The sequence below is a fragment of the Dechloromonas sp. A34 genome (assembly GCF_026261605.1).
Classification (GTDB): Bacteria; Pseudomonadota; Gammaproteobacteria; order Burkholderiales; family Rhodocyclaceae; genus Azonexus.
On record NZ_CP102486.1, the window covers coordinates 4,409,747 to 4,635,704 of the forward strand.

Annotated in this window: 211 protein-coding genes, 7 tRNA genes, 3 rRNA genes, 10 pseudogenes and 1 other annotated feature (2 of these 232 cut by a window edge); of the genes and pseudogenes, 71 read left to right on the forward strand and 160 right to left on the reverse strand. The window is 62.9% G+C overall.

All coding sequences use genetic code 11. The annotated features are described in order from the left end of the window. The 6 genes from aroG to NQE15_RS21985 form a co-directional block, all read right to left on the reverse strand. A protein-coding gene (gene aroG / locus NQE15_RS21960) for a 3-deoxy-7-phosphoheptulonate synthase AroG (RefSeq protein WP_265944791.1) crosses the window boundary here: on the reverse strand, nt 1-384 show its start. It extends 696 nt beyond the left edge of the window; the window shows 384 of its 1,080 coding nt (coding positions 1-384); its start codon is at nt 382-384; its stop codon lies off the left edge, out of view. A 172-nt stretch (nt 385-556) separates the two neighbouring features. Next, nucleotides 557-1,339, reverse strand: a complete 783-nt coding sequence (locus NQE15_RS21965; protein WP_265944793.1) for a type IV pili methyl-accepting chemotaxis transducer N-terminal domain-containing protein — start codon at nt 1,337-1,339, stop codon at nt 557-559. Nucleotides 1,340-1,490: 151 nt separating this feature from the next. Beyond that, a complete protein-coding gene (locus NQE15_RS21970; RefSeq protein ID WP_265944794.1) occupies nt 1,491-2,114 on the reverse strand; it encodes a c-type cytochrome in 624 nt (207 codons plus the stop codon). Nucleotides 2,115-2,142: 28 nt separating this feature from the next. Beyond that, the gene (gene tldD / locus NQE15_RS21975; protein WP_265944796.1) at nt 2,143-3,588 is read right to left on the reverse strand and encodes a metalloprotease TldD; all 1,446 of its coding nucleotides are present in this window, start codon (nt 3,586-3,588) and stop codon (nt 2,143-2,145) included. Between the two features lie 10 nt (nt 3,589-3,598). Further along, nucleotides 3,599-4,372 (reverse strand): carbon-nitrogen hydrolase family protein, encoded by a 774-nt coding sequence (locus NQE15_RS21980; RefSeq protein WP_416336551.1) that lies wholly within the window; start codon nt 4,370-4,372, stop codon nt 3,599-3,601. A gap of 32 nt (nt 4,373-4,404) precedes the next feature. Then, nucleotides 4,405-8,271, reverse strand: a complete 3,867-nt coding sequence (locus tag NQE15_RS21985; RefSeq protein ID WP_265944800.1) for a YhdP family protein — start codon at nt 8,269-8,271, stop codon at nt 4,405-4,407. A 102-nt stretch (nt 8,272-8,373) separates the two neighbouring features. Here NQE15_RS21985 and glnE point away from each other — a divergent pair, with 102 nt between their 5' ends. Continuing rightward, entirely contained in the window at nt 8,374-11,082 is a 2,709-nt protein-coding gene (glnE, locus tag NQE15_RS21990) for a bifunctional [glutamate--ammonia ligase]-adenylyl-L-tyrosine phosphorylase/[glutamate--ammonia-ligase] adenylyltransferase (protein WP_265944802.1), read from the forward strand. A gap of 13 nt (nt 11,083-11,095) precedes the next feature. Here glnE and NQE15_RS21995 read toward each other — a convergent pair whose 3' ends face one another. From NQE15_RS21995 to NQE15_RS24115, 5 genes and pseudogenes are all read right to left on the reverse strand, one after another. After that, nucleotides 11,096-11,794: a hypothetical protein gene (locus tag NQE15_RS21995; protein ID WP_265944804.1), complete on the reverse strand. Its 699-nt coding sequence runs from the start codon at nt 11,792-11,794 to the stop codon at nt 11,096-11,098. Between the two features lie 126 nt (nt 11,795-11,920). Continuing rightward, nucleotides 11,921-12,343 carry a large conductance mechanosensitive channel protein MscL gene (gene mscL, locus NQE15_RS22000; RefSeq protein ID WP_265944806.1) on the reverse strand — a complete coding sequence of 141 codons (423 nt, stop codon included), beginning with the start codon at nt 12,341-12,343 and terminating at the stop codon, nt 11,921-11,923. 83 nt (nt 12,344-12,426) lie between these two features. Continuing rightward, nucleotides 12,427-13,590, reverse strand: coding sequence for a pyridoxal phosphate-dependent aminotransferase (locus tag NQE15_RS22005; protein WP_265944808.1), 1,164 nt, complete (start codon nt 13,588-13,590; stop codon nt 12,427-12,429). 75 nt (nt 13,591-13,665) lie between these two features. Beyond that, entirely contained in the window at nt 13,666-14,406 is a 741-nt protein-coding gene (locus NQE15_RS24110; protein WP_416336552.1) for a methyl-accepting chemotaxis protein, read from the reverse strand. Between the two features lie 135 nt (nt 14,407-14,541). Then, nucleotides 14,542-15,735, reverse strand: a pseudogene (locus NQE15_RS24115) (FIST N-terminal domain-containing protein); the annotation flags it as partial. Between the two features lie 229 nt (nt 15,736-15,964). Here NQE15_RS24115 and mtnA point away from each other — a divergent pair. From mtnA to NQE15_RS22035, 4 genes are read left to right on the forward strand one after another with little or no spacing between them, the layout of a single operon-like run. After that, nucleotides 15,965-17,053: an S-methyl-5-thioribose-1-phosphate isomerase gene (mtnA, locus tag NQE15_RS22020; RefSeq protein ID WP_265944810.1), complete on the forward strand. Its 1,089-nt coding sequence runs from the start codon at nt 15,965-15,967 to the stop codon at nt 17,051-17,053. After that, entirely contained in the window at nt 17,046-17,675 is a 630-nt protein-coding gene (locus NQE15_RS22025) for a class II aldolase/adducin family protein (protein WP_265944812.1), read from the forward strand. Before mtnA ends, NQE15_RS22025 begins: the two co-directional genes overlap by 8 nt. Then, the gene (gene dmeF, locus NQE15_RS22030; RefSeq protein WP_265944814.1) at nt 17,672-18,622 is read left to right on the forward strand and encodes a CDF family Co(II)/Ni(II) efflux transporter DmeF; all 951 of its coding nucleotides are present in this window, start codon (nt 17,672-17,674) and stop codon (nt 18,620-18,622) included. Before NQE15_RS22025 ends, dmeF begins: the two co-directional genes overlap by 4 nt. Nucleotides 18,623-18,682: 60 nt before the next feature. Next, the gene (locus NQE15_RS22035; protein ID WP_265944816.1) at nt 18,683-21,523 is read left to right on the forward strand and encodes a PAS domain S-box protein; all 2,841 of its coding nucleotides are present in this window, start codon (nt 18,683-18,685) and stop codon (nt 21,521-21,523) included. Between the two features lie 10 nt (nt 21,524-21,533). On the opposite strand, the gene NQE15_RS22040 is transcribed toward NQE15_RS22035, so the two are convergent. The 11 genes and pseudogenes from NQE15_RS22040 to NQE15_RS22090 form a co-directional block, all read right to left on the reverse strand. Continuing rightward, nucleotides 21,534-22,271: a flagellar brake protein gene (locus tag NQE15_RS22040; protein WP_265944818.1), complete on the reverse strand. Its 738-nt coding sequence runs from the start codon at nt 22,269-22,271 to the stop codon at nt 21,534-21,536. Beyond that, the gene (locus tag NQE15_RS22045; protein ID WP_265944820.1) at nt 22,268-23,122 is read right to left on the reverse strand and encodes an NAD(P)-dependent oxidoreductase; all 855 of its coding nucleotides are present in this window, start codon (nt 23,120-23,122) and stop codon (nt 22,268-22,270) included. The genes NQE15_RS22040 and NQE15_RS22045 overlap by 4 nt, the downstream gene beginning before the upstream one ends. Then, entirely contained in the window at nt 23,119-23,985 is an 867-nt protein-coding gene (locus NQE15_RS22050; protein ID WP_265944822.1) for an NAD(P)-dependent oxidoreductase, read from the reverse strand. The genes NQE15_RS22045 and NQE15_RS22050 overlap by 4 nt, the downstream gene beginning before the upstream one ends. Nucleotides 23,986-24,050: 65 nt before the next feature. Continuing rightward, on the reverse strand, nt 24,051-25,907 hold the full coding sequence (locus tag NQE15_RS22055; RefSeq protein ID WP_265944824.1) for a putative bifunctional diguanylate cyclase/phosphodiesterase: 1,857 nt from the start codon (nt 25,905-25,907) through the stop codon (nt 24,051-24,053). Between the two features lie 188 nt (nt 25,908-26,095). Further along, nucleotides 26,096-26,323, reverse strand: coding sequence for a DUF2892 domain-containing protein (locus NQE15_RS22060; RefSeq protein WP_265944827.1), 228 nt, complete (start codon nt 26,321-26,323; stop codon nt 26,096-26,098). Next, nucleotides 26,320-29,546, reverse strand: a pseudogene (locus tag NQE15_RS22065) (efflux RND transporter permease subunit). Before NQE15_RS22065 ends, NQE15_RS22060 begins: the two are co-directional and overlap by 4 nt. Before the next feature lie 3 nt (nt 29,547-29,549). Next, entirely contained in the window at nt 29,550-30,539 is a 990-nt protein-coding gene (locus tag NQE15_RS22070; protein ID WP_265944829.1) for an efflux RND transporter periplasmic adaptor subunit, read from the reverse strand. A gap of 51 nt (nt 30,540-30,590) precedes the next feature. Continuing rightward, entirely contained in the window at nt 30,591-31,493 is a 903-nt protein-coding gene (locus tag NQE15_RS22075; protein ID WP_265944831.1) for a CHASE domain-containing protein, read from the reverse strand. A 48-nt stretch (nt 31,494-31,541) separates the two neighbouring features. Next, complete coding sequence (locus tag NQE15_RS22080; protein WP_265944833.1) at nt 31,542-32,819, reverse strand: MFS transporter; 1,278 nt, start codon at nt 32,817-32,819, stop codon at nt 31,542-31,544. Nucleotides 32,820-32,865: 46 nt separating this feature from the next. Continuing rightward, nucleotides 32,866-33,906, reverse strand: a complete 1,041-nt coding sequence (locus NQE15_RS22085; RefSeq protein ID WP_265944835.1) for a potassium channel family protein — start codon at nt 33,904-33,906, stop codon at nt 32,866-32,868. A 10-nt stretch (nt 33,907-33,916) separates the two neighbouring features. Then, on the reverse strand, nt 33,917-34,408 hold the full coding sequence (locus NQE15_RS22090) for a DUF3124 domain-containing protein (RefSeq protein WP_265944837.1): 492 nt from the start codon (nt 34,406-34,408) through the stop codon (nt 33,917-33,919). 158 nt (nt 34,409-34,566) lie between these two features. Here NQE15_RS22090 and NQE15_RS22095 point away from each other — a divergent pair, with 158 nt between their 5' ends. Both NQE15_RS22095 and NQE15_RS22100 read left to right on the forward strand, forming a co-directional pair. Next, nucleotides 34,567-36,774 (forward strand): SLC26A/SulP transporter family protein, encoded by a 2,208-nt coding sequence (locus NQE15_RS22095; RefSeq protein ID WP_265944839.1) that lies wholly within the window; start codon nt 34,567-34,569, stop codon nt 36,772-36,774. A gap of 184 nt (nt 36,775-36,958) precedes the next feature. Further along, nucleotides 36,959-37,666 (forward strand): winged helix-turn-helix domain-containing protein, encoded by a 708-nt coding sequence (locus tag NQE15_RS22100; protein WP_265944841.1) that lies wholly within the window; start codon nt 36,959-36,961, stop codon nt 37,664-37,666. Between the two features lie 9 nt (nt 37,667-37,675). On the opposite strand, the gene NQE15_RS22105 is transcribed toward NQE15_RS22100, so the two are convergent. Next, entirely contained in the window at nt 37,676-38,779 is a 1,104-nt protein-coding gene (locus tag NQE15_RS22105; protein WP_265944843.1) for an ATP-binding protein, read from the reverse strand. A gap of 1 nt (nt 38,780) precedes the next feature. Continuing rightward, nucleotides 38,781-39,464, reverse strand: coding sequence for a response regulator transcription factor (locus NQE15_RS22110; protein ID WP_265944845.1), 684 nt, complete (start codon nt 39,462-39,464; stop codon nt 38,781-38,783). A gap of 322 nt (nt 39,465-39,786) precedes the next feature. On the opposite strand from NQE15_RS22110, the gene NQE15_RS22115 reads away from it, so the two are divergent. Continuing rightward, on the forward strand, nt 39,787-40,149 hold the full coding sequence (locus tag NQE15_RS22115; RefSeq protein WP_265944847.1) for an EF-hand domain-containing protein: 363 nt from the start codon (nt 39,787-39,789) through the stop codon (nt 40,147-40,149). A gap of 122 nt (nt 40,150-40,271) precedes the next feature. Then, nucleotides 40,272-40,454 carry a hypothetical protein gene (locus tag NQE15_RS22120; protein ID WP_265944849.1) on the forward strand — a complete coding sequence of 61 codons (183 nt, stop codon included), beginning with the start codon at nt 40,272-40,274 and terminating at the stop codon, nt 40,452-40,454. 21 nt (nt 40,455-40,475) lie between these two features. Here the strand turns inward: NQE15_RS22120 and NQE15_RS22125 are convergent, their stop codons facing one another. Beyond that, the gene (locus tag NQE15_RS22125) at nt 40,476-40,712 is read right to left on the reverse strand and encodes a thioredoxin family protein (protein WP_265944851.1); all 237 of its coding nucleotides are present in this window, start codon (nt 40,710-40,712) and stop codon (nt 40,476-40,478) included. A gap of 10 nt (nt 40,713-40,722) precedes the next feature. Beyond that, nucleotides 40,723-42,165 carry a permease gene (locus tag NQE15_RS22130; protein ID WP_265944853.1) on the reverse strand — a complete coding sequence of 481 codons (1,443 nt, stop codon included), beginning with the start codon at nt 42,163-42,165 and terminating at the stop codon, nt 40,723-40,725. Nucleotides 42,166-42,326: 161 nt separating this feature from the next. Here NQE15_RS22130 and NQE15_RS22135 point away from each other — a divergent pair, with 161 nt between their 5' ends. Beyond that, nucleotides 42,327-42,704 (forward strand): hypothetical protein, encoded by a 378-nt coding sequence (locus NQE15_RS22135; protein WP_265944855.1) that lies wholly within the window; start codon nt 42,327-42,329, stop codon nt 42,702-42,704. Nucleotides 42,705-42,758: 54 nt separating this feature from the next. Here NQE15_RS22135 and NQE15_RS22140 read toward each other — a convergent pair whose 3' ends face one another. Both NQE15_RS22140 and NQE15_RS22145 read right to left on the reverse strand, forming a co-directional pair. Then, nucleotides 42,759-43,247, reverse strand: a complete 489-nt coding sequence (locus tag NQE15_RS22140) for a hypothetical protein (protein ID WP_265944857.1) — start codon at nt 43,245-43,247, stop codon at nt 42,759-42,761. Between the two features lie 258 nt (nt 43,248-43,505). After that, entirely contained in the window at nt 43,506-43,712 is a 207-nt protein-coding gene (locus NQE15_RS22145) for a hypothetical protein (RefSeq protein WP_265944859.1), read from the reverse strand. A gap of 675 nt (nt 43,713-44,387) precedes the next feature. Here NQE15_RS22145 and NQE15_RS22150 point away from each other — a divergent pair. Genes NQE15_RS22150 through NQE15_RS22165 form a run of 4 tightly spaced genes read left to right on the forward strand, consistent with a single transcriptional unit; the run spans nt 44,388 to nt 46,932 of the window. Further along, entirely contained in the window at nt 44,388-44,699 is a 312-nt protein-coding gene (locus NQE15_RS22150; protein WP_265944861.1) for a DUF2282 domain-containing protein, read from the forward strand. Nucleotides 44,700-44,726: 27 nt separating this feature from the next. After that, nucleotides 44,727-45,641, forward strand: coding sequence for a DUF692 domain-containing protein (locus NQE15_RS22155; RefSeq protein WP_265944863.1), 915 nt, complete (start codon nt 44,727-44,729; stop codon nt 45,639-45,641). Further along, nucleotides 45,638-46,411 (forward strand): DNA-binding domain-containing protein, encoded by a 774-nt coding sequence (locus NQE15_RS22160; RefSeq protein WP_265944865.1) that lies wholly within the window; start codon nt 45,638-45,640, stop codon nt 46,409-46,411. Before NQE15_RS22155 ends, NQE15_RS22160 begins: the two co-directional genes overlap by 4 nt. Continuing rightward, on the forward strand, nt 46,408-46,932 hold the full coding sequence (locus NQE15_RS22165) for a DoxX family protein (RefSeq protein ID WP_265944867.1): 525 nt from the start codon (nt 46,408-46,410) through the stop codon (nt 46,930-46,932). The genes NQE15_RS22160 and NQE15_RS22165 overlap by 4 nt, the downstream gene beginning before the upstream one ends. A gap of 115 nt (nt 46,933-47,047) precedes the next feature. On the opposite strand, the gene NQE15_RS22170 is transcribed toward NQE15_RS22165, so the two are convergent. The 6 genes from NQE15_RS22170 to NQE15_RS22195 all read right to left on the reverse strand — a co-directional run bounded on the left by NQE15_RS22170 (nt 47,048) and on the right by NQE15_RS22195 (nt 51,132). Beyond that, on the reverse strand, nt 47,048-47,416 hold the full coding sequence (locus tag NQE15_RS22170) for a cytochrome b5 domain-containing protein (RefSeq protein WP_265944869.1): 369 nt from the start codon (nt 47,414-47,416) through the stop codon (nt 47,048-47,050). Then, nucleotides 47,416-48,669, reverse strand: coding sequence for a ferric reductase-like transmembrane domain-containing protein (locus NQE15_RS22175; protein ID WP_265944871.1), 1,254 nt, complete (start codon nt 48,667-48,669; stop codon nt 47,416-47,418). Before NQE15_RS22175 ends, NQE15_RS22170 begins: the two co-directional genes overlap by 1 nt. 27 nt (nt 48,670-48,696) lie before the next feature. Continuing rightward, nucleotides 48,697-48,996, reverse strand: a complete 300-nt coding sequence (locus tag NQE15_RS22180; RefSeq protein ID WP_265944874.1) for a hypothetical protein — start codon at nt 48,994-48,996, stop codon at nt 48,697-48,699. Nucleotides 48,997-49,247: 251 nt separating this feature from the next. Further along, nucleotides 49,248-50,300 carry an ACR3 family arsenite efflux transporter gene (gene arsB / locus NQE15_RS22185; RefSeq protein WP_265944876.1) on the reverse strand — a complete coding sequence of 351 codons (1,053 nt, stop codon included), beginning with the start codon at nt 50,298-50,300 and terminating at the stop codon, nt 49,248-49,250. Further along, nucleotides 50,297-50,806, reverse strand: coding sequence for an arsenate reductase ArsC (locus NQE15_RS22190; protein ID WP_265944878.1), 510 nt, complete (start codon nt 50,804-50,806; stop codon nt 50,297-50,299). The genes arsB and NQE15_RS22190 overlap by 4 nt, the downstream gene beginning before the upstream one ends. Further along, a complete protein-coding gene (locus tag NQE15_RS22195; RefSeq protein ID WP_265944880.1) occupies nt 50,797-51,132 on the reverse strand; it encodes an ArsR/SmtB family transcription factor in 336 nt (111 codons plus the stop codon). Before NQE15_RS22195 ends, NQE15_RS22190 begins: the two co-directional genes overlap by 10 nt. Before the next feature lie 154 nt (nt 51,133-51,286). On the opposite strand from NQE15_RS22195, the gene NQE15_RS22200 reads away from it, so the two are divergent. After that, on the forward strand, nt 51,287-52,135 hold the full coding sequence (locus tag NQE15_RS22200; RefSeq protein WP_265944881.1) for a TlpA family protein disulfide reductase: 849 nt from the start codon (nt 51,287-51,289) through the stop codon (nt 52,133-52,135). 41 nt (nt 52,136-52,176) lie between these two features. Here NQE15_RS22200 and NQE15_RS22205 read toward each other — a convergent pair whose 3' ends face one another. The 4 genes from NQE15_RS22205 to NQE15_RS22220 form a co-directional block, all read right to left on the reverse strand. Further along, nucleotides 52,177-52,809: a cytochrome b/b6 domain-containing protein gene (locus tag NQE15_RS22205; RefSeq protein WP_265944883.1), complete on the reverse strand. Its 633-nt coding sequence runs from the start codon at nt 52,807-52,809 to the stop codon at nt 52,177-52,179. A 4-nt stretch (nt 52,810-52,813) separates the two neighbouring features. Then, entirely contained in the window at nt 52,814-54,463 is a 1,650-nt protein-coding gene (locus tag NQE15_RS22210) for a tetrathionate reductase family octaheme c-type cytochrome (protein ID WP_265944885.1), read from the reverse strand. Between the two features lie 25 nt (nt 54,464-54,488). After that, nucleotides 54,489-55,034 carry a DUF302 domain-containing protein gene (locus NQE15_RS22215; RefSeq protein ID WP_265944886.1) on the reverse strand — a complete coding sequence of 182 codons (546 nt, stop codon included), beginning with the start codon at nt 55,032-55,034 and terminating at the stop codon, nt 54,489-54,491. A gap of 349 nt (nt 55,035-55,383) precedes the next feature. Continuing rightward, nucleotides 55,384-56,604 carry a sigma-54 interaction domain-containing protein gene (locus NQE15_RS22220; RefSeq protein ID WP_265944888.1) on the reverse strand — a complete coding sequence of 407 codons (1,221 nt, stop codon included), beginning with the start codon at nt 56,602-56,604 and terminating at the stop codon, nt 55,384-55,386. 352 nt (nt 56,605-56,956) lie between these two features. Between NQE15_RS22220 and ccoG the strand changes: the two genes are divergently transcribed. Beyond that, nucleotides 56,957-58,366 carry a cytochrome c oxidase accessory protein CcoG gene (ccoG, locus tag NQE15_RS22225; protein ID WP_265944890.1) on the forward strand — a complete coding sequence of 470 codons (1,410 nt, stop codon included), beginning with the start codon at nt 56,957-56,959 and terminating at the stop codon, nt 58,364-58,366. On the opposite strand, the gene NQE15_RS22230 is transcribed toward ccoG, so the two are convergent. From NQE15_RS22230 to NQE15_RS22240, 3 genes are read right to left on the reverse strand one after another with little or no spacing between them, the layout of a single operon-like run. After that, nucleotides 58,329-59,288 carry an alpha/beta hydrolase gene (locus NQE15_RS22230; RefSeq protein WP_265944892.1) on the reverse strand — a complete coding sequence of 320 codons (960 nt, stop codon included), beginning with the start codon at nt 59,286-59,288 and terminating at the stop codon, nt 58,329-58,331. The genes ccoG and NQE15_RS22230 overlap by 38 nt on opposite strands. A gap of 9 nt (nt 59,289-59,297) precedes the next feature. Beyond that, entirely contained in the window at nt 59,298-59,771 is a 474-nt protein-coding gene (locus NQE15_RS22235) for a hypothetical protein (protein ID WP_265944894.1), read from the reverse strand. After that, entirely contained in the window at nt 59,768-60,262 is a 495-nt protein-coding gene (locus NQE15_RS22240; protein WP_265944896.1) for a hypothetical protein, read from the reverse strand. The genes NQE15_RS22235 and NQE15_RS22240 overlap by 4 nt, the downstream gene beginning before the upstream one ends. Before the next feature lie 210 nt (nt 60,263-60,472). Here NQE15_RS22240 and NQE15_RS22245 point away from each other — a divergent pair, with 210 nt between their 5' ends. Further along, complete coding sequence (locus NQE15_RS22245) at nt 60,473-60,715, forward strand: hypothetical protein (RefSeq protein WP_265944898.1); 243 nt, start codon at nt 60,473-60,475, stop codon at nt 60,713-60,715. A 4-nt stretch (nt 60,716-60,719) separates the two neighbouring features. Here NQE15_RS22245 and NQE15_RS22250 read toward each other — a convergent pair whose 3' ends face one another. Then, a complete protein-coding gene (locus tag NQE15_RS22250; protein WP_265944900.1) occupies nt 60,720-60,935 on the reverse strand; it encodes an RNA-binding S4 domain-containing protein in 216 nt (71 codons plus the stop codon). Nucleotides 60,936-61,223: 288 nt separating this feature from the next. Here NQE15_RS22250 and NQE15_RS22255 point away from each other — a divergent pair, with 288 nt between their 5' ends. Continuing rightward, nucleotides 61,224-63,785 carry an EAL and GGDEF domain-containing protein gene (locus NQE15_RS22255; RefSeq protein WP_265944902.1) on the forward strand — a complete coding sequence of 854 codons (2,562 nt, stop codon included), beginning with the start codon at nt 61,224-61,226 and terminating at the stop codon, nt 63,783-63,785. Continuing rightward, the gene (locus NQE15_RS22260; RefSeq protein WP_265944904.1) at nt 63,778-65,412 is read left to right on the forward strand and encodes a methyl-accepting chemotaxis protein; all 1,635 of its coding nucleotides are present in this window, start codon (nt 63,778-63,780) and stop codon (nt 65,410-65,412) included. The genes NQE15_RS22255 and NQE15_RS22260 overlap by 8 nt, the downstream gene beginning before the upstream one ends. 31 nt (nt 65,413-65,443) lie before the next feature. Here the strand turns inward: NQE15_RS22260 and NQE15_RS22265 are convergent, their stop codons facing one another. Genes NQE15_RS22265 through NQE15_RS22285 form a run of 5 tightly spaced genes read right to left on the reverse strand, consistent with a single transcriptional unit; the run spans nt 65,444 to nt 69,918 of the window. Next, entirely contained in the window at nt 65,444-66,091 is a 648-nt protein-coding gene (locus NQE15_RS22265; RefSeq protein ID WP_265944906.1) for a LutC/YkgG family protein, read from the reverse strand. After that, the gene (locus NQE15_RS22270) at nt 66,088-67,044 is read right to left on the reverse strand and encodes a D-2-hydroxyacid dehydrogenase (RefSeq protein WP_265944908.1); all 957 of its coding nucleotides are present in this window, start codon (nt 67,042-67,044) and stop codon (nt 66,088-66,090) included. The genes NQE15_RS22265 and NQE15_RS22270 overlap by 4 nt, the downstream gene beginning before the upstream one ends. Continuing rightward, nucleotides 67,044-67,742 (reverse strand): aldehyde dehydrogenase family protein, encoded by a 699-nt coding sequence (locus NQE15_RS22275; protein WP_265944909.1) that lies wholly within the window; start codon nt 67,740-67,742, stop codon nt 67,044-67,046. The genes NQE15_RS22270 and NQE15_RS22275 overlap by 1 nt, the downstream gene beginning before the upstream one ends. Nucleotides 67,743-67,744: 2 nt before the next feature. Next, complete coding sequence (locus NQE15_RS22280; protein WP_265944911.1) at nt 67,745-69,187, reverse strand: lactate utilization protein B; 1,443 nt, start codon at nt 69,185-69,187, stop codon at nt 67,745-67,747. Further along, the gene (locus NQE15_RS22285; RefSeq protein WP_265944913.1) at nt 69,187-69,918 is read right to left on the reverse strand and encodes a (Fe-S)-binding protein; all 732 of its coding nucleotides are present in this window, start codon (nt 69,916-69,918) and stop codon (nt 69,187-69,189) included. Before NQE15_RS22285 ends, NQE15_RS22280 begins: the two co-directional genes overlap by 1 nt. Before the next feature lie 130 nt (nt 69,919-70,048). On the opposite strand from NQE15_RS22285, the gene NQE15_RS22290 reads away from it, so the two are divergent. Then, a complete protein-coding gene (locus NQE15_RS22290) occupies nt 70,049-70,777 on the forward strand; it encodes an IclR family transcriptional regulator (RefSeq protein WP_265950383.1) in 729 nt (242 codons plus the stop codon). Between the two features lie 41 nt (nt 70,778-70,818). Here NQE15_RS22290 and pbpG read toward each other — a convergent pair whose 3' ends face one another. Continuing rightward, the gene (gene pbpG / locus NQE15_RS22295) at nt 70,819-71,862 is read right to left on the reverse strand and encodes a D-alanyl-D-alanine endopeptidase (protein ID WP_265944915.1); all 1,044 of its coding nucleotides are present in this window, start codon (nt 71,860-71,862) and stop codon (nt 70,819-70,821) included. A gap of 102 nt (nt 71,863-71,964) precedes the next feature. Further along, a pseudogene (locus NQE15_RS22300) lies at nt 71,965-74,243 on the reverse strand (NADP-dependent malic enzyme). 243 nt (nt 74,244-74,486) lie between these two features. Between NQE15_RS22300 and NQE15_RS22305 the strand changes: the two are divergent. Continuing rightward, nucleotides 74,487-76,331, forward strand: coding sequence for a phosphoenolpyruvate carboxykinase (GTP) (locus NQE15_RS22305; protein WP_265944917.1), 1,845 nt, complete (start codon nt 74,487-74,489; stop codon nt 76,329-76,331). Nucleotides 76,332-76,394: 63 nt separating this feature from the next. Next, a complete protein-coding gene (locus NQE15_RS22310) occupies nt 76,395-77,555 on the forward strand; it encodes a pyridoxal phosphate-dependent aminotransferase (RefSeq protein WP_265944919.1) in 1,161 nt (386 codons plus the stop codon). Here the strand turns inward: NQE15_RS22310 and ampD are convergent. Genes ampD through NQE15_RS22330 form a run of 4 tightly spaced genes read right to left on the reverse strand, consistent with a single transcriptional unit; the run spans nt 77,532 to nt 81,242 of the window. Further along, on the reverse strand, nt 77,532-78,095 hold the full coding sequence (gene ampD, locus NQE15_RS22315; protein ID WP_265944921.1) for a 1,6-anhydro-N-acetylmuramyl-L-alanine amidase AmpD: 564 nt from the start codon (nt 78,093-78,095) through the stop codon (nt 77,532-77,534). The genes NQE15_RS22310 and ampD overlap by 24 nt on opposite strands. Continuing rightward, a complete protein-coding gene (locus NQE15_RS22320) occupies nt 78,095-79,447 on the reverse strand; it encodes a sigma-54 dependent transcriptional regulator (protein ID WP_323054920.1) in 1,353 nt (450 codons plus the stop codon). Before NQE15_RS22320 ends, ampD begins: the two co-directional genes overlap by 1 nt. Next, entirely contained in the window at nt 79,405-81,012 is a 1,608-nt protein-coding gene (locus NQE15_RS22325; RefSeq protein ID WP_265944923.1) for a sensor histidine kinase, read from the reverse strand. The genes NQE15_RS22320 and NQE15_RS22325 overlap by 43 nt, the downstream gene beginning before the upstream one ends. Then, a complete protein-coding gene (locus NQE15_RS22330) occupies nt 81,012-81,242 on the reverse strand; it encodes a PP0621 family protein (RefSeq protein ID WP_265944925.1) in 231 nt (76 codons plus the stop codon). The genes NQE15_RS22325 and NQE15_RS22330 overlap by 1 nt, the downstream gene beginning before the upstream one ends. A 174-nt stretch (nt 81,243-81,416) precedes the next feature. On the opposite strand from NQE15_RS22330, the pseudogene NQE15_RS22335 reads away from it, so the two are divergent. From NQE15_RS22335 to NQE15_RS22350, 4 genes and pseudogenes are all read left to right on the forward strand, one after another. Further along, a pseudogene (locus NQE15_RS22335) lies at nt 81,417-81,560 on the forward strand (IS5/IS1182 family transposase); the annotation flags it as partial. Nucleotides 81,561-82,136: 576 nt separating this feature from the next. Next, nucleotides 82,137-84,134, forward strand: a complete 1,998-nt coding sequence (locus NQE15_RS22340; protein ID WP_265944927.1) for an AAA family ATPase — start codon at nt 82,137-82,139, stop codon at nt 84,132-84,134. Between the two features lie 221 nt (nt 84,135-84,355). Then, the gene (locus NQE15_RS22345) at nt 84,356-85,234 is read left to right on the forward strand and encodes a toll/interleukin-1 receptor domain-containing protein (protein ID WP_265944929.1); all 879 of its coding nucleotides are present in this window, start codon (nt 84,356-84,358) and stop codon (nt 85,232-85,234) included. Between the two features lie 18 nt (nt 85,235-85,252). Continuing rightward, entirely contained in the window at nt 85,253-85,417 is a 165-nt protein-coding gene (locus tag NQE15_RS22350; RefSeq protein WP_265944931.1) for an acylphosphatase, read from the forward strand. Here NQE15_RS22350 and NQE15_RS22355 read toward each other — a convergent pair. The 3 genes from NQE15_RS22355 to ispB all read right to left on the reverse strand — a co-directional run bounded on the left by NQE15_RS22355 (nt 85,347) and on the right by ispB (nt 87,019). After that, nucleotides 85,347-85,757, reverse strand: a complete 411-nt coding sequence (locus NQE15_RS22355) for an SPOR domain-containing protein (protein WP_265944933.1) — start codon at nt 85,755-85,757, stop codon at nt 85,347-85,349. The genes NQE15_RS22350 and NQE15_RS22355 overlap by 71 nt on opposite strands. A gap of 199 nt (nt 85,758-85,956) precedes the next feature. Then, nucleotides 85,957-86,033, reverse strand: a tRNA-Pro gene (locus NQE15_RS22360). Nucleotides 86,034-86,050: 17 nt separating this feature from the next. Next, entirely contained in the window at nt 86,051-87,019 is a 969-nt protein-coding gene (gene ispB, locus NQE15_RS22365) for an octaprenyl diphosphate synthase (RefSeq protein WP_265944935.1), read from the reverse strand. Nucleotides 87,020-87,160: 141 nt separating this feature from the next. On the opposite strand from ispB, the gene NQE15_RS22370 reads away from it, so the two are divergent. Genes NQE15_RS22370 through corA form a run of 3 tightly spaced genes read left to right on the forward strand, consistent with a single transcriptional unit; the run spans nt 87,161 to nt 90,089 of the window. Next, entirely contained in the window at nt 87,161-88,264 is a 1,104-nt protein-coding gene (locus NQE15_RS22370) for an HD-GYP domain-containing protein (RefSeq protein WP_265944937.1), read from the forward strand. After that, nucleotides 88,264-89,028 (forward strand): tRNA cyclic N6-threonylcarbamoyladenosine(37) synthase TcdA, encoded by a 765-nt coding sequence (gene tcdA, locus NQE15_RS22375; protein ID WP_265944939.1) that lies wholly within the window; start codon nt 88,264-88,266, stop codon nt 89,026-89,028. The genes NQE15_RS22370 and tcdA overlap by 1 nt, the downstream gene beginning before the upstream one ends. After that, on the forward strand, nt 89,025-90,089 hold the full coding sequence (gene corA / locus NQE15_RS22380) for a magnesium/cobalt transporter CorA (protein WP_265944941.1): 1,065 nt from the start codon (nt 89,025-89,027) through the stop codon (nt 90,087-90,089). The genes tcdA and corA overlap by 4 nt, the downstream gene beginning before the upstream one ends. Here the strand turns inward: corA and NQE15_RS22385 are convergent. Continuing rightward, nucleotides 90,086-91,033 carry an MBL fold metallo-hydrolase gene (locus NQE15_RS22385; RefSeq protein ID WP_416336486.1) on the reverse strand — a complete coding sequence of 316 codons (948 nt, stop codon included), beginning with the start codon at nt 91,031-91,033 and terminating at the stop codon, nt 90,086-90,088. The two genes, corA and NQE15_RS22385, sit on opposite strands and share 4 nt — an antisense overlap. Nucleotides 91,034-91,096: 63 nt before the next feature. On the opposite strand from NQE15_RS22385, the gene NQE15_RS22390 reads away from it, so the two are divergent. From NQE15_RS22390 to tnpC, 4 genes are all read left to right on the forward strand, one after another. Continuing rightward, a complete protein-coding gene (locus tag NQE15_RS22390; protein WP_265944945.1) occupies nt 91,097-91,933 on the forward strand; it encodes an alpha/beta fold hydrolase in 837 nt (278 codons plus the stop codon). Nucleotides 91,934-92,046: 113 nt separating this feature from the next. After that, entirely contained in the window at nt 92,047-92,421 is a 375-nt protein-coding gene (locus NQE15_RS22395) for a transposase (protein ID WP_265942633.1), read from the forward strand. Then, on the forward strand, nt 92,364-92,747 hold the full coding sequence (gene tnpB, locus NQE15_RS22400; protein WP_265942632.1) for an IS66 family insertion sequence element accessory protein TnpB: 384 nt from the start codon (nt 92,364-92,366) through the stop codon (nt 92,745-92,747). The genes NQE15_RS22395 and tnpB overlap by 58 nt, the downstream gene beginning before the upstream one ends. A 62-nt stretch (nt 92,748-92,809) precedes the next feature. After that, nucleotides 92,810-94,318 carry an IS66 family transposase gene (gene tnpC / locus NQE15_RS22405; protein ID WP_265950075.1) on the forward strand — a complete coding sequence of 503 codons (1,509 nt, stop codon included), beginning with the start codon at nt 92,810-92,812 and terminating at the stop codon, nt 94,316-94,318. Between the two features lie 130 nt (nt 94,319-94,448). Here tnpC and rrf read toward each other — a convergent pair. The 16 genes from rrf to NQE15_RS22485 form a co-directional block, all read right to left on the reverse strand. Next, nucleotides 94,449-94,561 (reverse strand): 5S ribosomal RNA (gene rrf, locus NQE15_RS22410). 106 nt (nt 94,562-94,667) lie between these two features. Next, nucleotides 94,668-97,541 (reverse strand): 23S ribosomal RNA (locus NQE15_RS22415). A 210-nt stretch (nt 97,542-97,751) separates the two neighbouring features. Continuing rightward, nucleotides 97,752-97,826, reverse strand: a tRNA-Ala gene (locus NQE15_RS22420). A 10-nt stretch (nt 97,827-97,836) separates the two neighbouring features. Beyond that, a tRNA-Ile gene (locus NQE15_RS22425) sits at nt 97,837-97,913 on the reverse strand. A 62-nt stretch (nt 97,914-97,975) separates the two neighbouring features. Beyond that, nucleotides 97,976-99,511 (reverse strand): 16S ribosomal RNA (locus NQE15_RS22430). The 16S, 23S and 5S rRNA genes sit together here with 6 tRNA genes alongside, the layout of an rRNA operon. A 289-nt stretch (nt 99,512-99,800) precedes the next feature. Beyond that, nucleotides 99,801-99,875, reverse strand: a tRNA-Thr gene (locus NQE15_RS22435). A 7-nt stretch (nt 99,876-99,882) separates the two neighbouring features. After that, a tRNA-Val gene (locus tag NQE15_RS22440) sits at nt 99,883-99,959 on the reverse strand. Between the two features lie 11 nt (nt 99,960-99,970). Further along, a tRNA-Met gene (locus NQE15_RS22445) sits at nt 99,971-100,046 on the reverse strand. A 50-nt stretch (nt 100,047-100,096) separates the two neighbouring features. After that, nucleotides 100,097-100,172, reverse strand: a tRNA-Gly gene (locus NQE15_RS22450). A 244-nt stretch (nt 100,173-100,416) separates the two neighbouring features. After that, the gene (gene cynS, locus NQE15_RS22455) at nt 100,417-100,860 is read right to left on the reverse strand and encodes a cyanase (protein ID WP_265944947.1); all 444 of its coding nucleotides are present in this window, start codon (nt 100,858-100,860) and stop codon (nt 100,417-100,419) included. Nucleotides 100,861-100,880: 20 nt separating this feature from the next. After that, on the reverse strand, nt 100,881-101,717 hold the full coding sequence (locus NQE15_RS22460; RefSeq protein ID WP_265944949.1) for an ABC transporter ATP-binding protein: 837 nt from the start codon (nt 101,715-101,717) through the stop codon (nt 100,881-100,883). Between the two features lie 3 nt (nt 101,718-101,720). Then, a complete protein-coding gene (gene ntrB / locus NQE15_RS22465) occupies nt 101,721-102,494 on the reverse strand; it encodes a nitrate ABC transporter permease (protein WP_265944951.1) in 774 nt (257 codons plus the stop codon). A 77-nt stretch (nt 102,495-102,571) separates the two neighbouring features. Next, nucleotides 102,572-103,945: a CmpA/NrtA family ABC transporter substrate-binding protein gene (locus NQE15_RS22470; RefSeq protein ID WP_265944953.1), complete on the reverse strand. Its 1,374-nt coding sequence runs from the start codon at nt 103,943-103,945 to the stop codon at nt 102,572-102,574. Nucleotides 103,946-103,966: 21 nt separating this feature from the next. Further along, nucleotides 103,967-104,632, reverse strand: coding sequence for a DJ-1/PfpI family protein (locus NQE15_RS22475; RefSeq protein WP_265944955.1), 666 nt, complete (start codon nt 104,630-104,632; stop codon nt 103,967-103,969). Between the two features lie 133 nt (nt 104,633-104,765). Beyond that, on the reverse strand, nt 104,766-105,407 hold the full coding sequence (locus NQE15_RS22480) for a response regulator transcription factor (RefSeq protein ID WP_265944957.1): 642 nt from the start codon (nt 105,405-105,407) through the stop codon (nt 104,766-104,768). Nucleotides 105,408-105,415: 8 nt separating this feature from the next. Then, nucleotides 105,416-106,579, reverse strand: coding sequence for a PAS domain-containing sensor histidine kinase (locus tag NQE15_RS22485; protein WP_265944959.1), 1,164 nt, complete (start codon nt 106,577-106,579; stop codon nt 105,416-105,418). A gap of 340 nt (nt 106,580-106,919) precedes the next feature. Here NQE15_RS22485 and NQE15_RS22490 point away from each other — a divergent pair, with 340 nt between their 5' ends. Together NQE15_RS22490 and rpoH are read left to right on the forward strand one after the other, a co-directional pair. Next, entirely contained in the window at nt 106,920-110,318 is a 3,399-nt protein-coding gene (locus tag NQE15_RS22490; RefSeq protein WP_416336487.1) for a PAS domain S-box protein, read from the forward strand. 144 nt (nt 110,319-110,462) lie between these two features. Further along, nucleotides 110,463-111,323, forward strand: coding sequence for an RNA polymerase sigma factor RpoH (gene rpoH / locus NQE15_RS22495; RefSeq protein WP_265944963.1), 861 nt, complete (start codon nt 110,463-110,465; stop codon nt 111,321-111,323). A 49-nt stretch (nt 111,324-111,372) separates the two neighbouring features. Here rpoH and napH read toward each other — a convergent pair whose 3' ends face one another. From napH to NQE15_RS23960, 8 genes and pseudogenes are all read right to left on the reverse strand, one after another. Further along, the gene (napH, locus tag NQE15_RS22500) at nt 111,373-112,248 is read right to left on the reverse strand and encodes a quinol dehydrogenase ferredoxin subunit NapH (protein WP_265944965.1); all 876 of its coding nucleotides are present in this window, start codon (nt 112,246-112,248) and stop codon (nt 111,373-111,375) included. Further along, the gene (gene napG, locus NQE15_RS22505; protein WP_265944967.1) at nt 112,245-113,126 is read right to left on the reverse strand and encodes a ferredoxin-type protein NapG; all 882 of its coding nucleotides are present in this window, start codon (nt 113,124-113,126) and stop codon (nt 112,245-112,247) included. The genes napH and napG overlap by 4 nt, the downstream gene beginning before the upstream one ends. 165 nt (nt 113,127-113,291) lie before the next feature. Continuing rightward, the gene (locus tag NQE15_RS22510) at nt 113,292-114,053 is read right to left on the reverse strand and encodes a TatD family hydrolase (RefSeq protein WP_265944969.1); all 762 of its coding nucleotides are present in this window, start codon (nt 114,051-114,053) and stop codon (nt 113,292-113,294) included. Continuing rightward, the gene (locus NQE15_RS22515; RefSeq protein ID WP_265944971.1) at nt 114,047-115,300 is read right to left on the reverse strand and encodes a D-amino acid dehydrogenase; all 1,254 of its coding nucleotides are present in this window, start codon (nt 115,298-115,300) and stop codon (nt 114,047-114,049) included. The genes NQE15_RS22510 and NQE15_RS22515 overlap by 7 nt, the downstream gene beginning before the upstream one ends. Beyond that, nucleotides 115,297-117,450, reverse strand: coding sequence for a RelA/SpoT family protein (locus tag NQE15_RS22520; RefSeq protein WP_265944973.1), 2,154 nt, complete (start codon nt 117,448-117,450; stop codon nt 115,297-115,299). Before NQE15_RS22520 ends, NQE15_RS22515 begins: the two co-directional genes overlap by 4 nt. A 21-nt stretch (nt 117,451-117,471) precedes the next feature. Next, nucleotides 117,472-117,678 (reverse strand): DNA-directed RNA polymerase subunit omega, encoded by a 207-nt coding sequence (rpoZ, locus tag NQE15_RS22525; protein ID WP_265944975.1) that lies wholly within the window; start codon nt 117,676-117,678, stop codon nt 117,472-117,474. Nucleotides 117,679-117,693: 15 nt separating this feature from the next. Beyond that, entirely contained in the window at nt 117,694-118,302 is a 609-nt protein-coding gene (gene gmk / locus NQE15_RS22530) for a guanylate kinase (RefSeq protein ID WP_265944977.1), read from the reverse strand. Nucleotides 118,303-118,457: 155 nt separating this feature from the next. After that, nucleotides 118,458-120,947, reverse strand: a pseudogene (locus NQE15_RS23960) (ATP-binding protein); the annotation flags it as partial. A gap of 924 nt (nt 120,948-121,871) precedes the next feature. Between NQE15_RS23960 and NQE15_RS22540 the strand changes: the two are divergent. Then, nucleotides 121,872-123,100 (forward strand): IS3 family transposase gene (locus NQE15_RS22540; RefSeq protein ID WP_265941681.1). Its coding sequence is split into 2 segments (ribosomal slippage): nt 121,872-122,160 and nt 122,160-123,100, totalling 1,230 coding nucleotides; the frame shifts between segments, so codons are not numbered across the junction. After that, nucleotides 122,150-122,266 (forward strand) — a sequence feature (AL1L pseudoknot). Its footprint overlaps the gene before it by 117 nt. A gap of 1 nt (nt 123,101) precedes the next feature. Here NQE15_RS22540 and NQE15_RS22545 read toward each other — a convergent pair. The 8 genes from NQE15_RS22545 to NQE15_RS22575 all read right to left on the reverse strand — a co-directional run bounded on the left by NQE15_RS22545 (nt 123,102) and on the right by NQE15_RS22575 (nt 130,575). Next, nucleotides 123,102-124,964, reverse strand: coding sequence for a hypothetical protein (locus NQE15_RS22545; protein ID WP_265944979.1), 1,863 nt, complete (start codon nt 124,962-124,964; stop codon nt 123,102-123,104). A 52-nt stretch (nt 124,965-125,016) separates the two neighbouring features. Next, nucleotides 125,017-125,829 (reverse strand): DUF2971 domain-containing protein, encoded by an 813-nt coding sequence (locus tag NQE15_RS22550; protein ID WP_265944980.1) that lies wholly within the window; start codon nt 125,827-125,829, stop codon nt 125,017-125,019. Nucleotides 125,830-126,093: 264 nt separating this feature from the next. Further along, on the reverse strand, nt 126,094-126,165 hold the full coding sequence (locus NQE15_RS24120; protein ID WP_416336553.1) for a DUF4113 domain-containing protein: 72 nt from the start codon (nt 126,163-126,165) through the stop codon (nt 126,094-126,096). Nucleotides 126,166-126,449: 284 nt separating this feature from the next. After that, entirely contained in the window at nt 126,450-126,740 is a 291-nt protein-coding gene (locus tag NQE15_RS22555; protein ID WP_265944982.1) for a C2HC-type zinc finger protein, read from the reverse strand. Between the two features lie 274 nt (nt 126,741-127,014). Continuing rightward, nucleotides 127,015-127,155: a hypothetical protein gene (locus tag NQE15_RS22560; protein WP_265944984.1), complete on the reverse strand. Its 141-nt coding sequence runs from the start codon at nt 127,153-127,155 to the stop codon at nt 127,015-127,017. A gap of 717 nt (nt 127,156-127,872) precedes the next feature. Next, entirely contained in the window at nt 127,873-129,150 is a 1,278-nt protein-coding gene (locus NQE15_RS22565) for a tyrosine-type recombinase/integrase (RefSeq protein WP_265944986.1), read from the reverse strand. Beyond that, the gene (locus NQE15_RS22570; protein ID WP_265944988.1) at nt 129,138-129,539 is read right to left on the reverse strand and encodes an Arm DNA-binding domain-containing protein; all 402 of its coding nucleotides are present in this window, start codon (nt 129,537-129,539) and stop codon (nt 129,138-129,140) included. Before NQE15_RS22570 ends, NQE15_RS22565 begins: the two co-directional genes overlap by 13 nt. A 169-nt stretch (nt 129,540-129,708) precedes the next feature. Then, nucleotides 129,709-130,575: a YicC/YloC family endoribonuclease gene (locus NQE15_RS22575; protein WP_265944989.1), complete on the reverse strand. Its 867-nt coding sequence runs from the start codon at nt 130,573-130,575 to the stop codon at nt 129,709-129,711. Nucleotides 130,576-130,652: 77 nt separating this feature from the next. Here NQE15_RS22575 and NQE15_RS22580 point away from each other — a divergent pair, with 77 nt between their 5' ends. The 6 genes from NQE15_RS22580 to NQE15_RS22605 all read left to right on the forward strand — a co-directional run bounded on the left by NQE15_RS22580 (nt 130,653) and on the right by NQE15_RS22605 (nt 137,464). Further along, on the forward strand, nt 130,653-131,600 hold the full coding sequence (locus NQE15_RS22580; protein WP_265944991.1) for a serine/threonine protein kinase: 948 nt from the start codon (nt 130,653-130,655) through the stop codon (nt 131,598-131,600). Then, a complete protein-coding gene (locus tag NQE15_RS22585; protein ID WP_265944993.1) occupies nt 131,597-132,514 on the forward strand; it encodes a PP2C family protein-serine/threonine phosphatase in 918 nt (305 codons plus the stop codon). The genes NQE15_RS22580 and NQE15_RS22585 overlap by 4 nt, the downstream gene beginning before the upstream one ends. Before the next feature lie 9 nt (nt 132,515-132,523). Continuing rightward, a complete protein-coding gene (rph, locus tag NQE15_RS22590) occupies nt 132,524-133,240 on the forward strand; it encodes a ribonuclease PH (RefSeq protein WP_265944995.1) in 717 nt (238 codons plus the stop codon). A gap of 8 nt (nt 133,241-133,248) precedes the next feature. Then, the gene (gene rdgB / locus NQE15_RS22595) at nt 133,249-133,836 is read left to right on the forward strand and encodes an RdgB/HAM1 family non-canonical purine NTP pyrophosphatase (protein WP_265944997.1); all 588 of its coding nucleotides are present in this window, start codon (nt 133,249-133,251) and stop codon (nt 133,834-133,836) included. A 4-nt stretch (nt 133,837-133,840) separates the two neighbouring features. After that, a complete protein-coding gene (hemW, locus tag NQE15_RS22600; protein WP_416336488.1) occupies nt 133,841-135,046 on the forward strand; it encodes a radical SAM family heme chaperone HemW in 1,206 nt (401 codons plus the stop codon). A 291-nt stretch (nt 135,047-135,337) separates the two neighbouring features. Then, entirely contained in the window at nt 135,338-137,464 is a 2,127-nt protein-coding gene (locus tag NQE15_RS22605) for a PAS domain-containing hybrid sensor histidine kinase/response regulator (protein ID WP_265944999.1), read from the forward strand. A gap of 47 nt (nt 137,465-137,511) precedes the next feature. On the opposite strand, the gene NQE15_RS22610 is transcribed toward NQE15_RS22605, so the two are convergent. From NQE15_RS22610 to NQE15_RS22625, 4 genes are all read right to left on the reverse strand, one after another. Further along, a complete protein-coding gene (locus NQE15_RS22610; protein WP_265945001.1) occupies nt 137,512-139,542 on the reverse strand; it encodes a cache domain-containing protein in 2,031 nt (676 codons plus the stop codon). Beyond that, on the reverse strand, nt 139,539-140,909 hold the full coding sequence (locus tag NQE15_RS22615) for a sigma-54-dependent transcriptional regulator (RefSeq protein ID WP_265945003.1): 1,371 nt from the start codon (nt 140,907-140,909) through the stop codon (nt 139,539-139,541). Before NQE15_RS22615 ends, NQE15_RS22610 begins: the two co-directional genes overlap by 4 nt. A 66-nt stretch (nt 140,910-140,975) precedes the next feature. Then, nucleotides 140,976-141,365 carry a YchJ family protein gene (locus NQE15_RS22620; protein ID WP_265945005.1) on the reverse strand — a complete coding sequence of 130 codons (390 nt, stop codon included), beginning with the start codon at nt 141,363-141,365 and terminating at the stop codon, nt 140,976-140,978. Next, nucleotides 141,365-142,276, reverse strand: coding sequence for a recombination-associated protein RdgC (locus NQE15_RS22625; protein WP_265945007.1), 912 nt, complete (start codon nt 142,274-142,276; stop codon nt 141,365-141,367). The genes NQE15_RS22620 and NQE15_RS22625 overlap by 1 nt, the downstream gene beginning before the upstream one ends. A gap of 227 nt (nt 142,277-142,503) precedes the next feature. Between NQE15_RS22625 and NQE15_RS22630 the strand changes: the two genes are divergently transcribed. Next, nucleotides 142,504-143,274, forward strand: a complete 771-nt coding sequence (locus tag NQE15_RS22630; protein WP_265945009.1) for a PEP-CTERM sorting domain-containing protein — start codon at nt 142,504-142,506, stop codon at nt 143,272-143,274. 3 nt (nt 143,275-143,277) lie between these two features. On the opposite strand, the gene trmB is transcribed toward NQE15_RS22630, so the two are convergent. From trmB to NQE15_RS24125, 5 genes are read right to left on the reverse strand one after another with little or no spacing between them, the layout of a single operon-like run. Continuing rightward, nucleotides 143,278-144,009 carry a tRNA (guanosine(46)-N7)-methyltransferase TrmB gene (gene trmB / locus NQE15_RS22635; protein WP_416336489.1) on the reverse strand — a complete coding sequence of 244 codons (732 nt, stop codon included), beginning with the start codon at nt 144,007-144,009 and terminating at the stop codon, nt 143,278-143,280. Then, entirely contained in the window at nt 144,006-144,788 is a 783-nt protein-coding gene (locus tag NQE15_RS22640; protein WP_265945011.1) for a thiazole synthase, read from the reverse strand. The genes trmB and NQE15_RS22640 overlap by 4 nt, the downstream gene beginning before the upstream one ends. A gap of 15 nt (nt 144,789-144,803) precedes the next feature. Continuing rightward, complete coding sequence (gene thiS / locus NQE15_RS22645) at nt 144,804-145,007, reverse strand: sulfur carrier protein ThiS (protein ID WP_265945013.1); 204 nt, start codon at nt 145,005-145,007, stop codon at nt 144,804-144,806. Between the two features lie 4 nt (nt 145,008-145,011). Then, on the reverse strand, nt 145,012-145,782 hold the full coding sequence (locus NQE15_RS22650) for an SDR family oxidoreductase (RefSeq protein WP_265945015.1): 771 nt from the start codon (nt 145,780-145,782) through the stop codon (nt 145,012-145,014). Further along, nucleotides 145,783-146,019: a DsbA family protein gene (locus tag NQE15_RS24125; protein ID WP_416336490.1), complete on the reverse strand. Its 237-nt coding sequence runs from the start codon at nt 146,017-146,019 to the stop codon at nt 145,783-145,785. A 41-nt stretch (nt 146,020-146,060) separates the two neighbouring features. Here NQE15_RS24125 and NQE15_RS24130 point away from each other — a divergent pair, with 41 nt between their 5' ends. Beyond that, nucleotides 146,061-146,396 carry a hypothetical protein gene (locus NQE15_RS24130; protein WP_416336491.1) on the forward strand — a complete coding sequence of 112 codons (336 nt, stop codon included), beginning with the start codon at nt 146,061-146,063 and terminating at the stop codon, nt 146,394-146,396. A 33-nt stretch (nt 146,397-146,429) separates the two neighbouring features. Here NQE15_RS24130 and NQE15_RS22660 read toward each other — a convergent pair whose 3' ends face one another. From NQE15_RS22660 to NQE15_RS22675, 4 genes are read right to left on the reverse strand one after another with little or no spacing between them, the layout of a single operon-like run. Beyond that, on the reverse strand, nt 146,430-147,065 hold the full coding sequence (locus tag NQE15_RS22660) for an SPOR domain-containing protein (RefSeq protein ID WP_265945018.1): 636 nt from the start codon (nt 147,063-147,065) through the stop codon (nt 146,430-146,432). 21 nt (nt 147,066-147,086) lie between these two features. Further along, complete coding sequence (argS, locus tag NQE15_RS22665) at nt 147,087-148,850, reverse strand: arginine--tRNA ligase (RefSeq protein ID WP_265945020.1); 1,764 nt, start codon at nt 148,848-148,850, stop codon at nt 147,087-147,089. 48 nt (nt 148,851-148,898) lie between these two features. Then, nucleotides 148,899-149,408 carry a DNA-deoxyinosine glycosylase gene (locus NQE15_RS22670; protein ID WP_265945022.1) on the reverse strand — a complete coding sequence of 170 codons (510 nt, stop codon included), beginning with the start codon at nt 149,406-149,408 and terminating at the stop codon, nt 148,899-148,901. Between the two features lie 9 nt (nt 149,409-149,417). Next, nucleotides 149,418-150,932 carry a sensor domain-containing diguanylate cyclase gene (locus tag NQE15_RS22675; protein WP_265945023.1) on the reverse strand — a complete coding sequence of 505 codons (1,515 nt, stop codon included), beginning with the start codon at nt 150,930-150,932 and terminating at the stop codon, nt 149,418-149,420. Nucleotides 150,933-151,188: 256 nt separating this feature from the next. Between NQE15_RS22675 and ubiB the strand changes: the two genes are divergently transcribed. From ubiB to NQE15_RS22690, 3 genes are all read left to right on the forward strand, one after another. Further along, nucleotides 151,189-152,709, forward strand: coding sequence for a ubiquinone biosynthesis regulatory protein kinase UbiB (ubiB, locus tag NQE15_RS22680; protein ID WP_265945025.1), 1,521 nt, complete (start codon nt 151,189-151,191; stop codon nt 152,707-152,709). Between the two features lie 6 nt (nt 152,710-152,715). After that, nucleotides 152,716-155,994, forward strand: a complete 3,279-nt coding sequence (locus tag NQE15_RS22685; protein WP_265945026.1) for a DEAD/DEAH box helicase — start codon at nt 152,716-152,718, stop codon at nt 155,992-155,994. A 91-nt stretch (nt 155,995-156,085) separates the two neighbouring features. Beyond that, nucleotides 156,086-156,526: a DUF302 domain-containing protein gene (locus tag NQE15_RS22690; protein ID WP_265945028.1), complete on the forward strand. Its 441-nt coding sequence runs from the start codon at nt 156,086-156,088 to the stop codon at nt 156,524-156,526. Between the two features lie 14 nt (nt 156,527-156,540). Here NQE15_RS22690 and pncC read toward each other — a convergent pair whose 3' ends face one another. After that, nucleotides 156,541-157,041 carry a nicotinamide-nucleotide amidase gene (gene pncC, locus NQE15_RS22695; protein WP_265945030.1) on the reverse strand — a complete coding sequence of 167 codons (501 nt, stop codon included), beginning with the start codon at nt 157,039-157,041 and terminating at the stop codon, nt 156,541-156,543. A gap of 86 nt (nt 157,042-157,127) precedes the next feature. Here pncC and NQE15_RS22700 point away from each other — a divergent pair, with 86 nt between their 5' ends. The 5 genes from NQE15_RS22700 to NQE15_RS22720 all read left to right on the forward strand — a co-directional run bounded on the left by NQE15_RS22700 (nt 157,128) and on the right by NQE15_RS22720 (nt 160,333). Further along, the gene (locus NQE15_RS22700) at nt 157,128-158,450 is read left to right on the forward strand and encodes a DEAD/DEAH box helicase (protein WP_265945032.1); all 1,323 of its coding nucleotides are present in this window, start codon (nt 157,128-157,130) and stop codon (nt 158,448-158,450) included. Nucleotides 158,451-158,466: 16 nt separating this feature from the next. Continuing rightward, the gene (locus NQE15_RS22705; protein WP_265945033.1) at nt 158,467-158,829 is read left to right on the forward strand and encodes a hypothetical protein; all 363 of its coding nucleotides are present in this window, start codon (nt 158,467-158,469) and stop codon (nt 158,827-158,829) included. A gap of 84 nt (nt 158,830-158,913) precedes the next feature. After that, entirely contained in the window at nt 158,914-159,165 is a 252-nt protein-coding gene (locus NQE15_RS22710; RefSeq protein WP_265945035.1) for a GlsB/YeaQ/YmgE family stress response membrane protein, read from the forward strand. 5 nt (nt 159,166-159,170) lie between these two features. Beyond that, a complete protein-coding gene (locus NQE15_RS22715) occupies nt 159,171-159,665 on the forward strand; it encodes a hypothetical protein (protein WP_265945037.1) in 495 nt (164 codons plus the stop codon). Beyond that, nucleotides 159,662-160,333, forward strand: coding sequence for an SIMPL domain-containing protein (locus tag NQE15_RS22720; RefSeq protein WP_265945039.1), 672 nt, complete (start codon nt 159,662-159,664; stop codon nt 160,331-160,333). Before NQE15_RS22715 ends, NQE15_RS22720 begins: the two co-directional genes overlap by 4 nt. 5 nt (nt 160,334-160,338) lie before the next feature. Here NQE15_RS22720 and NQE15_RS22725 read toward each other — a convergent pair whose 3' ends face one another. The 4 genes from NQE15_RS22725 to def are packed head-to-tail and all read right to left on the reverse strand — an operon-like array spanning nt 160,339 to nt 162,833. Continuing rightward, nucleotides 160,339-160,983 (reverse strand): YceH family protein, encoded by a 645-nt coding sequence (locus tag NQE15_RS22725; RefSeq protein WP_265945041.1) that lies wholly within the window; start codon nt 160,981-160,983, stop codon nt 160,339-160,341. Nucleotides 160,984-161,022: 39 nt separating this feature from the next. Beyond that, entirely contained in the window at nt 161,023-161,634 is a 612-nt protein-coding gene (locus NQE15_RS22730; RefSeq protein ID WP_265945043.1) for a 3'-5' exonuclease, read from the reverse strand. Continuing rightward, nucleotides 161,631-162,302, reverse strand: a complete 672-nt coding sequence (locus tag NQE15_RS22735) for an alpha/beta hydrolase (protein WP_265945045.1) — start codon at nt 162,300-162,302, stop codon at nt 161,631-161,633. Before NQE15_RS22735 ends, NQE15_RS22730 begins: the two co-directional genes overlap by 4 nt. A gap of 9 nt (nt 162,303-162,311) precedes the next feature. Next, nucleotides 162,312-162,833, reverse strand: a complete 522-nt coding sequence (gene def / locus NQE15_RS22740; protein ID WP_265945047.1) for a peptide deformylase — start codon at nt 162,831-162,833, stop codon at nt 162,312-162,314. Between the two features lie 36 nt (nt 162,834-162,869). Between def and NQE15_RS22745 the strand changes: the two genes are divergently transcribed. The 3 genes from NQE15_RS22745 (at nt 162,870) to dbpA (ending at nt 165,139) form a co-directional block, all read left to right on the forward strand. Beyond that, nucleotides 162,870-163,115 (forward strand): hypothetical protein, encoded by a 246-nt coding sequence (locus tag NQE15_RS22745; RefSeq protein WP_265945049.1) that lies wholly within the window; start codon nt 162,870-162,872, stop codon nt 163,113-163,115. A gap of 117 nt (nt 163,116-163,232) precedes the next feature. After that, nucleotides 163,233-163,727 carry a hypothetical protein gene (locus NQE15_RS22750; protein ID WP_265945051.1) on the forward strand — a complete coding sequence of 165 codons (495 nt, stop codon included), beginning with the start codon at nt 163,233-163,235 and terminating at the stop codon, nt 163,725-163,727. A gap of 74 nt (nt 163,728-163,801) precedes the next feature. Next, nucleotides 163,802-165,139 carry an ATP-dependent RNA helicase DbpA gene (gene dbpA, locus NQE15_RS22755; RefSeq protein ID WP_416336554.1) on the forward strand — a complete coding sequence of 446 codons (1,338 nt, stop codon included), beginning with the start codon at nt 163,802-163,804 and terminating at the stop codon, nt 165,137-165,139. A gap of 85 nt (nt 165,140-165,224) precedes the next feature. On the opposite strand, the gene NQE15_RS22760 is transcribed toward dbpA, so the two are convergent. The 19 genes and pseudogenes from NQE15_RS22760 to NQE15_RS22840 all read right to left on the reverse strand — a co-directional run bounded on the left by NQE15_RS22760 (nt 165,225) and on the right by NQE15_RS22840 (nt 182,375). Further along, nucleotides 165,225-166,685 (reverse strand): TonB C-terminal domain-containing protein, encoded by a 1,461-nt coding sequence (locus tag NQE15_RS22760; RefSeq protein ID WP_265945055.1) that lies wholly within the window; start codon nt 166,683-166,685, stop codon nt 165,225-165,227. A gap of 793 nt (nt 166,686-167,478) precedes the next feature. Continuing rightward, nucleotides 167,479-169,169, reverse strand: a pseudogene (locus tag NQE15_RS22765) (AMP-binding protein). A 14-nt stretch (nt 169,170-169,183) separates the two neighbouring features. Next, nucleotides 169,184-170,692, reverse strand: coding sequence for an aldehyde dehydrogenase family protein (locus NQE15_RS22770; RefSeq protein WP_265945057.1), 1,509 nt, complete (start codon nt 170,690-170,692; stop codon nt 169,184-169,186). Between the two features lie 95 nt (nt 170,693-170,787). Further along, nucleotides 170,788-171,828: a WD40/YVTN/BNR-like repeat-containing protein gene (locus NQE15_RS22775; protein WP_265945059.1), complete on the reverse strand. Its 1,041-nt coding sequence runs from the start codon at nt 171,826-171,828 to the stop codon at nt 170,788-170,790. A gap of 13 nt (nt 171,829-171,841) precedes the next feature. Next, nucleotides 171,842-172,801, reverse strand: a complete 960-nt coding sequence (locus tag NQE15_RS22780) for an efflux RND transporter permease subunit (protein WP_265945061.1) — start codon at nt 172,799-172,801, stop codon at nt 171,842-171,844. After that, nucleotides 172,789-174,213: an efflux RND transporter permease subunit gene (locus tag NQE15_RS22785; RefSeq protein ID WP_265945063.1), complete on the reverse strand. Its 1,425-nt coding sequence runs from the start codon at nt 174,211-174,213 to the stop codon at nt 172,789-172,791. The genes NQE15_RS22780 and NQE15_RS22785 overlap by 13 nt, the downstream gene beginning before the upstream one ends. 101 nt (nt 174,214-174,314) lie before the next feature. After that, nucleotides 174,315-175,952 carry a DUF1302 domain-containing protein gene (locus NQE15_RS22790; protein WP_323055001.1) on the reverse strand — a complete coding sequence of 546 codons (1,638 nt, stop codon included), beginning with the start codon at nt 175,950-175,952 and terminating at the stop codon, nt 174,315-174,317. After that, nucleotides 175,919-176,092, reverse strand: a pseudogene (locus NQE15_RS23965) (DUF1302 family protein); the annotation flags it as partial. The gene NQE15_RS22790 and the pseudogene NQE15_RS23965, both read right to left, overlap by 34 nt. 32 nt (nt 176,093-176,124) lie before the next feature. Next, entirely contained in the window at nt 176,125-177,495 is a 1,371-nt protein-coding gene (locus NQE15_RS22800; RefSeq protein WP_265945065.1) for a DUF1329 domain-containing protein, read from the reverse strand. Between the two features lie 54 nt (nt 177,496-177,549). Continuing rightward, a complete protein-coding gene (locus tag NQE15_RS22805; RefSeq protein ID WP_265945067.1) occupies nt 177,550-178,314 on the reverse strand; it encodes a hypothetical protein in 765 nt (254 codons plus the stop codon). Beyond that, nucleotides 178,212-178,457: a c-type cytochrome gene (locus NQE15_RS24135; protein ID WP_416336492.1), complete on the reverse strand. Its 246-nt coding sequence runs from the start codon at nt 178,455-178,457 to the stop codon at nt 178,212-178,214. The genes NQE15_RS22805 and NQE15_RS24135 overlap by 103 nt, the downstream gene beginning before the upstream one ends. Before the next feature lie 5 nt (nt 178,458-178,462). Beyond that, nucleotides 178,463-178,996 (reverse strand): methylamine dehydrogenase light chain, encoded by a 534-nt coding sequence (locus tag NQE15_RS22810; protein WP_265945069.1) that lies wholly within the window; start codon nt 178,994-178,996, stop codon nt 178,463-178,465. Nucleotides 178,997-179,023: 27 nt separating this feature from the next. Beyond that, nucleotides 179,024-179,614 (reverse strand): methylamine dehydrogenase accessory protein MauD, encoded by a 591-nt coding sequence (mauD, locus tag NQE15_RS22815; protein WP_265945070.1) that lies wholly within the window; start codon nt 179,612-179,614, stop codon nt 179,024-179,026. Between the two features lie 10 nt (nt 179,615-179,624). Beyond that, nucleotides 179,625-179,786 (reverse strand): hypothetical protein, encoded by a 162-nt coding sequence (locus NQE15_RS23970; protein ID WP_323054921.1) that lies wholly within the window; start codon nt 179,784-179,786, stop codon nt 179,625-179,627. 39 nt (nt 179,787-179,825) lie between these two features. Then, a pseudogene (locus NQE15_RS24140) lies at nt 179,826-179,945 on the reverse strand (hypothetical protein); the annotation flags it as partial. Further along, on the reverse strand, nt 179,906-180,178 hold the full coding sequence (locus tag NQE15_RS22825) for a MauE/DoxX family redox-associated membrane protein (RefSeq protein WP_265945073.1): 273 nt from the start codon (nt 180,176-180,178) through the stop codon (nt 179,906-179,908). The pseudogene NQE15_RS24140 and the gene NQE15_RS22825, both read right to left, overlap by 40 nt. Next, nucleotides 180,175-181,323 carry an amine dehydrogenase large subunit gene (locus tag NQE15_RS22830; RefSeq protein ID WP_265945075.1) on the reverse strand — a complete coding sequence of 383 codons (1,149 nt, stop codon included), beginning with the start codon at nt 181,321-181,323 and terminating at the stop codon, nt 180,175-180,177. The genes NQE15_RS22825 and NQE15_RS22830 overlap by 4 nt, the downstream gene beginning before the upstream one ends. 134 nt (nt 181,324-181,457) lie before the next feature. Next, nucleotides 181,458-181,862 carry a hypothetical protein gene (locus tag NQE15_RS22835; protein WP_265945077.1) on the reverse strand — a complete coding sequence of 135 codons (405 nt, stop codon included), beginning with the start codon at nt 181,860-181,862 and terminating at the stop codon, nt 181,458-181,460. A gap of 120 nt (nt 181,863-181,982) precedes the next feature. Next, nucleotides 181,983-182,375, reverse strand: a complete 393-nt coding sequence (locus NQE15_RS22840) for a hypothetical protein (RefSeq protein ID WP_265945079.1) — start codon at nt 182,373-182,375, stop codon at nt 181,983-181,985. 35 nt (nt 182,376-182,410) lie between these two features. Here NQE15_RS22840 and NQE15_RS22845 point away from each other — a divergent pair, with 35 nt between their 5' ends. Together NQE15_RS22845 and NQE15_RS22850 are read left to right on the forward strand one after the other, a co-directional pair. Continuing rightward, nucleotides 182,411-182,770, forward strand: coding sequence for a helix-turn-helix domain-containing protein (locus NQE15_RS22845; protein WP_265945081.1), 360 nt, complete (start codon nt 182,411-182,413; stop codon nt 182,768-182,770). Nucleotides 182,771-182,917: 147 nt separating this feature from the next. Then, on the forward strand, nt 182,918-183,898 hold the full coding sequence (locus tag NQE15_RS22850; RefSeq protein ID WP_265945083.1) for a helix-turn-helix domain-containing protein: 981 nt from the start codon (nt 182,918-182,920) through the stop codon (nt 183,896-183,898). 30 nt (nt 183,899-183,928) lie between these two features. Here the strand turns inward: NQE15_RS22850 and NQE15_RS22855 are convergent, their stop codons facing one another. The 3 genes from NQE15_RS22855 to arfB are packed head-to-tail and all read right to left on the reverse strand — an operon-like array spanning nt 183,929 to nt 186,576. Then, a complete protein-coding gene (locus tag NQE15_RS22855) occupies nt 183,929-185,551 on the reverse strand; it encodes an NAD(P)/FAD-dependent oxidoreductase (RefSeq protein ID WP_265945085.1) in 1,623 nt (540 codons plus the stop codon). 54 nt (nt 185,552-185,605) lie between these two features. Then, nucleotides 185,606-186,163 carry a M48 family metallopeptidase gene (locus tag NQE15_RS22860; RefSeq protein ID WP_265945087.1) on the reverse strand — a complete coding sequence of 186 codons (558 nt, stop codon included), beginning with the start codon at nt 186,161-186,163 and terminating at the stop codon, nt 185,606-185,608. An 8-nt stretch (nt 186,164-186,171) separates the two neighbouring features. Next, nucleotides 186,172-186,576, reverse strand: coding sequence for an alternative ribosome rescue aminoacyl-tRNA hydrolase ArfB (gene arfB, locus NQE15_RS22865; RefSeq protein ID WP_265945089.1), 405 nt, complete (start codon nt 186,574-186,576; stop codon nt 186,172-186,174). Nucleotides 186,577-186,812: 236 nt separating this feature from the next. On the opposite strand from arfB, the gene NQE15_RS22870 reads away from it, so the two are divergent. After that, nucleotides 186,813-187,247 (forward strand): hypothetical protein, encoded by a 435-nt coding sequence (locus tag NQE15_RS22870; RefSeq protein WP_265945091.1) that lies wholly within the window; start codon nt 186,813-186,815, stop codon nt 187,245-187,247. 71 nt (nt 187,248-187,318) lie between these two features. On the opposite strand, the gene NQE15_RS22875 is transcribed toward NQE15_RS22870, so the two are convergent. Next, complete coding sequence (locus NQE15_RS22875; protein ID WP_265945093.1) at nt 187,319-187,609, reverse strand: hypothetical protein; 291 nt, start codon at nt 187,607-187,609, stop codon at nt 187,319-187,321. A gap of 101 nt (nt 187,610-187,710) precedes the next feature. Next, nucleotides 187,711-189,414: an ABC-F family ATP-binding cassette domain-containing protein gene (locus NQE15_RS22880; protein WP_265945095.1), complete on the reverse strand. Its 1,704-nt coding sequence runs from the start codon at nt 189,412-189,414 to the stop codon at nt 187,711-187,713. 343 nt (nt 189,415-189,757) lie between these two features. Here NQE15_RS22880 and NQE15_RS22885 point away from each other — a divergent pair, with 343 nt between their 5' ends. Continuing rightward, nucleotides 189,758-190,261 carry an RNase H family protein gene (locus NQE15_RS22885; RefSeq protein WP_265945097.1) on the forward strand — a complete coding sequence of 168 codons (504 nt, stop codon included), beginning with the start codon at nt 189,758-189,760 and terminating at the stop codon, nt 190,259-190,261. Here the strand turns inward: NQE15_RS22885 and NQE15_RS22890 are convergent, their stop codons facing one another. The 5 genes from NQE15_RS22890 to NQE15_RS22910 all read right to left on the reverse strand — a co-directional run bounded on the left by NQE15_RS22890 (nt 190,262) and on the right by NQE15_RS22910 (nt 193,714). Next, nucleotides 190,262-190,501 carry a VF530 family protein gene (locus NQE15_RS22890; RefSeq protein ID WP_265945099.1) on the reverse strand — a complete coding sequence of 80 codons (240 nt, stop codon included), beginning with the start codon at nt 190,499-190,501 and terminating at the stop codon, nt 190,262-190,264. Then, nucleotides 190,498-190,722: a YkgJ family cysteine cluster protein gene (locus tag NQE15_RS24145; RefSeq protein ID WP_416336493.1), complete on the reverse strand. Its 225-nt coding sequence runs from the start codon at nt 190,720-190,722 to the stop codon at nt 190,498-190,500. Before NQE15_RS24145 ends, NQE15_RS22890 begins: the two co-directional genes overlap by 4 nt. Before the next feature lie 65 nt (nt 190,723-190,787). Further along, nucleotides 190,788-192,020, reverse strand: coding sequence for a gephyrin-like molybdotransferase Glp (glp, locus tag NQE15_RS22900; RefSeq protein ID WP_265945101.1), 1,233 nt, complete (start codon nt 192,018-192,020; stop codon nt 190,788-190,790). A 39-nt stretch (nt 192,021-192,059) separates the two neighbouring features. Next, nucleotides 192,060-192,779, reverse strand: a complete 720-nt coding sequence (locus tag NQE15_RS22905; protein WP_265945103.1) for an ATP-binding cassette domain-containing protein — start codon at nt 192,777-192,779, stop codon at nt 192,060-192,062. 239 nt (nt 192,780-193,018) lie between these two features. Continuing rightward, the gene (locus NQE15_RS22910; protein ID WP_265945105.1) at nt 193,019-193,714 is read right to left on the reverse strand and encodes an ABC transporter permease; all 696 of its coding nucleotides are present in this window, start codon (nt 193,712-193,714) and stop codon (nt 193,019-193,021) included. 293 nt (nt 193,715-194,007) lie between these two features. On the opposite strand from NQE15_RS22910, the gene NQE15_RS22915 reads away from it, so the two are divergent. The 7 genes from NQE15_RS22915 to NQE15_RS22945 all read left to right on the forward strand — a co-directional run bounded on the left by NQE15_RS22915 (nt 194,008) and on the right by NQE15_RS22945 (nt 201,084). After that, complete coding sequence (locus NQE15_RS22915; protein ID WP_265945107.1) at nt 194,008-194,787, forward strand: putative selenate ABC transporter substrate-binding protein; 780 nt, start codon at nt 194,008-194,010, stop codon at nt 194,785-194,787. Then, complete coding sequence (locus tag NQE15_RS22920; protein ID WP_265945109.1) at nt 194,784-195,611, forward strand: phosphonate ABC transporter ATP-binding protein; 828 nt, start codon at nt 194,784-194,786, stop codon at nt 195,609-195,611. The genes NQE15_RS22915 and NQE15_RS22920 overlap by 4 nt, the downstream gene beginning before the upstream one ends. A gap of 52 nt (nt 195,612-195,663) precedes the next feature. Then, complete coding sequence (locus tag NQE15_RS22925) at nt 195,664-196,452, forward strand: hypothetical protein (RefSeq protein ID WP_265945111.1); 789 nt, start codon at nt 195,664-195,666, stop codon at nt 196,450-196,452. After that, on the forward strand, nt 196,445-197,995 hold the full coding sequence (gene phnE, locus NQE15_RS22930) for a phosphonate ABC transporter, permease protein PhnE (protein ID WP_265945113.1): 1,551 nt from the start codon (nt 196,445-196,447) through the stop codon (nt 197,993-197,995). Before NQE15_RS22925 ends, phnE begins: the two co-directional genes overlap by 8 nt. 15 nt (nt 197,996-198,010) lie before the next feature. After that, nucleotides 198,011-198,364, forward strand: a complete 354-nt coding sequence (locus NQE15_RS22935) for a DsrE/DsrF/TusD sulfur relay family protein (protein WP_265945115.1) — start codon at nt 198,011-198,013, stop codon at nt 198,362-198,364. A gap of 280 nt (nt 198,365-198,644) precedes the next feature. Then, nucleotides 198,645-200,339 carry a CHASE2 domain-containing protein gene (locus NQE15_RS22940; protein ID WP_265945117.1) on the forward strand — a complete coding sequence of 565 codons (1,695 nt, stop codon included), beginning with the start codon at nt 198,645-198,647 and terminating at the stop codon, nt 200,337-200,339. Beyond that, nucleotides 200,326-201,084, forward strand: coding sequence for a FecR family protein (locus NQE15_RS22945; RefSeq protein ID WP_265945119.1), 759 nt, complete (start codon nt 200,326-200,328; stop codon nt 201,082-201,084). The genes NQE15_RS22940 and NQE15_RS22945 overlap by 14 nt, the downstream gene beginning before the upstream one ends. A gap of 219 nt (nt 201,085-201,303) precedes the next feature. On the opposite strand, the gene NQE15_RS22950 is transcribed toward NQE15_RS22945, so the two are convergent. The 12 genes and pseudogenes from NQE15_RS22950 to NQE15_RS23005 all read right to left on the reverse strand — a co-directional run bounded on the left by NQE15_RS22950 (nt 201,304) and on the right by NQE15_RS23005 (nt 210,045). After that, nucleotides 201,304-201,633: a hypothetical protein gene (locus tag NQE15_RS22950; protein ID WP_265945121.1), complete on the reverse strand. Its 330-nt coding sequence runs from the start codon at nt 201,631-201,633 to the stop codon at nt 201,304-201,306. 16 nt (nt 201,634-201,649) lie between these two features. Further along, complete coding sequence (locus NQE15_RS22955) at nt 201,650-202,657, reverse strand: formate dehydrogenase subunit gamma (protein ID WP_265945123.1); 1,008 nt, start codon at nt 202,655-202,657, stop codon at nt 201,650-201,652. Nucleotides 202,658-202,667: 10 nt separating this feature from the next. Beyond that, the gene (locus tag NQE15_RS22960; protein ID WP_265945125.1) at nt 202,668-202,889 is read right to left on the reverse strand and encodes a hypothetical protein; all 222 of its coding nucleotides are present in this window, start codon (nt 202,887-202,889) and stop codon (nt 202,668-202,670) included. Next, on the reverse strand, nt 202,886-203,515 hold the full coding sequence (fdh3B, locus tag NQE15_RS22965; RefSeq protein WP_265945127.1) for a formate dehydrogenase FDH3 subunit beta: 630 nt from the start codon (nt 203,513-203,515) through the stop codon (nt 202,886-202,888). The genes NQE15_RS22960 and fdh3B overlap by 4 nt, the downstream gene beginning before the upstream one ends. 14 nt (nt 203,516-203,529) lie before the next feature. Continuing rightward, a complete protein-coding gene (locus NQE15_RS22970) occupies nt 203,530-206,427 on the reverse strand; it encodes a formate dehydrogenase subunit alpha (protein WP_416336555.1) in 2,898 nt (965 codons plus the stop codon). Between the two features lie 61 nt (nt 206,428-206,488). Then, the gene (locus NQE15_RS22975; RefSeq protein WP_265945131.1) at nt 206,489-206,695 is read right to left on the reverse strand and encodes a hypothetical protein; all 207 of its coding nucleotides are present in this window, start codon (nt 206,693-206,695) and stop codon (nt 206,489-206,491) included. A 25-nt stretch (nt 206,696-206,720) separates the two neighbouring features. Further along, nucleotides 206,721-207,344, reverse strand: a complete 624-nt coding sequence (locus NQE15_RS22980; protein ID WP_265945133.1) for a TorD/DmsD family molecular chaperone — start codon at nt 207,342-207,344, stop codon at nt 206,721-206,723. Continuing rightward, entirely contained in the window at nt 207,341-208,291 is a 951-nt protein-coding gene (locus NQE15_RS22985; RefSeq protein WP_265950399.1) for a 4Fe-4S dicluster domain-containing protein, read from the reverse strand. Before NQE15_RS22985 ends, NQE15_RS22980 begins: the two co-directional genes overlap by 4 nt. A gap of 45 nt (nt 208,292-208,336) precedes the next feature. Next, nucleotides 208,337-208,540, reverse strand: a pseudogene (locus NQE15_RS22990) (hypothetical protein); the annotation flags it as partial. Then, a complete protein-coding gene (locus tag NQE15_RS22995) occupies nt 208,444-208,980 on the reverse strand; it encodes a hypothetical protein (protein ID WP_265950422.1) in 537 nt (178 codons plus the stop codon). The gene NQE15_RS22995 and the pseudogene NQE15_RS22990, both read right to left, overlap by 97 nt. A 178-nt stretch (nt 208,981-209,158) precedes the next feature. Further along, on the reverse strand, nt 209,159-209,581 hold the full coding sequence (locus NQE15_RS23000) for a DUF3306 domain-containing protein (RefSeq protein WP_265945136.1): 423 nt from the start codon (nt 209,579-209,581) through the stop codon (nt 209,159-209,161). Beyond that, nucleotides 209,578-210,045 carry a DUF3305 domain-containing protein gene (locus NQE15_RS23005; protein WP_265945138.1) on the reverse strand — a complete coding sequence of 156 codons (468 nt, stop codon included), beginning with the start codon at nt 210,043-210,045 and terminating at the stop codon, nt 209,578-209,580. The genes NQE15_RS23000 and NQE15_RS23005 overlap by 4 nt, the downstream gene beginning before the upstream one ends. Nucleotides 210,046-210,110: 65 nt before the next feature. On the opposite strand from NQE15_RS23005, the gene NQE15_RS23010 reads away from it, so the two are divergent. Genes NQE15_RS23010 through NQE15_RS23020 form a run of 3 tightly spaced genes read left to right on the forward strand, consistent with a single transcriptional unit; the run spans nt 210,111 to nt 214,472 of the window. Beyond that, the gene (locus tag NQE15_RS23010) at nt 210,111-210,914 is read left to right on the forward strand and encodes a formate dehydrogenase accessory sulfurtransferase FdhD (protein WP_265945140.1); all 804 of its coding nucleotides are present in this window, start codon (nt 210,111-210,113) and stop codon (nt 210,912-210,914) included. After that, a complete protein-coding gene (gene mobA / locus NQE15_RS23015; protein WP_265945142.1) occupies nt 210,911-211,504 on the forward strand; it encodes a molybdenum cofactor guanylyltransferase MobA in 594 nt (197 codons plus the stop codon). Before NQE15_RS23010 ends, mobA begins: the two co-directional genes overlap by 4 nt. Nucleotides 211,505-211,559: 55 nt before the next feature. After that, nucleotides 211,560-214,472: an HD domain-containing phosphohydrolase gene (locus tag NQE15_RS23020; RefSeq protein WP_265945144.1), complete on the forward strand. Its 2,913-nt coding sequence runs from the start codon at nt 211,560-211,562 to the stop codon at nt 214,470-214,472. Between the two features lie 18 nt (nt 214,473-214,490). On the opposite strand, the gene mobB is transcribed toward NQE15_RS23020, so the two are convergent. After that, entirely contained in the window at nt 214,491-214,985 is a 495-nt protein-coding gene (gene mobB / locus NQE15_RS23025) for a molybdopterin-guanine dinucleotide biosynthesis protein B (protein WP_265945146.1), read from the reverse strand. A 168-nt stretch (nt 214,986-215,153) separates the two neighbouring features. On the opposite strand from mobB, the gene NQE15_RS23030 reads away from it, so the two are divergent. Then, on the forward strand, nt 215,154-215,336 hold the full coding sequence (locus NQE15_RS23030; protein ID WP_265945148.1) for a hypothetical protein: 183 nt from the start codon (nt 215,154-215,156) through the stop codon (nt 215,334-215,336). Here the strand turns inward: NQE15_RS23030 and NQE15_RS23035 are convergent. From NQE15_RS23035 to NQE15_RS23055, 5 genes are all read right to left on the reverse strand, one after another. After that, nucleotides 215,333-215,668, reverse strand: coding sequence for a hypothetical protein (locus NQE15_RS23035; protein WP_265945150.1), 336 nt, complete (start codon nt 215,666-215,668; stop codon nt 215,333-215,335). The genes NQE15_RS23030 and NQE15_RS23035 overlap by 4 nt on opposite strands. Continuing rightward, nucleotides 215,631-215,882: a sulfur carrier protein ThiS gene (gene thiS, locus NQE15_RS23040; protein ID WP_265945153.1), complete on the reverse strand. Its 252-nt coding sequence runs from the start codon at nt 215,880-215,882 to the stop codon at nt 215,631-215,633. Before thiS (NQE15_RS23040) ends, NQE15_RS23035 begins: the two co-directional genes overlap by 38 nt. A 4-nt stretch (nt 215,883-215,886) precedes the next feature. Further along, nucleotides 215,887-217,134, reverse strand: coding sequence for an NAD(P)/FAD-dependent oxidoreductase (locus NQE15_RS23045; protein WP_265945154.1), 1,248 nt, complete (start codon nt 217,132-217,134; stop codon nt 215,887-215,889). Nucleotides 217,135-217,246: 112 nt separating this feature from the next. Beyond that, entirely contained in the window at nt 217,247-219,094 is a 1,848-nt protein-coding gene (locus NQE15_RS23050) for an aldehyde ferredoxin oxidoreductase family protein (RefSeq protein ID WP_265945156.1), read from the reverse strand. Nucleotides 219,095-219,107: 13 nt separating this feature from the next. Further along, nucleotides 219,108-219,584: a 4Fe-4S dicluster domain-containing protein gene (locus tag NQE15_RS23055; RefSeq protein ID WP_265945158.1), complete on the reverse strand. Its 477-nt coding sequence runs from the start codon at nt 219,582-219,584 to the stop codon at nt 219,108-219,110. Between the two features lie 481 nt (nt 219,585-220,065). Between NQE15_RS23055 and NQE15_RS23060 the strand changes: the two genes are divergently transcribed. Next, a complete protein-coding gene (locus NQE15_RS23060) occupies nt 220,066-220,509 on the forward strand; it encodes a c-type cytochrome (protein ID WP_265945160.1) in 444 nt (147 codons plus the stop codon). 126 nt (nt 220,510-220,635) lie between these two features. Here the strand turns inward: NQE15_RS23060 and NQE15_RS23065 are convergent, their stop codons facing one another. The 6 genes and pseudogenes from NQE15_RS23065 to NQE15_RS23090 all read right to left on the reverse strand — a co-directional run. Next, entirely contained in the window at nt 220,636-220,956 is a 321-nt protein-coding gene (locus tag NQE15_RS23065) for a hypothetical protein (protein ID WP_265945162.1), read from the reverse strand. 140 nt (nt 220,957-221,096) lie between these two features. Continuing rightward, nucleotides 221,097-223,088 (reverse strand): UvrD-helicase domain-containing protein, encoded by a 1,992-nt coding sequence (locus NQE15_RS23070; protein WP_265945164.1) that lies wholly within the window; start codon nt 223,086-223,088, stop codon nt 221,097-221,099. 69 nt (nt 223,089-223,157) lie between these two features. After that, nucleotides 223,158-223,475 carry a hypothetical protein gene (locus NQE15_RS23075; protein WP_265945166.1) on the reverse strand — a complete coding sequence of 106 codons (318 nt, stop codon included), beginning with the start codon at nt 223,473-223,475 and terminating at the stop codon, nt 223,158-223,160. A 50-nt stretch (nt 223,476-223,525) separates the two neighbouring features. Continuing rightward, nucleotides 223,526-224,212: a DUF4197 domain-containing protein gene (locus NQE15_RS23080; RefSeq protein ID WP_265945168.1), complete on the reverse strand. Its 687-nt coding sequence runs from the start codon at nt 224,210-224,212 to the stop codon at nt 223,526-223,528. 25 nt (nt 224,213-224,237) lie between these two features. Continuing rightward, a pseudogene (locus NQE15_RS23085) lies at nt 224,238-224,927 on the reverse strand (ATPase, T2SS/T4P/T4SS family); the annotation flags it as partial. Between the two features lie 32 nt (nt 224,928-224,959). Beyond that, nucleotides 224,960-225,958, reverse strand: the 3' portion of a protein-coding gene (locus tag NQE15_RS23090) for a type IV pilus twitching motility protein PilT (protein ID WP_265945170.1). It continues 45 nt past the right edge of the window; only the last 999 of its 1,044 coding nucleotides appear in the window; its start codon lies beyond the right edge, outside the window — the gene reads right to left on this strand; it ends in the stop codon at nt 224,960-224,962.

A 225,958-nucleotide genomic window follows, 5' to 3' on the forward strand; every position in this document is an offset into this window, starting at 1 on the left:
GCGGATGCCTTCGTTGATGCGGAAGGTGTTGTCGAGGCGCGGATCGTTGATCAGGCCTTTCCAGCCGACCGTCGTGCGCGGTTTCTCGAAATAGACGCGCATCAGCACGACGAGATCGTCGGCATGCTTCTCGGCCTCCTTGGCCAGCTTTTTGGCGTAGTCGATGGCGAGGTCGTAATCATGGATCGAGCAGGGGCCAATCACCACCAGCAGGCGGTCATCGGCACCGTGCAGGATGCGGTGGATAGCCTGGCGGGCGGCGTAGGTTGTCTGCGCGGCGCGGTTGGATACCGGATATTCGCGGAAAACGTGGGCCGGCGGCACCAGTTCCTTGATCTCCTTGATGCGGATGTCGTCGGTATTCGGTTTGCTTTGCGGCGTCATGGCCTGCCCCATTCAAAATTGCAGAAAGGCCAGCATTCTACCGGATGCACCTGGAAGATTTCGATCCCGCCCCCGGACCGAAAATTCCACCCGGGCTCCTCAAGGTGGGTGCGGCAGCGTGCGGTGCGCCGATCGCTTCAGCAAGCGCACACCACAGTGCAGCCGCTGCCGGCTACTTCGGCAGCTTTTCGTAAAGCCCGACCACCCCTTCCATTTCTTCGAGAATGCGTTCGCTGGTCGTCGCCACCGCGAGCAGCGCCCGCTTGTCGGCGCCGCTTTTCTGGCCCAGGGCATTTTCAAAGAAGAGCCACTGCTGCTTGACCAGTTCCAGACTATCCTTGATTTGCGGCGTGTTGACCGGTGCCGAGGCGAGTTCGAGCAGGGCATCGGCAAATTCCTGACGCGCCACACCCAGGCTGGCCAGGCTCTTGTCGTCGGTAACCCGCCAGGCACCGGCCTGGTAGAACTTGGCCATGCGTTGCGACAGCATGCGCTGGCGGCCGGAAACGTTGACCAGACGGCCGGCGGCCGTGCCGGAGCGTTTTTCGAGCAGCACCGTGCCCTGCTGGGCCGTGGCCAGCACCTCTTCGGATATGGCCAGCACCTTGCGGCCGTTGTCCGGCGACGGCGCGCTGCCGAGCAGCACGTCCTTGTAGGCGAGCCACGAGGTTTCCAGCTTCAGGTAAGTGCTCTTGATTTCCGGGGTCGGCGCGAAGTTTTTTAACTCGACCAGTTGGCGGTCGAAAGCTGCCACCGAACTGTCCAGCACTTTCTTGCTACGTTCGGTATCGATTTGCAGGCCAATCTGAAAGTACGCCTTGGCCATGCGTTGCGACAACATCCGTTGCCGCCCGGCCTTGTTGATCGCTGAATTAATATCGCTGATCTGGGCCAGCGCCTCGGTCCCGGCTAGAGCGAGGAAAAATGCGAGCAGTACGCTCGGAAGGTTTTTCAAGGGGCCTCCGCTGATGGCTTTTTCAAGCCCGGAGGATAGTCACTAGCACATGCGCAAAACCATGATGCGCATCAACAATGCAGGCGCATCGTCAAGCCGGGCGGGTTCGCGGACTGCACCGGGCAGGTGCGGCCAGAAACCCGCCGGGGAATCAGGGCAGTTGCGTCAGATAGTTGGCGACGGCAACGATGTCGTCGTTCTTCAGGGGCGCCGTGGCGATGCTCATCAACTGGTTGTTGCGAATGCCGGTGCCGTCGCGATAGCGGGTGATCGAGGTTTGCAGGTAGGGCACTTTCTGTCCGGCCAGGCGCGGAAAGAGTTCGGCGCCACGTGCCTGCTCGCCATGACAGCGGACGCAGAGCTTGGTGAACAGCACCTTGCCCTGGGCCGCCTTGGCGGCATCGGCCTTGGACGGCGGCACCGGAATGCTGGAATAGTAGGCGGCAACCTGCAGGCGCTCGTCGTCCTTCAAGACCTTGATCAGGCCCTGCATGAACGGATCCTTGCGTTCGCCAGTGCCGAACTTGCGAATCTGCTCGAGAAGGTAGGCCGGGTTCTGGCCGGCCAGATTGGGCACTTCTGGCGTCTTGCTGATGCCGTCCTCGCCATGGCAGTTGGCGCAGAAGAAGGTCACTTTCTTGCCGCCATCGACCGCTGCTCGCAAGGCAACGGGATCGGCGGCGATGGCTTTCAACTTTTCCTGCAAAGCCGCCGGCGTCTGTGCAAGCAGCGAAGTGGAAACCAACAACCCAGCCAGGATCAGCAAACCACGCATCACAATACCCCTTCTCTAAGAGGTGACATTATGCCGTCCCGCCTACCGTCAGTCCATCGATTCGCAAGGTCGGCTGGCCGACGCCGACCGGCACGCTCTGGCCATCCTTGCCGCAGGTGCCGACCCCGGGGTCGAGCTTGAGATCGTTGCCGATCATCGACACCCGGGTCATCGCATCGGGGCCGTTGCCGATCAGCGTCGCCCCCTTGATCGGGCGGGTGATCTTGCCGTCTTCGATCAGGTAGGCCTCGCTCATGGAGAAGACGAACTTGCCGCTGGTGATATCGACCTGGCCGCCGCCGAAATTGGCGGCATAAATGCCCTTCTTGACCGAGGCGATTATTTCCTGCGGGTCGTGCTCGCCGGCCAGCATCATGGTGTTGGTCATGCGCGGAATCGGCAGGTGGGCGAAGGATTCGCGCCGTCCGTTGCCGGTCGGGGCGACGCCCATCAGGCGGGCGTTCAGGCTGTCCTGCATGTATCCCTTGAGAATGCCATCCTCGATCAGCACGGTGCGCTGGGTGGGATTGCCTTCGTCGTCGATGTTCAGGGAGCCGCGACGATCGGCGATGGTGCCGTCGTCGATCACCGTGACGCCCTTGGAGGCAACCCGTTGGCCGACGCGACCGCTGAAGGTCGAACTGCCCTTGCGGTTGAAGTCGCCCTCCAGACCGTGGCCGACCGCTTCGTGGAGCAGGATGCCGGGCCAGCCGGAACCGAGGACGACCGTCATCTGGCCGGCCGGCGCCGCTTCGGCGTGGAGATTGGTGATCGCCTGATGGACGGCTTCCTTGGCGTAGCGTTGCAGGATTTCGTCGTCAAAATAGGCAAAATCGAAACGGCCGCCGCCGCCTGCCCCGCCCTGCTCGCGCTTGCCGTTCTCCTCGACGATGACCGAAACCGAGCAGCGGACCAGCGGCCGGATATCGGCGGCCAGACGACCATCGGAACCGGCGACCAGGATCACTTCGTATTCGCCGGCCAGCGAGGCCATGACCTGGATCACCCGGGGGTCGAGGGCGCGCGCGAAGCCTTCGAGGCGTTCGAGCAATTTGACCTTGGCCTCGGCCGGCAGCGAGGCGATCGGATCGTGCGGCAGGTAGAGCTGGCGGGCCGCCGCGCCGTGCTTGAGGTGCGGCAGCTTGCCGCTCTGCCCGGCGGCGGCGATGGCGCGGACAGCGGTCGCGGCATCGCTCAGGGCGCGCGAGCTGATGTCGTCGGAATAGGCGAAGGCGGTCTTTTCGCCGGAGATGGCGCGGACGCCGACTCCCTGGTCGATATTGAAGCTGCCCGACTTGACGATGCCTTCGTCGAGGCTCCAGGCCTCGGAACGCGAATACTGAAAATAGAGGTCGGAGTAGTCGACCTGATGGGTCAGGATCTGGCCGAAAGTCCGCGTCAGGTCGCCTTCGGTCAGCGAGAAGGGGGCGAGCAACAGGGATTCGGCTTGCGCCAGGGCGCTGTTTGGCTTCATTGAAACTCCGTCAGAGAATGCGGTGGGCGAGCGCCGGCAGGCTCTCGCGGATTTCGGCGATACGGGCGTGGTCGAGGTCGGCAATCACCACGCCGGGCCCCTTCATCTTGCGGTCGAGGATTTCGCCCCAGGGGTCGACGATCATGCTGTTGCCGTGGGTCACCCGACCACTTTCATGGCGCCCTCCTTGTCCGACCGCCAGCAGATAGCATTGGTTCTCGATGGCCCGGGCGCGGAGCAGGATTTCCCAGTGGGCGCGGCCAGTGGTATCGGTGAAGGCGGCCGGCACCAGGATCAGGTCGACCGGTGACAGCGCCCGATAGAGCTCGGGAAAGCGCAGGTCGTAACAGATCGACAGGGCGATCCGGCCAAAGGGCGTATCGACAGCAATCGGGGTGTCGCCGGGCTCGATGAAAGCCGCTTCGTTATAGGACTCCTCGCCCTTCTTGAAACCGAAGAGATGGATCTTGTCATAGCGCGCCACACAGTCCCCACCGTCGTTGAAGACCAGGCAGCTGTTGCGCATCTGGTGCGGCTGCGGCGCGGTCAACGGGATGGAACCGGCAATGATCCACAGATCGTGACGCGCGGCCGTGGCCGCCAGCCAGTCCTGGATCGGACCGTTGCCATAAGCCTCGCGCGCCCGGACCCGGTCGGCATCGGTGGCGCCGATGACCGGGAAGTACTCCGGCAGGACGACGAGTTGCGCCCCCTGCGCCACGGCGTCTTCGACCAATTGGCCGGCCTGCTCCAAGTTGTCCGCGACGCGGGGTCCCGAGACCATTTGCAGGGCGGCGATGCGACAGTTCTGCTTGCTCAAGGTTTGCCTCCTTCTTGCGGCACGGGTTTGGGTTCCTCGGCCTGTCCGGCCTTGTCGACCAGCGGGTCGCTCCAGGTTCCGGTCACATGATAGCGGTAGGCGAACAGGCGGTTGAGCGGATTTTGCATGACGGTATTGGCGAGCAGGGTCGCGGCACCGACCAGCGGATTGATAATTGCGACACCGACCGCAGCGGCATTGCCGATCTCCGGCCGCACCAGAACCTGCAGGTCCTGGGTTTCGGCCTTGAGATCGGTTTCACCCTGCATTTCGATGTGGGCGGCCGGCCCCCGGATGCGTAGCGGCTCAGCCGTCCGCATCACGCCCTTGTTTACCGTCAGCTTGCCGTCGATGCTGTCAAAAGCCAGGCCGTCGCTGAAGATGTCGCGAAAATCGAGGGTTAGCCGGCGGGGCAGGGATTGCAGCGAAATCAGCCCAAGCAGCTTGCCGACCCCGGGCTCCAGTTTGTTGAACTGCCCCTTCTCGGCATTGACGGTCAACTGACCGCTGAGCGAGGGGTAATCGAGACCGGTCAGCGGACCGTTCCACTGCAGATCGCCGCTCAGTTTCGCCGAGCCGCGACGCACCGCATCGACGTAACCAAGACGTTCGAGCAACTTGCCGACATCCTTGGCGGTCAGTTCGAAATCCAGACGTGTCTGGTGCTTGCCGGTATTGATCCAGGTCGCCTTGCCTTTCAGCAGACCATCGGGGTTTTGCAGGTTCAGCAGATCGAGCCGCCAGGCGCCGCGGTCGTTGCGCGCCTTCAGTTCCAGCTTGCCCAGTGCCTTGTCGCCGACATGGAAATCATCGACCACCAGGCTCATGCCGGGCAGCGCGTTGATCAGCGTCGTGCTGCCCTCGCCGGCTTCAGCCGCCGGGCGGACGACCAGCCGCTTGAAATGCCCCTCAAGCCAACCGTCGCCAGCGCTGCTCCAGAACAACTCGCCGATCGCTTCGCGGGTATTCAGGCCGATTTGCCAGCCGTTGTCGCGCGGCCGCAGACTGGTATCCACCTGGTTGTAGTCGCGTCCCATCAGATGCAGTTGCGGGGTCTTCAGGGTGACCAGCCCGAGGACCAGACTACTACTGGCACTGCCAGTGCCGTTCGACTCTTCCGGCAGAAAGTTCTTCCAGGCATCGGCGTCGATGCGCGGGGTGGACACCCGTACTGCCAGTCCCTTCTCCGGCAGGCGCGGCTCGGCGTCGCCGACTGCGATCACGCCGCGCTCCCATTGCTCCTGGCGGCGAACGACCACGCCCTGGGCAACCTTGCCGAGGGTGATCCGGTACTGCTCGCGCGTCGCGTCGGGCGTCGAGCGCTCGATGCGCAGCGCCAGCGGCGTCGTCGCGTTCTTGTTCAAGGGTTCGGGCAAGGGCGAACTGATCCCGAGCAGGTCCGACTCGATGACGATCTCGGCATTGCGCTTGCGGATGTTGATGTCGGCCTTCCAGGCCGCACTGCCGGACAGGTGATTGATCAGCGGCCAGCCGAAGTGACTGCTCACACTGGCAATGTTGGCCGTGCCACTGGCCAGCACCGCCACCTTGTCGCCAACATTGCGGACCTGGACCTTGAGCGGACCGCCAAAGGCCTTGCCGGTGATGTCCTGGGCCGAAACGGTGTTTTCGGTCAGCAGCAGGCGGCCATTGACCTGGATCAGCGGCGGCAGCGCCGCCACCGGCTGCAGCTGGTTGTTCTGAAAACGATAGTCGCCACGCACCTTGGTGTCGAAGGCATGACGCAACGGAATGTCGAGTTCGAGATCGAGCCGCCCGTTGCCGACGGCGGTCATGCCGTCGGTGAAGCGATCGATCGAATCGGCGACCGGGCTCTGCTCGATGAAGCGGAAGAACTCGCTGGTCGGCCCCTGCGCCAGGCCACGGACGAGCAGCATTTCCTCATGCGATTCGAAATCGGGGATGTCGACGGTCACCGCCGACAGCTTGGTCCCGAAAATGGTGCCGGCGCTGGCGGCGATCTTCATGCCGATACCGAAGGTCATGTCGGCGCTGATGTTCTCGATGACCGGCCAGCCCGGCACGTAGTCGACCTTGGCGTCGGCCGCCTTGGCGGTGACGATGAATTTGCCGCTCTTGCCGTCGCGGAAAGGAAAATCCTGCAAATTACCCTTCAGGATCAGCTTGCCGTCATAGCCACGGCCGGCGACCAGACCACGCTTCAGCCAGGCGCGTGCCTCGGCATTGACGGCATGCGGCATATAACGCCAGACGGCGCGGGCGTCGGCCCGCTCGACACTAGCCAGGAGATCGATCTCGCCCGGCCCGGAGCCCGTGAAGCGATAGGTTCCGCGCGCCGAACCGGCGGCATCGGGGCCGGCGAATTCGAGTCTTTCCAGCTTGATGTCGATGCCGGAGGCGGCGGTTTTCCAGCTCGCCTTGGCCTTCAGCGCATCGAGCGCGATATCCGGCTCGGGAAAGACAGCAGGCAGTGCCAGCCCAGAGGCGCCGGCATCGAGCGTCAGGTCGCCACCTTTCTCGGTCAGGTCGACATAGCCGGAAAGCCCGCTGGCACCAGGAAAATAGCCTCCGGGGAGGATGCCCATCTGGTCGAAGCGAGCCTTCAGCGAATAACGCGTCAGGGCTTCCGCCTCCCCCGCCCAACTCGCCCGCAGTTCGGCAATCCGGCCCTGCGGCTGATGTTTCTGCAATAGTTCCCGGCTGCGCGGATCGAGCGGCACATACGCCGCCAGACTGCCGAGAGCACCGAGATCGACGAAGCTGGCGCTGGCACTGCCCTTGACTTCGGCAGTCTGTGGATGCCGTCGCCAATCGACCTGAAAATCGCTGGGCGCGACACGGACGCCCTGCTCCGTCAGCAATTCGAGTTTGCGCCCGGCGACCATCCACTCGCCCGGCTTGTAACGCCCCTCGAGGCGACCGCGCAGACTGGCCAGGTCGAGTTCGGGCAGTTTCGGTCCGAGTCGGATACGCAGTTCTTCGAGCGCCACGTCGGCCGTCAGTTCGCCGCCGCCTTCCTTGAGGTCACCCCAGATGCGCAGCGCTCCCCGCCCTTCCGGCAGATGCACCGGGTAATCGACCCACTTGCGCCAGCCCGCCAGGTCGGCGTAGTCGAGCTGAACGAATATCTTGCCGGCCAGGCTGTCGAGCGCTTCGCCGAGATCGCCCCGCACTTCGCCCCGAATATCGACACGCGCCGCCAGCTCGGCCGGCGGCGCCGCCGACAAACCGAAGCGATGCCGCCGCCCGCTGTTGTCGAGGCCGAACTGCAAATCTTCGAGCACCAGCGGCGGAGCCTGGCGCAGTTTGTCTTCCCAGACGATGGTGGCGTTGCGGATGCGGATGCGCTGCTGTTCGAGCGCCCACTCGGCGAAAGCGGGATCTCTCTCGCCTGCCGTATCGACCCCGGCCACTGTGATCTTGCCACTGGTATCGCGCCGCACATGCAGCACCGGCTGATCGAAGGCGAGCAGCGACAGCATCAGGCGACCGCGCCACAGGCTCTGCCAGGACAGCACGCTCTCCACCCGCTCCAGCGAAAAAGCCGGCGCCCCCTGGCGATCGAAGATCTGGACGGCATCGAGCACGAGATCCGGATTGAGCCCCTGCCAGCGAGCCGTGACCTTGCCGATCTTGACCGTCTGGCCGACGGCGCGGCTCGCCGCCTGCTCGATCTCGGCCTGGTAGTCGCCGACCCGGGGCAGCACGCCATAACGCAGGACCAGGACGAGCACGGCAAAAGCCAGCCAGGCGGCAAAAACCCCCCAGCCCAACAGGCGCAGGCCGCGGCTGACGAAGGGCCGGGCCAGAATCGGCCACAGCCAGTGCAGCCGGTAGTACAGCGCGCTACGGATGACCGCGCGGTCCAGCGGCTCAGTCACCGGTCAAACCATTTTGCAAAAGGGGGGGAGAGATCACTACAATCAAAAGCTCGCCAAAACCGGCATTCTATCCTTTTCGGCCTTTATGCCGACCAAGCAATCATGGACATCACCCTGGACTCCCGCTGGCCTGCCGCGCTCGGCCACAGCCGTTACCTGGCCAACCTGCTGCAGACGCACCCGGGGCTGATCCCGGAACTGCGCGCCACCTGGCTGCAGCCGCTCTCCGAAGACCTGCTACTGACCCCGCTCAAGCCGGCCTTTGCCGACGATGAAGCGGTCAAGTCGGCGCTGCGCCGCCTGCGTCACCGGGCCATGGCCCAGATCGCGCTGCGCGACCTGGGCGGACTGGCGCCGCTGGCGGAAGTCGTCGAGAGCATGACCCTGCTCGCCGACATCACGACCAATTTCGCACTCGACCACTACCACCGCCAGTTGGCGGCGACCTATGGCGAGCCGCTCGACCGGGCCGGCCACCCGCAGCACCTGCTGATCATCGGCATGGGCAAGCTCGGCGGCCGCGAACTGAACGTGTCGTCCGACGTCGATTACATCTTCGTCTATCCGGAAGAAGGCGACACCGCAGGGCCGAAATCGATCGAGAACTACGATTTCTTCACCCGACTCGGCAAGCGGGTCATTTCCGCGCTTGGCGACCTGACCGCCGATGGACAGGTCTTCCGGGTCGACATGCGGCTGCGCCCGAACGGCGACTCCGGCCCGCTGGTCTGTTCGCTGGACGCCCTGGAAAACTATTTCATCACCCAGGGCCGCGAGTGGGAGCGCTACGCCTGGATCAAGTCGCGGGTCATGAACGCCGGCTCCAATGCCGACGGCGCGGCGCTCGGCGACTGGATGGCAGCCTTGCGCCGGATCTCGCGCCCCTTTGTCTTTCGCAAGTACCTCGACTTCGGCGCCATCAACGCGATGCGCGACCTGCATGCCCAGATCCGCCGCGAAGTGGCGCGCAAGGACATGGCCGACCACGTCAAGCTAGGCCCCGGCGGCATCCGCGAAATCGAGTTCATCGCCCAGGTCTTCCAGCTGATCCGCGGCGGCCGCGATCCGGCGCTGCAGGTCCGCCCCACCCTCTCGGTACTCAAGCTGCTGGTCGAACGCAAGCTGCTGCCGGCTGAAAGCGAGCACGAGTTGCGCGAGGCCTATGTCTTCCTGCGCCGCCTCGAACACCGGCTGCAATATGTCGAGGACAAACAGACCCATCGCCTGCCGGACGATCCGGCCGAGCGGGCCAGCATTGCGCAAAGCATGGATTTCGCCGACTGGCCGGCCATGCTGGCCGTGCTCAACGCGCACCGCGAGAAGGTCAGCCGGCACTTCGAGGCGGTCTTCTCCGATCCCGAAGCCGGCGAACATCCACTGACCGGCCTCTGGCTCAGCCAACTCGACGATGACACGGCGATCGAAGCTTTCGGCAACCTAGGTTTTCGCCGGCCCAAGGAGGCCATTTCACGTCTCGCCGACCTGCGCGCCTCGAACCGCTACCAGCAGCTGCCGAGCACCAACCGCTCGCGCCTCGATGCCGTCGGCCCGCGCCTGATCGAAGCCGCCGGCGCCACCAACGATCCGGACACCACCCTGGTCCGTGGCCTGGATTTTCTCGAAAACATCGCCCGCCGCGGCTCCTACCTCGCCCTGCTCCAGCAGTACCCGATGGCCTTGCGCCGGGTCGCCGACATGATCTGCGCCTCGCACTGGGCGGCCGATTACTTGAACCGCTATCCGCTGCTGCTCGACGAACTGCTCGACCCGCGTCTCTACGAAATCGCCACCAACTGGGCCGGTTTCCGCGACGATCTGCGGCGCAATCTGGAAGACCACGCCGGCGACACCGAGAGGGAAATGGACATCCTGCGCGAGGTACATCACGCCCAGGTCTTCCGCCTGCTCGCCCAGGACATTTCCGGCCTGCAGACCATCGAGCACCTGTCCGACCACCTGACCGAACTGGCCGACACCATCGTCCAGGAAACCCTGCCGCTGTGCTGGGGGACAATCAAGAAACGGCATTGCGAGACGCCGAAATTCGCCGTCATCGGCTACGGCAAGATGGGTGGCAAGGAGCTCGGCTATGCCTCCGACCTCGATCTGGTCTACCTCTTCGACGACGATTCGCCGGAAGCCCCGGAAAACTATGCCCGCCTCGGCCAGCGCCTGAATACCTGGCTGTCGAGCCAGACCTCGTCCGGGATCCTGTTCGAGACCGATCTTCGCTTGCGCCCGAACGGCGACTCCGGGCTACTCGTCATCTCGGTCGACGCCTTCCGCGACTACCAGTTGAAGAACGCCTGGGTCTGGGAGCACCAGGCCCTGACCCGCGCCCGGTTTTGCGCCGGCGACCCGGCCGTCGGCAAGCGCTTCGAGGCCATCCGCTGCGAAATCCTGCGCCAGCCGCGCGACCTCGCCAAGCTCCGTGACGAAGTCGTCGCCATGCGCAAGAAGATGATCGACGCCCACGCCTCGGGCAGCGACAGCGAATTCGGCCTCAAGCACGACTTGGGCGGCATTGTCGATGTCGAGTTCATCGTGCAATACCTGGTGCTCGGCCACGCCCACCAGCACCCCGGCCTGACCGGCAATCTCGGCAATATCGCCCTGCTCCGCATGGCCGGCGAACTGGGCCTGATCGACCCGCAGCAGGGCGAGGCGGCCGGCAACGCCTATCGCGAATACCGCCGCCTGCAGCACGCCAAGCGCCTCTCGGCGACACCCAAGGCGCGCGTTGCGCGGGAAAGCATCGAACGGCACATCACCGCCGTCAGGGCCCTGTGGAGTGCCGTCTTCGGCGACTGAGCGCCATCGGGGGTCAGGGTTGCAGGGTCGCGTCCTCGACCAGCACCTTATAGGCGTAGCCGCCCCCGAAATCCTTGTTGGCCCGGACGGTGCCCTTGGCGGTAACGATGTCGCCGAGTTTGGTCGCGCTGGTCGTCGTCACCAGCAGGTCGTTGGTATTGTCGGCAGCCGAGCCGGAACCGTCCTGCAAATGGACCCAGTTCTTGCCCATGATGCCCGGGTTGTACTTGACCACCTTGCCGCGCACGACGACCGGCTTGTCCTTGAGCGCCGCGCCCTTGCCGACGATTTCGGCGACGGTGCGCGCATTGGCTCCGGTCGCCCTGGGCACCTTGATCTCGCCAGTCGCCTCCGGGTTGTTGGCCGGCACCGGATGCGGCGCGTTCATCCCGCTGCCGCCGCGCGAACCGGCCACGCTACCGAAATGGATAGTCTCGAAGGTCCGCTTCAGCGACTTGCTCTCGAAATTACGCATCGTCGTCACGTCTTCGATGGTGACTGTCGCGCCCTTTTTCAGGGGCACTTGGCCGACCGCAGCCCAGACTTCGCCGGTTTTCGTCTTGAGGCGGAGATAGGTATAGGGCTCGACCTCTGTAATCTCGAGAACCTCCCCGGTCAGGGTAGCCGCAGCCGAAGCGACGGCCGGTGATTTATCGCCCGCCGCGGCGAACGAGGCAAGGCAGATCAGGCAAATCGCCAGCAAGGTTTTCATGGCCGACAGGTTCCTCAGGGGGTAAAACGCGGAGCTTAACAGTAATGGCCGGACGCCGGTTTCGCGGCTCTTGCCGACGTAAAAAAAGCCGCTGGGCAGCGGCTTTTTGGCGAACGAAAGGAACCGTTACTTTTTCAGCGAATCGCGAATCTCGCGTAGCAGCAGTACATCCTCGGGCGTCGGCGGCGGCGCTTCGGGCTCGGCTGCCGGTGTGCGCAGGCGGTTCAACTGCTTGATCATCATGAAGATGATGAAAGCCAGGATGACGAAGTTGACCAGGATTGTCAGGAAGGAACCGTAGGCGAAGACCGGGACACCGGCTTTCTTGAGATCGGCCAAGGCGACCAGATTGTTCGGGTTGTCGCCGAGCACAAAGAACAGGTTGGAAAAGTCCAACTTGCCGACGACGCGGCTGACCAGCGGCATGATCAGGTCGCCGACGATGGAATCGACGATCTTGCCGAAAGCCCCCCCGATGATGACGCCGACCGCGAGATCCATCGCATTGCCCTTGACGGCGAATTCCTTGAATTCCTGCAGCATTCCCATGTTGGCTCCTTTGTTGTTTATTCGACGGCCCGATTATTCGCGCCGCCGCCGCGCAGCGTCAAGCCGGTTTTCATAAATCCGCGTCATTTCAGGAATGCCCGGCGCAGGCGCTCCACCGCCGCGAGCAGGGTTTCTTCCTTCTTGGCGAAGCAGAAGCGCACGACGCGATTGTCGCGGCCATCGACATAGAACGCCGAGACCGGGATCACCGCCACGCCGACCTCCCGCGTCATCCATTCGGCGAAGGCGCGATCCGGCAGGTCGGACAGCCCGGCATAGCTGGCCAGCTGAAAATAGGTGCCGCGACAGGGCAGCAATTCAAAAGGCAGATCGGCCATCAGGCTGCGGAAAAAGTCGCGCTTTTCCTGGTAGAAAGCGGCCAGCCCGAGGTGGCGCGAGGCATCCTGCATGTAGTCGGCGATCGCCAGCTGCGACGGGGCATGCACCGTGAACACGTTGAACTGGTGCACCTTGCGGAATTCGGCCATGAGGGCGGCCGGACCGACCACGTAGCCGATCTTCCAGCCGGTGATGTGATAGGTCTTGCCAAAGCTGGAAACGACGATGCTGCGCGCCGCCAGTTCCGGATGGGCACACACGCTGGCATGCGGCTCGCCGTCGAAAACGATGTGCTCGTACACCTCGTCGGAGAGCACGACGATGTCGGTGCCGCGAACCAGCGCCGCCAGCTGTTCGAGATCGGCGGCGGTGAGCAGGCTGCCGGTCGGGTTGTGCGGCGAATTGATGATGATCATCCGCGTCCGCTCGCTGATCAGCCCCTTGACCTGCGACCAGTCCGGCGCGTAATCCGGGAACTGTAGCTGGGCATATACCGCCGTGCCGCCGACCGTCTCGATGGCCGGCACGTACGAGTCATAGACCGGCTCGAAGACGATGACCTCATCGCCCGGCCGGACGAAGGCGGCGATGGCGGTGAAGATCGCCTGGGTGGCGCCGGCCGTCACCGTCACCTCCGAGTCGACATCGAAGCGTGGCCCGTAGAGCGTCGCCACCTTATCCACGATAGCCTGGCGCAACTCCGGCAGCCCGGCCATCGGCGGATACTGGTTGCGCCCGGCCAGCATATGGCGGTGCATGGCGTCGAACAGCGAGGGATCGGCCTGAAAATCCGGGAAACCCTGCGACAGGTTGACGGCGCCGCATTCGGCAGCCAACTTGGACATCACGGTGAAAATGGTCGTCCCCATTTCCGGGAAGCGGGAATCGATGCGGATCGGTGTGTGCATGGCGTGGACAAGCGCGAAAGATGGCCGGATCTTGCGGCATTGCCGCAAGATCGACAAGTCTCCGTTACGGTATTGCTAGAGTTTGGCCGCCATCCCCTGCAGTTGCTCGAGGCGTTCGAGCAGTTCGGTCAGGTTGGCCATGCCGCGACTCAATTCATCGACATTGGACAGGCTTGCTGTTACCTGGGCCTGTTCGCGCGCAGCGGCGTCAGTCATCGACTCAATCTGCCCGGAAGCCTGCTCGCTCTTGGCGATCAGCTGATCGATCCCGACCATCGACTCATCGGCGATCTGGCGGATCCGCGAAATCGTCTGCACCGCTTCCTGAATGCTGGAGGCGGTCGCCTCGGCCTGATTCTTGGCCGACTGCGCCAGCTTGCGCACTTCGTCGGCCACCACCGCGAAGCCCCGACCGGCCTCGCCGGCCCGCGCCGCCTCGATCGCCGCATTGAGGGCCAGCAGATTGGTCTGGTCGGCAATCGCGCTGATCCCGCCGGTAATCGAACCGATGGCCTTCGAGAGCCGTTCGAGGTCGTCCAGGCCGCTGCCCAGACTGGCCTGCGAGGCCTGCGAAACCTTGGCCGAGGCGCCGACATCGGACATCAGCGCCAGGGCCTGGCCCAGGGTTTCGGCCTGATGCCGGAAACCGGTCGCCAGCGAAGGTAGCGTATCGACCACCGGCTGCACAGTCCGCTCGTAACGCAGGACCTGATCAACCATGCCGCGCTGCATGCCGTTCAGCGTGATCCAGCGCTGCAAGGCACGCTGGGTGTAGTGCGACGAAAAGGCGGCGTAATGCACCGGGAAGGCGCTCATGAAGGCATCGGCGTAAGTCGGCGTCTCCTTGAAGAAGACCAGGGCCGAGAGCGTCTGGTTGATCGGAATGCCGAGAATTTCGCCGAAGGTCGAAAAGCCGGCAGCCGGCGTCTCGGCGAAGAAGCTGGCCTTGCCGAGTTGCGCCGCATTGCCCAGGCGGCGCAGCACGCAGTCGTTGAGCAGCACGGCAAGCGGGGAGCCCTTGCCGGAAAGGAACTGCTGCCAGTCGCGCTGGGTGGTGGCGATGAAATCGGTCACTTTCAGCAGATGCAGACAGTCGCCGAACTCGATGTCGCAGAAGAAACTGGTCTTCTCGGCCCCGAGCGCGGCAATCGAGCGGATGAACATGGCGTCGTTGACCGAAACGGCGAAGGTATGGCCGGCCAGGTGTTTCTCGACTTCGCTCTCGGAACAGCGGAAATGAGTCGCCAGCGCCGCCAGGAAACGCTCGCTCCGGCCATCTTCGGTAAATACGCTGGTCAGCGTGCGAGCCACCGGATCGGCCTCGGCAACCAGCCAGCTCTTGCCGGCCGGGACGAAATTCTGCGACTTGAATGGCGAAAAGCGGATGCCGCGCTGAACCTTGCAGAAAATCAGCATGGCCTGGCCGGTCAACTGGCGCTTGCCGTCGTGCATGTAGGTGCCGGAAAAATCGAGTTTGCCGCCGGCCGAGCCGCCGATCGCCAGGCAGGGGAAGCGCTGGCTTTCGTACCAGGCGCGCATCAGGAAACCTTCGGAAGCAGACAGCCCGTCGCAGAAGACGAGAGCGAAAGTATCCTGGGCATTGACCGGAAAGGACGGATTGACCCTGTTCAATTCCTGCGCAATTTTGCTCACCCGCTCGCCAACCGTTGCCCCCTGGCCGACATGGAGATCGATGCTGAAGACCTCGCTGCGCTCGACGATTTCATCGGACAACCAGAGAAAACTGCCTTCGCGGTCACCGGCTTCGGCCCCGCAGTAGCTCGAGGCGCCGCCGCTGCACAGGGCGCCTGTAGACGACAGCGCGGCAAAGGTGGCCTTGCCGGACTGGCTGGCAACCAGCCGGCTCAGGCCATCGGCGGTCGCGGAAAAATTGGCGTAAGGCGGCACGAAGCCGACGAAGAGGCCACCCGGCGCGTCGGGCAAGCCAATGTCCCCGAGCCGGACCGGCAGCCGATCGGCATTGAAACGCCCATGCGCGGCAGCCGGCGAGGTTTGGGACACAGCGCCATTACCCGGCGCCTCCCGCTTTGATCCAAAAAACGAAAACATCGTATATCTCCCTTTTATAGCCCGCCCAATCCATCCCCCCGGCGGATCACGGCATAGTGCACGCCGTATCTTCATTTGCGCCAAACGCAAAAACCATTTTGCAGCGACAAATGAAGCAAGTTGCACACCATACAACGACGCGCCGCGGCGACTTTCCTCTTTTGCTTCCGTGCCGGCGCAGAGCACGGCAAAATGTCGGCATTCCGGGCGACCGTCGATAGCTGAACCTCTCGGCGCCAAGACGCCTCCAACCGGAGGCTGGTCAACGCCTCCCTCCCTATCGAACCCGCCTCAAAGCCAAGCCATGAACATCGACGGCATTCCCACCCGTACCCTGCGCGCCCGTCCCGAGCGGCGCGCCATCGACATCATCGACCAGACCCGTCTGCCGCACGCGCTGCATTGGGTCCGCGTCGCCACCCTGGACGAGGCGGCGCACGCCATCCGTGCCATGCAGGTCCGCGGGGCGCCGCTGATCGGCGCCACCGCCGCCTACGGCCTGGCCATCGCGCTGAACGACGACGCCTCCGACGCCCGCTTGCAGGACGCCGCGGCCCAACTGGGCGCGACGCGGCCGACGGCGGTCAACCTGCATTGGGCGCTAGCCCGGATGACCGCATTCCTCAAGCCGCTGCCCGCTGGCGAGCGCGGCGCGGCCGCCTGGGCTGAAGCGGCGGCCATCGCCGAGGAAGATGTCGCCCAGAATGCCAGCATCGGCCAGCATGGCCTCGGCCTCTTCCGCCAACTGGCCCGTCGCCAGGGCACAACCTTGAACATCATGACCCACTGCAATGCCGGCTGGCTGGCGACCGTTGACTGGGGCACCGCGCTGTCGCCAGTCTATGCCGCCTACGGTGCCGGGCTGCCGGTGCATGTCTGGGCCTCCGAGACCCGGCCGCGCAACCAGGGCCTGCTCACCGCCTGGGAACTCGCCCAGCACGGTGTGCCGCACACCGTCATCGCCGACAACGCGGCCGGCATCCTGATCCGCGAGGGCCGGGTCGACGCCGTGATCGTCGGTGCCGACCGCATCGCCGCCAACGGCGACGTCGCCAACAAGGTCGGAACCTATCTGAAGGCCCTGGCCTGCGCCGACAACGGCATTCCCTTCTACGTCGCGGCACCGCGCTCGACCCTGGATTTCGCCTGCCCCGACGGCGCCGCGATTCCGATCGAGGAACGCGACGGCGACGAGTTCCGCCTCGTCCATGGACTCGATGCGCGCGGCATCCCCTCGGCGTTGCATCAAGTGTCACCGCGTGAAGCTGTCGCCAACCCGGCTTTCGACGTCACCCCGGCCCGCCTGGTTACCGCGATCATCACCGAACGTGGCGCCTGCCCGGCCAGCCACGAGGGCCTGTTCGCGCTCTATCCGGAAGAGGCCAATGCCTGACCAACGCGCCGACCTGATCGCCATCGCCCGCGCCATGCGGCCAGCCGGCCTCAATCGCGGCACCTCGGGCAACGTCAGCGTCCGTTCCGGCGAGGGCTTCTACATCACGCCGACCGGCATGCCCTACGAGGCGCTGATTGCCGATGACATTCCGCGGATGGCCTTCGACGGCTCGCACCGCGGCCGACGCAAACCTTCGTCCGAGTGGCGCTTCCACCACGACATCTACGTCAGCCGGCCGGAAGTCGGCGCCGTGCTGCATGCCCACTCGCCCTTCGCCGTCAGCCTGGCCTGCCTGCGCCGCACCATTCCACCCTTCCACTACATGATCGCCCGCTTCGGCGGCGACAGCATCCGCTGCGCCGACTACGCCCTGTTCGGCTCCCAGGAACTGTCGACCAATGCCCTGGCCGCGATGCAGGAGCGCAAGGGCTGCCTGCTCGCCAACCACGGCCAACTGGTCGTCGGGCGCGATCTCGACGAGGCGCTGGCCCTGGCCAGCGAACTGGAAGAACTCTGCGAGCAATACTGGCGCGCCTGCCAGCTCGGCGAACCTGTGCTGCTGTCGGCCGCCGAGATGACCGCCGTGCTGGAAAAATTCGCCGGCTACGGACAGCAATGAGCAAAGGACATCACGACCTTTCGCGCTGGACCCACGCCCACCGCTTCGCCGCCGGCAATGCCGCCGCCGAGCGCGGCACCCGCCTGGTGATGTGGATCACCATCGCCACCATGCTGCTCGAGATCGTCGCCGGCTGGTGGTTCAACTCGATGGCGGTGCTCGCCGACGGCTGGCATATGAGTTCGCACGCCCTGGCCATCGGTCTTTCCGCTTTCGCCTATGGCGCGGCGCGCAAGTACGCCGGCGACCCGAGCTTCGCCTTCGGCACCTGGAAAATCGAAGTCCTGGCCGGCTATACCAGCGCCATCTTTCTGCTGGGCGTCGCCGGCATGATGGTCTTCGGCTCGCTGGAGCGCCTGTGGTCGCCGCAGACCATCCATTACCCGGAAGCGATGGCGGTCGCCGCCCTCGGCCTGGGGGTCAATCTCGTCTGCGCGCTGATCCTCGGCCAGGCCCACGATCATCATCACGGTCAGGACCATGGGCATGACCACGAGCACCACCACGACCTCAACCTCAAGTCAGCCTACATCCACGTCATCACCGATGCGCTGACTTCGGTCCTCGCCATCATTGCCCTGGCCGGCGGCTGGCTGTACGGCTGGGACTGGCTGGACCCGGCGACCGGCCTGGTCGGCGCGCTGCTGGTCGGCATCTGGGCCAGGAACCTGATCCTGCAGAGCGCCCGCGTCCTGCTCGACCGCGAGATGGACCACCCGGTGGTTGGCGAGATTCGCGAGGTGATCGCCCAATTGCCGACCGCCGGCCGCACCGAACTCACCGACCTCCACGTCTGGCGCGTCGGCACCGGCGCCTACGCCTGTGCCCTGAGCGTGCTGACCCACGATCACGACCTCGGCGCCGGAGGCATCCGGGAACACCTGGCCGTGCATGAAGAAATCGTGCACGCCACCATCGAAATCCATTATTGCGACGAGTGCGACTGAGTCCTGCTTTCAGCCACAAATCCCCCCTCTGAGTAACCGGCGGCGCTAAACTGTCGGCCGATGAAAATCCCCTCGCCCCGCCACCAGATCGTCCTCCTCCTCGGGCTCTGCCTGACGGTGATCTGGACCTCCGCTTTCCTTGAACTGAAAAGCAGCCGGGCCAGCGTCCTGCACGAGGCGGAATCGTCGATGCGCTACCAGTCGCAGGTCTTCGCCGAGCATAGCCTGTCGACCATCAAGCGCCTCGACGAACTCTTGCTCGACATGCGCGATTACTGGCACGGGGACTCGACGGACTTTGCCGAACGGGTCAGGCGGCGCCAGGGCATCCTGTCGGATATCGCCCTGCAAGTCGCCATCATCGGGCCGGATGGCGTGATGGCCTTCTCCAATCTGGCCAAGCCGAACAGCCCGGTTAACCTCAGCGAGCGCCAGCATTTCCGAGTCCACAAGGAGGCTGGCGGCAGCGACCAGCTCTATATCAGCAGCCCGTTGAAGGGCAAGGTTTCCGGAAAGTGGTCGATCCAGTTCACCCGACCGATCCTGCGCGACGGGCGGTTTGCCGGCGTCATCGTCGTCTCGGTGAGCCCGGATATCTTTGCCGGCTTTCACGGCTACCTGAAGCTGACGCCCGACGGCGCGGCCACCGTCACCCGCGACGGCGAGATCCTGGCCCGCCACCCGAACGATGAGCGCCACTACGGCCAACGCCTGACCGGAACCGCTTTCACTGACCCGGAAGCGAGCGGCGCCGGGACTTTCGTCAAGGTCGCCCAGACTGATGGCATCGAGCGCCTCTACGGCTACTACAAGCTGCCCGAACACCGGATGACCTTCGTGCTCGGCGAGCCGATGACGACGGTCATCCAGCCCTATGTTGACCATCGCGATGCAGTCCTGCTCACCGCCCTCATTGCCAGCCTGATGAGCCTGCTGCTGATCGGACTGGTGTACCGCTCGCAGTTGGCGAGCCATGCGGCGACGCAAGCCCTGCGGGCGAGCGAGGCCCGTTATCGGCAGTTTTTCCAGGTCAACACCGCGATCAAGCTTGCCGTAGACCCGGGCAGCGGCCTGATTACCGAGGCCAACCAGGCCGCCATCGATTTCTACGGTTACCCGCGCGAGCAACTGCTCGCCATGTCGATCGGCGAGATCAATTGCCTGTCGCCCGAGGCTCTACGCCAGGATCTCGATGACGCCGTGCACAATAACCGGCGCTATTTCAATTTCCGCCACCGCCTGGCCAGCGGCGAGGTGCGCGACGTCGAGGTCTATACCGGCCCTGGCGAGACTGCGGGCCGGCCGATGCTGTACTCGATCATTCACGACATCACCGAACGCAAGAAAATCGAATCCGAGCTCCGACTGCTCAGCGAAGCGGTCAACCAGAGCAATGCCTCGATCGTGATGACCGATCCCCTGGGCAACATCACCTTCGTCAACGACGCCTTCGAACGAACCACCGGTTACCGCCGCACCGAAGCCCTCGGCCAGAACCCGCGGTTCATGCAATCCGGCCAGACCGCGCCGGAGAAGTATCGGGAGCTGTGGGAGACCATCACCGCCGGGCGAACCTGGCAGGGCGAACTCTATAACCGGCGCAAGGACGGCAGTTACTACTGGGAACTGGCCAGCATCTCGCCAGTCACCGACCCGGCCGGAGCGATCACGCACTTCATCGCGGTCAAGGACGACATCACCCAGCGCAAACTGCAGGAAGAGGAATTGCGCACCGCCAAGCAGGCGGCGGAAGGGGCCAATGTCGCCAAGAGCCGCTTCCTGGCCACCATGTCGCACGAGATCCGTACCCCGCTCAACGGCATTCTCGGCATGGCACAGATCCTCCTGATGCCGAACCTGAAACCCAACGAAAAGCTGGATGCGGCACGGACCATTCTCAACTCCGGGCAAACCTTGCTCACCCTGCTCAATGACATTCTCGACCTTTCCAAGGTCGAGGCCGGCAAACTGGAACTGGCCCGCCGCGCCTTCGATCCTGCCCAACTGATTGGCGACACGGCTGCCCTGTTCGGCGAAAGTGCCAAATCGCGCGGCCTCGTTCTCGACTTCGCTTGGCACGGCACCAGCGGCCAACGCTACTGGGGTGACCCGATCCGGGTCCGCCAGATGCTGTCCAACCTGCTCAGCAATGCCATCAAATTCACCGAACAGGGCGGTATCCGGATCGAAGGCCGGGAGAAAATCCGGGCCGATGGGCGGGGCGTGCTCGCCTTCACTGTGACCGACTCCGGCATCGGCATCGACGAAATGCTGCAGGCCGAGCTTTTCCAGCCCTTCTCGCAAGTCGATAGTTCGAGCACCCGCAAGTTCCAGGGCACCGGCCTCGGGCTCTCGATCATCCGCCAGCTTGCCGAACAGATGGGCGGCGAAGCCGGCGTCGCCAGTCGGGGCGGCGAAGGGGCCAGCTTCTGGTTCGAGATTCAGGCCGAACCCGTCGCGCCGGACGAAGACACGCGCCAGCACAATCGCCCCCCGGTCACCGCCCTCCCGGCGCCCAGCCCCGACCCGAAGCGGGTGCTGGTCGTCGAAGACAATGCCACCAACCGCCACGTCATCGCCGCCATCCTGGCCAAGCACGGGATCGCAGTCGATTGCCTCGACAACGGCGCCCTCGCCGTGCGCGCCATTACCGGCGGCGAAATCCACCCCGACCTGATCCTGATGGACTGCCAGATGCCGGTCATGGACGGTTTCCAGGCAACCCGGGAGATTCGTCAGTGGGAACAAGCCAATGCCCGGCCGCCGCTGCGCATCGTCGCACTGACTGCGGCCGCCTATGAAGAAGATCGTCAGCTTTGCCTGGCCGCCGGCATGGACGATTTCCTGGCCAAGCCGGTCGATGTCAAGGCTCTGCTTGGTGCGCTGGGCCCCATCGCCTGACCCCCGACAATCAACTCAGTTCGCGGCGCTCGCGTTCAAGTTTGTCGATGTAGCGCTGAATGCGGTTTTGCGCAATGGTCGGCAGGTCGTTGAACTGCAGCCCGATATGCCAATGCCGCTCCCCTTGACGGCTTTCGCGCTCGCTCAGGTTGCGGATCGTTGCACTGCAAAACAGTTCCTGCGTATCGTCAGGAAGGGCGAAATGGCAGTTCGACAAGACCACGCCTACGTCCAGACCTTCCGGCAATTCGACAGCGTTGAGCCCGATACCGGTCACCGAAATGTCGTGCGTCGGCAGACTGAGCAGCTGACCGTTAGCCAGGCGCGCGAAAAACTGCAGGGGCCGGGCACGCGGAGTCAGCACCCGGAACGATTCACGCCGCTGCAGGCGAACGAGAAATTTCGGCAAGGCGGTCGAAAAAGCCTTGGCGCCGGCATAGGTCACTTCGGTGGCCGGTCCGGTCGAAAACTGGACATGAATGCCGCCGGGCCGACCGACAAAAACATTGTGTTTGCTCAGCAGCAGATGGCGATTGGCTTCCAGGCTGCCGCTGCAATCAAAAATCAGCGCGTCTTTTTCGGGCAGGACAGCGAGCAGGATCGTCGGAAAGAAGTCGCCTTCCAAATGCACCGTGAACGGCTCGGCATCGCGCGCAAAGCCGGCCAGCGTAAAGGCCACCGGCCGGCTGCCGGTAATGTGAAATCGTTCCTGGATTTCAGCTTCGGAAAGTATGGCGATCTGGCTCATTGCGTTTCAAGAAGTCGTAACAGGGAGGACGTATCGTCACGCCCCCAGCCCTGAGCCATCAGCGCATTCAACTGCTGGCCGACGACTGCGCTGAGCGGCATGGCGACCCCGCTGCGCCGCGCGGCCTCGAGCACCAGACCGTAATCCTTGTGATGCAGCCGGGCTTCGATGCCGGCTGCAAAATCGCGACTGACCATGCGCTCGCCCATCACGTTGAGCACGCGCGAGGCGGCTGAGCCGCCGGCCAGCGCCTGTTTGACCTTGGCACAATCGACACCGGAGGCGGCGGCCAGCCGCATCGCCTCGGCGACGGCCTGGATGGCGGCGACCATGATCATCTGGTTGCAGGCCTTGGCGACCTGCCCGGCGCCCTGCGGCCCGACATGGACAATGCGCTGGCCAAGGCAGTCGAGCAGCGGCCGGACCCGTTCAAGCACCGCCGCCTCGCCCCCGGCCATGATCGCCAGCGAGGCGTCAATGGCGCCCTGGGCGCCGCCGGAGACCGGGGCATCGAGCATGGCAATGCCTTTTTCGGCGAGGCGGGCGGCGATCTGTCTCGCCACCTCGGGGGCGATGGTCGAGCAGTCGACCAGCACCGAACCGGGTGCCATGCCCTCGCTCAAGCCGTCCTTGCCGAGCGCGACGGCCTCGACGTCGGCGCTCGAAGTGACCACAGTGAACACCACTTCGCATTGCCGCCCGAGTTCGGCTGGCGTCGCGCACAAGGTCGCCTCCAGGCCGTCGGCACTGGCCGGGCGGCGGCTCCACACGAACAGTTCATGGCCGGCGCGCTGCACATGCTGCGCCATCGGGCGTCCCATGACGCCCAGCCCGATGAAACCGACCTTCATGCCTGGCCCGACAACCGTTCGAGCAGTTTGAGCACGGCAATCGAGTCTTCCTCACCCAGTCCCGAACCAACCATGGCGTTGAACATCTGCGCCGTTGCCGCCGAACCGGGCAGGCAGAGGCCGAGTTCGTGCGCCGTCTGCATCACGATGTTCAGATCCTTCTCGTGCATCCAGCTCTTGAAGCCCGGCTTGAAATTGCGGTCGAGCATGCGCTGACCGTGGTTTTCGAGGATCTTCGAATAGGCGAAGCCGCCGAGCAGGGCCTCGCGAACCTTAGCGCAATCGACGCCGTTCTTGCTGGCGAAGGCATAGGCTTCGGCGACCGCCAGCACGCCCATGCCGGTAACGATCTGATTGGCCGCCTTGGTCACCTGGCCGGCCCCGGAAGCGCCGACGTGTACGACATTCTTGCCCATGCAGGCGAAGGCCGGCTGGGCCTTGGCAAAGGCGGCGGCGGAGCCGCCGACCATGATCGACAGGCTGCCGGCAATGGCGCCAACTTCGCCACCGGAAACCGGGGCGTCGAGAAAGTCGACGCCGGACCCGGCCAGTTCCTCACCGATCCGGCGGGCGGCGGCCGGCGCGATGGTGCTCATGTCGACGGCGACCAGCCCCGGCGCCGCGCCGGCGGCGACGCCGCGCATGACTTCGGCGACATCGGGCGCATCGGCGACCATCGAGATGACCAGTTCGTTACCCTGCGCCGCCGCGGCCGGGCTGGCGGCGGCCAGCGCGCCGGCGTCGAGCAGCGGCTGCATGGATTCGGCGCGGCGCGCCCAGACGGTCACGGTATGGCCGCCCTTGATCAGATTGAGCGCCATCGGGCGCCCCATGATGCCGAGGCCGAGAAAAGCGATTTTCATGGATAGTGGACTCCAAGTCGGTGAGACCCGGATTTTAGGCCGGCCGGCCGACGGGTCAAGCCTGATCAGGCGGCCTGTTCGGCCAGACGGAAAAAATCGCTGACAGCGGCGACTTCTTCGGCGACCACCGGCCGGAAGAAGTGGAAACCCTGCACGCGCTGGCAATCCAGGGCGCGCAGGAAATCGGCCTGGGCCGGGGTCTCGACGCCTTCGGCCACCAGATTGAGGCCGAGCGAGCGGCCGAGGGCGATGATCGAGGTCACCAGCGAGGCGGCATCGCTGTCCGAGGCGACATCGGCGACGAAGGTCCGGTCGATTTTCAGGCGATCGACCGGGAACAAGCGCAGATAGGCCAACGACGAGTAGCCGGTGCCGAAATCGTCGATCGCCAGCTTGATGCCCATTTCCTTGAGCGTGGCCAGCGTCTGGATCGAGGCATCGGCACTGTGCATCACGGTGCTCTCGGTGATTTCAAGTTCCAGGCGCTCGGCCGGCAGGCCGGTCTCGAGCAGCACGGCGCGCACCAACTGGGCAAACTCCGGCTGGCGGAACTGGTGCGCGGAAATATTGACGGCCATCTCGCCGATGTCGATGCCGGCATCGAGCCAGGCCTTGGCCTGACGGCAGGCGGTGAGCAGCACCCAGTGGCCGAGCGGCAGGATCAGACCGCATTCCTCGGCAATCGGAATGAAATCATCCGGGGCGATCATGCCGCGTTGCGGGTGCAGCCAGCGGACCAGCGCCTCGACACCGACCACGCTGCCGCTCACCAGGTCGACCTGCGGCTGGTAGTGCAGTAATAACTGGTTCTTGGCCAGCGCATCCCACAGTTCGCTTTCCAGGTGCAGGCGCTTGTTGGCGGCGGCATTCATCGGCTCGGCGAAGAACTGGTAGTTGTTGCGTCCGCTGGCCTTGGCGAAATACATCGCGGTATCGGCATTGCGAATCAGCGCTTCGGCCGTTTCGCCGTCGGTCGGGAAGAAGCTGATGCCGATCGACGGACTGGTATGCAATTGGTGACCAAGGACTTGGCAAGGTTCGCCAACGGTACGCAACAGACGCTCGAGCAGTTCACTCACCGGCTCGGCACCGGCGTCTTCGAGGACCACGACAAATTCGTCGCCGCCCAGGCGGAACAGCCGCCCGCGCCAGTCGAGGACGAGTTGCAGGCGGCGGGCAATCTCGCTCAGTAATTGGTCGCCGGCGTGATGCCCCAGCGAATCGTTGACCGTCTTGAAGTTGTCGAGATCGATGATCAGCACGGCGAGGCGGGTCTCACTGCGCGCCGCATTGCCGAGGGCATCGGCCAGATGCAGCCCGAGGGCCAGACGGTTGGGCAGGCTGGTCAGCGGATCGTGATGCGCCAGATAATCGATGCGCGCCTCCTGCGCCTTCTGGGCGCTGATGTCGGAGAAGACGGCGACGTAATGCGAAACATGCTCCGGCGTGGTCTCGCAGATGGCCGTGATGCGCATCTGTTTGGGGTAGATTTCGCCACCCTTGCGCCGATCCCAGACTTCGCCTTCCCAGCTTCCCTTCTCGGCAACGCGTTCCCAGATCGCCAGGTAGAAGTCGGCACCATGGCGACCAGCCCCCAGCATGACCGGGGTCTGGCCGAGCACATCAGCGGCGCTGTAACCCGTGATCCGCTCGAAAGCCGGGTTGACCATCAGGATGCGCTGCTCCAGATCGGTCACCATCATCGCTTCGGAAGTATGGTCGATAATCCTGCGCTGCAGCCGCAGCTGCTCGCTCACCCGGTACTGGGCACGCAAAAGGACGCCGCCACCGGCCACCATCAGCAGGGCGAGCAGTACGCCGCCCAGCAGTGGCGAGACAAGGACGCTGACGCCCCCGGCCAGGGCAATTGCCACCAGCCCCAATACCAGGATTTTGCGCCACGTTAGGGCCGGGTCATGCATCAGGATTCAACTACCACGCCATTATTGATGGCGGCAGTGTAACTGAGCGGACGGCCACGCCATAGGTACTATTTCACGGTCGGCCAAAAACAGGTAAACTGCATATATTACAAACGCTTGAATGCTTTTTTTAAAGCACTATCTTGAAATGCCCCTGGCAACTAGTGCCAGCCTCTGCCTCTATGGCACTAGCCGCAACAACCACCGCCATTGCTGCGCTTGACGCCTAGCTTGGCGAGCAGCTTTTCCGGCGGGCAGAAGCCGGTAAAGCCGCTTTGCAACAAGTTCAAGCCGACGAAAGCGGTGAAGGCGAGGAACCACTTCGAAACGAAGATGGGGCTACCGTCGATGCCGAGCGCCAGCGAGAGCAGGATGAAGAAACCCGCCATGATGCGGATGATGCGTTCGATGGTCATGCTTGATGCTCCTTGCGGAAAGCCGCGAAATAGAGAACGGGGATCACCACCAGCGTGAGCAGGGTGGAGACCAGGATGCCGAAGATCAGACTCAAGGCCAGGCCGTTGAAGATCGGATCGTCGAGGATGAACAGGGCGCCGAGCATGGCGGCCAGCGCGGTCAGCGCGATCGGCTTGGCGCGCACCGCCGCCGACTGGATTACCGCATCATGGAAGTCCATGCCGGCCGCCACCTGCTGCTTGATGAAATCGACCAACAGGATGGAGTTGCGGACGATGATGCCGGCCAGCGCGATCATGCCGATCATCGAGGTGGCGGTGAACTGGGCGCCGAACAGGGCGTGACCCGGCATGACGCCGATGATGGTCAGCGGAATCGGCGCCATGATGATCAGCGGCACCAGGTAGCTGCCGAAATGGGCGACGACCAGCAGGTAGATCAGGATCAGGCCGACACCGTAGGCGATGCCCATGTCGCGGAAGGTTTCGTAGGTCACCTTCCACTCGCCGTCCCACTTGACGCTGTAGCCGGCGTAGGGATCGGCCGGCTGGCGGATGAACCACTCGCCCAGCGTACCTCCCTCGGCCAGGGCCATGCCGTTGATCCGGGCGCGGACGTCGAACATGCCGTAGAGCGGCGAATCGAGCTTGCCGCCCATGTCGCCGACGACATAGACGACGGGCAGCAGATCCTTGTGATAGATGGTCTTCTCGCGCCCCTGGTCGCGCACCTCGACCAGTTCGGAAACCGGCACCAGCTGGCCGTCGCGGGAACGCACGCGGAGTTTCAGCAAGGCGTCGAGCGAGGACTGCTGGTCGGCCGGCAGCGTGATGCGGACCGGGATTTCGAACTTGGAGTCGGCATTGCGCACCGGGGTCACGTCCTGACCGGCCAGCCCCATGCCGACCACCTCGACGATGTCGCTCTGCGCCACTCCGAGCAGGGCCGCCTTGCTCTGCAGCACATGCAGCACGGCCTTGCGCGAATCGGCGTCGATGTAATCGTCGACCGCCACCAGGTCTTTGGTCGTTGCAAAGGCCGCGCGCACCTGCTTGCCGACCGCCATTTGCCCCGCCATCTCCGGACCGTAGATTTCGGCGACGATCGGCGACATCACCGGCGGCCCGGGCGGCACTTCGACGACCTTGGCATTACCGCCGTTCTGCTTGCCGATCGCCTCGACCCGCTCGCGCAGCGCGCCGGCGATCTGGTGACTACTGCGCGTGCGCTGCTTCTTGTCGGCCAGATTGACCTGGATGTCGCCCTTTTCGGGCGTGGCGCGCAGGTAGTACTGGCGGACCAGGCCGTTGAAATTGATCGGGCTGGCGGTCCCGGCATAGGCCTGGTAATTGGTGACCTCATCGACGGTCGCCAGTTCGGCGCCGATTTCGTTGAGGACGCGGGCGGTTTCTTCGACCGGCGTGCCGACCGGCATGTCGAGGATGACCTGGAATTCACTCTTGTTGTCGAGCGGCAACATCTTCAGCACGACGAGCTGGAAGTAAGCCAGCGATACCGAGCCGAGGATCAGCAGGATGATGACGATGGCGAGCTTGATCCGCGCCGCGCCGCCCTTGAGCGGATCGAGGAAGGGGGTCAGCAGCTTGCGGAAAGAGCTGTCGAGTTTGGCATCGAGTTTCGACGGCGGGTGGCCGGCGCCGGCCCCGTGCGTCTTCATCAGTTTGCCGGCCAGCCACGGGGTGACGATGAAGGCGACGGCCAGCGAGATCGCCATGCCCATCGACGAATTGATCGGGATCGGGCTCATGTACGGCCCCATCAGGCCGCTGACGAAGGCCATCGGCAGGAGCGCGGCGATCACCGTCAGCGTTGCCAGAATGGTCGGCCCGCCAACTTCGTCGACCGCCGGCGGAATGATTTCGAGCAGGCCTTTCTCGGGATGCAGGCCCTGCCAGCGATGAATGTTCTCGACGACGACGATGGCGTCGTCGACCAGGATGCCGATCGAGAAGATCAGCGCAAACAGCGACACCCGGTTCAGCGTGAACCCCCAGGCCCAGGAAGCGAACAGCGTCGCGGCCAGGGTCAGGGTCACGGCGACGCCGACGATCACCGCCTCGCGCCGGCCGAGGCGAAGAAAACGAGGAGCACGACGAAGGCCGTGGCGAAGACCAGCTTGCCGATCAGCTTCTGCGCTTTCTCGGTCGCCGTCGCACCGTAATTGCGCGTCACGGTGACTTCGACGCCCTCCGGAATCACCGTGCCGTCCAGGCTTTCGATCCGCGCGATGGCGGCCGTCGCGACATCGGCTGCATTGACGCCGGGCTGCTTGGAGAGCTGCAGCGTCACCGCCGGGAATTCGCCGTCCTTGCTGCCGAACCAGGCATAGGCCTTGGGCTGGTCGGGGCCGTCCTCGACCGTCGCCACGTCGCTGAGGAATACCGGCGTCCGCTTACCGGCCTCGCCGCGCACGGCGACGACCAGCTGCTGCACATCGGCCGCCGATTCGAGATAGGTTCCGGTCTGGACCAACAACTCGCTGTTGCCGGCGGTCAGGCTGCCTGAGGATTGCAGCGCGTTCGAGACTTTCAGGGCGCCGGCGATGTCCTGCGGCGTCACCGCGTAGGCATTCATGCGCTCGCCATCCATCAGAACGCGAATGGCGTGATCGGGACCGCCGATGGTCGATACGTCGCGCGTGCCCTTGATCCGTTTCAGCTCGATCTCGACGGCGCGGGCCACCTGCTGCAGGTCGAAGGCCGAGCGCTCGGGGTCTTCCGTCCAGAAGGTCAGCGCGACGATCGGTACGTCGTCGATGCCGCGCGGCTTGATCACCGGCTCGAGGACCCCGAGATTGGGCGGCAGCCAGTCGCGGTGCGAATGCACGGTATCGTAGAGGCGCAGCACCGCATCGTTGTATTTGACGCCGACATCGAACTGCACAGTGATGATCGCCATGCCGGGACGCGACATCGAATAGACGTGCTCGACCCCATGCATCCGCGACAGCACCTGTTCGGCCGGCCGCGCCACGAGGTTCTCGACATCCTTGGCCGAAGCGCCGGGGAAGGCGACCAGCACGTCGGCCATCGTCACGTCGATCTGCGGCTCTTCCTCGCGCGGCGTGACCAGGGTCGCGAACACCCCGAGCAGGAAGGCGACCAGCGCCAGCAGCGGCGTCATCCGCGAGGTCAGGAAGGCGGCGGCAATGCGCCCGGAAAGCCCCAGCACCGGGGCGGTCGAACCAGCTTCGGATTTCATTGCCTACTTGCCCGACTTCAGCTGAATACCAGCCTTGACCGGATCGATCACCACCCTGTCACCGCTGGTCAGGCCGGCCAGCACCACGATCTCGCCCTGCCCGACGGCATTGCCCAGGCGTAGCTGGCGCAAACGCGGACGGGCGCCGGCCGACTGCACATAGACCGCTGTCACCTCGCCGCGGCGGACGACGGCCGTCGCCGGCACGGTCAGTTTTTCGGCCTGGCCGACGACGAAATGGACGCGCGCGAACATGCCGGGCATCGCTTCCGGCACGGCCGGCAGCGTGACGCGAACCTGCGAAACGTGAGTCGTCGCATCGGCCGTCGGCAGCAGGTTGACCGCCGTCGCCGTCACCCATTTGCCGAGTTCGGGAAACTCGACGCGCGCCGTCCTGACGCCGCGCATGTCCTTCAGCCGATACTGCGGCACGCTGGCCGTGACCCGCAAGTCACCCGGTTCGTAGATGGTGAATAGCGGCTTGCCGGGGGTCGCCATGTCGCCCAGTTCGGCGTGGCGGCGGGCGACGATGCCGTTGATCGGCGCAACGATGGTGGCGTGGCTCTGAGCGGCCCCGGCCGCCGCATGATTGGCGCTGGCCGAATCGAGATCGGCCTTGGCCTTGTCGAGTGCCGCCGAACTCATGAACTTCTGGGCAACCAGGCTCTTGGTCCGCTCGTAGTTGACCCGGGCATTGCCGTACTGCGCCGAAGCGGCCCGTGCCGATTCCTCGGCCTCGCGGGCATCGATCCGCATCAAGACCTCGCCCTTGCGGACGGCCTGCCCGGCATCGGCCTTGACCTCGAGCACGCGGCCCGCCACCTGGGCGCCGACAGTCGCCTGCTGCACCGCCTCGACCAGCGATTCGGCCGGAAAAGTCAGATCGACCGGGTGGCGCTTGACCACCACCACGGGCAAGCTCTCGACGCTCAGAGCGGCGGTCGACGCCACCAACAGGCCCAAAGTCAGCTTACGAAACAGTTTTGCATTCATGTATATAAGAATACTCTAATTTAACTAACGGACGCAAGGAATCGCCCGCCCCTACGAAACGGACTGCCGTCCGGCCTGGCGGTTCAGCAACTGCACCTGACGCAAGCCAAGATACGCGGTCAGTGTTCCGAGTAGCGCGATCACCAGCACCACCGCACCATCGGTCAGAAAATCTTCGAGGGAATGCCAGCCGGCGTCGGGAGCCACGCTCAACACCCATTCACCGTTGGGAACCGCGATCGGAATATTGACCGGCTGTTCCAGCGGCTGATCCGAACTGCGGGCGAAGACATGCCGCTCGCTAGTCCCCGGCCGATAACGCCAGAGTTCGTAGCGATAGCCGGCTTGTTCGATGGCGTCGAGACGGGTCATCACCAGCAGGTCGGGTACCCGGATCAGCACCTGGACCAGTCCCCAGAACACCTCGTTGCCCTCGTCATCGCGCAGGAATACCGGGTTCCGGCCGACCACGCCGATCCCGCCCTGGCGCAATTCGACGGGTCCGGTCAGCCCGAGTTGGCGCTGGGCAACGACTTGGCGAGCTTCCGGCCCCTGCAGCGGATCGGTCAGCGGGCTGAAGCCGATCACCCGTTCATTCCCGGCCAGCGGCTCGACCTCGCTGATCGTGCCGGCGGGCGCCAGCTGCAGGGCACTGATGCCGCCGAACTGATTGATCAGTTCGCCGGCCAGACGCTTGAAGTGGTCGATCTTGCCGCCCCCCTGACGAAGTACGGCGCCGAGTGCGATGGCGGCCGACAGCGAACGATCCAGCCGTCCGCCGAGATCGTGGGCGACAGCCGTGGCCAGTTGGCGCACCTGGATTTCGCGCTGCTGATGGGCGCCACGCTCGATGCCGCAAACGATGGCCCCGGCGAGCAGGGCGATCAGCAAGCCGGCAATCGCGGCACCCAGCGCCGCGCGCCGCCGCCCCTGCGCATCCCCATCTGCGGACAACAAGTATCGCAAAATCACCGTCGCCCCCGTGAACATCCTGATTCCAGTCTAGCCGGGTTTCCAGATATTACGACAACGGGTTTCCCGCACCCACCAGCAGGAGGCCGCCCCGAAGATGGCGGCGAGCGCGACCAGCGCGACGCCGCTGCGCCAGGTGGCGACGTCGTAGAAACGGGCACCGCCGACCATGTCGCCTTGCCAGCCGAGATCCATCGCCCAGCCAACCAGCGGCTGCAACAAGGCGCCAGCCAGAAACCCGCCCATATTGGCGACACTGGTCGACATGCCGGAGAGCAGCGGTGGATTGACTTCCTTGGAGCAGGCCCAGCTCAGGCTGAATCCGGCCGTCGCCAGGCCGAGCAGCGCGAAAAGCGCATAGGAGACGGCAAGCGGCATCGTCACGCAGGACAGGATGATCAGCCAGATCGCTGCATAGAGATGAGAGGAAGCGATCAGCACCGGCTTGCGCCGGCCAAGACGGTCGGACAGCGTGCCGATGAAGAAGCAGCCGACGGCGAAGCCGCCGAACCACAGCGAGAGGTGGGTCGCCGCCACCGCCCGCGCCATGCCGTGCACCTGCATCAGATAAGGCGTCGCCCACAGCCCGGCGAAGGTGAAGAAGGAGCCGGACATGCCGGTATTGACCAGCGCAGCCGGCCAGGTATCGCGGTTGCGGAGGACCGAGACCAAGCCGGACAGCACCGCGGTCCGGTCGAATTTCGGCCGTTCCCTGCCGGCCACCGCCGCCGGGCTGTCGCGGACGATCAACCAGCACAGGCCGCCGAGGACCAGCGACACGGCGCCGACGCCGATGAACACGCCGCGCCAGCCGGAAGCCTGGGCTAGTGCCGAGAGCGGCGCGCCGGCCAGCACCGAGCCAAGATTACCAACCAGCATGCAGATACCGACCATGGTCGCGAAGCGCTCCTCCTCGAACCACACGGCGACCAACTTGAGCATGGCGATGAAGGTGACCGACACGCCGAGCCCGACCAGGGTCCGGCCGACCAGGGCGAGATCGAGGCTAGGCGCGAAGCCGAAGAGGAAGCTGCCGAGTCCGCCGACAATTCCGCCCAGGGCCAGGATGCGGCGCGGGCCCAGGGTATCGACCAGAATCCCGGTCGGGATCTGCATCACGGTGTAGACGTAGAAATAGGTGGCGGCGAGGATGCCGAGCGAGGCGGCCGAGGTCTGGAACGAGGCAGCCAGATCCTGGGCGATGCCGGCCGGGGCGAAGCGCTGGAAGAAGGACAGGACGTAGGCCAGGGCGACGATGCCGAGGGCCAGCCAACGATGGCGGATCTGTTCCGGGGTCAAGCTTTTCATGCGCTGCCTTTTTCGCGATGTTGCCGGCGGGTCGGACCCGGGGCGGTCAGGAGGCCATCTCGATGAGCAAGGTCTCGATCTCCAGCCGGCCGACCGAATTGGCCATGGCGATCAGCATGAAGCCGGGCTTGAGCAGGAAATCCTTGTCGGGATTGAACTGCCAGTCGCCATTGCGCTCGCGCACGGCGAGCAGCACGTAATTGGCGCTGCGCAACTTCAGCGTGCCGAGCGGCTTGGGAATGAAGCCGCCTGGGATCGGCAGTTCCTCGACCCGCAGGTTCTTGTCCGACTTCAACATCTCGTCGAGGAAGGAAACGACATGCGGCCGGATCATCGCCGAAGCGATCCGCATGCCGCCGGTGAAGTCCGGGGAGACGATGGCATCGGCTCCGGCCTTGCGCATTTTCTCGATGTTGCGCGTCTCCTGGCAGCGCGCCACGATGCGCACGCCGGGCTTCAGCTGGCGGGCAGTGATGACGATCATCAGGTTGCGCGAGTCGTCGCCGGTCACCGCGAAGACCCCCTTGGCATCCTCGAGATCGGCCGCCAGCAGGATATCGTCGTCGCTGGCGTCACCATGCAGGTAAAGCAGGCCGACGTTCCTTTCCTTGTATTCCTCGAGGCGTGCGAGGTCTTCGTCGATGGCCACGTAATGGCGCCCGGTGGCTTCCAGTTCGTGGGCGATGTTGCGGCCCACCCGACCGAAGCCGCAGAGGATGTAATGGCCTTTTAGTTTCTTGATCGTTTTTTCCATACGTTTTCTCCGCAAGGTGCCATTGAGGTCGGTTTCGAGCAGCGCCACGGTCACCACCGAGAACAGCAGCGACAGGTTGCCGGCGCCAAGGATGCCGATCACCACGGTCAGTATCCGTGCCGGCTGATTGCTCGACATGTCGATGATTTCACCGAAGCCGATGGTGGCGACGGTGATGAAGGTCATGTAGAAACAGTCGAACCAGGAATATTTGCTCTCGGTGAGCACCATGTAGCCGACCGTGCCGAAGAGGTGCACGGCGAACAGCATGCCGAGGGCGACATAGACCAGGCGGACGATGTAGCCGGTCTGCGACGGGTTAATAACGGACACGGCGCGCGGCCTAGTCGTTGAGCGGCACAGACTGGGTCATGAAGACGACCGCCTTGCCACCATCCATGTTGACGTGCAGAGACTCGACCAGAGGTGGGTTGATCGGCTGCTCGGCATCCCACTTGATGACGAAATTGGCTCCCGAGCCGCCCGAGGCGTCGTTCAGATCGACAAAGAGTTCCAGCGTGCCGAAAGGCGGCAAGGTAACCGGCGCCGGCACGCGCTCCCCGAGCAGCGTCCCATGAGTATCGTAATAGCGCGCCGAGAGCACGCGTAGCGGCCGTTTGCCGTCGGTATTGCGAATGCTGACCAACGCCGATAACAGGACATGCGAGGCCTTGCCGCTCTTGCCCAGGTTGCCGTAAAGCATATGGGAGTAAATCGGTAGGTAGAGCGTCTGGGCCTTGACCAGCGGCCGCGCCTCCTGGGCGATGGCGGTGACCGCCACCAGGGCAAAAACCAGGGCGCAGAACAACGCCCGACCCAATCCCCGATCACTCATTTCTTCCCCTTTGTTCTCGAGCCGCATGACGCAGCGGCCCCCGGATTCTGCCACAGCCCCCGGCAAAGCGCCGAAAGATGCCGACGCGGCCCGCGATCCGCCACACGGCAGCCCGAGAAGCGTTACCATCAGGGCAAAACGCAAGCACGGAGGGAAGCATGCGGGAGTTCTTCAAGTCACTGCACATGTCGGGCGACTTCTGGGGTGGCCTGGCCGCCATGCTGGTCGCGCTGCCAGCCTCGATCGCCTTCGGCGTCACCATCTACTCGGCCATCGCCCCGGCTCACGCCGCCCTCGGCGCCCTGGCCGGCATCGTCGGCGCCACGGTGATCGGGCTGATCGCCTCGACCCTGGGCGGCACCGACCGCCTGATCAGCGCCCCCTGCGCCCCTGCCGCCGCCGTGCTCTCGGCCTTCGCAATCGGGCTGGTGGCCGACGGCGTACCGCAAGGCAACATCATCCTGATGCTGCTCATGCTCGGCATCCTGGCCGGGCTGTTCCAGGTGCTGTTCGGTGTGGTCGGCATCGGCCGCCTGATCAAGTACATCCCCTACCCCGTGGTCAGCGGCTACCTGACCGGCGTCGGCCTGATCATCATCGGCAGCCAGATCGGCAAGCTGGTCGGCACCGAGGCCGGCACCACCTGGTATCACAGCCTGGTCTCGCCCTGGCTCTGGGATTGGCGCGCCGTCGCGGTCGGCGCCGCCACCATGCTCGCCATGCTACTTGGCCCGGGCATCACGCGCAGGGTACCGGGCACCATCCTCGGCATCGCCGCCGGCACGGCCACCTATTTCGGCCTCGCCCTGCAGGACGAGAGCTTGTTCGAACTGGCCGGCAATCCTTTGATCATCGGCCCGTTGGGGGCCAGCAGCGACGGCTATCTGGACTCGATCACCGGGCGCTGGCATGAAATCGGCGATGTCCGCCTGGCTCAGGTCGCCGCTCTGCTCGGCAGTGCGCTGACCCTGGCCGTGCTGCTCTCGATCGACACCCTGAAGACCTGCGTCGTGCTCGACCAGATGACGCGCAGCCGGCACGACCCGAATCGCGAACTGGTCGCTCAGGGCATCGCCAACGTCGCCTCGTCCTCGGTCGGCGGCATCCCGGGCGCCGGGACCATGGGGGCGACCCTGGTCAACCTGTCGAGCGGCGCGACGACCCGCGCTTCGGGCCTGGTCGAAGGCATCTCGGCCCTGATCTTCGCGCTGGTGCTGAGCAATTTCATCGCCTGGATCCCGGTCTCGGCGCTGGCCGGCATCCTGATCGCCGTCGGCCTGCGCATGATCGATCGCGAGCCGCTACGCTTCATCCAGTCCCCAGCCACCGTCTTCGACTTCGCGGTGGTCGTCACCGTCGTCGTCGTCGCGCTGACCATCGGTCTGATCGCTGCCTCGGGGGTCGGCGTGGCGATGGCGATCATCCTCTTCCTGCGCGAACAGATCGGCGGTTCGGTGGTGCGCCACAAGTTCTACGTCAATCAGATGTCCTCGAACTGGCACCGCCCCGAATCGGAAACCCGCATCCTCGAACAAAAGGGCGACCAGGCGGTGATCTTCGAACTGCAGGGCAGCCTGTTCTTCGGCACCACCCAGCAGCTCTACGGCGAACTCGAACCGGAGCTCAAGACCCGCAACTTCGTCATTCTCGACATGAAGCGCATCCAGTCGCTCGATGTCACCGCCGCCCACATGCTCCGCCAGGTACGCGACGCGCTGACTGAGCGCCAGGCCTTGCTGCTGCTCTCCAATGTCCGCGAAAACCTGCCCAACGGCCGCAATCTCCGGGAGTTCCTGGAACAGACCGGGGTTACCGAAAATACCGATACCGTGCGCCTCTTCCCGGAACTGGACAGCGCCATCGAATGGGTCGAGGACCGCCTGCTCGGCGAAGTCGAACAGCTCCAGCCGGCACCGGAAACGCCGCTCGAACTGGCCGAGATGGAACTGTTCAAGAACCGCAAGGACGACACCCTGGCCGATCTCGATGCCCGTCTCGAGCGCCGGACCTATCCGGCCGGCGCAACGATCTACTCGCGCGGCGAACCGGGCGATGCGATCTATCTGATCCGGCGCGGCACAGTCAGGATCTTCGCACCGCTCGGCGCCGGGCGGACGCGGCACATCGCCAGCTTCGGCCGCGGCGACTTCTTCGGCGGCCTGGCTTTTCTGGATGGGCGGCCGCGGGGCGACGACGCGGTTGCCGCCACCGAAACCGAATTTTTCGTGCTTTCGCAGGAGCAATTCAGTCTGCTTGCCGACGAGCACAAACGGCTGGCCGTCACGCTGCTCACCGCCCTGGCCCGTTCGCTGGCGCTCCGCCTGCGTCACGCCGACACCGAAATTGCCATGCTACAGGAGTATTAGAAGATGCTTGGCAACACTGGGTTTGTCGAAACTTCATTGCATAGAAACACCACCAATGGCCTCTTCCATGAAAACCTCTGATATTAGTCAAACAACATCACAATAAATGCCTTAAACATTAATTGCGTAAATCTCCGTGAATTACAATTCGCGCTCGATTATTGCCTGACCATAAAGAAGGGCCATGCATCAGACTGCGCTTATTGTTGACGACGATCCCACCACCCGCCAGGCCCTGGGTGCGGCGCTGGCGTCGGCCGGGATCGCCAACCTGATCGCCGAAGACGTTCCGGCAATGTGGTCGCTGCTCGAAACCCGGCCGGATCTGCTGATTTTTGGCCTCGGCATGGCGGATACCGAGCTGCTGGCCTTGCTGGGCCAGTTGCGCCGGAAATCGGAAATTCCGGTCCTGATTCACGCTTCCGGTTGTGACGAACTCAAGCAGCTGGCCGGCGACACTATCGCGGCGCTCGATTTCCTGGCCCGGCCATGCGACAAAAACGAACTGCTCGCCCGTATCGGCCACCTCCTCCGGCCCAGCCCGGAACAGCCGGCGCCACTGCCGTGCAGCGAAATGCGCTGCCTGCGCTTTGGCCAGTGGACACTGGACACCGCCGCGCGCCAACTGATTGGGCCCGACGGCACGCCAACACCGCTCGGCGTCCCGGCCTATGCGCTGCTCTGCGCCTTCCTCGACCACCCGTTCGAGCCGCAGTCGCGCGAACAGCTGTCACGCGCCCTGAAACGCGAATATCTCCCCTACGACCGCATCATCGACGTTCATGTCAGCCAGATCCGGCGGATTCTCGGCAAACAGCAGAATGGCAGCGCTTTCATCAAGACCCTGCGCTCCGAGGGCTATGTCTTCATCGCCGCGGTCGACGCCGGCTGAGGGCGCGCTTTACAGCGGCAACTTGATGTCGACGATCAGGCCGCCAGCGCTGCCATTGCGGGCGTTGATCTGACCGGCGAGCGCCGCGATCGCCCGCCGGGCGATGGCCAGACCCAGGCCGTAGCCGCCCGCCGCGCCTTGCCCTTCACTGCGGAAGAAGGGCGTGAAGATGGCCTCGAGATCGGCCGCCGCAACGCCCGGCCCCTGGTCGGTGATCGTGATCCGAAAGACCTGGTTGTCCGTGCGCTGGCCGGCAATTTGCACCACGCCCCCGGCCGGCGAATAGCGCAGGGCGTTGCGCACGACATTTTCGAGGGCGCGATGCAGCAGTTCCGGATTGGCCCGCACTTCGGCCGTCGCCCCCGCCACGAAATCGATCGTGATGCCGCGCGCCGCGCCTTCGAAGCGGGCATCTTCGGCGATATTGGCCAGCAGCTCGCCCAGCTCGACGTTCTCCAGCTCGCCGGTGACGCCGGCTTCGAGCCGCGAGAGGGTGAGCAACTCACCGACCAGCTGATCGATGCGTTCGCCTTCGCGTGCGATGCGCTGCAAGGAATCCTCTGTACGCCCCGGCTGCTGGCGGGCCAGGCCGATCGCCGCCTGCAGCCGGGCGAGAGGCGAGCGCATTTCATGGGAGACATCGTGCAGCAGGCGTTTCTGGCCGTCGATCACGGCCTGCAACTGAGCCGTCATGCGGTCAAAATCGTGACCGAGATCGGCCAACTCGTCGCGCCGGCCACCCATGCTCGGCGTCACCCGCACGGCGAGGTCGCCGCCGGCCGCCGCCTCGAAGGCATTGCGCAGGTGGCGAATCGGCTTGGCGAAGTACCAGGCCAGACCGCCGGCACAGAGCAGGCTGGCGAAAAGGCCGGCAATCACCGGCAGGAGCGGCAGCGGCCCGCTCGGCGGCAGGCCGTGCGGTGGCCGCGGCGGCCTGGCCTGGGCAAATTCCGGCGGCGGGCGTTCGTGGAAATCGGGCGGCGGGTGCCCGTCAAGCCGGAGGTTGGCGGCCCCCGGCTGACGCTCCATCCAGAACAGCGCCCCGGTGCCCAGAACCGCCGCCAACTGGGCCAGCCAGATGCACAGGAAGAACTTCCAGAATAGTCGCCCCACGTTATTCCCGAATCAGCTGGTAGCCCTGACGATAGACCGTCTGGATGCACGACCGCCCGTCGGCGAGGGTGCCGAGCTTCTGGCGGATGCTCGACAGATGGACATCGATGCTGCGGTCGAAGCGGACCAGCGGCCGGCCGAGCGCCTGTTCCGACAGATCGCTCTTGCTGACCGGGCGCCCGGCATGGCGGGCCAGGGTTTCGAGCAGGTTGAACTCGGTGCTGGTCAGCTCGACCACCACCCCGTTCAACTCCACCCGGCGCAACTCCGGCCGGATGCACAGGGCGCCGACCACGAGCGGGGCGTTGGCCGGCTCCATGGCGTGCGTCGTCCGGCGCAGGATGGCGCGCAGGCGGGCGGCCAGTTCGCGCGGCTGGCAGGGCTTGGGGACATAGTCGTCGGCGCCCAGTTCGAGGCCGACGATGCGATCCATGTCGTCGCCCTTGGCGGTCAGCATCAAGACCGGCAAGGCGCAGCCGGCCCGGATGCGGGCGAGCGCCTCGATCCCCGACATGCGCGGCATCATCACATCGAGTACCGCGATGTCGAAACTGCCGGACAGCGCCGCCTCGACCGCGCTCGCCCCGTCGTGCAGCGTGGTCACGACGAAGCCGTCCTGCGCCAGGTAGTCGCCCAACATCTCGGCTAATTCGACATCGTCATCGACCAGCAGGACTGCCGCCATGCGCCGCTCCATTCGTCGGTTCAAACGTCCGATGATAGCCAAAGCACCGGCCGCCGGGCAGCACTTTTACAGACTTTTACCCAGCCGCCGGCACTGGCAAAAATTGCCGGCCAGCAGAACTTGCCGCGCTTCCGGAAAAATCCCGGCCATTTTCGGCAAACCACGGTGCCACCTGCCTTTCCGGGCGCTTTTTCTTAACAAAGTTTTACTCCGCTTAACCCAAACCGCCGTCACGAAAGGCGCTTTTAGGCCGATAACTTGCACAAGGTAAGGCACCTGGTCACGGACCGGTTTTTTTCAACTTCCATTCAAGGAGCAAATCATGGTGAGTGGCATCAACCAATCATCCCAAATGGCGAGCCTGCTGTTCTCGCGTCTCGACACCAAGAACCAGGGCTATATCGAAAAGAGCGACCTGGCCTCGGCCTTCAGCAACATCGCCAGCCAGAAAAGCGACAGCACCAGCGCCGACGATGTCTTCGCGGCGCTCGACGGCGACAGCGACGGCAAGGTCACGGAAAGCGAACTGACCACCGTCCTCGCCAAGCTGCAGGAACAACTCGACAGCCAGTTCAACCAGTCGCGGATGCAGGGCATGGGCGGCCACGGCGGACCGCAGGGTATGGCCGGGATGCCCCCGCCGCCGCCCCGGGCGACGACGCCGGCTTCACCAAGGACGAACTGACCGACCAACTGGCCAGCGCCGACAGCAGCGACAGCACCCGGACCAGTCTGCTCAACAAGGTCGTCGAGAATTTCGAGGCGGCCGACAGCAACAGCGACGGCAAGGTCGGCTTCCAGGAAGCGATGGCCTACGACCAGGCTAGCCAGGACAGCGCCGACAGCACTTCCGCCGGCACCACCCAGAGCACCGCCGACAGCGACGAGGCGAAGATCATGATGAAGATCATGCAGTTGATGCACGCTTACGGCAGCGGCCAGGACAGCGCATCGTCCGGCCTCGCCAACCTGCTCTCGGTCTCGGCCTGAGCCGCCGCCAGCGGGCTGCGCTCAGACAGCGCGCAGCCAGCCGGCGATTTCTTCCTTGCTCGGGATGCGGCCGGAGGCCTTGACCGCCTCGTCCACCACCAGGGCCGGCGTCGTCATGATCGGGTAGGCCATGATCTGCTCCATGTCCCGGACATGCTCGAAGCTTGCCGTCAGGCCGAGTTCGGCGACCACTTCGCGGGTCAGTTGTTCGAGGCGCTGGCACTTGGCACAGCCGCTGCCGAGAATCTTTATCAACATGGCAATCTCCCTATCGTGCGGCCGGCAACGGTCTGCCCCGGCCAATCAAATGCAGCGCGCCGATCAGGGTGGCGACGAAGCCGCCGACCAGCAGCGCCAGAAGCAGTAACGAGGTGCCATCGACCCAGGCGCCGTAGGTCAGCCCGGCCAGGGTCGAGAACACGGCAACCAGCCCGACGTAGGTCCAGGCCTTGAGCTTGCCGATGATCGCCGCGGTAATCAGGATGCTCTGCAGCGACAGTTCGGGATCGGCCATCAGGTAGGCGATCAGCGGCCCCGGGTGCATGCCGAGCGAGAGGAACATCTTGGCGATCGGCACCTCGACCAGGGTCGGAAAATACATGAAGACGCCGAAGACGACGCCGGCCAGGTTGGCAACCACGGTGTTGGCCCCGGCCACGGCCTGGATCCACTCGGGCTGGATGAAGTAGCGGATGATCCCGACCAGGAAGACGCCGACGATGAGCAGCGGAAAGATCAGCTTCACGAAACGCCAGGTTTCCCATAGCCACTGCTGCATGTCCCAGGCCGCGAAGCGCCGGGCCAGCGGCCATAACAGCGCGCAGAGCAGGCTCACGGCGACGGTCCGCCCGCTCACCGTGAGCAGCAGGCCATGTTCGGTGACGCGCATGCCAAGGGCGGCGAAAGCCAGGGTCAGCGCGCTCAGTCCGAGCACTGCCCAGGTCAGCCGGTTGAAGCCGCTATCGACCAGGCCCAGGCCGCGCCAGGCGGTAGCGCCGATCAGCCCGAGCAGGCCGATCAGGATCAGGCCTTGCAAACTCAGGCCTTCGGCCCCGGTCGCCGGATCCACCGGCACCCAGCGATCGAGCACCGCCTGCACGCCCGGCGCGGCGCCGGCCGGCAGTTCGAGACTGAACCAGATCGCGCTCAGCCACTCGACCTTCAGCGTGCCGGCGATCAGCAGCGCGACCAGCGCCCCGAGGAAAACCAGGGTCTGCCGCGAAATGCCCTCGCCCGCCGCAAAGCTCGGGGTATTGGCCAGCCGTGCCGTATCGTCTTCGCGGAACAGAATGGCCATGATCATGCCGATGCCGATACCGAAGGACAGGGCGAGCACGACGCGGGCAATGGCGAAATCCGCGCCGAGCGCGACGCCGGTGTAGGAGAGCGCCAGGATGTTGGCGGCCGGCGCGAAGAACAGGAAGGTGATCGCCGGCCCCAGCCCGGCGCCCTTCTTGTAGATGCCGGCGAACAGCGGCTGGATGGTGCACGAGCAGACGGCGAGCAGGCTGCCTGCCCCGGCTGCGGCCGGATAGGACACCCACTTCGGCGCTTCCGGCCCGAGAAAGCGGATGATCGCCTGCTGCGGGACCAGCGCCGACAGCGCGCCGGCAATGAAGAAGGCCGGCACCAGGCAGAGCAGGACGTGCGCAGCGAGATAGGAGGCCAGACTGGCCAGGCCACTCTGGAAGACGGCAATCAGCATTTCCATGGCGACTCCTTGGGCGTCCGGGGAAAGGCGGCAGAGCCGCCCGACACCTCATGACATTAGGTAAATTTTACGCCTGCTGTGAAGTATTGCGCGCCTGGCGCGATCGCGAACTGTCATTCGCGTTTGGGCTTGGTTAACCTAAAGAAAATACGGAGTCCACCATGAACAAATCCGCCAATCCAGCGATCGCCGGCGCTGGCCACAACACCCTTTTTGGCCAGTCACAACAGGCTGCGTCCCTTAGCAAGCCCACCACCTCGCTTTGGTCGTATCTGCGAAACAGCATTTCGCAACGCCTGCCGCTCGTTGCTGTCGGTGAAATCGCCTGTGACAAACGCCGCATCCCGGTCTGGAGCATCGCCACCGAGAGTGAAGAATCCCTGAATTTCCAGTGCAAGTTCGTCCGTTACATCGACATGCCGGCCGAGATGGCGCACTCGTTCCGCGAGCAACAGGTGCTGGCCGGCAAGCCGTTTGCCGGTGCCGCCTACGTCGAGGACTTCCAGCTCTTCGCCGAGCTCTGCCAGCGCAAGGGCTGACGGGCATTTAGCTGTTGTTGGCCGTTCACCACTTCCCAGCTGAATGTCCAAATTTCAAGCTTTAGCGGCTTTCCAGTCGGGATGCTGGAAATACTTTCCATAGGACCTCAGCGCCTGCAGAACGCGAACCGCCCCGTCGTGCCTTGAGTCGGCCATTTTTCCGTCCATCGCATCCGCCCCGGCCATCAGTTCGGCGATGACGAAATGCAGCATCGCATCGGCCTCCGGTTCAAGCTTGCAGTGTTCGATTGCATAGGCCACTTTTTGGCGGATGGTCGCTGCCAAGCCTGCGAAATCGGCATCTCCAAAACGTCCTTTGTGAATCAACGGCAGAGCCTTCGCCATGGCCTGATTGACCGCCGTCATCGACTGGCGCAAGGGCGCATCGGTTGCCCATTTCTTGCCGGCGTTCAGTTGCAGCTGTTGCCCGGCGCTGGCGCCGTCGCCATGATGATGTTGCTCGGCCGCCAAGGCTTCCTGACCAACCGAGATAACGAGAATGCAGGCGAATGCGGCCAACGACACCAAGCGCTTCATTTTCATTTAAGTTCCTTTCAGACACCGTCCATATACCTGACCATTTTTATCAGGCATGTACTTTCCGGCCTTAATCGAAATCAATGAATGCACGAGTCGCACAGGTTTGCGCAAGGACTGTCAGTCGTCAAAATTCAAAACCCGATTTGTCACCTGTTTTCGGGTAAGGTTTGATCGACCACGCCAACTGCGTGGCGCTACAAAGCAAGAAGGCCAGCAACGATGCTGGCCTTCTTGCTTTGTAGTGCAGCTTTGGACTCTAGCCTAGGCACCGGCAGTAGATAATTGCGGCGGCACCAAGGAACGTTCGGAAACAATCAGTCGCTTCCGAATCCCTGCGCCGAGCTTTCGTTCTACTTCCCACATGGCCAAACCTTTGACCACGGCAACTTGCTCAATGGCAGTTACTACATCACCCAGTTTGGTGCAGAGATACTCAGCACCGCGTTCGATTGAAGACTTCACTTTCATTCGGACAAACCTCCCATGTGGTAGTTGCGTGAACAATCTTACTTACCTTGATCAAAGGTTGAAACAGAGTTTTTCGAATTTACTTCTCAAATAAACAGAAGGGTTATCTTCACACCAAACGTGCAGCGAGACTTCATAGGCATTGCAACCCTTTGTACCAGGACTGTGCCTTGGCGAGGCTCTCCTGGGGCTTATCAGCCCTGCAAAATCCGTTCAAATAGAACTGGACTTTCGACCTCAAAGGAGTACTCTGAAATCGCGTTCTGGCTAGTTGCAGGTTCGATCAGAACGGTGGTTTTTTTGGATAACCGGAGACTCTATGGTTGATAGTCCACCGCAGTTTCTTGAGAAGACTGAGTAGCACCCAAACGGCAAATAGCCGAATTCCAAGGCCATGAGTGCCGAGGTTGAAGATTGACGAAGCCCATGCATAAAACGCATGGGCTTCTTGCTTTGTAGCTGCTGAACTTATTGATGACGAGACGCCGAAAGATGATCGGGCGGCCCACGGCCAGAGAATGGCAACAAAGGCGCGGCCGGGACATCAGCAGCCCGCATCAGTTTTTTTCAGCCGGCGTGTAAGAACCCGCCCCTGGTGCCGACTAACGATCAGCAGCCGAGTTATTGCTGACTGCGCGAACCAACGGAATCCCAACCTCACCAGGAGAAATCACCATGAACACCACGAACAAGTCGCTGACCGCTGCCTCCCTTGCTTTTGCCTTGGGCGCCGCCCTGACCGTGGCCGCCACGCCGGCCAGCGCCGCCGACAAGATGGCCGACAAGGAAAAATGCTTCGGCGTCGCCATGAAGGGCAAGAACGACTGCAAGGCCGGTGCCGGAACCAGCTGCGCCGGCACCTCGAAAATCGACTACCAGGGCAACGCGTGGTCTCTGGTTCCCAAGGGCACCTGCGAAAAGACGGCATCGCCGACCTCGCCGACCGGGCATGGCCAACTGGCCGAATTCAAGGAAAAGAAGGCCTGATTCCCCCTGCGCACCGGAGCGCCAGCCATGACAACAATCCGCAGTGTCCAGCTGCCGGCAGGCGCTCCAGCGCTGCGCGCCGGCACCCTGCCGGCCCGTAGTGGCCTGGGTCTCAAGCCCGAGCACTTTCACAGCATTCTCGAAACGCTGCCCGAGCTCGGGTTCTTCGAAATTCATGCCGAGAACTACATGGTCGATGGCGGCCCCTTCCATCACTACCTGACGCAGATTCGCGACCACTATCCGCTGTCGATCCATGGCGTCGGGCTCTCGATCGGCGGCGAGGAGCGGCTCGACGAAACCCACCTCGATCGCCTCGCCACCCTGATCGCCCGCTACGAGCCGCAGTCATTTTCCGAGCACCTTGCCTGGGCTAGCCACGACGATGTCTTTCTCAACGATCTGCTGCCAGCCCCCTACAATGCCGCGACCCTGAACCGGGTGTGCGATCACATCGACCGGGTCCAGGAACGCCTGGGCCGGCGCATGCTGCTCGAGAACCCGGCGACCTATGTCGAATTCGCAGCCTCCACGCAGGGCGAAGCCGACTTCATCAGCGCCGTCGTCAAGCGCACCGGCTGCGGCCTGCTGCTTGACGTCAACAACGCCTATGTCTCGTGCATCAATCACGGGCGCGATCCGCGCGCCTACATAGCGGCGCTGCCGCTAGGGGCGACTGGGGAAATTCATCTCGCCGGCTTTGCCGAGGACAGCGATGGTGCCGGCGACCGGCTGCTGATCGACAGCCACGGCTCGCCGGTGGCGCAGGCGGTGTGGGAACTTTGCCGCTTCACGCTGCAGCGGGTTGGAGTGCAGCCGACGTTGATCGAACGCGACAACGACATTCCGGCCTTTCCCGTTCTGCTGGCCGAGGCACGGCAGGCCGACGGCCTGTTGTCGGCAATTGCCGAGTTGGAAAATGGCGAGCTGGAGGCGGCATGAGTTCGCAGAGCCAGTTTGCCGCAGCACTGCTCAATCCCGAACAGCCATGCCCGGCGGGTTTGACGGCCTGGAACGGCTCTGACCCGGCACACCGTTTCCGAATCTATCGCAACAACGTCATCGTTTCGCTGATCGACGCCCTGGCAGACAGCTATGCGGTTACGCAGGAACTGGTAGGTGAAGAATTCTTTCGGGCCATGGCGCATCGCTACGCCGATGGCCACCCACCGCAATCGCCCCTGATGGCCTTTTACGGCAGCGACTTGCCCGCCTTCATTGAGGCTTTTCCGCCGGCCGCCGGGCTGCCTTACCTGGCCGATGTCGCCCGGCTTGAGCAATTGCGCATCGTGGCGTATCACACCGCCGATGTGGCGCCCGTCGACAGCGCCGAGATCTGCGCCGCCCTAGCCGATGAAAGCACCGTGCCTGGGCTTGGGTTGCGCTTGCACCCATCGGTGGCGGTGCTTGCCTCGTCGTTTGCCGTCGTCTCGTTGTGGGGAGCCCACCAAGGGATGCTGGAACTGTCCACGGTCATCCCCGAGATTGCGGAAACCGCCCTGGTTCTGCGCCACGGGCTGGAGGTTGAAGTCATGGGGATTTCAGTGGCGGCGGGCGTATTCCTTGCCGCCCTCGGGTCAGGAGCCGCGCTCGGCGAAGCCGCCGCGCAGGCGACGGCGATCGACGCCGATTTCGATCTGATCGGCATTCTCGGCCTGCTCCTGCAAAAGTCGGCCGTTACGGCCTTGCATCCCTCAAGGAGAACTCCATGAATTCGCCCGTTGCCGGCCTGTCCGCTACGCCAGCGTCGCCGCTCGCCGGTTGGCTTAGCGGCCTCAACACCCTGCTTTCCCGCATTCCCGATACGTTTATCGCCTTGATCGGTCGCTTCTCGATCGCCGCGATCTTCTGGAAGTCGGGGCAGACCAAGATCGAAGGTATTGCCGTCGATCTCGTCGCCGGTGAATTCCAGTTCGGCTGGCCGCAGCTATCGGATTCGGCGCTCGAACTGTTCCGCAGCGAATATCGCCTGCCGCTGCTGCCGCCCGAGTTGGCGGCGCCACTGGCCGCTTTCGGCGAGCATCTCTTTCCGCTTCTGATCCTGATCGGTCTGGCGACACGCTTCTCGGCACTCGCCCTCTTGGTGATGACCCTGACCATCCAGATCTTCGTCTATCCGGATGCCTATCCGACGCACGGGGTCTGGGCGACGGTCTTGCTGCTGCTGATTGCCCGCGGCGCGGGGGCGATTTCGCTGGATCACTGGCTGTTCCGGCGCTACGCGGGAAACTGACCGCCCCCTGCGGTGTGCGCGGTGCAGCCGACGCCAACCGGGACGCCCGACAGCGCCCGCCTGACCTTGCCGGAGAACGCGTTAGCGCGTGGTCCAAGCATCGACGCTCCAGACCTCAGGGTTTCTCGGCAGCCAGCTTGCCAATTTTGTACTTGGCAAGCAATTCGTCGGCATACGGCGCATGCGGCCGTCCTTTGGTTTTGGTGTTGTAGGCCTCGGTTGCCTCCCGGCCACACCAGGGCAGCACCACTTCCGGTCGCGATGGATGGTCGGGCAGGTAGGCGCTCAGGTCATAGACGCCGCCGCGAATCGCCATCCAGCAGTTCTCGGCGCTTGCGTGTTTGGTCAGATCGGCTTTGCTGTAGGTCTTTTCGGCGGCGAGAGCGAGGTTTTCCCCGGCCGGCGGCAACCACAGGCTTGCCGCCCAGAAGGCGGTGACCAGCAGCCAGAACAAGAGGGTCGTCGATAGATAGAGGCGGCGCATTATCTGAATTCGAAGTTTTCAAAGTGGATATGGCGGGGCGCGACACCCCGCTCGTTGAGGACCTTGCGTAGCCCGGCCACCATGCCGGGTGGTCCGCACAGATAACAATCATGTTGCGCCAGGCCGGGGGCTTCGGGGAGCAGGCGATGCAGATCGGGGGGCATCGGGCCGGTTGCCACGGCGCGTAGCGAAAGCTTCGGGTCCCGCGCCGTCAAGGTCCGCAACTCGTGCAGAAATGCCGCATCGGGCTCACTCCGGTAAAGGTAGAGCAGCCGCGTCGGCTGCTTGAGCGGCCCGGCCCGCAGTTGGGCCAGGAAGGGCGTGATGCCGATACCGCCGGCCACCCACAGCTGCGGCACAGCCGGCCGGTCGCTCAGGAAGCAGCCAAAGGCGCCGTGCACTCTGGCGAGAACGCCGGGCTCGATGGACTGGATTCGGCGCGTGCAGTCGCCGAGGGCTTTGACGCCGAAGCGGATTTCGCCGCCCACCCCCACCGCGCTGACGGTAAAGGGGTGGAATTCGCGGCAGCCCCGGAAGCTCGGGCCATCAAAGAAGGCGACCAGCGCAAACTGGCCCGCCGTGGCCGCCATGCCATCGGCCAAGGGTTTCAGCACGATCTCGACCATGCCCTCGGCCACCGGGCTGACGCGGTGCACGATGTACGGCCGGGCTGCCAGGCCGAAGTCCTCGCGCACGATGCGCCAGCCGAGAAAGAAGGCGGCCAGCGCCAGAATCGGCCAGACCGGCTGTTCGATACCGAGCAGGACCAGATGCAGCAGGCCGAACAGCACCGCGAGCCCGAGCCCGACATGCAGCCAGCGCCAGGTTCGGTAGGCAATGCGCTTGTCGAAGGTCAGCGCCAAGCCTGCCATCAGCAGGAGCAGCGCCAGCCAGCCGAGCCAGACCGGCCAGCCCTGGCCGAAGGGCGACAGCGTCTGCCAGGCCAGCAGCGGCTGCGCCGGCCAGGCGTCGGCCGCCAGCAACAGCGGGTGGGCGAGCAAGGCAAGGTAGGCTGCCATGCCGGCCCGGTGATGCCAGCGGTACATCCTTTCCAGGCCGCCCAGCCCCTCGGCCAGCCGGGATTCGCGGAGCATCAGCAACAGGCTGGCGAGGAGCAGGCCGCAGCCAGCCCAGCCAAGCACGATACCCAGGCTGCGCGCCACGGAGAGGCCCTCGGGCAGCGCCCAATAGACCGGGCCGGCGGTGGCCGCCAGAAGCAGCAGGGGAATCGATAACCTGCGCAACACAAGCATGGTGACTGGTCTCCCGATCAGGCGGCCTCAGGGCCGCACCTTCCCCGGCGCCAGGTGGGCGCAGATATCCCGCCCGCCCCCGGGCAAGGCCACCTCGCGCTGCCGGGCTCGCTCTTCCATCAACCGGTGATGGCCGAGTTGATAGTTCCGGCACGCCTCAAGTGTCGTGAAGCCGCGAACCTGGGCCTGATGCTCGATCCGTTCTTCCGGCGTCATCAACTGCCAGCCCCGGGTATTCGCCTCGCTTGCCCGCCACGGGCCGCGTGCCGCAGCATGGTCGATCAGCAACACGCTGACGATCAAGGCAACAAAAATTCTGCCATGCATGCTTCCTCCCTGTGGGGCCCCCCTATGGAAAAACGGCCCCACCACCACAGTAGTACTTCCTGATAAAGAATCCAGGTTTATTGCTGCATGAATGTTCCAACTCATGCCGATTGGGCAACGGAGTCCTGCCTGGCAATGCAGCCGGTAGAGGAGTAGCAAGCAGCGATCCAGCCCGACCAACCGCCGACGCATTTCTACCTCCCGATAAAGCACTTAACGAGACAAGATGCAGGCGAGAAACGCCGGGTTCATCAGCCTGCTTCAGACTTGAAGAAGCGTTTCTGAAACCACAGCGCGACAGCGACCAGAGCGATCATCACCGGCACCTCGACCAGCGGGCCGATGACCGCGGCGAATGCGGCGCCGGAGTTGATGCCATAGACGGCGATCGCCACCGCGATCGCCAACTCGAAATTGTTGCTGGCCGCCGTGAAGGACAGCGTGGTGCACTTCTTGTAATTGGCCCCGACCTTCTTGCTCATGTAGAACGAGAACAGGAACATGACCACGAAGTAGATCAGCAACGGAACCGCGATGCGCAGCACGTCGAGCGGAATGGTGACGATCAGCTGGCCTTTAAGGCTGAACATGACGACGATGGTGAACAGCAGCGCGACCAGGGTGATCGGCCCGATCTTCGGCACGAAGTGTTCGTGGTACCACTCTTTCGAAACGTAGCGCAGCATGACGACCCGGGTCAGCACGCCGGCGACGCAGGGGATACCGAGGTAGACGAAGACGCTTTCGGCGATCTGGCCGATCGAGATATCGACCACCATGCCGGAGAGCCCGAACAGCGGCGGCAGCACGGTGACGAAGAACCAGGCATAGACGCTGAAGAACAGCACCTGGAAGATCGAGTTGAAGGCGACCAGGCCGGCGGCGTATTCAGTCGAGCCCTTGGCGATCTCGTTCCAGACGATGACCATCGCGATGCAGCGGGCGAGGCCGATGAGGATCAGGCCGACCATGTATTCCGGCTTGTCGGGCAGGAAGATGATGGCCAGCGCGAACATCAGGATTGGCCCGAGTATCCAGTTCTGGACCAGGGACAGGCCGAGCACTTTCTTGTCGCTGAAGACGTCGGGCAATTCTTCGTAACGCACCTTGGCGAAGGGCGGGTACATCATCAGGATCAAGCCAAGGGCGATCGGGATATTGGTCGTCCCGACCTGGAAGCGGTTGATGAAGGCCTCGGTACCCGGCACGAAATAGCCGAGACCGACGCCCAGCCCCATGGCGGCGAAGATCCAGACCGTCAGGTAGCGGTCGAGGAAGGATAGTTTCTTGGTGACGGCGCTCATGCACTGGCCTCGCTATGAATTCTCCGCGCCGCCTCGACAATCGCCGCGGCCGACAGGGTCTCCAGCGGCAGGTTCAGGAAAGCCGCAATGCGCTTTTCCAGTTCGACATAGGCCGTTTCGAAGGCCGCCCGGCGCGCCGCCAGCGGCTCGACATGGGCCGGATCGGCGATTCCCCAGTGCGCGGTGGCCGGGTGGCCGGGCCAGATCGGGCAGGCTTCGCCGGCGGCGCTAGCGCAGACGGTGAAGATGAAATCGAGCCGCGGTGCGCCCGGCGCGGCGAACTCGTCCCACGACTTGCTGCGCGGCTGGCCGGCGTTCGGCCAGGGCACGCCGTGCGCGGCCAGGGTTTCGAGGGCCAGCGGATTGACCTTGCCGCTCGGCTGGCTGCCGGCCGAAAAGGCGCGAATTCGGCCCTTCCCCAAATGATTGAACAAGGCCTCGCCGAGGATCGAACGGGCCGAATTGCCGGTGCACAGCACCAACACGTTGAAACTTTTCATGCGCATTGCTCCGGGTTGCAGGTTTCGATGCTCTCGCCGCAGGGCTGGCCGCCGCAGCAGTCTTCGGTCAGGTAGTGGAGGAGTTCATTCATTGCCGCGTAATCGGTCGCGTAGTAGATGAAGCGCCCCTCCTGGCGGGCGCTGGCCAGTCCGGCACCGACCAGTTCCTTGAGGTGGAAGCTCAGGCGCCCGTTGGCCTCGACGCCGAGCGCCTCGGCGATCTTGCCGACGGCCAGACCGCCGGCCCCGGCGCGGACCAGCAGGCGGAAGATGTCGAGACGGGTTTCATGGGCCAGCGCACCGAGCGCGGCCACTGCAGTTTTCGTTTCCATATTTCAATATTAATTGAAATATGGAAATACAGATAAGCCTTGCTCCCTTTTCGCCATACCCCCGAATGGGGGGCGCGCTGCACAGCCAAAACACGAGTACATTAGCATTTCGTTATTCACCAATTCGGCAGTGCTCGATTGCTGCCTCACCGCCATGCTCAACATTCCGGCATCGATGAAAAGCTGTTGTCTGACCACCAGCCTGCTCGGCATTCTCGCCTCGCCCGCTCTGGCCCAACATCTGCCGGGCCTGCCGCCGGCGGGCAATCAGGCCTTTCAGCTTTATCAGCAAGCCGAGGAGCAGCGTGCCTTTGCCATCGCCCCGGGCGGCAGCTGGGGCTGGCATGCCGGCGCCGACTCGTCCGACGTCGCCGAGGACAAGGCGCTCAGCGCCTGCCAGAGCAGCACGCCCCAGAAATGCGTGCTCTACGCACGCAATGGCGAGCTGATTTTCAACACCAGAGCCTGGCCCGGCTTGTGGGGGCCTTACGCCACTGCCGCCGCGGCAGCCCGCGCCGCCCCCGGCGTCGAACCGGGGCAGCGCCTGGCCGATCTCGCCTTCCGCGACGCCCAGGGCCGCTCGACTAGACTGAGCGCGCTACGCGGCAAGGTGGTCGTCCTGCATTTCTGGGGCAGCTGGTGCCCGCCCTGCCGCAAGGAGATGCCGGGGCTGGCCGGGCTGCGCCAGGCACTGGGCGAGCGCCGCGATATTGCCTTTGTCCTGCTGCAAGCCCGGGAGCCTTTCGCCACCGCCCAGCGTTGGGCCCGCAACCAGCACCTGACGCTGCCGCTCGCCGATTCCGGCAGCACCGGCGAAGACGACGCCGACTTCCGTCTGGCCGACGGCAGCCTGCTCGCCGACCGCCTGCTCGCGCGCAGCTTCCCGACCACCTACGTGCTCGACAAGCACGGCCTGGTGGTCTTCTCGCATGTTGGCCCGGTCGATGACTGGCGCGGCTACGAAGCCTTTCTGCGCGACGCGGCCCGGCACTCGGGAAAATAGTTCGGCGGCCCGCACGACGGCCGAACCTGGCGCCGGCGCAATCAAGCCTTGCCGGCGGCGCCTTCCTCCGCTTCGGCATCTTCCCAGCCGGTGACCATGGTCTTGATGTGAGCGAAGGGCGTATGGCCGGTGGTCGTCAGGTAGACGTGCACGATGAAGAAAGTCAGCATCATGAAGGCGCCCGCGGTATGGGCCAGCGCCACCCACTCGAGCGAGATCGTCCTGTCCAGCCCGAAATCCTTCCAGTAGCCGTAGAACAGGTAGAAAAAGCCGGAGCCCCAGATCAGCGGCGAGACCATCGCCAGCAGGGTGACATAGGCCAGGCGCTGCAAGGGATTGTGCTTCTTGCCGGCGGTCTTGTGGAAGGGATGCGGCGCATTCACGAAGATGCCGTAGGCGTAGTAGCGGACCATGGCCAATACCCGGTTGAGCGTCGGGATGTACTGCCGCCATTCTCCGGTGGTGAATTGCCAGAAGATGGTGAAGGCCCACAGGGTGAGCAGCGCCCAGGCAGCCAGGGTGTGGTACTCGACAGCGCGCTGGAAGCCGAAGTTCTGATAGACGCCGTGGATCTCGAAGCCGGTGACGAGCATGAAGATGACCAGCACGGCCTGCGACCAGTGCCAGAAGCGTTCGTAACGGCGGTAGAGGTAAATGCGGGTGGGTGCGTTCATGGATCTACCCCTTGTGCTTGAAGTGAAGGACGACACGGGTGCCGCCGTGGATCAGGACGCCGAGCAGGCTGAGCAGAACCACGACCCAGCCCACCGAGTCGAGCAGGCGGCTGTGGTCGCGGCCCGGCAGGTAGATGCCCGAAATGTCCTGCAGACGGCCATTGGCGCTATGGCACTGGGCGCACCCGAGGGCATCCGTTTTCGGGGCGACCATGTGGGTGATCGGCCAGCTCATCTCGGTACTAACGAAACCGAACTTGCCGCTGTAGGGCAGCCCGGCCGTCTGCATGCCGGTCGCGATGGCTTTCTGCCAGTCGAAATTGCGCCACAGGGCCGTATCGTCCTCGCCGGCAGTGTGGACGACGAGCAGATAGTTGTTCTCGGTGTCGTAGGCCTGCTTGCCGCGGTGGATCTTGAACGGCCAGATCCGGGCATCGGCGTCGCCGGGCTCGCCGTCGGGGTGGTTGATCTCGACCGTACAGGCCGGATCGATGACGTCGCCCTTGGCCTTGTAGCTGACATGGCCGTTGAACCAGCGATACTCGGGAACCAGGTAGGAGTCCCAGGCGAAATTGCCTTTTTTCGAATCGAAGGCCCGGCGGCCGGCGCTGTCCTTGACGAAGATCGGCTTGCCCGCCGGCCCCATCTGGGTGGCCGTCGACCAGTCCCAAGAGGTTTCGGTGCCGATGCTGTCGCGGGCGAATTGCGGGATGTGGCAGGTCTGACAGGCCAGTTTGTCGCTGTGGGTATTCAGGCGCTCGGCATGGAGAATGCTCTCCTTATGCGGCTTGTCACCATGACATGACTGGCAGGAGGCGGGGGATGCGTCGGCCTTGCCGCGTATGTGGGCCGGCCCGGTCTGCGCCGCCGTCATCGCGTAGCGGCTGCCCGAAACCTGATGGCCGGCGGTGGCGTGGCAGGTCGTGCAGGTGAAGTTCAGGCCCTTGGCGTCCATATGGACATCAAGGTACTTGCCCGGATTCTTCAACGCGCTGTCGAGGTCGCCGTGCTTGGTGCCGTCACCGCCGGCCCCGTAGAAATGGCAGGAACCGCAGTTGCTGCGCCTGGGCAAGGCGACGCTCTGCGCCACCTTCTGCAGGTCGACCGCCTCGACGAACTTGCCCGAGCCATGCGGAAACTCCTTGCGCTCGTAGACCGGATGACCGGCATCGCCCGGCAGCTTGCGATAGGTCGCCGTGCCGTCGTGGCAGATCAGGCAATCGACGTTGTCCTCGGCCGCGAAGTCGAAGCTGGCGTCCTTCCAGCCATAGCCGGCATGGCAGGCCATGCAGTCCTTCTCGTTGGAGATGGTGGTCGTGCAATAGTTGTTGATGACGTTTTTCTTGCCCAGCTTCTGGCCGGTTTTGGGGTCGCTGTACTCCCAGGTCCAGTGCTTGGTACCCTGAACCTGCTTGGCGGCTTCGGTATGGCAGTTCAGGCAGGCCTTGGTGACCTCCGGCCCGGAAGCGAATTTCTTTTGCAGCTCCTTGAGTTTGCTGTGGTCGACGGTGCTTTTGCTCGCCGCCTTTGGCGTCTTCGCCGGCACCGGCACGGTGGCCGGGGCGACCGGCGGCGGCGTGCTGCCCCAGGCCGTGCTCCACGCCAATATGGCGCCGAGCAGGCCGGCGGCCAACCATGTTTTTTTCTGGCTCATGATGATCTCCTCGGCACCGCTACGGTCAGCAACCAGCCGCCGCGCCGGAGCCGCTGCCGCCCTCGCCGCCCATCTTGGGAACGATCAGCGGCGGCGCCGGCTGGCTCGGGTCCATCACCAGGAACTTCTGCTGGTCGACCACCACCTTGGCCATGATGTCGCCGACCATCGACCCGAACAGGCTTCCGATCAGGCCGGCATTCAGGTAGCCGATATAGACCTTGCCGTCGTTTTTCTTGTAGACGGAAATCTTGCAGGGCATCAACAGGGAAAGAAAACGCACCGCATCGTCCTTGAGGATCGGGCCGGAATACTTGGTACTGCAGGCCTCGATCAGCAGCACTGGCAGCACGTTGCCGCCATCGGCCTCAACCGGCTTGGCCGGGTTGCGCAGGCCTGAGATCGACCAGCCGTTGCCCGCCGCCTGAATATTTTTCTGAATGCGGGCCGTCGTTTCCTCGACGCTGAATGGACTCACCTGCTCCGAGAACATCAGGCCGCCGATACTGTTCCAGGCAACACCCAGGGCAAGGACCGCCCCGAGCAAAAAAGCGCTAACGAGCTTCAACATTTGAATACCTCCTCCAGGATTCGCAAGAACTACCGTGCTGACCTTCAAGGTCTTATTAGAGCTATATTAGAATCAGCTTATTTATTAATGTTTAATTAATCAACTGATTTTTTGCACAGCAGGGAAATCGTCGCGACGCGGGGCCGCCGATGCGAAAGCGCGGAAGAATTCGCCGGGATCAATCGGCGAAGGGCGTCACCAGCCAGATTTACCAGATTGGCGTCGCGACCGGGGCAAGCCCGGCAAATCGATCAGTTCTCGCGACTGTCGTGTAGTTTGCGATACAAGGTTCGCTGGCTGATGCCCAGCCGGCCGGCCAGCCCGGCCAGGTCGCTGCCCGGTTGATTCCTCACCCACTCGAGGTAACGCTTTTCCAGCGTGGACAGATCGACGACTTCGTTGAGCTGGAAAGCGCCACTGGCCGAAGGCAGCCCGGGGGCAGGTCGTCAGTGATCTCGATCAAATGCGGCAGATCGATGGTATCGCCATCGGCCAACAAGGAGGCCCGCTCTATCAGGTTGCGCAATTCGCGAATATTGCCGCTGTAACGACGTCCGCTCAGCCAGCGCAACGCCGCCGGCGAGAAGCTGCGCTTCCGCTTGCGATCGACCCGATCAAGCAGGGAAATGGCCAGCAGCGGAATGTCCTCGGCACGTTCATGCAGGGCCGGCGTGTGAATCGGAAAGGTATTGATGCGGAAATAGAGATCGCGCCGGAAGCTCTCGTCCTCGACCATGGCCCGCAGATCACGGTGGGTGGCGGTAATCAGTCGAAAGTCGACGGGCAACCAGTCGAGGCCGCCGACCCGCCGATAGGTACCGGTTTCGAGCAGGCGCAACAGCTTGACCTGCAGGGAAAGCGGCAGCTCGCCAATTTCGTCGAGAAACAGCGTCCCGCCGCTGGCCGCTTCGACCAGCCCTTGCTTGCGGTGAGCGGCGCCGGTGAAGGCTCCCTTTTCGTAGCCGAACAACTCGCTCTCGAACAGCGTCTCGGTCATTCCGGCACAGTCGACCGCTACAAACGGCCCGTCCTCGCGCGCGCTGGCCTCGTGGATGGCCTGGGCGACCAGTTCCTTGCCGGTCCCGGTTTCACCGAGCAGCACGACGGCGGCGTCCGAATTGGCGACGCGCAGCACCTTGGCCAGCATGGCGACGAAGGCCGGCGAACGGCCGACCAGACCCTGCGCCGCCGCCCGGCTGCTGGCCTGGCGGACGACGCGCAGGGTCTCGACGAAATAGACAATCTGCCCCTGATCGTCGCGGATCGGCGTCGTTTCGACATCGACGTGCTCCTCGCCGCGCGGCGTGTGGTGCACATGCAAGACCCGCTGTGGCGAACCTGCATCGAGACTTTGCTTGAGCGGGCAGGATTCGCCGGCCTGGTCGCAAGGCACCGAAAAATGATGCGAAACCTCGTAACAGGTGCGTCCGACGATCGGCGCAGCGCCGCCAAAATCCCTTATATAGGCGGCATTGGCCGCGACGATGCGGTAGTCCGCATTCATCACGATGCGCGGCTCGGGCAGGCCATCGAGAAAGGACAGCAGCTCGCTGAGAAAATGGGCGGTCATGTCAGATTTGGCACCATTGATAATCCGAATTGCCAATAGTGGCACAAACAGCAGCTCTGCAACAAATGACCGGCCACAAGAAAGCGCTTAAGCGCTTGATTTAATTGCCCGCCGCGGCGCCGCGCCAGTCAGGCACACATCTTGTTAATGGATATATAGGAAACCGGTGATATTCTCCTAGACACAGCACTTTCCGACTTTTTTGTCAGGTGGTGCCGGGTAGCCGGATGCAGTCCGCATGTATCTCCCCTTAGTTCGCCCCGCAGGCAAGCTTGATGCGGGCGGGCTACCGAAGGCAGCAGGTACGCCGGTTTCCGACCTTTCTTCGATTCGCAGCCAGACAAGAGATGCAATGAGCCAGCCAGAAACAAGCCAGCAGCAGGAACCACAAAAGGTTTCGTTCTACGAAAAGCGCAAGACCATTTACGCCAAGGGCGTGCGCGGCGTTTTCGACAATTGGCGGATTGCCCTGGTCGTCTTCACGCAGGTTCTGTTCTACGTTACCCCGTGGCTGCAATGGAACGATCGCCAGGCCTTTCTGCTGCACCTGGTCGAACGCAAGTTCTACATTTTCGGTCTGGTCTTCTGGCCGCAGGACGTCATCTACCTGTCGGCCCTGCTGATCGTCTCGGCTTACGGCCTGTTTCTGGTCACCGCCATCGCCGGCCGTCTGTTCTGCGGCTACGCCTGCCCGCAGACGGTCTATACCCAGATGTTCATGTGGATCGAAAACTGGGTCGAAGGGCCGCGCAACGACCGCATCAAGCTCGACAAGGGGCCGCTCGATGCCCGCAAGTTCCGCATCAAGGCGACCAAGCACCTGCTCTGGGGCATCCTCGCGCTATGGACAGGCTTTACGCTAGTCTGCTATTTCACGCCGGTCACCGAACTGATGGAGTCGGTACGCACCAACAACCTGAGCGGCTGGGAAACCTTCTGGATCTTCTTCTACGGCGGCTTCACCTATCTGATGGCGGGTTTCATGCGCGAGCAGGTGTGCAAGCACATGTGCCCCTACGCCCGCTTCCAGAGCGTGATGTTCGACCCGGACACGCTGATCATCACCTATGACCCGGAACGCGGCGAACCCCGCGGAACGCGCAAGAAAGGCGTCGACATCAAGACCGCCGGCCTCGGCGACTGCATCGATTGCGGCCTCTGCGTCCAGGTCTGCCCGACCGGCATCGACATCCGCAACGGCCTGCAATACGAGTGCATCGGCTGTGCTGCCTGTATCGACGTCTGCGATCAGGTGATGGACAAGATGAGCTACCCGCGCGGCCTGGTCCGCTACTCGACCGAATCGGCGATGGCCAAGCACCTGACGCGCCAGGAAATTCTCGCCCACGTCGTACGCCCGCGCATCCTGCTTTATACGGCAATCCTGGTGCTGATTACCGGCATCACCGTGTGGTCCCTGGCGACGCGCATTCCGCTCAAGGTCGACATCATCCGCGACCGTTCGACGCTGGCCCGCGAAGCCGACGATGGCCGCATCGAGAACATCTACATGCTGCAAATCATGAATACCGAGGAGCAGTCGCACCGCTACAAGATCACGGTCGACGGCCTGCCGGACGTCGAGATTGATGGCGCCAACGAAGTCGAAGTCCCCCCTGCCACGCTGCAATCCTTCAATACCGTCGTCCGGGTCCCGCCCGAAGCCGGCAAGAAGGGCGCCAACCAGATCCACTTCACGATCGAGGCTCAGGACAACCCCGACATCAAGGTTCGCGAGAAAGCATCTTTCCTTCTGCCCTGAGGCATTTGGGGCAGACTCCGCTTGGGCGGGAGCTTGGTCTCCCGCCCTTTTTTCGTTCCGACGATCCGTCGTCGCCAGCGAACGCCCGCCCGAGGAAATTCTTCACGGCCTCGATCTGCTGCCCGATGTCGCCGTAGTCGTCATGACTCCCCGGCACCAGCAGCAATTCGACCGCAGCCCCGACCCGCGCCGCGTAGATCGCGTGGGCTTCGCTGACTGGCACTGTCGCATCCGCCATACCGTGGACCAGCAATACCGGGCAGGCGACGCGGGCAATCGTCCGGCACGGCGCGATGTCGTCGAAGCGGTAGCCGATCACGCGCTGGACGTAGCCCAGGATGTAGGCGCCGAACGGCCGGTAGGGAATGCGCTTGGCGGCCAGCCAGCGGCGCATCATCGCTGCCGGATGGGCAAAAGCCGCGACACTGACGACGGCGCGTAAAGCCGGCTGGCGCGCGGCGACGAGCAGCGCCGCACCGGCGCCGACCGAATGGCCGATCACCCCCAGCCGGGTGGCATCGACTTCCGCCTGCTGCGCCAGCCAGGCCAGGGCGGCTTCGATGTCTTCGGAAAAACGCGGCAGCGAGGCGAAGCTGTCTTCATCGCTCCGCCCATGACAACGGGCATCGACCAGCAATAGGGCGTAGCCGGCCGCGTGTAGCGGCGCCGCCAGCGGCAGCATCATTTCGGCGTTGCCGCTCCAGCCATGCATGACGACCAGCGCCGGAGCCCGCTCGCCGGCCGGGATGAACCAAGCAAACAGGTTCTTGCCATTGGTTGTCGGCAGACTGACTTCGCGCCACGGCAAGCCGCTCGGCTCGCCGCTCTCGACCACACGCTCGGCACGCAGGGCGCGCCGGATGCCGAAATTCAGTCCGGCAAAGCCGCCGGCCAGCACGGGTAGCCACCACAGCCAGCCCATGGCGTCGACTCAGGGATGCGGCTGAAAAATGGTGCCACTGGCGACACCGCGGGCGGTACGTAGTGCGGTGACCGCCCACAGCACGCAGAGCAGCAGCCAGGCGGCAACGCCGATCGCCAACGGACTGCCCCAACCCAACAGCTGGTTCAGGCGCAGGCTCTCAGCGACAAAGGCCCCGACCGGGAAGGTGAATCCCCACCACGAGAGCGCGAAGGGCAATTGCCCGGCGGCGCGTGCCGCCAGCGTCAGCAGGATAGCCATTACCAGCCACCAGACACCGAAGCCCCAGACCAGCAACATCAGCACGGTCGCCGCCTCGCGCGCCGCCGGAAACGGCAGTTGTTCGAGCAGATTCATCAGGCTGACCGGGATGACGCCGATCGGTGCCAGATGAATCCAGATCGTTGGCGTCAGCATGCCTTGGGCCGGCTTGTGCAGATACTTGCGCTGAAAGGTCAGGCCAAGCAGCGCCAGGTACATCATGCTGCCCGCCCCAGGCCGATGACGTTGATGGTCAGCGCCCATTCGCGCAGCGCGCCATCCATGTGGGCGAGCAGGGGTGCCCCGGCCAGCGGCATGACGACCAGACCGACAGCGGGGATGAAATTGGCCGGTGTCACGTGATCGAGTCCGACGTGCTCGCCACTGAACATCAGGAAGAGCACGCTAAAGCTGAAGACGAAATGCAGGCCGACCCCGAGCCACCACAGCGTCAGCGCGACCCCGGTCCATGAGGTAAAGGCCAGCCACTGGGCGGCCAGCACCAGCAGCGCAATCGAAAAGGTCGGATAGAAATTGGCCTGCACCGGATGATGCATGGTCTGCATGGCCGCCGGACGGAAGCGCAACCAGCGGGTCAGCCAGGGCAGCGCCAGAATCACGAAGAGCAGACTGTTGAACCAGTGCAACAGTTCGGCAGGCAGAGCCAGCGCCGGCCATTGCCGGGCCAGACCGTGGGTGGTCAGGGCGAGCACGCCGGTCCCCATCACGGCGGCAAACCAGCCGGGGCGAAGCTGCGGGAAATATCGGAATAACGTGGATAGGCCATGGCGCCGCTTCTAAATATTAGATTTTTCTTATTTTAATCGATCGACTTCGGCAACGCTGAACCATTCACCGGATGGCAAATCCAAATCTTCAAGTCGTCACCCAGTCAGCGAGACCAAAAAATAGAGGGGGTAAGCATGCGAACCAAACGCGAAGCACGAGACAGCGCCGACCGGCGCCAGGAAGAACTGGGGCCACCGCAGGGCTGGAAGGATCGGCGACGCCGGACCGAACGCCGGATGCCGGAAATCAACGAATACGTGGTTTCGGAATCGGAATGGCTGAGTTACTTTGGCGCCGTCAGGTCGGCCCTGGTGCCGGCCAATACGCTGGCCACCGGCGAAGTCGCCGCCGACATCTTCGACCGCATCCGCAACTGAGACCTTACTCGGCCACCAGGTCGACGGTTTCCCCGGCAAAACTCACCGTCTGACCCGGACGTAGCTTGGCGCGTTTCCGGGTATCGACCACGGCGTCGACCCGCACTCGCCCTTCGGCGATGGCAGCGTGGGCGGCGCCACCCGACTCGCACAGACCAGTCGCCTTGAGCAGTTGGTCGAGCTGGATATAGTCGCCGCGCACGGCAAAGCGGATGGTCATGTTTTATCCTTTCTGTATCGGTTGGCCCCGACATGCTCGATCAGCGCCAGGGTGATGATTTTTCGCTGCCATCGGCCAGCCGGACAATGAGCAAAGCCATTCCGGCAACGCGCGCATTGTATCGGGTTATCGATTTTTGCTGCCGGCAGCACGGCTGAAATGCCCATTAACAGTGCATGGTTTCTCAAATGGCACCAGCACGGCGCAAAAACGTCATAAAACGCCGGATCGAGGCGGGTACGCTACTTGCTGTAGTACCTACCTGATCATTCAGCTTTCCCTCTTGCCGTGCATTTCCGTCCCCAACGCCGCCATCCACGCAGCATTTCCACCGCTGCCGTCAATCACTCGCGAGTCCTCGACACCCTCGTCAAGAACCTCGAAGGCATGGCCTACCGCTGCCTGCACGACCGTCACTGGACGATGATTTTCGTCAGCCAGGGATGCCTGGAACTCAGCGGTTACCTCCCCGCCGAAATTGTCGAAAACAACACAGTTTCCTGGGAGGAAATCACCCATCCCGACGACCGCAGCCGCGTCCGCGAGTGTATTGAAAGCGCCGTCCGCAGCGGGCAGCGCTTTGCCGTTCAGTACCGGATCGTCACCCAGGCGCAGGAAGTCAAATGGGTTGCCGAACGCGGCATCGCCATCCGTGACGAGCAAGGCGAGGCAGCGATCGAAGGCTTCATCGAAGACATTACGGCCCGGCGCACGACGCAGGATGCCCTCGAAGAGGCCGAACTGCGCTACCGCCACATCTTCGAGCACGCCTCCGAGGGCATCTTCCAGTCCACCCGCGACGGACGCTACCTGGCCGCCAATCCGGCCCTGGCCAGACTCTATGGCTACGCCAGCACCGAGGCGCTGATCGCCGATCTCGCCGATATCGAACGCCGCCTCTATGTCCTGCCCCAGCGTCGTGACGATTTTCTGCGCCAGATCGAATCCCAGGGCGAAGTGCTGAACTTCGAGTCCGAGGTCTACCGGCAGGACGGCTCGCGCATCTGGATTTCCGAAAACGCCCACGCCGTGTACGGGCCAAAGGGCGAATTCATCTGCTACGAAGGCACCGTCCAGGACATTTCGGAACGCAAGCAGTCCGAGGACCATCTGCGCCTGCTCGCCATGGTCTTCTCGAACAGCAACGAAGCCATCATCGTGACCGATGCCGCCAACCGGATCGTCGCCACCAACCCGGCCTTCACGGCCCTCACTGGCTACCAGCCGGACGACGTGATGGGCAAAAACCCGCGCGTCCTCTCGGCCGGCACCACGCCACCCGAAGTCTTCAAGGAAATGTGGGCCTGCCTGCATCGGGATGGCGCCTGGCAGGGCGAGTTGTGGGACCGCCGCAAGACCGGCGAAGCCTATCCCAAATGGCTCTCGGTCTCGCTGGTCCGCGACGAGTCGGGGCGGATCCGCAACCACATCGGCAGCTTCATCGACATTTCGGAACTCAAAGCGACCCAGGAGCGCATCCAGCATCTCGCCCATCACGACACCCTGACCAACCTGCCCAACCGTTTCAGCCTGCATGAAAAACTCGAGCAGGCCGTCGCCTTCTGCAAGCGCAACCAGATGCAGCTGGCGCTGATGCTGATCGATCTCGATCGCTTCAAGACCATCAACGATACCCTCGGCCACCAGGCCGGCGACGAACTGCTGATCCAGGTCGCGCAACGCCTGAGCGGCGCCGTGCGCGACAGCGACATCGTCGCCCGCCTCGGCGGCGACGAATTCGTCGTCGCCCTGCCCGGCATCACTTCCCCGGCCGACGCCGCCCACCTGGCCGACAAGATCGCCCAGGAAATTTCCGCCCCCTATCTGATCAACGGCCTGGAACAACGGACCACGCCGAGTATCGGTATCTGCCTCTACCCCGACGACAGCCAGGAAATCGGCGACCTGCTGAAAAACGCCGACGTCGCGATGTACCACGCCAAGGCCAAGGGGCGGGGCAACTACCAGTTCTTCACCGAAGACATGAACATCGCGACGACCGAACGCATGAGCCTCGAGTCCGACTTGCGTCTGGCCCTGGCGCGCGGCGAGTTCCTGTTGCATTACCAGCCGCAGCTCGACTTGCGCAGCGGCACCATCGTCGGCGTCGAGGCCCTGATCCGCTGGCAGCATCCTACCCGGGGCCTGGTCCCGCCCGGCGACTTCATCCCGATTGCCGAGGAAAGCGGGATGATCGCGGCGATCGGCGACTGGGTGCTGGAAGAGGCCTGCCGCCAGCTCAAGGCCTGGCAGGTCAGGGGCATCGCCCACATCCGCATGTCGATCAATCTGAGCTCCGGGCAGTTCCTCGACAAGACGCTGCCGGCCCGCATCCACCAATTGTTGGCGAGCAACCATCTGAGCGCCGACCTGCTCGACCTCGAAGTCACGGAATCGATGTCCATGGCCTCCCCGGACGAATCGATCAGCGTCATGAAGACGCTGCGCGCCAGCGGGCTGACCCTGTCGATCGACGATTTCGGCACCGGCTACTCGTCGCTGGCCTATCTCAAGCTGCTGCCGATCAATACGCTGAAAATCGATCGCTCCTTCGTCAAGGACATCGAATCGGACCCCAACGACGCCGACATCTGCGACGTCACCGTGCTGCTCGCCCACAAGCTGGGGCTGGAAGTGGTCGCCGAAGGCGTCGAGACCGAAGCGCAACGCAAATTCCTGCTCAGCATCGGCTGCGAAAAAATCCAGGGCTACCTGATCAGCAAGCCCCTGCCGGCCGACCAGGCGGAAATGTTCATCCGCAACAATTCGCCGATGTCCGAACTGGGGACTATCGATCTGTGGCCCGACACCGAACCATCCGAACCAATCCAGGGGCACGTCAATGCGTAACAACCAGCCAGTCTCCGACCGCGAAACCCGCTTGCCGGAAGGGCAGTTCATCTATTCGCGAACCGACCTCAAAGGGGTAATCACCGAAGCCAACGAGGCCTTCGCCGAAATCAGCGCCTACCGACGCGAGGAAATGCTCGGCGAAAACCACAATATCGTTCGCCACCCCGACATGCCGCCCGAGGCCTTCGCCGACATGTGGCTCGACCTCGGCGCCGGGCGCCCCTGGCGCGGCGTGGTCAAGAACCGGCGCAAGGATGGCGGCTACTACTGGGTGGTGGCCAATGCCTCGCCGATCCGGGAAAGCGGCCGGATCGTCGGCTACCAGTCAGTCCGGACCTCGCCCAGCCCGGAAGAGATCAAAGCGGCGTCCGCCGCCTACCAACGCATCCGCCAGGGCGACCGCTCGATTGCGATCAAGCACGGCCGGGTCGTCGCCGCCCGCAAATCGCCGCTCGCCCACTTTGCCGGACTCGGCGTCCAGTTGCCGCTGATGGGCCTGCTCGGCGGCCTGCTCAGCATCCTCGCTCTCGCCGCCAGCTTCAACCCCGGCCCAGCCCTGACCCCGCTGCTACAGACAGCGAGCGTCATCGGCGCTCTGTTGAGCCTGAACTTCCTGTTCGCCTTCACGCCCCGCCTGAAAGCCGACCTCGGCGGCACTTTTGCCTCCCTGGAGAAAATGCTGACCAGCGGCGATCTGCGCCAGCGCATTCCGCAGCACCGGCACGATCTGCTCGGCGACATGGTCGGCAACATCGACCGCGTCATTTCTTCCTTCCAGTCCACCGTTCAGGGCATGGCCGATACCGCCGCGCAGGTGCAACGGGCGGCCAACGAAGTCAGGGATGGGGTCGGCAATGTCCGCGAGTCGGCACGCGTGCAGAGCGACGCCACGGCGTCGGCCGCCGCCGGCATCGAGCAGATCACGGTCTCGATCGGCGAAGTCGCGGCCCACGCCGGCTCGACCCGTGCCGCCGCAGCCCAAGCCTCGGCGCTCTCCGAGCAAGGCGGCCGGCTTTCGGCCGAGGCGTGCAGCACCATCCTCGCCCTGGCCGATACCGTCAAGGGCTCGGCCCATCAGGTCGAGCGCCTCGGCCAGCAATCGGAGGAAATTTCGCGCATTACCAGCGTCATCAAGGGCATTGCCGATCAGACCAACCTGCTGGCGCTGAACGCCGCCATCGAGGCTGCCCGCGCCGGGGATGCCGGCCGTGGCTTTTCAGTGGTCGCCGACGAGGTGCGCAAACTGGCTGAAAGCACGGCCAAGGCGACTGGCGAAATCAGCGCCATGACCCAGTCCGTGCAGCACGAAACCGGCAAGGCGGTGGATTCCATGCGCCATGGCGCGCAGCAGGTCGAAAGCGGCGTGCAACTGGTGCAGGAAGCGCAGAACGCGCTGCAGGAAATCAACGCCCAGATGCGCCTGACGGTCGGCATGGTCAACGACATCTCCCACTCCTCGCTCGAACAGGAGCGCGGCATGACGGTGATGGCGCAAAGCGTCGAACGGGTGGCGGCGATGACCGAGCAGAACATGGCGGTGGTCACGCAAACCACGAACACGACCGACTACCTGGGCGAACTGGTCGAGCGGATGAACAAATCGGTGGACCAGTACCTGATCTGAGTGGCACCGGCCAGGGGCGGCCAGTGCCGCCTCAGGCCCCGGCAAGCAGGATCAGATGCACCCGGCACGGCCCGTGGGCGCCGAGGACGATGGTTTGTTCGATGTCGCCGGTACGCGACGGCCCGGAGATGAAATTGATCGCCCGCGGCAGCTTGCCGTGCTCGGCACGCAGCAAGGCAAAGGCGTCTTCCATGGTGGCGACCAGGCGCGCGGCCGGAACCAGCGCAATGTGGGTTTCCGGCAACAGGCTGACCGTGGCCGGCGTCTGCGGTCCGGAGAGCAGCATCAGCGTGCCGGTTTCAGCGACGGCGCAGAAGCAGCCGGAAATACCCACCCCGTCTGCATCTCCGGCCGGCCGCGTAGCCACCGTCAGCCCACTGGCCGCCCAGTCGAGCCCGCCGAGGTCAGCGGTGATCACCGCCACCTGGCCGAGATCGCCGGCTGCCAGGTAACGTGCCACGGCGGCCGGCGCCTCGGCCCAGCCCGCCACGACATCGACGCTGCTGGCCAGGCTTTCCGCCTTGGCCCGGAACCGGGTCGTCAGTTCCTCGCCCATCGTTGGCTGCGGCCCGCGAGTCTGCCCAGCCATATAGGCCTCGGCCGCCGCCCGGCGCCCTGCGAAATCGCCCTTGCCGACACCGGCCGCGACGCGCTGGAGAATGTCGTCGCGGGCGTTCATGCGACGCGGTTCTGCGGCTTGCCGGCGACGAAGGCTTCGATGTTGTCGATCAACTGGTCGGCCAGCGTCTGCATGGCCGGCCGACTGGCCCAGGCGACATGCGGCGTGAGCAGGAAGTTGGGCAGCGCCAGCAGTTCCGGATCGACCATCGGATGGCCTTCCGGCGGCGGCTCGGCGGTGACCACATCGAAACCGGCGCCGCCGATCCAGCCTTCTTTCAGCGCCCGGATCAAGGCAGCTTCATCGACGATACCGCCGCGCGCCGTATTGACCAGCAGCGCCGAGGACTTCATCGCGCGCAGTTCGGCTTCGCCGATCAGCCCCCGGGTCTGCTCCGTCAGCGGGCAATGCAGGGTCAGCACATCGGCACTGGCCAGCACCTCGGCGAAATCGGTATAGCCGGAGCGCAGGCTGGTCGCCCCTTTGTGCTCGGCACGCAGAATACGCATGCCGAAAGCCTCGGCCAGCCGGGCCACGCCATTGCCCAAGCTGCCGCTACCCACCAGGCCGAGCGTCGCGCCGTGCAGGTCGCGGATCGGGTGGTCGAACAGGCAGAACTGGTCCGACTGCTGCCAGCGGCCGGCCTGCACCGTTTCCCGCCAGGCGATCAGATTGCGCGACAGGGCCAGGGTCAGCGCCATGACATGCTCGGGCACGGTGTGCTCGGCGTAGCCGCGAATGTTGGAAACGACGATGCCGCGCGCCTGGCAGGCTTCGAGATCGACGATGTTGGTGCCGGTTGCCGCGACCGCGACCATTTTCAGGTCGGGCAGTGCGGCGATCGCCGCCGCCGGCAGCGGCACCTTGTTGGTAATGGCGATGGTCGCTCCGGCCAGGCGCTCGACGACTTCGCTCACCTTGGTCATCGGATACTCGACCCACTCGTGGGCAAAGGACGGTCGCCTGACCTCGGCGATGACCGACTCGCGTTCCAGGTAGACGATGCGCTGCATCAGACCGTCTTCATCTCATAGGGCATGCCGGCGGCGTCGGCAATGGCGCCGATATCGACGCCGAGCGCCGGCTGGCCGCGATAGAGCAGCCGGTCGATGCCAGCCACGCACAGGCCGTCGATTGCGGCGGTGTCGCCCTGCACCAGATTGAGCACGCCGGCCGGCCAGTCGGCCCGCGCCGTCAATTCGCACAGGGCGTACACCGCCGACGGTGCGCGCGGGCTCGGCTTGACGACCATCGTCGCGCCGGCCAGCAGAGCCGGGGCCAGCGCGGCGGTGAAGCCGGCCAGCGGCCGGGTGGCATCGACGACCAGGGCGAAGACGCCGGTCTCGCCGACTTCGGCGCCACGCAGGGCGGCGATGGCGGTCTCGACTTCGGCCGTCGCCTTTGCCTCGTCAGTGGCAATTTCCTGGACCAGCAACTTGGCGAAGTGACCGGTGTAGCGTTCCAGCGCGTCAGCCAGATGGCTCAGGCAGACCCGGCGCGCGGCCAGGCCCATGTCGGCCCACAGCGGCTGTGCCGCTCGTGCCGCCGCCACCGCTTCCTTGGCCTCGGCCGCACCGCACAGCGGGACGCGGCGAATCGCCTCGCCGGTCGCCGGATTGGTCACGTCGAAGAAGGAATCGCTGACGGTCAGAAAGGCGTGGCCGTTGATCCACAGGGGGATGGCCATCGGGCCTTCGGGGGCAAATTCCATGTTCAAGCTCTCTTTCTTGCTGCGTATAGTTCGTGAAATGTCTTGCCGGAGGCCACGGGCAGATCGCGCCCCGCCGTCCATTCCGGCGCCAGACCCAAAATTCGGATGCGACCGCTGCCGTCGGCCAGCCAGTTCAGGTAGCGCGCCGCCCGCCGCGTCGCCCAGCGATAGAGGGCCGGCTTGCCGGCAAGCCAAGCCCACGCCGCCAATGCCAGGCGCTCGGACCACGGACGCAGGCCGCGCTCGGTCTGCTCTTCGCGCAGCCGATGCATCAGCTTGGGCAGCGGGATGCGCACCGGGCAGACGCTGCCGCACTGGTTGCAGCCAGTGGTCGCGTGCGGTAGGTCGAGTGCGTTCTCGATGCCGGTGTAGAGCGGCGTCAGCACCGAGCCCATCGGCCCCGGATAGACCCAGCCGTAGGCGTGACCGCCCAGCGAAAAATAAACCGGGCAGTGATTCATGCAGGCGCCGCAGCGGATACAACGCAGCATGTCCTGATAGTCCGAGCCGAGCAAATTAGCGCGACCGTTGTCGACCAGGATGAAGACTGTCTTCTCGGGGCCGTCGCTGTCGCCCGGCCGTTGGGTGCCGGTCAGCAGCGACACGTAGTTCGAGATCGTCTGCCCGGTCGCCGAGCGCGGCAGGAGGCGCATCAGGGTCGCGAAGTCCTCGAGCGTCGGGACGATCTTCTCGATGCCGGTGATCACGACATGCACCTTGGGCAGGGTCGTCACCATGCGGCCGTTGCCTTCGTTGGTGACCAGGGCGGCGGTGCCGGATTCGGCAATCAGGAAATTGGCGCCGGTGATGCCCATCTCGGCGCTCAGGAAGTGCTGGCGCAGCACCTCGCGCGCCTCGCGGGTCATCGCCGGGATGTCGGCCGAGGTCCGGGTTTCGGGCGACCGGCCATGCTCCTTGGCGAACAGCGACTCGACTTCCTCGATGGTCTTGTGCACGGCCGGCGCGATGATGTGTGACGGCGCCTCGCCGGCCAGTTGCACGATGTATTCGCCGAGGTCGGTCTCGACCGGGCGGATGCCGGCGGCAGCCAGCGCCTCGTTGAGGCCGGCCTCCTCGGAGAGCATCGACTTCGACTTCGTGGCCTTGGTCACGCCATGGCGGCGCGCGACCTCGATCACCCGCTCGCAGATTTCCTCGCCGTTGCGCGCCCAGAGCACCTCGGCCCCGCTCGCCCTGGCGTTGTCCTCGAAGATCGCCAGCCAGACATCGAGATCGGCCAGCACGCGGTTGCGGATGCCTTCGCAGGCCGTGCGCAGCCCTTCGAACTCGAGGTCATCGTCGGCCAGCGCGGCGATGCCTTTGGCGCGCTTGCCAACGAACAGCGGCTTGGCCTTCTGCAGGGCGCGCTGCAGCACCGGGTTTCTGACCTGCGCCCCGGCCCGCGCCTTGAAGTACATGGCCTGCGACGGCCCGGCCGCCGACATCAGCGCCCGCCCTCGCCGGCCAGCACTTCGGCGATGTGCAACACGCGGGTCGTTTCGTCGCCGCGCCGGCGTAGCCGGCCCTCGATATTGAGCAGGCAGCCGAGGTCGCCACCGACCACGGCATCGGCGCCAACGCTGGCAATCGAGGCGCACTTGCGGTCGACGATCTGGGTCGAGATGTCGCCGAACTTGACCGAAAACGCCCCGCCGAAACCGCAGCATTCCTCGCTGTCCGGCATTTCCTCGAGGCTCAAGCCACGCACCTGGCCCAACAGTTGGCGCGGCTGGCTTTTGATTCCGAGACCACGCAGCCCCTTGCAGGAATCGTGATAGGTCACGCTACCGGCGAACTCGGCCGCTGGCGCGGCAAAGCCCAGCACGTCGACCAAAAAGGCGGTCAGTTCGTGAGTCCGGGCGGCCAGTTCGCTCGCCCGCGGTCCCCACTCGGCATTGTCGGCGAACAGTTGCGGATAGACGTTGCGGACGTGCTCGGCACACGACCCGGAAGGAATGACCACATGGTCATAGCCCTCCAGTTCGGCGATCGCCTTTTTTGCCAGATCGGCAGCCAGCGGGCGATTGCCGGCGCTCCAGGCGGGCTGGCCGCAACAGGTCTGCCCTTCCGGAACGACGACTTCGCAACCCGCCGCTTCGAGCAGACGCAGGGTCGCAAAGCCGACTGAGGGACGCATCAGATCGACCAGGCAGGTAACGTAGAGGGCTAAGCGCATGCTAATATTGCGGCGCACAAGAAAACGAAGTAGCCAATGCTACTCAAACCGCACCAATAAAGGAATCCAGTTGTCTGAAGCTACCAGCGGGGCCACCAAGGCGCCCGGTACAATTCAGGTCATCGAACGCATGATGTCGCTGCTCGATGCACTTGCCAGCTCGCCTGATGCGGCTAGCCTGAAGCACCTGGCGGCCATCACCGAACTGCACCCGTCGACCGCCCATCGCATTCTCGCCGCCATGACCCAGGCGCGCTTCGTCGAGCGCGAGGATGCCGGCACCTACCGTCTCGGCATCCGCCTGCTCGAACTCGGTGCCATCGTCAAATCGCGCATCAACCTGCGCGAAGTCGCCCTGCCCTTCATGCAGGAACTACACGAGAAGATTGGTGAGGCGATCAACCTCGGCGCCCGTCGCGACGACGAAATCGTCTATCTCGAACGCACCTCGTCGGGCCGCGCCTTGGTCCGTGTCGTCTATCTGGTCGGCGAACGTGCTCCGCTGCATCTGACCTCGCTCGGCAAGCTCTTCCTGGCCGCCGACGGTCCGCAGAAGGTGCGCGAATACGCCAAGCGGACCGGCCTCCCCGGCAAGACGCCGCATTCGCTGACCACGCTGACCGCCCTCGAGAAGGAACTCGACAAGGTGCGCCGACATGGCATCGCTTTCGATGACGAAGAAGCCGAACTCGGTCTGAAATGCGTCGCCGCGCCGATTCACGACGACGAGGGCAATGTCGTAGCCGCGATTTCGGTGTCCGCACCCGCCGACCGCCACGACCCGAACTGGGTCGCCCAACTCAAGCAAACGGCCGATGCCGTGTCCCACGCCCTGGGTTACATCGCCGGCAAAAAATAAAGGCCGCACCAGGCGGCCTTCATGCAGCAAGCGGAAAGATCTCAGACCGGACGGCGTTCCAATGTCAGACCGGCGCTTTCCATCCAGCGTTTGATCCGGTTGGCATCGCCGACCCGGGTCATCTTGCCGACCGAGTCCAAGAGCACGATCACCACCGGCTTGTCGGCCACTCGGGCCTGCATTACCAGGCAACGGCCGGCCTCGGAGATGTAACCGGTCTTCGAAATGCCGATTTCCCAGTTGTCACTGCGAACCAGCGGGTTGGTCGTGCCGAAGTTATGGACCCGACCGTTGAGTTCAACCTTGGCTTCCGCCGTCGTCGAGTAGCTGCGGATTTCCGGGTAGCGAGCGGCGGCGGTGACCATGCGGGCCAGATCATGCGCTGTCGACACATTGTTGCTGGAGAGACCGGTCGGTTCCTCGAAGCGGGAGTTATACATGCCGAGCGACTGGGCCTTGCGGTTCATGGCCTGCACGAAGGCTTGCAGTCCGCCCGGATAATGCCGCCCCAGGGCATGCGCCGCCCGGTTTTCGGAAGACATCAGCGCCAGCAGCATGGCCGTTTCGCGCGTCATAGACGTTCCCACGGGCAGACGGGAGCGCGTCCCTTTCAGGCCATCGACATCCTCGTCGCTGATCGCGATGACTTCCTGCAAATCGAGTTTGGCATCGAGCACCACCATGGCCGTCATCAGCTTGGAAATCGAGGCGATGGGCAATACAGCGTTCGGCTGTTTTTCGAGAACAGTCTGCCCGGTGTTCTGATCGATAACCAGGGCCGAAGCCGAGTACAGGGCCAGCCGCCCGGGGTCAATATCCGCCATGGAGACGCGGCGCATCGGCTTTTTCGACTTCTCGACGGCGGCGTGCACCATCTTGCCTTTGAATTTTACGGGCGCAGCGGCAGCTTTCGAAGGCGCCGCCTTGCCGGCCATTTTTCGAGTCGGCTTGGTCGCCGACTTGGCCACCACTTTCTTGCTTGCTTGCAGCTCCTGCTTCTTCGCTGTTGCAGCCTGTAAAGGTGTGCCCAGCCCCAAGCCCAGCAAGGAAACGACCATCAAGGCCGCCTTAAAATTACGCTTCATTCACGATCTCCTGCCAACACTGGAAATTCTATCCCAGTTTAGCAGGAGGTTGTGAAATTCCAATATAAATAAACAGATACGACAACTACTTAAGAAATCTATTTACCCAGCATCGACCACGGTCAACGCTGTCATATTGACGATACGACGAACGGTTGCGGTCGGCGTCAGGATATTCACCGGCTTGGCGGCCCCGAGCAGGATCGGTCCGATGGTCAGGTTGTCCCCGGCCGCCACTTTCAGCAGATTGAACGAGATATTGGCGGCATCCAGCGTCGGCATCACCAGCAGGTTGGCCTGCCCCTTGAGACGGGAATTGGGGAAGGCGCCGAGACGAATCTGCTCGTCGAGAGCTGCGTCGCCGTGCATTTCGCCCTCGACTTCCAGCTCCGGCGCCCGTTGCTGAAGGCGGGCCAAGACGTCGCGCATCTTCAGCGAGGTCGGCGTGTCCTGGGTCCCGAAAGTAGAATGCGAGAGCAATGCGACCTTGGGTTGGATGCCGAAATTGCGGATTTCCTCGGCCGCCAGCAAGGTCATATCCGCCAACTGCTCGGCGCTCGGATCGTAATTGACATAGGTGTCGCCGATAAAAACGGTACGTCCCGGCAGCATCAGCAGGTTCATCGCGTAGTAGCGGTCATGATCGGCCCGGGTGCCGATGACGTCCTGCACGTATTCACGATGCGTTTCATGCCGACCGAAGGTGCCGCAGATCAGGCCGTCGGCGTAGCCGAGACGAACCATCAGCGCCCCGTACAGGGTATTGCGGCGACGGACTTCGCGCCGCGCATAATCCGGCGATACGCCCTTGCGCTCCATCAGGCCATGGTAGGTCTGCCAGAACTCTTCGTAATGCTCGTCGAAGAACGGGCAATTGTCCGAGTGCACGATCTCGAAATCGTCTCCTTCGCGAATGCGCAGGCCCGCGGCCTCGATCCGCCGCGTGATTTCGCTGCGCCGGCCGATCAGCAGTGGCTTGGCAATGCCTTCGTCGCGCACAACCTGCACAGCGCGCAGCACCCGTTCATCCTCACCTTCGGCAAAGACAATGCGTTTGGGTGCCAGCTTGGCCTGCGAGAAGACCGGCTTCATGATCATGCCGGAGTGGTAGACGAATTCGTTCAGGCCCTGGACGTAGGCGTCCCAGTCCTTGATCGGCCGCGTCGCGACACCGGAGTCCATGCCGGCCCTGGCGACCGCCGGGGCGATCTTGACGATCAGGCGCGGATCGAAAGGATTCGGGATCAGGTATTCCGGGCCGAAGCTGGCCACCTTCTCGCCATAAGCCCGGGCCGCGACTTCCGACTGCTCGGCGCGAGCGAGTTCAGCGATAGCCCGGACGGCGGCCATCTTCATTTCTTCGGTAATCGTCGTCGCGCCAACATCAAGCGCCCCGCGGAAAATAAAGGGGAAGCACAGCACATTGTTGACCTGGTTCGGGTAATCCGAACGGCCGGTACAAATGATGGCGTCGTTGCGCACGCTCTTGACCAGTTCCGGCGTGATTTCCGGAGTCGGATTGGCCAGCGCCATGATCAGTGGATTGGCTGCCATCTTGGCGACCATCTCCGGCTTCAGGACGCCACCGGCCGACAGGCCGAGGAAGACGTCGGCACCCTCGATAACCTCACCGAGGGTGCGGGCGTCGGTTTTCTTGACGTAACGGGCCTTGATCTCGTCCATCTCCTCGACACGGCCTTCATAAACCAGACCCTTGATGTCGGTGACCCAGATGTTGCTCGGCGGGGCGCCGAGCATGACCAGCAGGTCGAGGCAGGCGAGCGCGGCAGCACCGGCGCCGGAGGTGACGATCTTGACCTTGGACAGATCCTTGCCGATCAGGTGCAGGCCATTGAGGATGGCGGCACCGACGACGATCGCCGTGCCATGCTGGTCGTCGTGGAAGACAGGAATCTTCATCCGCTCGCGCAGCTTCTTCTCGATGTAGAAGCACTCGGGGCCTTGATGTCTTCCAGGTTGATGCCGCCGAAGGTCGGTTCGAGCGATGCGATGATATCGATCAGCTTGTCCGGATCGCGTTCCTCGATCTCCAGATCGAAGACGTCGATATTGGCGAACTTCTTGAACAGCACGCCCTTGCCTTCCATCACCGGCTTGGCGGCGAGCGGACCGATCGCGCCCAGGCCGAGCACAGCCGTGCCGTTGGTGATGACGCCAACTAGATTGGCGCGTGAGGTCAGGGTGCTGACTTCGGCCGGATCGGCAACGATTTCTTCGCAGGCAAAAGCAACGCCCGGCGAGTAGGCCATCGACAGATCGTACTGGTTGGTCAGTTGTTTGATCGGGGTTACCGCAATCTTGCCCGGCTTCGGGTGGCGGTGATAATAGAGCGCGGATTCGCGCAACTGTCTGGGATCCATGTCTGCCTCCGTTTTATATTGTGAAACGTGATTTTGAATCGCGGAAAATAATACCATGGCTTGGCGCCGTTTCCACCCTCGGAAATCACCTAGGCGGCGAAGTCAAGTAGATGTTTACCCTGAGTTGATGCATAATTACCGGCTTCCCAGCCGACGGCCTCCAGCCGCTCTAAGTCTTGGTGGCAGCTCCCGGCGACTGGCGTGAAACCTAGCTATTTCAGTAACTTAGAGAGAGACATCGCCATGACCGCACCGCTGAATGCACCCGACTATGTGAAACACGAAGGCCTGAAGAAATGGGTCGCCGAGATCGCAGCGCTGACCCAGCCGGACCGTATCCACTGGGCCGATGGATCGCAGGAAGAGTATGACCGCTTGTGCGCCGAAATGGTAGAAGCCGGCACGCTGATCAAGCTCAACGAAGCCAAGCGCCCGAATTCCTACCTCGCTTTCTCCGACCCCTCCGACGTCGCTCGCGTCGAAGACCGCACCTACATCTGTTCCGCCAAGAAGGAAGACGCCGGCCCGACCAATAACTGGGAAGAGCCAGCCGTCATGCGCGAGACGCTGAATGGCATCTTCAAGGGCTGCATGAAGGGCCGGACGATGTATGTGATCCCGTTCAGCATGGGCCCGCTCGGTTCGCCGATTGCCCACATCGGTTTCGAAATCACCGATTCCGCCTACGTCGTCACCAACATGCGCACGATGACCCGCATGGGCAAGAAGGTTTTCGACGTGCTCGGTAGCGATGGCGAATTCGTCCCCTGCATCCATACCGTCGGCGCCCCGCTCGAACCGGGCCAGCAGGATGCCAAGTGGCCGTGCAACCCGACCGTCAAGTACATCGTGCACTACCCGGAAACCCGTGAAATCTGGTCCTACGGCTCCGGCTACGGCGGCAATGCACTGCTCGGCAAGAAGTGCTTCGCCCTGCGCATCGCCTCCAACATGGCGCGCGAGCAGGGCTGGCTGGCCGAACACATGCTCATTCTCGGCGTCGAATCTCCCGAAGGTGAAAAGTCCTACGTCGCTGCCGCTTTCCCGTCGGCCTGCGGCAAGACCAACTTCGCCATGTTGATCCCGCCGAAGACCCTCGACGGCTGGAAAATCACCACCATCGGCGACGACATCGCATGGATCAAGCCGCGTGTAGACAAGGATGGCGTCACCCGTTTCTACGCCATCAACCCGGAAGCCGGTTTCTTCGGCGTCGCTCCGGGCACCTCGGAAAAAACCAACTTCAATGCGCTGGCCACATTGAAGGAAAACATCATTTTCACCAACGTCGCGCTGACCGACGATGGCGATGTATGGTGGGAAGGCCTGACCAAGCAGGCGCCGGATCACCTGATCGACTGGCAGGGCAACGACTGGACGCCGGAAGACGGCAAGGCCGGCAAGAAGGCCGCCCACGCCAACTCCCGCTTCACCGCCCCGGCCAGCCAGTGCCCGTCGGTTGACGAAGCCTGGGAAGATCCCGCCGGCGTGCCGATTTCCGCCTTCATTTTCGGCGGCCGTCGCGCCACCACCGTGCCGCTGGTTTACCAGGCTTTCAACTGGAACTACGGCGTATACATGGCCGCTACCCTCGGCTCCGAAACCACGGCTGCCGCCTTTGGCCAGCAAGGTGTGGTGCGTCGCGACCCGTTCGCCATGCTGCCGTTCTGTGGCTACCACATGGGCGATTACTTCAACCACTGGCTGAAGATGGGCAAGACCGTCGATGCCACGCCGAAGATCTTCTGCGTGAACTGGTTCCGGATGAACGAGAAGGGCGAATTCATGTGGCCAGGCTTCGGCGACAACATGCGCGTCCTGAAGTGGATCGTTCAGCGCTGCAAGGGCACCGTCGGCGCCAAGGAAACCGTGCTCGGCTGGATGCCGAAGTTCGAGGATATCGACTGGACCGGCCTCGAGATCGACCGTGCCGACTTCGAAGCCCTCAGCCAGATCGACGCCGATGCCTGGAAGGCTGAACTGGCAGGCCACAAGGAGTGGTTCGACAAGATGGGCGAAAAGATGCCGCGCGAACTCGTGCTCAAGCGCGAACTGTTCGAAATGGGCATCTTCAAGGATGCTGCCTGATCCTCGCTTAGGCTAAGATCGAACGGCCACCTCAGGGTGGCCGTTTTACTTTGGAGAACCGCCATGTACCGCCCCGCTGCCCGCCTTGCCGACATTGCCCCCTTCCACGTCGTCGAGCTGTTCACTCGCGCCCGCCAGTTGGAAAGCGAGGGCCGCGACGTAATTCACATGGAAGTCGGCGAACCGGACTTTCCGACGCCCGCCCCCGTCACCCACGCGGCCATCGCTGCCATCGCCAACGGCCAGACGTTTTACACCGAGTCGCTCGGCCTGCCCGCCCTGCGCCAAGCAATTTCCCGATTTTATGGCGAACGCTATGGCGTCGATGTCCCGACCAGCCGCATCGCGGTCACCAATGGCGCCTCCGGCGCCCTGAATTTGGCCTTTGCCTGCCTCGCCGATCCGGGCAGCGAGTGGTTATTGGCTGATCCTGGCTACCCGTGCAACCGCCACATCCTGCGCACTTACGAAGGCCAGCCGGTCGCCATTCCGGTTGGCACCGACAGCAACTTCCAACCGACATCGGAACAAGTCCGCGCCGCCTGGAACGAACGCACCGCCGGCCTGCTCGTCGCCTCCCCGGCCAACCCGACCGGCACCTTGCTGACGCTGGACGAAATCAAAGCCTTGGCCAATGTCTGCCGCGAAAAAGATGGCCATTTTCTGGTCGACGAGATTTACCACGGATTGACGTACGAGACCGACGCCCCGACCGCCTGCGCCGCCGGCGACGATATATGGGTCATCAACAGCTTCTCGAAATATTTCCAGATGACTGGCTGGCGCCTCGGCTGGATGGTCATACCGGAAGACTACGTGCGCGATGTTGAAAAACTTGCCCAGAATCTTGTGCTCTGCCCGTCGACACCGGCCCAGCATGCCGCACTGGCCGCGTTCGATCCGGACACCATCGCGCTCCTTGAAACCCGGCGCGCCGAATTCCGCAAGCGTCGGGATTTCCTGGCCCCGGCGCTGGAAGCCATCGGCTTTCGCATCACTGCCCGACCGGAAGGCGCCTTCTATCTCTATTGCGACTGTTCAGCCCTGGCCGAAGACAGTTTCGCACTGGCCCGCGACCTGCTCGAAAAAACCGGAGTCGCCGCCACGCCGGGGCTGGACTTCGGCAGCAACCAGCCGGAAAAACACATCCGCTTTGCCTATACCACGGGCGTCGAACGCCTGGCCGAAGCCGTCGAGCGCTTACGCCGATACTTCGGGCGGTAAGTCCAAGTCAGGATAGCGGCGACGCACTTCGGTCCAGTCAAAATGCGGCCCGGGGTCGGTCTTCCGTCCCGGCGCGATATCACTGTGGCCGGCAATGGCGGCAATCGGATAGCGCTGGCGCAAGACATCGATCAGCCCCCACAGGGCCACATATTGGGCGACGGCAAATGGTTGGGTGTCTGAACCCTCCAGTTCGATCCCCACCGAATAGTCGTTGCAGTTGCCACGCTCGCACCACTGCGAGTTTCCGGCATGCCAGGCGCGTTGGTCACAGCCGACAAACTGTGTGATCCGGCCGTCGCGCCGGACATAGAAATGGGCCGATACCCGAACATCGGCAATGGTCGCGAAATACGGGTGGGCCTGTGGATCGAGCCGGTTCAGGAAGAAGGCTTCCACCCAGTCGCCGCCGAACTCGTCCGGCGGCAGGCTGATGTTATGGACAACGACCAGCGAAACCTCGCCAGCCGGCCGTTCGCCGAAATTTGGGGAAGGCCGCCAGGTGACGCCTTCCAGCCAGCCGTCGGCTCGCCACTCCATTAGTCGATACCCAGGCGTTCCAGCCGGTAGCGCATCGAACGGAAGGTGACACCGAGCAGCCGGGCCGCCGCCGTGCGATTGCCCTCGGTCTTCTGCAGGGCCTCCAGGATGGCTTGGCGCTCAAGGCGATTGAGGTAGTCATCGAGGGTTTCGCTACCCCGGCCGACCGCCTCGCCGGCCATTTCTTCCGGCTCCAGATGCAGGTCGTCAGCCTCGATCAGCTCCCCGGAACTCAGGGCCGTGGCACGCTCCAGGATGTTTTCCAGTTCACGCACGTTGCCCGGGAACGAATACAGTTCCATGGCCTTGACGGCCCCCACCGACAAGCGCGGATGCTCCGCGCCGCACAGGCGGTGCAGGATCGAATCGACCAGCGGCGCGATATCCTCAACGCGTTCGCGTAGCGGTGGCATGCGCAATTCGATGACGTTCAGGCGGTAATACAAGTCCTGCCGGAAGCTGCCCTTATCAACACACTCCCGCAGATTGCGGTGGGTGGCACAAATGATCCGCACATCGACTGCTTCCTCGGTGACGCAACCGACCTTGCGCACCCGCTTTTCCTGAATCGCCCGCAACAGCTTGACCTGCATGGCCAACGGCAGATCGGCCACTTCATCGAGGAACAGCGTGCCCCCATTGGCCGCTTGGAAAAAGCCGTCGCGATCGCCATCGGCACCGGTGAAAGCGCCCTTTCGGTAACCGAAAAATTCGCTTTCCATCAGGTTTTCCGGAATTGCCCCGCAGTTCACCGGGACGAACGGACCGCCGCTGCGGGCGCTGCGGGTATGGATCAGGTGCGCCGCCAGTTCCTTGCCACTCCCTGATTCGCCGGAGATATAGATCGGCGCCTGGCTGCGGGCGAGCTTCTCGATCATGCTCCGCACCTGCTGCATGCTGGCCGAATCGCCGATCAGCGACTGCAACGGATCATCGTTTTCCTGTCCGCCTTCGGGCAGGCGCAGCGCCGACTTGACCAAGGCGCGCAGCTGCTCCAGCCCGACCGGCTTGGCCAAATAGTCGAAAGCGCCGGCTTTCAATGCGGCAACGGCATTCTCCGCACTGCCAAAAGCCGTGATCACGGCAACCGGGGTCTGGGCATGGTTCTCGCCAATATAGCGGACGATATCGAGCCCCTCGCCGTCGGGCAGGCGCATGTCGGTCAGGCAAAGTTGAAAACTCCCGGCATCCAGCGCCGCCCGGGCCGCACCGACGGAACCCACGCATTCGGCGGCCAGGCCCATGCGCGCCAGGGTCAGATCAATCAACTCCCGGATATCGGCCTCGTCGTCAACGACGAGAATCCGGCTCAGTTCACCGCGTGGGCGGCGTTCGGTTCTGACAACAGACACGTATCGTTTCTCCCTGCAATTATGAAGTGCCCGCCCGAGCCATGGGGGGCCAGCTCAAGGCTCGCACCATTGGCGGTACACAACTCCCGGGCGATGAACAAGCCCAGCCCGGTACCCTGATGGTGCGTTGTGAAAAACGGCTCGAAAATCTGCTCGTGCGCCACCTCCGGCACCCCCGGACCATCATCCAGCACATGCAATTCTACCCGGCCCTCATCGCTGGCGAGTGCCAGTTCCAGACGCACCGCTCCCGGTCCCCGGCTCGAATGACGCAGGCCGTTGCTGACCAGATTCCACAAAACCTGATTCAGATGCGAACGATCGAAACAGATACTGATCGCCGGGGTGGAATTCAGCCTGATCGTGCCAGGTTCAAGATTTTCAGCCGCCACGAAGTGCTCGATGAACCCGGTGCAAAATTCGTCCAGGCGGAGCAACTCCGGTTGTGCCCGATTCTGACGCCCCAACTCCAGCACGTCCTTGACGATACGGTCCAGGCGAATCACGTTGTCGTTCAGGATACGCAGCAATCGATCCTGCATCTCACCTCGCCGTTCTTCGCGCAGCAGTTCGCCAGCATGGCTGATCGCCGACAGCGGATTGCGGATTTCATGCGCAATGCTCGCCGTCAATCGACCAAGGGATGCCAGCTTCAGTTGCTGGGCTCGCTCCTTGATGCGACCGAGATCTTCGAGAAAGATCAGCACCTCGCCATCGGAGCTAGTGGTTCGTTCAAAGCGGGCTCGCAAGTCGCGGCCTTCGGCACCCGAAAACAGCACGGCATCCGGACCACCGCCAATCCACTCGGACAGCGCCGCCGCCAGGGTCAGCGCATGGCCCGCCAGAGCCCACCGTTCGTCGCCGGGCAAGCCGAGCATGGATTTGGCTACCGGGTTGTGTCGCGAAACAACGCCATCGGCACCGACGATCAGCACCCCGTCCTGCATCCGCTCGACCACCCGCCGACTGATCCTTATCTGGTTGTCCAGCGCCTCACCGCGCCGCCGCGCCAGATCCTCATTGGCCATCGCGCGCTGACCGAGCAGACGGGCCAGGATGGCGGTCGCGAAGAAGCCGGCCGAAATGAAACCGGCCTGGACCACGGAAGCCTCTTCAAAGCGTCCGATGAATACGCCATAGGACTGAGTCAGCAAGGCGGCCAGGGTCGCCAGGGCGGCGTAGAAAAGGACCAGACGACCGCGGCCGACCAAGCTTGCTGCGGCCAGCGAGACGAGGAGCAGAACACCCAGGCCGCTGCTCACCCCACCTGCGATGTACATGACCAGGCCAACTACGATTACGTCCACCAATACCTGCGACGACAACTGAAAATTGAAGCGTTTCTGCCAGTGGGTCGCGAGCAACAGGCCGCCGAACACGGCGAGTGCGTAAGCGCCAGTGAGTGCGAACATGGCCGGCGACGGCAAAATGTTCAGACGCGCCGTCCACTCGTGCGGAAAGAGAATGGTCAGAAAAAACAGCCCGGCCAGCACCAACCGGTAGAGGCTGAAATATTGAAAGGAGCGCCAGTTGGCCTCCCAGGTAGAAGACAGCCAGTCCGACATCAGGTCTTGTCGGCAGGCCCGGCGTCCCGATGCGCCGCATTGCAGTAAGCCCGTCCGCCTTCGAGCAGGGCGTCGCTTTCCGGCAGATGAACGCCACAATGGGCGCAGGTCACCATTTTCTCCGGTGCCGGATCGCGCGGTGCGGAACTATCCGACGGCAAATGCTCGTTACGTTTTTTCCACGCCCACCAGATCACACCGAGCAAGGCGAACAGGAGCAGGTATTTCACGATGGCCTCGACGCGGTCAAACGGCGAGCGAAGTGCCCATCAAGTAATGGAATCAGACTGAACATTGGCGCGACTCTCCAGCGAAGGGCGGTGCGCAATATTAGCTCAGATAGCGTACGCCCCTGGGGGTCGAGGCGAAGAAGCCGATATACCGGTCTGACCAAGGATGACGAACTTAAACGAATCGACTGGTCCTGGCTGTCAACGGATGGAGCGACGACGAAGACGCCGTTAGCGGGTTCAAAATACCGGGGCGCCCCCACGGACCGGGGAAAGCAATGCGTCAAGCGCAGCCTGCAGACTGAAGCGGCGGGAATTCATAGGCCCCCGCTCCTATCGCACCGGAACCCCACGTATTCGCGCTGCACACTTGACTTGAATGTAGCGCCGAGTCGCTGGTCCGCTCGGCGTGATGAACAGGGGCTACGGTTCGAGGAGTAGTTGCTTCAGCGCAATCCGAAAAATGACAAGACCACAAGGATGATAACGATTGCGCCGACAATGTAGACGATGTTGTTCATGAGGCATTCCTTTCATGAGGGTGGTAGTTTCAAACAGGGGGTCTGAAGCAAACCAGACACGGTTTACTTGTACCCTTCCTGGCCGGGGCACTCTGTTTGGCCACGCACATATGTCGCGATAGCTCCATGTCCATGCAAGCAAGCGGAACCTCGATACCAGAACCGGACTCAAATTCATGTCGAGATGTCTCTGTAACCAGGGCGCTTCCCTTGACGCTTGAAACAGGCTTTGCTTTGGCGTTCGTGATACATGTGTTCCGGCTCGGGAACAAGACGTAGCGCCCCACTAAGGATCGCTATGTCGGATGGATCGAAACGCAGTGCCCCGGCCCCGGCTGTTCCTTGGCTCGCTGTGAGAAAGTCGGCCAACCGCTTGCTGGACTGGTTCGTGATCCAGTCCCTGCTCGTCAGGCTGGGGGTGTTGGTCATGGCTGTCCTGATCCTGCTCACCGGCATCTATTCAGTCTCCCTTATCAGCAAACAGGCTGCCGTCAGCCGGCAAGTCAAGGCCATGGCCGTTGAGGGCAAAGCCGGAGAGGGTGTGTGGTCGCTTGATGACAAACTGCCCGTTGTGTTCGGTGCCGGCTCGGTGCTTAGCTTCATCGAAACGCACCCGGTGGCGCGCATCACCGTGATCTACGAGCCGCTGATGTGGAACGTGTCGGAGCGCATGATTCTGGTCGAGTCGCAGGACAAACGGTACGCGTATTACCCCAGCGACCTGGAGACCAGGATATTCACCGACAAAGCGGTTACCGCGCCGTGGGGTAGCAAGCTGGTTTTCATTCCTCGCGGCGAACTGAGCCCCGGCAACCTCGAATTGTTCGAGCGCCTGGACCAGCGCTTTGCCAACGCGCGGCCGCAATCCGAAAAGGATGGCTGGAAGGCAGGCGTCAGCGGCGTGCTTTCCGGCGCATTGTCGCTGGCCCTGCTGACCTTCCTGTACCTCCATTTCAAGGGCCAGTTCAAGTCACTCAAGTTCATCGAGCCGGCGCAGGTGCAAGGCTCCATCGACGACCTGGTGGGCATGGACGACATCAAGGCGGAGGTGGCCCAGATCAAGGACCAGTATCAACGTCGCGCCGAATATGCCGAGTACGGGATCGTCAAACCCTTCAACGTAATGTTCAGCGGGCCGGCGGGCACGGGCAAAACCAAGCTGGCCAGCTACCTGGCCAAGGAACTGGGGCTGCCTATCCTGTTCCACTCCGCCGCCAACCTGGAAACCGGCTTCGTTGCCGGCGGCGCGAACACGCTAAGCCGCATCATGGCGATGGCCCGGCGGCGCAAGAAATGCGTCGTCTTCCTGGATGAGGCGCAAGATCTGTTCATGAAACGCGGCGGTCGCCGCAAGTTCGACGACGACACCGCGAACACGCTTCTGTCCGTGCTGGACGGCGTGCGCAGTGTGAACGAAGCCGAGATTATCTGGATCGTGGCGAGCAACTTCAACAGTGAAACGATGCAGATGGATGAAGCCATGCTCCGTCGCTTCCAGATGAAGGTCGACTTCCGCATGCCGAACCGGGAAGAGCGGCTGGCCATCATTGGCCGCTACCTGAGCGGTCGTGCCGACAAAGTGCTTCCCGATCTCGATCTGCGCCACCTGGTGGCCGTGACCGAGGGCCGCAGTCCAGCTGACCTGGAGACGATCGTCAACCAGGCCGGAATCACGGCCGTACAGGCCGGTTGCATGATCGGCGCCGACACCCTGATGCAGGCCGCCGAGCGGGTTCTGGTGGGCAACGTGAACACCGATACCACCGTGGAAAGGGAGCGTGATCGGCGCATCATTGCCGTGCACGAGTGGGGGCATTTCCTGGTGGATTTGGCGCACGAGCGCAAGCGCACCAACGACGACTGGGAACTGATACTGGCCGACATGAAGACCATCAAGATTTCTCTCAAGGCCAACCCGCGCAACAATGCCCTGGGCTTCGTTTTCCACAAGCAGGGTACCAACCTGCTGAAGACCAAAGGCGACATTGAACACGATGTCCGCGTGCTGCTGGGCGGCATGGCCAACGAGGAACTGTTCTTTGGCGAGGAAGGCACGACCAATGGGGCGCACAACGACATCACCCGCGTGACGAAGCTGTTGCACCATGCCGTAGCCGAAATGGGCATGTACCGCAAGACCCGCCTCAACTTCGGCGCCCTCGCCCGTGACGGCCAGGGCGACAAGAGTGACGTGGACGAGGAAACGCGCAGCATCATGGAAGAACAAAGTGAGCGCCTGTATGCCGAAACCAGGGAGATTCTGGCCGGCCTCAGGTCGCTGACCGCGCATCTGGTGGACAAACTCCTCGAAGGCGGCGAGATGGGCCTGGAGGAGGCGCTATTCGAAATCCGCAGTTTCGAGGCAAGCTGATACGACATTCCAGAGCAAGTAGGTGGAAGTCCGGCGCATGTTTGCTACACGAAGGCGCTTTCCGCGTTTGCTGCCCATGGACAGTTACCTAAACGACTACTCAGATATTTGCACTTCATCACCTCTCCACCGCCGCTACCAGTAAGCCAGCCGGGCGCTAGTGTGGCATCCTTGTTCAACGCCTCGTCAGCGGGACGAGCATGCGCAATGGAGGCCAGCCCATGTCAGGCATCTTCATCAGCTATCGGCGTGACGACAGCCGCGGATTTGCCGGCCGGCTGGCCGACGCCCTCGACGCCACCTTCGGCAGCGACTTCGTTTTTCGTGATATCGACGACATTGCCCCCGGCGCTGATTTCATCCATGCCATCACCAGCCGCCTCGCCAGCGTCGATATCGTTCTCGTCGTCATCGGGCCGGACTGGTTAGCTGCCCGGAATGACGGCGGGCGGCGTCTCGACGACCCAGCCGATTTCGTCCGCCTGGAAATCGAACTGGCGCTGGCTGCCGACAAACCCATCTGGCCCGTGCTCATTGGCGGCGCCGCGATGCCTGCTGAAGAAGCGCTTCCACCATCACTACAGCCACTCGCCCGGCGCCAGGCGCTGACCTTGGTCGATGGCGCCTGGAAGGGCGACGTCGACCGCCTGATCATCGCCCTGCGACGTCAGCTACCAGCACCCGGCCAGTCGCGCCGGCAGTGGCTGGTGGCGGGTGCCGCCGGCATCGCCGGCCTGCTGCTCGGAGGTCTCTGGATGCTTTCGGGAACAAAGAAAAATGCTGCCATAACGGGCGCCTGGGTCGCCCAGGTGCGCTATGACTGGGGTGCCGAACATGGCGAACGCTTTGACCTGCAGCTCGAAGGAGGCCGCTTGCGTGGCACAGCTAGCTATCTCGGCCTACCGCGCAGCATCGTCGACGGTCAGGTGGCTGGCGACGGCAGCCTCGAATTCACTACCAGCAGCGAAGTGCTCAGCGGCCCGTCGCTGACTCACCGCTACCGCGGCCGTCAGGTGCCCGAAGGCATGCGCTTCGTACTCGAAACCAGCGGCGGCAGTCCGGCCGCGACACCCGTCGAATTCATTGCTCGGAGGCCTTGAGTCCCCGTGGAGATCGCCATGCCGGAAAGAAAACATCATCTGATCATCGAGGGCTGCGTCCAAGGCGTCGGCTATCGCTACAGCATGGCCGAGCAGGCCGCGCGCCTGGGTGTTAGCCTCCACACCGACCTCGGTAAGCCCTGTTTTGTAATCGGTCAACGTCGTCCCGATAGCGCTCCATGAGGTCGCGCAGCGTCGTTTGGGCTGCGCTCGCGTAATCCCGAATAATGCTGACCGACAGTTCTGATTCGATTTTCAGGCGAGCCTGTTTGGCCTGTTCCGCCGTGTCAAACGTGATGACCTGGACGCGGGCCCCTTGGCGACGGACCCGCAACTGGAACGACGTCGCGAGTTGGACGAACTGGGCTTTGATGCCTTCCGTGGTGAGCAACTCACGGTAGGCTTGCGCATCCGCCTTGGGATTGAAGGGGAAGCGTTGATTGCATTGCTGCTTGTTACGCACCTCGACTTGCCAGGGCGAACGGTTCTGAACATTGCTGCAGCGCGATGGCTGACGAGCCATGGTAACTCCTTTCGTAAGAGTTACCGTATAGCGATCGAGCGGCTTTTTCGAGGCGCCGAGCCGAAAGATTTCGGATCGTCAGCTCAGAGCCCCCCCGATTCGTTCGCACACGATTGGAGCATAGACAAAAACTTATGCTCCAATGGGACGCAGTAAACGAAAAAAGCCTTGATTTCTCAAGGCTTTATCCGGACCAAATTGGTCGGAGTGACAGGATTCGAACTTGCGACCCCTGCGTCCCGAACGCAGTGCTCTACCAGGCTGAGCTACACTCCGATGCTGTAAAAAGAGACCTAGTGGTTTCTCTCAACTGCAAAGAGCGTCAATTGTAGCAGAGCTTTTTTGAAATTTGAATCCCCCAGACACAAAATTGATGCTCTTGCGAGTTCAGCCTCTTGGGCGGCGCGGTTCCGGGCATGCTCCAGCGCGCCGCTGTTACGAATGGCGTCAAGCACAGCGGGGAAATCATCGCGCCCACCTTCCTCGATAGCTTTACGAACGCAGGCGGCCTGTTCCGGCGAGCCGTGCTGCATGACGTAGATCAGCGGCAAAGTAGGTTTGCCTTCGGCGAGGTCGTCGCCGATATGCTTGCCGGTATCGGCCTCCTGGCCGGAGTAATCGAGTACATCATCAACCAGCTGGAAAGCTGTGCCGAGGTGCATACCGTAGGCGGCCAACGCCTTTTCAACCTCAGGTGTAGCCTGGCCGAGAATGGCGCCCAGCTGGGCGGCTGCTTCAAACAGTTTGGCCGTCTTGTAATGAATGACCTGCATGTAACGCGCTTCATCGACATCCGCGTCGTGGCAGTTCATCAATTGCAGCACTTCGCCTTCGGCAATGATATTGGTCGCATCCGACAGCACGCGCATGACGCGCATGTCGTCAACTGCCACCATCATCTGGAAAGCACGAGAGTAGAGAAAATCGCCGACCAGCACGCTGGCCGCATTGCCGAACATCGCGTTGGCCGTGTCGCGACCGCGCCGCAAAGCGGATTCATCGACCACGTCATCGTGCAGAAGGGTGGCAGTGTGGATGAACTCGACAACGGCGGCCATCTCGTGGTGGCGAACACCTTGGTAGCCCATGGCACCCGCTGCAAGAAGAACCAGCGCCGGACGCATACGTTTGCCACCGCTGCTGATGATGTATTCGGCAACCTGCCGGACAAGCACCACATCTGAGTGAAGACGGTCACGAATGACCGCATCGACGGCCTTCATATCAGGCCCGATAAGGGCATAAAGCTGTTCCAGTGTCACGGTAGGTTGTTCTCTGTCGAAGCGCGGAATCTTAGGGGGGGACGATGGGTCAGTCAAGGCCGAAAAATCAAGGATGTACTCTGTTTTGCCGGCGCTTTCGGCTAAACTCGCCGGATTACAAACCGACAATGGGAGACCGGCATGGATATTCGCTCGATCATTGCGCCCGTGGTTCAGGATCGCGAGTCGCTGGACGAATTCGCCGAGGCCCTCACCGACCGCGCGCCCGAGGTCGAGCGCGATGTCGCCCGTCTGTTGAAAACCCCGGTCGAACGGGAAATCACCGCCGATCTGTTCCGCGCCATCCACAATATCAAAGGCGATGCCGCGCTGTGTAAATTCGAGTTGGGCGTCGCCATCGCCCATCCTATCGAAACGTTGATGTCGCGCTTTCGGGAGGGTGAAATCCCCTTCTCCGAACTGCTGGCCGAAGTCATCCTGCTGGCGGTCGACCGCCTTGAACTGGCGACCGACGCGCTGCTCGCAGGAAAATCGACGGAAAACCTGCGCCTGTTGGATCTGGTTCAGGGACTGGAAAAGCTAGCCCTGACCAGCGCACCGGAACTGGATAGACAATGCGCGGCATTGATCGAGGCAGTGACCGGATTCCCGTCGGTGATCGGCGAAATCTCCAGCCGAGCTCCACGTGTTGCAACCCCGAAGAGCGAGCAGAAGAACGCCAGCGCCGATCTGCAATTTTTCCGCTCCCTTGCGTTACAACTGGAAAGCCGCTCGCCGCTGTTCAAGGGGCGCACCATGCGCATCCTGCGCCTCGCCCTGGAAACCAACAAGGCGGGCGGCAATGCGGTCGATCCGGTGCAACTCGAAGCGGCAGTCTACCTCCACGATGTCGGAATGATGTTTCTGCCGGAAGCAGTCTGGCTCAAAGTCGGGAAGATGACACAGGAAGACAAACAGGCTCTGCGCAACCACCCGAGTTTCGCCGGTGGCCTGCTACAGCGCATCCCGGGCTGGGAGGCAGCAGAGGAGATGGTGCAGCAGCATCACGAAATGCCGGACGGCGCCGGCTATCCGAATGAACTGCGGGGAACCACGATCTGCGCGGGAGCCAAGATTCTCGCCATCGTCGATGCCTTCGAGGCGGTCATGCTCAAGCACATCCATCGCGGCAAGAATCGCTCGGTACTGCGTGCCATTGCGGAAATCAACGCCTGTGACAAGCAATTCGCACCGGAATGGATTGCCCCGTTCAACGCGGTGATCCGCAAGACCATCGAGAACTGATGTCAGTCGATCACGAGCGCCGCTTTGGCGGCGTCGCCCGTCTTTACGGCACTGAAGCCGCGACACGCCTGGGCGCTGCCCATGCGTGCGTCGTCGGCATCGGCGGCGTCGGCTCGTGGAGCGCCGAAGCCTTGGCCCGCTGCGGCATTGGCCGGATCACCCTGATAGATCTCGACATGGTGGCCGAATCCAACACCAATCGGCAAATTCATGCGCTGGGCGAGATTTACGGCAAAGCCAAGGTCGATGCGATGGCCGAGCGAATTCAGGCGATCAACCCGGCCTGCCAGGTGAACTGCATCGAGGATTTTGTGACCCCGGAAAATACGGCGGCGATTCTTGACCGGGATTTTTCGCTGGTTATCGACGCCATCGATCAGGTGCGCGCCAAGGCTGCGATGATCGCCTTCTGTCGGCAACGCAAACTGCCGATCGTCGTGGCTGGCGCCGCCGGTGGCCAGATCGACCCGACCCAGGTGCGCGTCGGCGATCTCAGCCAGACCATCCAAGATCCGCTGCTGGCCAAGGTCCGTTCGATACTGCGCCGCGAGCATGGTTTCCCAGCTGGCGGCAAAGCAAAATTCGGCGTTCCTGCCGTGTATTCGACAGAGCCGTTGCGTTACCCCGCCAATGAAGCCAGCTGCGATACCGAGCAAGGGCCGGCCGGACTCAATTGCGCCGGCTTCGGCTCGTCCGTCTGTGTCACCTCGGTCTTTGGCATGGTAGCAGCGGCGCAGGCCATCCAGCTTATTGCCCGGAAATGAGCAAGCCCAAGAAACTCCGTTCGCGCAAGGCTGGGTTGCCGCCGGGCTCACTGGTTCATATTGGCGAAATCAAGACGACAGCGCCGAGCTTTTCGGTCATCGATTTCGACGAGCAGGGGCTCGCCCAACAAACGTTTCCGGATGCAGCAAGCTTCAGTAGTCATCCGCGGGCTCATGCCACGCGTTGGGCAAATGTTTATGGCGCCCACGATCCGGCCGATCTGGCGACGTTAAGTAGTACTTTCGGCCTGCATCCGCTGGTTCAGGAGGACATTCTCAATACCGCCCAACGTCAAAAGATCGATGCCTATGATGAATATCTCTATCTTGTCTTGCATCGTTATGACCTCAAGCTGTCACCACTCGAACTGACTCAGGATCAGATTAGCCTGGTCATTGGGCGCGACTTCATCCTGAGCTTTCAGGAGCGCCAATCGCAAACATTCGAGCCGGTCCGCCAACGCCTTCGGACCGAGCACACCAGCCTGCGTAAAGGCGGCGTCGACACACTAGCCTATTCACTGATCGACTCGGTGGTCGACAGCTATTTCGGCGTGATCGAACAACTTAACGAGTATGCCGAATCGCTGGAAAATGACATCCTGCGAAAACCGGCACCGGCGACGCTGGAGGGCATCCATCAGTTCAAACGCTGCGTATCGCAATTGCGCCGCAACCTGCACCCCTTGCGCGAACTACTCGGCACCCTGCATCGCGACGCCGGTGATTTCTTTCGCGACGACCTGCAACTCTATTTGCGCGACGTCTATGACCATACGGTGCATATCCTCGAATCGCTGGAGGATCTGCGCGACCTGGCGACCAGCCTGCTCGACGTCTATCTGTCGACCGTCAGCCACCGCGTCAACCTGGAGGTTCGCGCGCTGACCGTCGTGGCAACGATTTTCATGCCGGCCACCCTGATCGCCGGCGTCTTCGGCATGAACTTTCACGAAATGCCCTGGCTCGCCAATTCTGATGGCTTTTTCTATGCTCTCGGCCTGATGGGTTTAATCGCCACCATCATGTTAGCGCTGTTCTGGCGCCGAAAGTCCGTCTAAGACTTCTGGCTGTCGAGCCAGACACAAAGCCCCTGGGCATTCAGCTCAAGGTCGGTTTCCCAGACAGCCAACAGTTCCGCGTCGGGCAACTCGCAGCCGTGCGCCCGAATCTGCTCAAACAAGTACAAGGCCATGGCCTGCTTGATATGTTGCTGGCGTTCGGCACCGGCATCCTTCTCCGATAACGCGATCGCCACCAGCACATCGAGATGGCGTAACAAATCGGATGCCCGCCGCCGGACATCCGGCACCCGACCGTAATGGGTCAGATACACTGCCTCAGGCGCAAACGAAAGCAATCGACTGATCGAACGGCGCATTTCATCAGGCTCAAATTGGGTCGGCGTCGTCGTCGGAAAAATGAACTGTCGGCCGTCGACATCAAGCTCGCGATAGGAAAGGCCAAACATGTCTCCGGTAAAGATTCCGCTGGTCCTGCGGTCGACAATACAGATGTGATGGCGGGCGTGACCGGGGGTGTCAAGACACAGCAACTCCCTCCCGGCCAATGAGACGACATACCCATCCGGGGCTTCGATAATGCGTTCTGCGGGAATCGGCAGTATTTCACCATAGACACGATCAACGTAGTCGGCACCATAGACCGCTGTCACTCCGACTACCAGCCTGGAGGGTTCAGCCATGTGCCTGGCGCCACGCGGGTGGACAACCAGCCGGGCATTCGGAAATGCTGCCATCAGGCTACCGGCACCACCGGCATGATCAAGATGGATATGGGTCAGGATCACATAATCCACTGCGGCCTCATTGACGCCCAGCTTCTTCAGCGCCGCAAGGGCATTCGGCAAGGCATCGTTGCTGCCGGTGTCGATGAAGGCTACCCGACCATTCTCGATAACCATATGAATTGCTGCGAGAATTGGCCTTACATATCCGGCATCGAAGGCGACAATGCCATTCCCGTAGTCTCTCCAGTCAAACATTTCCATACTCCAGCGTATTGACCGGCGGATTATACTTGGCCGACTTCACTTGCCTCCAACGCCATGTCCCACTTTTTTGCCGATGACGGCGCCAAGATTCACGTCAAAATTTCTGGCGAGGGTTCCCCCATCGTCATGCTCCATGGCTGGACCTCCAGTCACCAGGAATGGTTTCCTTTTCTTGGACAACTGACGGCCAAACATCGCATTTATCGCTGGGACGCCCGTGGTCACGGGGGGCATCCGCTGGGCAAGCATGCGGCGCCAAGCGCCAAGCGTATGGCGCGCGATCTGCAAAACCTGCTCGACCACTACGAACTCGACAAAGTCACCGCCGTCGGACACTCGATGGGAGCGCTGACCTTGTGGCAATACATTCGCGATTTTGGAACCAGCCGCTTAGAGCGGCTCTGCTTCATCGACCAGTCGCCCAAGCTGATTTCCGATGAAAGTTGGCAGCATGGCATTTATGGCAGCTTTGATGGCAACAAAGCGACTGAAATGATGGGTTGGCTAAAGGAAGATTTCGCTGAAGGCGTCCTGAAATTGACGGCTTTTGGTTTGAATGAGCGTGCCCGGGAAAAATACCTGGCTGGCGCAAGCGGCTGGGAAAAGTCACGACAGGCGCTGCGCGCCCAGGATCCAGTTCCCTTGATCGAGTGCTGGGCCAGCCTGACCGCAGCGGATTACCGCGACGTCTTGAGTGGCATCGACGTGCCATCGCTGCTCGTCTATGGTCAGGAAAGCAACTTCTACCGGGCCGAGACTGCACAGTATGTGGCCCGCCAAATCCCGAACGCGATTCTGCACATCTACGAAGGCACCGACCATTCCCCGCACCAGTGGCAGCGCGAACGTTTTGCCCGCGAGCTGATGGAGTTTATTAACTGCCCGGTTTGATTAACGAAGCAAACTTGCGGCCGTTAGGAGTAAGCGCCCGGCGAACTCATCTGTGAATTGACGGCTTAGACCGTGAAGATAGTGTCCACTAAAAAAGATGGTGGACACGATCGATGGAAGTTAAGAAGCCGAGCCGCCGCAGGCGGACTCACCCCGAGGAGTTCAAGCAGGCAGTGATTGCTGCCTGTTGTGAGGCCGGCGCTTCAGTTGCCGGCATTGCGTTGGCCAATAGCGTCAATGCGAATCAGGTCCGTCGCTGGATGCGGGAACGGGGCATTGAGCCACCGAGCCGCAGCCTGCCGGCACGGTCGATTTCACCGGCGCGCGGCACAGAACCCGCCTTTGTGCCGGTACCGATGCCACCCATCGTCTCAAGCATCCCCGACATTCGGATCGAAGTTCGGCGTGGCAACACGGCGGTGAAGATTGAATGGCCTGGACAGGCGGCGAGCGATTGCGCCGCCTGGTTGCGAGATTGGCTACGGTGATTCGGGTCGATGCCCTGTGGTTATCGACCACGCCGCTGGATATGCGGGCGGGGACCGAGACGATCCTGGCCCGGGTCGTCTCGATGTTTGGCGAAGCCCGACCCCACCATGCCTATCTGTTTGCCAATCGCCGAGCCAACCGGATGAAAGTGCTGGTCCATGATGGATACGGTATCTGGCTAGCGAACCGTCGGCTCAATCAGGGGCGATTCTGCTGGCGGCACGGCAACAGCAGCGTCGAGCTCAGCCGGCCGCAGTTTGATGCACTCGTCCTCGGTCTGCCATGGGAACGACTGGCTGACGGCGGTGTGATCCGGATTGTTTGACGGTCCACCATTGGGGAAGTCCACGATGGTCAGATCGGGCGGCGGACGGCATCATGCCGGCCATGTCCTTGCCAACCCACCTCGACCAACTCAGCGCTGACGAACTGCGTCGCCTGCTGGTCGAGAAAGACCGCGAGTTGGACTGGCGCCAAGCCAAGATCGACAAACTCACGCATGAACTGGCGATGCACAAGCGCTGGCGCTTCGGGGTCAAGACCGAGCACTGGCCGGTCGAGCAGGCGCAACTATTCGAGGAAACCATCGATGCCGATCTGGCGGCGATGGAAGAAGAACTCGCACAACTGTCGCCGACGCCACCGAAGGCGAAAGGCCAGGCCAAACGCCAGCCGCTGCCGGCGAGTCTGCCGCGTGCCGACATTCATCATGAGCCTGAATCCACGGTCTGCCCTTGCGGCTGCACGATGAAGCGCATCGGCGAGGATGTGGCCGAGAAGCTCGATTACACGCCAGGCGTCTTCAGCGTCGAGCGCCACATTCGTGGCAAGTGGGTCTGCGGGCAGTGCGAAACGCTGATCCAGGCGCCTGTTCCGGCGCACGTTATCGACAAGGGTATTCCGACGACCGGCTTGCTCGCGCAGGTGCTGGTTGCCAAATACCTCGACCATCTGCCGCTCTATCGTCAGGAAGCGATCTTCGGTCGGGCCGGACTGGCCATTCCGCAATCGACACTCGCCCAGTGGGTAGGGAAATGCGGTGTGGCACTCCAGCCCCTGGTCGATGCCCTGAAGGATGAGATGCTCGGGCATCGGGTGCTGCATGCCGATGAAACGCCGGTGGCCATGCTTGATCCGGGGGCTGGCAAGACGCATCGAGCCTACCTCTGGTCCTACAGCATCGGCGCCTTCGAGCCGACCAAGGCGGTGATCTATGACTTTGCTGAAAGCCGTGCCGGCAGGCACGCCCAGGAATTCCTGGGTGACTGGCGCGGCACACTGATTTGCGATGATTACTCAGGCTACAAGGCACTGCTGGCCAATGGGTTGACTGAAGCCGGCTGCATGGCGCATGCCCGGCGCAAGTTCTTCGAGCTACACAGCCAGAAGCAGAGCCTGATCGCCGGCGAGGCACTGGATTGTTTCGGCAAACTCTATGGGGTCGAGCAGGAAGCTGCCGGATTCGACATCGATGAGCGACGACGAATTCGGGAGGCGAAAGCCCGACCGATTGCCGATGAATTGCATGCCTGGTTGACCCGGCAACGACAGGTGGTACCCAATGGCTCGGGGACCGCCAGGGCGATCGACTACAGCCTGAAACGCTGGGTGGCGCTGACGCATTACCTAACGGATGGCCAGGTGCCGATCGATAACAACTGGATCGAGAATCAGATCCGGCCGATCGCGCTCGGCCGCAAGAACTGGTTATTTGCCGGCAGCTTGCGCGCCGGCAAACGCGCCGCCGCGATCATGAGCCTGATCCAATCCGCCAAGCTCAATGGTCACGAGCCTTTGGCTTACCTGAAGGATGTCCTGACCCGCCTGCCGACCCAACCGGCAAGCCGCGTCGGCGACCTGCTGCCGCACCGCTGGCAACCTCAAATCACCGACTGACCTGAGTTCGCCGGGCGCTTACCTGAGTTCGCCGGGGGCTTACGGGCGCTTAGCTCAGATTTCGATCAAATTTTTCGTTGTAGACGCAGAAACCCCCTTCAGTTGGAGCTGAAGGGGGTTTGTATGGGGAGTCTGGCGGTGACCTACTTTCGCGAGCGGAAGCTCACTATCATTGGCGCTCAACTGTTTCACGGTCCTGTTCGGGAAGGGAAGGGGTGGTACCAGAAGGCTATGTCCGCCAGACGTAACTTGTATGTTTGTCGCGAGTAACCGCGCCAAACGCAAAACGGGGATAGAAGGTTGTTTGTTGTGACTGCGATTATGAGTTTGCAGTGTATTACAAGGTTATAGGATCAAGCCGTACGGGCAATTAGTATCAGTTAGCTTAACGCATTACTGCGCTTCCACACCTGACCTATCAACGTCGTGGTCTTCGACGACCCTTTAAGGAGTTCAAGACTCCGGGAAATCTCATCTTAAGGCGAGTTTCACGCTTAGATGCTTTCAGCGTTTATCTCTTCCGAACATAGCTACCCGGCGATACGACTGGCGTCATAACCGGTACACCAGAGGTTCGTCCACTCCGGTCCTCTCGTACTAGGAGCAGCCCCCTTCAAATTTCCAGCGCCCACGGCAGATAGGGACCAAACTGTCTCACGACGTTTTAAACCCAGCTCACGTACCTCTTTAAATGGCGAACAGCCATACCCTTGGGACCGGCTACAGCCCCAGGATGAGATGAGCCGACATCGAGGTGCCAAACACCGCCGTCGATATGAACTCTTGGGCGGTATCAGCCTGTTATCCCCAGAGTACCTTTTATCCGTTGAGCGATGGCCCTTCCATACAGAACCACCGGATCACTATGACCTGCTTTCGCACCTGCTCGACTTGTGGGTCTCGCAGTCAAGCACGCTTTTGCCATTGCACTTTATGGACGATGTCCGACCGTCCTAAGCGTACCTTCGTACTCCTCCGTTACCTTTTGGAGGAGACCGCCCAGTCAAACTGCCCACCATGCACGGTCCCCGATCCGGATTCACGGATCAAGGTTAGAACCTCAAATAAATCAGGGTGGTATTTCAAGGTTGGCTCCACCGAAACTAGCGTCCCGGTTTCACAGCCTCCCACCTATCCTACACAGACCGATTCAAAGTCCAATGCAAAGCTACAGTAAAGGTTCATGGGTCTTTCCGTCTTGCCGCGGGGAGATTGCATCTTCACAAACATTTCAACTTCGCTGAGTCTCAGGAGGAGACAGTGTGGCCATCGTTACGCCATTCGTGCAGGTCGGAACTTACCCGACAAGGAATTTCGCTACCTTAGGACCGTTATAGTTACGGCCGCCGTTTACCGGGGCTTCGATCAAGAGCTTGCACCCCATCAATTAACCTTCCGGCACCGGGCAGGCGTCACACCCTATACGTCCACTTTCGTGTTTGCAGAGTGCTGTGTTTTTATTAAACAGTCGCAGCCACCATTTCACTGCAACCCCATCGGCCTTCGAGCGCGAGGCTCTACAACCTACCGGGCACACCTTCTCCGAAGTTACGGTGTTAATTTGCCGAGTTCCTTCTCCTGAGTTCTCTCAAGCGCCTTAGAATTTTCATCCTGCCCACCTGTGTCGGTTTGCGGTACGGTCAATTCTAGACTGAAGCTTAGTGGCTTTTCCTGGAAGCTTGGTATCAATCACTTCAGCACCGTAGTGCCTCGTCATCACGCCTCAGCTTAGCCCCCGGATTTGCCTAAGGGGCACGCCTACACGCTTAAACCACCTATTCCAACAGATGGCTGACCTAACCTTCTCCGTCCCCACATCGCATCTAGAATCGGTACAGGAATATTGACCTGTTTCCCATCGACTACGCATTTCTGCCTCGCCTTAGGGGCCGACTCACCCTACGCCGATGAACGTTGCGTAGGAAACCTTGGGCTTTCGGCGAGGGAGCTTTTCACTCCCTTTATCGCTACTCATGTCAGCATTCGCACTTCTGATATCTCCAGCATCCTTTACAAGACACCTTCACAGACCTACAGAACGCTCCCCTACCATATCCTTACGGATATCCGCAGCTTCGGTGCACAGTTTGAGCCCCGTTACATCTTCCGCGCAGGACGACTCGACTAGTGAGCTATTACGCTTTCTTTAAAGGATGGCTGCTTCTAAGCCAACTTCCTAGCTGTCTATGCCTTCCCACTTCGTTTCCCACTTAACTGTGTCTTGGGACCTTAGCTGGCGGTCTGGGTTGTTTCCCTCTTGACAATGGACGTTAGCACCCACTGTCTGTCTCCCATGCTCGCACTTTGCGGTATTCAGAGTTTGCCATGGTTTGGTAAGTCGCGATGACCCCCTAGCCATAACAGTGCTTTACCCCGCAAGTGATACATGAGGCACTACCTAAATAGTTTTCGGGGAGAACCAGCTATTTCCGGATTTGTTTAGCCTTTCACCCCTATCCACAGCTCATCCCCTAATTTTTCAACATTAGTGGGTTCGGACCTCCAGTACCTGTTACGGCACCTTCATCCTGGCCATGGATAGATCATCCGGTTTCGGGTCTACGCCGTGCTACTAAACGCCCTTATCAGACTCGCTTTCGCTACGCCTCCCCTATTCGGTTAAGCTCGCAACACAACGTAAGTCGCTGACCCATTATACAAAAGGTACGCAGTCACCGAACAAGTCGGCTCCCACTGTTTGTATGCATGCGGTTTCAGGATCTATTTCACTCCCCTCCCGGGGTTCTTTTCGCCTTTCCCTCACGGTACTAGTTCACTATCGGTCGATCACGAGTATTTAGCCTTGGAGGATGGTCCCCCCATGTTCAGACAAGGTTTCACGTGCCCCGCCCTACTTTTCGCTAACTTAGTACCACAGAGTCGTTTTCATGTACGGGGCTATCACCCACTACGGCCGGACTTTCCATTCCGTTCCATTAACGTCTCCGCTATCACTAGCAGGCTGCTCCCCGTTCGCTCGCCACTACTTGGGGAATCTCGGTTGATTTATTTTCCTCCGGCTACTTAGATGTTTCAGTTCACCGGGTTCGCCTCCCACACCTATGTATTCAGTGTGGGATACTCATTGCTGAGTGGGTTTCCCCATTCGGACATCGGGGGATCAAAGCTTCATTGCCAGCTCCCCCCGCTTTTCGCAGGCTTGCACGTCCTTCATCGCCTGTGATCGCCAAGGCATCCACCACATGCACTTAGTCGCTTGATCCTATAACCTTGTACTCTCCTAAGAGAGTGGCTACAGGCAAACTCATATTTGTGCTGTCTCATTCCGGCAAAGAAATGAAGACAGATGCAATCACAACGTGTTGCCAACGCCTCATCAGCGCTGCAACACAACCTTCTTCCGTTTTGTTAAAGAGCGTAGCAATTGATTCCTCAAAAGCTAAAGATAAACAATCAGCTTATCTTTAGATTCTGGTGGAGGATAACGGGATCGAACCGTTGACCCCTGCTTGCAAAGCAGGTGCTCTCCCAGCTGAGCTAATCCCCCGTTTGTGACGTGGTGGGTCTGGTTGGAATCGAACCAACGACCCCCGCCTTATCAAGACGGTGCTCTAACCGACTGAGCTACAGACCCTCGTCTGTTTGCTACTCTTTGAACAACCGATAGGTTGTGGGTGCCAGAGATGCTTTCTCTAGAAAGGAGGTGATCCAGCCGCAGGTTCCCCTACGGCTACCTTGTTACGACTTCACCCCAGTCACGAACCCCGCCGTGGTAAGCGCCCCCCTTGCGGTTAGGCTACCTACTTCTGGCGGAACCCGCTCCCATGGTGTGACGGGCGGTGTGTACAAGACCCGGGAACGTATTCACCGCGACATGCTGATCCGCGATTACTAGCGATTCCGACTTCACGCAGGCGAGTTGCAGCCTACGATCCGGACTACGATCGGCTTTCTGGGATTGGCTCCACCTCGCGGCTTGGCAACCCTCTGTACCGACCATTGTATGACGTGTGAAGCCCTACCCATAAGGGCCATGAGGACTTGACGTCATCCCCACCTTCCTCCGGTTTGTCACCGGCAGTCTCGTTAAAGTGCCCAACTAAATGATGGCAATTAACGACAAGGGTTGCGCTCGTTGCGGGACTTAACCCAACATCTCACGACACGAGCTGACGACAGCCATGCAGCACCTGTGTTCCAGTTCCCTTTCGGGCACACCCAAATCTCTTCAGGCTCCTGGACATGTCAAGGGTAGGTAAGGTTTTTCGCGTTGCATCGAATTAATCCACATCATCCACCGCTTGTGCGGGTCCCCGTCAATTCCTTTGAGTTTTAACCTTGCGGCCGTACTCCCCAGGCGGTCAACTTCACGCGTTAGCTCCGGTACTAAAAGGTTTTACCCTCCCAACACCTAGTTGACATCGTTTAGGGCGTGGACTACCAGGGTATCTAATCCTGTTTGCTACCCACGCTTTCGTGCATGAGCGTCAGTATCGACCCAGGGGGCTGCCTTCGCCATTGGTGTTCCTCCACATCTCTACGCATTTCACTGCTACACGTGGAATTCCACCCCCCTCTGCCGTACTCTAGCCTTCCAGTCACAAGCGCAGTTCCCAGGTTGAGCCCGGGGATTTCACGCCTGTCTTAAAAAACCGCCTGCGCACGCTTTACGCCCAGTAATTCCGATTAACGCTCGCACCCTACGTATTACCGCGGCTGCTGGCACGTAGTTAGCCGGTGCTTCTTATGCCGGTACCGTCATCCGCACAGGGTATTAACCCATGCGATTTCTTCCCGGCCGAAAGAGCTTTACAACCCGAAGGCCTTCTTCACTCACGCGGCATGGCTGGATCAGGGTTGCCCCCATTGTCCAAAATTCCCCACTGCTGCCTCCCGTAGGAGTCTGGACCGTGTCTCAGTTCCAGTGTGGCGGATCATCCTCTCAGACCCGCTACAGATCGTCGCCTTGGTGAGCCTTTACCTCACCAACTAGCTAATCTGATATCGGCCGCTCAATCAGCGCAAGGTCTTGCGATCCCCTGCTTTCCTGCTCACAGAATATGCGGTATTAGCGTAACTTTCGCTACGTTATCCCCCACTGAAAGGTACGTTCCGATACATTACTCACCCGTTCGCCACTCGCCGGCACCCGAAGGTCCGCTGCCGTTCGACTTGCATGTGTAAGGCATGCCGCCAGCGTTCAATCTGAGCCAGGATCAAACTCTTCAGTTCAATCCAACTAATACTCACAATTCACTGACGGTAGAATTTAACTTCTACCTCGATGGATCTCTCCATCCGTGTGATTGCCTTTAATACTTTTTTGCGATTTGCATCGCTAGCATCAAGGCACCCACACCTATCGGTTGTTCAAATTGTTAAAGATCACTCGCCGCGCCGTTGTTTGTTTCGTCAGCAGCGAAGGGGGCGCATTGTGCAGACTTAACGACGCGCTGTCAAACAAAATCTAAAAATAATTCACAATTCACAAAACGACATCGCCTCGGAACTGCCTTGAAACTGGTGCCCATGAGTAGAATCGAACTACCGACCTCTCCCTTACCAAGGGAGTGCGCTACCACTGAGCCACATGGGCAAACACTTGGTGCGTCCTGACGGATTCGAACCATCGACCTCCACGATGTCAACGTGGCGCTCTAACCAACTGAGCTAAGGACGCACTGAAACCACTGGTTGCGGGGGCAGGACTTGAACCTGCGACCTTCGGGTTATGAGCCCGACGAGCTGCCAACTGCTCCACCCCGCGTCCGTATTGACGCTACTTTTTCGTACCCAATTACCAGTTCAACAATGACCTGGAGCGGCAGAAGAGTCTCGAACTCTCGACCTCAACCTTGGCAAGGTTGCGCTCTACCAACTGAGCTACTGCCGCTTGGTGACCTGCATGACGCAACCAAAAAACGGCGCGTCATCCGCAGTACCTGACACCAACCGGGTACAGGAACTGAGGGCGCGCATTATAGGGATTCATCCGGGGTTTGCAAAAATATTTGCTGGCGGGCTGTGACAACGCCTTTCAAAGCCGACTCCCGATTGGCACCGGGAGATGGCTTGAGCACCCCGGATTTACAGGCTTTTCAGGCTGATCCGACGACGGGAACGACGGATGCGGTCGATCAATAGGTTTTGTAGGGCAGGAACTTGCCGCTCATCACGATCTTGACGCGGTCGCCCTTGGGGTCCGGCTCGCGGGTCAGGTCCATGTTGAAGTCGATGGCGCTCATGATGCCGTCGCCGAATTCTTCATGGATCAGCGACTTGAAGGTCGTGCCATAGACACTGATCAGCTCGTAGAAGCGGTAGATCAGCGGGTCGGTCGGCACCGCGCTGGGCAGCGAACCTTTGTAGGGCACGACCTGGAGCTGGGTGACGGCCTCTTCCGGCAGATCGAGCGCGGCGCCGACGGCCTTGGCCTGGGCTTCACTCAGCGTCATCTGGCCGAGCAGCGCGGCGGTGCTCCACTCCTTGCTGTGGCCGACGATCTCGGCCAGCTTGGCCCAGGTCAGCTGCTTTTTCACTTTCTGGGTGACGATCAGGTCGGTAACTTGTTCGCGGTTCATGGTGGGCTCCTGTTAAGAATTCAAGCGGCGAGCGGTTCGACTTCGCCAGGGCGAACGACCGGGGGATGGGTTTCGTCGGCCGGTTTCGGGTCTTTCGAACGGCTAACCAGAAAATCGACCAGGTGATTGCGGATGCGATAAAAGCGCGGGTCGTGGTGCATGTCGTGGCGGCTGCGGCTGCGTGGCAGCCCGACCTCGACGATTTCGGCGATGCGCGCCCGCGGCCCGTTGCTCATCAGCAGGATGCGGTCGGAGAGCAGGATCGCCTCGTCGACATCGTGGGTGATCATGAACACCGTCTGCGCGGTGGCCTGGACGATCTTCAGCAGCTCGTCCTGGATCGTGCCGCGGGTCAGCGCATCGAGCGCCCCGAAGGGTTCGTCGAGCAGCAGCATCTTGGGCTGGATGGCGAAGGCGCGGGCGATGCCGACGCGCTGCTTCATGCCGCCGGAAAGCATGCTCGGCTTCTTGTGCAGCGCCTGGCCGAGGCCGACCATTTCGAGATACTTCGTCGCCTGGGCCTCGCTCTCGGCCTTGCTCCAGTCCGGCCAGCGCGAGCGCACGGCGAACTTGACGTTGTCGATGACGCTCATCCACGGCATCAGCGCATGGCCCTGAAAGACGACGCCACGGTCGAGACCCGGCCCGACGACTTCGCGGCCATCCATGATCAGGTCGCCGCCGCTGGCGCTTTCCAGCCCGGCCAGCGCATTGAGGATGGTCGTCTTGCCGCAGCCGGAATGGCCGACGATGCAGACGAACTCGCCCTTGTCGATGGTGAAATTGACGTTCTCGAAGACCGGCGCATCGCTGCCCGGATAGGCTTTGGCGAGGTTTTCGACGTTGAGGAAGGCCATGGCTTACTCCGTGTAGCTGACCAGCTTTTGCAGGCCGGCGAAGCAGCGGTCGAGGGCCATGCCGACGACGCCGATGACGAGGATGGCGAAGATCACGTTGGGTAGCGCCAGGTTGTTCCATTCGTTCCAGACGAAGTAGCCGACCCCGGTGCCGCCGACCAGCATTTCGGCGGCGACGATGACCAGCCAGGCGATGCCCATCGAGATCCGCATGCCGGTCAGGATGGTCGGCGCGGCGGCGGGCAGGATCACCGTCAGGGCCTTGCGCAGCGGCCGCACTTCCAGCGTGCGGGCGACGTTGAGCCAGTCCTTGCGGACATTGGCGACGCCAAACGCGGTGTTGATCAGCATCGGCCACACCGAACAGATGAAGATCACGAAGATGCCGGAGAGGTCGGAGTCCTTGATCGTGTACAGCGCCAGCGGCATCCAGGCGAGCGGCGAAATCGGCTTGAGCACCTGGATGAAGGGATCGAGCGCCCGGTGCAGCAGCGGCGACATGCCGATGACGAAACCGAGCGGCAGCGCGACCAGAATGGCCAGCACAAAACCCATGCCGACGCGGCCGAGCGAATGGCCGAGCTGGATGGCGATGCCCTTGTCGTTCGGCCCGTTGTCCTTGAACGGATCGGACAGATGGGTAACGATGGCCTTGCCGATTTCCTGCGGCGGCGGGAACCCCCGGACTTGGCGGCGCCCTTGCCCATCAGCGCCGCATATTCGTCCTGCGCCACGGCTTGCTGCACGCTCTCCTTCGGCTGCGTGGCAACAAACCACACGCCGATGAAGAAGGCGAACAGCACGACCGACAGCAGCAGGCTCTTCCAGTGCTCGTTTTTCATGACGGGCTTTCGTCAGCTCTTCTTGATGGCGAAGGAATTGACGTAGGCCTCGGCCTTCATCGGGTCGAACTCCTTGCCCATGACCTTGAACTTGGCGTAGCTCTCCTTGGGCGACGGCATGCCGATCTCGGCCATGTGCTTGCGGGCATCGGTGATCAGATACACCTTCTCGGCAATGTCCTTGTAGTTCACATCGCCCTTGATGTAACCCCAGCGCTTCATCTGGCTGAGGATCCACACCGCCATCGAATACCACGGGAAGGGGTCGAAGTCGGCCCGCGTCGGCACGTTCTGCACGCTGCCCAGGCCGTCGGCGAACTTGCCGGTGAGCACCTGTTCGAGCACGGTTTTCGGCTGGTTCATGTAGGCCGCCGGGGCCAGCACTTCGGCCATGATCGGGCGGTTCTTCGGGTCGCGCGCCATCTTGGCGGCAGTCAGGATGGCGCGGTAGAGCGCGGCGAAGGTGTTGGGGTTCTGCTTGACGAAATCAGCCGGCACGCCGAAGGAACAGCACGGGTGGCCATCCCAGATTTCCTTGGAGAGGATGTGGATGAAGCCGACCTCGTCATAGACCGCGCGCTGGTTGAAGGGGTCGGGGCCGAGATAGCCGTCGAGGTTGCCGGCGCGCAGGTTGGCGACCATTTCCGGCGGCGGCACGACGCGGATCTGGATGTCCTTGTCGGGGTCCAGGCCATGCTCGGCGACGTAGTAGCGGAGCAGGAAGTTGTGCATCGAGTATTCGAAGGGCACGGCGAACTTGAAGCCCTTCCATTGCCGGGGATCACGCTTGTCCTTGTGCTTGACGTGCAGGGTGATCGCCTGGCCGTTGGTGTTCTGGATGGTAGCGACGTTGAGCGGCATCGGGTTGGAGCCGATCCCCATGCTCATCGCGAGCGGCATCGGGGCCAGCATGTGCGAGGCGTCGTACTCGCGGTTGATCACCTTGTCGCGGATCAGCGCCCAGCCGGCGGTCTTGATCATCTGCACGTTCAGGCCCTGGGCCTTGTAGAAGCCCAACGGGTCGGCCATCAGCAGCGGGCTGGCGCAGGTGATGGGAATGAAGCCGATCTTCAGGTCCTTCTTTTCCAGCGGCCCCTTGTCCTGCGCCATGGCTTCCAGCGCGCCAAGCGGGAAGAAGCTGGAGAGCGCGGCCAGGGCGGTCGAACGGCCGACGGCCCGGAGGAAACGGCGGCGTTCGCCGTCATCCGGGAAGACGGCGCGCATGATCGCCGATTCGATGGTCCGCCGGTTCAGCGATTCCTCGCCAGCCGCCACCGGCAGATCGGTGGCATGGGCGGCATCGTGTTCGGCCTGCGAATGATGCTTGCCGCAGGAACAGCTGCCGAGACTGACAGCGTCGTGGAATGGGTCCTTGAATGCAGACATGGCGATCTCCTTCTTCAATGATCAGGATTGGGCTTCGTTGAATTCGATGTCGTGCCGGTACAGCTCGTAGGCACGGTGGTATTCCATGACGCGGGCGACGTCGCCGATGAAGGCCTCGTCGTAGCCGGCCCGGCGCAGCAGATGAAAGCCCATCTCCATGCCGGAGGCGATGCCACCGGCGGTGACGATGCGCCCGGCATCGACGACGCGGGCCCGGCTGACCCGGCAGGCCGGGGCGATCTCGGCCAGGCGATCGATCGGCGTCTTGCCCATGTGAGAGGCTTCGAGGCGGTCCGGCTCCTTGCGGTTGGTCGCCGGCAGGCCGTCGAGCAGGCCCATCCGGGCGTAGATCCAGGAGCCGGTGCACACGCTGGTCAGCAGGCAGTCTTCGGGGAGTTGGCGGATGTAGCGGTGCAGGTTGGCGTTGTTCATCTCCTGCCGCGTGCCGTAGCCGCCGGGAATCAGGAAGGCATCCATTGCCGGCTGGTCGGCAAAGCTGTAATTGGGGATCACCGTGAAGCCGGCCTGGTTCTGCACCGGGCGCATCGATTCGGCGATCAGGAAGGTATCGAGTTCCGGATCGAGCCGCCGGGCTACCGAAATGACGCCGGCCGGCGCCGCGTAATCGACGATTTCGGCGTCCTTGAAAACATAGATGCCCAGCCTGAAACCCTGCTTGCGTGTCATCGAACGACTCCCGGTGATGAAAATTCGGGCGGTCTGGCCGTTGGCTACGGTCAGTCGCCTGTCGGGAGCAATAATCGCCAGACGGCGGCGTGTGGTGAATCACGACTGCCGTGATTCGCGTGTAGTGGAATCACTACACGCTGATCAGGCGATGGCGGGCGGCGTAGGCGAAGAGGTCGGCCGGGTTGTGCAGGCCGAGTTTCTCGAAAATGCGGGCGCGGTAGGTCGAGATGGTGTTGGCCGACAGTGACAGCTGCTGGGCGATCTGCACGCTGCTGCGGCCCTGGGCCAGCATCTGCAGGACCTGGAATTCGCGGTTGGAAAGCGCCTCGTGCGGCGGCTTCTCGTCGCCCGGACCGCCGCGGACGTTCTGCGCCAGCAGTTCGGCGAGCACCGGCGTCACGTAAAGCCCGCCACCGGCTACCTTGGCGATAGCGGCGAACAGGATGTCCGGGCTGCACCCCTTGTTCAGGTAGGCGTGGGCACCGCCCCGGATGGCGCGCAGGGCGAACTGGTTTTCCGGGTACACCGACAGCATGATGACTCCGAGGCGCGGGAACTCGCCGTGCAGGGTCTTCAGGACGTCCAGCCCGTCGCGCTCGCCGAGCGCGATGTCGAGCAGCACGACATCGACCGCCGTCGAGCGCAGGATGCGCAAGGCCGCCGGGCCGTCTTCGGCTTCGTGGATGGCGCCGATGGCCGGCGATTCGGAAAGGATCTGCCGCAGGCCGCGGCGAATGATCATGTGGTCGTCGACGATGAGGATCGTGGTCATGGCGTTTCTCAGGCGAAGACGCCCGGCAGGCGCAGCACGACGCGGGTGCCGGCGCCGGGGCTGCTGACGATGTTCAGGCTGCCGCCCAGGGCCAGCGTCCGTTCGCGCATGCCGAGCAGGCCGAAGGAAGTCGGCTGGCCGGGGACCCGCATGCCCTGGCCATCGTCGGTAACGGTGAGCAGCAGATCGCGATGCTCGGCACGGGCCTCGAACTCGACCCGGCTGGCCATGGCATGGCGGCTGACGTTGGTCAGCACCTCCTGGGCGATGCGATAGAGCGCGATCTCGGCATCGCGTCCGAGGCGGCAACGTTCGACTTCCGGGGTGCAGTCGAAGCTGCAGCGCAGGCCGCTGCGCTTCTGGAAATCGAGCAGCAGGCTTTCCAGCGCCGCCCACAGCCCGAGATGGTCGAGAACGCCCGGGCGCAGATCGTTCAGGATGCGGCGCACGGCCTCCATTGCGTGGTGGCTGATCTCGAGCATGCCGTCCAGCTTGTCGCGCAGGGCAGGGTCATCGCCCAGGCGCTGCCGCAACCAGGTCGATTCCAGTTGCAGGGCGGTCAGCGAGGCCCCGAGGTCGTCGTGAATATCGCGGGCGATGTGCCGGCGCTCCTCTTCACGGATGGTATTCAGGTGGGCCGACAGGCGGCGCAGCGCTTCGTGCGACTGGCGCAAGCCGTCATGGGCGGCGGTCAGCTCGGCGGTGCGTTCGCGGACTCTTTTTTCCAGCTGGTCGTGGGCTTCCTGCAACAGCCTTGCGGTGCGCTTGCGTTCGGTGATGTCGTTGAAAGTGACGACGGCACCGACCACCGTTTCGCCGTCGCGAATCGGGTAGGAGGCGTATTCAGCAGGGAAGCTGCTGCCATCACGCCGCCACAGCACCTCGCCATCGACCCGGATGCCCCGGCCTTCGCGAAAGGCCCGGTAGATCTGGCATTCGTGCACCGGCATCAGCGTTTGGTCAGCATGCGAGTGGTGGATCAGGTAGTGCATCGAGCGCCCGAGCACCTCGTCCGGCGTGTAACCGACCAGCGCGGCACCGGCTTCGTTGATAAAGATGCAGCGCCCCTTCAAGTCAATACCGTAGATGCCTTCGCCAGTCGACTCGAGGATCATCTCCAATTGACGACGCCAGGCCGCGTGATGCGAAAGGTTGTGCAGATCGGCGAACATGACTTTGCTGACGAAAGGGAAGCAGCAGCCATGCAATCATGGTGCCATGGCCAATGACCTGCCAGCACTGCAACGTTGCAGGCTGTGAAAATTCAAACAAAACTCGGTCTACCCGTTTCGCACCTTGCCACCGGCCGGTCGGTAAACTGATTGCATATACCTAAATCATGGACAGGCGCACCACGCCGGTGCAAAGTGCACGATATTGGTGCGTTTGCAGGATGCCAGGTTGGCACAGTTTTACCGGGCAGCCGGTTTTTGCGATGCCCGCGCCAGTCAATTCACTCGACATTAGCCTCGAACCGAGCACCGATCCGCATTTGCGTCCATGACCACAGCCATGACCTCTTCCCCCCACGTCAGACGCGCGAGTGGCCCCCGCTCAGCGTGGGTGCGTTTCGTACTTCCCCTGCTCGCTCTTTCGCTGCTTCTCGGCCTCATCGGTGCCGTCGGCTACGCTTACTTGAGCGAAGAAGTTCGCCGCGAGACCCATCGCACCCTAACGGTAATCGCCGAGCAGAAAAGGCAACACCTCGAGAACTCGCTGGCCGAGACCCGGATTGATGCGGAATTGTATTTTTCCGGCCACTCACCGATGGCAGCGCTCTTCCGGCAATGGCTCGATGGCGAACGACGCGAGACGGCGCTGCTCGAACGGATGCGGCAGCGCATGGAAGAGGTCGTCCACGGGCGGGCCTGGGCGGGGCTTGCGGTCACCGACGCTACAGGCCGCTCGGCCTTCGTCGTCGGCGATGCCGACATCGGTGCCCATGCCGCCTTGGCCAGGGAAATTATCCAGCGGCCGCGCACCGAATTTGTCGAACTCCACATCAATGCCCATGGCAAACCACAATACGGTCTACTGGTGCCAATCGGCGGCTCGGGAGAGATTCCGCTCGGCGTGGCCCTATTGACCTTCAGCGCCGACCAATCCCTGTTTCCTCTGGTCGAATCTTGGCCGGTCCCGACCCGGAGCGCTGAGACTTACCTGGTCCGGCGGGACGGTGACGATGTTCGCTTTCTGACGCCCCTGCGCTTCCAGCCGGATACGGCACAGGCCTTGATCCGCCCCTTGAATTCACCCGAAATGCCCGCCGCCAGGGCTGCACGCGGCGAACGCGGCATTCTCGCGGGCGGCCGCGATTACCGCGGCATTCCCGTACTGGCCTACGTCGCGGCGGTCGCCGGCACCTCGTGGCTGATGATCGCCGAAATCGACGAGGCCGAGGCCTATGCCGGTATCCAGACGATTGCCTGGGCCACCGGCCTGGTCATCGGGCTCGGATGCCTGCTCGTGTACTCCGCCGGCTACCAGTTGTGGCGCCGCGACCGGCAAGGCATGGAACTGCGAGCGCTTCAGGCCCAACAGGCGGCCGAGGCGCGCTTCCGCGTCGTCTTCGAGCAAGCGCCGCTCGGCGTGGCCTTGTTCGATGCCAAGAGCGGTCGAATCAGCGAAGCCAATCAACGATTCTCGGACATCGTCGGCCTGCCGGCCGACAAACTGGCCGGGCTCGACCCGATGGGCATCACGCATCCGGACGATATTCAGGAAAGCACCACGAAGCTCGCGCAACTCAAGGCGCGTGAAATCTCCGGCTATCACCTTGCCAAACGCTACCTTCGCCCGGATGGCAGCGAGGTGTGGATCAGTGCGACCTGCGCGCCGGTCACGGTGGACGGCGAGGAGTCGCCCCGCTATCTGGCCATTGTCGAAGACATCACGGCCCGCCGGCAGATCGAGGAGCGCCTGCGGATCAGCGAGGAGCGGCACCGCCTGCTCGCCGACAATGCCATCGACGTGATCCTGACGATGGATCTGGACGGGCGCTTTTCCTATGTCAGCCCGTCCGTTGAAAAGCTGCGGGGCTTCACGGCCGAAGAAGCGATGCAGCAATCCTTGGCCGAGGCCCTGACGCCCGACTCGCTGGTCATCGCCGAAGGCTATTTCGCCCAATTGCGCACCTGTGCGAAGGCCGGACGGCGGCTGCCATCGTTTAGAACCGAGCTTGAGCATCGTTGCAAGGACGGATCAGCCGTTTGGACCGAAGTCTCCGCCAGCCCACTGCTCAGCACGGAAGGCCAGCTCGTTGAAATTCTCGGCGTCGTCCGCGACATCAGCGAGCGTAAGCGCTACGAGCAGGAGCTACGGCAGGTTTACGAGGCGGCCGAGGCGGCGAACGCTGCCAAGAGCGAATTTCTGGCCCACATGAGCCATGAGATCCGGACACCGATGAATGCCGTGCTCGGCCTGGCGCAGGTCCTCGAGCGCGAACCACTCGCCGCCAATCAGCGCGAGATGGTCGAGCGCATCCGAACCGCCGGCCAATCGCTGCTCGCCATTCTCAATGACATCCTGGACTTGTCGAAGATCGAAGCCGGTCAGCTACGCATCGAGCCGCGGCCATTCCAACTAGGCACGCTTCTGGCCAATCTTGATAGCCTGATGGGCCAGGCCGCACGCGGCAAAGGGGTGGCCCTACGCACCGAGGCACCATTGCCCTCGATCGGGCCTCTGCTGGGCGATGGACTGCGCCTGGAACAGGTGTTATTCAACCTGGCCGGCAATGCCATCAAATTCACCGAACGGGGCGAGGTAGCGGTCATCGTCAAGCTCGTCGACAGCACGGAAACCTCCCTGCGACTGCGCTTCGAGGTCTGCGACACCGGTTGCGGCATCGAGCCCGAGGCGCTGGCCCGACTGTTTACCCCCTTCACCCAGGCCGACGCCGGGATCGCGCGTCGCTTCGGAGGCACCGGACTCGGACTCTCGATCAGCAAGCGCCTGGTCGAGCTGATGGGCGGCGGCATCGGGGCGGAAAGCCGGGTCGGTCTCGGCAGTACGTTCTGGTTCGAGCTGCCGTTCGCCAGGGCCGGCGAGATGGAGACGGTTGTCGCTTCCTCGCCGCCAGCCGGGCCGCGCCTGGCTGGTGCGCACGTGCTGGTGGTGGACGACAGCGCGATGAACCGCGACCTGGTCCAGCGCGCCCTTCTGCTCGAGGGGGCGACGGCGACGCTGGCGGCCGACGGCCAGCAGGCCGTCCTGCTGCTCAAGGCCCGGCCCGAAGCATTCGATGCGGTGCTGATGGACGTCCAGATGCCGGTGATGGATGGACTGACCGCGACCCGGACGATTCGCGGCGAACTCGGCCTGGCCAACCTGCCCATCATTGCCTTCACGGCCGGCGTCCGCGACGAACAGCAAAAGGCGGCGCGGGGGGCCGGCGCCAACGACGTGCTGGCCAAGCCCATGGACCTCGATCAGATGGCCGTTCTGCTGATGAACTGGGTAAAGCCTTGCTTCGCCGAGGATGCCGCGCCGTCCCTCCACAAAGGCATTGCGTCAGAGTCAGCCCCGCAGATTACGGGCATATCCGATGAATTCCCCGACATCGCAGGCATTGATCGCGAACGGGCAGTCAAGCGCCTGGGCGGTGATCGCGAGATGTTCCTGAGCCTGCTTCAGATGTTCTGCGATGACAACGGCGATGCGGCGGATCGGGCGGGGCGGGAACTGCTCGACGGCGACAGCGAGGCCGCTGCGCGGCGGATGCATACGCTGGGTAGCAATGCCGGATTCATCTGTGCGCTGGGCCTGATGGAATCGGCCAAGCGGCTTGAGACGGCTATCGAGCAGGATGCATCGGATATCCATGCGCAACTGTCGGCAATCGCCCTGGAGATCAGCGGACTCGTCGAAGCCAGCGCCTCATGGCGCCAAACTGCCCAGACGTTGTACTAAGGCCAGGCCGCCTCTGATTCCGACAGAGTTTTCGACTTTAATTGTCAGGAACAACAACCAATACCGAGAAACTTTTTATGGGCTTAGCACTCTTAGGCAGCGAGTGCTAAAATAATTTCAGCTATTGAAGGAGAACCCAACGCTATGACCCACGCCCTGGCTTACCCCATCCCCTCGGCCGTCGGTAACATCGATGCCTACATCCAGGCAGCGAACCGTTATCCGATCCTGTCCGAGAGTGAGGAAATCCGGCTGGCCGAGCGTTTCCACAACGAAGGCGATGTGGAAGCGGCGCGTCAGCTCGTCCTTTCGCACCTGCGCCTGGTGATCTCGATCGCCCGCGGTTACCTCGGTTACGGCCTGCCGCATGCCGATCTGATCCAGGAAGGCAACATCGGCCTGATGAAGGCGGTGAAGCGTTTCGACCCGGCGCGCGGCGTGCGTCTGGTTTCCTTCGCCATGCACTGGATCAAGGCCGAGATTCACGAATACATCCTGAAGAACTGGCGGCTGGTCAAGGTCGCGACGACCAAGGCCCAGCGCAAGCTGTTCTTCAACCTGCGCAGCCTGAAGAACGATTACGAAGGCGTCGATACGCTGTCCGGCACGCAGTCGGCCGAAGTCGCAGCCCGCCTCGGCGTCAAGCAGGCTGAAGTGATCGAGATGGAAACCCGCCTGACCGGTCGCGATCTGGCGCTCGAAGGCAACCCGGACGATGGCGACGAGGCCTTTGCGCCGATCGATTACCTGGCCGATTCGCGTTACGAGCCGACCCGCGTCATCGAAAGCAAGGCGGTTGCCCGCCTGGCCGACGAAGGTCTGCAGGAAGCGCTGGCCACGCTCGACCCGCGCAGTCGCCGGATCATCGAAACGCGCTGGCTGCACGATGGCGAAGCCGCCACCCTGCATGAACTGGCCGACGAGTTCAGCGTCTCAGCCGAGCGCATCCGGCAGATCGAGGTCAAGGCGCTGCAAAAGATGCGCGGCGTGCTGGCGCCGGCCTGAGTTCGCCGGAAACTGGATTTAAAAGGAGAGGAGCCGCGGCTCCTCTCCTTCATTGTGGCAGGCGAGTCGAAGGCGGGTTGTGGAAGCGCAGGCCAAAAGTGAAGACCTCCTTCGAACAGACATCGATGCAGCGCCCGCAATTAGTGCAGTTGGCGGCCAGGATGACAGGCCCGACGCCTTTGTCCTCGCCCTTGAGGGCCGGCCGGATGACCTGCGGCTCGGGGCAGACCTCGAAGCAGTCCATGCAGTCGTTGCAGGCGGCGCGGGCCGGCGCCGCGACACGCAGCGGGCTCCAGCGGCCGAGCAGGCTGTAGAAGGCGCCGACCGGGCAGAGATGGCCGCACCAGCCGCGGCTCATCACGAAGAGATCGAACAGGAAGACGCTCAGCACCACCATCCAGGCCGCGCCGAGGCCGAAGATCAGGCCGCGATGCAGCATCGAGACCGGGTTGATCAACTCCCAGAGCACCGTGCCGGTCAGCGCCGAGCCGACCAGGGTCATGCCGAGGATCCAGTAGCGGGTGGCGCGCCCCAGATGGACGCTGCCCTTGATGCCGAGACGGCCACGCAGCCAGCCGGCGGCATCGGTCACCAGATTGACCGGGCAGACCCAGCTGCAATAGACCCGGCCGCCGACCAGCAGGTAGAAGGCGAGCACGATGGCGACCCCGATCAAGCCAAGGCTTTCGGGCAGGTGACCGGTCATCGCCGACTGCAGCACGACATAGGGGTCGGTCAGCGGCAGGAAGCTCAGAGTGTAGCTGTAGGCGAGATTGCCCTTGACCAACCAGACCCCGGCCAGCGGGCCGAGCATGAAAAGGGCGAGGATGGCGAATTGCGACAGGCGGCGCAGGATCAGCCAGCGGTGGGCGCGCAGCCAGCCCTTGCTGGCGACGGCCTCGGCTCCGGTGCGGTGCTCACTCATGGCTTGCCTCCGAGGCCGGGCGGCAGGCTGGGAATGGCCCCCGCCTCGCTGCCGGGCAGGCCGCGGGCTGGCGCGGTGTTGCCGCTGGCCGGGTCATAGTGGCCGGGCAGGCTGGCCCCTTCGGGCATGCGGTCGGGGAGATCCATCATCTTCGATTCGTCGATCAGCGAGTGGCCAGCCTTCTTCTGCTCGTCCCAGCCGATGCGGTAGTGCTTGCCGAGCTCGCCCTTGGCCAGCTTGGGCGGCAGGACGCGAATGGCTGCTTCTTCGAGCACGCAGGATTTCTCGCACTTGCCGCAGCCGGTGCAATGCTCGGAATGCACGGTCGGCAGGAACATGGCGTGCCGCCCGGTGCGTTGGTTGGGCTGCATGTCGAGGGTGATCGCCTTGTCAATCACCGGGCAGACGCGATAGCAGACGTCGCAGCGCAGGCCGAGGAAATTGAGGCAAGTCTCGTGGTCGATGAGTACCGCGACGCCCATCTTCGACTGGTTGATGTCGGTCAGTGCGTGATCCAGGGCTCCGGTCGGGCAGGCCTTGATGCACGGGATGTCCTCGCACATCTCGCAGGGGATGGCGCGCGCCGTAAAGTAGGGTGTGCCGGTGGCGACCGGGGTTTCCGGCTTGGCCAGCGACAGGGTGTCGTAGGGGCAGTCGCGAACGCACAACCCGCAGCGGATGCAGGCGCCGAGGAATTCGTCCTCGGGGAGCGCGCCGGGCGGGCGCAGGGCGAGGGCGGGCAAGGCTTTCGACTGTTTGGCGTAGAGCCCGAGGCCAAGGCCGAGCATACCGACACCGCAAGCCATGCGGGCCGAGTCGAAAAGGAATTGGCGGCGGGCGGCGCCGGACTTGCCCGGGGAACTGTCTGAAGGTTTCATGATGAAGGAACAGCCGGCGGGCGGAGCTATCGCCCCGCCCGGTTTCCGGCACTCCCTGACGCCTTATTCGGGGAAAACCTGATGGCTACCAATCTACTCCATCAGCGTTTCCGAATGCTTAGCGCAGATCAAAGGTCTCGGAAAAACCTGCGTGGCGCAGGGGTATCAAAGTCCGGGAAACAACTGTCTGGCGTTGACGCTGGTCGCCGCCGCGACCTCGGCCAGGCTCAGGCCGCGCAGCTCGGACAGCGTCCGGGCCATCGGCAGCAACTCGGCCGGGGCATTGCGGCCACGATTGAGCCAGGCCGGCGGGATGTCCGGGGCATCGGTTTCGAGGACGATGGATTCGAGCGGCAGGGTCGCCGCCAGTTGGCGAATGCGCGTCGAACCGCTATAAGTCATCGCGCCACCGAAGCCGAGCTTGAAACCGAGCCCGATGAAAGCTTCAGCCTGTTGCCGGCTGCCGTTGAAGGCATGGGCGATGCCACCGGGCACGGCGATGCGACGCAGATGCTTGAGGATGTCGTCGACCGCCCGCCGGACGTGGAGCAGCACCGGCAGATTGAACTCGCGGGCCAATTTGAGCTGCTCGACATAGAAGAATTCCTGACGCGCCGGGTCGCTCTCGCCAACGTAATAGTCGAGCCCGATTTCGCCGATGGCCACCGGCTTTTCCCTGATCAGCCAGTCGCGCAGAATGCCAAGGTCCGTTTCCTTCGCCTGCATGACATAGAGAGGATGAATGCCGTAGGCCGCAACGCAGCCGGGATAGCGCTCGACCGCAGCTTTGAGTTTGGGAAAACTGTCCACCGCCACAGCCGGCACGACGATGCGTTCCACCCCGGCGGCCAGCGCCTCTGCCTGCACCGCGTCGCGATCGGCATCGAACTCGGCCGCGTCGAGGTGACAGTGGGTGTCGATCAGCATCGCCGGAAGGGAAATTCCGGTTCCGGGCGCCGGCCGCTGATCAGGTCGGCGAGCGCCGCGCCCGAGCCGCAGGCCATGGTCCAGCCCAGCGTGCCGTGGCCGGTGTTAAGCCACAGATTGCTGTAACGGGTCCGCCCGATGCACGGGACGTTGGACGGCGTGGCCGGGCGCAGGCCGCACCAGAACTCCGGCTCGCCTTCAACTTCGAGGCGAGGGAAGAGCTGGCGGACGCGCTGCATCAGTGCCTGGCAGCGCACAGCGTTGAGTTCGAGGTTGTAGCCGTTGAATTCGGCGGTGCCGGCGATGCGCAGGCGATCGCCGAGGCGCGAGAAAACCAGCTTGCGTTCGTCGTCGGTCAGGCTGACGCTCGGCGCTGGCGCGCCGTTGAGCAGTTTCAGCGTGGCCGAATAGCCCTTGGCGGGAAAGACCGGCAGGCTGATGCCGAGCGGCTTGACGAGCAAGGGCGAGTAGCTGCCGAGGGCGACGACGTAGGCATCGGCGGTGAGCAGTTCTGGTCCGCCTTCGCCATTGGCCAGGATGCCGGCGATCTGCCTGCCCCCCGGCGCGATGCGCTCGATGCTCAGGTTATGCCGGAACTCGACCCCCGCCACCTGTGCCCGCTCGGCCAGGGCGCGGGTGAATTTGTGGGCGTCGCCGGATTCGTCGGAGATGGTGTAGTCGCCACCGACCAGCAGATGCCGGGCATCGGCCAGCGCCGGCTCGATCTCGAGGCAGCGCTCGACATCGATGCTTTCCCTGTCGAGCCCGAACTGACGCATGACGGCGGTCGCCTCGACGGCCATCGCGTACTCCTGGCGGTCGGTATAGATGTGCAGGATGCCGCGTTCGAGCTGGTCGTACTGCAGCCCCAATTCCGCGCGCAGTTGCTGCAGCCGGCGCCGGCTGTAGAGCGAGAGGGCGACGATGGCGGCCATGTTGCGGCGCGTCCGCCCGGGCAGGCACTCGCCGAGGAAACGCAGGCCCCAGGCAAACTGGGCCGGGTCGGCCCGCCAGCGCCAGAGCAGGGGGGCATCCTCGCGCCCCAGCCATTTTCCTAGCCGGGGCAGGACGTTTGGATTGGCCCAGGGTTCGGCATGCGAGACCGATATCTGGCCGCCATTGGCAAAGCTGGTTTCGTTGCCGGCCACCGGCTGGCGGTCCACCACGGTGACCTGATGCCCGGCCTGGGCCAGATACCACGCGCTCGCCGTGCCGACGACGCCGGCGCCCAGGACGAGAACTTTCAAGCGTCGCCTCCGCGTTCGCGCACGATGCGGGTGACTTCCGGAATGTGGCGCATGCCGCGCATGACCGCCGCCAGATGGTTGCGATGGGCGACCTGAATGGTGAAACGGAGCACGGTGAACAGGCGCTCGGGATCGGCATCCATCGCGACATGCTCGATGTTCGAGCCGGCTTCGGAGATGGCTGCGGCGACCTGGGCGAGCACACCACGGGTGTTCTTGACCTCGACCTTGATGCGGATATCGAACAGTTTGCCGTCTTCCGGCTCCCACTCGACATCGATCCATTTTTGCGGCTCGGCCGAGCGCGATTTGCGGATGGTCGGGCAGTCGTGGGTATGGATGACCAGCCCACTGCCCTTCTTGATCGAGCCGATGATCGGATCGCCGGGGATCGGCTGGCAGCAGCGCGCCAGCTGGATGGCCATACCTTCGGTGCCGTGGATAGCCAGGGTCATATTGCTTGGCATGTCCGGCGACATGTTCTCGCGGGCGAGCAGGCGGCGGGCGACCACCGAGGGCAGACGCTTGCCGAGGCCGATGTCGGTATAGACCTCCTCGATCGAGCGCTGACCGCCGGATTTGACCATTTGGTCCCAGGCCTCGGCCGGAATAGAGATCGGCACCACACCGAGCGAGAGCAGTTCCTGGCGCAGCAGGCGCTCGCCGAGCCGGGCCGACTCCTCGTTCTGCATGGTGCGCAGGAAATGGCGGATCTTGCTGCGCGCCCGGCCGGTCTTGACGTAGGTCAGCCAGACCGGATTCGGGCTGGCCTGGTGCGAGGTGATGATCTCGACCAGGTCGCCATTGCGCAACTCGGTGCGCAGCGGCGACAGTTCCTGATTGACGCGGGCGGCCGAGCAGTGATGGCCGACATCGGTGTGCACGGCATAGGCAAAATCAACCACCGTCGCCCCGCTCGGCAGGGCCATGATCTTGCCCTTGGGCGTAAAGACGTAAACCTCGTCCGGGAAGAGATCGATCTTGACGTTCTCGAAGAACTCGGCCGAATCGTTGCCCTGCATTTCGAGCAAGGATTGCAACCATTTGTGCGTCTTGACCTGGAGGTCGGCGCCACTCTCCTCAATGTCCTTGTACAGCCAGTGCGCCGCAACACCTTCCTGCGCGACATGATGCATCTCGCGGGTGCGGATCTGCACTTCGACCGGCGTGCCGTAGGGACCGATCAGCGTCGTGTGCAGCGACTGGTAGCCATTGGCCTTGGGGATGGCGATGTAGTCCTTGAACTTGCCGGGCACTGGCTTGTAGAGGCTGTGCAGCGCGCCGAGCGCGAGATAGCAGGTCGGCACGTTGTCGACGACAACGCGGAAGCCGTAGATATCGAGCACCTGCGAAAAGGACAGGTGCTTTTCCTTCATCTTGCGGAAGATCGAATACAGACTCTTCTCGCGGCCGAATACTTCGGCTTTCAGGCCGGAATGGTCCAGCTTGCCCTTGATGCCGTCGAGAATCCGGGTCAGTAGTTCGTTGCGGTTGCCGCGTGCCGCCTTCAGCGCCTTGGCCAGCACTTCGGCGCGATGCGGGTAAATCAGGTGGAACGAGGTGTCCTGCAGTTCGCGATAGAGCTTGTTGAGGCCCAGGCGCAGGGCGATCGGCGCGTAGATTTCGAGGGTCTCGCGTGCGATGCGGGCGCGCTTGTCGGCGCGCATCGCCGACATCGTCTGCAGGTTGTGCTGGCGGTCGGCCAGCTTGATGAGCACGACGCGCAGATCGCGCGCCATGGCCATCAGCATCTTGCGGAAGTTCTCGGCCTGCGCCTCCTGGTAGGAGGCGAATTCCATCTTGTCGAGCTTGGACAGGCCATCGACCAGCTCGGCGACTTCCTTGCCGAATTTCTCGGCAAGCTCGCGCTTGGTGGCCCCGGTATCTTCGAGAACGTCGTGCAGCAGCGCGGCAGCCACGGCATCGGCATCCATCCGCCATTCGACGACGGCACCGGCAACGGCCAGCGGATGCGTGATGTAGGGCTCGCCCGACATGCGTTTCTGGCTCGCATGGGCGCGTGCGGCGAAGGCATACGCCGCCTTGATACGTTCTACATCGACGGGAGTTAGATAGTCGAGACTATCGAGGAAAACCCGGTAGGCGGGTTCCTCATGAGCGGGCGGCAGAGGCGACGGCGTTGAACCCATCTGTCTTCACCGCCCCAACCTTCAGGCCTGACCGCGGTTGAGCACTTCCAGACCAACCTTGCCAATCGCCATTTCGCGCAGGGCGATGACAGTCGGCTTGTCCTTCTCGGGATCGACCAGCGGCGTCGCGCCGTTGGCCAGCTGGCGGGCGCGGTGGGCAGCGGCCAGGGTCATCTGGAAGCGGTTGGGGATACGTTTCATGCAGTCGTCGACGGTAACGCGGGCCATGGGTAAACCTCTAAATCAGATCAATCGTGCAAAAAGGGCGGCGTGACGCGCACGCTGTGCCGCGAGGCTCAGGCGGGAGGCGCGCACGACGGCACGCAAATCATCCAGCGCCTGCTCCAGTTGGTCGTTAATAATAACATAGTCGAATTCGCCGACATGGCGCATCTCGGCCTGTGCCGCGGCCAAGCGACGGGAAATGACGGCCGCGCTGTCGGTGCCGCGCCCGGTCAGGCGCCGGGTCAACTCTTCCATCGAGGGCGGCAGGATGAAGATGCCGATCGCCTCGGCAAACAGCAAGCGGACCTGCTGCGCGCCCTGCCAATCGATTTCGAGCAGCACATCGCGACCAGCGGCCAGTTGGTCGGCGATCCAGGTCTTCGAGGTACCGTAGAAATTGCCATGGACCTCGGCCCACTCGAGGAATTCGTGGTGGTCGATCATGGCGCGAAACTCGGCGGTATCGACAAAATGGTATTCGCGGCCGTCCGTTTCGCCCGGCCGTGGGTCGCGGGTGGTATAGGAAACCGAGAGCTGGACGTCGAGCTCGCTTTCGAGCAGCAGGCGAACCAGGGTGGTCTTGCCGGCACCGGACGGTGCGGCGACAACGTAGAGATTTCCGGCCATGGTGTGTCTATTCTAGGTAATTGATCGGACAACAATTTATCAGACAGGCATTCTACCTGCGCCTGGGGGCGGCGCCCCGGCAACCAGCGCAGCAGGACTTCTCGCAAACGATCGGGATCGACCGGCTTGGCGAGGTGGTCGTTCATGCCGGCGTCGAAACAGCGTTGGCGGTCTTCGGCAAAGGCATTGGCGGTCATCGCGACGATCGGCGTAGCGGCGTAGCCGGGTAAGCGACGAATGCGTCGGGTCGCCTCGTAGCCGTCCATGTCGGGCATCAGGATGTCCATCAGGATCAGGTCGTAGCGCTCACATTGCAGCATGGCGATGGCCAGACTGCCGCTTTCGGCGAGATCGAGGGGAAGGCCGGCCAGTTCATCGATCAGTTCGACGGCAATCTCGCGATTCACCTTGTCGTCCTCGACCAGCAGGATGCGCGCCCCGCGAAAATCGGGCCGGGCGGAATCGATGACCTTGACCGGCGATGACTCGCCCGTTACACCGAATGCCGTTGCCGCTTGCGGTTTGCCGAAGCGTGCCGTCAGCCAGAAGGTGCTGCCCACGCCTGGCGTGCTGTCGACGCCGACTTCGCCGCCCATCATCCCGGCCAGGCGGCTGGTGATGGCCAGCCCGAGGCCGGTCCCGCCGTATTTTCGAGTCATCGAATTGTCAGCCTGCTCGAAGGCACTGAACAACCGCGCGAGCACCCCGGCCTCGATGCCGATCCCGGTGTCCTGCACTTCGAAGCGCACGAGCAGGGATTCGGCGTCCTCCTCAAGGACAGCCGCCCGCAGATCCACCGCCCCGGTTTCCGTAAATTTGATGGCGTTGGCCAGGTAATTGAGCAAGGCCTGGCTGAGCCGGGTCTGATCGCCAACCAGGACAGCCGGCAGGTTGGCCGTCGCCGTACGGAGTGCCAACCCCTTGCCCTCGGCTCGCTCGGCGCAGACTCCGACCAGGCGCTCGACGACATCGAGCATCAGAAACGGCGCCGACTCCAGGCGTAGCTTGCCGGACTCGATCTTGGAAATATCCAGCACGTCGTTGAGGATGGCCAGCAGGTGGTCGGCCGAGCCGGCTATCTTGGCCAGGCGATCGGCCTGGCGCGGCGTCAGCGGCTCACGGCGAAGCAGGTGGGTGAGGCCGATGATGGCATTCATCGGCGTCCGGATTTCGTGGCTCATATTGGCCAGGAATGAACTCTTGGCCTGATTCGCGGCTTCCGCCGCCTCCTTGGCCTGCACGAACTGGGTCGTTCGCTCCTCAACCAGTTGTTCGAGATGCTGGCGATAGGTCTCGAGTTCCCGGGCATTGCGCTTCGACTCGTCAATATCGGCAATCAAACCGACCAGACCGTACAACTGTCCGTCTTCGCCGCGCAGTTGCCGGCCGCAGAGAAAACCCCAGAAGATGCTGCCATCGTCGCGGACATACTCGCGTTCGTGACGAACGAAAGGGATTTCGCTGGTCATCAGCTTCTGCATCCGCTCGCGGCCGATCTCGCGTTCCTCGGGGTGAACCAGCGACACGTATTCACTGCCGACCAGGCGATCCAGAGGCACGCCCCACATGGTGGCCATGCGCTCGTTGGCCATGACGATCCGGCCACCGGTATCGACCAGAAAGATGGCGCCGTCCGAGGTATCGAAGATGGTGCGCAACATGCGCTCGCGCTCCGCCAGACGGCGCGCGTCGCGATACAGCAGATAAACTGCCAGGCCACTGAGCACCATGAAGAGCAGCAGCAAGGCCAGGGTTCCACGTAACTGGTGCTGCCAGGCCGCGAGATAGTCATCCTTGGGCATGCCGACATTGACGTAGAAGCGGTAGGCCGGGTTGAAACGATAGACATGTAGCCGCTCGATGCCATCGATACTGCTCGCACCGGAAACGTAGGTCCCGCCACCGGGCGTTACCGCCAGCGCCGCCCGAAATTCCTCCGACAGCCGGGCTGGACCGAAATCTGCCCCGCTCGGCGGTTTTGGTACGCGTGCGATCAGCCCGAGGTCGGCATCGCGCAGCGCGACCGAGCCCTTGCCCCCTAGCTTCAGTGCCGCGAACTGCTTCTCGAAATACTCCAGGCCGACACTGGCCAGGGCGACGCCGGCAAAGCCTCCGTCTCGGTCGTTCAAACGGCGCGCCAGAATGAGCGTCCATTTGCCAGTCACAAAACCGAGCACCGGCTTCGAAATAATCAGCCCGGCCTGGGGATCGTCGCGCAAGATCCTGAAATACTCGCGCTCGCGGATGTCGGCGCGTTTCCCGCCTGCGCCAAAAACCAGATCGCCATCGGCATTGGCCACCAGCAGCGCGATGACCGTCTCCTGGCGATCCCGCAAGCGGGCGAGCGCCCCGTCCATCGCAACCGGATCGAGCGCACCGCTCACCAACTGCCGCGCATGCTCATCGACCACCGAGCGGACCACGAGGTCAACCTTTTCCAGCGATGCCGCAACGTCGCGTTCGAGAACCAAGGCCAGGTTTTCCACTTCTCCCCGGGCACGCTCCTGCAGGTGTTCAAGACTGGCCTGCAGGAAGAAGGCGGCTAAACCGAGCACGCACAAGGCGATCAGCAGCCACCCGACAAACAAACGGCGGGCCAGCTCCCTGGAGGACTTAGGGGAAACATCGGTGATATTGGCCAGCATACCCGGCAGCAACCTCGGCGCGCTTCGCAGTTGATCAGTATCCGCAGACTACCGGGCCAGCCCGGCTGCGACAAGAAAATACAGCGCCGGCCACGGCGCCCCAAGCGCGAACTAGGACAAAGGAATAAACGTCCCCAAACAAAGAAAAAGCCGCTGATCAGCGGCTTTCCCGGGGAGGCACGACGAGCCGAAACGGCCCAGTGCTTATTCCAAGTTGGATCTGAATCAGTAGTGGCGGGCGTTGGCGCCCGCCACTACTGATTCATCGATATTCGACTTTTCCTGAATGTACACGCTTGGGTACACGATTTTCATGCCCTTATCTGATCCAATGTGAGACGACTGATTGTAACCGCCCTAAGAATCCCCTCGGGAATTTCCTAAAACATAGCGGGGAGTGTTCATCGTGGCCAGAGTAGACGTAGCATTTAAGTTCTCAATGTCTTCTGCCTTAAAAAACACTAACAATGACTGATGAACAGTTTGAGTACCGCTGCGCCATTGTTCTACCGCCAGGAGAGAGACATCCAGCAATGGTTGTCTTGAATCTCATGGCATTGGCCGTGCGCAACAGAGATCATGATGGCCCACCTCAGTCTAACCAGCCACCGGTCTTCCACTGGAACACCCTAAGCAGAGTTTACACCCCCCACGACTTCTCGACATGCACGCCTAATGGCGAGCCGCTAGAGCAAGCCACGGGCCAACTCAAGGACACCTCCACGGCCGGGGAAAAGCTTTTGATCTGGGATGACCGAGCAGAAAGAATCAAGTCTTCGCTCTTAAAGGAATTGTATCAGTCGGCCCGCAACAGACAGTTGAATCTATGGAGTCTCTTCGGTGACACGGTCAAAGAGCCACCGGATGACTCTGCTGAATCGCCCCGGGTTTGGTGGAGGCTCTAACTCTTGAGAAGATAGAGCCATGAAGAAGTCAGTTAAGTTCTCCCCCGAATTTCGTGAGCGCGCCGTGCGCATGGTTGCCGAAAGCCGTGCCGATCATCCGTCGCTGTGGTCAGCCGTTGAATCCATTGCGGTCAAGATCGGTTGCACGCCGCAGACGCTGCTGACCTGGGTGCGTCAGCACGAACGAGATGCCGGCCAGCGCGAAGGGCCGACCACGGCGGACCAGAAGCGTGTCAAGGAACTGGAGCGCGAGGTCAAAGAGCTGCGCAAAGCCAACGAGATCCTCAAGCTTGCCAGCGCGTTTTTCGCCCAGGCGGAGCTCGACCGCCGATTCAAGTCTTGAGGTCTTTCGTCGACGAGCATCGTGCTGCCTTCGGGGTCGAGCCGATCTGCAGGCAATTGCAGATTGCCCCGTCGGGCTACCGGCGTCATGTCGCTCGGCGGCGCAATCCTGAACAGCGCAGTCAGAGAGTGCGGCGTGACGAGGTGTTAGTGCCCGAGATCAAGCGCGTCTGGCAGGCCAACCTGCAGGTCTATGGTGCCGACAAGGTCTGGCGGCAACTGAACCGCGAAGGCATCGCGGTGGCCCGTTGTACGGTCGAGCGACTCATGCGGCGTCAAGGTTTGCGCGGAGTCATGCGCGGCAAGGTGGTGCGCACCACGATCAGCGACAGCAAAGCGGCTTGCCCGCTGGATCGGGTCAATCGACAGTTCAAGGCCGACCGTCCCAATCAGTTGTGGGTCTCGGACTTCACCTATGTCTCGACCTGGCAAGGCTGGTTATATGTGGCTTTTGTCATCGACGTTTTTGCCCGCCGTATCGTGGGTTGGCGAGTGAGCAGTTCCATGCATACGGACTTCGTGCTCGATGCGCTGGAACAGGCGCTGTACGCCCGTCAGCCGAGTCCCGACGAGGCCTTGATCCACCACTCGGACAGGGGCTCGCAGTACGTCTCGATCCGCTACAGCGAGCGACTGGCCGAAGCCGGGATTGAGCCATCAGTCGGCAGCAAGGGCGACAGCTACGACAACGCGCTAGCCGAGACGATTAATGGCTTGTACAAGGCGGAGATGATCCACCGGCGCGCCCCTTGGAAAACCAGGGAATCCGTGGAGCTGGCAACTCTGGAATGGGTGTCTTGGTTTAACCACCACAGGCTGCTTGAACCGATTGGCTATATCCCCCCCGCAGAAGCTGAGGCAAACTACTACAGGCAACTCGCCGATCAGGCCGCCATCGTGGCCTGACTTAAACCAACCGGCCTCCACGGAAACCGGGGCGATTCACATCACGCTGCAACGCCGCCACGACTGCGGACCGCTTACGCCTTAGCTGCCAAGCCGCCTTGCGGAGGGTGCTGCTTCGATGCAACCAAACTTCATGTTCTGTGGAACGGATATAGCCGGATTTGACCTCCAGTAACAATAGAAGCCCGTCGCGATAACAAATCAGATCAATCTCACCGGGATCTTCCTGTTCAGTTCGTTCAGGTTGATACCCGACTTCAACTGTAAAACCGCACAGCCGCATTTGTTCGGCCAGCCGCTCTTCGATCCGTCGCGTCTCGCTCATCCGGCCAGAGCGCCGGGCACCAATGCGGCGGAGATTATTGACCACTGCAGTAAGGTTGTTTTGTTGCGCGACCACCCATGGAAACTGAAAGTTATAGCGCCCGATTTTGTAAAAGGGACGTTCGTACAATGTGGGAATAGGCAAATTGGGCTGTTCCTTCAAACTGCCCGAAAGCGCCTTCAGATCGTTAGTCCAGAAGCTCAAGATCGCCTTGGCAGCCTGACGGCTACCTTGCGGATAGTCACGACAGACAGTCCAGCCGATAGTTTTTTCGATCTTTTGGCTTTCCTCAGCCCACGTCATGGGAAAACGATTCTCCCCTTCCAGCAGGCCATTAAACGCCAACTTGCTCAACGCCTGAACCAGCACGCCACAGTCGGCATAATGCTGTTGAAAGGGTTGCACATAGGCGCTCTGAAAAAATGCAGAATGCAGTTCGCTTGCTAGCAATATCTGCAACAGAGGGGCTTTGCCACCTTCCGCCAGATGGATCTCTTCATCTAGGCCGTATATTTCACGCAGCTGCAGCATGCTACGTAAAGCCTTGATGTAAGCGAGCGCATTCTGTTCATGGTTTTCAAGGGAACCTATCTGCTGTTGAGCCATTCCTCGTGCAACGAACTCGCCGACGCCTCGATTCATCCAGTAGTGCCAAAGGGCCTGAGACTTTTGTTCGGTGCGCTGCCAGGTACGGGCCCCTTGGTCGGTCTCGTTATAAATCACGGACTCGCCGGGTTTGAGCTGATAGCGGCACTCTGGATCAAAACAGAACCAATCGATTGACCCTTCATAATCGATACGTTCCTGCGTTGCCGAGATCAGTACAGCAACGGCTTCGAGGTTGCCTATGCATTCCTGGGTTATCGATGGGGAGGGAAAAAGAATAGGCGACAGATGCTGCTTCAGTGATTGCGCCAGGCTTGCCTCTCCAAGCGCGAAATCGTCATCGCCACAGGTCTTCAGCTTGTTGGAAATAATGCGGTTGTAGACATCCCAATTGCCACTCACTGGCGTGTGTGGCGCATCGGGAATTAACTGCTCATAAGCCAAAACACTGAGATACGACATGGTCTCCAGCAAGGAAAGGTGCTTGATCCGTTCCTCAGCCGATCGGATTAACCCATCAAAGGGCTCTAGCTGATCCATGAGACGATCACAAACCCCGAAAAAAACATTCCACTCGTCGCCCGCTAACCGCTGGCGCAAAAGCTTCCAAAGCGAAGAGTCAGTTCGGGTAAATAGTTTAGAAAAGCGAATGGCCCATTGCAGCATGTCCGCTGAGCTTTGGCCCAGATAAACCAGGGATTCGATGTCAATTGCACTCTCATGGCGCAGGATTCGGCTCAATGCCAGAGCGGCCAGTTTCGAGTCATTGACGATGCTTGCCTGCATCCAGAAAGGCGCAGCCGCTAATCCAGCCGCTCGATCAAAAGAAGATAGGCCTTTGCTTGCAGGGCGCTGATCGAGAAAATGTTGCAGGCACTCATCTAGTGCCTGGCCATTATCAGCAATGTGCAGTTGGCGAGCATAAACCGCCATGTAGTGCTGTAGGCAACGATGGGCTTTTTCACTAAGGACAGACATCAGGCAATTAGCGATAGCTCGCAACTGAGCGCTTTACAGTTACAGACTTAAAGCCAAAGCTGGCCAGCATTTGTTTCACGACGCCCAGATTTGAGGCGTTTTTCGGACCGAGTACAACCTCTTTAATAAGGTCATCGGGCTCAATCATCGAGAGAGACAATTCGTAGTAGTTGCGGATTTCACTTTCAGTAGCACGAAACTTCCGTGAGGCTATTGCGCCGCCCGCAAAGGCAACCTGAGAGTCGTTCAGGTGAGGTGTCAGAATGAGCCTAAATTCATCCTCCTCCTCAAAGGCTTTGGATTTAACAGCCCATCGTTCCTTGCCTAGGGTCTGGAGATAGTCCACAGATGGCTTGTCGCCACCGCTGATCAGCGTTTTGTGAAGCTTGTTTAATAGATCCTTGCTTAGGTCCTTAGTCTCGTCCGCATAGGTGACTGGATAAAGTAAGCCGATAGATGAACCTTTGATGATTTTTTTTAGTGCCTCGCTATTAAAGCCAATGGACACACCCTTGCCATCGCCTGCATATCCGCGCCATTGGCTTAGCATATCGCCGTGCGTTGTCAGGCAATTCACGAAAAACTCAAATTGATCCAGACTTGCAAGTACTTCATTGATCTTGTTTTCTGCGATCGTAAGCGTGTCCGCATAGTTGCGAGCTAACCTATTAAAAATCTCGCCCTCTGCTGAGTCATTTAGATGCCACTTGCTACTCAGCCAAATCGCACGATGTTGAACAATGCTCAGCAGCACGGGTTGGGTGGTGTAGTGATACAGGATGTCTGGAATAACCTTTTTCATTGTCGTTTTGGATTTCATCGCGAAGCAAGTTCTATGTTGAAATAGAGGGCAGCCTCTTCTTCACCCATGAATCTGGAGTGGCGAGACTCATGCGCCGAGTATTTTGTCTCAATCGGTTGGATAGTATTACGATAATTCCACGTAGCTATACCAATGCATGATGAATACTTCGTCTGTGTCATTTTTTGGCGCCTTATCTGCGCCACGCGCCATTCCACAGCGTCGTTGCGTTGATCACGCTAATCAGCAGCTTAAATACCTTGCACCTGCATCAATTAGCATCTAACTCGCCCTGACTACCGCCAACCCTTGCCAGTTCGTTGTATACGCGGGCGACAAATTGCCTCGACGCATCTGTCATGACTGCTCAATACCTTCGGCTGCTAGATGCGAAATCGCGCTGTGTTGACCACTGAATCGCATCCAATCTGACCAGACGAAATCATCAACTTGACCAGCCAAAGCCGAACAGCAGTAGCGTGCCCGATGCGGAAGTTGCAAGTTTGAAGAAGCGGACGTTCAGGAACGTGAAGGTGAGAGGCGATGGTCCGGCCTCGCTGGCACAGTATCCCAGCGGCGAAGCCGCGCCTCGACCGTAGTGATAGCAAGCACGCGCAAAATTGTTGAAAGGGTGTTGCTCATTTCTTCTTTCCTAAGCCAACGGCTCCTCCCGGAACAACTGAAAACCACTTTGCAGAGTTACGCACTTCCTTACTAAATATTGGCTTCCCGGCCATTTTGGCGCCTTCGGCCACAACCCTCTTAGTATTCAGTACGTTTTCTCCGCGCTCCACTGCAACCTTAATTGCAGCAACAAATTCGTCTGGGCTGATATCGGGATGCTTCTTGTTCTTGTGCTTCAGCGCGCGCTTTGCGAGGAACTTTTCACCGCAAATTGGGCAGTTGATGTCTAGTTGCCATTCCTTCATTGCAGACTACTCACTAACGAGGGTGTAGAAAAACTAGGGCCGAAGGTTTTGACCCCAAAGCGTTCCCCATTTTGGGCAAAAAGCGGCCCACACAACAGCCACCGTTCTCCACTCTCTTGATAATTCCATTAGCTTTATTCACCCGAATCTCCACGTCAAAAACCACCAAAAGGTTTTTCTACAGCCTCAACGTAGAAGTGAGCGGCCTGCGCGGCATTTCGCGCAGGTCCGCTCGACTGCCGGGTTAGAAGGGCAAATTAACGAGAGTTGCTTGTCATTTACTTTTTTTCGGATTGCTAGATTTGCTAGGTTTGAGGGACGGTGTATTCCCTGGTGTTGTTTTGTTATCACGGCGGCGCTGATCCGGTTTCCCTGTTGATTTTGCTATCGGCTTTGGTCCTGGTTTAAGTGTCATGAATGCTCTCCCTTGTGGTTTAAAAATTACAGCGTGTGCGTACCTTCTAACAGTTAATAGACGGACCCATGGGTCCGCCTATGCATATTCGAGCGGACGCCCGAAAAATAACGGAATCCTTGAATTGGCAACGATTTTCGCGCATTGGGCCCGAAGTCTGATTTACGAAAAAGGAGACAGAGCAGCAAGTATCTATTCATCTTGCATTGGACTCAAGCGGAATGACCGCTAACGGCAAAATCGTTCAATAACCGCTTTTGGCCGACGGCCGCCCTATGCCAAATCATTGGTCAACGAGATGATAGCGCTTGGTCACGTGCCGTGAGATTAAGAGGTCAACTGATTGGAGATTTCGCAGCTAGACATCGCCTTGCACAAAATGACTTCAAATCGGCGGCCAGCCTGTTCAAGGAAGCACCGGAAGCCAGCGCTGAGCGCAATTGCGGCTCAATGAGAGGGGAGATAGCACGCAACCACAGTCTCCCTAGTGAATCGACGGCTCACTCCACGCGATCACGAGAAGCCCTTTCGCCACATGCTGGCGCATGGCGCCTTCGACGGCATGTGCATCTCGTTCGAAAACACCGCAAAGGCAGTCGCTGAGTGCTTCTTGGAGACTCTGTATAAGCCATTTCCAGGATACCCACCGAAGGAAATCAGCTTTAATCTTGATTGAAATCGATTACCGAGGGTACGACTTGCACGTCTCCGCACAAATTAGCTCTGTGCGGCCTTTTTCTTCATTGGAACTACGTTGTAATCGGCTTTTCCTTGCTCCAAAGCCGACAACATCTTTGCCCATTTGCAAAGAGCATCCTTTCGCTCATCAAAATAATCATGGCGGTTGTAGATTCCTTCCACCCCTTTGATTTTGTGATTGAGACAGCGCTCTGCAACGAATGGATCGACGCCTAACGCAGCCAAATGTGTTCGTGCTGTACGCCGGAAGTCGTGAATTGTGAAATTTTCGACGTCCTTCAGCTTGGGACGAATATGTTTGGCCAAAGCTGCGTTCAGCGTGTTCAAATCAATATGCGGGATCATGCGGTGCTGCATCTTGCGAGCGGGAAATACATATTTGCTGCCATTCGCCAATCGGTGCAACTCTTTGAGCGTTTCTACGGCCATCGGCGGTAACGGAATATCGATCGCGGCGCTTGTCTTGGTTCTTTCCTCTGGTAAGTGCCAAATTGCCTTATCCAAGTCGAACTCTGCCCAAGGGGCAGCGACAAGTTCTTCCTTTCGGACAGCAAGCAACAATAGCAATCGAATCGCATACATGTTCTCAATTGAGAAGCATCCCAACATGTCGCGCATGGCCCCAAAAAGCTTAATAATTTCTTCGCTTGTTAGCCAACGCTCACGGCTTTCTTCTTTCCCGCCGGCGTCTGAAGGGTCAAATGCACTGGCTGGGTTGTTTTCGACAATGTGCCGCTTAATGGCGAAGTTGAAAATTCGCTTTGTCCAACGCAATACATCGTTTGCGACCGTTGGGGCGCCACGTTTAACGATAGCCTGCAGCATGTCGTCAATGTCACGGGGCTTAACATCTTCGGCTTTCATCTTGCCAAGTTTTGGCTTGATATCATTCTCAATGCGGCGACGAACAATGTCTGCGTGCTTCCATTTGGGCAGAATTATTCGCTCAAAAAACTGATCGCACAGTTGATTAACTGTCCAAGCAGCTTTCTCTGCTTCAATCTTTTCGATTGCCTCGCGTTTTCTCTCCTGTTTTTCGCCAGCGACATCATGCCCAAGGGCAACTTTTGCGGAGAGCTCACGTGCTGTTTCGCGAGCTTTAGCCAATGACAACGAGGCAAAGCCCCCCATGTTCATAATGCGTTGCTTGCCGGCAAAGCGATAACGAAACTTCCATACAGGCGAGCTAGCGCTGGCGGGAAAGCTTAGATAGAGGCCATCGCCATCGGATCGGCCTTCAAAGCGCTCCCCGTTTCTGATCCAGGCACGTATTTGTATGTCCGTTAGCTTGCCCATGATTCCTCTCCGTCGAATTCGATGGTTACTGTCATGCGCTTTGCACCATGCAGACTAGCTTCTCTGAGCAGCGCAGAAAAAGTCCTTGCTAGCTCGTGATCGCTATCGCTACGTCGTTTGTTTCCAACTGCTGCGATCACACTCTCCTTGTTGTCGATGAGCTTCCGATAGCTACGAGCCAAGTCTCGTGCGGTTTCAAGCGAAATGGTTGGGTAATGGCCCAAGGTGAGTTTGTGCTGCTCACCAAATTGACGAAACCTGAATAGCCAAACGGGATTCTTTTGATCGGCTCTGAAACCTAGGTACAAGCCGCCACCATCGCCGCGCATTTCAAAACGCTGGTTGCTTTCAATCCATTCGGCAATAAGTTCGTTTGTAAGCTTTTCCATGAGGCACGCGTGTACTAATTTCGGATTGGTGTACTTTGGAAAAATACACGCTTCGGTACACACAAATGGTGCGCTCTAATGAGATTGTAAGCAACCATAAAAAACAAAAAACCCCCGTGGTTAGGGGGTTTCTAGTCAGTCTTGATTCTTTGTGAGACGACTTGCTCTTCTATTCCAAGTTCTGGATTTGCTCGCGCATTTGCTCGATCAGCAGCTTGAGGTCCATCGCCGCTTGCGAAACCTCTGTGATGGCCGATTTCGAGCCCAGCGTATTGGCCTCGCGGTTGAGTTCCTGCATCAGGAAGTCGAGACGCTTGCCGCAGGCGCCGCCGTGTTTCAGCACGCGCTCGACTTCGTCGAGATGTGTGGTGAGCCGGCTGAGCTCCTCGGCGACATCGATCCGCGTGGCAAAAACGGCCACTTCCTGCAGGATGCGCTCGTCGCTGGCATTGCCCAGGGCTTCGCTCAGGCGCTGGCGCAGCTTGTCGGTGAACAGGGCCTGGGCTTCGGGAATGCGCGGCGCGACCTGACGGACGATCTCGCGCATGGCATTGACCCGGTCGACGATCATCGCCGCCAGCTTGTCGCCTTCGCGACCGCGGGTCGCCGAGAAATCGGCGAGCGCTTCACGGGCCAGCGCCATGACTTCCGGGCCAAGCGCGGCGAAATCGATGCTCTGGTCGCCGAACATGCCGGGCCAGCGCAAGACGTCGTTGACGGTCAGCGGATTGGCCTCCGGCATTTCGGCGCGAACCTGCTGATTCAGGCTTTTCAGCGAGCCCAGCAGGTCGGCATTGAGCTGCAGTTGCTCGCTGCGCGCCGTCGCCGCAGTGAAGGCGAGGCGGCACTCGACCTTGCCGCGCGTCAGTTTGGCGGCAAGCAGCTCGCGCAGCGGCATTTCCAGCGCGCGCAGATCTTCGGTGATCCGGAAGTGAAAATCGAGATAGCGCGAATTGACGCTTTTAAGTTCAAGTTGCAGCGATCCGCGCTCGACATCGCGCGTTTTAACTGCATAACCAGTCATACTACAGATCATTGTGGGGGAGTCTCCGGCTTTACAGGCCGGACGACACGCCCGAAAATGCCTGAAACTGCATCATAACCGCGAGATACATGGCGCAACAAGCCAATCAGCCCTTACCCAATGGCTACCCGCTCGAAGAGTATACGATCGACCGCCAGCTCTCGCTCGGCGGGTTTTCGATCGTCTATCTGGCGACGGACCCCGAGGGCCGGCAAGTCGCGATCAAGGAATATCTGCCGAACAGCCTGGCCCTGCGCGGCCGGGGCGAAATCAAACCAGTCATCACCTCGGAGCACCTCGGTGCCTTCCGCTACGGGATGAAATGCTTTTTCGAGGAAGGGCGCTCGCTGGCCCGCCTGTCGCATCCGAACGTGATTCGCGTGTTGAACTTCTTTCGTGCCAACGACACCGTTTATATGGTTATGGAATACGAACACGGGCGGACCTTGCAGGAGTTCATCCAGAAACACCAGGGGCACATTTCGGAACGCTTCATCCGCGGTGTCTTCACCCGCATGCTCAACGGCCTGCGCGAAGTCCATTCGCACAAGCTGCTGCACCTCGACCTCAAGCCGTCGAACATCTACCTGCGCAGCGACAACACGCCGGTGCTGATCGACTTCGGGGCGGCGCGGCAGACCCTGGCCAGCGATCAGCCGATGCTGAAGCCAATGTACACGCCGGGTTTCGCCTCGCCAGAACATTACGGCGCACGCACCGACCTTGGCCCGTGGAGCGACATTTACAGCGTTGGTGCCTCGATGTATGCCTGCCTGGCCGGTTGCGCCCCGCAGTCCGCCGACGAGCGACTGAAGAAGGACACCCTGTCGCCGGCCATGATGCGCTGGGACGGCCAGTTCTCGGACCGCCTGCTGGAAATCATCGACTGGTGTCTGAACCTCAACCATCTTTACCGACCGCAGAGTGTCTTTGCCTTGCAGAAGGCACTGGTCGAAACCGTCACCCCGCCCAGTCCGAAGAGCAATCCGAATTGGCTGGGCCGCTTCGTTGAAAAACTCAGGAAGCCCATCAAATGAGATTCACCATTTACCAGGAAAGCCGACAGGGAGGACGGGCCAACAACGAGGACCGGACAACCTATTGTTATTCGCGCGATGCGCTGATGATGGCGGTTGCCGACGGCATGGGCGGCCACCACTATGGTGAAGTCGCCGCCCAGATCGCCATCCAGACGCTGGCCGACACTTTCCAGCGCGAGGCGCGGCCGCTGCTCGGCGATCCTTTTCGCTTCCTGCAGAAGGGCATGACCAATGCCCACCACGCCATTCTCGACTACACCGCCCAGCACCGCCTGAAAGACACGCCGCGCACCACCTGCGTCGCCTGCGTCGTCCAGGACAACGTCGCCTACTGGGCGCACTCCGGCGACTCCCGGCTTTACCTGATCCGGGCCGGCCGGATCATCGCCCAGACCAAGGACCACTCGCGCATCCGCCTGCTGGTCGAGGAGGGCATGATCACCGAGGCGCAGGCGGCAGTTCATCCCGACCGCAACAAGATCTACAGCTGCCTGGGCAGCCCGACACTGCCGGAAATCGAATTCTCGCGCAAGACGCCGCTCGAACACGGCGACATCCTGTTGCTATGCACCGACGGCCTGTGGGGCGTGCTCTCCGGCGAGCAGATGGCGACCGCGCTGAAGGGCGCCAACCTGCTGCAAGCCATCCCGATGCTGCTTTCCCAGGCCGAGGTCAAGGGCGGCGCCCATGGCGACAATCTCTCGGCGGTGTCCGTGCGCTGGGAGGAAAGCTATGTCGAGGACGCCAGCAGTTCGGTATCGACCCAGACCATGACCCATGACGAAGTGACTACCCGACTCGATGAATTCGGCCGCAACCCGGCCTACAAGAGCGATCTCTCCGACGACGAAATCGAGAAGGCGATCAATGAAATCCGTTCCGCCATCGACAAGTACAACCCCAAGAAATAAGGAAACCCCATGCGCCCCAGCCAACGCCAGTCCGACCAACTGCGCACCGTCCGCCTGACCCGCAACTTCACCCGCCATGCCGAGGGTTCGGTGCTGATCGAGATGGGCGACACCCGCGTGCTGTGCAATGCCAGCGTCGAGGAAAACGTGCCGCCTTTCCTGCGTGGCAAGGGCCAGGGCTGGGTCACCGCCGAATACGGCATGTTGCCGCGCTCGACCCACACCCGGAGTTCGCGTGAAGCGGCCAAGGGCAAGCAGACTGGCCGCACCCAGGAAATCCAGCGCCTGATCGGCCGCAGCCTGCGCGCCGTAACCGATCTCAAGGCCCTCGGCGAACGCCAGATCACGCTCGACTGCGATGTCCTGCAGGCCGACGGCGGCACCCGTTGCGCCTCGATCACCGGCGCCTGGGTCGCCCTTTACGAAGCCTGCGAAAAGCTGGTCGCCGCCGGCAAGCTGCCGGCCAACCCGGTGCGCGACCATGTCGCCGCGGTCTCGGTCGGCATCTACAAGGGCTCGCCGGTGCTCGACCTCGATTACCCGGAAGATTCCGACTGCGATACCGACATGAATGTCGTGATGACCGGTTCCGGCGGCATTGTCGAAATCCAGGGCACCGCCGAAGGCGAGCCCTTCACCCGGGCGCAGATGAACACCCTGACCGACCTCGCCGAAGCCGGCATCCGCCAGCTGATCGCCGCCCAGCAAACCGCCCTGGCTTCGTGAGTAGCGGCATGAAAAAGCTGGTCCTCGCTTCCAACAACGCCAAGAAAATGAAGGAGCTGAACGCGCTGCTGGCGCCGCTCGGCTTCGAAGTCATTGCGCAGGGCGAACTCGGCATCCCGGAAGCCGAGGAACCGCACTGCACCTTCGTCGAGAATGCCCTAGCCAAGGCCCGCCATGCCGCCCAACTGTCCGGCCTGCCGGCCCTGGCCGACGATTCCGGGCTTTGCGTCGCCGCCCTCGGTGACGCGCCGGGAGTTTATTCGGCGCGCTATGCCGGCGAGCCGAAATCGGATGCACGCAACAACGAAAAGCTGTTCGCCGACCTCGGCGACAACCCCGACCGCCGCGCCCACTTCGTGTCGGTCATCGTCCTCGTCCGCTACGCCGACGACCCGCAGCCGCTGATCGCCGAAGGCGAATGGCATGGCGAAATCCTGGCGGCACTGCGCGGCGCGGGCGGCTTCGGCTATGACCCGCTGTTCTTCGTGCCGGAATTCGGCCAGACCGCGGCCGAGCTCGATGCCGAAACCAAGAACCGTGTCTCGCATCGCGGCCGGGCCATGCAGCAGTTGATCGCCCGCCTGCCGACGCTGTAATCCCGTGGCCCGCACCATCCCGATCTTCACCGCCAAACCGGCGGCGAATCCAGCCAGCCTCGAATTCCGCGTCTCGCCACCGCTCGCGCTCTACGTCCATGTGCCGTGGTGCGTCCAGAAGTGCCCCTATTGCGACTTCAATTCGCACGAGGCCGGCGAAACGATTCCCGAGCGCGAATATGTCGCCGCCCTGATCGCCGACCTGCAATCCGCCCTGCCGCTGATCTGGGGCCGGCCGGTAGTCAGCGTCTTCTTCGGCGGCGGCACACCCAGCCTGCTCTCGCCGGAAGCCATCGACGAGCTGATTGCCGCCTTCCGCGCCCTGGCCATGCTGGCCCCCGACGCCGAAATCACGCTCGAAGCCAACCCCGGCACGATCGAGGCCGAGAAGTTCGCCGGCTTCCGCCGAGCCGGCGTCAACCGACTGTCGCTGGGCATCCAGAGCTTCAACGACGAGCATCTCAAGGCGCTGGGCCGCATCCACGGCGCTGCCGAGGCCAAACGCGCCGCACATCTGGCCGGTGCCCACTTCGACGCCTTCAATCTCGACCTGATGTACGGCCTGCCCGGTCAGACGCAGGAACAGGCGCTCAGCGACCTCGAAACGGCGCTCAGCTTCTCCCCGGCGCACCTCTCCTGTTACCAGCTGACCCTGGAGCCGAACACGCGCTTTGCAGCCTTCCCCCCGGAATTGCCGGAGGGCGACCTCTGTGCCGACATGCAGGAAGCCATCGAGGCCCGGCTGGCCGCGGCCGGTTATGCCAATTATGAAACGTCGGCTTTTGCCCGGCCAGACCGGCAATGTCGCCACAACCTCAACTATTGGTATTTTGGCGACTATCTCGGCATCGGCGCCGGCGCCCACTCGAAGCTGACGCTGCATGACCGCGTCCTGCGCCAGATGCGCTGGAAACACCCGAAGGCCTATCTCGATAATATTCGCGGCGGCCAGCCGGTGCAGGAAGAGAATCAGGTCGCGGCGGCCAGCCTGCCTTTCGAATTCCTGATGAATGCCCTGCGCCTGACCGAGGGTTTCCACCCCTCGCTGTTCGAGGCGAGAACGGCACAGCCCCTGAGCGCCATCCTGCCGCAACTCAAAGCCGCCGAAGCCGAGGGCCTGCTGGCGCTCGGCCCGGAACGCATTGCGCCGACCGAGAAGGGGCGGCGCTTTCTGAACGTGCTATTGGAGCGTTTCCTGGCCGATGAGTAGAAATCGCCGGGAAACAACGCGACCGGCGAATTCACAAAAGATCACCATTTTTGCCGAGCTGCGCTGACAGCGACCATGCTCTGAAGCGGCAATACGCCGCCAGAACTAGCGGTTGCTTCGGCCGGCGAGACCCGGTCAATGGCCGGAGCGGGCTGCACAAAAAATGTCCTTTGCATTGAAGCAATTCATCCCACGCCTGCGTCAATGCGTGTAGGATTCTCGTTTCGAATGAATTCGCTGACGTATGCTGCCCCCTAGGGACATCAGCGCACCACCCTCACAGGAGGCCCGATGATTCAGGATGGGGTCCTTTATAGCGTCCTGCTTCTGGCGGTGGGTTTGCTGGCGGTTGTCATCGCCCTGGTGCGCACCAACCGCCGTCTGCGCGAGGAACGGGCCCGGGCCGAGGAATCCATGCGCCGCCTGTCCGAAGCCGAAGCGCGCTTCCGGGCCATCTTCGAGAACGTTGATGCGCTATCGATCCAGGGCTATACCGCGGACGGCACCGTGGTTTACTGGAACCGCGCCTCGGAAAGGATCTACGGCTACGCCCCGGAGGAAGCCATTGGTCGTTCGTTGTTCGAGCTGATCATTCCCCCAGCCATGCGCCATGTCGTGGAAGGTGCCGTGCGCTGGATGTTCGAGGAAGGTCAGGGCATCCCGGCCGCCCGCCTCGACCTGATGCACAAGGCCGGCCACCGGGTTCCGGTCTATTCCAGCCATACCGTGGTCAATACCGCCGAGCATGGGCCAACCATGTTCTGTCTCGACGTAGACCTTCGGGCACTGGTCCGCACCGAGCAGGCGCTGGTCGAAAGCGAAACCCGGCAACAAACCATCCTGCATTCCATCGGCGAAGGCGTTTTCGGCGTCGACAGTCGCGGCATCTGCACTTTCATCAACCCGGCGGCACTAGCCATGCTCGGCCGTGAAGCTGACGAAATCCTCGGCAAGGACCAGCACCTGGTCTTTCATTTCTTCCGCGCCGACGGCACCTTGTACCCGTCGACCGAATGCCCGATCCTGAGCACCTGTCTCGACGGCCAGACCCGCCGCCAGACCGACTGGTTCTGGCGCAAGGATGGCACCGGCTTCCCGGTGCAATTGACTATCACGCCGCTTTACGTCGACAGCGAACTGCGCGGTGCCGTTGCCGTCTTCACCGACATCACCGAAAGCGTCCGCATCGCCGGCGAACTGGAGCAGTACCGCCATCACCTCGAAGATCTGGTCAAGGAGCGCACTCGCGAACTGGCCGAGGCCCGCGAGATTGCCGAAGCGGCCAGCCAGGCCAAGAGCACCTTCCTGGCCAACATGAGCCACGAAATCCGGACCCCAATGAACGCGATTCTCGGCATGGCCTACCTGATCCGCCGTGATGGCGTGCCTGAAAACCAGATCAAGCGCCTGGACAAGATCGACGGCGCCGCCGAACACCTGCTCAGCGTCATCAACAACATCCTCGACCTCTCGAAAATCGAGGCTGGCAAACTGACGCTGGACCAAGAACCGGTCGAGATTTCAGAACTCTTCGACCAGATCGTCGGCATCCTCGGCGACCGGGCACAAGCCAAGGGATTGAAGCTCGAGATCGAGAGTGACGCATTTCCGGGCCCCTTGATCGGCGATCCGACACGAATTGCCCAAAGCCTGATCAACTACACCGCCAATGCCATCAAGTTCACCGAACACGGCAGCATCGTGATGCGCGCCAAAAAAGTCAGCGAATCCGGGGATCAGGTCGAGGTGCGCTTCGAGGTTCAGGATAACGGCATCGGCATTGCCCCGGATGCTCTGCAGAGTCTGTTCAATGCCTTCGAGCAGGCCGACAACTCGACCACACGGAAATATGGCGGGACCGGTCTCGGCCTGTCGATTACCAAGCGCCTGACCGAAATGATGGGCGGCACGGCCGGTGCCGAAAGCCAACTGGGCAGCGGCAGCACCTTCTGGTTTACCGTCGTCCTGCACCGGGCGAATGGCGAGCGACTGGCGCAAAGCAGCACCAGGAAGGGGCCGGAACCGCAATCGATCGCTGCCGTTCGCGGCTCACGTATCCTGATCGCCGAGGACGAGCCGATCAATCAGGAAATCGCCCGTGAATTCCTGAGCGGACTCGGCCTGGTGATCGACATTGCGGCCAACGGTCGCGAGGCACTGGAAAAACTCGATGGCGAGGCCTACGACCTGATCCTGATGGACATGCAGATGCCCGAAATAGATGGTCTGGAAGCGACCCGCGCGATTCGCCAGCGCCCGGACTACCGGCATGTGCCGATCATTGCGATGACCGCCAATGCCTTCGCCGAAAACAAGGCGGAGTGTTTTGCCGCCGGCATGAACGATTTTGTCCGCAAACCAGCCGAGCCGGACGACCTGGCAACCTGCGTCGTGCACTGGCTGACCGTGCGCTGCTAGTGCCAGCTTTTGCCTTTGTGGTACTAGTGCCAGCCTCTGGGTCTGTACTAGCCGGCCCGCTCCTGTGGCAGCGGCTCGCAGCGTAGCCAGACGGCAAAACGGGTCCCCCGCCCCGGGGGGCTATCGACACTGATCCGCCCGCCATAACGCTCGACCAGCGACTGGCTGACCCATAAGCCGAGGCCGGTACCGTCGGCTTTCTTGGCCGTGAAGAAAGGCTGGAACAGACGCTCGCGATCCTCGTTGCTGATCCCCGGCCCGGAATCGGCTACCACCAGACGCAGGCCGAGCGGCATGTCGGCTTCGTCCCAGTCCTCGGCCGCCAGGGTCAGGACACCGCCCTCCGGCATCGCCTGGATGGCATTAACCAGCAGGTTGATCAGGACCTGCTGCAACTCGTTGCGGTTGCACAGAACGTGGCGATGCGAATCGACATGCTGCTCGATCGCGATATTGCCCTTTTTCAGCAGGTGACCGACCAGCACCAGGCTGTCCTGGATCAGTTGCCGCGGCGCCACCGGCTCGAGATAACCGACGTAATCCTGGGGGCGGGCAAACTGCAGCAGCTTGGCGACAATCAGCCGGATGCGATGCACCTGTTCGTGAATTAGGCGGATTTCGGGCGCCACCGGCTCGGCGGCCGGACCCAGCAAATCGCGCAGGACATCGAGATTGCCCTGGATGACGGCCACCGGATTATTGATTTCATGGGCCACACCGGCGGTCAATTGGCCGATCGCCGCCAGTTTCTCGCTCATCACCAGTTGCGATTGGGCCGCCTTGAGATCGGCCACCGCCTGCTCCAACTCGGCCGTACGCTCCGCCACCTTGGCATCGAGCGCTTCGCCCCAGCGTTTCAACGATCCGGCCTGGGCCTGCAGACGATCGAGCAGGCGGTCGAAATGGGCCGCCACCACGCCCAGTTCATCCTGGCTTTCCACGCTCCCGACACGAGCGTCGGCATCACCCTGCTCGATGGCATGCATCGTCGCATGCATGCGCTCGATCGGTTTGAAGACCCGGCGCGCCCACAGTGCGGCGAAGACGCCGGCGATCGCCATGGCCAGCACGAAAACCCCGACCACGACGGCGAAGGCCTGCTGGCGAGCCGCGGCAAACGGCCCTTCGAGATAACCGACGTAGAGCATGCCGATCCGCCGTTGCCGGCTGTCGAACAAGGGCTCGTAGGCCGAGACATACCAGTCGGTAACGACAAAGGCACGGTCGAGCCAGGTCCTGCCGTCTTCGAGTACCGCCTGATTCACCGCCGCCGAGACCCGGGTGCCGATTGCCCGCCCGCCCTCGAACAAGCGGACATTGGTGGCCACCCGGACATCGCCGAGGAAAATCGTCGCCGTCCCGACACTGCCGAAGGGCAGAACGCCGTCGGGATAGACGATTTCGTTGAGGCGGTCGATGAATTCGAGATTCTTGTTGAGCAGCACGCCACCGACCAGGGTGCCGATCAGGCGACCAGCGGCATCGCGCACCGGGGCCGCGGTATGGATGACCAGCCCGCGATCCTCGACCTGACGGTGATCGGGTTTGGCGTTCGCGGTGGACAGCAGCGGCGTCCGTGCCCGCTCGGCCAGTTCTGGACTGATCGCGGCCAGCCGGGCGGCGGAAAAAATTTCCGGGCCGGTGCTCGCCCGGCCCGCCAGGGCCTGCTCGATCACCGGCCAGGCCGACGCTTCGGCCCGACCCTGCTCGAGGTCGAAGAAGCTCAGGAAGTCGAGCTTTTCGGCGCCCTTGACCTCGGCGAGCAGGGCGGCGACCGCCGCCGCCCTGCGTCCCGGCGCTTGCCGCAATTCGCGGGCAAGGCGCTCGGAATCAGCCAGTCCCTGTACCGAACGCCCCAGACCTTCGGTAACCCGCTCGAAATAGCCGTGTGCCACGGTCAGATCGGCGCGCACCTTGGTAATCAGCAGGCGATCGAAGTAATCGCCGCCCCAGACCGCCAGCCCAGCCACCATCAGGGGCAGCACGACCCCGAGCGGGAGCAGCGCCAGGAGCAGCAGACGGACGCGAATCGACCGCCGACTCTCGGGAACCAGCAGCTCGCCCGGTATTGCGTTCAAGCCGGCTCGCTCAGGCCCCAGGCCTGGCATTTCCGGTCCAGGGTCTTGCGGGAAACTCCCAGGCGACGGCCGGCTTCCGACTTGTTGCCGTCACAGGCGCCGAGCACGGCGAGGATATGGCGCTTCTCCACGGCTTCCAGCGTTTCGTCGGTCGTACCACTCGGCAGCGCGCTGGCTTTCGGCTCCGGTCCGAGATCGAACCAGCCGAGAATCAACGAGCGCTCGATGAAGTTCTTCAGTTCGCGCACATTGCCCGGCCAATCATAGGCTGCCATCCGCGCCAGGGTGCGGGCATCGAGGGAAAGGCCCTGGACATCGAGATTGGGCGAAATCTGCGCGATGAAATGATGGACCAGCATAGACAAGTCCTCTGGCCGTTCGCGCAAGGGCGGCAAGGTGACTTCGACGACCTGCAGGCGGTAGTAAAGATCCTGGCGAAAGCGATGGGCAGCGACCTCGGCCTTGAGATCGCGGTTGGTCGCCGCGATGACGCGCACATCGACCGGGATTTCCTGCTCCGAGCCGACTGGCCGGATCCGTCGCTCCTCCAGAACACGCAGCAGCTTGGCTTGTGCCGAGGCCGGCATTTCGGAAATTTCGTCGAGAAACAGGGTGCCGCCGCGGGCATAGTAGAACAGCCCTTCGCGGCTCTGCTGGGCGCCGGTAAATGCCCCCCGGACATGACCGAACAGCTCCGATTCAATCAACTCCGCCGAAATCGCTGCACAATTGACCGGCACGAAAGGACCGCCCGAGCGGTTGCTCATCCGGTGCAGGGCGCGTGCCGCAACTTCCTTCCCGGTGCCGGATTCGCCGGTAATCAGGACCGTCGCCGGTGTCGGCGCGATGCGCTTAAGGCGCTCACAGAGCTCGCACATTACGTCCGAATGGCCGACCAGGCCTTCGATGTCGGCCGAACGGTCGCTGACCTCGCGACGCAGCACGAAGTTTTCGCGCACCAGGCGCGAGCGTTCGAAGCAGCGCTGGATGGCATTCAGGACCTGGGCCAGCGAGAAGGGCTTGAGTAGAAAATCGGCGGCCCCGGCCCGCAAAGCCTCGATTGCGGTGTCGAGATCGGCATAGGCTGTCATCATCACGACGTCGCCGGCATAGCCCTCGGCCCGCAATTGGTGCAGCCAGTCGATGCCGGAACGCCCGGGCATGGCGATATCGAGCACGATCAGGTCGTACAGTCGGCGGCGCAATAGCGGCTCGGCCTGCTCGACGCTGCCGGCGGTGTCGACCACGCCGCAACGCGGCGCCAGCGCCCGTTGCAGAAAACTGACCATCCCCGGCTCATCATCGACCAGCAGTACCGAATACTGGGTCCACGGCGCTTCATTGACCGGCTTGTTCGCTAGATCCATCGTCCCCTCCAAAGCGTCCCCGGATGATCGCAAACAAGCCGCGATCGTAGCAATCGGCAGATTTGATCAGGCAGCGCCGCCATTCAGGTTGCCGTCCACATAAAACCAGCAGCCATCCTCGCGGACGAAATTGCTGATCTCATGCAGCCGATGGCCGCGCCCGGCGACCCGGTAGCGGGCGACGAACTCGACGACGGCGTGGGTTTCGTCGAGCGCCTGATGGCGTTTGACCGCCAGACCCTGCCATTTGGTGCCCACCTCGTCGGCCAGATGCAGCGCGGCTGGTCGGGTTGATCGATGCCAGGTCGCCAGCAGATAAGCCTCCAGCCCCAGGACATAGGCGCTGTAGCGCGAACGCATCAGGGCTTCGGCCGTCGCCGCCGGTTCTGCTCCGGCATGCAGTCGGGCGCAGCAAGCGGCGTACGGCTGGCCGCTGGCGCAGGGGCAAAGCGTCATTATTCGGCGACGACTTCGCCGCCCAACGCTTCGACGAGTTGCGGCAGGAAGCGCGCCAGTTCGCCGGTCATCAGCGCGAAATCGGCGTCGAACTGCTCGTCGGCCCGTTCGGCGCTCTTTTCGGCCTCTTCCTTGAGCAGGTCGAGGAAGGCCAGGCGCTTGATTTCCAGTTTCTCGCCGAGGACGAAGGAGATCCGGTCGTCCCAGGTCAGGGCCAGCTTGGTCGGCAACTTGCCGGCAGCCAGGTGGGCCTTGATCTCGCCGCTGACTTCATCGCCCAGCGGATGTCGCACGTAGCGCACGGCGGCTTTTTCCTCGCCGACTGCCTTCAGTTCGCAGTCGCGGTCGATGGTAAACCCGGCCGGTGCATCGCCGCCGGCCAGCCAGTCGGCCATCGCCGTTTGCGGCGAGATCTGGGTGTGGAGCATGGTCAGCGGAAAATCGTCGAGACAGTGACGCAGATGTTCGATGACCTCCTCAGCCTTGCCCGCACTTGCCGCATCGACGCAGAACCAGCCGGCCTGCGGATCGATCCAGACGTAGGTCGTGCGGCGCCGGGTGAAGGCGCGCGGCATCAATTCCTCGGTGACGCGCTCGCGTAGTTCCTTCAACTGCTTGCGGCCCGGCGCGTAGCCCTGCTGGGCCTCGATCGCCTCGGCCCGTTCCTTGACTTCCTCATTGATCACCGACGAGGGCAACAGGCGCTGCTCGATGGACAGCGCGATCATCCACTGCCGGCCCAGGGAAAAGACCAGCGCGCCATCGCGGCGCGGCGACACCCAGCCCCGGCTCATCGGCTGGTTGCTCGGGCATTTGACGAAGGGACCACGGGCCAGCAGTTCCTCGAACTTGGCGAGTTCGATGTTCCACGGCGTCGGTAAACGGTAAAGCTGCAGGTTCTTGAACCACATATTTGAATTTCCGGTGAATTGGTGTCCGGCGCAGCAGGCAGGCCGGACCAAGAGGAACGAGAGTTTAGCAGTCCGGCCGGCTGGCCGCATCGCGGCTCACCGCCAAGGATCAACAGTGATTGCGCCGATGCATGGCAAATCTCTGAAAGCGTGAGGAATTTCACTGGCTAATCCAGGGGTCGCCCCTATCCTCCGAACCATACCAATCGACAACTCAGGGCAGCCTCATGAAAAAAGTACTCAGGAAAGGCATTCTCGTCGCGGCGACCTGCCTGGCATCGCTGTCAGCCCCCGCCAACGCGGTGATGATCGCGGAAACCGGGCTTGGCAACGGTTTGGCGACTGGCGGGCTGGTTCTGCCGATCGCCGCCGGATCGGCCAATTACTGGGCCGGCTTACAAACCCTGCTGATCGACAACAGCAAGTCTTTGCTGGCGTTCTGCATCGATCCCTGGGAATGGTCTTCCAGTGCGAACCAAAGCTATGGCTCGAACTCCCTGGAAAGCATCTTTGGCCAGCCGAAGGCCAGCTTCATCCGCGAACTCTACTCGGAGGCTTATAGCAGCACCTTGCTACCCGGCAGCCAGGGCAACCTGAATGCCGCCGCCTTCCAACTGGCTTTATGGGAAATCGTTGCCGACGACAATCCGACAATCGCCGGATTGCAGTCGAACCTCAACAATGGCCTGGTTCGAAAAGTGCCGGGCACCAACGGCAGCCTGCTCGGCGCGACCAATTCACTGCTCAACCACATCGATGGCGTCTTCGGCAGCGAGAACTATTCGTTCGATCTCTATGTCAGCGGCCGATCGGCTGGCCAAGTCGGGGCCGCCGCCTTTCAGGACTTCCTGGTCGTCAATCAGCTTCCCGAACCGGGCATCGCCAGCCTGAATCAGATACCCGAACCGGCCATGGCCAGCCTGATGCTGACGGCGCTGGGCGGACTCGGCCTGGTCGGGCTGCGCCGCCGAAAGCAATCCGTCCAAATCAGCGGGTAACGCTCAAGCCTTCCTGAAGATCACATCCCACACCCCGTGGCCGAGCCGCAGGCCGCGGTTCTCGAACTTGGTCAGCGGGCGATAGTCGGGGCGCGGCGCGAAGCCGTCGGCTGAATTGACCAGGGTCGGTTCGCCGGAGAGCACTTCCAGCATCTGGTGAGCGTACTCTTCCCAGTCGGTGGCGCAATGGAAGTAGCCACCGGGCTTCAACCTGGAAGCGAGCAGGGCGACGAAGGGCGCCTGAATCAGCCGGCGCTTGTTGTGGCGAGCCTTGTGCCAGGGGTCGGGGAAAAAGACATGGACGCCATCGAGCGAGGCTTCCGGCAGCATGTCGCGCACCACTTCGACGGCGTCGTGCTGACAGATCCGCAGGTTGCTCAGGTCGCGCTCGGCGATCTGCTTGCACAGGGCACCAACGCCGGGGACATGGACTTCGACGCCGAGGTAATCGTTGTCGCGGTTGGCATCGGCGATCTTGGCGGTGGTTTCCCCCATGCCGGTGCCGATTTCGAGGATTTTCGGGTTGTCGCGGCCGAAAACGGCATTCAGATCGACCGGTTGCGGCGCATAGACCAGGCCGATCCTGGGCATCATCTCGGCGTAGTAGTTTTCCTGGGCCGACGACATGCGACCGGCGCGGCGGACATAGCTCTTGATGTGACCCCAGCCTTCACGGCCTTCGAGATAGGTGCCATCGCCTTCGACACCGGCTTCGATCAACGGCGCGCCGCTCACGAGCCGATCAATCCGGAAGTCGGCGACGAGGGGTCGGCCGAGTACAGCTTGCGCGGCATGCGGCCAGCCAGATAGGCCTCGTGCCCAGCCTCGACGCCCTTTCTCATGGCGTGGGCCATGAGCACCGGGTTCCTGGCATGGGCGATGGCGGTATTCATCAGCACGCCGTCGCATCCGAGTTCCATGGCGATCGCGGCATCGGAGGCGGTGCCGACGCCGGCATCGACGATCACCGGCACCTTGGACTGGTCGATGATCAGGCGCAGGTTCCACGGATTCAGGATGCCCATGCCAGAACCGATCAGGGAGGCCAGCGGCATCACCGCGACACAACCGATCTCTTCCAGCATCTTGGCCTGAATCGGGTCGTCCGAGCAGTAGACCATGACCTGAAAACCCTCCTTGACCAGCGTCGCGGCGGCCTTCAGGGTTTCCGGCATGTTCGGGAATAGACTCTTCGGGTCACCCAGTACTTCCAGCTTGCACAGCGGATGGCCGTCGAGCAGTTCGCGCGCCAGGCGCAAGGTGCGCACCGCATCGTCGGCCGCGTAGCAGCCGGCGGTGTTGGGCAGGATGGTGAATTGCGCCGGAGGAATGGCCTCGAGCAAGTTGGGCTGGCTGGCGTCCTGGCCGATGTTGGTGCGGCGGATGGCGACGGTAACGATATCGGCCCCCGAAGCGTCGATGGCGGCGCGGGTTTCGGTGAAATCCTTGTATTTGCCGGTGCCGACCAGCAAACGGGAACGGTACGCCTTGCCGGCGATAGTCAGTTGATGCATGGAGTGTTCTCCGGTTCAGCCGCCGCCGACGGCGACGACGATTTCGAGTTGGTCGTCCGCAGCCAGCACGGTGGTCGGGTGCTGGCTCCTGGGGACGATTTCGCCGTTGCGTTCGACGGCGATGCGCTTGCCGGCATAGCCGAGCTGATCGATCAGCCCGGAAATGGTCAGCGCGTCGGGAATCTGGCGGATTTCGCCGTTGATCTTGATTTCTGGCATCGGGCTATTTTAGCAAGCCGCGCGGCTTGCGCGGGGCGCTTGTGAACAGGCGGTCGTAGAGCCAGTTGGGCAGGCCGCGCAGCAGCTTGGCGACGAGGCCCATTTGCCAGGGAATAACGGCATAGCTGGTGCCGCGCTCGATGGCCGCCGCAAAGCGTTCAGCCGCTCGGTCAGCGGGCAGCAGGAAGGGCATCGGGTAGGGATTGATCTCAGTCATCGGCGTCTCGATGTAACCCGGGGCGATGGTCACCACCTTGATACCGTAGGGCCGCATTTCCAGACGCAGGCTTTCGAGGTAGGCAATGGCCGCAGCCTTCGAGGCCGAGTAGGCTTCCGCGCCGGGCAGGCCGCGGATGCCGGCGACCGAGGCGATACCGACTAGTCTTCGGTCACCACCCGCCGCCTTGAGCGCCGGAATGAACGGCGCGAAGGTCGCGGCCATGCCGTAGACGTTGGTATCCATGACCCGCCGGAAGACGGCCAGATCTTCCTCACACTCGGTCAGCGTGCCGGCCGAGACGCCGGCATTGGCGATGATGATGTCCGGCGCCCCGAAGCGGGCGATGAAATCGGCCGCCGCCGCATGCAGGGCTGGGGCATCGCAGACGTCCAGCGGATAGCAGGCATGGCGGCTGCCGAGCCGCCGGTTGAGGTCTTCGAGAAACTCGGCGCGACGCGCCGCCAGGCCAAGTGATGCACCCTGGGCGGAGTAGTAAACGGCAAGCGCCTCGCCGATACCCGACGAGGCGCCCGTAATGAAGACCTTCAGCGTCAATTATTTCTTGCCGGATTTCTCGCTGCGCGCCTTGACGATCAGCTTGTCGGCGATCGCCAGCTGCTCGTTGAAACCCTGGCCGCCAACCATGAACTTGCCATCGATCGCCAGCGCCGGCACGCCCTGGACCTTGTAGGCTTGCGCCATCTGGTCGGCACGGCTGACCTTGCTGTTAACCCGAAGGACTTGAAGGTGTCGGCGAACTTCTTGGTATCGACGCCCTTCTTGGCGACCCACTCGGTCAGCGTGCGTTCGTCGAACAGATTGACCCGTTCAACGTGGATGGCCTTGAAGACTTCGCTCTCCAAACGAGCCAGATCGCCGGTGATGTCCAGCGTGTAATAGAGGCGGGAGATGTTGGCCCAGGCCGCCCGGCCAAAGGTGATCGGCACCTTCTTGAAGACGACGTCGGCCGGCAGCTTGGCGGCCCAGGCGACGACCAGCGGATTGAACTCGGCGCAGTGCGGGCAACCGTAGCTGAAGAATTCCAGAACTTCGATCTTCCCGGCATCCTCGGTCGGCTGCACCGGAGAGATCGGCGTGTAATCCTTGCCGGCAGATTGGGCGAAAGACGGCAGGGCGACGGTCAGGGCACCGCCCATGGCGGCACCTAGAAAACTGCGACGTGCAAATTTCATGCGTGACTCCTATTTGGAAAGCTGAGCTTCGATGCCGGACTTGGCAAGTTCGGCACGGACTTTGTTCAATTCATCGATCTTCGTGTAGGGGCCGACCCGAACGCGGTAGAGGGTCTTGTCCTGAATCATCACCTGCTGGACGACGGCCTCTATACCCATAAACGCCAGCTTGGCCTTTTGGTTGTCAGCATCCTGCGCCGTACTGAAGGAACCGGCCTGCAGGAAGAGCGGTGTCTTGCTCTCTTTCGGCTCTTCCTTCTTTGACTCTTCCTTCTTTTCGTCCTTCTTTGGTTCTTCCTTAACGGCTTCGAGCTTGCCAGTCTTGCCCGGCACCGCGTCGGTCTTGCCGGGCAGGATGTCATAGAACTGGAAACGTTTTTCCGGCACTGGATCACCCGGCTTGCCGGGCAGCGCCATCGGCTGACTCGGCGTGGCGCTACCGTTGGGTAGCGCCGGTTTTTCGCCGTGGGCCGGGCCGCCATCGGGCCTGATCTGCACCTGCTTGTTGAAGGGCAGCGGCGAATTATTGAGATACCAGACCACGCCGGCCGCGATACCGACACCGAGCACGAGACCGATGAACATGCCGATCAGCGTGCCGCCCCCGGATTTCTTCCTGGCCGGCTGGCTCTTGCGGGGTTTCATGTCGCGACTCATAGCCTTTCCTTACATCGATTCCGGGCAGCTGACACCCAGAATGGCCAGCCCGTTGCGGATCACCTGACGCACGGCGATAGCCAGCGCGACGCGGGCATCGCGCAGCGCCAGGTCGTCGACCAGCATGCGCTCGGCGTTGTACCAGCCGTGGAACTCGCCGGCCAGATCCTTGAGGTAGAAGGCGATCAGGTGTGGCGCCAGTTCGCGGGCAGCACCTTCGATGACATCGCGGAACTCGGCCAGCTTGTTAGCAATCGCCAGTTCGCGCGGGTTGGCGAGCTGGGTCAGGTCGGCCTCGGCCAGCGCCGGCAGATCGCCGCTCCACTGGCTGAGTACCGAGCAGATGCGGGCGTGGGCGTACTGGATGTAATAGACAGGGTTCTCGTTGGTCTGGCTCTTGGCCAGGTCGAGGTCGAAATCGAGATGCTGGTCGGACTTCCGGAGCGCATAAAAGAAGCGGCAGGCATCGTTGCCGACTTCGCCGCGCAGTTCGCGCAGGGTGACGAATTCGCCGGAACGCGTGGACATCGAGGCCTTCTGGCCATTGCGGTAGAGCACCGCGAACTGGACCAGGGCGACCTGCAATTTGCTGGCATCAAGACCAAGCGCGGTGATTGCCCCGTTGACCCGGGAAATGTAGCCGTGGTGGTCGGCGCCCCAGATGTTGATGACCTTGTCGAAACCGCGCTCGAACTTGTTCAGGTGGTAGGCGATATCGGAGGCGAAATAGGTGTAGAGGCCGTTCTCGCGCTGGACGACGCGGTCCTTCTCGTCGCCGAAAGCGGTCGACTTGAACCAGCGGGCGCCATTCTGCACATACAGATGGCCATTGTTTTCCAGCAGATCGACGCAGCGGGCGACCAGCCCGGTGTCGAACAGCGCCTTTTCCGAGAACCAGACGTCGAAGCTCACCCCGAACTGTTCGAGATCGTCGCGACAGTCGGCCAGCTGTTCGTTCAGCGCATGCTGATGGACGTAATCCCAGTCCGGGCCGAGCAATTCCTTGGCCTTGGCGATCAGCGCATCGAGATGCGATTCGCGCTGCCGCTTGGCTTCGTCATCGGCCCGGCCGGCTTCCGGCAACCCCGGCGTGCCTGCCAGTACGGCCTCGGCGACGCGCACGTACTTGTCGCCATGGGCGTGTTTCAGCTGTTCCGCCATGTCGCGGACGTAGCCGCCCTGATAGGCGTTGGGCGGGAAGGGCACGACGACGCCGTGCTGTTCGAGATAGCGCAACCAGGTCGACAGCCCGAGGATGTCCATCTGGCGGCCGGCGTCGTTGACGTAGTACTCGCGGGTGACGTCCCAGCCGGCGAAGGTCAGCAGATTGGACAGCGAAGCGCCGTAGGCGGCACCGCGGCCGTGACCGACGTGCAGCGGACCGGTCGGGTTAGCCGAGACGAATTCGACCTGCACCTTCAGGCTGCCACCCAGCATTGAGCGACCGTAGTTTTCGGCTTCGCCGAGCACGGCGCGCACGACATTGGTCTTGGCACGGGCGTCGAGCGTGAAATTAATGAAGCCGGCACCGGCCACTTCCGCCTTGCTGACCAGGACCGAAGTCGGCAGCTCGGCGACCAGCTGGTTGGCGATGTCGCGCGGGTTCTTTTTCAGCGCCTTGGCCAATTGCAGAGCCAGATTGGTTGCAAAGTCGCCATGCGTCGGATCGCGCGGGCGCTCCAGATGAATCGGCGTATCGGTTGCAGCCGGCGCAACACTGGCCAGCGCCTTTTGCAAAAGGGCGGTCAGCTGGGATTTGACGTCGTGGGCCATTGATTTGCAGCGAAAAATTTGAAGACCGCGATTATACGCTGCCCCGACTCAGTTATTGGGCGGTGCAACAATCGCCGACCAGGCCGCCAGCTTCTCGGCATAGCTGCATGCGGCATGCGCCGGGCTGGTCGAGGGCAGGCGGGTCAACGCCAGATCATGGGCGGCCAGCGCCGGCAATACCAGGCGCCGGAAACTGGCTTCGGCAGCCCCTCCATTGAAAAAGACGTGGCGGATGCCGGGGTGGGCCGCAAAAAAGGCCGGGAAATCATTCGCCCGGATGGAAGCGCCAACAATGTCGGCATCCAGGCTGCTCGCCCGTTCGCAAACCGCCATCACGTCCCACAGCGCGACCCCGGCCGCCTTGAGGCGCGCCAGGCGCTGCGCGTAGGGCAGCTCTGGTCCGGCGCCGAGCAGATCACCCATGATGCGCCAGAAGGCATTGTGCTTGTAGGCGTAATACTCCTGCGCCGCCAGCGAGGCCTTGCCCGGCATGCTGCCGAGAATCAGTATCCTGGCGTCATCCCGGGCGACGAAATCAAAACAATGGAAAACCGACACGACCGGCGCTCAGGCACCCATCACCCGGTTCTTGCCGGCACGCTTGGCCAGGTACATGGCGCGGTCGGCGCGACGGATGGCGTCAGCCCCCGATTCGTCGGCGGCGAGCTGGGCGACCCCGGCGCTGAAGGTGATCAGTACCTTCTCGTTGCCGGACAGGAAAAAAGCCCGGGTCAGTTCGCGCTGCAGGCGGGTCATCGCCTCGATGCCACTCTCCATCGGCGTATCCGGCATCAGGATGACAAATTCCTCGCCGCCGTAACGGGCCAGCGTATCGGTCGGCCGCATGCTGTCGCGGGCGACATTGGCCAGATGCACCAGCGCATTGTCGCCGGCCTCGTGGCCGAGGCGGTCGTTGAGTTTCTTGAAATTGTCGATATCGAGCAGGCAGACCGAAAGCGGCGATTCCTTGCGTCGCATGCTGGCGATTTCGCGGGTCAGCGCCTCGTCCAGGCCCTTGCGGTTGAGTGCGTCGGTCAGCGGGTCATGGCGGGCCAAGGCGCTGGCGCTGTCGAGTTCGAGATGGAGCTGGACGAGTTCGGCCTCGGTAGCCAGCACCTTGACCTGCAGAGTTTGCAGCAACTCGCGGGACTGCGCGGTCTCTTCAGCCATCGAACGGGTCGCCGCAATCACGTCGGCCAGCAACGGTGCCAGATCCTCGACCTTCCTGATCTGCTCGATGTCGCGGGCGCTCGCCTCGATCTTGCCCTGGAAGGTCGTGCTCGATTCGTTCATCGACGCCAGGCGTTCGATGAAGGCAGCCAGCATCTGGCGCATTTCTTCCTGCGCCTCGACCGAACGGAGCTTGGCCTCGCTCTGCTTGACCATCACGTCGCGCAGCCGGCGCTCCATCTCGTCCAGATGGCGCAGGGTCAGCGGCGGCGCGACGACCGCCAGCAGACCATCCACCTGCCCCTTGAGCCAGCTGTCATCAAGGCTGAGTTCGCCGATATTCTGGATGATCAGATGCAGCAGCTTGAGTAGCGAATCCTTGATTTCGGCCTGTTCTTCGGCGGCAAACAACGCGTGGTGGCTGTAGTTGCCCAACATCTCCTGGATTACCGAAACATCGACCGGCGGCTGACGCAGGGCCTGCAGCAAAGCCCCCAGCATCCCGGTCACGCCCTCGTTTTCGTTACCCAGCGCCGGCAGCACGCTCTCGATAAAGCGGGCCAGGCGAGTCGAAAACTCCGGCGAGAGGACCTGCTCGACATCGGACGCAACGGCTTTTTCGTCTTTGGCGGCGGCGATGAAAGCGGTCAGTGCCCCCTGCACGCCGTGCCAGCTGCGCCGGGCGATGGCCTGATCGAGGCGCTTCAACTGTTGCTCCTGCACCGCGTTCCGGGCAGTCAGCGTCATGGCAATCTTGCGCAGCGGCTGATCGGGGAAGGGGGCGACGTTGGGCAGGTTGGCGATTTCGTTGTAGCAAGCCTGGTAGTTGGCCGGGGTCGGCGCCAGATGGCTTGCCGCCAGTCGCATCAGCGCCTCGCGCGCAATCTCGGAGGGGTGTTTCTGTACTGTCATGGACGCGGAAGGTAAGGGATCAACGGTATCAACCCAGGGTGCTGAGTGGCGCTGGATTGGATATCCGGGCCAGCCGGCGGCCAGTTTATCCCAATCCGCAATCGCTTTTGCATGTTAACGAAAAACCCGTTGCCAAGCCGGGCCGAGGCCCTATCGACAGTCGCCCAAAGCGGAAAACACCGGGCCGGGACGGCCGTCTGCATGTTAACATGCTCGTTTCCGTTTCAGCCGGACCCGTCCGGCCTGCCCTGCCGCCATGCGCCTCCTCCGCCTGCTCAAGATTGCCTCCGTCGCCAGCCGCTTCGGCCTCGACGAGCTGGTGCTCGAACATGAGCCGTCGGGCCGCCTGGTCCGCCTCGCCAACGCCCTGCAATTCTGGCGCGACCTGTCGACGCCGCGCGCCGTTCGCCTGCGCCTGGCGCTCGAGGCCCTCGGCCCGATTTTCGTCAAGTTCGGACAGGTGCTGTCCACCCGGCGCGACCTGATGCCGAGCGATATCGCCGACGAACTGGCCCGCCTCCAGGATCGCGTGCCGCCTTTCGATTCGGCGCTCGCCCTGGCCGAGATCGAAAAAGCCTACGGCCGCCCGGCCAGCGAGGTATTCGCCGAATTCGACCCGGTGCCGGTCGCCTCGGCCTCGATCGCCCAGGTCCATTTCGCCCGCCTGAAAGCGGAAGACGGCAACCATGAAGTCGCCGTCAAGATCCTGCGCCCGAACATGCTCTCGGTCATCGAGCACGACCTGGCGCTGATGGACAATTTCGCCCTGCTCCTCGAAACGCTGTGGTCGGACGGCAAGCGCCTGAAACCGCGCGAAGTGGTCGCCGAATTCGCCAAATACCTGCGCGACGAGCTCGACCTCATGCGCGAAGCGGCCAACGCCTCGCAACTGCGGCGCAATTTCGCCGATTCCCACCTCCTGATCGTGCCCGAAGTCCATTGGGACTACTGCACCTCGACCGTGATGGTCATGGAGCGCATGACCGGCACGCCGATCTCGCAGATCGACAAGCTGCGCGCCGACGGCATCAACCTCTCCAAGCTCTCCGAAGCCGGCGTCGAAATCTTCTTCACCCAGGTTTTCCGCGATGGTTTCTTCCATGCCGACATGCACCCCGGCAACATCTTCGTCCATGCCGACGGCCGCTACATCGCCCTCGACTTCGGCATCGTCGGCACGCTGACGGATTCCGACAAGAACTACCTGGCCCAGAATTTCCTCGCCTTCTTCCGCCGCGACTACAAGCGAGTCGCCGAAGCCCATATCGAATCCGGCTGGGCGCCCAAGGAGACCCGGGTTGACGAGTTCGAGGCCGCCATCCGCGCCGTCTGCGAGCCGATCTTCGATCGCCCGTTAAAGGACATCTCCTTCGGCAAGATCCTGCTCCGCCTGTTCCAGACCTCGCGCCGCTTCAATGTCGAGATCCAGCCGCAGCTGGTCATGCTCCAGAAGACCCTGCTCAATATCGAAGGCCTCGGTCGCCAGCTCGATCCCGAACTCGATCTCTGGAAGACCGCCAAGCCCTTCCTCGAGCGCTGGATGAGCGAGCAGATCGGCTGGCGCGGCCTGGTCAAGACCTTCAAGCAGGAAGTCCCCTATCTCGCCCGCAGCCTGCCGCAGTTGCCGCGCCTGATCCATCAGGCGCTCGACCAGCCGGCCAAGGCCGACCCCCAACCCCAGCTCGAACGCCTGATTGCCGCCCAGCAGCAGCAGAACCGCTGGCTGGCCATCATTGCCGTGCTGCTCGCCCTGCTGATCAGCGCCCTTTTTTCCTGACCGACGATGGCTGCTGTCACGCTCACCAGCTTTACCGAGGAAAACGTCGCCGACTGGTTCGCCACCCGCGAACTGAACAAGGCCCGGCCCTACGTCGACCTGGTCCAGGATCTCGAAATCACCGGCAGCCAGATGCAGGCGGTGATCCCCGGCTCGGCCCGCAGCCCCTACCTCGCCCAGGCCTATCTGAGCCAGTCGCAGAGCGGCGAGACGATGCTCGTCAGCCGCTGCACCTGCACCGTTGGCCGCCATTGCAAGCATGTCGCGGCGATGCTGCTGAAGGCCATCGCCGAGCGCAACCCGAGCGAGCGGGCCAGCACCAGCGTGCTCTCCTGGGCCGAGGACCTGCGCCGCGTCTCGGTCGCCGTCGCCAAGAAGAAGGCGCGTCCGGCCGGCGCCCGCCAGCAGCTGTTCTATATCCTGAAATGGACGGCCGACCAGCGCCGTTTCGGCATCGAGATCCGCAAGGGCAAATACCCGGAGAGCGCCGATGAATGGTGGAAAGTCGATCGCGCCCTGGTCACCCCGCCGCAGTTCGTCACCGAGGAAGATCTCGGCATCCTGCGCCTGATCTGGGCTGAGCGCGACCACGAAACCGGCCTGCGCGCCTTCGGGCTGGGCCCGAAACACGGCGCCGAAATCCTGCAGCGGATGGCGGCCAGCCATCGCCTCTACCCCGAGGACGACCTCGGCCTGCCACTCAACGCCGGCGCCACGCGCCCGGCGAGCATCGGCTGGCAGATAGACGGCATGGGCTTCCAGCGCCCCTACCTGAAGCCGGAACCGTCGGCCGGCATGATCATCGCAGTCGATCCGCCCTGGTATCTCGATCTCGGCGAAGGCGAAACCGGCCCCCTTGAAGTATCTGGCAATCCGGCAGTGATCACCCGGCTGTTCTCGCTGCCCCCGCTCTCGGCCAAGGAAGCGGCCCTGGTCGCCGATGCCCTGACCGAACTCGCCCCCGACTTGCCGCTGCCGGCCGAGGACGCCAGCGCCCGGCTGCGCCTGGTCGAGGCGCCGTTGATTGCCGTCCTTCAGCTCGAAACCCTGCACACCCACGGCCAGCGCGCTTGGCGCGGCTACCCGCAGAGCTTCAACGGCGGCCCGTTCGACGTCGCCCGGGTCATTTTCCGCTATGCCGACGCCGACATCCGGCCCGAGGAAAAGAGCGAATTCATCACCCTGCCGGAGGGCGAGACGGTGCGCCTGAAGCGCCGCCCGGAGGCCGAAGCCCGCGCCCTGAAAGCCCTGGTCGACAGCGGCATGCAGAAAATTTCGGGCAATATCCTCTATACCTTCGGCAGTCCGCCGGAAGGCATCTACGGCCTGGCCAGCGAGGCAGCCTGGGCGCCCTTCATGCAGGATGGTGCCGCCCAGCTGAAGGCGGCCGGCTGGCAGATCGAGTTCCCGGAAGACTTCCGCCACCACGTGATCGAGGTCGACGGCTGGGAAGCCGACCTCTACGAGTCCGACGGCGGCTGGTTCAATCTCGACATGGGCATCATCGTCGACGGCGAACGCCTGCCGCTGGCCCCGCTCCTCGCCAGCCTCTTCCGCCGCGACCCGCGCTGGCTGGAAACCGCCGAACTGGAGCGCATCCCCGACGACGAAGGGGTCGAACTGCACACCGCGAGCGGCAAGCGCCTGCGCGTCCCGGCCGGCCGCGTCAAGCCGCTGGCCGCGACGCTGATCGACCTTTTCGACGGCTTCACCGGCGGCGACACGCTGCGCCTGTCGCGTTTCGACGCGCCGCGCCTGGCCGAGCTGACCGATGTCAGCCGCTGGCAGTTCCGCGGCCAGAGCGACGTCTTCGCCCTGGCCGAACGCCTGCAGGCCGCCCAGGGTATCGTCGACATCGTGCCGCCGGCCGGCCTCTGCCTCGAACTGCGCCCTTACCAGCGCGAAGGCCTCGCCTGGCTGCAGTTCCTGCGCGAACAGAACCTCTCCGGCATCCTCGCCGACGACATGGGCCTCGGCAAGACGGCGCAGACCCTGGCCCACCTGCTGCTCGAAAAGGAAGGCGGCCGCCTCGACAAGCCGGCCCTGATCGTCCTGCCGACCTCGCTGATCTTCAACTGGAAGAACGAGGCGGCACGCTTCGCCCCCTCGCTCAAGGTGCTCTCGCTGCACGGCCCGGAACGCAAGACGCGGTTCACCGAAATCCCCACCCACGATGTCGTGCTGACCACCTATCCGCTGCTCTGGCGCGATGCCGAGGAGCTCATGCAGCACAGCTACCACCTGCTGATCCTCGACGAGGCGCAGACCGTCAAGAATGCCCAGAGCCGCAGCGCCGAAGCCGTGCGCAAGGTCGATACCCGCCACCGCCTGTGTCTGACCGGCACGCCGCTCGAGAACCACCTCGGCGAGCTATGGAGCCAGTTCGACTTCCTGCTCCCCGGCTTTCTCGGCACCAGCAAGCAATTCACCCGCCACTGGCGGACGCCGATCGAGAAGCTCGGCGACGTCCCACGCCGCAAGCTGTTGGCCCGCCGCATCCGGCCCTTCATCCTGCGCCGCAAGAAGGAAGACGTCGCCCAGGAACTGCCGCCGAAGACCATCATCGTGCGCAGCGTCGAACTCGAAGGCAGCCAGCGCGACCTCTACGAGACGGTGCGCGCTGCGATGGATGCCAAGGTCCGCGACGAAATCGCCAGCAAGGGTTTCGCGCGCAGCCAGATCGTCATCCTCGATGCTCTCCTGAAGCTGCGCCAGGTCTGCTGCGACCCGCGCCTGGTCAAGGCCAATGCCGCCAAGAAGGTCAAGGAACGCGCCAAGCTCGACCTCCTGATGGCCATGCTGCCGGAGCTGGTCGATGAAGGCCGGCGCATCCTGGTCTTCTCGCAATTCACCAGCATGCTGGCCCTGATCGAGGGCGAACTCGACAAGCTCGGCATCGCCTACGTCACGCTGACCGGCGACACCGTCGACCGCGAAACGCCGATCCGCCGCTTCCAGGACGGCGACGTGCCGATCTTCCTGATCAGCCTGAAGGCCGGCGGCGTCGGCCTCAACCTGACCGCAGCCGACACCGTGATCCACTACGACCCGTGGTGGAACCCGGCGGTCGAGAACCAAGCCACCGACCGCGCCCACCGCCTCGGCCAGGACAAGCCGGTGTTCGTCTACAAGCTGATCGTCAGCGGCAGCATCGAGGAAAAGATTCTCGCCCTGCAGGAACGCAAGGCCGAACTGGCCGCCGGCATCCTCTCCGACGACCACGGCGTCGAAGTCAAGTTCGGCACCGACGATCTGGCCGCCCTCTTCGAACCGCTGCCCGACTAAACGCGGTTTGCGTGCGGGTTAGCCGCGATCGTGGATTGCGGCAAAGCGGGTACAATCAGTTGCATTAGCGAATACTGATGCAGGAGCGAACATGCGCCGCCTATTGATCTTGTCCGCGCTGGCCTTGAGCGTCGGCGCCGTCTCCTCCGACGAGTGGATGGTCCGGCAAAAGCTGGCCAGCCCGTTCGTTGATGCCCGGGACGCCATCGTCATGGCCGTCGAGAATCGCGGCCTGGTCGTCAATTACACCTCGCATATCGGCGACATGCTGCAGCGGACCGGCGCCGATATCGGCGCCAGCCGACAGATATACGAGCATGCGGAAATCATCGAATTCTGCTCGGCCAGCTTGTCGCGAAAAATGATGGAGGCCGACCCGCACAACATCGTGCTCTGCCCCTTCGCCATTTCAATTTACACGCTGCCCGGCGAGACCAACACCACCTGGATTGCCTACCGCAAGCCACAAGGCGGTGCCGCCAAGCTGGTCGAACCGCTGCTCAGGGAAATCGCGGCCGAAGCTGGGCGCTGACGGTCGCCAAGGCCTCAGGCGATCAAGGGCGACGCCGCCAGGCGCTGCAGCAAACCCGTCAAGGCATGACGCACCGCTTGCTCGCGCACGGCGCCACGATCGCCGGCGAAGTGGCAGGTCTGTGCCTCGCAACCACCGTCTTTCGCGGCCCAGGCAAAGCAGACTGTGCCCACCGGTTTTTCCGGCGACCCGCCGCTCGGCCCGGCGATGCCGGTGATCGCCACTGCCCAGTCGGCCCGGCTGTGGGCCAGCATACCCTGCGCCATGGCCCGGGCGGTCGCCTCGGAGACCGCGCCATGGCGGTCGAGCGTGGTTTCCGGCACGCCCAGCATGTCGAGCTTGGCGGCATTCGAATAGGTCACGAAGCCGCGGTCAAACCAGCCCGAACTACCGGCGATCGCTGTCACCGACTGGGCCAGCCAGCCGCCGGTACAGGATTCGGCGACCGCCAGCCATTCGCCGCGCGCCAGCAGGGCGCTACCCAGTTCCTGGGCGAGGATCTCGAGTTCATTCATGCCTTGAATCTTACACCGGCCATGCCGGCACCAAGATGGGCCGGCGAAACGGTTAAACTCCGCACTTTCCGCTCCGCCAAAACACCATGACTTTCGCTTCCCTCGGCCTTGCCGCCCCCTTACTCCAGGCGCTCGAGACCCTGGGCTACCAGACGCCGACGCCGATCCAGACGCAGGCCATTCCGGCCGTGCTGGCCGGGCGCGACCTGATGGCGGCGGCGCAGACCGGCACCGGCAAGACCGCCGGCTTCGCGCTGCCCGTGCTGCAGCGCCTGAGTGCGGGCGAAAAGGCGGCGAGCAATTCGATCCGCGCCCTGGTCCTGGTGCCGACCCGCGAACTGGCCGAGCAGGTCCATGCCAGCTTCCGCCAGTACGGCGAACACCTGCCGCTCAGCACTTACGCCGCCTATGGCGGGGTCAGCATCAACCCGCAGATGATGCGCCTGCGCCGCGGCGTGGACGTGCTGGTCGCCACCCCCGGCCGCCTGCTCGATCTCTTCCGCCAGAATGCCGTCAAGTTCAAGCAGGTCGAGACACTGATCCTCGACGAGGCCGACCGCATGCTCGACCTCGGCTTCGCCCAGGAACTGGCCACCGTCTTCGCCGCCCTGCCCAAGCAGCGCCAGACTCTGCTCTTCTCGGCCACCTTCTCCGACGAAATCCGCAGCATGGCCAAGAGCCGGCTGCGCGACCCGCTGTCGATCGAAGTCAGCCCGCGCAACACGGCGGCCAAGAGCGTCAAGCAGTGGGTGGTGCCGGTCGACAAGAAGCGCAAGCCGGAACTCTTCCTGCACCTGCTGAAAAGCCGCAAGTGGGGCCAGGTGCTGGTCTTCGTCAAGACCCGCAAGGGCGCCGAGCAACTGGTGACGACGCTGCAGGCCAAGAAGATCCCGGCCGATGCCATTCACGGCGACAAGAACCAGCCGGCCCGCCTGCGGGCGCTGGAAAGCTTCAAGGCCGGCGAAGTGCAGATCCTCGTCGCCACCGACGTCGCGGCGCGCGGACTGGACATCGACGACCTGCCGCAGGTAGTCAATTTCGACCTGCCGATCGTCGCCGAAGACTACATCCACCGCATCGGCCGCACCGGCCGGGCCGGGGCGAGCGGCGAAGCGATTTCGCTGGTCTGCGCCGACGAGGCGCCGCTGCTCGCCGCCATCGAAACGCTGACCAAGAAGACGCTGGAGCGCGACGAGGAACCGGGATTCGAACCTGATCACCGCGTGCCGCTGACCGGCGCCGGTCCGGCCGTCGCCAAGAAGCCGAAAAAGCCCAAGGTCGGCGGCGGCCGCTCGGCCAAGGGCGTGCCCGGCAACTGGGTCGGCTTCGACGAAGGCGGTGCCAAGCCGGCCCGCCGCCCCGCCAGTCGACCGGGCGCCAAACCAGCCGGCAAGCCGCGCGGCCGCTGACTCGGACGCCAAAGCTATGCCCCGCCAGCGCGCCGCGATCCGCGACTTCCCCGGCAAACGCTGGCTCAACCTCGCCTTGCGCGCCGTTCATCTGGGCGGCCTCGTGCTGCTCGGCGCCAGCCTGCTCGGCGCCGGCCACACCGGGCTGGGCGCGGCCATCACCTTCTTCTCCGGCCTGGCCATGTTCAGCATCGATACCTGGGCCAACCCGGCCCACCTCCGCGAAGTGGCCGGCTTCGGCGTCCTCGTCAAACTGCTGCTGGTCGGCCTGATGGCCTGGCAGCCGGATTGGGCGCTGGCGATCTTCTGGCTGGTGCTGGCGCTGTCGACCCTGCTGTCACACGCCCCCGGGGCTTTCCGCCACCGGCAACTGTTTTAGCCGCGTTACAGATCCTGACAATTTTTCAAACTTGCTGGCCGTCGCCTGCTCTAAGATGCAGATTCACTTCTCGGAGAAGCGGCCATGGGTATCGTCTGGACCATTGTTCTGGGTTTCGTCATCGGAGTGATTGCCAAGCTGCTGCATCCGGGCCGGGACAGCATGGGCTTCATTGCCACCATCCTGCTCGGCATTGCCGGCTCCTTCCTGGCCGGCATGATCGGCCAGTTCATGGGCTGGTACCAGGCCGGACAGGGCGCCGGTTTCATTGCCTCGGTGATCGTCGCCATCCTGCTGCTGTTCATCTATGGCCGCTTGCGCGGCGGCGGCCGCTAGAGTCGATGGGACACGCCAGCACCTGGTCCCAGTCCGCCACCGAACCGGGCGCCAGCCTGCGCCGGGAATGCCGGGCCATGGCCCGGCAACGCGCCCTGCTGGCGGCTGCCAGCTCGCTGATTCCACTGCCCGGCATCGATCTGGCGACTGACCTCGCTGTGATGACCCGCCTGATCCGCCGCATCAACACCGAATTCGGCCTCGACGAGCTGCAGATCGACCGCCTGAGCGGCCAGCGCCGGACCCTGATCTATGGCTTGCTGGCCGGTACCGGCGGAACGCTGGCGGCACGGCTGACGACACCGGCGCTGCTCGGGCGCATCTTGCGAACGGCAGGCATTCGCCTGACCGCCATGGAGGCTTCGCGCCTGGTGCCGATTGCCGGACAACTGCTCGCCGCCGGCATCGGTTACTGGTCGGTGAGCAGCGTCGCCTTGCGCCACATCGCCGACTGCGAGCACCTCATCAACCAACTGGAAGGCCGGAACGATAAGCCATGACGAAAACTATCCTTGCCCTGTTCGCCGCCAGCCTGCTCGCCCTCGGCGCCCAGGCCGGCACCACCATCGAACTGAGCGCCGAAGCCAGCCTGCCCGCCGCCAACGACCAGGTCAGCGCCACGGTCTATGCCGAAGTCAGCGGCAGCAACCCGGCCGAACTGGCCAAGCGGGTCAATCAGGACATCGCCGAGGCCTTGAAGCTGATCAAGGCCAAGCCGGGGGTCGCCGCCAAGAGCGGCCAGCAGCACACCTATCCGGTCTATGGTCAGAACCAGAAGATCGAAAACTGGCGGATGCGTTCGGAAATCGTGCTCGAATCAACGGATCAGGCCGCCGTTTCCGAACTGCTCGGCAAGCTGCAGCAGATGCGTCTGGCGATCGGCAACCTCGCCCAGCAGCCGTCGCCGGCCACCCGCCGGGCGGCCGAGGACGAGGCGACGCGCGAGGCGATCCGCGCCTTCCAGGGGCGCGCCAAGCTGGTCGCCGACACCTTCGGCAAGCCCTATCGCATCAAGCAGCTCAACATCCAGCAGAGCGGCCGCCAGCCGCCGATGCCGATGTTCAAGGCCAGCCGTGCAATGGCCGCCGAGACGGCGCCGCTGCCGCTGGAGGCCGGCGAAAGCCTGGTGACGACCACGGTCAGCGGCCAGATCGAGCTGGCCGACTAGGTCGTTTAGCCGCCGAGTTCGGCGCGCAGCTGATTCAGCAAGGTCCGCAGTTCGCCGACCTCGGCTTCGAGATATTCGACCCGGCCGCGCAGTTCCTCGACTTCGCGGCTACCCCCACCGCTGCGCACCGTGGTCAGCGCCTCGAGGTCGGGCATGCCGCTCAGCAGATGGGCCCAGCGGTTTTCGCGGGAACCGGGCAGGCGCGGCAGTTCCACCACCAGGCCGCCGTCGGGACGGGCGGCGAGTTCTTCGAGGAAGGCCTCGACCGAGGAAATATCGACGAACTTGTGCAGGCGCTCACAGTTCAGGCGCAGTTCGCCGGCGGTCTGCGGGCCGCGCAGCATGAGCACGGTGAGCAGGGCCGAGGCCTGGGTCGGCACGCCCAGCCCCTTTTCAATGTGATGAACAAAGCGCACCACCCGGCCGCCGCTGACTTCGCCGACCAGCCGGGCTTCCTTGAGAGTGGCCAGGGCTTCCAGGATTTCCGCCTCGCTCGCCTCGAGCACCGGGTTGCGGCTGGTCTTCTGGTTGCAGCCGGCGGCCAGCGCATTGACGGACAGCGGATAGGTGTCGGGCACCGTGCGCTGTTTTTCGACCAGGGTGCCGAGAACGCGGGTTTCGAGCAGGGAGAGGGTAGGGATGTCAGCCATGAAACGGTTTTTCCTGAATGAGGCGGTGGTGAAAGGGGATCAGCCCGGCGTGCCCTGGCTGCGCAGCCAGGCCCGGTAAAGCTGCAAGGCAACGTAAGCATCGTTGGCGGCGTAGAGCACCTGGCGCTCGTTGAGCCGCGAACTGGCCCAGTTGCTGGTGCCGGTTTTCTTGGATTTCTGGAATTTCTGGCCGAAGAAGTGGGCGACCGCCACCTTGGCCCCCACCGTGCCGCGATGCCCCGGCCCGCGCAGGGTTTCGCCGAGATCGAGGACGTTCTGTAGCGTCACGCCGAGCCGCGCCTTCAGCGCGCTGCGGTCGTTGCCGAGGCCGAAGCCGACTTTCAGCACCTGCGGCGACTCGAGAATGGCCTTCAGCGCCGTGTTGCCATGGGCGCGGGATACCGGGAACAGCCAGGCGTGGCGGTCGCTGGCCAGTTGCACGAGGTGCGGCCCGGTCGACACCTCACCCTTGAGGAAAGTCGGTTTCGATTCGGTGTCGAAGCCGATCGCATCGCTCGCCATCAGCGCCGCCTGCGCCTCGGCGGCCTGGGCTTCCGACTCGACCAGCGTCACCTGATCGAGCCCGATGCCTTGGTAGAGCGGCAGGTCGGCCGTGCCCAGCTCGGCCCGGCTCATCACGACATCGCTCACGCCAGCCGCCCCCGCAGCCAGTCGCCGATCGCTTCGACTTCTTCCATGCAGACTGAATGCGGCATCGGGTATTCCTGCCAGTCGACGGCATGGCCGCGCTGCAGCATGAAGTCGCGGGCCTGCCGGCCGAGCGTCGGCGACACCACGTCGTCCTGGCTGCCATGGGCGCCGAAGATGGCGATCGCCCGGTTGGCTGCGGTGGCTTCGCGTTCGACCAGCGCCACCGAGGGCAGATAGGTCGACAGGGCGATGATCCCGGCCAGCGGCTCGGGGTGGGTCAGCGCCGTTGTGTAGGCGACCGCGCCGCCTTGCGAAAAGCCGGCCAGGAAGATGTTGGCGCAGGGAATGCCGCGAGCGTTTTCGCGGGCGATCAGCTGGCGAATGGCGGCCCGCGAATGGACGATGCCGGCCTCGTCGATCTTGCGGCTGGTGCTGTCCAGCGAAATGATGTCGTACCAGGCCGGCATCACGTAGCCGCCGTTGCAGGTGACCGGCATTTCCGGCGCATGCGGGAAGATGAAGCGGACACCGGGCGCTTCGGCCAGCCCGAGTTCGGGTACCACCGGCACGAAGTCCGAACCGTCGGCACCCAGGCCGTGCAGCCAGATCACCGCATATTGCGGCTTGCCGCCATGCTCGATTTCGATGCCCTGCAACAGTTCGCTCATTGGATTCTCCTACGCCAATTCCGGGAAGAGTACATCGGTAAAGCCGAAGCGGGCCATGTCGCGGATTCGCATCGGGTAGAGCTTGCCGATCAGGTGGTCGCATTCGTGCTGGACGACCCGGGCGTGGAAGCCTTCTACGGTGCGGTCGATGGTCTCGCCCTGCGAGGTAAAGCCCTGGTAGCGGATGCGCGCCCAGCGCGGCACTTCGCCGCGCAGGCCGGGCACCGACAGGCAGCCTTCCCAGCCCAGTTCTTCTTCATCGGAGAGCGGCGTGATCACGGGATTGAGCAGCACGGTCATCGGCACGGCCTCGGCCTCCGGGTAGCGTTCGCTGTTCTCGAAACCGAAGATCACGACCTGCAGCCCGACACCGATCTGCGGGGCGGCCAGGCCGACGCCGCCGGCGGCATTCATGGTGTCGAACATGTCCTCGATCAAGCCGGCCAGGGCCGGCGTAGCGAAGTCGACGACCGGTTTCGCCACCTCGAGCAGGCGATGATCGCCCATGCGCAACAGAGGTCTGACAGCCATCGCGGTATCCTCGCAGTTTTGAATACCTGCCAGTTTATGGGATCACGCCGTACAAAAGGAATCATCCGCTGGCTGAAATGCCTGCTACCGGCTGCTCCGCAACCGCTTTCCGACATCGAGCAGGCACGCCGGCTGATCGCCGCCGTCGATCGCGGCGGCATTCCGCTGAACCCTGCCAAGGTCAATGCCATCGCCCGCAATCTCGGCCTCGAGGTGGCGAAAACGGCGGCGGTCGAGCAAACGATCGAACGCATCCGCCGCGCACTGAACCGGGCAAGTTGAGCCACAAGGCGGTACACTGGCGGCCTCCGGCCCTCTTTTTTGCGGCCCTGTCACCCGGCGTCCGACGCCCCTGTGTGCCGCCTTTCCCTTGCGCCACAGGCATTCAAAGCTAATTCCATGCACCCGATCCACGATGTTGATGCCCTCATTCTTCTCGCAACGGCCCTTGCTTCCAAACGGCGGCCGGCGGAAATCGTCGAGATCATGGCGGCGATCGACCTGCTCCAGGACAATATTCCGACCGAAGCCAAACTGGTCGAAGCCTTTTCGCGCCTCGCCACCCACGGCCTGCTCAACGAGGTGGAAGGCCGTTTCGCGCTGACCCCGGAAGCCCAGAAGATCATTCAGGCCCAGCCGCGCAAGGCCGACACCGCCGAACGCCTGTTCGGCATCAAGGATGGCCTCTCCATGCACAACGCCAAGGGCGAGTTCGCAGCCATCGTGCTCACCGAGGAGGCCTTCCGCGCCGCCATCGTCGCCCACCGCGCAGCCGCCGCCAGTACCGCCAAGAACCTGCTGGTGCCCAAGCCGAAGCCGGAAGACAAATCCGTGCAGCGCCCCGGCCAGCGCCAGCGCAAGCCGATGCCGGCGGCGCGCCGCCGCAAGCCTTGAGCGCTACCGTGACGACTGCCGTCGAGCCGCCCGCCGCCGGGTCATCCTTCGCCGAACTGCCGCTGGCGCCGGCCATGCTGGCCAACCTGCAGCAGCTCGACTACCTGAGCATGACGCCGATCCAGGCCGCCAGCCTGCCGCTGGCCCTGGCCGGGCACGACCTGATCGCCCAGGCCAAGACCGGCAGCGGCAAGACCGCCGCCTTCGGGCTGGCCCTGCTCGCCAAGCTCAACCCGAAGCGCTTCGCCGTGCAGGCCATGGTGCTCTGCCCGACGCGCGAACTGGCCGACCAGGTGACGCAGGAAATCCGCCGCCTGGCCCGCTTCGAAGAAAACATCAAGGTGCTGACCCTGGTCGGCGGCTCGACGCTGCGCAACCAGGCGAACAGCCTGGAAAACGGCGTCCATATCGTGGTCGGCACGCCCGGCCGCATCATGGACCACATGGAACGCGGCTATCTGAAGCTCGACGAGCTGACCACCCTGGTCCTCGACGAAGCCGACCGCATGCTCGACATGGGCTTCCACGACGACATCGCCTACGTCGCCAAGCGCTGCCCGGCCAAGCGCCAGACGCTGCTCTTCTCGGCGACCTACCCGGAAAGCATCGCCCAGCTCGCCAAACAGTTCCTGCACCAGCCGCAGGAAGTGAAGCTGCTCGAACAGCACGCCGGCAGCAAGATCCGCCAGCGCTTCTACGAAGTCAGCAACGACGACCGCCTGGCCGCCGTCGCCCGGCTGCTCAAGCACTACCGCCCGGTCAGCACGCTGGCTTTCTGCAACACCAAGCAGCAATGCCGCGACCTGCTCAACGTCCTGCGCCAGGAGGGCATCCATGCCCTGACCCTGAACGGCGACCTCGAACAGCGCGAGCGCGACCAGGTGCTGATCCAGTTCGCCAACCGCAGCGTCTCGGTGCTGGTGGCGACCGACGTCGCGGCGCGCGGCCTCGATATCGCCCAGCTCGAAGCGGTGATCAACGTCGATGTCACGCCCGATCCGGAAATCCACGTCCACCGCATCGGCCGCACCGGCCGCGGCGACCAGGAAGGCTGGGCGCTGAGCCTGTGCAGCCACGGCGACCGCCGCCGGGTGGCCGCCATCGCCCAGGAAATGGGCTGCCAGCTGACCTGGAGCGAACTCGGGGCGCTGGACAGCCAGGACAATGCGCCGCTGGTGCCGCCGATGTCCACGCTGCTCATGCTCGGCGGGCGCAAGGACAAGATCCGCCCCGGCGACGTGCTCGGCGCGCTGACCGGCGAAGCCGGCTTCAAAGGCGACCAGATCGGCAAGATCACGGTCACCGACCAGACGACCTACATCGCGGTCTCCCGCAGCATCGCCCGCGACGCCGTGCGCAAGCTCGGCGCCGGCAAGGTCAAGGGGAAGACGGTCAAGGTCAGGGCACTTTAGGGTTGAGGGGCACGCTGAACAGCGAAACCCGGCGATCGACTCCGCAAGTTGCCGGTCGTCCCCCCAGGCGCCGGGCAGCGTCCCGTCAATAGAGCCGAATGGCGGTGTCGAAGTGCCAGGTCCGACGGATCTCGACCACGTCGAAGTCGCGGGCAAGCGCCGGCTGGAACGGTAGATAGGGCGTCTGGTTGTGCACGATGCGGCGTATCGCATCATCGATCGCGGCCACGCCGCTCGAGCGAACAATTGTTACGGACTCGACCGAGCCGTCGCTGCGAATGGCCACTGTCACAATGGGATCGCTGTGCGGCTGCTTCGCCGCTTCGCGCACCATGTCGAACCCCATACTAAAGTGGATCTTCCGGCCCCAGGCTTCCGCGTACAAAACGAGTTCGGCGTTGGCGTCGGAGCGCCCGAAGAGCCTGCCCCGGCGGAAGCCGCTCGACGACGGTGAGCGTTCCCTAGCCGCCTGAGCCGCTTCACGGCGAGCGGCTTCCTCGTCGAGTTGGCGTCCCATCGCCCGCCGCGCAGCATCCCGTCGCGCATCCTGCTCCCGCTTGGCCTCCGCCTGCGCTGATTCCTGACGTGCCGACTCCTGACGAGCGGCGGCTTGGCGTTCGCTCTCCTGGCGTTCGGACTCCTGTCGCACAGACTCGGCCCGCGCTGCTTCCTGCCGTGCTGCTTCCTGCCGTGCTGCTTCCTGCCGTGCTGCTTCCTGCCGTGCTGCTTCCTGCCGTGCTGCTTCCTGTCGTGCTGCTTCCTGTCGTGCTGCTTCCTGACGCACTGCTTCCTGACGCACTGCTTCCTGACGCACTGCTTCCTGCCGTGCTGCCTCCTGCCGTGCGGCTTCCTGCCGTGCCGCCTCCTGCCGTGCCGCCTCCTGCCGTGCCGCCTCCTGCCGTGCCGCCTCCTGCCGTGCCGCCTCCTGCCGTGCTGCCTCCTGTCGCGCTGCTTCCTGACCTGCCAGCTCCTGTTGAGCGACTGCTTGTCGTGCACTCTCCTGGCGTTGGGCCTCCTGTCGCACAGACTCAGCCCGTGCTGCTTCCTGTCGCGCAACCTCCTGCCGTACCAGCTCCTGTCGAGCGCCTGCTTGTCGTGCGCTCTCCTGGCGTTCGGTCTCCAGTCGAACAGACTCGGCCCGTGCCGCCTCCTGACGCACTGCTTCCTGACCGGCCAGTTCCTGGCGAGCGGCTGCTTGTCGTGCGCTCTCCTGACGCTCAGTCTCCAGTCGCACAGACTCTGCCTGTGCCGCCTCCTGACGCACAGATTCCTCGGCGACGCGCTCCTGCGTCTGCTGGTCGATTCGGGCCTGTGCTGCCCCCTCAGCATCTTCTGGCGCTGCCGAGACGGCAGGCGGCGGCTCAGACGGCGCAGGAGGCACGACGAATTCGGCCTCTGTGGACTGCTCCAGGGCGATCACGGCGGGAAAAGGTTTCGGTTGGGGCGGCGAATCGGCAAGCACTTCAGCAGGCGTGTTCGCAGGGACTTTGGCGGTCGCTGCCTTCGGCCTCGGGCTGGCCTTCGCTGTCGACGTACTCCGCGGCACTATCGCCGGGGACGGCCGCTCCACGGGCGGCTCGGGAGACTTGAAGGTGACAACCGCTGGCCCAGCGGCCACGGTTTGCTCGTTCGCTACCGGCGGTAGCGGCAGGGGATCAGACGTGATAGTGGGCGTCGACTCGGCGACCGGTGCCGGAATGAGAACGACGCGCAGATCCGGCACTTCGATCCGTCGATCCTGCCAGGGGAAGGAAAAGCCCGGAAGCCCGAATTCCTGACCGCCGAAGGTCAGGCTGAACAGCAGTGCGTGGAATAGCAGGGAAAGCAGCAGCGGAATGAAGAGTCGCCGGCCCTCGGGGCTCGCACGACGAACCGGCTGCAAGCCGCGGCCGGCAGCATGCGTAGCGGATGCTACAAGTGGATCGGATGGCAGATCCGGTGCGGCGCCAGACTCTATCGAATTCAAGCGCACACCACCATCGCGGCCCGGTACATCGCCCACGCCAAGCACAAATCCAGGGACTTCGACCGGATCGAAGCTTTCATGAACCGGACACCAAGGCCCGCAGATGAATTGATATTCATGCTTCGATTATGCGGTCAGAATCAAGCGGCCTGCAACGAAACGATGTTGGCCGGGTCCGCATAACGGTTGCATCATCTTCCCGATGATCGGCAGCCTAATGACCAGTTCGCCACCATTGCTCATGAAATGGTCACGGCGCCCTCTGGTCAATTGAATTAACTAGGAGATCTACCTTTTAACAGCGGTACTTTAGTATTTGTCAGTCAATGCATTGGCACGCCCTCGCTCCCCAAGCGGCCGAAGCGCGGCGCGTTCACGCCGTTTTTTCCTCCTCCAGCCCCAGCGCCTCGGCAATCTGGCGGCGCAGGATGAATTTCTGGATCTTGCCGGTCACCGTCATCGGCAGGGCGTCCATGAAACGCACGTAGCGCGGCACCTTGTAATGGGCGATCTCGCCGCGGCAAAAATCGCGGATCTCCTCTTCCGTCGCCGTCATTCCCGGCCGCAGAATGATGCAGGCGCAGAGCTCTTCGCCGTACTTCGGATCGGGTACTCCGACGCACTGGACATCCTGAATCTTCGGATGGCCGTAGAGGAATTCCTCGACCTCGCGCGGATAGATGTTCTCGCCGCCCCGGATCACCATGTCCTTGGCGCGACCGACGATGTTGCAATAGCCTTCGGCATCGATCACCCCGAGGTCGCCGGTATGCATCCAGCCGCCGCTGTCGATCGCTTCCGCGGTACGCTCGGGGTCGCCCCAGTAGCCCTGCATCACCGAATAGCCGCGGACCAGCAGCTCGCCTTTCTGGCCGCGGGCAACGCTGTGGCCCGCGCTGTCTACCACCTTGCATTCGACATGCGGCTGAATCCGACCCACGGTCGAAACCCGGCGCGCCATCGGATCGTCGCAGGAGCTCTGAAAACTGACCGGCGAAGTTTCGGTCATGCCATAGGCGATGGTCACCTCATCCATGTGCATCTGCTCGATGACCCGCTTCATGACTTCGACCGGACAGGGCGAACCGGCCATGATGCCGGTCCGCAGGCAGCCCAGATCGAAGGTGGCGAATTGCGGATGGTCGAGGATGGCGATGAACATCGTGGGAACGCCATGCAGGGCCGTACACCGCTCGGCCTGGACTGTCTCCAGCACAGCGGCGGCATCGAAGCCTTCGCCGGGGAAGACCATGGCCGCCCGTGGGCCAGACAGGCGAGGTTGCCGAGCACCATGCCGAAACAGTGATAGAGCGGCACGGGGATGCACAGCCGGTCGTGCTCGGTCAGGCGCATCGCCTCGCCGATGAAAAAGCCGTTGTTGAGAATGTTGCGGTGGGTCAGGGTCGCCCCCTTGGGCGCCCCGGTCGTCCCCGAGGTGAACTGGATGTTGATCGGATCCTCCGTCCCCAGCGTCGTGCCGACCCGGGCCAGTTCGGCAAGGGCAGCCGCCGACGGCGGTCGCAGCAGATCCGGGAAATTGCCCATGCCGGCCGATTGTTCCGCGCCGAGGCGGATCACCATCTTCAAGCCGGGGAGTTTGGCGGCGGCCAGCGCCCCGGCGGCGCAAGTTTCCAGTTCCGGTGCCAGGGAGCGCAGGATATCCAGGTAATCGCTGCTCTTGAAGCTCGGCGCCAGGATCAGCGCCGTGCAACTCACCTTGTTGAGGACATATTCCAGTTCGTGGCGACGATAGGCCGGATTGATGTTGACCAGCACCAGGCCGGCCTTGGCCGTGGCGAACTGGGTGAGCACCCACTCGCTGCAGTTTTGCGCCCAGATGCCGATGCGCTCGCCGGGCCGCAACCCCGACTGCAGGAGGTTGGCCGCCAGGGCATCAACGCGGGCCGCGAACTCGCGGTAAGTCCAGCGCACGCCCTGATGGCGAACGACCAGCGCCTCGCGTTCGGGCCAGCGGGCGGCCACCCGGTCGAAATAGCAGCCGATGGTGGATTCGATCAGCGGAACGTCGGTCGCCCCGCGGACAACACTCTCTGCGGTTTCCATGAGACCTCCCGGTGTCAGACGGCCATGAACACGGACTTCTGCTCGAGGTAACCGTCCAGCGCCGCCCTTCCCATTTCCTTGCCGAATCCGGACTGCTTGTAGCCGCCGAAGGGCATGGCCGGGTCGAGCAGGTTGTGGCAATTGACCCAGACCGTCCCCGCCTTGATCTTGGGAATCAGGCGATGCACCTTGGACAGGTCGTTCGACCAGATGCTGGCGCCCAGACCATAGGGCGTGTCGTTGGCCCAGGCCGCGACCTGGTCGAGATCGTCGTAAGGCATGGCGACGACCACCGGCCCGAAAATTTCCTCCTGCACGACACGCGCCTTCTGGTCGACCCGGGTCATCACCGTCGGCTGGACGAAATAGCCGATGTCGGTGGCCCGGCCGCCGCCGGTGACGACTTCGCCCCCCTGCTGACGGCCGATGTCGATATAGGAGCAGACGCGTTCCATCTGCTCCTGCGAGACCAGCGGCCCCATCTGGGCCAGCGGATCGAGACCGTGGCCGATCTTCAGCGCCCTGGCCTGATCGGCGAGGTCGGCGACCACCCGGTCGAAATTCTTCTTGTGCACGTAGAGCCGCGAACCCGCGCAGCAAACCTGGCCCTGATTGAAGTAGATGGCCTGGGCGGCACCGGCCGCGGCGACGGCGGGATCGCAGTCTTCGAGGACGATGACCGGCGACTTGCCCCCGAGTTCGAGGGTAACGCGGGCCATGTTGTCCATGGCGGCCTTGCCGATCAGCTTGCCGACCTCGGTCGACCCGGTGAAGGTGATCTTGTTCACGCCGGGATGCCGGGTCAGCGGGGCGCCGGCGGCAATGCCGTCGCCGGTCACGACATTGACCACGCCGGCCGGATAGCCGGCCTCCTGGATCAGCTCGCCGAGGAAGAGCGCCGACAGTGGCGTCTGTTCGGCCGGCTTGAGTACTACCGTGCAGCCGGTGGCGAGCGCCGGACCGAGCTTCCAGCAGGCGAGCAGCAGCGGGAAATTCCAGGCGACGATGGCGGCCACCACCCCGACCGGTTCGCGCCGGGTGTAATTGACGAATTCGGCGTTGGGCATGAAGGGCACCGAAACATCCACGGTGCTGCCTTCGATCTTGGTCGCCCAGCCGGCCATGTAGCGCAGGTAGCTAACGCTCAGGCCGACATCGACGGCCTGCGCGATGGCGGCCGATTTGCCGTTGTCGAGGGATTCGATTTCGGCCAGGGTGCGGGCGTTCTGTTCCATGAGGTCGGCCAGGCGCAGCAGCAGGCGTTCGCGCTCGGCCGGCTTCATGCGGCTCCACGGGCCGCTCTCGAAGGCTTTGCGGGCGGCGGCCACGGCTGCATCGACGTCGGCCGGCTGGCCGGCGGCGACGGTGGCGATGACGGCCTCGCTGGCCGGGTTGATGACGGCCAGCGTCTGGCCACCGGCGGCCTCCACCCACTGTCCGCCGATCAGCATGCGATGCTTGCCCCGGGCCAGAAAGTCGCGGGTCTTGGTGGTCAGCTGATCCTTGAGATCGTTGAGTTGCATGGTTGGTCTCCTGATTTTTGTGCAGGCGAGTGCCTGCTTGTGGTCAAAGCATCACGCCTCGGGCAGCGCCCGCGGCATCGTCAAAACGGGTGAAATCAGTGTCCGGACACGACGCCGAGCACCGAGAAAAGCACGTCGCCGGCCGGCCCGGCGGCAACGCTGGTCAGCCCGGCGCGATCGGGACGCACGCTGGCCTCGAACTTCTGGCCCTCGTCCTCACTGCTGACCCAGACGGCAGCCTGGCCGCTGGGCGGGGAAAAGCGCGGCGGCATGCCCTGCCGGCTGCCGCCGCTCAGCGAGACACCGCCAGCCCCGACGACATGCACACTGCCATCGGGGTGCTGGATGATGGCGGTCAGCGACTGCTGGGTGCCGCTGGCGATTTCCTTCCAGCTCAGGCCGCGATCCACGCTGCGATAGAGATGGCCACGCAGTCCGGCCATCAGCAGGGAGCCGTCGCGCAGGGCCAGCCCGGTCCAGAAGGAGCCTTTGTTGTCGGTCTGGATCAGCCGCCAGGTCGCGCCATTGTCCTCGGAGCGCAGGATGGCGCCGGCCTCGCCGGCCACCAGCAACAAGCCGCCGCCGGCCGGAACGATCTGCAGCAGGTGGATTTCTCCCGCCTCACCGTCGATCAGGCGCCGTTCCTGCCAGGTCTTGCCCGAATCCATGGTTTCCAGGGCCAGGCCGAACTGGCCGACCGCCAGGCCGTGGGTGGCATTCTCGAACCACACGGAAAGCAGGACACGCTCCTTGCCGCGCTCTTCGCGCAGGACCTGCCAATGCTCGCCGCCATCGCCGGTACTGAGGATGGTGCCGTCATGGCCGGCGGCCCAGCCCCGCTTGTTGTCGATGAAATGGACGCTGGTCAGCGGTGCCCGGGTCGGAACGGCGGCGGCCTGGCGAAAGCTCTTGCCGTCGTCAGAGAGGATGACGAAGCCATGGTCGCCGACGGCGACGATACGTTTGCCGGCCAGGGCCGAGGCGAAGATCGGCGCCTTTTCGGGGTGGATCAGCCGGGGTGCGCTGCGCAGGCCATCGGCCACGGCGGTCGGCTTGTCGGCGGCTGTTGCGGCGCTGCTGGCGGCCAGCGCCAGGGTGGTGATGGCCAGGCAGAGGGAAATGAATTGACGCTTCATGATGGCTTCCGGATCAGTGGCCGATGGCCGGGGCCTTGACCGGCCCCCGGCGCGGGAAAAGGGAATCGAGCTTGACGGCGAAGGCGGGCAGCACGGTGATCGCCATCAGCATGTTCACCATGAACATGAAGGTGAGCAGGATGCCCATGTCGGCCTGGAACTTGAGGTCGGAGAAGGACCAGGTGGCGACGCCGACCGAGAGCGTGATGGCGGTGAAGATGGTGGCGATGCCGACTTCGCGCAGCGCGCCTTCGAGTGCCGCCTTCATCGCCTCGCCGCGGGCGAGATGGATGAGCAGGCGGTTATAGATGTAGAAGGCGTAATCGACGCCGATTCCGGTAGCCAGCACCATCACCGGCAGGGTGGCGACGGTCAGGCCGATATCCAGGGTCTTCATGAACCAGTAGCCGAGGAAGGTGGCCAGGGTCAGCGGCACGCAGCAGGCGAGCATGGCCCGCCAGTCGCGGTAGGCGAGCAGCACCAGGATCATGATCGCGGCGTAGACGTAGAGCATCATCGGCAACTCGCGCTCTTCGACTTCCTCGTTGGTGGCGGCCAGCACGCCGATGTTGCCCGAAGCCAGGCGGACCTTGATGCCCAGGGCTGCCGGATCGTAAGCGTCGCGAAAATCCTTGACCGCCTGGATGGCCGGCTTGATGGTCGTTGCCTTGTGGTCGGCCAGGTAGATGTTGGCAGCCATCATCGTGCACGCCCGGTTGAACAGGCCGCCGGCTTCCGGCAGGTAGCCGACGGCGACCTGCAGTGCCTTGCTGTCGCGCGGCAGGGCGGTCATCTTCGGGTTGCCTTCGTTGAGGCCGGCATTGGCAAACTTGGCCAGCGCCGACAGCGAGGAGACCGAGAGCACGCCGGGCACCTGCGACATGTGCTGGGTGAACTGGTCCATGTAGTTCACCACTTCATAGTTGTTGCACGAGTCATTGGGGGTTTCGAAAACCACGGTCAGGGTGTCCATGCCGAGATCGAAGCGTTTGACGATATTGGCGATGTCGGTGTTGTAGCGTGAGTCCGGACGCAGCTCGGGGCGCCGGGCTGCAGCGCGCCGATGTGGCGGCCGTGGCTTTGCCAGACGGCAACACCGAAGAGCACGACGGCGACGGCCAGCACCAGGCGGGCATGGTTGATGTCGGCAATGAAGCCAAGGCGCTCGATGATCTTGCCCCGCTTGTTCTGCAGGTCTTCGAGGCGCAGGGCGTAGTCGCGCGAGAAGCGGAAATACGAGGCGGTGACCGGCAGCATGATGAGGTTGGTGACGATCTTGTAGCCGACGCCGATCGAGGCGGCGATGCCCAGTTCCCGGATCATCGGGATGGGAATGATGACCAGGGTGATGAAACCGACGAAGGCAGTTACCAGGGCCAGCGTGCCGGGAATGAACAGGCTGGAGAAGCTCTCGCGTGCCGCGCCCATCGAGTCGGCGCCGTTGGCGACGGCCTTGGAGATGGCGTTGATCTGCTGCACGCCGTGCGAGACGCCGATGGCGAAGACCAGGAAGGGCACGAGTATGGCCAGCGGATCGAGGCCGAAGCCGAGCAGGGTCAGGGTGCCGAACTGCCAGACCACGGAGACCGAGGAGCAGACGATGGGCAGCATGGTGAGCAGCACCGAACGGCAGTACCAATAGACGGCGAGCACCGTCAGCACCATGGCCAGTGCGAAGAAGATGGCAACGCCCTTGGCGCCATCGGCGATATCGCCGATCTGCTTGGCGAAACCGACGATCTCGATCTCGTGCTCCGGCGTTTCCAGCTTGCCGCGCACGTCCTTCTCGAGCTTGCCGGCGAGATCCAGGTAATCAAGCTTCTGATGGGTGCTTGGGTCTTCCTCGAGCAGGTCGGCGACGATCATCGCCGCCGTGCCGTCATTGGCCACCAGGCTGCCGATGTAACCGCCACGGCCAACCCGGTCCTGGATGCGCGAGATTTTTTCGGCATCGAGGGCGTCGGGCGTCACGTTGCCGCCGATCACGTCCTCGGCCTGGAAGCCTTCCTCGGTCAGTTCATAGACCCGGGTATTCGGGGTCCACAGGGATTGCACCGAGCGCCGGTCGATACCCGGCAGGTAGAGCACGGCCTCGGTCACCTCATGCAGCTTCTTCAGCGATGCCGGCGTCCAGATGTCGCCCTGGGTGGCCCGCACGACGACCATGATGCGGTTCGAGCCGAAAAGCTGGGTCCGGTACTGGAAGAAGGTGTCGGTATATTCATGACCGACGGGCAATTGTTTGTCGAACCCCGCCGACATGCGCAACTGCGCGGCGAGGAAGCCCATCAGCGCCGTGAAGATGACGAGGATCACCAGCGTGGGAAGCCGGAAGCGGAAGAAGAAATCTTCCAGACGCTTTACGAAAACAACAATGCCAGCCATGAAAACTTACCTCGAATCGGCTCCCCGCTAAGGCGGGAGCCATGAATAGGGTGGTGGGCGACCCCGTCTCCGGGGAGCGGAAGTCGCCCGGGCGATGGGAATCAGAAGGCGTACGACATGGTGGCCGAGGCGATATCGCGGTCGCGCATCAGGTTCAGGTTGCCGCCGCCGAAGAAGGCGCTGTAGCCGATGCCGAACTTCCACTGGTTGTGATAATCGAAGGTCACGCCCATGGCCAGGGCCTTGCGGCCCTCGACGAAGGGAATGGCGTTGGGGCTGGTGCCCTTGACGTCATGGTAGAAGTCGACAATCGGTGTCGCCGTCCAGCCCGAGCCGAAGACATTGGCGTAGGTCAGGCTGATTTCGGCGACGTAGCCCCACGAGGTCTTGTCCGGCATCGAGTAGTCGTTGAGCAGGTAGGGCACCTCGCCGTTGAGCTTCAGGCCGGGGTAATGGGTGACCGCGACCTCGGCGAGGAAGGCGCCGTCGGCCGCGCCGAGCGCCCGGGTCAACGCCGGCGGCAGGAAGGTGAAGGCCGTCACGTGGCCCTGGAACTTCTTCTCGTTGGTGTAGCCGTTGGCCATGCCCTGCTGCGAGTAATTGTTGGTGATCGCCGCCAGGTTGTATTGCTGCTTCGACATCGAACCCGCGAAAGCCGGCACGGTCGGGTCGATCGCCACGCTGTCGCGCGGCCGGTACGACAGCTCGGCCCCGAAGGCCCAGTCGCCCATCTTGGTGTTCGCCGAAACGCCGTACAGGTCCTTGTTCTCGCCGTATTGCTCGACCGCGACGATGCCGTTGAACAGGTTGGAGCCATCGGCTCTGACCTTGAAGCCGACGAAGGGCAGCTTGTCGTGGTAACGGATGTAGTAGGCGGCATATTCGGTGTCGGCGCCGGCCGGCTTGTAGCGCAGATTGACACCATACTGCCCGTTGGACTTCGCTTTCTGGCGCTCGACCGGAATCACGCCGCCGGCGGCATTGACGACATCCATGCTGCGGTCGCGCGTCGGATCGTAGTCGCCCACGCCGCCGAAGCTCGAGGGGATGAAGGCGCCGCGCCGGCCGCCCTTGCCGAGAAAATCGGCCGTGGACCAATAGCTGCCGGCCGGATCGAGCTTGAAGCTGTTCCAGGCGAACTGGTAATAGGCCTCGGTCGAGAAGCCGCCGCCCAGGCTGGTACTGATCGAGGCCATCGGCGCGGGAATCAGGATTTCCTTGACCTGGGTTCCCGGGACGTGGGCCTTGCGCATATCGAAGGCATGAATGGTATTGATGCCCCCGAAGATGAAGATGTCCTCGCCCCAGTTGATCACCTGGTTGCCGAACTTGACCTTTGCCGAGTTGTCACCGAGCTGGAAGTTCTTGGCGACCCACAGATCGAGCAGGGTGACGTCCATGCGCAAGGCCTGCTTGGCATCAGAATCGAGCGGTGTGCGGTCGGTGTGGATGGCGGCAAAATCCGACGACCAGGTGACCCGGCCCAGCGCCGCCCAGTTGCCGCGATCGAACAGGGACAGTTCGTGGGTGCCCTTGAGCACCGCCGAGACGATGTCGCCCTTCTTGTAGTTGAGGTTGCCGTCGTCGATATTGGTGTAGTTGAAGTCCGGGTTGGCCGAGGCGCCCCGCCGGGGCCGTTCACTCGTTCGCCCAGGGTGCCCGTCGTCGGCACGCTGCCGCCGTTGTCGTTGCCGATCATGCTGGTGTTGGGCGACTGCATGCGGCGCTGGACCCCGAATGAAACGGTGGAGTCGAGGCTGCCGCTGATGCCGTTGTCCATCTCGAACTTGAACGCCTGCGCCGGGCTGGCCATGCCCATGCCGATTGCGGCAATGGCAAGGGCCAGCCGGGTCCGGCGGATGATCACTGTCGTCTTCATTGTTTTCCCCTCACGTTAGATGGTCGAAGCGATCAGCGGTCGCCGGTCCGGCGCAACTCGTCGGACTCGAAGCGCTTGACGTCGATGCGGCCTTCGGAACCGGCCAGCCAGTCAGTCGGCTTGGCTTCCTGGGTGGAGTTCTCGGCCATGTAGCGATTCACCGTCAGATCCCAGGACATGAATTCCTGGCTGACGCAGGCGCCGAGTTCGACCGCCGGGTAGAGCGAACCTTCCATGACGCGCCAGAGCTTGCCCTGGGCGTCGTACTGGTCAGCGGCAAGGATCATCCAGGTGTCTTCATCGATATAGAACGTGCGCTTGGCGAACATGTGGCGCATGCCCTGCTTGACCGTGGCCTCGACCTTCCAGACGCGGTGCAGCTCGTAGCGCATCAGGTCGCGCTTGGGAAACAGCCCTTCATAGACTTCCTTGACCGGGCGCTTGGCGACGAACTTGAAACTGTTGTACGGCACGTACATTTCCTGCTTGCCGACCAGCTTCCAGTCGTAGCGGTCCAGGGCCCCGGCGAACATCGGGTACTGGTCGGCGGTTTCGAGGTTCTCGTAACCCGGGATCGGATTGTCGTACTCGAAGGCTGGCAGGCGGCGGACTCGGCGCTGGCCGGGGAAATACATCCAGGCATCGTTGGACTTGCCGAGGAAGTAGTGGGCCAGAATGATTTCGCCGGTGCGCGAGGCCGGCGCCGTCGCCACGTTGAGCAGCTTCTGCTGCACGCCGCCGACGTCCTCGGGCGACTTGGCCTTGGCCGAGGCAAACGGCGTCATCACCCACTGATCCTGGGCCAGGCCGTAGAAAGTGCCGTCCGGGTTGATGAAATTGGTCTGGTAGTACTCGATGCGGCCTTCGCCCTGCCAGCGCAGGCGGTGGTTCCAGACCGCTTCGGCGCCGTTCTTGGGGATGGCGAAGGGAAAACCGCCGCCGACCGCCTTGTCGAGATTGTCCTTGCCGTCCGCAGTGAGCTTGGCCAGCGTCGCGTTGACCTTGGTCTGGCCATAGACCGAATCCGGGTAGCCGCAGCTGCGGTGGGTCGGATAGATGTCCATGCGGTAGCCCTTGCGCGTCTTGATCAGTTCGATCTGGCCGGCCGAGAGCTTGTCCTTGTACTTGTCGACGTTGCTGGCATCGATCGAGTACAGGGGCTTGTCGGCGGCGAAGGGATCGACGCGGGCCTCGCCCAGCTTGTGCTTGCCCTTGGGGATGCCGCCTTCCCATTTCGGGATGCTGCCATCCTTGTTGCCGGCTTTTTCGGCACCGACCGGCGTCAGGTCCTTGCCCAGTTGGGCGGCTTCCTGATCACTGACGGCGGCGACGGCAACGCCGGAAAATCCGGCCAATCCCAGCACCAAGGCCCCGATTGGCAATGCTCTGTTGGTTTTACCCATTTTTGATCCCCTTCTGACTGAATATATTTTTCAAACCGAAGACCGCCGACCGACTCAGTCGATGGCAATTCCTTGCTCTTTCAAATGCTGCACAATTTCGGCCCGCCGTCCCGGCGCATCCGCAAGCGGATCATTTCGCAAGCGGGCAACCTCTTCCGTGCTGTAGGGCAGAGTGTTCGCAGGAACTTCCAGCGGACTGAACGTCTTCAGAAGCCAGTTCGCCAATTCCGCCGTATCCCTGTGGGAAAGGGAGGACTGCGAAGTACCCGGCACCTGGATCAGGAACTCCCGTCCGTCCTTCACCTTGAGAAAATGTCCCAGGGTGCCCCGCATGCTCGGCACCCCGGAACTCGGGCTACCCGAACCATCCGGGCCATGACAGCCGGAACAATGCAGCATGTAGTTCATGCGCGGCGAACCGGCATCCGGGCCGGCCCAGGCCAGGCTTGCCGTCATGCCCAGCAGCGCGAGCGTCAAGACTTTTTGCATCGCCCTAACCTCCTGTCGCCGCCGGCAGGCGGCCGCGTTGCTTGTGGGTTTCGTTCGGCGTACCGCCGCTTTGACGCACGCCGGCAACGAAGCCCGGGTCAGCCAGGTGAGGTCGGCAACACCATTGAATTCACGCAGCACGTAGCCGACCACACTGGCGATATCGGCATCGGACAGCGCGGCGAACGACGGCATGTTGTTACCGAGGTAGCGCACGCCATCGACCGTTATGCTGCCGACCATGCCGGTGAGCGGCACCCGGGCCAGGTAGTTGCGGCCTTCCGGGCTGCCGGCGTGCCGCCCGACATTGCTCGCCAGTGGCGGCGCCACGCCGGGCGCCCCTGACCGTCAGGCTGATGACAGGCGACACAATGGGTGGCATAAATGCCCGCTCCCGGCTTGCCTTGGGCATCCTGGGCAAGCAGCACGCTGGCGTGGAGCGTCAGCAGGCAGGTGGCGAACAACTGGCGCATCGGTCTTACCCCCGCGGCTCGCCAACACCGACGATGGCCGCCACCGTACAGTTGTACGTGTTGCTGGTATTGGCCATGCACCAGTTGATGTCGTTGTGCACCCCGAGGCGGTAGCCCGGACGCTCCCGTTCGTTGCGATTACAGAAACAGCGGCCACATTGGGCAACACCGCAACAGTCGTTGTAACTGATCAGGTAATCCTTGCCATCATGCGGGTTGCGACAGGTACCGACCCAGGTCACCTTGGATATCTCGGTACCCGGCGGACAAGTCGTTACCGTGCCGCCACAGCAACTGCAGAGGAAACCGTCAAGAGCGCAGTGACGCCAATAATCGCAACTGGTTTCATCGTCAACATCCACCTTCTTTTTGCCTTCGGCCGCGTGGGCATTCGGGTTCATGCGGTCGAAGGGCAACACCGGCAGGATGAAGGCGGTACCGACAAAGAGCTTGCCAACCTTGACCAGGGCGCTACGGCGGGATGCCGACTGCGCTACCTGGCGGGTCTTCTTCTCGAAGAAACTATCTAGCCATTTCACTTTTGAACTCCTTGCTGGTTATTCGGATCAGGCACGCTGATCGATGAATTCCTGAATCGAGGCGACGCCGGCTTCCTTCGCAGCGAACAGGCTTTCCAGCTGCTCACGGGAATTCACCAGGCCCTTGCCGCGAATCCGGCCGTCTTCGCCGATCAGCACGGCATAGGGCAGCTTGGAAATCCGGTAGGTCATGCCGAGGTCGTGGGAGAGGGCGTACTGGAAGCCTTTCAGATCGGCTTTCCGGTAGAACTCGGCGTGCTCGGGCAGGTCGCCATCGCTGGCCAGCGCCACATCGAGCCAGGACTTTTCGACGCCCTGGATCGACTTGAGGATGGGCAGCAGCTTCTTGCAGACCGGGCAGGTCGGCGACAGCCAGAAGATCAGCTGGCTGCGACCGGAATTGCCGCCAATCTGCATCTTGCCGCCACCGATCGAGTCGAGACTAAAGGCTGGTGCGACTTCGCCGACTTTCGGGCCCTGATCCATCATCAGCGCCCCCATCGGCGCGACGCGTTCGTAGAGGATGCCGATCTGGCGGGCGAGAGCGAGGACGACCACGACAAGGGCGAGCACGATGCCCCAGAGGAAGACGTTGGAAACGAGCAGAGCGTCATTCATGATTTTTCCTTTACTTGCGAACAGCCAGCGCCAGGGGAGCGTTGGTCATCAATTGATTGGCGGAGACATAGAGGCCGACCAGGGCGAGGACAGCGCCACCGACGGTGAAGTAATCAGCCCAGACCAGGGCGCGACCGGCACTTTCCTGCACGGCGATGCCGATCAGCAGCATCAGCAGGACATTGCGGCCGACCAGCGCCCAGGACAGCGGCTGGCTGGAAAGACCGCCGCAGCCGCAGTCGATGCCGGCGTTGCCGCGCAGCAGGTTGATGGCAACGGCCGAGGTGACGACTACGAGCAGCAGCAGGGCCAGCCCCCGCCGAGCAGGCAGGTCTCCGGGAAGAGCAGCAGCACGCCCGCCGCCAGCTCAAGCAAGGGCAAGCCATGGGCAGCCACCGGCAGCAGGGCATCCGGCAACAGGCGGTAGTTTTCCACCGCGCCGGCGAAGACCACCGGATCACGCAGCTTCTGCAAGGCCCCGAAGAGCAGGACGATGGAGAGCGTTGCCCCGATGGCACGGGTCACGACCGGATCGAGGAAGAATGCGATGAGGATTTCCATCATTGCACTTCCATTTGGGTAGGCGTATCACCGAAACCATTTGCCCCGCCAACCTTCTTCAATTTCCGGCCACCGTCGAAAGCAGTAATGCTTGCGCCCTCGGCGTTGAAGGCAAATAACCGTGGCGCCACACCCTGACTGACGGCAAGACCGACCGCATGCGGTGTCTTGACGCGCGCCAGGCGAGACTTGGCCTTCAGGTCATACACCCAGATTTCGCTTGCCGGATTTTTGTGGCTGCCCTCCAGGCCCTTCGGATGGAGACCGACGTAGAGCGTGCCGCTTTCCTTGTGCAAGGCAACCGGCTGGGACCCGCCCGGGCGCCAGTTCTGCTTGGCCTCCGACGGCAGGGCGAGCGGCCAGGCCTTTTCGGGCACGGCGGTTTCACCGGCAACATTGATGCTCACAACGTTGCCCTTGTAGGTAACGAAGTGGTACGTGTCACCATCCTGGGCTGCCGGTGAGAACAACGCGTCCTCGTCCGGATCGAAGAATTTTGCGGTTTTTTTCTTGCCGACAGGATTGCCCTGATCATCCAGGGAAACGGTCAACATGGTGCCATCGCCGCACAAGGTGGAAAAACGGTTGGTGGTCTGGGCGGGATAAACGATGAAGCAGCCCGGTGTCTGAATTTCCGAAACCATCTTGCCGCTCTGACGATCGACAATGCCCACCGAGGTGGCTGGCGTGGCGTTCTGGACAATGATGAAGCGACCATCGCCGCTGGTGCGCAAGGTACCGACATAGGGCAGGGCCTGGGCATGGCGCGCCGGATACGGCAGCTCCGCCTTCAGGGCGAGTGTTTTGGCGTCATAAACGAGGATTTCCTCGCTGCGCACGCCACGGTTGAGCTTGGTGTAATAGGTCGTCACCACGTAGAGCTCGGAGCGATCCGGCGACAGGGTGGTCTGGGCGAAGGCCCCGGTCGATACCATGCCCTCGACCTTGAAGTTGCGGCCATCGATCACCGTCAGCTTGCCGTCGGAAATGTGCGGCAGGGCAACGTCGGTGAAATACAGGCGATAGGGGTGGGGGGCGGGCAGGCTCGATACGGTGATCGTGTCCACCGGCAACTCGGCCAGGGCCGGCAGCGCGGTGCCGCCGAGCCCGGCCAGCAATGAAAACAGAACAACTCTCTTGGGACTCACCAGCGACCTCCTTTTTCTCGTGCCAGGATCAATGCCGGGCAAAAATCCCTCCCCGGCGCATGGATTACATTGTTGTCGGGGAGGGCAGAAAGCCGTTATCCGAAATCGGAACCGAAAAGCCCGGTTGGCGGCGATCAATATCCGAAATCGGAAAAATCGTGCATTTCACTGGCGGAACGTTGACTTTGCTCAATGCCAAACCGGGAAAAATAGTTGCTCAGGCACAACTTGTGCAGTGCACCACTTCGTCTCGGGCGAGATTTCCTGGCGCGAGGCCCGCGAGCGCTGCCGGTTTTTTCGGCAGAACGCCCCAAGCCCATGATTTTCAAGACAGAAAGACCGCCATGTATTCTTCTCTCCGTTCCGGACAGCAGCCCTGCATCAGGCGAGCGCAAGGCCAGGGCTCTGCCGCATGCACCACCGGCAAACACTTGCAGCAGCAGGCGCACTCCGTCGGTGCAGTGGTGCCGCCCGTCGACAATGCCGTCGCCGCCCCGTTTACCTTCGAGCATAAAAACACGCGGGATTCCGACCAGCACGCCGAATCCCTGGCGCAGTGGGACCAGACCTACGACCAGATGTCGCCCGGGCCTTTCGTCGGCGAGGTGGTCGAACTGTGGTTCAAGGGCATCCAGATCTTTCGCGAAACCACCAACCGCTCAGTGTTCCAGAATGGCGCCCCGTGGAAGAACTGCCACATCATCGGCATTCCCGTTGCGATGAGCGGCCCCGGCCTGTTCTGCAAACAGCAGGTCAACATGGACAGCGTGTTTACTTTCCAGAGCGAGCAGGGCTTTTCCCTGACGACGCCCGAGAATTTCGACGTGATCGGCATTGCCATTCCCGATGCAACGCTGGAGCAACTCGAGGCCGAGGGCTGCAACATCCGCCAGTTGATTCCCGACCAGCCGTCGCTGCTGATGCCAGGCAAGGCCAGGCTGGACGAACTGCGCGCGTGCCTCGGTTCGGTTCTCGATCCCCAGCAGTTCCAGCAGGAACTGCTGTGCTATCCCCAGGTGCAGCGCAACATGCATTCGGCGATCATCGGCCATATCCTCGAAACCCTGGGCGGGGCTTGCCCGGCCCGATGCCGGCGCCCTCGTTCAAGGCGCGCGCCCATCTGGTCAATGAAGCTATCGACTATGCCCTGGCCCACCCCAGCGAACCGCCAACGGTCGAGGATCTCTGCAGCAAGCTCAATATCAGCCGTCGCCTGCTCAACTATTATTTCCAGGAAATCATCGGCAGCAGCCCGCACCACTACCTGCGCAACCTGCGTCTCAATGGCGTGCGCCGGGAGTTGCGTGCCGCTACGGCGTCGCCGCCGGCGATCCGCGACATCGCCGCGCACTGGGGCTTCTCGCACCTGCCCCGCTTTGCTGCGGAGTACCGGGCCCTGTTCGGTGAACTGCCCTCGGTTACCGCCAGGGACCGGCCGACCCACTGATGCCCGGCACCGATGATTGACAGAATTGCGTTACGATATAAGAAAGCAATATCGCTTAGTGAAACTTTTTACTAGACTGTCAAATTACGGTCAGCTTAAAGTCCGACACTGTTTTCATCTTTCTGCGCCAGACTTTCTTCATCGGCAATGCATCAACTACAGGCCCCCTCTCCCTATTCCTATCAGCGTCGCAAGACGTCGGATTCGGACGAGCATGCCGCAGCACTGGGCAAGTGGGACCAGATTTACGACCAGTTATCGCCGGGTTCCTTCGAAGGGAAGGTCGTAGACATCTGGTTCGAGGGATTGCAGATCTTTCGCGAGACGACCAACCGCTCGGTTTCGCAGGCCGGCACAACGTGGAAAGGCTCTTACGTCGTCGGTATTCCGGTGCACATGAAGGGCACCGGACTGTTCGCCAAGCAGGTCCTGACCCGTGATTCGATTCTGACCTTTCACAGCGACAAGGATTTCACGCTGACCACTCCGGAAAACTTCGATGTGGTCGCGCTCGCCATTCCGCAGAATATGCTGATCGAGGCGCTGCAGCCGCGCTCGAATGACGAACTGGGAAAGCTCTTTCCGTCGTCGCCATCCGTGCTGGTCACCCCCCCGGGCCAACTGGACGAGTTGAGGAACTGCCTTCTCTCCATTTTCGACCCCAGCAATTTCGAACCCGGACTGCTCGCCTACCCGCAGGTTCAAAAGGCCATGAGTTCGGCCATCATCGGCCACCTCGCCGAGGTGCTCGGCTCGGCCTCCGCAGCGCCAATGCCCTCGCGGTCATTCAAGGGACGTTGCCAGGTGGTCCGGGAGGCTACCGATTACGCTCTCGCCCGCACCACCGAGCCGATCACCGTCGGCGACCTGTGCGCCAAACTGAACATCAGCCGGCGCATGCTCAACTACTGTTTCCTGGAAGTACTGAACACCAATCCGGTGCAGTACTTGCGCACCCTTCGGCTCAACGGGGTTCGCCGTGAATTGCGCGAAGCCGCGGGAAGCGCCCAGGCCATTCGCGATGTCGCCTGCAAATGGGGTTTCTGGCATCTGTCGCGCTTTGCCGCCGAATACCGCGCACTGTTCGGCGAACTGCCGTCCGATACCCAGCGCGGCCAGCGCGCCTGAATCGCCAACGGCCACGCGCCGCGGCCGCCCTCAGAGGGGCTTCAGCATGCCTCTGGCCACCGCCTCCGCGATCTTGATGCCATCGACCCCGGCCGAGAGGATGCCGCCGGCGTAGCCGGCGCCTTCGCCGGCCGGGTAGAGGCCGCGGGTATTGATGCTCTGCAGGTCGTCACCGCGCTTGATGCGGATCGGCGACGAGGTGCGGGTCTCGACGCCGGTCATCACGGCATCGTCCATCGCGAAACCGCGGATCTGCTTGTCGAAGGCGGGCAGCGCTTCGCGCAGAGCGGCGATGACGAAGGGCGGCAGGCAAAGCGCGAGATCGGTCCAGTGCACGCCCGGCGTGTAGGACGGATCGACTCCGCCCGGCGCCACCGACGGGCGGCCGGCGAGGAAGTCGCCGACGCGCTGGGTCGGCGCCGCGTAGGTGCCGCCGCCGGCCACGAAGGCCGCCGACTCCCATTGCCGCTGGAATTCGATGCCGGCCAGCGGGTGGCCCGGGTAATCGACCTCGGGCGAGATGTCGACGACGATGCCGCTGTTGGCGTTGCGCTCGGCGCGCGAATACTGGCTCATGCCGTTGGTCACGACGCGGCCCGGCTCCGAGGTGGCGGCGACCACGGTGCCGCCCGGGCACATGCAGAAGCTGTAGGCGGTGCGGCCGTTGGCGCAGTGGTGCACGAGCTTGTAGTCGGCGGCGCCGAGCAGCGGATGGCCGGCCGAAGGGCCGAAGCGGGCGCGGTCGATCAGCGACTGCGGGTGCTCGATGCGGACGCCGATCGAGAAGGGCTTGGCTTCGATATAGACGCCGTGGTCGAAGAGCATCTGGAAGGTATCGCGGGCGCTGTGGCCGACGGCGAGCACGACATGCTCGGCGGCGATGCGTTCGCCACCGGCCAGCACCACGCCGCGCACCTGGCCGTTGCCGGCGGCATCGCGCTCGATCTCGATTTCCTCGACCTTGGCCCCGAAGCGCACTTCGCCGCCGAGTTCGAAAATGTTGGCGCGCATCTTCTCGACCATGCTGACCAGCCGGAAAGTGCCGATGTGCGGCTTGTTGATGAAGAGGATTTCCTCCGGCGCGCCAGCCTTGACGAATTCCTCGAGCACCTTGCGGCCGTGGTGCTGCGGGTCCTTGATCTGGCTGTAGAGCTTGCCGTCGGAGAAGGTGCCGGCGCCACCCTCGCCGAACTGGACGTTGGAATCCGGATTGAGCTTGCCCTGGCGCCACAGGCCCCAGGTGTCCTTAGTCCGCTCGCGCACGGCCTTGCCGCGTTCGAGAATGATCGGCCGGAAACCCATCTGGGCCAGCACCAGCCCGGCGAACAGGCCGCAGGGGCCGGTGCCGATGACGATCGGCCGCGACTTGAGGTCGGCCGGGGCCTGGGCGACGAACTTGTAGGTGGTATCCGGCGTCGGCTTGACGTGGGGATCGCCCTTGCAGCGTTCGAGCACGGCGGCCTCGTCGCGAACGTCGACATCGAGCGAGTAGATCAGCGTGATCGCCGATTTTTTCCGCGCATCGAAGCTGCGGCGATAAATTGAATGCTCGAGCACCTCGCCCTCGACCAGGCCAAGGCGCTGGCAGATGGCGGAAAGGATCGCGCCGGGGGCGTGATCGAGCGGGAGCTTTACTTCAGTCAGTCTCAACATGCGAACGAATCCGGAAACCCCGGTGGCCAGAACACCACGCCGGCGGCAAGCCGCCTATTCTACCTCGTCGAAAAACGCCCCGGCGCCCGGCGTCGCCGACCACAACACCTGGCCACCGGCGGCCAGATGGCTGAGATAGACGCGCAGCTCGAACTCAAGCTGGTGATAGTCCGGCTCCATGTGGCAGCACAGCTGGTAGAAGGCCTTGTCGTGAGCGCCTTCCTTGAGATGGGCCAGCTCGTGGACGACGATCATGCGCAGGAACTCCGGCGGCATCTCCTTGAACACGGTCGCGACATGGATCTCGCGCTTCGACTTGAGCTTGGTGCCCTGCACCCGCGAAATGCTGGTGTGGGTGCCGAGCGCCTGGCGGATAACCCGCAGCTTGCTGTCGAAAGCCACCTTACTGACTTGCCCGACGTTGCGCATGAACTCGCCCTTGAGCCCCTGCACGTAGTCGTAGAGCGCCTTGTCGGTGCGCACCTCGTGGGCCAGCGGGTACTTCTTGAGCAGCACGGCGCCCAGCTGATCCTGATCGATCAGGCGCAGCACGGGCGCGACTAGGTCCGGCGGGTAGCCGGCGAGGTAATTGGGCGGCGGTCGCGGACGCATGGCTGGTGCTACTCGCCCGTCGTCCGCCGCCCGGCCTTGATCGCCGCCCGTCGCCCCTTGCTTTCCAGGCGGCGTTTGACCGAGCCGTGGGTCGGCTTGGTCGGCCGCCGGGCCTTGGGCAGGACGGCGACGCTATTCACCAGCTGCTCCAGCCGGCGCAGGGCTTCGCCGCGATTCTTCTCCAGGCTGCGGAATTCCTGGGCCTTGATCACCACCACCCCCTCCTTGCTGATCCGCTGGTCGCCCAGCCGCAGCAGGCGCTGGCGGATTTCCTCCGGCAGCGAGGAAGCGGCGACGTCGAAGCGCAGATGCACGGCGTTCGATACCTTGTTGACGTTCTGCCCGCCGGCGCCCTGGGCGCGGATGGCGGTGAATTCGATTTCGTCGGGAGGAATGCTGATGGTCGGGCGCATGCGGGCAATGCCGGGTTCGATAGACGGCAAGTGTAGGGCAAGGCCGGCGTTTTGCGCTGGAGGACTCCGCGTTTTCCGCCCATCGCACCGGCCGCCTTGACATCGCCGACCGCGATCTCTACTCTCAAATCCTGATAAAAATCATCAGGTATTTTCGTTGAAGCTCTAGATCACAACTCGGGCATCAGTATCGGCCCCCGTGCCGCAACGCGACAGTCTCCATATGGAGTGAGTGTATGCCGCTGATTCGAGAAGAAGCCGCCGGACGCATGCGTCGCGATCATGACCTCATGATCGACCTCATCCGGCGCATCAAGGCCACCTGCACGCAGGTCGGCGCCATCGACAACTGCGACAATTGCCAGCCCGACCGGCGCCAGATCTGCCACAGCGGCGTCGAGCAGCTGATCCGGGCCTTCGTCGAGGTCACCCTCAAGCACAACGTGATGGAATCCCTGTACATGGAGGAGTGCGTGCCGCTGGCCCACCGCCAGGCCCATAATCAGGCGCACATGGTGATCGCCGAGAAGTTGAAGGAGATCCGCGTCGTCCTCTCTGGGGACGGCAATTGCGTACTGGCGATCGACGGGATCGACCATGTCCTGTCGGCACTGCAGGACCATTTCACCGAATTCGATCAGCAACTGGAAGGCTATCTGGAACCCGCCTGAGGCGGGCATCTTCGGCGCCAGCTGAAACGAAAAAGCCGGCACGCAGCCGGCTTTTTCATAAGTGGAAGCGCTTACTTGGCGGCGTCGGCCTCGCACTTTTTCAGGAAGGCTGTCTTGGCGGCGCCGGCCAGCGGCTTGCCGCTCTTGCTGACGGCCTTTTCTTCGCAGGCCGACGCGGCGGCGCTGCCGCCTTCGCACTTCTTGATGAAAGCCGTCTTGGCGGCGCCGGCCAGCGGCTTGCCACTCTTGCTGACCGCCTTGGCTTCGCAATCACCGGCCGCGGGCGCGGCGGCAGGAGCCTGGGCATAGGCGACATTCACTGCAAACAATCCAACCAGAACCGACGCGAAAAATTTGTTCATCTCGGGTATCTCCATTGTTATCAGGCATGCCGCCTTAAGCATTCAACGCTCGATGCTGCGAAACGTTGACGCTGGAATAATAGCCGGAAAATGACCGCCGGTTATGCCGCCCGTTTCTGCTGTACGGCAGCCTCTTCGCGGGCACGCTTGGCCTCGTCGAGCAGGTAGCGCTGGTAGTCTTCGAGATCGCCGTCGAACGGCGCAACGCCGCCCTTGGAGACCAGCCAGAATTCGTCGCAGACCGAGCGCAGTAGCGCGCGGTCATGGCTGACCAGCATGACGGTGCCTTCGAACTCGTTGAGGGCGACGGCCAGTGCCTCGCGGGTGCTGAGGTCAAGGTGGTTGGTCGGCTCGTCGAGCAGCAAGAGGTTGGGCCGCTGCCAGACCAGCATGCACAGCACCAGGCGGGCCTTCTCGCCGCCGCTCATGGTTCCAACCGCCTGCTTGACCATCTCGCCACCGAAATTGAAGGTGCCGAGAAAATTGCGCAGTTCCTGCTCGCGCCCCGGCACGTTACTGCGCCCGGCGGCGATGGCTTCCTTGGCCAGCCGGACCATGTGTTCGAGCGGGGTATCCTGCGGGCGCAGCACGTCGAGTTCCTGCTGCGCGAAATAGCCGATGTTCAGGCCCTTGCCTTCGGTGACGTCGCCATCGATCGCCTGCAGGGTGCGGGCGATGGTCTTGACCAGCGTCGATTTGCCCTGGCCGTTGGCGCCGAGGATACCGATGCGCTGGCCGGCCATCACCGAGCGGTTGATGCCGCGGACGATGACCGTCGGCGGCGTACCAGCCGGCGCTTCTTCGGGCGGCGGGTAGCCGATGGTGACGTCCATCATCGACAACATCGGGTTGGGCAGGTTCTGCGGTTCCTGGAATTCGAAAGTGAATTCGGCATCGGCCAGCACCGGCGCGATCTTTTCCATGCGGTCCAGCGCCTTGACCCGGCTCTGCGCCTGCTTGGCCTTGCTGGCCTTGGCCTTGAAGCGGTTGATGAAGGATTGCAGGTGGGCGATCTTCTCGGCCTGCTTGGCCATCGTCGCCTGCTGGAGCAGCATCTGCTCGGCGCGCATATCTTCGAACTTGCTGTAATTGCCGCCGTAACGGACCAGCTTGGCGTTGTCGATGTGCAGCGTGACACCGGTGATGGCGTCGAGAAATTCGCGGTCGTGGCTGATCATGACCAGGGTGCCCGGGTAGCGTTTGAGCCAGGCTTCGAGCCAGACCAGGGCGTCCAAGTCGAGGTGGTTGGTCGGCTCGTCGAGGAGCAGGATGTCGGACGGGCACATCAGGGCGCGCGCCAGTTGCAGGCGCATGCGCCAGCCGCCGGAGAAGCTGTTGACCGGGTTGTGCAGCTCGGACACCTTGAAGCCGAGGCCAAGGATCAGCGACTGGGCGCGCGCTTCGGCATCGTGCTCGCCGGCATCGTTGAGCGCCATGTAGGCTTCGGCCATGCGCATGCCGTCGTCGCTGGCTTCGGCGTCATGCACCTCGTTGCGGGCAGCGAGCAGTTTGGTGTCGCCGTCGATGACGAAATCGGTCGCGCTTTGCTCGGTTTCCGGCATGTCCTGCGCCACCTGGCCCATCTGCCATTGCTTGGGTATCGAATAATCGCCGCCATCCTCATGCAACGTGCCGTTGAGCAGTGCGAACAAGGTGGACTTGCCGGCACCGTTGCGGCCGACCAGGCCAACCTTTTCACCGGGATTGATGGTGACCGAGGTCTTGTCGAGCAGCACTTTCGAGCTGCGGCGCAGGGTGACGTTCTTGAGGATAATCATGAGCAGGCTTTCGGGGAGGTCGAACATGATAGCCAGCCCGGCCCGCCTGACCTATCGTTTTTTGTACTGGCTCCGCCCGGCCGCCTTGGTCGCGAACCGCGAAAACACACTGCCCGTCGGGCGGCGCGCCGCCCGGCACAATGCGGTACGTCCTGTTGCAATCGGTTACTTTTTCCGCAGCTGGGGCTGCCGTATCTTGCACTCATGTGCTGACCAGACATCAGGACTGACGGCTCTCCCCCTAGCCGTCCAGAAAGCCCCACACTCCCCCCGTGTGGGGCTTTCGTCTTTTGGGCGTCGCCTTTTGCGGCGACGCCAGGCGGCGAATCGGATTATTCTTCGCCCCTGTCCGACCGCCCAGCCCAAGCCCATGCCGAGAAGACGCAAAAAGAAACCGGTCCGCATCATCCATCAGTCGGTAGGCCCCTTGCCCTTGCGCCTGGCCGCCCGTTTCGTCGACCAGTTGCTGGTCTTCAGCGATGCCAGCCAGAAACGCCATGGCGGACTGGCCGCCGTGCTGTTCGCCGACCCCGACGCCGTGCCGCTGATCGCGACGCGAACGATGGCGCCGATCGGCAGCAACGAGCTGGAGCTGGAGGCAGCCCTGTTCGGGCTGGAACAAGCGCGAGACCATTTTCCCGGCCAGGCGCTGACCCTGTTTTCGGACAATCTGGATACTGTCACCCGCCTGAGCCTGAGCCGGAGCCGCAGCCTGGGCCTCGGCCTCGGCCAGGATCCCGAACTGGCCGCGATGCTGGCGGCGCGCGACGTTACCGCGATGCTGGAACGATCAACCTTCTGCTGGGTGCCAGGCCACGCCAGCTGTCGTGGCAATACCCTGGCCGATCAGCACGCGGCCGCAGCCGCCGCTTGATCAGCCGGCCGGCTTGGCTTTCCGGCGCAGCATGTAGACGTACAACGATTCCACCCGCTCCCGCGCCCACGGCGTGCGGCGCAGGAATTTCAGGCTCGAGGCGACGCTCGGGTCGTGCGTGAAGCAGCGGATCTCGATCTCCCGGCCCAGTTCTTCCCAGCCGTAGTGGGCGACCAGTTCGTTGAGGATTTGCTCCAGCGTGATGCCGTGCAGAGGATTTTTCGGTTGCTCGGTAGTCATGGCGTTTCCGGGTTCGGCACGATCAGTTGTTGGCGCTGTTCGAGGCAGTCGTAGTCGCCGGCCTGATACTCGCGGCAGATGAAAGGACGCTGTTCGTAGATGGTGCACAGCATGGTCTGCCGGTCGAGCGCCACGCACCAGCCATCGTCCAGGCGGCGCATGACCCAGCCGCCCCAGCGGTCGCGCAGGGTCATCTGGCGCGGCGGTTCGTCGTCGCCCATGAGCATCACCTCCAGCCGGCAGCAGCAGGCCCGGCAGCTGGCGCAGGTGATTTCCGCGGCGGCGCTCAGATCAGGCCTTCGAAAAGCTGGACCTCGACGCTGTCGCCGACCTGCACGCCGGCACAGTCCTCAGGCAGCACGACAAAACAGTTGGCTTCCGACATCGAACGCAGCACGCCCGAGCCCTGGTTGCCGGTGGTTGTGACCTGCCAGCGGCCGTCGACGGCGGCCACCGTGCCGCGCAGGTATTCGCGGCGGCCGGGCTGTTTCTTGATGGCGTTGGCGCTGGCCACGCTGAGCAACGGGCGCGCCGGCACGGGATCGAGGCCGGACAGGCGGAGCAGGGCGTCGAGCGCGAACTGCGTGTAGCTGACCATCACCGCCACCGGGTTGCCGGGCAGGCCGAACAGCCAGGCATTGCCTATCTTGCCGAAGGCCATCGGGCGGCCGGGCTTGATGTTGAGCTTCCAGAACTTGACCTCGCCGACCCGGGCGAGGACTTCGCGGACGAAATCGGCCTCGCCGACCGAGACGCCGCCGGTGGTGATGATCGCGTCGGCGACCTGGGCGGCTTCGAGCAGGGTGGCCTCGAGGGCTTCCGGACGGTCGGGGACGACGCCCATGTCGATGACATCCGCCCCCAAAAGGGCGAGCAGGCCGTGCAGCGTATAGCGGTTGCTGTCGTAGATTTCGCCCGGGGCCAGCGGCTTGCCGAGCGAAGCCAGTTCGTCGCCGGTCGAGAAGAAGGCGACGCGCAGGCGGCGCTTGACGTCGACCTCGACGACGCCGAGCGAGGCGATCAGGCCCAGTTCGGCCGGGCCAATGCGCTTGCCGGCGCTCAAGGCGACGGCGCCGCGCGCCAGATCCTCGCCGGCGCGCCGGGTGTTCTGCCCCGAACGCTGGCCGGGCGGGACGATCACCACGCCATCCTCAAGCCGCGTCACCTCCTGGACAACCACGGTGTCGGCCCCGGCCGGCAGGACGGCGCCGGTCATGATGCGCACCGCCTGGCCCTTGCCGACCAGGCCGGAGAAGGCATTGCCGGCGAAAGCGGTGCCGACCACCGTCAGCCGCGTTTCAGCGGCCTCGGCCAGGCTGTCGAAGCGCACGGCGTAGCCATCCATCGCCGAGTTGTCGTGGGCCGGCACATCGTGCGGCGCGATGATGTCGGCGGCCAGGACGCGACCAAGGGCGCTGCGCACCGGCAGGAATTCGTGGCCGGCAATCGGCGCCACGGCGGCCAGCAGGCGCGCGCAGGCTTCGGCGGCGGAGAGGGAAGGGTTGGCGTGATCGGTCATGGTGGGCACTCGGGACGGCGATTTGAAAGCGGCGGACGGTCAGGGTTCGAAGGCGATTCGCCACGGCAGTTCCCCCTGCATGAAGGCACGGGCGGCGGGCGATTGCGGGTGGGCGAAAAAGCGCTGGGCGGCGACATGTTCCTGGATGTGGCCATCGGCGAGAAAAATGATGTCGTCGGCCAGGCGCGTCGCCTGCCCGAGATTATGCGTCGTCATCAGCACTTTGGCGCCCTCGGTGCGGATTTCGCGGATGATGCGCTCGACCGCCTCGGTCGCCGACGGATCGAGACTGGCCGTCGGCTCGTCGAGCAGCAGCAGGCGCGGGCGCATCGCCCAGGCGCGGGCCAGGGCCAGACGCTGGCGCTCGCCGCCGGAGAGCAGACGGGCGCAATCCCGAGCCCGATGCGCCAGGCCGACGCGTTCGAGAACCTCGGCGCTGCGCGCCCGACGTTCGGCGGCGCTCAGCGCCTGCGGCCGCAAGGCGAATTCGACATTGGTGAACACCGACATGCGGAGCAGCATGGGCTGCTGGAAAACCATGGCCAGCCTGCCGTCGGGCTGGGCGGCGCCGGCCCATGAAATGGAACCGCCCTGGGCCGGCAGCAGGCCGGCCAGCAGACGCAGGAGCAGGGTCTTGCCGGCGCCGTTCGGACCGAGGATGACGCTGATCCCCTCGCCGGACAGATCGAGATCGACGCCATCGAGAATGGCCCGGCCGTTCGGCTGGAAACGCAGGCCCGAAATACGCAGCGGAAACATCAACCTTGAAACCTCAGTTGGACGTGGCTGATGGTATGCCTGGACGGAATGGCCGGCGCGAAGCGACGCCGCAGCAGGCTCATGCCTGCAAGAAGGAGCGCCAAAGCCGGGCGCCCGACCAGGCGTGCCAGCGGCCACGTAGCGCTGCCACCCCGCGGGTGAGTCGTTTCGAAGGCACGGGAGTCAGTATTCACGTGGCGGGCCAGATATGGATAAGCGGTCAACTGAGGTTTCAAGGTTCACCCATACCTCCGGGTCGCCCAGCAGCGCAGATGGTAGGCCGCGACGTTGAGGCCGAGGATGACCGTCATCAGCACGATACCCAGCGCGATCGAGAGGGCAAGGTCGCCTTTGGCGGTTTCGAGCGCGATGGCGGTGGTCATCACCCGCGTGTAGCCGTCGATGTTGCCGCCGACGATCATCACCGCGCCGACTTCCGACATCGCCCGGCCGAGGCCGGCCAGGGTCGCCACGGAAAGCGAGAAACGGCAGTCGGCGAGCAACAGCGCCACGGCCTGCGGGCGGCCGATGCCGATCACCGAAAATTCGGGGGCGTATTCCTTCCAGGCATCCTCGACGATCTGCCGGCTGACCGCGGCGATCAGCGGCACGACCAGCATGCTCTGGGCGACGATCATCGCCGCCGGCGAAAAGAGCAGGCCGTAGCTGCCGAACGGGCCGCTGCGCGACAGCGCGAGATAGACCAATACGCCGACCACCACCGAAGGCAGGCCCATCAGCGCGTTGAGGGCGACAATCAGGGCACCGCGTCCGGGAAAGCTGGCCACCGCCAGCCAGGCCCCCAGCGGCAGGCCGACCAGCGCCCCGATGGCGAGCGCCGTCAGGCTGACGCGCAGCGACAGGCCGACGATTTCGAGCAAGCGGTGGTCGAAATTGCCGAGCAGAACGAGGGCGTCGGAAAGGGTGCCTAGCATGGGACCGGCAGAATAACACTGGCCGGCAAATGCTGAATATGGCCCGTTCCGCAGGGCGCCGGCTGAGGAGCGGGGAGCCGTGGCTATAATGCCGCTCGCGGTCTGCGTACCGCACAGAATGGATGGCACTTCGGTGCCTTTGTAAGCTGCCGTGACATCCGCATGGCAGCAGTTGCAGTAAAAATCGGAGTTACACCAATGATTCGTTCCACCGCGCGCCGCCTGGCGCTGAAGGGGCGCTCGCCTGCGCCCTGGCTTCTGCCGTTGTTTTTCCCGCCTTTGCCGACAACGCCGTGCTGCGCGTTTCGGCCATCCCCGACGAAGCGCCGACCGAGTTGCAACGCAAGTTCGCCCCGCTCGGCAAATACCTCGAAGCCCAGACCGGCATGAAGGTCGTCTTCACGCCGGTTTCCGACTACGCGGCGGTCGTCGAATCGCTGGCCACCCGGAAGATCGATCTCGCTTGGCTGGGCGGCTTCACCTTCGTGCAGGCCAAGATCCGCACCAACGGCACGGCTATCCCGATCGCCCAGCGCGAGGAGGATGCCAAGTTCACCTCGAAATTCATCACCGCCGATCCCAGCATCAAGGCGCTGGACGACCTCAAGGGCAAGACCTTTGCCTTCGGCGCACCCTCCTCGACCTCGGGCAGCCTGATGCCACGCTTCTTCCTGCAGCAGGCCGGGCTGAACCCGGAAAAGGACTTCAAGAACGTCGCCTTCTCCGGCGCCCATGACGCCACCGTCGCCTTCGTCACTGCCGGCAAGGCCGAGGCCGGCGTACTGAACGCCTCGGTCTGGGACAAGCTGGTCGAGCAGAAGAAGGTCGATACCGCCAAGGTCCGCGTCTTCGCCACCACGCCGCCCTATTTCGACTACAACTGGACGGTGCGCGGCGATCTCGATCCGGCCCTGGTCAAGAAGCTGACCGACGCCTTTTTGAAGCTCGACCCGGCCAACCCGGAACACAAGGAAATACTCGGCCTGCAACGCGCCGCCAAGTTCATTCCGACCAAGAAAGAGAACTACGACGGCATCGAAAAGGCCGCCCACGCCGCCGGCCTGCTGAAGTGAGTTTTGCGCTCGATGGCGTGGGGCTGACCCACGCCAATGGTTTTGCCGCGCTCACTGACATTTCGCTGCGGGCCGAGCGCGGCGAGCGGATCGCCCTGATCGGCCCGTCCGGGGCCGGCAAGACCTCGCTGATCTCGCTGCTCGGCACGGCGCTGGCGCCTACCGCCGGGCGGGCTGCGGTGCTCGCTACCCCGCTGGCCGGGCTGTCCGCCGAGCAACTCAAGGCCTTGCGCGCCCGGATCGGCACTGTCCATCAGGCGCCGCCGATTCCCGGCCGGCAACGCGTGGTGACCGCCGTTCTGGCTGGCAAACTCGGCCAGTGGCCCGCCTGGAAGTCCATGGCCTCGCTGCTCTACCCGCTCGACGTCGCCGGCGCGCAAAGCGCACTCGAGCACGTCGACCTCGCCGACAAGCTGTTCGCCCGCTGCGACCAGCTGTCCGGCGGCCAGTTGCAACGGGTCGGCGTCGCCCGCGTCCTGTACCAGCAGCCCGACCTGATCCTCGCCGACGAGCCGGTCTCGGCCCTCGACCCGGCGCTGGCCCTGGCCACCGTCCGCCTACTAGTCGATGCGGCCGAGCGGCGCGGCGCGACGCTGGTCGCCAGCCTGCATGCGGTCGATCTGGCGCTCAGCTGTTTCCCGCGCATCGTCGGCATCAAGGCCGGGCGCATCGCCTTCGACCTGCCGGCCGGCGAAGTCACGCTGCCGCTGCTGCATGAGCTGTATGCCAGCGAAGGCGAGGAGTTGCCGATGCAGGCGCACGAACCGCGCTTCCTGTCGCAAGCCGCCGCCAACGACGCGGCGACGCAGGCGGCATGTTGTTAGAAGGTGGATGGCATACTTGAGCGACTAGGCGCACGGTTAAGAGGAGGTCGTTTTGGCACAGAAATCATGCTGGATGTGTGGTGCTCCAGCATCAAGCAAAGAGCATCGGCTCAAAAAAGCAGATATTCAGAGAGCCTATGGAAGTGGCCCTTATCGTGGTGATGAGAGCCCCATACATTTTTTCGCCGGAAAACAAACTGTTATTCAGGGGCCTGATTCAAAAACGCTTAAGTACGATGCCTTCTTGTGCCATCGATGTAATACGGCAACAACTCAGCCCTTCGACAATGCGTATGACCAACTGGTTTCTTGGGTATTCGCACACGAGGAGCAGATTGTCAAATACCGGCTGATTGATTTTGAAGAAGTCTACGGTTCAGATTTCCCAAGCCGGCAGACCGATCTCTATAAGTACTTTGCAAAAAGCTTTGGATGCCGATTGGTTGATGCCGGATACCAAGCACCGAAAGATGTTGTGGAACTATTCCCATTGTCAAATTTTCGGACGGCTCTCCGCATTACTTTTTCCATCAATGAAGACGTTCTGAATCTGATGCCAAAGAACTGGCGAGACGGCTTTATAGGCAAAGGGGATTTGCTGTATTACGCATCTCCGGATGCGCCTGAAGTGCATACAGGCTATGTATGGGACGAACACGTTTCATGGTTCACCGTGCACTTTTGGTACGACGTACCTCCGTGGCCAAAACTGGGAGCCACATGGGTCGCCGATAGCCAATGCGTGTACCTCGGGAGCAATCGGCCTCTCACGGATGATCAACGTACTGAATTTTCCAGCTTAGTACCGGATTTCAAACCACACAATCCGGCGAATGAATAGCACTCATCGAGATCCTGCCGCCCGTTCGCGCCTGCTCGGCGCGCTGACCGCGCTCGTCGTCCTCTGGCCGCTGTTCCAGGCCACCGAAGTCAAACCCGGGGCACTGTTCGACCCGGCCAACCTGCAAGTCATCGGCCGCTTCCTGGCCGGTTTTCTGCCGCCGGAAAGCGGCGGCGAATTTCTCGGCTATCTCGGCCGGGCGACGCTCGAAACGCTGGCCATCGCCACCGCCGGCATGGCGCTGGCGTTCGCGCTTGCCGTGCCGCTGGCCTATCTGGCCAGCGCCGCCGGCCGCGAGAAGGCGACCCTGAACCCGCTGACCCGCGGCCTGCTCACCATCCTGCGCGGCATACCGGAACTGGTCTGGGCCCTGCTCTTCGTCCGCGTCTTCGGCCTCGGCCCGGCGGCCGGCGTACTGGCCCTCGGCCTGACCTACGGCGGCATGCTGGCCAAGGTCTATGCCGAGATTCTCGAATCGGTCGACGGCGCACCGGCCCAGGCGCTGCGCCGCAGCGGCGCCGGCCGCTCGCTGGCCATCCTGTACGGCCTGCTGCCGCAGGCCTCGAAGGAACTCGCCTCATACACCGTCTACCGCTGGGAATGCGCCATCCGCGCCTCGGTCGTCATGGGCTTCGTCGGCGCCGGCGGCCTCGGCCAGCTGATGGATCAGGCAATGAAGATGCTCAATGGCGGCGAGGCGGCGACCATCCTGCTCACTTTCATGGTCCTCGTCTTCGCCGCCGACGGCCTCTCGGGCTGGCTGCGCCGGGCGCTCGAATCGCCGCCGGCCGCCCGGCCGTCGGCTTTCGGCGCGCGCAGCCTCGGCCTGGCGATTGCGCTGAGCCTCGGCGTCATCGCCAGCTTCCGGCTGCTCGACATCGGCTTCGGCGCGCTGTTCTCACTCGAGGCCGCACAGTCGATCGGCACCTTCGTCGGCGAATTCTTTCCGCCCGACCTGTCGGCCGAGTGGCTGGCCAAGGTCTGCCGCGGCATCTGGGAAACCCTGGCCATCTCGGTCGTCGGCACCCTGCTCGCCGCCATCGCCGGCCTGCTGCTGGCGCTGCCCAAATGGCGGGCGCCGTTCAGCTTCCTGCTCAACCTGCTGCGCTCGGTGCCGGAACTGGTCTGGGCCACCATCACGGCGCTAGCTGTCGGCCTCGGCCCCTTTGCCGGCGCCCTGGCCCTGGCCCTGCACACCACCGGCGTGCTCGGCCGCCTCTATGCCGAAGCCCTCGCCAACGCGCCGCCGACGCCGGCCCGGGCCTTACGGCTGGCCGGAGCGCCCGGCGGCCTGGCCTTCCTCTACGGCACGCTGCCCGGCGCCGCGCCGCAACTGATCGCCTACACGCTGTACCGCTGGGAAATGAACATCCGAATGGCCGCCATCCTCGGCTTCGTCGGCGCCGGCGGGCTGGGCCAATTGCTCTATTTCGAACTGTCCCTGTTTCACCATGCGCAGGCGTCGACGGTGATCATCGCCATGCTCGCCCTGTCGGTCGCGGTCGATCAGGCCAGTGCCTGGTTACGGCGAGCGATGCGTTAACCCTGGAGATTCACCATGCAGAACATCCTGATCATCATCCACGCTCCACCCTACGGCAGCGAGCGCTGCCTGTCGGCGCTGCGCCTGGCCACCGCGCTGGCCGGCAACGACCGGAAGCCTGAAGTACGCATCTTCCTGATGTCCGACGCCACCGTGCTCGGCCTGCCCAACCAGATCGACGGCACCGGCAACGGCCTGCAGGGCATGGTCGAGCAACTGGTCGCCCAGGGCGTCGACATCCGTCTCTGCCGAACCTGCGCCCTGGCCCGCGGCCTCGGCGACCTGCCGCTGACTCCCGGCCTTGCCATCGGCACCCTGGTCGACCTCGCGGAAGCGACACTGGCCGCTGACAAGGTCATCACTTTCTGAAGCAGCACTGATAGCCATTGGCGTTGTGACTGATTACTGATTCGAAACCAGTCATTTACTAGCGGCATTTTCAACCTGAACGAAGGATCGCCCCGGGTCGCGCAGCGCTAGGAAGTGCTGGCTAGGTTCATCACCATCATCTGAACTTGCCGATCATCTGTAGCTCCAATGGGTCAAATACCATGCGGAGGGAATGCCGTTCATGATCAAACAAGCACATGATGCCGTCCCATGGAACGGTGGTGCCGACCCGCCGCGTTAGCGGCGATGTTCGCGTCCTATGCCAAACGTTTTCATCAGCTATCGCCGCGACGATAGTTCCGCGACTGCCCAGATTCTCCACGACCGGCTTGCTGCATGGTTCGTGCGCGACAAGGTGTTCTTCGACCTGAATGGGATAGCGCTGGGTGAGGATTGGCGCCAGCTGCTGACGGAGCGGTTGGCGGATTACGACATCGTGCTGGTGGTCATTGGTCCGGCCTGGCTGGCCGCGCTGGCGGCGCGGGCGAACGGTCCAGATGATGACCTGGTCCGCTGGGAGGTCGCCGAGGCGTTGCGGCTGCGCAAGCGCGTCATCCCGGTGCTGATCGATGGCGCAAGCCTTCCCGCAGCGGAACAACTGCCGGCCGACGTCGCCGAACTCGGACGTCTGCAGGCCGAAACGCTGCATCGCGATACCCGCGACCGAGACATCGCTGCACTCGCCGCCGCGCTTGAAGGCGGCGGCCTGGTCGATTTCGTGCGCAAGCTCAAACAGGTGCTGCGCCTCGGCAAGGCGGGCATTGGCGTTGCGGCCGTAGTCGGTGCAGCGGTGCTGTCGTTCGCTTGGGTCAATCTGTTCGATCTGCTCGGACTCGATACGCGTAGCGCGAGCTTTACCATGCTGCTCGGCGATGTGCTCGTCGAGCCGGTGCTTTCCGATCGTCTGTTGCTCGTTGCCATCGCCCCGCACCCCGACGAAACGACGCGTCTGTCGAGCGCCCGCCGCAGCGAATATGCGCGACTCATCACCATCGCCAGCGAACGCAAGGCCGAGGCGATTGCCTTCGATATCACCACCGACGAAGCGAGTCCTGCCGATGCTGCCCTGCTCGATGCGGTGCGGGCGGCGCGGCGGGACGGGATGCGGGTCGTGTTCGGCTTCAAGGCGCTGACTCCCGGCGGTGAACCCGTCGCGCTGCCCGGACTGGCCGAAGCGGGCGCCGTGCTCGGCCTGACCTGCATCGGCCAGAAACTCGATAACGCCGTGCTCGGGACGCTCGCCATGCGCAGCGGCAACCGCACTTACGGATCGTACGCGCTGCATGCCGTCGCTGATGCGAGCAGCATCGCGTCCATTCCACGGAGCGACAAATCACTGCAGCTGCGCCACGCGACGGGTGAATCCAGTGTGCCGTTTTCGCTGCGCGAAACGGTTGACCGCAGCGATCGCGACTGCCCCGGCCGCCCGCCGGGGGCTGAAATGGCGCGCCTGATTTTTCCGGTTTCGCACCGTGAGCGACTGCGCGAACCCGTTCGGCGGGTTGACGCCGCAACCCTGCTTGCCGAGCCGGGCGCCCCCGGTAGCTGGCGCGGCAAAATCATTGTCGTCGGCGTCACGCATCCGCTCGATGTCCTGCAGACGCGTCTCGACCGGGCCGGCCCACAGCGCTATGGCTTCGAGTTTCAGGCCGACACCGTCAATGCCCTGCTGACCGGTGCCACCGTCACACCAGTGGGCTTTCTTGCGCAGTGGCTGCTGGCGCTGTCGATGGTGCTGGCCGCCATCGCCTACCGCCTGTGGCGGGTCGGCAAGTCACGGCGCCTGGACTTTGCCGTGCTGCCGCTGGCCATCGGCGGCTATCTGGCCATCATGGTCTTGCTCTACGCCAAATACGGCTTGCTCATCGACGGTCTTTATCATCTGGCTGCCTTTATCGTCACCTGGTGGGTGCTGGCGGCATTGGAAAAGAGGTGGTCCCATGCCAAAAATTAAGGGGTCGGCAAGCGCGGTCACGGCGATTCTCGCCCTGTGCCTCGTCAGCCTGATCGCCGGCTGTGCCGGTGCCTCATTCAGCATTGGACCATTGAGCTTCGATGCATCGCCACCGCGGGCGGGAACCCTGCTTTATGCCGACCCTGGCGTGACCGTCACACGGAGTGGCCAAGGAATCATCCGTTATGAATCAGGCATGGAGTTGGTGAGCGGAGATACCATCGAAACCGCCGATGGTCAGGCCGTGATCGATTACGACGACGGCAGCGCGGTCATCCTGAACCGCTCGACGCGTCTCCAGCTCGGCTCGATCACGCTGTTTTTTGGTGAGCTTTTCGCCCGGGTCAAGAGCATCGCGACGCGTGGCGGCGGTCAGGTGGTGACCAATGAGCTGTCGGCATCGGTGGAGGGGACCGAGTACGGTGTTCGCCGCGATCTTCCGTCAGCGGATGCTGTGTCAGGCAATGTCCAGGTTTACGTGCGCGAGGGCCGTGTGCTGTGCGCGCCGAGCGCCCGTGCCCGCTGGTCGCCGATTGCGATCACCGTGAACCAGGCGTTCGAGGTCGTCGGCTATCGCGCCCCGCCGGCAGCGCGCGCGGTCGACGCACGAACCCTGTCGCGCTGGGCCGACGACGCCGAGCGACGCCTGCGAAAAACCCGTACTCCGGAAATTCGCCCCGGGATCATGGTGCCGATCGGACCGAGTCGGCCGCGCCAGAAGCCGCATTACGAAAGTCCCGGTTAAAGGAAGCCGAGGAGCCGGGATCACTCGGGCAAACCGTTGCGTCAACCGGTGTATTGGCAAGGCTCTATGGCGCTGGTGTCTGTCGAAGCGCTTGCTGAGAGGATTGCTGCCTACCAACGCGGAGAATTTGGGTCATTTGAGCACTGGGTTTGAACACCGAATTCCGGATACAAAAAAACCCCGGCCTACCTGACCGGGGTTTTTGTTGGCCGACCCGCCTTATTTCTTGGCGGCCGGGGCTGCTGCAGCGACAGGTGCCGGCGCAACTGGCGGCGCCGCTGCCGCCGGTGCAGCCGGTGGAGCAGGCGGCGGAATCGGCGTCGGCTTGACGATGACGCCCTTGGCCTTCTGCTCCTTGATGTACTTCTCGGCCACACGGTCCTGCGACTTGCCAAGCAGTTCAGCCTCGGTCTTGGCGGTTTCGGCCGCCTTGACCTTGGCTTCTTCGGCCTTGGCCTTGGCTTCTTCGGACGGGGCCGGCAGTTTGGCCCAAGCCCCCGCACAGCCGACGCTCAGCGCCAGCAGCAGGGCAAATTTGCTTTTCTTCATGTTCGTATTCCTCCCGTTAACCCTGAGGGTGGCCGGATTTACCGGCCTTGACGTCGTTGAACCATGCTTCGTGATGTTCGCGCGCCCAGGTTTCATCGACATAACCGGATTTCATCGACTCCAGCGCCCCATTGACGCCGATCGTGCCCATGTAGATGTGGCCGAAGGCCAGCAGCAGCATGGTGATCGCCGCCACCGCATGGATTAGCGAAGCCAGTTGCATGTCGGCCCGGCCCTGCCCGAAGTTCGGAAAGTCGAGCACGAAGCCGGAAACCGCCACAGTCAGGCCGAGCACGGTGACGCCGATCCAGAACCAGGTCTTTTCGCCGAAGTTGAAGCGTCCGGACGGCACATGTTCGCCGCTCAACAGGCCACCAGCCTTGGTGATCCACTGGGCATCGATGTTCTGCCAGACGTTGTCACGCGCCCAGATGACGATCATGGCGATGGTCGAGAAGGCGAAGAGCGGCCCGATGAAATTGTGCACGTTCTTGCCGAATACCATCAGGTAACCGAACAGGCTGTGGCCAATGACCGGCATCAGCACGTGCTTGCCGAACAGGATGGCCAGCCCGGTCACCGCCAGGATCAGGAAGGTGCCGGCGGTCAGCCAGTGGATCACCCGCTCGTAGCGCGGAAAGCGCTGGATCAGGCGGCCACTCGGGCTGTCGTGCAGCGCCAGCGGCCCCTTGATCTTGTAGAAGAGCAGGATCGCAGCGGCGACCAGAATAACCAGCCAGCCGCCGTAGAGCGTCAGCGGTCCGTTGCGCAGATGCCGCCAGGCATCGCCACCGGTCTGGATCAGCACCCCGGCTTCATTACCCGGATTGTTGGTGAAATGCGCCTTGTCCTGGCGGACTTCCCGCCACATCGGTGCGTTGTTGCCGGGCTGGGTCTGCTGGCGCTCGGCCTGTTGCTGAGCCGGCGGCGCGTCTGCCGCGCGCAGCGGCAGCGCCCAGGCCAGCATCAGGCAGGCGGCGATCAGCCAGCGCCCGAGCCGCGCGGCGAAATTTGAAGTCGTCATCATCAACTCCTCATTGAGCCCGCTTGTACTCGTTTTGCCCTTGTGCCCGGTTGGCCAGTGCGGCTTCCCAGGCCGGCTTGTCGCCGGCGAACTTGCCACCTTCCCAGGGCCTGGTGTCCGACTTGCCCTGGTAACTGCCCGGCTTGTAGCTGGCGACCTGAGAGTATTCGCCACAGGCAGCAAGACTCAGAGCGAAGGCGCCGGCCAGCGCCACTGTGATGACTTTTTTCATTTTGTCCCCTCCTTGGTCGCGGCAGGCACCTGTTCCGGCTTGCCGTAGGCAGTCGTCCAACCCCAGGCGGCATCCCCGGCCTTGCCACGACGCAGTGCGCGGTCGCGGAAGATATCGGAGATCACCGGCGCATCGCCGGCGAGCAAGGCCTTGGTGGCGCACATTTCGGCGCAGGCCGGCAGCTTGCCTTCGGAGATGCGGTTGCGGCCGTATTTCTCGAACTCTTCCTTGGTATTGTTTTCCTCCGGACCACCGGAACAGAAGGTGCACTTGTCCATCTTGCCGCGCGCGCCAAAGGCAGCCGGACCGTTCGGAAACTGCGGCGCGCCGAACGGGCAGGCGAAGAAGCAGTAGCCGCAACCGATGCAGGCATCCTTGTTGTGCAGCACGACGCCTTCGTCGGTCTTGTAGAAGCAGTCGGTCGGGCAGACCGCCATGCACGGTGCGTCCGAGCAGTGCATGCAGGAGACCGAGATCGATTTCTCGCCCGGCACCCCGTCGTTGATGGTCACGACGCGGCGGCGGTTAACCCCCCACGGCAGTTCGTGTTCGTTCTTGCAGGCGGTGACGCAGCCATTGCACTCGATGCAGCGCTCCGCATCACACAGGAATTTCATGCGTGCCATTATTGTTCTCCCCCTTAGGCTTTAACGACGCGGCAAAGCGTGGTCTTGGTTTCCTGCATCATGGTCACCGAGTCGTAACCGTAGGTCGTGCCCTGGTTGACCGATTCGCCACGCACGATGGGTGCGGCGCCTTCCGGGTAGTACTCGAGCATGTCCTTGCCCTGCCACCAGCCGGAGAAGTGGAAGGGCAGGAAGACGGTGCCCGGCGCGACCCGCTCGGTAACCTGGGCGCGCAGCTTCATGCGGCCCTTGCTCGGCGTTTCGACCCACATGTACTCGCCGTTGCGCACCCCGGCATTGTTGGCATCCTTCGGATTCACTTCGGCGAACATTTCCTGCTGCAATTCGGCCAGCCATGGGTTGGATCGGGTTTCCTCGCCGCCGCCCTCGTACTCGACCAGACGGCCGGAGGTCATGACGATGGGGAAGTCCTTGGAAATATCCTTGACCTTGTCCTGCAGCGACTTGTACAGCGTCGGCAGGCGCCAGAAGACCTTCTTGTCGGCCGGTTGCGGATATTTCTCGACCAGATCCGGACGCGGCGAATACATCGGCTCGCGGTGCAGCGGCACGGGATCCGGGAAATTCCAGACCACGGCCCGCGCTTTGGCATTGCCAAAGGGATGGCAGCCATGCACCTTCATGACGACGCGCTGGATGCCGCCGGAACGGTCAGTCTTCCAGTTCTTGCCTTCGGCCAGCTTTTTCTCGTCGTCGGTCAGGTCGTCCCACCAGCCCAGTTTCTTGAGCAGCACGTGGTCGAATTCCGGGTAGCCCATCTGCAGATCAGCGCCCTTGGAAGCCGAGCCGTCTTCGGCGAGCAGCGAAACGCCGTCCTTCTCGACGCCGAAATTGGCGCGGAAGTTGCCGCCGCCTTCCATGACGTGCTTCGAGGTGTCGTAGAGGTTGGGCGTGCCCGGATGCTTCATTTCCGGCGTGCCGTAGCACGGCCAGGGCAGGCCGAAGTAGTCGCCGTCGCAGGGGCCGCCGTTGGCGCGCAGCGTCTTGACGTCGAAAGTGTGCATGTTCTTCATGTGCAGCTTCAGACGTTCCGGCGACTGGCCGGTATAGCCGATGGTCCAGCAACCCTTATTGATTTCGCGCAGGATGTCCTCGACTTCCGGCTCGTCCCAGCCCTGCTTGTCCTTGTTCACCTTGATGTTCTTGCAGAACTCCTTCTCGAAGCCGAATTTCTTGGCGAAGGCGTACATGATGGTGTGGTCGGGCTTCGATTCGAACAGCGGCTCGATGACCTTCTCGCCCCACTGCAGCGAGCGGTTGGAAGCAGTCCGCGAACCGACCGTTTCGAACTGGGTGCAGGCCGGCAGCAGATAGACGCCGTCCTTGCGCATCATCGCCGACATCGCAGCGGTGGCCGAGGGGTAGGGATCGACGACGACCAGCAGGTCGAGCTTCTTCATCGCCTCGACCATTTCCAGGCCGCGCGTCTGGCTGTTCGGGGCCATGCCCCAGTACACCACGGCGCGCAGGTTGGAATCCTGGTCGATGTTCTCGTTGGCTTCGAGCACGCCGTCGATCCAGCGCGACACGGTGATGCCGGATTTCTCCATCATCGCCTGCGAGGCGAACTGGCTCTTGACCCACTCGTAATCGACGCCCCACACCGCGCACCAGTGCTTCCAAGAACCGGCGGCGAGGCCGTAGTAGCCGGGCAGCGAATCCGGATTCGGGCCGACGTCGGTGGCGCCCTGGACGTTGTCGTGACCGCGGAAGATGTTGGTGCCGCCGCCGGAAACGCCGACATTGCCGAGGACCAATTGCAGGATGCACATGGCGCGGACGTTGGCGTTACCGACCGTGTGCTGGGTCTGCCCCATGCACCAGACGACGGTGGACGGCTTGTTCTTGGCCAGCATTTCGGCAATGCGGAAGACTTCGGCTTCCGGGATGCCGGTGACGTCCTGAACCTTGTCCGGCGTCCACTTCATCACCTCTTCCTTGACCTTCTCGATGCCGTGCACGCGGGCCTTGAGGTATTCCTTGTCTTCCCAGCCGTTGCTGAAGATGTGATAAAGCATGCCCCAGATGAAGGGAATGTCGGTGCCGGAACGGATGCGGCTGAAGATGTCAGCCTTGGCCGCGGTGCGCGTGAAACGCGGATCGACGACCGCGACCTTGCAACCGTTTTCCTTGGCATGCAGCAGGTGCAGCATCGATACCGGGTGAGCTTCGGCGGCGTTGGAGCCGATGTACAACGCTGCCTTGGAATTCTGCATGTCGTTGTAGGAGTTGGTCATCGCGCCATAGCCCCAGGTGTTGGCGACACCGGCGACCGTGGTCGAGTGGCAGACGCGGGCCTGATGGTCCATGTTGTTGGTGCCGAAGAAGGACACGAACTTGCGGAACATGTAGGCCTGCTCGTTACTGTGCTTCGACGAGCCGACCCAGTAGGTGGCGTCCGGACCGCTTTCCTTCCTGATGGCGAGCAGCTTGTCGCCGATTTCGTTGAGCGCCGTTTCCCAGCTGATCTTCTTGTACTTGCCGTCGACCAGCTTCATCGGATACTTCAGGCGATGCTCGCCGTGGCCGTGTTCGCGCACCGAGGCGCCCTTGGCGCAGTGGGCGCCGAGATTGATCGGCGAATCGAAAACCGGCTCCTGGCGGACCCAGACGCCGTTTTCGACCACGGCATCGACGGCGCAGCCGACCGAGCAGTGGGTGCAAACCGTACGCTTGATTTCGACGCCGGTCTTTTCCTTGGCGACATCGGCCGCTTCGGCGGAACCGATCATGTTGTACGGCAGCTGGCTGGCGATGGCGCCACCGCCGGCGGCCAGGCCGGAGCGCTTGAGGAAGCTGCGGCGATCCATGGTCGCGGCGAGGACGCCGTTTGCCACGCCCCGCAGGAAGTCCCCTTGGGGGACCGTCGATGCCGGATTGGCGGCCAACATGACCCCAGCTTCAGGCCGGGAAACGGATTTTGCTTTTCTGGTCAGCATGGTTTTTCTCCGTTCAGACCCGCGCCGTGCGGTAGTAATTGCGGATGTGCCGGGTTTCTTCGTAGCCGCCGGTTTTTTCCGCCTCGCTCACCGTGGCCAGCGGCTTGGCCGCTTCCTTGTTGACGCCGACCGCCACAGCCGCAACCGCCGCCGTGCCGCCGACCCCGGCGGCCAGCAGAAAGCCGCGCCGCTTCAGGTTCTCAGGTTTTTGCTCGTTCATGATTTCCCCCTCCTCAAAACTTGGACTACAGCATGTCGAACGACAGGCGCTCGATCTCGAAAAAAGCGCGCACCAGAGCTGCGGTACGCGGATAAAAGTTGGCCTCCGGCGCCCGTTCGAGGGCATCGCACAGCGCCTCGAACCAGGGCGCCAGATGGCGCGTGAAAAATGCCTGTTGCCGCGCCAGCCCGGCCGCATCCGGGCCGGTGACGATCAGGTGGCGCATCACGTCGCACAACGCCGCGATGTGATCCTCTGATTCGGTGATGCCCAGACGCCGGCCGAGGCCGAGTTCGGCCAGATCGGCGCGCAACTCGACGACCGGCTCTTCCATCAGGAAGCCGGCGATATAGAAGGAGCCGAAGAGCATCACTTCCGGCCGGCCGATAGTCAGGAAGAGGCGCGTGTATTCCTCCTCGGCCGCCTCGGCGTCGATGGCTTTCGCGGCATCGCCGAGAATCAGCCAGGCGCGGCCAAGCTGGCTTTCGGCATTGCCCCAGCTGGCGGCCAGCGCCGGCAACTGGCGCAGGAAGCCGGCATCGGCCGCCCGCGAAAACAGGCGGGACAGCACGGCGTAGTGCTCGGCGCGGGCCTTGTCCTCGTCGGACAGCTGCGGGGCGGCGGCAACGCGTTCGAGAACGGCGCTCATTCGGTCATCTCCCAGGCTTTCATACTCTTCTCGTTATTGATCAGGTCGATCACCCTGCAGTCGCCGCACATGGTCAGGCGGGCCTTGGCTTCCGGCGTGGCGAACATGCTGTGTCCGGACAGCTTGCCGATCATGTTCATGATGGTCGGCGCGGCGCCCATCGGCTTGCCGCAGGCGGTACAGCAGAAAACTTCGGCTTCCTTGAGCACCCGCTCGGCGCGGCGCTCCTTGACCAACAGGCGCGGCGTCAGCGTGATCGCCTGTTCCGGGCAGGTATTGGCGCACAGGCCGCATTGCAGGCAGTTGCGCTCCAGGAAGGAGAGACGCGGCGCATCGGCCGCCGCCTTCAGCGCCCCGGCCGGACAGGCGCTTGTGCAGGACATGCACAGCGTGCAGGCGTCGCTGACCGCGATGCTGCCGAAGGGCGCGCCGGCCGGCAGGGCGATGGCTTCGGCGCTGAGCGGCGCGTGCTTGTGCAGGTGATCGATGACGAATTCGAGCGTCGTCCGCTTGTCGGCAAGCAGTCGGAAGTCGGCGGCCGGCACGGCCGCGACGGGCTGCCAGGCGGTCAGTTCGGCCAGCCAGTTGGCGTTGCCGGCATCGACGATGCGCAGATAATCACCGGTATAACCGAAGCCGCCGAGGATGGCATGCCCGAGCTTGGCCTGTTGCTGCAAGGGTGCAAGATCGTGCGAACCGGCCCCGAAGACGACGACCTGGCAGGCGCCCAGCGCGACGGCACCAAGCAGCAGGTCGAGCCCGACGGCATCGGCGCTCCAGGTTTCGACCGGGATGACGTTGCCCGGCAGCGTCTTGCCGGCGCGTTTCAGGGCCAGCAATTGCTTGCGACCGGCTTCGGCGGAATGGAAAAAGACGCAGGGGTTTTCGCCGCCGGCTTCGCGATAGGCCTTCAGTTGCGCCTTGATCGCCAGGCCGACATCGGCCACCCGCGGATACTGGAAACTCAGCGCGCCGGACGGGCAGACGGTGGTGCAAGTGCCGCAGCCCTGGCAGAGATAGGGGTCGAGCTTGATGCTGTCGCCGGCGCTGACGATGGCTTCCGTGGCGCAGACGTCGAGGCAGTTGCTGCAGCCGGCTTTCAGCGAACGGCTGTGGGCGCAGACCCGTTCATTGACGGCAACGTAGCGCGGCTTTTCGAATTCGCCGTCGAAGCCGAGCAGGTCGATAACCGCCAGCGCCTGATCAAGCGGATCACGGCCCGGCGCGGCATAGCCTTGGGGAGTTCGACGCGATTGAGCAAAGCCTGGGGCGACAGGTCGAGAACGGCGTCGAAACTTGCCTGCTTCGCGACGCCGGCAGCCTGCCAGCGCAGCACGAAGGCGCCGAGATGGCCGGACAATGCGAGCTGATCGCCGGTTTCGAGAACGAATTCGGCCGCTTCCGGCAGTTCGGCACCCGTCCCGATGGCCAGCACCGTCACTTCGCGCTGCCCGGCCAGCCGTTCGGCCCAGCCCAGTGCCACGCCTGCCTCGCCGACGATGACCAGGCGGCCTTCGGCATTCATGCTGACGGCCGGCACCGGTTCCGGCGGGAAAAGCGCTTCGGCGGCGGCAAAAGCGGCGGCCAGCGGCAGGTGATCGGTGGCAAACAGGGCGGCAGCAGCAGTGGGCTTCAAGGGTCGGACCTCGGAATGGGTCAACTCTCATTGCAGGCTTTGTGCCAGAAACGGCCATTTATCCGGTCATCACTGGAAACCACTTTTGGTTAAATTTTTAGCTCCAACAAGCCATTGATAGTTATGACTTATTTTTATTCTAAAACCATAACGATCACACGGTCGAAAATGGCGCTTGTCAGGGCTTTTCGGAAGGCGGGCTTGCCGCAGATGCGGTCACCGGGACATTTTGTCCATCGCCGGCCAGAATGTCGCAGTTTTCAGTTTTTTCGGGCGTTGCCGTTTCTTCCGCCGGCGCATCGGACAACAGGGTGCGCGCATGATTCAGCGTCGCCATCATGGCTTCGGGAATCGGCTCGCTGATCGAATAGTCGTCAATGTAGATGTCCAGCCCATCCATCACGTTGAAGTGCGGGTCGGCAAACAGGGTTTTCATCGCCTTGCGGCGCACCGCCTCGCCGACCTCCTGGCGCATAAAGACGCCGAAATCGCTGTCCGGCGTCAAGTTTTCAAGCAGGCTTTCGGCATCGGTGATTTCGCTGCTTGCCGCCTGGTCGGCGACCTTTTTCAGCCGCGACCAGCGTTCGAGAAAGCCGCTCATGGCTGGCGTTTTCCGGCAAACGGATCGTTGCGCTTGATCTTGGTCCGCACTGCCGGCTTGTAGTGGGTATTGACGAAATCGCCCAGCCAGTCGGCGATTTCCGGGGGCATCGGCACGCCGTCGCAGTGCTCGCCGGAATCCAGCCAGCGCGCTGCTTCGCCGTAGCTCAGCGTGACTTCGATGGGCAGGGCGAAACCGTCCTCTTCCCGCCACATCACGAAAACCCGCGGCTCGGGCGAGGTCAGGTTGAGGTGGTAGTTATCGACTTCATCGCGGAACAGCTCGATCGGGAAATGGCCGGCAAGAAACTGATCGCGTTGCTCGTCGGCGAAAATCTTCTTCGGCGGCGCGTCGACCTCAGCATCGAAGGCCGGAACGACGCCGATCGCCTCCCACTTCTCGCTGACCCAGCGGTTGTCGAGGCGGGTTTTTTCGATGATCACGGCGACGGGAAAGTGTTTCATGGCGCTCTTCGGGAAATCTGTTTTTTCAGCATAGCCGAAGTTTGGCCGCGTGTAGAATCCGGCCGATGAACCGCCCCCAACTGACTCAGGCCAGCCGGCCGCTGACTTTTGAGATCGACGCCATCAACGAGCGCGGCGAAATCGTGCCGACCGCCATTGCCGGCGAACACCCGCTGACGCTCTATGTCGACAAGCAGGAAATTGTCACGCTGATGACGCTCGGCGCCGCGCCGGAAGCGCTGGCCCTGGGCTACCTGCGTAACCAGCGGCTGATCGGCGGTCTCGATGAAATCGCCGCCGTCCAGGTCGACTGGAAGGTCGATGCGGTTTCCGTGACCACCCGCCACGGCCGCGGCATCGCCGCCAGCCGCGTCGAAAAACGCACGGTGACCACCGGCTGCGGCCAGGGCACGGTCTTCGGCGACCTGATGGCAGAAATCGACGACATCCGGCTGCCGCCCGCCGCCAGCCTTTCCGAAGAAACCCTGTACGGCCTGCTGGAATCGGTCCGTCATCACGAATCGATCTACAAGCAGGCCGGCGCGGTGCACGGCTGCGCGCTGGCCCAGGGCAGCGAAATCCTGATGTTCGTCGAGGATGTCGGCCGTCACAACGCAGTCGATGCCATCGCCGGCAAGATGTGGCTGGACAGCCTCGCCGGTGGCGACAAGATTTTCTACACGACCGGCCGCCTGACCTCGGAAATGGTCATCAAGACGGCCCAGATGGGCATCCCTTTCCTGGTGTCGCGCTCCGGCCTGACGCAGATGGGCTGGGAAATCGCCAGGAAGCTCGGCATGACGATGATCGGCCGCGCCCAGGGCAAGCATTACCTGCTATTCACCGGCGAGGAGCGGTTCAAGCGATGAGCGAAAAAATCACGGGCGTCATTCTGGCCGGCGGCCTCGGCCGCCGCATGGGCGGCATCGACAAGGGCCTGCAGGAATTGCGCGGCCGGCCGATGGTGCATTGGGTCGTCGAACGGCTGGCGCCGCAGGTCGATGAACTGCTGATCAACGCCAACCAGAACGGCGAGCGTTATGCCGCCTTCGGCCATCGCGTCGTGCCCGACCAGATTCCCGATTTCGCCGGCCCGCTGGCCGGGCTGCATGCCGCGCTGTCGGCAGCAACGCATCCGCTGGTCGCCACCGCCCCCTGCGATTCGCCCTTCCTGCCGGCCGACCTGATTTCCCGCCTGTTTGCCGCGTTGACGGCAGAAAAGGCTGATCTCGCGGTCGCCCGCACTTTCGACCAGCCGCACCCGGTGTTCTGCTTGTGCCGGCGCGAAGTCCTGCCGCACCTGACCGAATTCCTGGCCAGCGGCGGGCGCAAGATCGACCGCTGGTACTCGACGCTGAACATTGTTGAAGTGGCGTTTGACGACGAGGCCGAGGCTTTCGAGAACATCAACACCCGCGAGGAACTCGGACGCTTCGAGGCAACGCCTCCCGGACCCTGACGGCGCCCGGCGATCGGGCTAAGATGGCTGCACCGCCTCGTTGCCGAGCCTCGCCATGACCCGCCGCTTCCCGCTCCACGTCCATATCTCGACGCTGTTCATCATCCTGATCCTGGTGATCGGCGGTTTCATCGGCTGGCTCGGCCACTCGGTTGCCAGCAGCATCCTGAAGAGCACGGCCAGCGAGATCAACGCCCGCATCGGCAAGGACGCCGAAAGCGCCTTCACGAGCCTGATCGGGCCGGCCGAAATGGCCACTCGCCTGCTCAGCCATAGCGGCATCACGCTCGCCACCACGCTCGACCAGCGCCTGGCCGACCTCGGCCTGATGCGCGAAGCCTTGACCGATTCCGAGGCGCTGACCGGCCTTTATGTCGGCTATGGCAATGGCGATTTCTTCCTGTTGCGCCGGATACAGGACGCGGGCGACCGGCAGTTCTTCAATGCGCCCGAGCAGACCGCCTATCTCGTCCAGAGCATCGACCGCTCGGCGGGTCAGATCCGCGGCCGCTACCTTTTTCTCGACGCCGCCTTGAAAACGCTGCGGGTCGACGAGCAGCCCGCTTACGCGGCCGGCTACGACCCGCGCCAGCGCGGCTGGTACCAGGCGGCGCTGGCCGCCGGCGGCCAGATCAAGACGCCGCCATACGTCTTTTTCAGCACCCGCCAGGTCGGGATGACCATCGCCAGTCGTTCCAGCCGCGGCGAGGCGGTGGTGGTCGGCGCCGACATCCGCCTGGCGACGCTCAACGAGTTGCTGGCCGGGCAACGCCCGACACCCGGCTCGCAAATCGTGCTCGCCAACCGGGCCGGCCAGACCGTCGCCTACCCGGATGCGACCAAAGGCATCCGCCTGCCCAGGGAGCCCAACGGCCAGCCGATCCAGGCCGGAATCGGCGAGCTGTCGCCGGTCTTCGGCGCAGTTGCCGGACAGCTCGCCGGCAGCGCCGCGGAGTCGGCGAGCTTGCGCTCGCTGAGCGTCGGTAACGAGATATGGCATACCTCGATCCAGCCCGTGAAGCTGGAGGGTGCCGACGCTCTCTACCTGATCACCGGGATTCCCGACAGCGAACTGATGACGGCCGCCAATCGCCTGCTGCACAACGCGCTGCTCGCCATCGCTCTCGTCATTCTGCTCGCCATCCCGGCGACCTGGGGGCTGGCCCGCGCCATCGCCGGTCCGCTGCGCAAGCTGGCCGGCGAAGCAGAGGCCATCCGCCATTTCGATTTTTCGCAGCCGATCACGGTCCACTCGCTGGTCCGCGAGATCAACGAACTGGCGACGACGATGGACGGCATGAAGCGGACAATTCGCCGCTTCCTCGACATCAGCCAGGCCGTTGCCGGCGAAAACAATTTCGACCGCCTGCTGCCCCGGCTGCTGACCGAGACGCTCTCCGCGGCCGGCGCCGACGCCGGCATCCTCTATCTCGCCGACCAGGACCGGCTGATTCCGGCGGCGGCGTTGTTCGCCGATGCCTCGCCCCTGCCCGGCAGCCCGGAGAACATCGCCGTGGCCAATGCCGGCCCGCTACTCGGTAGCGCCCTGGCTGCCGGCGCGGCGCGCAGCGGTCTGCTGGCGCCAGCCGACGCTGACGCTCTCGGGATGCACAAGGCCGTGCAGGCGAGCCGTGCCAGCCACGCGATCGCCGTGCCGCTGCTCAATCGCCAGGACACGCTGGTCGGCGCCATGCTGCTGCTCGGCCAGCAGGAATCGGACAAGGCTCACCTCAGTTTCATCGAAGCGCTCTCCGGCTCGGCCGCCGTGTCGCTCGAAAACAAGGAACTGATCCATGCACAGAAAGCCCTGTTCGAGGCCATGATCCAGCTGATCGCCGGGGCCATCGACGCCAAGAGCCCGTATACCGGCGGTCACTGCGCGCGGGTGCCCGAACTGACCAAGATGCTGGCCCGTGCCGCCTGCGACGTCGACAGCGGTCCCTTCGCCGATTTCCGCCTCGACGAGGCGGGCTGGGAAGCGGTGCATGTCGCGGCCTGGCTGCACGACTGCGGCAAGGTGACGACGCCGGAATACGTGGTGGACAAGGCGACCAAGCTGGAAACGCTCTACGACCGCATTCACGAAGTGCGGATGCGCTTCGAGGTGCTCAAGCGCGACGCCGAGATCGCGTGCCTGAAGGCGATCTCGGACGGCCAGCCGGAAACCGAGGCGCAAGCCCGGCTGCAGGCCGAATGGCATCAACTCGACGACGACTTCGCCTTCATCGCCGAATGCAACGAAGGCGGCGAGTTCATGGCACCGGAGAAACTCGACCGCCTGGCTGCGATTGCCGCCCGCACCTGGCAGCGCACCCTCGACGACCGGATCGGCATTTCGCACGAGGAGCAGGAACGCAAGGCACGGACGCCGCCAGCCGCGCTGCCGGCGACCGAGTCGCTGCTCGCCGACCGCCCGGAACACCGCTTCGAGCGCCGCTCGCAGGACCGCATGCCACCCGACAATCGTTGGGGCTTCCGCATGCCAGTGCCCGAACTGCTCTACAACAAGGGCGAGCTCTACAACCTGGCGGTCGCCCGCGGCACGCTGGCGGAAGAGGAACGCTACAAGATCAACGAGCACATCGTGCAGACCTTCATCATGCTCAGCGCGCTGCCCTTTCCGAAGCACCTGCGCGAGGTACCTGAAATCGCCGCCTGCCATCACGAGAAAATGGATGGCACCGGCTATCCGCGCCGCCTGGTGCGCGAGCAGATGGGCCCGGTGGCGCGGATGATGGCGATCGCCGACATCTTCGAGGCGCTGACCGCCGTCGACCGGCCCTACAAGAAGGGGAAGACGTTATCCGAGGCGCTCACCATCATGGCCCGGATGCGCGACGCGGCGCACATCGATGGCGAGCTGTTCGAGCTCTTCCTGCACGCCCGCATCTGGCGCCAGTACGGCGAGCGCTTCATGCGGCCGGAACAGCTCGACGCCGTGGACGTCAGCGCCTTTGCCCGCGCTTGAGGTGCCGATTAGCTCCGTTCAGCGCAGTTCGAACCAGGCGACGATAAAGGCAGCGACCGCGCCCGGATCGTTGATATCGAGCTGCGGCAGCGTCGTGGCGAGCGGTGCATCGCTGGCCACGGCAATGACATGCGGGTCGTTCGGGAACAGCTGGGGCTTGTCGATGGCAGCCCGGTAGATTTCAATTTTGGGAATCGGTTCGTGCTTGAAGCCCTCGACCAGCACCAGATCGCAGGGTGACAACTGGGCCAGCGCCTCGCTCAGATTCAGTTCAGGGCGGCCGCGCAGTTCGTGCATCACCGCCCAGCGATTGAGCGAAGTCACCAGAACCTCACGGCAGCCGGCATGGCGGTGGCGGTAGGAATCCTTGCCCGCGTAGTCGATATCGAACTCGTGATGTGCGTGCTTGATCAGCGAAACCGCAAGCCCACGTGCTTCGAGCAAAGTGATGACCCGCTCGACCAATGTCGTTTTACCGCTGCCGGACCAGCCGGCAAAACCGATGACCTTCATGCCGCATTGCCCCGGGGTGTCGAAAAATGGCGGCCATTATCGCCATTCACGCTGGCCACTGGGGATATTTTCAATCCCCAACCTGTGGAAACCCCTTATTGCGGCGCGTCAATTCCTGCCTAGAATTCGCCTGCAGGATTCACATACAGACATAAAAGGTTAACAGCAATGAACGTCAAAGTTCACTATCGCCTCACCCAGGACCGCGCCGGTCTGCCGCAGGATTTCGCCGGTGCGCGTCGTTTCGTCGCCAGCGAAGGCCAGGCCATCGAAGACATGGCCAAATCGCAGCTGGCAGCGGACTATCAGGTCCCGACCAGCGCCGTCGTGATCTGCAAGATCGAGTACTAACCGCCCCCGCGCTGGGTTGCCCGGTCGACCCGCGCCAGCAGTTCCCAGGCGGTGGCTTCGTCACCGTGTTGCACGCTGATTTCAACGTGCAGGTGGGCTATTTGCAGTGCACCAATTTGCGTCGGCCGTTGGCTGGTCAAGGCAAAGTGCAGGCGCACACCATCGGCTGACAGCATCACGCCCTCGGCAGTCGCGCTGACGGTATCGCCAAAGGCTTGGACCAACGCCCGCCGGAACTCGTCCGGCGTGCTGTTCATCTGCCGGACGCGCTGGCCACTCCACGGAAACGGCCCTTCAGCCACCCGCAATTGGCGGCCAGATGGCCAGCACATCGCCCTCCTGCAGACAGGTCGTCGCCCGCTCGTCCGGTGGTACAAAAACGCCATTGACCAGTACCAGATGCGTCAGTTTGGGCGGCAGGGCATAGGGCTGGATGACGGCGCTGATCGTGGCCTGATCGGCGACCTCGATATTGACCCGGTTATTCTTGCTCCCCGCCGGCAGGTAATCGGCCAGCGTGGCATAGAACTTCAGCGTGACCTGCATGGCATCAACCGGGCGAGCGCTGACAGGCGACATAGGCTTCGACGAAGCGGGTCGGCGCTGCCAGCAGCTTATCCTTCCACGCTCCGAGACGGGTCTTGGCCTGGATCAGGCCGCGCAGCACGCCGATGTGCTCGGTCCAGCCGATCGCCGTCGCGCCGACCAGCACGTCTTCCTGGAACTGCAGGCTGAGGTAGCGGCCACGGCTTTCATCGGCCTGTTCGACGCCGTCACCGCCGGCCACCCCCTGCCACTCACCGAAGGAAGAGGAAATCATCCCCATCGAATCGAGCACGTTGATCGCCAACACGCCCTTCATCCGCGCCGCCTGACCGGCCATGTTGAGGGCCGCGATGCGCGCCTGGTCGGCGGCGTTGGGCTGGATGGCGGCCACCAGGTGACGGCCGGAGAAAAGGTCGGGCGCCTCGGCGACATCGCCGGCGGCATAGATGCCGGGTACCGAGGTCTGCATTGAATCGTCGACCAGCACGCCCTTGGCGACATGGATCGATGTACCTTCGAGGAAAGCGGCATTCGGTGCAACGCCGGCCGCGACGATCAGCAGATCGCAGTCGATATGCTCACCGGTCGATAGCGCGACGGTCAGCGGCGAATTCTTGCCCTTCTCGATGAACTCGACTCCGGCCTTGGTCACCACCTTGACGCCCTGGCGCTCGACCCAGCGCTTGATCATGCTGCCGGCCTCCGGCGTCATCATGCGCGGCACCATGCGGTCCCCCATTTCGACGACGGTCAGGCTGACCCCGCGATTGACCAAGGCTTCCATGATGATGCAGCCGATGAAGCCGGCCCCCAGTTGCAGCACGCGCGAACCGGGTTTCGCCATCTGCGCGATCGCGCGGGCGTCGGCCAGCGTCCAGCAGGTCTGCACTTCCGGTAGGTCGATGCCGGGGATTGGTGGCCGCACTGGATGCGAACCGGTGGCGATCAGCAAGCGGTCGAAATTCTCGAAATGGCCGTCGTCGAACAGCAGCGTGCGTTTCTCGGTGTTCAGGGCGACGGCCCGACCCCGATGCTGGCGTATGCCCATCTTTTCGAAATGATCGCCCGATTTGCGCAAGTAAGTGCCCGCTTCGTCGATGTTGCCTTCGAGCAGGTAAGGAATGGCCATCCGGGAATACGGCGGTTCGGCTTCGTTGCCGATGAGCAGGATCTCGTCGTCGGGCGCCGCCTTGCGCAGCGTTTCGGCGGCAACGACGCCGGCCGGGCCATTGCCGAGGATGATGTGTTTCATGTTGGGCGGTCTCCTTCTTGATTGGTCAGTTGGCTGCAGCGCGGGTTCCGGCTTGATCAAGAAAAAACGGGGCAGCACCGCCACCCCGCTCGTCAAGCAGCGTCTGGCCCCCTTAGAGGCCCAGACGCTCCAGCGTCGCCGTCTCGGGCACGCCTTCGGCATTCCAGCCGCGCAGCTCGTAATACTCCGGCAGCATCTTTTCGACGCCGCTGACCAGGCCCTTGGCGGGACCGGTCTTGGCCGCCTCGGTCTTCAGACGTGGCGGCAGGTCGTCGTCCTTCTTGGTGAAACCGGCCTTCAAGTTGAATTGACGTTCGAGGTTCCAGATTCGCTCGCCGACCAGGGTCAGCTTCTCCATCGACCAGTCGCCTTCGCAGGCGGCCTGCAACTGGGGTTGCACATCGGCCACCGTCCAGGCGAAGGAGGTAAAGAGGCAAACCCCGGCCGAATCGAAAATCGTCGTCGCATCCTGGAAAGCCTTGACCAGGCCAGGCTTGCCTTCGGTGACCAGCGGATCGGTCTTGACCGGAATGCCGAGCACTTCGGAGGCCACGGTATAGCCGCGCACATGGCAGGCACCGCGGTTCGAGGTCGCATAATTGAGACCCATACCCTGAATGGCACGCCCGTCGTAGGCGGGGAATTCCAGGCCCTTGACGCTCATCGACAGCTCGGGGTGACCATACTTGGCGGCCAGGCGCTTCGAGCCGAGCCCGACTTCCTTGCCAAAGCCTTCGCCACGGGCCGTGATTTCGGCCAGATAGGCCAGCGCCTTGGCCGAACCGAAGGGCGCTTCGATGCCGATCTGTTCCTTGGTCAGGACGCCCATCTCGTAGAGCTCCATGATTGCCGAGACGGTGGCGCCGAAGGTGATCGGGTCGAAGCCGTCTTCGTTACAGACCATGTTGGCGTACTGCAGGGCTTCGAGATCGCCGACCCCGTTCGAAGCGCCGAGCGACCACGCCGATTCGTATTCCAACCCGCCCGATGCACCCCAGTATTCGGGCTTGTTGACCACCGTGAAGTGGCCCTGATCGAGTTGCGAAATCCGTCCGCAGGCGATCGTGCAGCCGAAACAGGCGGCATTGGTCAGCAGGTGCGCCTTGCCATCGGTCGGGCGCTTCTCGTGCATGGCTTCGGCCGAGATCTGACCGGCTTCTTCGAATTGCACGTCACGGTGATTGCGCGTCGGCAGGGCGCCAATTTCGTTGATCACGTTCATCAGCACTTGGGTACCGTACTTGGGCAGGCCCTGGCCGGTCACCGCGTTATCGGCCAGCACCTTCTTGGCCGCCTGGGTGGCGGCGAGGAAGCCCGGGAAGTCCTTGATGCCGGAAACTCCCTTGGTGCCGCGGATGGCCACCGCCTTGAGGTTCTTCGAGCCCATCACGGCGCCCACCCCGGAACGGCCGGCGGCGCGGTGCAGGTCATTGACCACGCAGGAGAACAGCACGCCGTTCTCGCCCGAGCGGCCGATCGAGGAGACGCGAATCTGCGGGTCCTGATGCAGCTTCTTGATCGTCTCTTCGGTAACCCAGGTGGTCTTGCCCCACAGATGCGCGGCATCGCGCAGTTCGGCCACATCGTTCTCGACGAACAGATAGACCGGCTTCGGCGACCTGCCTTCGAAAATGATCATGTCCCAACCGGCGAATTTCATCTCGGCGCCAAAGAAGCCGCCCGAATTGGAACAGGCGATCGCGCCGGTCAGCGGCCCCTTGGTGATTACCGTATAACGACCACCGGTCGACGCCATGGTGCCGGTCAACGGGCCGGTCGCCATGATCAGCTTGTTGTCGGGCGACAAGGGATCGACCTTCGGGTCGATTTCTTCGCACAGATATTTGGTACCGAGGCCGCGCGAGCCCAGGAAATCATTGGCCCAGGCCATGTTCAGCGGTTCGGGAGTGCAGGTGCCGGCGGTGAGATTGACGCGCAGGACTTTACGATTCCAACCCATATTCTTTTCCTCCTTAAGCGGCAACGGCCGAAGTGTTCGCCTTCGCGGCCCAGGCGCGCATGCGCTCCAGGCCGGTCCAGTCGGCGTCGACATAGGTGATGGCGGCGGTCGGGCAGGCGCTGACGCATTTCGGATCGCCAGCGCAGAGGTCGCATTTCTGGACCTTGCCAACATCGGCCATGTAATTGACCGTGCCGAACGGGCAGGCGATGGTGCACACCTTGCAGCCAACACAGATCGCTTCCTTGACCACCTTGGCCCCGGTGGCGGCGTCGATGACGATCGCTTCGACCGGGCAGGAGTTCATACACCAGGCATCGGAACACTGGGTGCAGGTATAGGGCACCTTGCGCCCCTCATGCTCGAAACTGAAAACCTTGATACGGGATTTCGACGGGTTGATCGTGCCCGTATGCTCGAATGAGCAAGCCATTTCGCACTGTAAACAGCCGGTGCACTTGGCCGGATCGATGTGTAGCGACTTCTGCATGGCGTCTCCTCCATGAATGATTACCTTCGAAAGAGGCGTCGCTGGAAGCGACCCTCTGCTGGTCGGTCAGTTTCGCAAAATCCATGCCCACCGGAAAACTGTCGCCAGTCGGCCTTTTTGTGTGCAATGTATCGTTTTTAGACAGAATCGAAGCACTCCGGTTGCTCAGAAGTTGAACAACTGCTGAACGCCGAAACACCGCTGGATTTGGCCTCACCACTGTAGGCAAGCGGCGACAACTTGTCATGCCGCAATGCAACATGCCAGCCACATTTTGTTACACAAGGCTACGAAAGGACGACAGACCCGGTCGAGGCAAAAACCTACACTGCAGTTGTGCATTGAACCCCTCCTCTCGAAATCCCCCCTTTCGAGAATTTCCAACCCCGCCTCCGGCGGGGTTTTTTTTGCCCTGCTCGTTGATCTATCTCAAGCCGTTATAATTTCGGACTTTTATTTTTCCGTATTGGGGTAAATCAGCATGGCCGAGAAGCACTCATCCAAGGGCATCATGTGGGCAACGATCATTGTCGCGATCATCTTGATCGCCATCATCTTCCCGCTGTCCGTCAAGAAAACCACCTCGGCAGCCGATTCCGCAGGAGGCAACGATGAGGCTGAAGTCCGCATCCAACCGGTCGCCAAGTTCGAACTGGCCAAGGCGGCACCGGCCACCAGCGGAGCCCCGAAGGATGGCGCAACCGTCTTCAACACCGTGTGCGGTGCCTGCCACAACACCGGCGCTGCCGGCGCACCGAAACTCGACGACAAGGGCGCCTGGGCCCCGCGCCTGGCCACCGGCAAGGAAGCGCTGTACAAGAGTGCCATCGGCGGCAAGAACGCCATGCCGCCGAAGGGTGGCTCCAGCCTGTCCGACGAGGAAATCAAGGGCGCCGTCGACTACATGCTGAGCAAGGTCAAGTAAGCCACGCTCGACGTAAATCAAGGGAGGCCACGGCCTCCCTTTTTCGTGGACATAAAAAAGGGCACCTCGTCGGTGCCCCGGCCAGATCGGCTTTTGGAGGGCCGATGCTGATTTCCCTGGCGGGAATTATTTTTTTGCCGGTTCCAAAGCCTTCGGAGCCTCAACCTTGGCGGCTTCAGCGGCAACCGGCTCGGCAGCCTTCTTGGTCTTCTTGACCTTCTTCTCGGTCGGCTTCGCAGCATCCGTCTTCACTTCGGCAATAGCTGCCGGCTTGGCTTCCGAAGTCTTGACTTCGGCTTTCGGTGCTTCGGCCGTCTTCGTCACTTCGGCCTTGGCCGTCGCCGCAACCGTCGCCGCAGCGGGTTTGACTTCGGCCGGCTTGACGTCGGCAGCATGGGCAATGCCAAAAGCAGCGGCGATGGCGAGGGCGATCAGTTGCTTGGTCATTTTGATTCTCCTTGAACGGGTTTATTCGGTGTTTCATCCGGCTTTGCGAAATTGCGCTGCCTTGTGCCGAATAACGCGGGCCCTTGTTGCCCGGATGTCATGGAGAAGGTAACCCGCTGTAACGCGGTGTGACCAAGCCGTTAAGGCTTGTTGCCGGCCAGCATGGCCTTCATCGCATCAAGGCGGGCGCTGCCGGTAGCCTTGTCGCTCGGCCCGTCCTGCTTGCCGCCGGCGAAGCGGATATCCTCGCGGCCCATTTCGTCGATGAAACGCGACGGTTCGCAGGGAATGAACTCGCGCATCTGCTTTCGCCGCTCGCACCAGGAGATGTTCAGCGAGTGCTGGGCGCGCGTGATGCCGACATACATCAGCCGGCGTTCCTCCTCGATCTTGGCCGGATCGAGCGATTCGCGATGGGGCAGGATGCCTTCCTCGACCCCGACCAGGAAGACATGCTTGTACTCCAGGCCCTTGGCGGCATGCAGGGTCGACAGCTGGACGGCATCGACCTCCTCGTCGTTCTGCTTGTCCAGCATGTTGATCAGGGCAATGCTCTGGGTCAGGTCGATCAGCGTCTTGCCATCCTGTTCGCCCTTCTTGTTCAGCCAATTGGCGAACTCGCAGACGTTGCCCCAGCGCGTCTGCGCCGTGCGCTCCTCTTCGTGGTCGTAGAGGAAGGTCTCGTAGTCGATGGCTTTCAGCAGATCGGGCAGCACCTGGTGGGCCGGCTCGCGCACGGCCCGCTCCTGAATGCGGTTGATGAACTGGCAGAACTCGAGCAGTGGTTCCTGCTGGCGGGCCTGCACGCGCTGGGCGAAACCCTCCTCGAAGGCGGCCTGGAACAGGGAGATATGGCGCTCACCGGCATAAGTGCCGAGCACCTGCAGAGTCGCCGCTCCGATGCCACGCTTGGGTGTCGTGGCCGCCCGGATGAAGGCCGGATCGTCGTCCTCGTTGGTCAGCAGGCGCAGGTAGGAAATGATGTCCTTGATTTCCGCCTTGTCGAAGAAGGACTTGCCGCCGGACAGCAGGTAGGGAATACGGTGGTCGCGCAGGTATTCCTCGAAGCCGCGCGCCTGGTGGTTCGAGCGATAGAGGATGGCGTAATCCTTGAACTTGCTGCGATGCTCGAAACGGTGCGCCTGCAGCTTCATGACCACGCCCTCGGCCTCGGCATCGTTGTCGCGGCAGGCGGTAACGGTGATCTGCTCGCCATGACCGAGCTCGGACCACAGTTTCTTGTCGAACAGCTTCTCGTTGTGCGAGATGACGTTGTTGGCCGCCTTCAGGATGCGCACCGTCGAGCGGTAATTCTGTTCGAGCTTGATGACCTTGAGGGCCGGAAACTCGGCCGGCAGCTTCTTCAGGTTCTCGATATCGGCGCCGCGCCAGCCATAGATCGCCTGATCGTCGTCGCCGACCGCCGTGAACTGGGCACGGACGCCGGTCAGCAGCTTGAGCAACTGGTACTGGCAGGCATTGGTGTCCTGGTATTCATCGACCAGCAGGTAGCGCAGGCGGTTCTGCCATTTGTCGGCGATCTCCGGATGCTGCTGGAACAGCACCACCGGCAGGCCGATCAGGTCGTCGAAATCGACCGCCTGGTAGGCTTTCAGTGTCGCCTCGTAGGACAGGTAGGCATGGGCGGCGAGGACTTGGTGCTCGTCGGCGGCTAGATGGCGCGCTGCTTCCGGCGTCACCAGCCCATTTTTCCAGTTGGAGATGATCGCTTGCAGATGGCGCAGGGTGCCCTTGTCCACCGTTTGCGCGACATCGCCGATGATCGCCGCGCAATCGGCCGAGTCGAAAATCGAGAAGCGTGGCTTGTAGCCCAGTGCCTTCGCCTCTTCGCGCAGGATGCGCACGCCGAGCGAGTGGAAGGTCGAGATCTGCAGCTGGTCGGCCAGCGGCTTGGCGAGAATCTTGCCGATCCGCTCCTGCATTTCCTTCGCCGCCTTGTTGGTGAAGGTGATGGCCGCCACGTTGCGCGGCTGGAAGCCGCAATCCTGGACCAAATAGGCTATTTTCTGGGTGATCACCCGCGTCTTACCCGAGCCGGCACCCGCCAGCACCAGCAAAGGGCCGTCGAGGTAATGGATTGCTTCGCGTTGCTGGGGATTGAGGCCGGACATGAATGGCGACGCCCCGGCAAGCGGGGCGTAGGTTTTGGGAGCGGAATTTTAACCCAAGGGCCAGCCGACTCAGGCCTTATCGTCGATCCACTCGACCGGGATGCTCAAGGCCCGCAGCTTGAGAAGCCCGCTGGCACTGGTGCCGAGCAGAGTCAGCTCGGCGGCCACGGCCCGGGCGTCTTCGAGCACATGACCAGCCCCCGCGAAAGGACCGATGGCCTTCGGATCGACCTCGGCAATTTCCTGTTGCAGGCTGCGCTGGCGATCGCCCTCGATGCCTTCCATGGCCTCGACCCGGCGAATACGCTCACCGGCCAGCCGATGTCCGCGCTCGACCGCTTCCGGGGAGTGGTTCTGGGTGGTGGATTCGAGGCGGCTCAGTTTCATGTGACGGACTCCTGAGTCCGTCAACGACCAAATCCACCGCCAGCTTTAATTTACAGCGCGCCGAAGACCTTTTTCAGCAGATCACTGCCGGCGCCAACCGGATTGGCGCGCAGCTTTTTCTCTTCCTCGGCGATCATCAGGAACAGCCCGTCCATGGCCTTCTGGGTGACGTAGCTGTCGATGTCGGCGTCCTTCTGGTCGATCAGCCCGGCACTGGCAGCCTTGCCGGCATAATTGTTGTACTGCTCGGCCAGTTGCAGCTTCTTGGTCTCCGCCTTGACGATCGGCGTGAATTTCTGGCTCAGCTGTTCGGTCGAGGTCCGCTTGAAATACTGCGTTACGCTGTCCTCGCCACCGGTCAGGATGCCCTTGGCGTCCTGCACGCTCATCTTCCTGATCGAATCGGTGAGAATCGGCTTGGCCTCGGCTACGGCATTCTCCGCGGCGTGGTTCATGGTGTTGACCAGTTCGTCGGCCTGCTTGCCCATGCCGAACATGCGCATGCCCTTTTCGGCCTTCTGCAGGTAGCCGGGCAGCGGGATCTTGACCTTGCTGTTGCCGAGAAAGCCGTTGTCCTTGCCAAGCGAAGCCACTGCATAGTCGGCCCCCTTGGCCAGGGCCTCCTTGACCCCGGCGCTGGCATCGCCGGCAGAAATGGCATCGAGCGCCCCGGCCTGGGCCACGACTGCTGCCAGGGAGAGGCACAGGGCAAAACCGGTGTTGAGCAGTCGTTTCATGGCAGTTCCTTTATCAGACGATATCGAGGTGACCGGTTTCGGCGAAGGCGATGGCATAGTCCATGGTGTTGCGGTCACGAATCTCGCCCATCAGGATGACGTCCGGCGCCTGACGCAGAGTGTTCTTCAGCGCCGGACCCCAGTCATCGGTATCGACGCCAACTTCGCGCTGGGTGACGATGCAGTTCTTGTGTTCATGCACGTATTCGATCGGATCCTCGATCGTGATGATGTGGCCGTAGGTGTTCTCGTTGCGGTAATCGACCAGGGCCGCCAGCGAGGTCGTCTTGCCGGTACCGGTACCACCGACGAAGATGATCAGGCCGCGCTTGGTCATCGCCAGGTCCTTCAGCACCGGCGGCAACTGCAGCTCGTCAAGGGTTGGGATGCTCATGTTGATCGTCCGGCAGACGACGCCGACGCGCCCCTGCTGGACCAGCGCATTGACCCGGAAGCGCCCGATGCCGGCCGGCGAAATCGCGAAGTTGCATTCCTTGGTCGCCTCGAACTCGGCGGCCTGGCGATCATTCATGATCGAACGGGCCAGTTCGGCGGTGTGCGAGGCGGTCAGCACCTGATTCGAGACCGGCGTGATCTTGCCGTCGATCTTGATCGCGGGCGGAAAGCCAGCGGTGATGAAAAGGTCCGAGCCTTTCTTTTGCGACATCAGCCGCAAAAGATCGTGCATGAATTTCATTGCCTGATCGCGTTCCATAACTACCCCTTGAATTGGTTATTGGCCAACGCTCAGCCCGGGAAGGCGTCCTTGTTGGCAGCCTTGTTACGCGCCTCGGCGCTGGAAACGATGTTGCGACGGACCATTTCCAGCAGATTCTGGTCGAGGGTCTGCATCCCGAAATTCTGGCCGGTCTGGATCGCCGAATACATCTGTGCCACCTTGTTCTCGCGGATCAGATTGCGGATGGCTGGCGTGCCGATCATGATTTCATGGGCCGCGACCCGGCCCTGACCATCCTTGGTCTTCAACAATGTCTGCGAAATGACGGCCCGCAGCGATTCGGAGAGCATCGAACGAACCATTTCCTTTTCCGCAGCCGGGAAAACGTCGACGATGCGGTCCACCGTCTTCGCCGCCGACGAGGTATGCAGCGTCCCGAACACCAGGTGACCGGTTTCGGCCGCGGTCAGCGCCAGGCGGATGGTTTCCAGGTCGCGCATTTCGCCGACCAGAATGACGTCCGGGTCTTCGCGCAAGGCCGAGCGCAGGGCGTTGGAAAAGGACAGCGTGTGCGGCCCGACTTCACGCTGGTTGATCAGGCACTTTTTAGCCTCATGGACGAATTCGATCGGATCCTCGACGGTCAGGATATGCCCGTAGTCGTTTTCATTGACATGGTTGACCATGGCGGCCAGCGTCGTCGATTTGCCGGAACCGGTTGGCCCGGTAACCAGCACGATGCCGCGTGGGTACTCGGAAATGTCCTTGAAGATTTTCGGGCAATTCAACTCCTCCAGGGTCAGCACCTTGGAGGGAATGGTCCGGAAGACGGCACCGGCTCCCCGCTGCTGATTGAAGGCATTGACCCGGAAGCGCGCCAGATTGGGAATTTCAAATGAAAAGTCGCACTCCAGCGTTTCTTCATAAATCTTGCGCTGACCATCGTTCATGATGTCATACACCATGCCGTGCACATCCTTGTGCTCCATGGCCGGCAGATTGATGCGACGGACATCGCCATGGACGCGAATCATCGGTGGCAAGCCGGAGGACAAATGAAGATCGGA

Coding starts and splice junctions, on each gene's coding strand:
- NQE15_RS21970 (WP_265944794.1), bottom strand. CDS start 2,114: ATGCGTGGTTTGCTGATCCTGGCTGGGTTGTTGGTTTCCACTTCGCTG.
- tldD (WP_265944796.1), bottom strand. CDS start 3,588: ATGAAGCCAAACAGCGCCCTGGCGCAAGCCGAATCCCTGTTGCTCGCC.
- NQE15_RS21980 (WP_416336551.1), bottom strand. CDS start 4,372: ATGGTCTCGGGACCCCGCGTCGCGGACAACTTGGAGCAGGCCGGCCAA.
- glnE (WP_265944802.1), top strand. CDS start 8,374: ATGGACATCACCCTGGACTCCCGCTGGCCTGCCGCGCTCGGCCACAGC.
- NQE15_RS21995 (WP_265944804.1), bottom strand. CDS start 11,794: ATGAAAACCTTGCTGGCGATTTGCCTGATCTGCCTTGCCTCGTTCGCC.
- mscL (WP_265944806.1), bottom strand. CDS start 12,343: ATGGGAATGCTGCAGGAATTCAAGGAATTCGCCGTCAAGGGCAATGCG.
- NQE15_RS22005 (WP_265944808.1), bottom strand. CDS start 13,590: ATGCACACACCGATCCGCATCGATTCCCGCTTCCCGGAAATGGGGACG.
- NQE15_RS24110 (WP_416336552.1), bottom strand. CDS start 14,406: ATGAGCGCCTTCCCGGTGCATTACGCCGCCTTTTCGTCGCACTACACC.
- mtnA (WP_265944810.1), top strand. CDS start 15,965: ATGAACATCGACGGCATTCCCACCCGTACCCTGCGCGCCCGTCCCGAG.
- NQE15_RS22025 (WP_265944812.1), top strand. CDS start 17,046: ATGCCTGACCAACGCGCCGACCTGATCGCCATCGCCCGCGCCATGCGG.
- dmeF (WP_265944814.1), top strand. CDS start 17,672: ATGAGCAAAGGACATCACGACCTTTCGCGCTGGACCCACGCCCACCGC.
- NQE15_RS22035 (WP_265944816.1), top strand. CDS start 18,683: ATGAAAATCCCCTCGCCCCGCCACCAGATCGTCCTCCTCCTCGGGCTC.
- NQE15_RS22040 (WP_265944818.1), bottom strand. CDS start 22,271: ATGAGCCAGATCGCCATACTTTCCGAAGCTGAAATCCAGGAACGATTT.
- NQE15_RS22045 (WP_265944820.1), bottom strand. CDS start 23,122: ATGAAGGTCGGTTTCATCGGGCTGGGCGTCATGGGACGCCCGATGGCG.
- NQE15_RS22050 (WP_265944822.1), bottom strand. CDS start 23,985: ATGAAAATCGCTTTTCTCGGCCTCGGCATCATGGGGCGCCCGATGGCG.
- NQE15_RS22055 (WP_265944824.1), bottom strand. CDS start 25,907: ATGCATGACCCGGCCCTAACGTGGCGCAAAATCCTGGTATTGGGGCTG.
- NQE15_RS22060 (WP_265944827.1), bottom strand. CDS start 26,323: ATGACCATCGAACGCATCATCCGCATCATGGCGGGTTTCTTCATCCTG.
- NQE15_RS22070 (WP_265944829.1), bottom strand. CDS start 30,539: ATGAATGCAAAACTGTTTCGTAAGCTGACTTTGGGCCTGTTGGTGGCG.
- NQE15_RS22080 (WP_265944833.1), bottom strand. CDS start 32,819: ATGAAAAGCTTGACCCCGGAACAGATCCGCCATCGTTGGCTGGCCCTC.
- NQE15_RS22090 (WP_265944837.1), bottom strand. CDS start 34,408: ATGAGTGATCGGGGATTGGGTCGGGCGTTGTTCTGCGCCCTGGTTTTT.
- NQE15_RS22095 (WP_265944839.1), top strand. CDS start 34,567: ATGCGGGAGTTCTTCAAGTCACTGCACATGTCGGGCGACTTCTGGGGT.
- NQE15_RS22100 (WP_265944841.1), top strand. CDS start 36,959: ATGCATCAGACTGCGCTTATTGTTGACGACGATCCCACCACCCGCCAG.
- NQE15_RS22110 (WP_265944845.1), bottom strand. CDS start 39,464: ATGGCGGCAGTCCTGCTGGTCGATGACGATGTCGAATTAGCCGAGATG.
- NQE15_RS22115 (WP_265944847.1), top strand. CDS start 39,787: ATGGTGAGTGGCATCAACCAATCATCCCAAATGGCGAGCCTGCTGTTC.
- NQE15_RS22120 (WP_265944849.1), top strand. CDS start 40,272: ATGGCCTACGACCAGGCTAGCCAGGACAGCGCCGACAGCACTTCCGCC.
- NQE15_RS22125 (WP_265944851.1), bottom strand. CDS start 40,712: ATGTTGATAAAGATTCTCGGCAGCGGCTGTGCCAAGTGCCAGCGCCTC.
- NQE15_RS22130 (WP_265944853.1), bottom strand. CDS start 42,165: ATGGAAATGCTGATTGCCGTCTTCCAGAGTGGCCTGGCCAGTCTGGCC.
- NQE15_RS22135 (WP_265944855.1), top strand. CDS start 42,327: ATGAACAAATCCGCCAATCCAGCGATCGCCGGCGCTGGCCACAACACC.
- NQE15_RS22140 (WP_265944857.1), bottom strand. CDS start 43,247: ATGAAAATGAAGCGCTTGGTGTCGTTGGCCGCATTCGCCTGCATTCTC.
- NQE15_RS22145 (WP_265944859.1), bottom strand. CDS start 43,712: ATGAAAGTGAAGTCTTCAATCGAACGCGGTGCTGAGTATCTCTGCACC.
- NQE15_RS22150 (WP_265944861.1), top strand. CDS start 44,388: ATGAACACCACGAACAAGTCGCTGACCGCTGCCTCCCTTGCTTTTGCC.
- NQE15_RS22155 (WP_265944863.1), top strand. CDS start 44,727: ATGACAACAATCCGCAGTGTCCAGCTGCCGGCAGGCGCTCCAGCGCTG.
- NQE15_RS22160 (WP_265944865.1), top strand. CDS start 45,638: ATGAGTTCGCAGAGCCAGTTTGCCGCAGCACTGCTCAATCCCGAACAG.
- NQE15_RS22165 (WP_265944867.1), top strand. CDS start 46,408: ATGAATTCGCCCGTTGCCGGCCTGTCCGCTACGCCAGCGTCGCCGCTC.
- NQE15_RS22170 (WP_265944869.1), bottom strand. CDS start 47,416: ATGCGCCGCCTCTATCTATCGACGACCCTCTTGTTCTGGCTGCTGGTC.
- NQE15_RS22175 (WP_265944871.1), bottom strand. CDS start 48,669: ATGCTTGTGTTGCGCAGGTTATCGATTCCCCTGCTGCTTCTGGCGGCC.
- NQE15_RS22180 (WP_265944874.1), bottom strand. CDS start 48,996: ATGCATGGCAGAATTTTTGTTGCCTTGATCGTCAGCGTGTTGCTGATC.
- arsB (WP_265944876.1), bottom strand. CDS start 50,300: ATGAGCGCCGTCACCAAGAAACTATCCTTCCTCGACCGCTACCTGACG.
- NQE15_RS22190 (WP_265944878.1), bottom strand. CDS start 50,806: ATGCGCATGAAAAGTTTCAACGTGTTGGTGCTGTGCACCGGCAATTCG.
- NQE15_RS22195 (WP_265944880.1), bottom strand. CDS start 51,132: ATGGAAACGAAAACTGCAGTGGCCGCGCTCGGTGCGCTGGCCCATGAA.
- NQE15_RS22200 (WP_265944881.1), top strand. CDS start 51,287: ATGCTCAACATTCCGGCATCGATGAAAAGCTGTTGTCTGACCACCAGC.
- NQE15_RS22205 (WP_265944883.1), bottom strand. CDS start 52,809: ATGAACGCACCCACCCGCATTTACCTCTACCGCCGTTACGAACGCTTC.
- NQE15_RS22210 (WP_265944885.1), bottom strand. CDS start 54,463: ATGAGCCAGAAAAAAACATGGTTGGCCGCCGGCCTGCTCGGCGCCATA.
- NQE15_RS22215 (WP_265944886.1), bottom strand. CDS start 55,034: ATGTTGAAGCTCGTTAGCGCTTTTTTGCTCGGGGCGGTCCTTGCCCTG.
- NQE15_RS22220 (WP_265944888.1), bottom strand. CDS start 56,604: ATGACCGCCCATTTTCTCAGCGAGCTGCTGTCCTTTCTCGATGGCCTG.
- ccoG (WP_265944890.1), top strand. CDS start 56,957: ATGAGCCAGCCAGAAACAAGCCAGCAGCAGGAACCACAAAAGGTTTCG.
- NQE15_RS22230 (WP_265944892.1), bottom strand. CDS start 59,288: ATGGGCTGGCTGTGGTGGCTACCCGTGCTGGCCGGCGGCTTTGCCGGA.
- NQE15_RS22235 (WP_265944894.1), bottom strand. CDS start 59,771: ATGATGTACCTGGCGCTGCTTGGCCTGACCTTTCAGCGCAAGTATCTG.
- NQE15_RS22245 (WP_265944898.1), top strand. CDS start 60,473: ATGCGAACCAAACGCGAAGCACGAGACAGCGCCGACCGGCGCCAGGAA.
- NQE15_RS22250 (WP_265944900.1), bottom strand. CDS start 60,935: ATGACCATCCGCTTTGCCGTGCGCGGCGACTATATCCAGCTCGACCAA.
- NQE15_RS22260 (WP_265944904.1), top strand. CDS start 63,778: ATGCGTAACAACCAGCCAGTCTCCGACCGCGAAACCCGCTTGCCGGAA.
- NQE15_RS22265 (WP_265944906.1), bottom strand. CDS start 66,091: ATGAACGCCCGCGACGACATTCTCCAGCGCGTCGCGGCCGGTGTCGGC.
- NQE15_RS22270 (WP_265944908.1), bottom strand. CDS start 67,044: ATGCAGCGCATCGTCTACCTGGAACGCGAGTCGGTCATCGCCGAGGTC.
- NQE15_RS22275 (WP_265944909.1), bottom strand. CDS start 67,742: ATGGAATTTGCCCCCGAAGGCCCGATGGCCATCCCCCTGTGGATCAAC.
- NQE15_RS22280 (WP_265944911.1), bottom strand. CDS start 69,187: ATGTCGGCGGCCGGGCCGTCGCAGGCCATGTACTTCAAGGCGCGGGCC.
- NQE15_RS22285 (WP_265944913.1), bottom strand. CDS start 69,918: ATGCGCTTAGCCCTCTACGTTACCTGCCTGGTCGATCTGATGCGTCCC.
- NQE15_RS22290 (WP_265950383.1), top strand. CDS start 70,049: ATGATGTCGCTGCTCGATGCACTTGCCAGCTCGCCTGATGCGGCTAGC.
- pbpG (WP_265944915.1), bottom strand. CDS start 71,862: ATGAAGCGTAATTTTAAGGCGGCCTTGATGGTCGTTTCCTTGCTGGGC.
- NQE15_RS22305 (WP_265944917.1), top strand. CDS start 74,487: ATGACCGCACCGCTGAATGCACCCGACTATGTGAAACACGAAGGCCTG.
- NQE15_RS22310 (WP_265944919.1), top strand. CDS start 76,395: ATGTACCGCCCCGCTGCCCGCCTTGCCGACATTGCCCCCTTCCACGTC.
- ampD (WP_265944921.1), bottom strand. CDS start 78,095: ATGGAGTGGCGAGCCGACGGCTGGCTGGAAGGCGTCACCTGGCGGCCT.
- NQE15_RS22325 (WP_265944923.1), bottom strand. CDS start 81,012: ATGTCGGACTGGCTGTCTTCTACCTGGGAGGCCAACTGGCGCTCCTTT.
- NQE15_RS22345 (WP_265944929.1), top strand. CDS start 84,356: ATGTCAGGCATCTTCATCAGCTATCGGCGTGACGACAGCCGCGGATTT.
- NQE15_RS22350 (WP_265944931.1), top strand. CDS start 85,253: ATGCCGGAAAGAAAACATCATCTGATCATCGAGGGCTGCGTCCAAGGC.
- NQE15_RS22355 (WP_265944933.1), bottom strand. CDS start 85,757: ATGGCTCGTCAGCCATCGCGCTGCAGCAATGTTCAGAACCGTTCGCCC.
- NQE15_RS22370 (WP_265944937.1), top strand. CDS start 87,161: ATGGATATTCGCTCGATCATTGCGCCCGTGGTTCAGGATCGCGAGTCG.
- tcdA (WP_265944939.1), top strand. CDS start 88,264: ATGTCAGTCGATCACGAGCGCCGCTTTGGCGGCGTCGCCCGTCTTTAC.
- corA (WP_265944941.1), top strand. CDS start 89,025: ATGAGCAAGCCCAAGAAACTCCGTTCGCGCAAGGCTGGGTTGCCGCCG.
- NQE15_RS22385 (WP_416336486.1), bottom strand. CDS start 91,033: ATGTTTGACTGGAGAGACTACGGGAATGGCATTGTCGCCTTCGATGCC.
- NQE15_RS22390 (WP_265944945.1), top strand. CDS start 91,097: ATGTCCCACTTTTTTGCCGATGACGGCGCCAAGATTCACGTCAAAATT.
- NQE15_RS22395 (WP_265942633.1), top strand. CDS start 92,047: ATGGAAGTTAAGAAGCCGAGCCGCCGCAGGCGGACTCACCCCGAGGAG.
- tnpB (WP_265942632.1), top strand. CDS start 92,364: ATGGCCTGGACAGGCGGCGAGCGATTGCGCCGCCTGGTTGCGAGATTG.
- tnpC (WP_265950075.1), top strand. CDS start 92,810: ATGTCCTTGCCAACCCACCTCGACCAACTCAGCGCTGACGAACTGCGT.
- cynS (WP_265944947.1), bottom strand. CDS start 100,860: ATGAACCGCGAACAAGTTACCGACCTGATCGTCACCCAGAAAGTGAAA.
- NQE15_RS22460 (WP_265944949.1), bottom strand. CDS start 101,717: ATGGCCTTCCTCAACGTCGAAAACCTCGCCAAAGCCTATCCGGGCAGC.
- NQE15_RS22470 (WP_265944953.1), bottom strand. CDS start 103,945: ATGTCTGCATTCAAGGACCCATTCCACGACGCTGTCAGTCTCGGCAGC.
- NQE15_RS22475 (WP_265944955.1), bottom strand. CDS start 104,632: ATGACACGCAAGCAGGGTTTCAGGCTGGGCATCTATGTTTTCAAGGAC.
- NQE15_RS22480 (WP_265944957.1), bottom strand. CDS start 105,407: ATGACCACGATCCTCATCGTCGACGACCACATGATCATTCGCCGCGGC.
- NQE15_RS22485 (WP_265944959.1), bottom strand. CDS start 106,579: ATGTTCGCCGATCTGCACAACCTTTCGCATCACGCGGCCTGGCGTCGT.
- NQE15_RS22490 (WP_416336487.1), top strand. CDS start 106,920: ATGACCTCTTCCCCCCACGTCAGACGCGCGAGTGGCCCCCGCTCAGCG.
- rpoH (WP_265944963.1), top strand. CDS start 110,463: ATGACCCACGCCCTGGCTTACCCCATCCCCTCGGCCGTCGGTAACATC.
- napH (WP_265944965.1), bottom strand. CDS start 112,248: ATGAGTGAGCACCGCACCGGAGCCGAGGCCGTCGCCAGCAAGGGCTGG.
- napG (WP_265944967.1), bottom strand. CDS start 113,126: ATGAAACCTTCAGACAGTTCCCCGGGCAAGTCCGGCGCCGCCCGCCGC.
- NQE15_RS22510 (WP_265944969.1), bottom strand. CDS start 114,053: ATGCTGATCGACACCCACTGTCACCTCGACGCGGCCGAGTTCGATGCC.
- NQE15_RS22520 (WP_265944973.1), bottom strand. CDS start 117,450: ATGGGTTCAACGCCGTCGCCTCTGCCGCCCGCTCATGAGGAACCCGCC.
- rpoZ (WP_265944975.1), bottom strand. CDS start 117,678: ATGGCCCGCGTTACCGTCGACGACTGCATGAAACGTATCCCCAACCGC.
- gmk (WP_265944977.1), bottom strand. CDS start 118,302: ATGGCCGGAAATCTCTACGTTGTCGCCGCACCGTCCGGTGCCGGCAAG.
- NQE15_RS22545 (WP_265944979.1), bottom strand. CDS start 124,964: ATGGCGGTTTATGCTCGCCAACTGCACATTGCTGATAATGGCCAGGCA.
- NQE15_RS22550 (WP_265944980.1), bottom strand. CDS start 125,829: ATGAAATCCAAAACGACAATGAAAAAGGTTATTCCAGACATCCTGTAT.
- NQE15_RS22555 (WP_265944982.1), bottom strand. CDS start 126,740: ATGAAGGAATGGCAACTAGACATCAACTGCCCAATTTGCGGTGAAAAG.
- NQE15_RS22560 (WP_265944984.1), bottom strand. CDS start 127,155: ATGACACTTAAACCAGGACCAAAGCCGATAGCAAAATCAACAGGGAAA.
- NQE15_RS22565 (WP_265944986.1), bottom strand. CDS start 129,150: ATGGGCAAGCTAACGGACATACAAATACGTGCCTGGATCAGAAACGGG.
- NQE15_RS22570 (WP_265944988.1), bottom strand. CDS start 129,539: ATGGAAAAGCTTACAAACGAACTTATTGCCGAATGGATTGAAAGCAAC.
- NQE15_RS22575 (WP_265944989.1), bottom strand. CDS start 130,575: ATGATCTGTAGTATGACTGGTTATGCAGTTAAAACGCGCGATGTCGAG.
- NQE15_RS22580 (WP_265944991.1), top strand. CDS start 130,653: ATGGCGCAACAAGCCAATCAGCCCTTACCCAATGGCTACCCGCTCGAA.
- NQE15_RS22585 (WP_265944993.1), top strand. CDS start 131,597: ATGAGATTCACCATTTACCAGGAAAGCCGACAGGGAGGACGGGCCAAC.
- rph (WP_265944995.1), top strand. CDS start 132,524: ATGCGCCCCAGCCAACGCCAGTCCGACCAACTGCGCACCGTCCGCCTG.
- rdgB (WP_265944997.1), top strand. CDS start 133,249: ATGAAAAAGCTGGTCCTCGCTTCCAACAACGCCAAGAAAATGAAGGAG.
- NQE15_RS22605 (WP_265944999.1), top strand. CDS start 135,338: ATGATTCAGGATGGGGTCCTTTATAGCGTCCTGCTTCTGGCGGTGGGT.
- NQE15_RS22615 (WP_265945003.1), bottom strand. CDS start 140,909: ATGGATCTAGCGAACAAGCCGGTCAATGAAGCGCCGTGGACCCAGTAT.
- NQE15_RS22620 (WP_265945005.1), bottom strand. CDS start 141,365: ATGACGCTTTGCCCCTGCGCCAGCGGCCAGCCGTACGCCGCTTGCTGC.
- NQE15_RS22625 (WP_265945007.1), bottom strand. CDS start 142,276: ATGTGGTTCAAGAACCTGCAGCTTTACCGTTTACCGACGCCGTGGAAC.
- NQE15_RS22630 (WP_265945009.1), top strand. CDS start 142,504: ATGAAAAAAGTACTCAGGAAAGGCATTCTCGTCGCGGCGACCTGCCTG.
- NQE15_RS22640 (WP_265945011.1), bottom strand. CDS start 144,788: ATGCATCAACTGACTATCGCCGGCAAGGCGTACCGTTCCCGTTTGCTG.
- thiS (WP_265945013.1), bottom strand. CDS start 145,007: ATGCCAGAAATCAAGATCAACGGCGAAATCCGCCAGATTCCCGACGCG.
- NQE15_RS22660 (WP_265945018.1), bottom strand. CDS start 147,065: ATGAAACCCCGCAAGAGCCAGCCGGCCAGGAAGAAATCCGGGGGCGGC.
- argS (WP_265945020.1), bottom strand. CDS start 148,850: ATGGCCCACGACGTCAAATCCCAGCTGACCGCCCTTTTGCAAAAGGCG.
- NQE15_RS22675 (WP_265945023.1), bottom strand. CDS start 150,932: ATGACAGTACAGAAACACCCCTCCGAGATTGCGCGCGAGGCGCTGATG.
- ubiB (WP_265945025.1), top strand. CDS start 151,189: ATGCGCCTCCTCCGCCTGCTCAAGATTGCCTCCGTCGCCAGCCGCTTC.
- NQE15_RS22685 (WP_265945026.1), top strand. CDS start 152,716: ATGGCTGCTGTCACGCTCACCAGCTTTACCGAGGAAAACGTCGCCGAC.
- NQE15_RS22690 (WP_265945028.1), top strand. CDS start 156,086: ATGCGCCGCCTATTGATCTTGTCCGCGCTGGCCTTGAGCGTCGGCGCC.
- pncC (WP_265945030.1), bottom strand. CDS start 157,041: ATGAATGAACTCGAGATCCTCGCCCAGGAACTGGGTAGCGCCCTGCTG.
- NQE15_RS22700 (WP_265945032.1), top strand. CDS start 157,128: ATGACTTTCGCTTCCCTCGGCCTTGCCGCCCCCTTACTCCAGGCGCTC.
- NQE15_RS22705 (WP_265945033.1), top strand. CDS start 158,467: ATGCCCCGCCAGCGCGCCGCGATCCGCGACTTCCCCGGCAAACGCTGG.
- NQE15_RS22710 (WP_265945035.1), top strand. CDS start 158,914: ATGGGTATCGTCTGGACCATTGTTCTGGGTTTCGTCATCGGAGTGATT.
- NQE15_RS22715 (WP_265945037.1), top strand. CDS start 159,171: ATGGGACACGCCAGCACCTGGTCCCAGTCCGCCACCGAACCGGGCGCC.
- NQE15_RS22720 (WP_265945039.1), top strand. CDS start 159,662: ATGACGAAAACTATCCTTGCCCTGTTCGCCGCCAGCCTGCTCGCCCTC.
- NQE15_RS22725 (WP_265945041.1), bottom strand. CDS start 160,983: ATGGCTGACATCCCTACCCTCTCCCTGCTCGAAACCCGCGTTCTCGGC.
- NQE15_RS22735 (WP_265945045.1), bottom strand. CDS start 162,302: ATGAGCGAACTGTTGCAGGGCATCGAAATCGAGCATGGCGGCAAGCCG.
- def (WP_265945047.1), bottom strand. CDS start 162,833: ATGGCTGTCAGACCTCTGTTGCGCATGGGCGATCATCGCCTGCTCGAG.
- NQE15_RS22745 (WP_265945049.1), top strand. CDS start 162,870: ATGGGATCACGCCGTACAAAAGGAATCATCCGCTGGCTGAAATGCCTG.
- NQE15_RS22750 (WP_265945051.1), top strand. CDS start 163,233: ATGCACCCGATCCACGATGTTGATGCCCTCATTCTTCTCGCAACGGCC.
- dbpA (WP_416336554.1), top strand. CDS start 163,802: ATGCTGGCCAACCTGCAGCAGCTCGACTACCTGAGCATGACGCCGATC.
- NQE15_RS22770 (WP_265945057.1), bottom strand. CDS start 170,692: ATGCAACTCAACGATCTCAAGGATCAGCTGACCACCAAGACCCGCGAC.
- NQE15_RS22775 (WP_265945059.1), bottom strand. CDS start 171,828: ATGAAGCGTCAATTCATTTCCCTCTGCCTGGCCATCACCACCCTGGCG.
- NQE15_RS22780 (WP_265945061.1), bottom strand. CDS start 172,801: ATGGACACCCTGACCGTGGTTTTCGAAACCCCCAATGACTCGTGCAAC.
- NQE15_RS22785 (WP_265945063.1), bottom strand. CDS start 174,213: ATGGCTGGCATTGTTGTTTTCGTAAAGCGTCTGGAAGATTTCTTCTTC.
- NQE15_RS22800 (WP_265945065.1), bottom strand. CDS start 177,495: ATGGGTAAAACCAACAGAGCATTGCCAATCGGGGCCTTGGTGCTGGGA.
- NQE15_RS24135 (WP_416336492.1), bottom strand. CDS start 178,457: ATGCGCCAGTTGTTCGCCACCTGCCTGCTGACGCTCCACGCCAGCGTG.
- mauD (WP_265945070.1), bottom strand. CDS start 179,614: ATGAATGACGCTCTGCTCGTTTCCAACGTCTTCCTCTGGGGCATCGTG.
- NQE15_RS23970 (WP_323054921.1), bottom strand. CDS start 179,786: ATGCTGCTGATCGGCATCGCCGTGCAGGAAAGTGCCGGTCGCGCCCTG.
- NQE15_RS22825 (WP_265945073.1), bottom strand. CDS start 180,178: ATGATGGAAATCCTCATCGCATTCTTCCTCGATCCGGTCGTGACCCGT.
- NQE15_RS22840 (WP_265945079.1), bottom strand. CDS start 182,375: ATGGCCGATGATCGCCGAATGCATGTTGCGCTGCACCTGGGGATAGCA.
- NQE15_RS22845 (WP_265945081.1), top strand. CDS start 182,411: ATGCCGGCGCCCTCGTTCAAGGCGCGCGCCCATCTGGTCAATGAAGCT.
- NQE15_RS22850 (WP_265945083.1), top strand. CDS start 182,918: ATGCATCAACTACAGGCCCCCTCTCCCTATTCCTATCAGCGTCGCAAG.
- NQE15_RS22855 (WP_265945085.1), bottom strand. CDS start 185,551: ATGTTGAGACTGACTGAAGTAAAGCTCCCGCTCGATCACGCCCCCGGC.
- NQE15_RS22860 (WP_265945087.1), bottom strand. CDS start 186,163: ATGCGTCCGCGACCGCCGCCCAATTACCTCGCCGGCTACCCGCCGGAC.
- arfB (WP_265945089.1), bottom strand. CDS start 186,576: ATGCGCCCGACCATCAGCATTCCTCCCGACGAAATCGAATTCACCGCC.
- NQE15_RS22870 (WP_265945091.1), top strand. CDS start 186,813: ATGCCGCTGATTCGAGAAGAAGCCGCCGGACGCATGCGTCGCGATCAT.
- NQE15_RS22875 (WP_265945093.1), bottom strand. CDS start 187,609: ATGAACAAATTTTTCGCGTCGGTTCTGGTTGGATTGTTTGCAGTGAAT.
- NQE15_RS22880 (WP_265945095.1), bottom strand. CDS start 189,414: ATGTTCGACCTCCCCGAAAGCCTGCTCATGATTATCCTCAAGAACGTC.
- NQE15_RS22885 (WP_265945097.1), top strand. CDS start 189,758: ATGCCGAGAAGACGCAAAAAGAAACCGGTCCGCATCATCCATCAGTCG.
- NQE15_RS22890 (WP_265945099.1), bottom strand. CDS start 190,501: ATGACTACCGAGCAACCGAAAAATCCTCTGCACGGCATCACGCTGGAG.
- NQE15_RS24145 (WP_416336493.1), bottom strand. CDS start 190,722: ATGGGCGACGACGAACCGCCGCGCCAGATGACCCTGCGCGACCGCTGG.
- glp (WP_265945101.1), bottom strand. CDS start 192,020: ATGACCGATCACGCCAACCCTTCCCTCTCCGCCGCCGAAGCCTGCGCG.
- NQE15_RS22905 (WP_265945103.1), bottom strand. CDS start 192,779: ATGTTTCCGCTGCGTATTTCGGGCCTGCGTTTCCAGCCGAACGGCCGG.
- NQE15_RS22910 (WP_265945105.1), bottom strand. CDS start 193,714: ATGCTAGGCACCCTTTCCGACGCCCTCGTTCTGCTCGGCAATTTCGAC.
- phnE (WP_265945113.1), top strand. CDS start 196,445: ATGAATAGCACTCATCGAGATCCTGCCGCCCGTTCGCGCCTGCTCGGC.
- NQE15_RS22935 (WP_265945115.1), top strand. CDS start 198,011: ATGCAGAACATCCTGATCATCATCCACGCTCCACCCTACGGCAGCGAG.
- NQE15_RS22940 (WP_265945117.1), top strand. CDS start 198,645: ATGCCAAACGTTTTCATCAGCTATCGCCGCGACGATAGTTCCGCGACT.
- NQE15_RS22945 (WP_265945119.1), top strand. CDS start 200,326: ATGCCAAAAATTAAGGGGTCGGCAAGCGCGGTCACGGCGATTCTCGCC.
- NQE15_RS22950 (WP_265945121.1), bottom strand. CDS start 201,633: ATGAAGAAAAGCAAATTTGCCCTGCTGCTGGCGCTGAGCGTCGGCTGT.
- NQE15_RS22955 (WP_265945123.1), bottom strand. CDS start 202,657: ATGACGACTTCAAATTTCGCCGCGCGGCTCGGGCGCTGGCTGATCGCC.
- NQE15_RS22960 (WP_265945125.1), bottom strand. CDS start 202,889: ATGAAAAAAGTCATCACAGTGGCGCTGGCCGGCGCCTTCGCTCTGAGT.
- fdh3B (WP_265945127.1), bottom strand. CDS start 203,515: ATGGCACGCATGAAATTCCTGTGTGATGCGGAGCGCTGCATCGAGTGC.
- NQE15_RS22970 (WP_416336555.1), bottom strand. CDS start 206,427: ATGTTGGCCGCCAATCCGGCATCGACGGTCCCCCAAGGGGACTTCCTG.
- NQE15_RS22975 (WP_265945131.1), bottom strand. CDS start 206,695: ATGAACGAGCAAAAACCTGAGAACCTGAAGCGGCGCGGCTTTCTGCTG.
- NQE15_RS22980 (WP_265945133.1), bottom strand. CDS start 207,344: ATGAGCGCCGTTCTCGAACGCGTTGCCGCCGCCCCGCAGCTGTCCGAC.
- NQE15_RS23000 (WP_265945136.1), bottom strand. CDS start 209,581: ATGAGCGGCTTTCTCGAACGCTGGTCGCGGCTGAAAAAGGTCGCCGAC.
- NQE15_RS23005 (WP_265945138.1), bottom strand. CDS start 210,045: ATGAAACACTTTCCCGTCGCCGTGATCATCGAAAAAACCCGCCTCGAC.
- NQE15_RS23010 (WP_265945140.1), top strand. CDS start 210,111: ATGAACCGCCCCCAACTGACTCAGGCCAGCCGGCCGCTGACTTTTGAG.
- mobA (WP_265945142.1), top strand. CDS start 210,911: ATGAGCGAAAAAATCACGGGCGTCATTCTGGCCGGCGGCCTCGGCCGC.
- NQE15_RS23020 (WP_265945144.1), top strand. CDS start 211,560: ATGACCCGCCGCTTCCCGCTCCACGTCCATATCTCGACGCTGTTCATC.
- mobB (WP_265945146.1), bottom strand. CDS start 214,985: ATGAAGGTCATCGGTTTTGCCGGCTGGTCCGGCAGCGGTAAAACGACA.
- NQE15_RS23030 (WP_265945148.1), top strand. CDS start 215,154: ATGAACGTCAAAGTTCACTATCGCCTCACCCAGGACCGCGCCGGTCTG.
- NQE15_RS23035 (WP_265945150.1), bottom strand. CDS start 215,668: ATGTGCTGGCCATCTGGCCGCCAATTGCGGGTGGCTGAAGGGCCGTTT.
- thiS (WP_265945153.1), bottom strand. CDS start 215,882: ATGCAGGTCACGCTGAAGTTCTATGCCACGCTGGCCGATTACCTGCCG.
- NQE15_RS23045 (WP_265945154.1), bottom strand. CDS start 217,134: ATGAAACACATCATCCTCGGCAATGGCCCGGCCGGCGTCGTTGCCGCC.
- NQE15_RS23050 (WP_265945156.1), bottom strand. CDS start 219,094: ATGGGTTGGAATCGTAAAGTCCTGCGCGTCAATCTCACCGCCGGCACC.
- NQE15_RS23055 (WP_265945158.1), bottom strand. CDS start 219,584: ATGCAGAAGTCGCTACACATCGATCCGGCCAAGTGCACCGGCTGTTTA.
- NQE15_RS23060 (WP_265945160.1), top strand. CDS start 220,066: ATGGCCGAGAAGCACTCATCCAAGGGCATCATGTGGGCAACGATCATT.
- NQE15_RS23065 (WP_265945162.1), bottom strand. CDS start 220,956: ATGACCAAGCAACTGATCGCCCTCGCCATCGCCGCTGCTTTTGGCATT.
- NQE15_RS23070 (WP_265945164.1), bottom strand. CDS start 223,088: ATGTCCGGCCTCAATCCCCAGCAACGCGAAGCAATCCATTACCTCGAC.
- NQE15_RS23075 (WP_265945166.1), bottom strand. CDS start 223,475: ATGAAACTGAGCCGCCTCGAATCCACCACCCAGAACCACTCCCCGGAA.
- NQE15_RS23080 (WP_265945168.1), bottom strand. CDS start 224,212: ATGAAACGACTGCTCAACACCGGTTTTGCCCTGTGCCTCTCCCTGGCA.